The organism is Klebsiella sp. HC6 (genome assembly GCF_022605325.1).
In the GTDB taxonomy this organism is placed as follows: domain Bacteria; phylum Pseudomonadota; class Gammaproteobacteria; order Enterobacterales; family Enterobacteriaceae; genus Klebsiella; species Klebsiella terrigena.
Window position 1 is genome coordinate 3,008,641 of the sequence record NZ_CP093276.1, and the last position, 228,910, is coordinate 3,237,550.

Below are 228,910 nucleotides of genomic sequence, written 5' to 3' on the forward strand. Positions count from 1 at the left end.
TCCAGCGCCGCATCAATCGCCAGCCGTCCGACGCCGTCGAGGCCGAACATCTTCTCGGTGACAATTGCGCCGCCCATAATCGCCGCCAGCTCCAGCCCGGTGAGCATCAATACCGGGCTAAGCGCTGGCTTTAACGCGTGATCGAAGTATACCCGCCACTCGCGCACCCCTTTTGCCCGCGCGGTACGGATATAGTCCTTGTGCAGCACGTCGAGCATACTGCTGCGCAACACGCGTTGAAAAATAGCTGTTTCCGCCAGCGTCAGCGTCAGCCACGGCAGCGCCAGATGCCGCGCCCACTGCCACGGGTCATCGCGCAGGGCTACATAGCCGCCAGCAGGAAACCAGTTTATGCTGTGCAGCGACAGCTGATAAAACAGGAAGAAGATAATCAGCATCCCGCTCAGGAAGGTGGGTAGCGACAGCGCGACGTAGGCGAAGAACGCCAGCAGGCGGTCGACGAAGCGGTCGCGGTAGCGTGCCGCCAGCACGCCGGTGAGCAGCGACACCACCGTCCAGATAACCAGCGCCCCCAGAGCCAGCGACAGCGTAACCGGCACCTTCTCCAAAATCAGCTGGGTGACCGGCGTCTGGAAACGGAACGAGTAGCCCAGCGCTGGCGGCCAGTGCAGCATGCCCACCGGCGCGCCCTGGATCTCCGGGCCACGCAGCAGGAAATAGCGCAACTGCTGATACCAGGGATCGTTGAGGTGCAGCGCCCGGGCTATAGCCGCAACGGCCTCTGGCGTGGCGTTTCGCGGCGCCAGCATCACCGCCGGATCCTGATAGGCGATACGGGTGAGTGAAAAGGCGACGATCAGCACCAGCAGCAGCGTCAGGGCGCTACGCAGCAGCGTGTTAAACAGAGTAGAAAAAGTCATGACTATCGTCGCTCCAGATGAGGGTCCAGTACGTCGCGCAGGCCGCTACTGAGGCAGTTAAAACCGAGGACGATGAAAAACAGCGCCAGCGCGGGGGCAGCCAGAAACCACGGCTGTACCTGATACATCGCCGAACGCTGCACGTCGGCAATCATATTGCCAAGGCTTGCGGCGGGTGCGGGAATACCTACGCCAAGGAAGGAAAGGGTGGCTTCAGCGATGATGTTGGTAGGTAGCTGGATGGCCCAGTACACGCCCATCGTCGGCAACACGCCGGGAATAATATCGCGCCATAAAATGCGCCACTGGCTTTCACCCATCAGCACCGCGGCAGCCACGAACTCCTGCTGGCGCAGATCCAGCACCAGTCCTCGGCTCAGGCGCGCAAAGTAGCCCCAGGAGAAGAAGGTAATCACAAAGATCACGACCCACACAGGGTCGACGCGCGGACCGCTCTCGCCGCCTTGATTCAGCGCCAGCAGGCTGAGCGCCGTGACCACGAACGGAAACGAAAGTACCAGATTGATCAGCTGTTGACACAGCGCGTCAATGCGCCCGCCGCGATAGCCGCCAAACAGCCCGACGAACAGGCCAATCAGCATTGCCAGAGTGGTGGCGGGGACGGCGATCAGCAGCGAAATGCGGGTGCCGTACAGGGTGCGCACCAGCACGTCGCGACCGTTATCATCCGCGCCGAGCGGAAACGCTGCACTCGGCCCTACGGGAAGGCCCATATCCGACAGCGCGCTATCACGGAACTGCCCGGTTTCGCTATGGCCTAGCCATGCGGCGACCATTGGCGCAGCTAGCGCCGCAAGTACCATCAGCGCCACAATCACCAGTCCACGGCGGGCGCTCGGTTCCCGCCACAGCCTCTGCCAGAACGTCACAGGCGGGAGGGCGAACGGCTCAGAAAGCAGCGGCTGACTCATAGACTACCTCCTCGCTAAAACGATGGCCGGTGCCGGGAATGGCCGCAAGCAGCAGGCGCGTCCATGCGTGCTGGGGCCGCTGGAAGATCTGCTCGGTGCTGCCCTGTTCGATAATGTGCCCTGCCTGCAGTACCAATACGCGGTCGCACAGCGCCGCCACCGCATCGAGGTCGTGCGAAATAAACAGAAGTGACAGGCCATAGCGGCTACGCAGTCGGGTAAACAGCTGAATGATGCGGTGCTGGGTGGTGATATCCAGCGCCGACACCGCCTCGTCGGCGACGATAAGCTTCGGTTTCATCGCCAGCGCACGGGCAATAACCACCCGCTGGCGCTGGCCGCCGGACAGCTGCGACGGGTAGCGCGAGGCGGCTAAAGCGGGCAGCTCCACCTGCGCCAGCAGATCGTCGATAGCCGCCCTTAGCGCCAGCGGCGACAGCGGCTGGCCGCGTTCGCGCAGGGCGGTTAGCTGCAGCGGTTGCGCCAGCGTGTCGTCAACGCGCCGCCGTGGATTGAGGCTGCTGTAGGGATCCTGAAACACCATCTGCACCGCGTGGCGTTCCGGGTGATGGCTACCCGGCTCCCTCCACGGCTGGCCCGCCAGCGTCAGCGTGCCGCCGTCCGGGCGGTCCAGTCCGACGACGATGCGCCCCAGCGTACTCTTCCCGGAGCCGGACTCGCCGACCAGGCCGAGAATCTCCCCCTCATGCAGATTAAAACTGATGTCATTCAATATCGGCGCAGCCGCTTTTCCCGGCCAGAGCCGCGAGGGTCTCACAAAGCTGCGCGAAACCTGACTCACCTCCAGCAGCGGCGTCGCCTCGTCGTAACGGAAGGGCGACGGGGCGCGCGGATGCCAGCCCGCCTGCAGCAGCGAGCGGGTATAGTCATGCTGCGGCGCGTCGAAAAGGGTGCGTGCGGCCCCCTGTTCGACAACCTGACCGTGCTGCATTACCACGATCCTGTCGGCAATATCAGCCACCACCCGCAGGTTGTGGCTGATAAACACCAGCGCGCAGCCATGCTGGCGCTGGAGCCGCTTCAGCAGGCGCAGAATTGAGGCCTGGACGGTGGCGTCCAGCGCGGTAGTTGGCTCATCTGCGATAATCAGCGACGGATTCAACGCAATGGCGATGGCGATCATCACCCGCTGGCGCTGGCCGCCGGAGAACTTCGCCGGACGCTCGTGATAGCGGTGGGCGGCATCCGCGATGCCCACCTCCGCCAGCAGCGATAGCACCTGCGTGCGTAGAGCTTTACGCCCCACGCGCCGGTGAGCGAGGATCGCCTCCTCGATTTGCCGCCCGACGCTTTTCAGCGGGTGCAGATTGCTTAGAGGATCCTGCGACACGTAGCCTATCTGCGCGCCGCGCAGCTGGCGCTTTTGATTCGCCGTAAAGGCGTGCAGCGGCTGGTCGTTAAAGACAATCTCTCCCTGCACGCGCATCTGTGTCGGTAACAGGCCAAGCACCGCCAGCAGGCTCAGGCTTTTCCCGGACCCTGACTCGCCCACTACCGCCAGCGTTTCTCCCGGCTCGACGTGAAAACTGACGCCTTTGACCAGCGTACTACGCGGGTCAAGGCCAATTGTTAAGTCGCGTACATTGAGTAATGGCATGACGCCCCCTTAAGGCTTCAGCGCAATATTGGTGATATCGGCCTGGGTCGCCAGCGAAGACCACGTCCAGTTTGTGACGCGCTCAGACGTCACCGCAATGCGGCGTTTCTCAAACAGCGGGATCCACGGCAGGTCAGAGGAGACCAGGCGGTCAGCCTCCTGCCAGATAGGGCCTGGGTTGTCCGAGCTGTAGGCCTGCTTCGCTAACTGGTTCAGCTTGTCGTTGCTGTAGCAGATGGCGTAGACGTTGCCGCGCCCGCATGGCGAAGCATCTGAATTCAGCCAGCCTCCGAGCAGCATGCGCGTCGCCGGACCTTGCCAGTCAGGGGAGGTCTGGCCGAGTGCAAGATCCCAGCGGTTTTCCGGGCTTTGTAAATACGACATAAACTGCGGCGGCGGCACCGGGATCAGGTTCAGGCGAATCCCCGAGCGGGCCAGATCTTCTTTGAGGATCACCGCCAGGGTGCTGAACTGGTTATTGGCGCGATAGACCAGATCCAACGTCAGCCCATCCGCCAGTCCGGCCTCTTTCAGCAGCGCTTTGGCTTTTTCCGGGTCGCCTTTACTGTCCGTGGTGGCGTACGGATCGAACGGCTCATGGCCGAGCAGGGTGCTGGTGATAATCTGCCCCAGCGGCAGCGCGGCGATTTTCCCACCCTGCGCCTGCACCAGGTGCGACTTGTTCACCGCGTAGGCCAACGCCTGGCGCACGCGCAGGTCGCGCAGGGCTGTTGCGCCGGCTCTCTTCGCCTGCGGCTGAGCGTTAATGGCGATGAAGTTCGCCGCACCGCTGTTGGCGGCGTGCAGATACGGGCTCTTTTTCAGTAGATACTGACGAACCGCGGCCTGCGGCGGTACGTCAAGGTACAGCGACAGATCCGCATCGCCCGCCTGAATACGCTGCATCACGCTGTCTTCGTTGTTGCCGGTAAAACTCACCTCGATGGCGTCAACCCAGGCTTTACGCGCCGGGTCCTCCGCGTGGTTGTAGTCTTTCACTTTGCTTAATACCAGCTTCTGGCCGCTGGCGTAGCTGGCGACTTCATACGGCCCGCTGGACGGAAAGTTCTTGCGAAACTCCTGTGAGTCCGGGAAGTAGCGCGAAGCGACCTCTTCCGGCAGCGGGGTGACGAAGTTCATCGACAGAATGTTGAGGAAGTCGTAGTTTTTGCTGTCGGAGCGCAGTACCAGCGTTTTGTCGTCTGGCGCGCTGACGCCTGCAATCTCGTGGCCGTCAATGAACGCCTTGCTGGCGGCAAGATCGCCGGTAGCGACCTTACTGAACGCCTGGCAGTAATCGGCAAACCCGGAGAAAGCGAGGTTAAAGTAGTTCACCGCCGCCACCTGCTTGTTGGGATCGCAGAAACGCTTGATAGCGTAGACGAAGTCTTTTGCCACAATGGGCCGCGTCGTCGGCCCGGCGAAGCGAATACCGTCGCGCAGGTGGAAGGTGTAAGTTTTGCCATCGGCGCTGACGTCCCATGATTTTGCCAGATCGCCAACCAGCGTGGTGTCATCCTTCAGGCTGCTGGTCGAGCCGGGGTAGGTGACCAGCTGGCGGGTGACCGCCCGCAGGATCTCCCACGAGTCAACCGAGTAGCCGGTCAGCGGATCGAAGGCGTCAAGATCCGGCTGTAATGAGGCAATCTTCAGCGTGCCACCGGGCTGCGGCGCAGCCTCTTCGGCAAACGCCGGAACCATTGCGCTAGTAATGAAGGCAACAAAAAGGGCCTGGCCCATCAGGGGCCAACGAATGCTGTGCATCAAAAAATCTCCAGAAAAAGTTAGAAGAAAATTCCCGACCAGGGATGTTCATGACAGGCCAGCAAGCGCGTCAAACGCGCGGTGGACTGCGTGTGGTGAGGCTGAATACGGCGTGCGGCCACGAGCTGGTGAGCGGTGTATTCGCCGAGCAGCAGCATGGCAAGCGCATCGATACCCAGCGAGATATCCGCCTGGCCGGCGCTGCGCTGAATGCCGTTAGACGATAGCCGCCAGACGCCGCGGTTTGCCTCAATCAGAGGGTCATCAATCGCCAGCGTGAGCGCCTCGCCGTCGCCAAGGGCTCGGGCGTTAAACGTCCGCTCGACGTTGAGGATTCGCAGCCAGCTTTCGTCGACGCGCCTGACTTGCTGCACCGCGCGGGGATTTGCCAGCAGCAGCGGCAGGGCGTCATCCACCGGGCGGTGCGGCAGTTCGATATAGCGCGCGATATCAAGCTGCAGCAGATAGCCGAACAGCTGCGCGGCTATCTGCGGGTCAGCGGCGTGCAGATCGTCAACCACCAGCGTGCGCTCAGCGCTGTACAACCAGTTGTCGTCGGGCCTGGCGTGATAGCGCACAAAGCCCTGAGGCTCGCCATCCTTGAGCGCCAGCGCCACATAATGGTTCAGGCTGCTGTGCGCCAGACGATGCTGCTGGAGCGCCCACCACTGCGGCCAGCGGGTCAGCGTGCCGGCGTGGCGCTGCGGGTAGCGCGTCACGACGGTTTGTTGCGCCTCCCAGGCGTCGGCGTAAGGCAGCAGGCGAATATCACCTTCGGCGGCGGGCAGCGATGACAGCTCGCGTTTATCAACGCTAAGATCCTGAATAGCCGTGGCGATACCGTAGCCAAAGCGCCCGTAAATGGTGCCCTGCGAAGCGCGCAGCGTGGCGACGGCAACCCCCTGCTGGTAAAGATCGGCCAGCTGTTGGCTGAATAGCGCCCGCAGCACGCCGCGACGGCTGAAGTGGGGCAGGACGCCGACGTGGGTGACGGCGGCATGCGGCACGCGCTGGCCGCCCGGCAGAGTCAGTTCACCGGGGAAACTGTTGCTGGTGCCCGCTAATTGGCCGTCGAACGAAGCGGTATAAACGCGCCCCGGCACCACGTAGCGTTCGGCCCACGCCTCCACCGGCGTGACGCCCCCGGGGAGGCCGAACATCGCCTGGCGAAACAGCGTCGCGGCAGCGAGCAGCTCGGCGGGGTCATAGATAATCCGAATCTCCGGCATCGTCGCTTCCTTAGCGTTTCGGCGGCGAGTAGACGCGCGGCGTCGGCAGCTTGCCGCTCAGCACGTAGTCGCCCACTTCTCGCGTACGATAGGTCACCGGATCGTGCAGCGTGTGGGTACGCACGTTACGCCAGAAAACGTCCAGCCCGTACTGATTGCTGGTGGATCGCCCGCCGGTCAGCTCAAAGATCTCGTTGCTGATTTTTAGCGCCACGTTGTTGGCAATGACCTTGGCCTGGTCGGTTAGCAGCGCCAGTTCGCCCCATTGGGTTTCGGTGAGATCGTCGCCGGCATGGAAGGCATCCTGGAAGGCGTGCGCGGTTTTTTCCGCCAGCGCGATACCGGCGGCGAGATCGGAGGAGAGCTCGCCCGCTTTCAGCCGGTGATACGGGTCTTCCAGCGCACTCTCCACGCCGGACTCCGGCCACGGGCGTACGGTGTCACGGAAATAGGCGGCGGCCTGCTTCAGCGCGCCTTCGGCAATGTCGAGGTAGAAGTGGACAAAAATCAACTGGCTGAACTGGTTGCGCAGGGCGTTGCGCAGCAGCGCGCTCTCCGGCTTCTCCTCCAGCCCTGTGAGGCGATCTTTCTCCTGAAGACGCACGCGGTTGAACTCCAGCGTACCGCTGGCGGTCAGGCGCTGGCCGAGGTTGTCCCAGTCATCGTTAAAGACGATCCCCGGCCGATCGGCGGTAACCTGGTACTGCACCAGCCGATCCTCTATCCATACAGCGATGGTCATTACCTGCGAAACGGCAGCGCCAGTGGCAAAAGTGCGACGCCCGGTGACGTAGAGATCGCTACCGTCCCATTCCAGCTTCAGGCGCGGGTCACGCGGGTTGCTGATGCTCGACTGGAACCAGCCTTCGTTGGCGACGCCGCGGGCGATAAACTCCCACTGCTCGCGGTTGCCGAGAATGTAGCTCCAGACACCGTTGGAGTAGTGGTAGGCGATCAGCTGGCCGATCGAGCCGTCGGCAGCAGAGATAATGCGGCCAATCTCCAGCGCCTGCACCAGATTCGCCCCTCCACCGCCCAGCGACTTCGGCACCGCCAGCTTGAGCAGGCCGCTCTGACGCAGCCAGTCTATCTCTTCAAACGGATGTTTATTGGCGCGATCGCGCTCCAGCAAGGTGGCATAGAGACGGTCCGCGACTTCCTGAGCCACTACTTTCCAGTGGACGAATTCCTGGTGGTTAAGTCCTGCATAAATGTCCTGAGCATGGCTCATAGTTCCTCTCTTAGGGGCGATGTTTTTTTATGGTTGGAGTGGTGAGTGCAGCAGTCCGCTGCGGCGTAGCAGGGCACCTGCGCCCTCGGCAAACCAGTAAGCTTCTTCAAGATGCGGCTGACCGGATAAAATAAAGTGTTCAATGCCCAGCGCGTGGAAGGCCTGGATCTTCTCCGCGACCTGCTGGTGGCTGCCGACGATGGCGGTACCTACGCCGCCGCGCACCAGCGCGTAGCCGCTCCAGATGTTAGGGGCGATCTCCAGCAGACGGACGTTTTCCGGCGTTACCTTCTCGGCCTGAATATCGTCAAGCAGAGCACTCATGCGCTTTTGCCCGACGGATTCGGTGCGCCCCAAAAGCAGCTGGGCGCTTTGAATGCGCTCCGGGGTTATGCCGAGCAGCAGGCGGGCGGCCTCACGCCAGGCCTCTTCTTCGCTGTCGCGGCTGATGACGTGAAAGCGGATGCCGAAGCTCGGCGTACGCCCTTGGGCGGCGGCCAGCGCGCGCACCGTCGCCAGCTGCTGCGCGACCTGTTCAGGCGGTTCGCCCCAGCTAATCCAGGTGTCGGCCTGCGCGGCGGCAACCTGCTGGGCAGCCGGGCTGGAACCGCCGAAGAACACCGGCGGCACTGACCACGGCGAGGGTAGCAGGGTGGCCTGCTCAAGCTGATAGTGCTCGCCGTGAAAATCGAACGGCTGGCCGCTGCTCCTGGCGTGACTAACGCCTTTAAACGCGGCGATAAACTCGCCGCTGCGGGCGTAGCGCTGGTCGTGATCCAGCCGGTCGCCGTAGCGGCGCTGCTCAACCGGATCGCCGCCGGTGACGATATTGATCATCAACCGTCCCTCGGTCAGCCGCTGGAAGCTTGCCGCCTGATGAGCGGCCAGCGTTGGCGAAATAAAACCCGGACGGAAGGCAACGATAAACTTCAGCCGCTCGGTGTGTTGGCTAATAGCCATGGTGCTGAGCCATGCGTCTTCGCACCAGCTGCCGGTCGGTGTCAGTACGCCTTCAAAGCCCAGGCGCTCTGCGCTGCGGGCAATATCGATCAGATAATCGAGGGTGGCGGGGCGGAACTGGCCGCTGATGCCGCTGATGCCGCTGATGTGCTGAGAGTCATCGCCTGCGCCGACGATCCCCCGGCTGTCGCCATTGGTCGGCAGGTACCAGTGCAGATGGATACTCATTGCACCTCCTGAGGATAGCCGTCTGTTAGTTGACGAAAGCGGGTGCCGGGGTGATCGTCGCGCAGCCGCTGCTGCCCGCGACCCTGCAGGCGTTCGCGTAGGGTGAGCGACGTACCGTCCGCCTGACGCATGCGTCCCCGCGCCTGAAGTTCCGGCACCACCCAGCGGACAAAATCTTCGAAACTGCCGGGGCTGATGGCGTAGGCGAGGTTGAAGCCATCAACTCCGGAGGCGTCGGCAAAGGCTTCCAGCTGGTCGGCGACGCTCTGCGGGCTACCCACCAGCGTCGGGTGAATGCCGCCGATGCCGATGTAGTTACTGATATCGCCCACCGTCCACTGGCGCTCGGCGTCAATGCGCGTCAGCCCGGCCAGCGCCGAACGGCTGGCGTTGGTTTCGATATATTTGAGCGGCTCGTCCAGCGACCAGCCGGACCAGTCCACTCCCGTCCAGGCAGAGAACAGCGCCAGCGCCGCTTCCTGACTGGTGTAGTTGAGGTAGTCCTGGAATTTGGCGTGTGCCCTGGCATCGTCCTCATCGACCACCACGCTGATGGCGGTGATAAAGCGAATTGCCTCGGCGCCGCGCCCCTGTTCATGCGCCAGCGTGCGAATTTTGTCGATATTCTGCGCGATCGACTGCGGCGTGGTGCCGCCGAGGAACACGACTTCGGCATTCTGTGCGGCAAACAGACGACCCCGGTCAGAGGTGCCTGCCTGGAACAGCACCGGCGTTCGCTGGGGGCTGGGTTCAGAGAGGTGCGCGTCCGGCACGGTAAACCAGCGCCCCTGATGGCGGATCGGGTGGACTTTGGCGGGGTCGGTATAGACGCCCGCCTCGCGGTCACGGCGTACCGCATCGTCTTCCCACGAGCCTTCCCACAGCTTGTAGGTCACCTCAAGGAACTCCTGCGCACGCTCGTAGCGTTCGTCGTGGTCCATCTGTTTTTCCAGCCCGAGGTTACGCGCGGCGGACTCCAGCACCGACGTCACGATGTTCCACGCCACTCGCCCCTTGGTCAGGTGGTCGAGCGTGGTGAACTTGCGCGCCAGCAGATACGGATGCTCGTAGGTGGTTGAAACGGTGATGCCAAACCCCAACTGTCGGGTGGCGGCGGCCATCGCCGAGACCAGCAGCAGCGGATCGTTGACCGGCGACTGCGCGGCGGTACGCAGCGCGGCATCGGGTTTGCCCTGGTAGACGTCTATCTGCCCCAGCGCGTCGGCGATAAACATAGCGTCAAAACCGGCCTCATCGAGCAGGCGCGCAATGTGCAGCCAGTAGTCGAGAGTCGTGTATTCGCTGGCTCGGTCATCGGGGTGCCGCCACAGTCCGGCGGAGACATGGCCGACGACGTTCATCATAAAGCCGTTGAATAACAGCTGTTTTTTTGCGGTTGTCATGGTGCGTCCTTATAAAAATGGGTCAGGCAAAACGTTTTAACGCCGCGTCCGTCGCGCCCGTTGGCAGCAGGTAGCTGGCGGCCAGCAGCTGCCGGGTGATCGGATGACGATCCGCGGCGTACAGCGCGTGGCGCGGGAAGTCGTCCACGATCTGGCCGCGGGCCATCACCACAATGCGCTGGCAAAACTGCGCGACCAGGGCCAGGTTGTGACTGATAAACAGGCAGGTCAGGGCGTGCTGGCGATGCATACGAGTGAGCAGCGCCATTACCTGCGCCTGTACCGTGAGATCCAGCGCGGAGGTGGGTTCGTCGAGCAGCAGGAAGCGGGGATTCACCGCCAGGGCGCGGGCGATATTGGCGCGCTGGCGCTGACCGCCGGAGAGCTGGTGCGGATAGCGCTGCAGCAGAGCGACGTCCAGCCCAACTTCGCTAAACAGGGACCTGGCGCGCGCTACCGCCTGCGGGCGCTGTGCGACCGTGCCAAGACGGAACTGCGGGCGAACCAGCTGCTCTTCCAGCGTCAGACGCGGGTTGAATGAGGCCAGGCTGTCCTGAAAGACGCACTGAAGCTGACAACGCAGAGTAGTGATGCTGTCTTTATCCTTGTTGCTCACCAGCTCGCCGGCAAAGCGCATTTCGCCGCGATCGCCTGGGATCAGCTGCGCCAGCAGCCGCGCCAGGGTGGATTTTCCGGACCCGGACTTGCCGATAATGCCGACAATTTCGCCGCGCTGAACGGTCAGGCTGACGTCGTTAACCGCCGTAACGGCCACCTTTTTCGGCCACCAGCCCTGCGTCTCCCGGCGCCAGAAATCTTTTCCCAATCCGCGGGTTTGCAGCAGCGGCCCGTCTTCGTCGTGGTATTCGGCCACCGGCGTGGTGTTCGGCCACGGTACCGCCGCCAGCAGCGATTGGGTATACGGGTGCTGCGGCGCGGCGATAAGGTCAGCCGTTGACCCCTGCTCAACGATGCGCCCGTGCTGCATAACTGCGACGCGGTCGCTTAACGCGGCCACCACGCCGAAATCGTGAGTAATGATCAGCAGCGCCATCTGCTGCTGCTGGCACAGCTCTTTGAGCAACTGGAGCACCTCGCGCTGCACGGTGGCGTCCAGCGCGGTGGTGGGCTCATCGGCAATCAGCAGCCGCGGGCGGCACATGGCGGCGAGGGCAATCAGGATGCGCTGGCGCATACCGCCGGAAAGCTGGTGCGGATAGAGCGCCATGACCTGCTCCGGCTGACGGATTTTCATCCGGGTAAGCCACGTCAGCGCCTCATCACGCAGAGCGCGCCGCCCCAGCGCCGGATGCAGGCGGCGCAGATTGAGCTGCAGCTGCTTGCCCACTCGCCATGACGGGTCGAGCGTGGAAAGCGAGTTCTGAAACACCATCGCAATATCGTGTCCGCGCAGACGATTAAGCCGCGCGGTGGATTGGTGCAACAAGGGCTGGCCGTCAAAAGCGATGCTGCCGTTGACCGTCGCCTGGCCCGCAGGCAGCAGGCCGAGAATGGCGGCGGCGGTGACGCTTTTTCCGGAACCGGATTCGCCCGCAAGCGCCAGCACTTCTCCGGGAGCAACGGTCAGGGAGACATCGTCCACCGCCTGCACGTTCTGGCGGTGAAAAAGCACGTTAAGGTGGGCAATCTGCAGCAGGCTCATGGTTGCCGCTCCTTATTGGTAAGGGTCAAGGAGATCGCGCAAGCCGTCCCCCAGCCAGTTAAAAGCCAACGACAGCAGCACGATCGCCAGGGCTGGAGCGGTAGCGACGTGCGGCGCACCGAGGATCATCATCTGCGCGCCTTCGCCAACCATGCGTCCCCAGTCCGCCTGCGGTGGCTGTACGCCGAGGCCGAGGAAGCTGAGGCCGGCCAGAAATACCACCATGCCGCCGAGCAACGAGGTGGTGTAAACCAGCAGCGGCGTCGCCACGTTGGGCAGGATTTCACGGAACAGAATGTCGACGGTCGACGCCCCCTGGGCGCGTAGCGCCTCGACGTACTCTTTCGCCGCCTCGGCGCGAGTATCCCGATAGACCACGCGGGTGAGGTAGGGAATGACGCTGCAAATCAGGGTGATGATGAGCGTCGGATAGCCGCTGCCCAGCACCGCTGAGAGGCCGATGGCCAACAGCACCATCGGGAAGGCGAACAGCATGTCCATACTGCGCATAATCAGTTCGGAAAAGGCCGAGGCGCGAAAACCTGCCAGCATGCCGAGCGCGAGGCTAATCGGCGCGGCGAAGATAATCGGCAGCACCGAAGCCGTAAGCAGGCTACGCCCGCCCCAGATGATTCGGCTCAGTACGTCGCGCCCCTGATTATCCAGGCCGAGTAAATGACCCGGCGTTCCCGGCGGCGCCAGGCGCAGGCCGTCAAACGAAGCGAGCGGGTCGTATGGCGAAAGCCACGGAGCCAGCAGAGAGACCAGCAGCGCGGTGAGCAAAATAAACAGGCCGAACAGTGCCAGCCCGTGTCGGGAGAGCCGGCGCAGGAACAGGGTCGTGGTCATGATTAGCGGGCTCCCTGGTGGCGCGGGTCGAGCCAATCCTGCAGGATGTCGCTGAGCAGATTGACGGCGAGGAAGCAAGCGGCAATCAGCATCACCCCGGTCTGAATGGTGGGGTAGTCCTGGCCAGCCGCGGCGTTGTACAGCTGGGTGCCAATGCCGGGCCAGGCGAAAATTTTCTCGATAAAAATGACGCCGCTCAGCAGGTAGCCGATTTGCAGCCCGGTAATGCTGACAATTGGCGCCAGAAGATTGCGTCCGAGGTGCCGCCATAGCAGCAGCGCGGTGGGATAGCCTAGCGCACGGTAGGTGCGGATGTAGTCGGCATTCATAATGCCAATTACGCTGTTACGCACCTGACGAGCGAGGATCAGCATTGAGATCAGCGCCGTCGAAAGCGCCGGTAAAAACAGATGGTGCAGAAGATCGCCGAGTCCGCGATCGCCGCGCATGTCGTACATGCCGGAGACCGGAAACCAGCGCAGCTTGACGGCAAACAGCCAGATGAAAAACACCGCCAGCCAAAAGATGGGGACGTTGTGGCCGAGCTGCACCAACAGCATCACCAGACGGTCACGCCGGGTGTTCTGCCACAGGCCGCACGCCACGCCGACCGCCACGCCGGGGATCAGGCACATCAGCACCGCGGCGCCGGTAAGGATGGCGGTATTGGCGAAGGCGCTACTCAGTACCTCTACCACCGGCGCGCGCAGGGTCAGCGAAGTTCCCCAGTCACCGCTGAACAGATTTTTCAGCCACAGCAGGTACTGGACCGCCGCCGGTTTATCCAGCCCGTAGACGTGACGGATCTGCTCGATAGCTTCGGCGGAGAGCTGGCCGGCCAGCGCGTTGGCGATCGGGTCGCCGGGTACCAGCTTAGCAATCAGGAACACCAGCAGCGAGATCAGAAACAGCAGCGGGACGGCCTGCGCCAGCCGAAGCAGTACGATGCGTATCATGATTTCAGCCACACGCGGGTCAGGTCGTAGAAGTTCTGCGCCGGTACGTTAAAGCCCTGGACGGCAGGCGATGTGGTAAACACGCGGTTCAGCTCCAGCAGCGGGACGAACGCCGCCTGCTGCTGGAACTGCTGGTTGACCTGGTGCCACAGGGTCAACGCTTTCTGACGGTCGATGGTGACGCTGGCCTCGGCAATCAGCGGCGCGACGCCGGTAATCACCTTTTCGCCTTTGCCCCGCGAAACCACGTAGTTTTTCCACGCCACGTTCAGCCACTGCGGGCTAATCAGCCCCCACTCCATGGTGAACAGCCCGGTATCATCGGCGAGGTTGGCCAGATGCGAGCTGTAGGTGATCCACTCCTGCGACACGACCTTCACGGTAATGCCGACCTTGCTGAGATCGCGCTGGATCCACTCGATAACCGGCTGGTTCTGGTCGTAAGTGATGATGGTGAAGCTCACTTCGCCGGGCTGGTAGCCCGCATCGGCCAGCAGCTTTTTCGCCCCTTCCGGGTCGTAGGCATAGTCTTTCTGCTCGGCCAGAAAAGCTTCATTAGAACGGTTGAGTATGCTGTAGCTCGCCACCGCGTGGCCGTTGAGCAGCGATTTCACCAGCTCTTCGCGGTTGATGGCCTTAATCACCGCCTGACGGACCGCCAGCTGGCTGGTATATTTATTGGCAAAGTTCCAGCCGAGGAACAGCTGGTTGGCCTCTGTGCTGTCGTGCACCGTATAGCCGCTTTGTGAGAGCAGATCTACCGCGTCGGTCGGGGTACGTGACAGGATATCCACCTGGCCCGATTGCAGCGCGCTGACGCCAGTGCTGCCGTCGAGAATTGGACGGAAGATCAGCCTTTCCATATACGGCTTTTTGCCCCACCAGTCGTCGTTGCGAACCAGCTCGGTGCGGTCGTTGCGTACCCGCAGCACAAAGCGGTACGGGCCGGTGCCGGTAGGGTGCTCCGCCAGCCCGTCCTGACCCCATTTTTTCAGCGCCTCCGGGCTGAAAATACCGGAAACCCAGTTGCCCTGCGGCAAGAAACGCAGGAAATCAGGGAAAGGCTGGTTGAAGGTGTAGCGGACGGTAAGCGGATCAACGACCTCAATTGCTTTCAGATCGTGATAGACCTGAGCCATGGTGGCCTGTGAGCGGGCGTCATAGTATTCAAACTGTGGGTCGGTATAACGGCGCACGTTAAAACGCACCGCTTCGGCGTCAAACGACGTGCCGTCATGGAACTTGACCCCTTCGCGGAGATGGAAGGTAAAGACGGTTGCATCATCATTGATTTCCCAGCGGGTCGCCAGTCCGGGGACGATCGGCGGGGTGCCCTGCGCCGCGGGTACGGAGAGATCTTCTGCGACCAACGACTCATAAATATGTTTATCAACCCGGTAGGTTTCATAAGAATACTGTCGGTTAGGATCGTAAATCGTCGGTTCCAGAGCCTGACCAATAATTAATATTTTGCCATAACGAGATTTCTCAGCGCTATCCTCAGCAAAGGACAAACCGGGCAGCCCTAATCCCATTAATAATGTGGTGGATATAGCCGTAAGCTGTAATAGCTTACGACGAGATAATAATATCCCGGATGGAAAGTTATTGTTTTTCATGGCGATGTCCAATTTTTGAATGCAGGTCTTTGTAATATTTGCCTGAATTTTATGTCTTTCCATCAGGTCTGAAGGCGATGTTAGCACTGGAAAAAAAAGAGCATAAATGCGCATTTGTGATTTTATATTCTATTTTTTAATTTGCGGTTTTCGACTTTGGTTTGCCGGATTTAATAATTGTCGATAAGAATGGTTTTATTTATTGTCAGTTCTTTTTATTTCGGTAAATGACATGCGCAATAACATTATTCTCAGCGGGTTTACGATGGCGGCAGTTTCACACATTAACTACGGCATGTGGCGCGACCCGCAGGACCAAAGCCATCGTTATACCGATATTGAGTACTGGGTAGGTCTGGCGAAGCTGCTGGAAGAGAACGATTTTGACTGCCTGTTTATTGCCGATGCGCTGGGGCTGATTGACAGCTGGCAGGGCAGCCCTGCGGCCTCACTTAAGCAAGGCATCCAGTCTCCGCTTATCGATCCGCTGCTGCTGGTCTCCGCCATGGCGGCACAGACAAAGCGGCTGGGGTTCGGTATCACCGTCTCCACTACCTATGAGCAGCCTTACCTGCTGGCGCGAAAATTTACCACTCTCGATCACCTGACCAATGGGCGTATTGCCTGGAACGTCGTGACCTCACAGTTGGAGAGCGCGGCGCGCAATCTCGGACTGGAAAAGCAGATCGATCATGACGAACGCTACGAGCGTGCCGACGAGTTTCTGACAGTTAGCTACAAATTGTGGCAGCACTCCTGGGAGCGGGCGGCGCTGAAGCGTGATAAGACGGAGGGTCTTTATACCGACCCCGCCAAAGTCCACCCGATCCGCCATCAGGGGCGCTGGTTTACCGTACCGGACGCGCACCTCTCTGAACCCAGCCCGCAGCGGACGCCGGTCATTTTTCAGGCCGGGGGCTCGCCACGCGGCATTGATTTTGCTGCTCGTCATGCGGAGGTGGTGTTTGTCGCCGGGCTGGACGCCAGCGGCGTCCGTCGACAGGTCACGGCCATTAAGTCGCGGGCGGCGGAGTTTGGCCGCTCGCCGGGGGCAATTAAGTTTATCAGCGCGGTAACGGTCATTACCGCAGAGACCGAACGTGAAGCGCAGCAGCGCTATTCAGAACGACGCGCGCGCTATGATTTACAGGGCGCGTTGATCCATTATGGCGCCAGCACCGGCGTCGATCTTTCCGGCCATTCGCTGGATGCGCCGCTGGCATGGCAGCAGACCAACTCTAACCGCTCGCTGCTGAAAATGGTCGCCGGCGAGGATGGACAACCGAGCCGCACGCTGCGCGAAGTATTTCATCCTGAGCAGGGGCTAGGGCGGCAGAAGACCTTTGTCGGCAGCGGTGCCAGCGTTGCCGGGCAGTTGGCGCAGTGGCTGCAAGAGAGCGATACCGATGGCATTAATCTTGCACAGTGGCTTTCTCCAGGCTGTTTTGAGGATTTTGCCCGCTGGGTGATCCCGGAGCTGAAACAGCGCGGCCTGTTAGGGAACCCGACTGAGACACCGACGCTGCGTCAGCGGCTATTCCCCGAAGGCGGTGCCGAGCCTGCTGCCGATCATCCGTCGCAGCAAAATTAATACACGGAACGACTCGTTCTCCCAGGCAGTCGTAAGCGATAAAGGGCAGGGAAGTACCGTTGGCCCGGAGCTCGATAGTGCCATCGCGAGCCCGTCCATGAAGATTTTTAGTTTATTAAGATGTTTTCTGTACTGTGGGCTTTATGCTCATACCAGATGATGGTCGTATTTTCTAAACTGGTTATTCATGCCAAGCGGCCCAGAATAACGATAACGCTTAAGCAGACGGCTGCAATGGCGCGAGCATTTCAGCTGCCTGGCCAGGACGCAGGTTGCGATCGATTACATCCTGAAGAATTTTGAGGCGGTTGATTTCTTTCGCGGTGAACATCCCGGCGTCATGTATAGCCACAGAAAACTCCTCATCAGGAAAAGTGAGTTGTTGACCAGGCATACAGGTTCGCGGATGATGCGCAGCGCACGCTCAGCGAGACCAGGCATCAACTGTCGGTTACCAGGCTGACCACGTCGGCGGTTAACCAGCGATAGCGGTCCATGTTCGATAGCGCTCGAGTAGCCGGCGGCAGTGCCTGTCAGAGATCTCAAGTCGGGTTGCTGCAAGACGCGTGGTAAGACGCCGGTCGATAACGTCCTGCAGGATCCTGAGTCGGTTTACATCGTTCATCGAGAAAAACTCCGTTCCGTATGCCGCCATAAGTCTCATCCTTTGAAAGCAGCGATCGCGGTGGCGAGACTGTAGAGAGCGGATATTTGGTCAGAGGGGAGTGCGGACGAATTCCTGGACCTTCAGGGGTTAATTTATGCATTCATACGAGGACCGGATCCGGGCCGTCGAACTCTATTACCGGTACGGAAAGAAAGCCTCCGTTGTCGTCATGGAGCTGGGATATCCTTCCACAAAACAGCTGGGCCGTTGGGTTCGGATTTATGAAGAGAAGGGCGATTTACCCAGGGAATTAAAGCCAAGAGAACGCTATTCACGGACACAGAAAATTGCTGCTGTTGAGCATTATCTTACTCACGGTGGTTGCCTGTCGTACACTCGCCGAGCCATCGGCTACCCCAGTAACGAAATTCTAAAGCGCTGGATTGAAGAGTTTTACCCAAATGCGCGTCCCCTGGTCATTCGCTCAGGCACAAACAAATGCTTCAGCCCGGAAGAGAGGTCTCAGGCCGTCCGGGAGCTCTGTAACCGACGTGGAACCGCGCGTAAAGTTGCACAAAGCATAGGCGTCAGCGTCCCGGTCCTGTACAAATGGAAGAAAGACCTTATCAGTGACGAGGCTTATCAATCCATGCGCAAACGAAAGGCAGCCCCTCAAGATAAAAATCAGGATGCTTTACTCGGTGAAATCCAGCGACTCAGGCAGCAGGTTCATCAGCTGCAGCTCGAACGTGACATACTGACAAAGGCGAATGAACTGATAAAAAAAGATCTGGGCATCAGCTTTCTGACACTGAAAAACAGGGAGAAAACCCTGATAGTTGATGCCCTTAAGAAAAAGTACCCCGTTGCTGAGTTGCTAAGCGTTCTGCAACTTGCCCGCAGCTGTTATTTTTACCACAAAGCCAGCAAACGTCTGTGCGATAAGTATGCGGAAATACGCGTGATCATGGCCGATATCTTTGAGGAGAATTACCGCTGTTACGGCTACCGGCGCCTTCACGCGATGCTTCGCGGTAACAACAGGGTTATTTCTGAAAAGGTTGTCCGCAGACTGATGGCAGAAGAGCAGCTCGTTGTTAAGCGCACCAGGCGACGACGATACAACTCTTACTGTGGCGAAATCGGCCCGGCACCGGAAAATTTACTCGCCCGGGATTTTAGTTCCTGCAGGCCAAATGAGAAGTGGCTGACCGATATTACGGAGTTCCAGCTTCCGGCTGGAAAAGTCTATCTGTCGCCGGTTATCGACTGCTTTGATGGCCAGGTTGTAAGCTGGTCGATAGGAACACGCCCGGACGCGACGCTGGTGAATACGATGCTCGATGAAGCACTCGATACGCTCAACGAACATGATAAACCGGTAATACACAGCGATCGTGGTGGCCATTACCGGTGGCCGGGCTGGCTCGATCGTATCAACACATCCGGACTTATAAGGTCCATGTCGCGCAAAGGATGCTCGTCGGATAATGCTGCGTGTGAAGGCTTCTTCGGGCGTATCAAAAACGAAATGTTCTATGGCAGAAACTGGACTGGTATCACGCTGGAAAAATTTATCTGCTTCCTGGACAGGTACATACGCTGGTATAACGAGAAACGTATCAAGCTATCATTAGGTGCAATGAGTCCGGTGAAGTACCGGCAGCATCTTGGGATCACAACATAACAGTCCAGGAAAACATCCGCAGCCCCGAGACGGATATCTCAATTTAGCTGTCATACCTTTGGTACGCATAATGTATATTATGTTAAATACTATTCATGGGTCCATTACTTCATGGTTCGCTCATGCGGCCACAGAAATCAGCATGTTGTTAACTTTGAGATACTTCCCTTTTATTGCATTAGGTCTGTCGTACATTTACTTCATCTCATCAAGTAACGTTGACAGATGGCCCAGATAAACGTCATCGCCTCTGAACGATCCATTGTTTTTGGGGATTACCTCTCCCCCGGTACCACCAATTCCATGACGCGATGCGAGACCAGGCGATTCGAAGCTGTTTGCTCTAGCAGTGTTTAGTCTGTCGTTCATTTAGTTCATAACCGGCCGCAGATTACGATTAATCATACACTTACCCATCCCCCATCTTCCTCTTGCAGGACGTTATGGCAGACTTTTTTCATTATCTGGATCTACGTGGCTGGCTACCATTGAAAGTGGAGCTATATTTGAAACTAGATACGAAATGCTTTGCATACTGCTCCGCCATGACACACTGCTGCGCTCGTCTGAGAGGCAACCTCACGATATAACCGTTCCAGCGTCGATCCGTCGTTAGCGTGGAAAGCTTGTCCTGGAAGTCGTTGTAGAAGAGCGTAGCGCTGGCAGAAAGATCGTCCCGATTCGACCACATCGCGGAAAGCTCGTAATTAGTACTGGTTTCAGGCTTCAGATTGGGATTACCGAGCATGGCCCAGGTATTACGGCGCAGCACCGCGTAATCGTCAATCACCGCGCGAATTTCCGGGGCCTTAAAGCCTCGCGCGACGCCGCCTTTCAGAGTCCACTCATCGCTGACGTACCAAACGCCATATACGCGCGGGCTGTAGTGATTGCCGTACTGTTCGTGATTATCAAGGCGTAAACCACCGGTGAGTGAGAACGCCTCAGCGAGCCGCCATTCGTCCTCGATGAACAGCGCTCGTTGCACCACGCTATAGCGATGATCCTGGCGCGTACCATCTCCCTGGTTCCAGTCTTTTAGCTCGTTTTCCTGCCACTGGCCCCCCAGCGTGGCGGTATGGTACATGGTTGGCACGATCAGTTTTGCATCCAGTACGCTATTTTTGATGGTGGGTTTACGGCCGTAAACGTCACTTTGTGAAGGGCTGGCTAATCCTTCCCGACTGGTCTTTTCCTGAGCAAAAGAAACCGTCGATGTTCCCCAGTCCCAGCGGCCGTCGTAGCTGACAGACCAGTGATCGCGGTTATTTTTTTGTTCACGCGTCGCCCAGTTTGCGCTCTCACCGTCACCGTTTTTCAGGCGACTGACGCCGCCTTCAAGCTGCAGCTCCTGATTATCGGTAGGCGCGAATGACAGCCTCCCGGTTACGTCCCTATGGTCGGCTTTGCTAAAGCCGTTGGTGTTCTGCACATCATCATCGGCCTGACGATCCAGATAGCGCCCCCATAGCTGTAGGCCCAGCTTGTCATCAACCAGGGGACCTGCAAGGTAAAACTGCGTGTTCGCCGCATTACCCTGGTCGTCATGCTGACGAGCAGCATAGTCCCAGGAGAGCGACCCGCCCCACTGCTTACTGACCTTACGGGTAATGATATTGATAACTCCGCCAATCGCATCTGAGCCGTAAAGCGATGACATTGGCCCGCGGATCACTTCAATACGTTCAATGGCGGCAGCCGGCGGGATAAAACTCTGCTCATAACCGGCATTGCCGTTCACCCGGGAGTCGCGACCGCTCTGGCGCTTTCCGTCAACAAGGATGAGCGTGTAGTCTCCCGGCATGCCGCGAATGGAGATGTCATTTTCATTGGCGCCGCCGATGACGGCGACACCTTCAACATCGCGAACGGCATCCGCCAGGTTTTGGATAGAACGCTTGCGGAGGTCGTCGCCTGAAATCACGGTCACTGACGCAGGGGCATCTTCCAGCCGCTGTTCAAATCCGGATGCGGTGACCACCATCGTCTCCGTCTCTGCTGCGTTGGCCGCTGAGGTGAATAGCAGGATCAGACTGGCTAATTCAGTCCGTTTAAATTTAATGATTGAGTTGCACATGATTGATTAACGCCCTGGGTAGAAACGCTAATAGTAATCATCCGCATTTATTAAAATTGGACAAAGTAAGACAGATAAGTGACCCTTGGACCAAAGACGGCGCGCGCATGCCACGCATAGTCTGGATGTTCTTTTACAGACAGCTATGCGTTATGTTGATAAGTATTCGTGCATAAAATTGCTACATTACCAGGACCAATCTGGAGCGACATATATGTCTAACCCGAAGCTGTTTACACCGTTACGCATCCGTAATCTTGAGCTTGAAAACCGTATTGTCATCGCCCCCATGTGTCAGTATTCCGCAGAAGATGGCTGTATGACTGACTGGCATACGCTCCATCTGGGTCAACTGGCACAGTCAGGTGCCGGCTTGCTCACCATTGAAGCGGCAGCCGTCTCGCCTGAGGGGCGAATTACCTATGCTGATGTCGGGCTCTATGATGATAAAACTGAGCAAGCGATGGCTCAGGTGCTCACCGCTATTCGCAAATGGTCACCGATCCCCGTTGCTATTCAACTGGCGCATGCGGGCCGAAAAGCGTCAACTTACAAACCCTGGGATAAACACGGTCAAATACCGCCCGATCGGCAAGGCGGCTGGCAAACCTTAGCGCCCTCCGCAGTGCCTTATAGTGACGGCTATACGATCCCTACCGCCCTCGACAACAGCGGCCTGGCCGAAATTCGCCGCCAATTTGCTGAAGCCGCAAAACGTGCGGCAAGACTTAATATTGATCTTATTCAGATCCACGCTGCGCATGGCTACCTGCTGCATCAGTTTTTATCACCGCTGTCTAACCACCGAACGGATAATTACGGCGGCTCGCTGGAAAACAGAGCCAGGTTTCCGCTGGAAATAGTCGATGCGGTGCGCGAGGCATTCCCTGCAGATAAAGCAATCAGCGTGCGTATTTCCGCCACCGACTGGTTCGACGGCGGATTTAGCCTCGAGGAAGCCGTGGCGTTTTCTAAAATGCTGGAAGCACATGGCGTCGATGCCATACACGTCTCCAGCGGTGGTCTGCACCCCGCCCAGCAAATTGATGTTTATCCCGGTTATCAGGTTCCGCTGGCACGAGCGGTTAAAGCCGCAGTGGGTATCCCCGTTGTGGCGGTAGGGCTCATTACCGAACCGGAGCATGCGGAATCTATCGTCGCAAGCGGGGATGCCGATATCATCGCTATTGCCCGTGGCGCGCTCTATAATCCGAGATGGCCCTGGCATGCTGCGGCAGCGCTTGGTGCTCAGGTTCATGTGCCTAATCAATACCTTCGCTGTCAGCCCCATACGCTGAAGAACTTGTTCAAGTCCTGAATAGGTACGCCTTGCCGCCAGCACGGCGGCTTAGGATGCTCTGCTCGAGGTTCTGACCACCAGTTCCGGCCTCTGTCCGCAGCTGCCGCTCACGTGATGGCCAGCCAGCACTTCAAACAGCAGCGTGACGGCCTGACGAGCGACCTCGTCGAGGTGCATGTTCACCGCCGTCAGCGGCGGCTGGGATTCCCGGGCGCGAATACCGTCATAGCGGGTGGCTAAGCGCATCCGCTGCGGCATGGCGATCGACGCATCGTGAAAGGCGCGCACGGCGCCGCTGGCAAAGGTATCAACCACGACCAGGACGCCATTGACTTCGGGATGCTCCTGCAACATCTGACTCGCCGCCTGATAGCCAGCCGCTTCCCCTTCCTGCTCATCAAGGTAATAGATAACCGGCGCCTGCCGCCCTTCGCACCAGAGGCGATAGGCGGCCTCGGTTTCCAGTGCGGAAGTCCGCGGCGTATGCCCGACCAGGAGCGCGCAACAATCGGCGCCTTCTGCCTGCAGGTGGCTCAGCAGCAGTTTCGCCGTCGCCGCCGAATGCAGATCCACCCAGGGTACCGGCGTCGGCGTTCCCGGCGTTCGGCCGATGGTAATACAGGGGATCCCCGCCTGCTGCAGAGCCCGCAGCTGCGGATCGTTTTCGGCGGGTTCCAGCAAAATGGCGGCATCAAAGGTCACCATGTCCAGCGGGTTCTTCCCGGGCGGGACCAGGATCAGCGCATGCTGCTTCTCCAGCGCGATAATCGCCGCCGTAAGCGCGACCTCCATCATAAAACCCAGCTTTGAGGCTCCGGAAGCGATGGTCAGCGGCAAGGAAGAAAGAAGCGCAATGGTGTTGGTTTTCCCGGTACGCAGCTGGCGGGCGCGAATATTCGGCGTGTAGTTCAGCGCCTGAATCGCTTCCTCAATGCGCTGCCGGGTCTCAGGTTCGACAAAACGGGTGTGATGTAACGCATTAGACACGGTGCCGGGCGATACGCCGGCAAGGCGTGCAACGTCAATGAGCCTGGCGCGTTTTTTATCTTGAGCAGTCATCTGGCTGGCGGTTCCTCCCGAGATTTTACGCTCAGGGTAGCACATTTCCAGGGTATGAATTTCGGCACTATTACATAACAAAATCATATTAAAAAAGTGGCCGTTTACCGTAGCTCTCTGGCGAGCATTCCTATCTAATGTTGCTTCATTAAAACGTTTTAATGGCGTATTTCGCCAGGAAATCATCTCTTAAGGAGGCTACGTGGCGCACTTATCTCAGGATCCTACCTTCACCCTCGGGCGTCGTCCGGGCGGGCTGACCCTCGCCAACATGGAGAAAAGCTTCGGCGGCTATACGCTCTTTGCCCCACAAACCGCCGAAGGGCGGGTCTATCTGGTTGATGAGCGGGGAGAAGTCGCGCACCAGTGGCAGCTCCCGGTGCGAGCAGGACGCGATGCCGTGCTGCTGCCTAACGGAAACCTTGGTTATAACGGCAGCCACCGCACGTCGGCCAGCCTCTATCCGGCCTGGGATCTCTGGCACGGCGGCGATTTTTATGAAGTCACTCCGGATAACGAAGTGGTCTGGCATTATGAGGATATCTTCCATCACCACGACGCGCAGTGGCTGGCGAACGGAAACCTGCTGTATACCGCGGCGGCTCCGCTGCCGGCTGACATCGCCGCCCGCGTCACCGGCGGCGATCCGCGCCGCGATGCGCCGGACGGCATCATACAGAGCGATGTCGTCAAAGAGGTCAATCGCGACGGTGAAGTGGTATGGGAATGGCGCGCCTGGGAGCATCTGGCCCCGGAAGATTTTCCGCTTCATGAGATCTTCGACCGCCGCCACTGGCCGATGATCAACGGTCTGTCGGTCACCCGCGATGGCCTGGTGCTGATGAGCCTGCGCACCACTTCCGGAGTGATTGCCGTCAATAAAAAGACCGGCAGCGTGGTCTGGCACGCGGGTCCGAACGTTGTCGCCCAGCAGCACACCCCGATCGAGACGGATAGTGGGTCGATTCTGGTATTCGATAACGGCAACCTGCGCCCCGGCGTAACCTCTCCGCACTCCACGGTGCTGGAGTTCGACCCGCACACCCAGGCTATTCGCTGGCAATATCGCGATATTTTCCCGCCGGCCTTTTTCTCACCCTACATGGGAAGCGCCCAGCGCCTGGGCAACGGCAATACCTTTATCTGCGAGTCCGCCTTCGGCCGCCTGTTTGAAGTCACGCCGCAGGGAGAAACGGTGTGGGAATACATTATTCCTTACTTCAATGAGTACCCGGAGCATCTTAGCAAGGGGATTATTCCCGGTAAGCAAAACAGCGCCTTCCGCGCGCATCGCTACGCCGCCGATGCGCTACCGTGGCTGAAATAATCGCTCTTCGCCGGCGCGGTCGGCGGGGATTTCTCACGTCTTTGGGAGGCATTTATGCCCTATTCTGACTCCGTCGTGCCGGAAAACGAAGCCTTGCGCTGGCAAACTAAGCTGCTGCTGGCCCTGCAACACGTGCTGGTCGTGGCCGCAACGCCGATCGCCGCCGTTTTTCTCATTGCCCAGGCGCTTCACTTTAGCGATGGCGTTACCACATCGCTGCTGAGCGCCACCTTTCTGATGTGCGGGCTGGGGGCGATCCTGCAAAGTCTCGGTATCGGCAGCTTCGGCGCGCGTCTGCCGTTTATTATGGTCCCGGGCGGTGCGCCGATCGCCCTCTTCATCGCTATCGCTTTGCAGACCAATATCCAGACGGCAATTGGCGCGGTGATCTTAACATCGCTGTTTTATTTTATTGCCCTCCCCGTTTTTCGCCGCTTTCTGCACCATTTCCCGCCGTTTATCATCGGGATTATGCTGCTGCTGGTCTCCATCAACCTGATTCGCCTGTACGGCGGGCTCATTATCGGTCAGCCGGGGAGCAGCCACTTTGCTCAGCCAGCAAACATTATTCTGGCGCTGGTGACTATCCTGATTACGCTGATCTTCGCCCTGGCGTTCACCGGCATCCTGCGTCAGCTGTCGGTTATGTTCGGCCTGCTGGCAGGCACCCTGCTGGCAATCATGCTCGGCAGCGCCGATTTTAGCGGCGTCAGTCACGGGCCGCTGTTCAGTCTGCCGCAGCTGTTTCCGTTCGGCTGGCCAATCTTCAACCTCTCAGCGTCGCTGCCGCTGCTGATCTATGCGGTGATATCTATGGCTGAAGCGACCGGGCAAACGATTGCCACCGCGGAGATCGTCAAATCGACACAAAACGTCCATCAGGCCATTCCCCGCACCATCCGCGGCGATGCCGTTATCTCGCTGCTGGGCGGCGTTTTCGGTACCTCATTGATCATCACCTCCGGCGAGAATATCGGCGTGGTGCGGACCACTAACGTCAAATCACGCCACGTTACGGCGCTCGCCGGGCTGCTGTTAATCCTGATTGCGTTATTTTCGCCGCTGGTGCGCTTTGCCGCCTGCCTGCCCGGTCCGGTGGTCTGCGGGACGGCGGTGATTGTCTTCAGCATCATCGGGGTCATCGGCATCGATATGATTGCCCGCGAGCCGCTGCACAAGCCGGGTAAAACCTACGCCTTAGCCACCGGTTTAGCGATGGGAATGCTGCCGATTCTCGTGCCCGGCCTGTACCAGAATTTCCCCGCCGCAGTGCAGATGGTGCTGGGTAACGGCATGGCGGCCGGTACGCTCACTGCGATCGTCGTTAACTCGTTATTCCTGGTGAGCGAAAGGCGGGCCGCCGTGCGGCTAAAAGGCTGAACCGACACCCCGCTTTAGCCCGTTAACGATAGTGATGTTTGTTCAGACCAAACTTTTTCATCCGCAGATAGAGTTTTTTGCGCGGGATCTGCAGATATTCGGAGACATCGTTAATTCGGCCCTGGTGGATATTCAGGGCCTCGACAATAATCTGCCGCTCGTAATCTTCGACCCGCTGGTCGAGCTGAACGGGCTCAACGGAGTGCAGCATGGGGTTCGGGATGTCGGCCAGCGGCATCACCCCGACGGCAAACAGTTTGGCGGCATTGGCCAGCTCGCGGACGTTATTCGGCCAGGGACGCGCGATCAGTTTTTTAGCCAGCGCCGCTGGAAGTTCAGGTACAGGGTTATTCAGGCGCAAACAGGCGTGTTGCAGATAGTGCATGAATAGTGGCTCGATATCGTCAAGCCGCTGCGCCATCGGCGGGCAATACTGCTGGGTCATGGCGAAACAGTAGTAGAGATCGGGGATAATGCGGTTATTGCCGGCCATGGCAATCAGCGGCTGTAGCCCGATGCCGACCAGGCGAAATGGCAGCTCATCTTGTCCCTGCAGATGCGCCAGCATATGCTGCTGCGCCTGGGTCAGATACTCGATATTGCGCAGGACCAGCGTCCCGCCCTGCGCCTGCGCGATCCATTCATTGAGCGGCGTGTCCTGCTCTTCGAGGATATCGCCGAAGATAATCGGCTGCGAATGACGTGAGCTAAGGCGATGCATATAGCACGCTGCCAGCGTACGCCCGGTGCCCCGTTCACCATGGAAATAGACCGCGATATCGGTTTCTGCCAGTTGCTGGAGCGTATGCCGCATCTGAATGACCCATTCGCTACGGCCGATCAGGTTGTCTTCCAGCTGCTCCTTTTGCCATTGCCGACGCACGACCTGCGTCTGGCGCTGGGCCAGCGCTTTATCGACCAGGCCTAACAGCTGCTCCGGGTTAACCGGTTTTTGCAAAAAATCCCATGCCCCTTTTTTGACGGCATCGACGGCCATCGGGACGTCACCGTGGCCGGTAATCAGCATCACCGGCAGATGGGGGTCATGTTTCAGCAGGATCTTCAGCAAATCGATACCGGAACAATGCGGCATGCAGACATCGCTCAGCACGATCCCCCCCCACTCCTCGCTCACCAGATCCTGCGCCATCAGCGGATCGCGACAGGCATACACCCGGTGTCCGGCCTCCGTCAGCAGCTGAGTGTAGGCGTCCAGCACGTCGCTGTCGTCGTCAATCAGCAGAATATTATGTTGATGAGTGAGCATGGTTGACATCCGTTGGTAAAAATTGCAAAACAACGCAGGCATGATGGCTCAGCGTCGACGCCAGCCGTAAATGCCCGCCCATCTGTCGCATCAAGGATTCGCTGATTGACAAGCCGATCCCCAGCCCCAGCTGCTTGCTGGTGACAAACGGTTTCAGCAGTGAGTCGGCCAGCTCCAGCGGCCAGCCGCAGCCGTTATCCGTGATGGTTACCGTCCAGCCTTCGGCTGACTGCCCCCATGCAACTGTAATGCTGGGTGCACCCTGTGCCGCATCCAGCGCGTTTGTCAGCAGGTTGACCAGCACCTGCAGGATCCGCACCTCATCTCCCAGCACCTGCGCTGCGCCAGGGGGCAGGTGCAACGAGCCGCGCAGCGGCTTATGACGCAGGGACAACAGCTCCCAGGCGGCGATAAAAGCATGGCGCAGATCGACGGGGCTGGCGGGAGCATCAACCTCCGGCCGCCGCGTAAACTGCCGCAGATTGCGGATAATGGCGTCAATGCGGCCAATCAGTCCCTCGGCTTTGCTCAGCGTCTGACCGGCGTTATCCGCTTGTCCGTTTCTGATGGCGCTACGTGCGCTGTAGAGATACATCGACAGCGCGTTGAGCGGCTGGTTTATTTCGTGCGCCAGAGTGGTCATGGTCTGCCCAACCACCGCCAGCTTGGCGGTCTGAACCAGTTCATCCTGGGTGGTGCGCAGATGCGTTTCCACCCTTTTTCGCTCAGTAATTTCCCGCTCCAACAGCTGACGCTGCTGATTTAACTGGCCGAGGGTATGGCGCAGGAGTTTACCAATGCGCCCCAGTTCATCCTCGCCGTAAACCGGAATGTCGGCGTTAACGTCGCCTAACCCGATACGGACCACCGTCTGGTTAAGCTGGTTAAAGCGTTTAACCAGCCGCGAGCGGATAAAATAGTGGTTGAGCAAATAGGCAAGGATCAATGCCAGCAGCGTGGCAATCAGAATCAGGCTACCGCTGAACCACATGGTATGTTCGAGGCGCTGATTAAAGGCGCGCATTTTGCTGTGGCTGTCGCTGAGCTGGGACTCCAGCTGGGCTCGAAAGCGGGCCAGCGTCGTTTCTTTGTCTTGCGTCACCTGCGATAGCGAGTTCTGTGCCTGAATATATTCGCGGATCGCCGCCGGCATTTTATTTTCGGCAATACCGATATCGAGTAGCTCATCAATCGTCTGGCGCAGGGTTATCGTACTGGGATAGCTTTCCAGCAGATGCATATTGTCGCCAGCGGTTTTTTTCAGATAGGCCAGATAGCGAATATGCCCTTCAATATTGCCATTGCCCTCTGTGCTGGACTGCACCTCGATCAATCGGTCGCGCAGGTCGCTGATAATCTGATTTTCAATACGCGCCAGGGTATAGACCTGCTGCTGCTCCCCCTGCACCGCACGAAGATTGGCCTGTAGTCGGGGGATGGCATTCCCCGGTTTTGCCTCCATCTGATCGAGCAGCGCGCCCTGCTGCCAGCTGAAATCCTGCACCAAAGAGTTCATCTCGGTGGTGAAATCTTCATGCAGCCAGTTAATCCGCGCGGTGGTCTCATTGACCTTCTCACGGGCGATGAACATGTTGTACAGCGAACGGTCAAGCCTCGCGAGGAGCTGGCGGCTGTCCCGCAGCGTCAGTTCAATTTGCTGGCGCTCCGGCGCGTCGAGACGCTGGCTGAGCGCGGCAATTTGGTCGAGGTGCTGCAGGATCTGGTTGCGCAGCTGCAGCCGCGAGGTGGTATTGGCCGCCAGCAGAAATTCGTTAAGCTGATCGACGACGGTGTTCAGGTTGTTTTCAATCAGAAATGAGGTTTGGATCCGCGGGAAATAGTCATTCAGGGCATAGCGGATTTGCGAACTTTGCTCGTGCCAGGAGTAGAGGCTAACGCCGCTTACGATTAGCGTCAGCAGCGCCCCGGCGAGGAAGGCGCCGCGCAGGCTGGCGCTGATGGTCAGGCTTTTAATAAAATCGGGGAGCCTCATTTCAGATTCTCCAGCTGCTCAATCGCCTGCCGCTGCTGCTCCTGAAAAAAAAGCTGCCACTCCATCATCAGCTGCTCGGCCTGATCTTTATTATCCAGCTGCTCGAGGTAGCGCCGATCGCTGCTTTGCCGGGCGCTTACCGGCATGGCGGTCAGCAGGGCGCGGATCTCCGGCAGCGGTCGCTTAAGCCGGGCTTCGGCATTATGCAGCGCGCGCCAGGCATCTTTCAGCTGGGACAAGCGGAAGCTGATGGCGGTGTCGAACAGCGTTTGCACCAGGCTCTGGCGCTGCAGGATCAGCTGATAATTGAGGGAGGGCTCGCTCAGTAGCTGATGCTGCTGCCGCGCACGCGCGCCGTTGCCAGGGTCCGGGATAATAGAATACTTCCCGGTATTGGTATCCGACAGCGCCTGCTGCCCCTCCGGGCTCAGCAGAAACTGAATAAAGCGCCGGGCCTCCGCCGGGTATGGGTTATGGCGGATCAGCGCCACATAGGTTGGCGAGGCGGCCGAGTGGGGAAAGTAGCGAAACGTCAGGTTTGGGTCGTCAAGCAGCAGGTTCGCGTAGTTATCAATGACCGGACCGACCGAGCCCAAACCGCTTTTAATTTTATCCGCCACGCCAAAGCTGCGGCTGGAAATGGTTATCAGGTTCCCTGCCACGCTCAGTATGGTTTCCCATCCCCGCTGCCACCCCTCCTGCTGCAAAAGCGACTCTACCATCAGATGGTTGGTATCGGAACGGGAAGGACTGCTCATCAACAGGGTTCCCTGATAGCGCGCCTGCATCAGATCCTCCCAGCTGGCGGGCAGCGGCAGGTGGCGTTCGCTGAGGTTGCGCTGGTTAATTAACAGCCCAAAGCCGGAGATGGCCACCGCAACGGCGGTGCTGCGGATTGATTCCGGTACCAGCTGCTGGGACTGCGCCGGCGCATCCAGGTAGGCCGCCAGACGCTGATGTTCCTGCAGATGCTGCAGCAGCATCGGCGAAGAGGTCAGCACCAGATCGATATTCTCCCCTCCGGCGCTATCCAGCAGCTGTTCCAGGGAGGCGCTGGTACGGTTAAGGGTGCGAATAATCACCGACTGCGGCTGGGTTTGCCAGCGGCTGATGATATAGGCGGTGGCGTCGGGCGAAAAGGTTGTGGCAATCACCAGCTCACTCTTTTTGGCCTGTACGGGAAATACCGTCAGCAGGCTGAGAAATAAACCAACGACAACCATACCTCGCTGCTGTTTATTTGAACGGTTACCCATATTGCGTCCTTTTGGCTGCCATCGTTTTGTGATCATTTTCATAAAACGGGGAAAATAATAAATAAAACCGCGCGCCGGTTTGTGACAAAAAAGTTCATTTATAGATAGCGCCGCGATTAATCGCGGAGAAAAGCAATATTCTGTTTAATCTCCGAAAAGAGACGCTAGCCTACCACCCTCATTAAAATCATACTGTTAAGACGATCAAACTAACGAGCGCCCGGTTATTTCCCCGCAAGGATATGGCGGAGCGTCAAGCCCACAACAATTATCCCTGAATGATAAGGCGAAGGCAAAAATACATTTTGAGTCAAAAACCGCCATCCTGTTTTTGTATTTGAGTCAAATCTGACTCAAATAGGTCTGATTGTTTTGTTGATCTATTTTAACCACAATCCATTTCGCATTCCACACCACCAATTTTGATCGTCATGATTCATTACCGATAACCTAATATAGGTACTTAAACATGTTTTCATTATTAAAACAAAAGGTCGCCGCGGCGCCGGTTCCTGCGCAACAAATAAGGCCAACTTACCAACGCTATCGTATCCAGGCATTACTCAGCGTGTTTCTTGGCTACCTCGCCTACTACATTGTGCGCAACAACTTCACGCTGTCGACGCCGTACCTGAAAGAGCAGCTCGATCTCAGCGCCACCCAGATAGGGATGCTCAGCAGCTGTATGCTGATCGCCTACGGTATCAGTAAAGGCGTGATGAGCAGCCTGGCAGACAAGGCCAGCCCAAAGGTCTTTATGGCCTTTGGCCTTGTCATGTGCGCCATTGTTAACGTTGGTCTGGGTTTTAGCAGCGCGTTCTGGATTTTTGTCGTGCTGGTGGTGATCAACGGGCTGTTTCAGGGGATGGGCGTTGGGCCCTCGTTCATTACCATCGCCAACTGGTTCCCACGCCGCGAACGCGGCCGCGTCGGTGCGTTCTGGAATATCTCGCATAACGTCGGCGGCGGAATTGTCGCCCCTATCGTCGGCACCGCGTTTGCGCTGCTCGGTTCAGAGCACTGGCAAACCGCCAGCTATATCGTACCTGCGGCGGTGGCGGTACTGTTTGCGCTGGTGGTGCTGGTGCTCGGTAAAGGCTCGCCGCGCAGCGAAGGGTTGCCGGCGCTGGACGAAATGTTGCCAGAAGAGAAAGTGCTGCTGAATACCGGTAAGGTCGAAAAGGCACCGGAAAACATGAGCGCATGGCAGATTTTTTGTACCTACGTGCTGAAGAATAAAAACGCCTGGTACGTGTCGATGGTCGACGTCTTTGTCTATATGGTGCGCTTCGGCATGATCAGCTGGCTGCCCATCTACCTGCTGTCGGTGAAACACTTCACCAAACAGGAGATGAGCGTCGCATTTCTGTTTTTCGAATGGGCGGCGATTCCGTCCACCCTGCTCGCCGGCTGGCTATCTGATAAGGTATTTAAGGGCCGCCGAATGCCGCTGGCGATGATTTGCATGGCGCTTATCTTCTTCTGCCTGCTGGGTTACTGGAAAAGCGACTCGCTGTTTATGGTCACGGTGTTTGCCGCCATCGTCGGCTGCCTGATTTACGTGCCGCAATTTTTGGCCTCGGTACAGACCATGGAGATCGTTCCGAGCTTCGCGGTCGGCTCCGCCGTCGGCCTGCGCGGCTTTATGAGCTATATCTTCGGCGCCTCGCTGGGCACCAGCCTGTTCGGGGTCATGGTCGACAATCTGGGCTGGCACGGCGGCTTCTATCTGCTCATGGGCGGGGTTATTTGCTGCATCCTGTTCTGCTATCTGTCGCATCGCGGCGCGCTGGAGCTGGAGCGCAAGCGTCAGCAGGCGGCCGAAGAGCAGGAACTGGCGCTGGCATAAGCATTTAGCAAACATCCCCCGACGACGGCGATAGCGGGTCGTCGGGGGACGCGTTAGCGCATCGCGGAATTTGCGCCGTGCTGCCTGATAAACCGCGCTCGCCACGGTTTCAACAGGCCAATAGCCAGCGCGGCGGTGACAAAATCAAGCGCGATCGCACAGCTGAAGACCACGTGCCAGCCGTGAGTATGCTGGTACAGCAGCGCCGCCAGCGGGCCGCCGAATATCGATCCAATCCCCTGCGAGATATACAGCCAGCCATAGTTTGCGGCCGCATATTCGCTGCCGAAGGTGTCGGTCAGCGTCGAGGGGAAGAGCGAGAAAATTTCACCCCAGCCGAAGAACACCACCCCGGAGAGCAGTACAAACAGCAGCGGATCGTCGCGGCACGCCAGCCATAGCATCATCGCTACGCCTTCCAGAGCGAAGGCGATGAACATCGTCTGCTCCCGACCATAGCGATCGGAGATAAAACCGAACAGCGGCCGCGTCAGGCCGTTGGTGAAACGATCGATAGTCAGCGCCAGCGGTAACGCCGCCATCCCGAACACCACCGCTTTGCTGATGCCGAAATCTTCGGCAAAGACCGCCATCTGCGAGGTCACCATCAGCCCGGAGGTGGACATCATTGCCATCATCGCGAACATCAGCCAGAACAGCGGCTGGCGCAGCATTTCACGGGAGGTGAACTGTCGGGTGCTCTGCGCCACGCGCTGGCTAACCGGCAGCGCTCCCCGATCGGGTGGAAGCCTCAGCCCCTGGCTGGCCAGCAGACCAACGGCGGCAAAAATAATGCCGAAGATGGTCATGGTCTGTTCGAGCCCGTTGCTGACCAGCGAGAGAGAAATAGGAAAGGTGGTCATAATCGCTCCCATCCCATACCCCGCGGCGACGGCGCCGGCGGCAAAGCCTCGGTGCTGCGGAAACCACTTCACCATCAACCCGACCACGCCGATGTAGACGATCCCGGTACCGAGGCCTCCCAGACAGCCGTAGACCAGATACAGCGCTGCCAGGCCATTGACCTGAGCAGACAGCACCCAGCTGAGCCCCGCCATCAGCGTGCCGAGGGAGATCAGCATCCGCGGGCCGAATTTCTCAACCAGCCGTCCCTGGAACGGGGAAAAGAAAGTCTGCAGGATAATTAACAGCGAGAAAGTCACCTGTAATTCCGCTAATCCAACCCCCAGCTTCTCGGTCAACGGTCTGGTCAACAGCGTCCAGACATACTGCGGGCTGGAAATCGAGGCCATACAGATCAGGCCGAGCGTAAGCTGGGTCCATTTACCCCATTTTGCAACAACTAAAGGTTCTCTGAGAACGGTCATCGGCAGCTCCTGTGTTCCATTAATTGCACCTTGCGAAAAGTCTCCGCGCCCATGGCGCTCCCTGGTCTGCTCTCTGTTGGTACGATCTGCGCCACTGCATTTCTCCTCTCTGCGCTAATACTTACACTGCTAAGCATTAAGCATGCCAGGATTTATAGTTGTTATTTATCAGCAGGTTAAATAAGACTATAGCAAGAGGATAACGGGGCGCGGGCGTTCACTGCACCTCAGATGTGCGGGGCCATGTTTCAGGCATGTGCACAGAGAAAGCGGGATCCGATATACTGGCGAATCCGCAGACCCAGGGAGAGAGAGCATGATTATTGCCGTTCGTCAGGCCACCCGACAGGACTGGCCGGCTTTACAGCGCCTGTTTCTGGTATCGCGCTGTCGGACCTTCACCTGGCTCGACGTGAGCGATTTTCGCCTGAGCGATCTGGACAAGCAGACCGAGGGAGAAACCCTCTGGCTGGCGCAGGATGCCCAGGGCGAAGCGGCTGGTTTTATCTCGGTCTGGATGCCGGGGCATTTTATTCATCATTTACACGTCGCTTCGGCATATCAGGGATGCGGCGTCGGTAAAATGCTGCTACAGGCCTTGCCCGGGTGGGAGCAGCATGGCTATCAGCTGAAGTGCCTGACGCGCAATGCCCCCGCGCTGGCCTTCTATAAAGCCTGCGACTTTGTGATGGTTAGCGCAGGAACAAGCGACGAGGGAGAGTATCGCCTGCTGGAACGTAGGGCGGCCTGGTAGCCCTCGCGCAGTTTACTGTGCCGCTGCTCCTCGAGGCGGCTGGAACCCTGAACATGACCGCTGCCTGGCGGGACTAACACAATGCGTATGACTGAATTTGGTTTAGCCATAAGATTATTAGCCCGACGGCCAACCATAATGCAGTGCTAAATTTTAATTCCATCCGCCTGTTCAAGTCATTTAATCAGCCGCTGACGGGCCAACATGCTTTTTATGCGCAATTAATCCGTCTGAAATAAAACAGCAATGTTACTTAATAATAATCTCGCCTGCAGGCTGCTTTAAAAGCATATGTGGATGCGATTTTAAAAAGGTAACTTATGAGTGATAACAGCGCAGTTCAATCCAAAATGGATGCCGCCGGCGGCCTTCCTAAAATACACCAAAAGAACAGCAAGTTAGCTGTTCTTTTTTTTGTTTCATTGTTAGTTGCAGGCATAGCATTCGCCGGGGTGAATTTATTTAATGATGTCCATGATGCGGGCGCAGTATATACAAGCTATATTCCTTTCCTGCTGCTGGGATTAGCGCTTCTGATTGCCTTAGGCTTTGAATTTGTTAACGGTTTTCACGACACCGCTAACGCAGTGGCGACCGTCATCTATACCCACTCGCTGTCGCCCATGGTGGCTGTGGTCTGGTCCGGGTTCTTTAACTTTCTCGGCGTGCTGCTCTCCAGCGGCGTGGTGGCCTTCGGCATCATCTCGCTGCTGCCGGTTGAGCTGATCCTGCAGGCCGGTACCGGCAACGGCTTCGCGATGGTCTATGCCCTGCTGTTCTCCGCCATCATCTGGAACCTCGGCACCTGGTGGCTCGGGCTACCCGCCTCCTCATCGCACACGCTGATCGGCTCGATTATTGGCGTCGGCGTGGCGAATGCGCTGATCCACGGCCGTACCGGCACCAGCGGCGTTGACTGGGCGCAGGCCATAAAGGTGGGCTACGCGCTGTTGCTATCCCCCGTCATCGGCTTTGTGTTCGCCGCCCTGCTGCTGCTGGTGCTAAAAGCGTTCGTTAAGAACCGTCAGCTGTACACCGCCCCGAAGGGGAATATGCCGCCTCCCCTGTGGATCCGCGGCCTGCTGATCCTCACCTGCACCGGCGTTTCCTTCGCTCACGGGTCCAACGACGGGCAGAAAGGCATGGGGCTCATCATGCTGATCCTGGTAGGCACCATGCCGATTGCCTATGCTCTGAACCGCGCGATGCCTCCGGAGCAAATTCCGCGGGTGGCCGCGCTGGCAGAAGTCACCAAAAACGATCTGCTGCAGCAATTTCCGGCTGTCGGCCAGATACCTCCCCGCGAGGTGCTGACCGGTTACGTACGTACCAGAGAGCTCACCCCGGACGTCGTTCCGGCACTGGCTCAGCTGACCGGCGCTATCGGCGATCAGATTCGCCAGTACGGCTCGGTCGATAAAATCCCCGTGCAGTCGGTCTCCAACACCCGTAACGATATGTATCTGGCGTCGGAGACCATCAAACATCTTAAATCTGAAGAGCAGCTGCAGATTTCCACTAATTCGCAGCACAACCTCGACGCGCTTAAAAACGAGCTGGACAGCGCCACCCGCTTTATCCCGTTCTGGGTAAAAGTGGTGGTGGCCATTGCCCTTGGCCTCGGCACCATGGTGGGCTGGCGGCGGATCGTCGTGACCGTTGGGGAGAAGATCGGTAAATCCCACCTGACCTATGCCCAGGGCGCCAGCGCCGAGCTGGTCGCGATGACCACCATCGGCGCGGCGGACGCCTTTGGCCTGCCGGTGTCAACCACCCACGTGCTCTCCTCCGGCATCGCCGGCACCATGGCAGCCAACCGCTCCGGCCTGCAGATGTCCACGCTACGCAACCTGCTGATGGCCTGGGTGCTCACCTTACCTGTCTCAATACTGCTGTCGGCCACGCTTTACTGGGTCTTCACCCATTTCTAAAAAGACTAAGACGGGAAATGATTATGTCTATACATGAATTTGACCGCGACGAAACCTTCAACCAGCGCCTGCTGCAGGAGTTCTACGACAGCTATGATGAAGAGCTGGAGATGGAGCTGGACGATTTGCGTTTTAACGACGCCGAAGTGGACAGCGATCGGAAAAAGGCCTGGCGCAAGCAATACTTCCGCGAATTGCTGCGTCTGCAGGGCGAGCTGGTAAAACTGCAGGACTGGGTCATCCGTACCGGCCACCGGCTGGTGATTGTCTTCGAAGGGCGCGACGCCGCCGGCAAAGGCGGCGTGATCAAGCGGATAGCTCAGCGCCTCAACCCGCGCAACTGCCGGGTGGCGGCATTACCGGCACCGAACGATCGCGAACGCACGCAGTGGTATTTCCAGCGCTATATCGCCCATCTGCCGGCGGCCGGTGAGATGGTGCTGTTCGATCGCAGCTGGTACAACCGCGCCGGAGTGGAGCGGGTGATGGGCTTTTGCAGCGATGAAGAGTACGAAGAGTTCTTCCGTAGCGTACCGGAGTTCGAAAAAATGCTGACCCGCAGCGGCATTCAGATCGTCAAATATTGGTTTTCAATCACCGATGACGAACAGGAGCTGCGTTTCCTCAGCCGCATTCACGATCCGCTCAAGCAGTGGAAGCTTAGCCCTATGGATTTAGAGAGCCGCTGCCGCTGGGAGGACTATACCGAGGCGAAAGAGGTGATGTTAGAACGCACTAACATTCCAGAGGCGCCCTGGTGGGTGGTCCAGGGCGTTGACAAGAAAAAGGCGCGACTGAACTGCATCAGCCATCTTCTGCAGCAAATTCCTTACACGGAAGGCGATGGCAGCGTTATCACCCTGCCACAGCGTAAGCGCAACCCGGAATACCACCGTAACCCGGTTCCGGATAATATGATTGTTCCCGAGATATATTAAATAAACAGGGGCTTATGAAAAAATAAGCCCCTGCGTTTCCCTCCTGCGATCTCCGTCAGTCCCATCAATGTATTTCCCGTCGCGCCGGGCCCCGGCGCTTCCAGGATTGTGAATGCGGGCTTAGAGTTGGGTTTTGTCGATATACCAGATCTTTTGCGCGTACTCGCGCACGGTGCGATCCGAAGAGAAGTAGCCCATGTTGGTAATGTTGAGCATCGCTTTTGCGGTCCACTCTTCCGGGGTTCGGTAGAGCGCATCCACCTTGTCCTGACAGTCAATATAGCTGCGGTAATCGGCCAGAACCTGATAGTGGTCGCCAAAGTTAATCAGCGAATCCAGCAGACCACGATAGCGGCCCGGCTCCTGTGGGCTGAACGCCCCGGTCCCCATCTGGGTCAGCGCCTGGCGCAACTCTTCATCCTGCTCGTAGTAATCGCGCGGCTGATAGCCGTTGCTGCGCAGCGCCTCGACCTCTGCAGCGGTATTACCAAAGATAAAGATGTTCTCCTCGCCCACGTGCTCCAGCATCTCAACGTTGGCGCCGTCCAGGGTGCCAATAGTCAGCGCACCGTTCAGGGCGAATTTCATATTGCTGGTCCCGGAGGCTTCGGTCCCTGCCAGCGAAATCTGTTCAGAAAGGTCCGCGGCCGGAATGATCATCTGCGCCAGACTGACGCTGTAGTTGGGAATAAACACCACTTTTAGCCTGTCGCCAATCTGCGGATCGCCGTTGATGACTTTGGCCACGTCGTTAATCAGATGGATGATCTGTTTTGCCGTGTGGTAAGCGGACGCGGCTTTGCCGGCGAAAATCACCACTCGCGGCACCCATTCGGCCTGCGGGTCCGCCTTGATGCGGTTATAGCGGGTGATCACGTGCAGGACGTTCATCAGCTGGCGCTTGTATTCATGAATACGCTTAATTTGCACATCAAACAGCGCCTTCGGGTTGACCACCACGCCCAGCTGACGGGCGATATAATCGGCCAGCCGCTGCTTATTCGCCAGTTTGGCTTCGCTGACGGCCTGGTTAACCAGCGGATAATCCTGATACTCGCCCAGTTCGCTCAGCTGGCTTAAATCCGTACGCCAGGTCTGGCCGATATAGCGGTCCAGTACCCCGGAAAGCGCCGGATTGGCGGCGGCCAGCCAGCGGCGTGGGGTGACGCCGTTGGTCACGTTGGTGAAGCGGCGCGGAAAGATTCTGGCGAAATCGGCAAACAGCGACTCCACCATCAGCCGGGAGTGCAGTTCCGACACCCCGTTAACCTTGTGGCTGACCACCACCGCCAGCCAGGCCATCCGCACGCGGCGGCCGTTGGATTCATCGATAATCGAGGTCCGGCTCAGCAGGGCAATATCATCGGGATAGTGCTCCTGCATGGTTTTCAGAAAATAGTCATTAATCTCGAAGACGATCTGCAGATGGCGCGGCAGGATTTTCCCCAGCATATCGACCGGCCAGGTCTCCAGCGCTTCGCTCATCAGGGTATGGTTGGTGTAGGAGAAGACCTGGCAGGTCACCTCAAAGGCTTCATCCCAGCTGAAGCCATGTTCGTCAATCAGCAGGCGCATCAGCTCCGGGATCGACAGCACCGGATGGGTGTCGTTGAGGTGGATAGCGATTTTATCCGCCAGGTTGTCATAGGTTTGATACAGCTGGTAATGGCGGGCGAGGATGTCCTGCACCGTCGCCGAGACGAGGAAATACTCCTGCCGCAGGCGCAGCTCGCGCCCGGAATAGGTCGAGTCGTCCGGATAGAGCACGCGGGACACGTTCTCGGAGTGGTTTTTATCCTCCACGGCGGCGAAATAGTCACCCTGATTAAATTTACCGAGGTTTATTTCGCTGCTGGCCTGGGCGCTCCACAGCCGCAGGGTGTTGGTGGCATCGGTATCGAAGCCCGGGATAATCTGATCGTAGGCCACCGCGATGATCTCTTCGGTTTCCAGCCAGCGCGAGCTTTTGCCCTCATGCTGAATGCGTCCGCCAAAGCGGATGGTGTAGCGGGTTTTATGGCGCTCAAACTCCCACGGGTTACCGTACTCCAGCCAGTAGTCCGGCGATTCCATCTGCCGGCCGTCGATGATGTTTTGCTTAAACATGCCGTAGTCATAGCGGATGCCGTAGCCGCGTCCCGGCAACCCCAGCGTGGCGAGAGAGTCGAGAAAACAGGCCGCCAGACGACCGAGGCCGCCGTTGCCCAGCCCAGGATCGTTCTCCTCGTCAATCAGCTCTTCCAGATCCAGCCCCATGCCTGCCAGCGCCGTTTTCACATCCTCATAGATGCCCAGCGACAGTAAGGCGTTAGAGAGAGTACGGCCAATCAAAAACTCCATCGACAGATAGTAAACCTGCCGTGCCTGCTGCGAGATCCGCGCCCGGTGCGCCCGCAGCCAGCGCTCTACCAGCCGATCGCGCACGGCGAACAGCGTGGCGTTGAGCCATTCATGCTTGTTGGCAAGTGAAGGGTCTTTACCAAGAATAAACATGAGCTTATAAGCGATAGCATGCTGCAGCGCTTCTTCATTCAGCCTGGGTGAATTGTAACTTATGCGTGGTTCCATTTTTCTTATCCGTAATATTTAAATAATGCACTGTTCGAGCGAACAGTCGGCGACGGAATCGGCCTGGCCGCCCGTTTTTAACAGTGGGAACATCTCTGCTTCAACATGTAAAACTTGCATGTATGCTCCTTATTGTTCATCCACAGAGACGACCCGCGTGCCAGCCGCGTTTTTTCGCAAACGGGCTCATAGATCAAGTCTGTCCAGCATTTCCTTGGTGACCAGAACGATGCCTTCTTCCGAGCGATAAAAGCGCCGCGCGTCCTCAACGGCATTTTCGCCAATCACCATTCCCTCCGGGATCACGCATCCCCGGTCGATCACGCAGCGTCGTATCCGGCAAGAGCGGCCAATCCACACGCCCGGTAGCACAACCGACGAATCTATATTGCAGAACGAGTTAATCCGCACTTTGGAAAATAGAACCGACTGCACCACCACCGAGCCAGAAATAATACAGCCGCCGGAGACCAGGGAATTCATCGTCATGCCGTGGCTGCCTGTACGGTCCTGAACAAATTTGGCGCTGGGCAGCGACTCGACGTAAGTCCGGATCGGCCAGTTACGGTCATAAACATCCAGCTCAGGCACTACGGAGGCTAAATCCAGGTTGGCTTTCCAGTACGCCTCGAGGGTTCCGACATCCCGCCAGTAGGGTTCGGCATTATTATCGGACTGCACGCAGGAGCGCGGGAACGGATGCGCATAGGCTTCGCCTGCCGCCGTTATTCTGGGGATAATATCTTTGCCAAAATCATGGGTGGAGTGCTCATCCCGATCGTCTTCTGCCAGCAGCTGGTAGAGATATTCCGCGTCAAATACATAAATACCCATGCTGGCAAGCGAGCGGGTTTTATCCCCCGGCATGGTCGGCGGATGAGCCGGTTTTTCAACAAACTCAACGATCCTGTCATTCTCATCAACCGCCATGACGCCAAACGCCGTCGCCTCTTCTACCGGCACCGGCAGGCAGGCGACGGTGCAGCGCGCGCCTTTTTCAACGTGATCGAGCAGCATTCGCGAGTAATCCTGCTTATAGATATGGTCACCGGCCAGGATCACGACATATTCAGCGTCATAGCGGCGGATAATATCCAGGTTCTGCGTCACGGCATCCGCCGTACCGCGATACCAGTTCTCGCCATGCACCCGCTGCTGCGCCGGTAATAAATCCACGAACTCGTTCATTTCTTCATTAAAGAATGCCCAGCCGCGTTGAATATGCTGAACCAGGGAGTGCGACTGATATTGGGTAATGACGCCAATACGTCTTATGCCTGAGTTAATACAATTCGATAAGGCAAAATCAATAATTCTGAATTTACCGCCGAAATGCACCGCAGGCTTGGCGCGGATAGTGGTCAGGTCTTTTAAGCGGGTACCGCGTCCGCCGGCGAGGATCAGGGCCACGGATTTAAGCGGCAGCTGGCGCGACAGCATTAAGTTGTCAGTATATTCAATTTTACTCATAATTAAGTCCTGCTATTAAATAAAAGCCATCAAAGAAAATAATGAAGAAAAAGCATTCCTCTTCTGTAAATAAATGCAGAAGTGGTCTCCTCGGGTAATAACTGGATTGCGGTAAATCAGTGCTCTGTTTTATTCGCCGGCAGATTCCCGTACCAGCCAGACGGTTGCCAGCGGCGGCAGGGTAATCGACAGCGAGTGCTCGCGGCCGTGGCTGGCGATCGCCTCGCTTGCCACTACCCCGCCGTTGCCGGTATTGCTGCCGTGGTAGTGCATCGAGTCGGTATTCAGCTCCTCCCGCCAGCGCCCAGGCTGGTTAATCCCGAAGCGATAGCCGTGGCGCGGCACCGGCGTGAAGTTGCTGGCAACGATGATCTCATTCCCCGCCTTATCGCGACGGACGAAGACAAACACCGAGCGCTCGTGGTCGTCCACCACCAGCCATTCGAAGCCGTAGCGGTCAAAATCAAGCTCGTGCAGCGCCCTGTGACGACGATAGGTATGGTTCAGGTCGCGAACCAGACGCTGGACGCCGTGGTGCCAGTTATCGCCGCCTTCCAGCAGATGCCAGTCGAGGCTGGCGTCGTGGTTCCACTCCCGCCCCTGGGCAAACTCGTTGCCCATGAACAGCAGCTTTTTACCGGGGAAGGCAAACAGCCAGCCGTAGTAGGCGCGCAGGTTGGCAAACTTCTGCCACGCATCGCCGGGCATGCGGTCGAGGATCGACTTTTTGCCGTGGACCACTTCGTCGTGGGACAGCGGCAGAACGAAGTTCTCGGTGTAGTTGTAGAGCATGCCGAAGGTCATCTTGTCATGGTGATGACGGCGGTGAACCGGATCGAGCTTCATATAGTCGAGGGTGTCGTGCATCCAGCCGAGGTTCCATTTGAACCAGAAGCCGAGCCCGCCCGTCGAGGCGGGACGCGACACGCCGGCAAAGTCGGTGGACTCTTCCGCCATGGTGACCGCGCCGGGAGTCTGCTCGCCGAGCACGCGGTTGGTGTTACGCAGGAACTCAATCGCTTCCAGGTTTTCCCGCCCGCCGTACTCATTCGGCACCCACTCGCCCTCTTTACGGCTGTAGTCGCGGTAGATCATCGACGCCACCGCATCGACGCGCAGGGCGTCAATGCCGAAGCGCTCAATCCAGTACAGCGCGTTGCCCACGAGGAAGTTGCTGACCTCCCGGCGGCCGTAGTTGTAGATCAGGGTATTCCAGTCCTGGTGATAGCCTTCGCGCGGGTCGCTGTGTTCGTACAGCGAGGTCCCGTCAAACGCCGCGAGGGCAAAATCATCGGAGGGAAAATGCCCCGGCACCCAGTCGAGGATCACGTTGAGGCCCGCGGCGTGCGCGGCGTGAATGAAGTAGCGGAAGTCTTCGCGGGTGCCAAAGCGTCGGGTCGGCGCGTACAGCCCGGTGGGCTGGTAGCCCCAGCTGCCGTCAAACGGATGCTCGTTCACCGGCAGCAGCTCCAGATGGGTAAAGCCCATCCATTTGGCATAGGGCACCAGCTGGTCCGCCAGCTCGCGATAGCTCAGCCAGAAGTTGTTATCGGTGTGGCGACGCCAGGAGCCCAGGTGAACCTCATAAATCGAAATCGGCGCATCGAACTGGTTCGCCTGCTTGCGCGCCGGCGGCTGGTTAATTTTTTCCGGCAGGCCGCAGATCAGCGAGGCGGTGTCCGGGCGCATCTGCGCTTCAAAGGCGTAAGGGTCGGACTTCACCCGCAGGTGGCCGTGCGCGTCGATCATCTCAAACTTATACAGCTGGCCGTTCTGCGCGCCGGGGACAAACAGCTCCCAAATCCCCGACTCTTTGCGCAGGCGCATCGGGTGGCGGCGGCCGTCCCAGTAGTTGAACTGGCCGACCACGGAAACCCGGCGGGCGTTCGGCGCCCACACCGAGAAGCGCGTGCCGGTGATGCCGTCCATCGTATCGGCGTGGGCGCCGAGGGTTTCGTACGGCCGCAGGTGGGTACCTTCGGAGAGCAGCCAGACGTCCAGGTCCTGCAGCAGCGGGCCAAAGCGGTAAGGGTCATCAATCAGATTGAGCTGACCATGCCAGGTGACGGCCAGCTGATAGCGAAAAGCATTTTTTCGACGCGGCAGAACGCCGCTAAAGAAACCGCGCGAGTCGAGGCATTCGAGCCTGCCGACTTTGCGTCCGGTTTTCGGTTCAATGACCCACACGTCGGTGGCATCGGGTAACAACGCGCGTACTTCCAGCCCGGCATCGGTGGCGTGCATGCCGAGCACGGAGAATGGATCGGAACAATGGCCTGCGAGAAGTGCTGAAATCACACTTTTTTCATTATAATCAGACATGTCAGTCACCCTACTATCATCCCGCGGAAAGAAATAAACATCTCTTTCTGCTTTATTGACCCGGTAATATTCCGCTGCAACGTGCGCATTGAAATATCAACCCGTTATTCCAGAGCCTTAAGACATGTCGGTGGTCCACAAATATAGAGTAATTAACCTCCTGAGAAGCAATTAAATGTGCCGTACGTATTTTGTATTAGCTATCTTCAGAATAATTAATTCTGATTTCCTTTCTGTGAGTAAACACGCATTTCTATATTCGCAGGAAAGCAAGCAATGATATTATTATGCGCATCACATTAACGAACGGCGCTGCTCGCAAGGACAGGATACGTCTACGGTTGAGGGGGCAGCCGGCCCCGGCGGGTATCAGACCTTTCTCAGTCGGTTAAATTTTGAGCAAAACTCATCGTTGAGATCGCGGGCGGCATAAAATTCATGTGCTGCTTATCTTAGGCCCCGGCTTTCGCTGCAGCGCCTAATGCGCGGATATAGTCGTTTACCGGCACGGGTCGGGAAAAGTAGTACCCCTGAAATATCTCTATCCCCAGCGTCCGCAGAACCTGCAGCTGATTATTATCCTCGACTCCTTCCGCAATGATGCGGCAATTAAACCTCCGCGCCAGGCTCACCATGTTTTTAACCACCAGCGCCGAGGCCTCGTTCGTCCCGACGTTGGACGTGAAGACCTTGTCCACCTTAATGAACTCCGGCTGAAACTGCTGCAGGTAGCTGTAGTTCGCGTAGCCGGTACCAAAATCATCGAGGGAAAACTGCACCCCGAGCTGGCGGAGCTTGCCGGTCACCGCGTCGGTTTGCAGCGTGTTTTCAATCGATTCACGTTCTGTAATTTCGAGCACCACCCGCACGTCCGCGCCCTTGAGCTGCGACTGAAAGCGCGTACATAGCGCCACGATGTCATCATCCTGGAAGTTGACGGCGCAGGCGTTAAAGCAGATATACAGCCCTTCCGGCAGCAGCGCCTGATGTTCACGCAGCTGGCGGATCACCTCGTTGAAGCAGATGGCCGTCACGCCTTTAATCAGGCCGGTTTGCTCGGCCACCGAGATGAATTTGTCCGGGGGAATAAAGCCAAGCTTTGGGTGCTCCCAGCGCACAAGCACCTCCCCGCCGACAATCCGCCCCTGCTCCCCCGCCACAATCGGCTGGATGTAGGGCTTCAGCTGTTTATGCTGTATCGCCTTGCGGAGCATAAACTCTAGCGTGCCGCGGTAGCCCAGATAGCTTCTGAATAGCCAGGTCAGCAGCATCGATACCACGAGAATGGCAATAAACAGGTTCTGCTCATAGTGGATAAACGTGGAGAGACCGGCGAGGCCGCCGCGGTCGGCAATAACGCTGTAGCGGAACTGCCCGGAGTCGAGCGCCACCGGGATGGCAATGTGCGCCGCGCTGCTGACCTGGCCGTTGCGGTCCAGGTAGCGGTCCCCCACCTGCAAATACAGGTGCGAGTCGCCGTCCAGCACCCGCAGGACGTTATACAGATAGTAGCCGTCAATACCGATAAGCGCGCTATTGCCGCTTCGGTCCTGCAGGGTGTAGACAATCAGCGATTTGGCAGGCGTGATTTGATTGCCGCCCATCAGAATCAGCGAACCGTCCGGATAGGCGGCCTGATTGAGGCTAAATGTCTTACCGCCAAAAACGGAGGTGCAGTAGATTTCATCCCCTTTTGCCATGCTCACCGTTCTGACGTCCGGAATGGTGGCCACAATGGTGCGCAGGCCCGTCAGGACTTCCTCACCGCAGCTTTCGCCCAGATATCCTCTGGCGCGTTCGGCCGCCAGCTCGGCGTGACCGAGCGTGACGTCGAGGCTGCTGATGGCCTGCTTCAGGCGGGAATGAATATCCTTATCCAGGGAGTGTTGCATCTGCAGATAGCACAGCGCGGTGCCCAGACTCATAACCAGCAGGAAAAACGCCAGCAGCAGAGGGCGATGGTATGCCGGAGGTCTTTTCATTAAGAGATTCCAGTAAAGGGTCTGAGCGGAAAGTGATTTTTTAATACCGGTACGCCTGAGGTAATGATAATTCAACGCATGAAAAATGCCCGCCCCCGCGAGCAAACGGAGTCACAACCGCTGATAAATCGTACGTTTCAGCCGAAAGCCAAAAGCATCACAGGCCTGGGCCTGCCCGCCCCCCGGTCGCGTTGAGCAATCAAACCTCCTTCGCTGCCCGCATATCACGCCCCGGGGGCGTGCCAAACATACGGGCATATTCACGCGTGAACTGCGGAATGCTGGCGTAGCCAACCGCATACGCCGCCTGGGCGATGCCCGTGCCGTCGGCCAGCATCAGGCGACGGGCGTGAATCAGCCGCAGCTGCTTCTGAAACTGGAGAGGCGACGTCGTGGTGATCGCCCGAAAGTGCTGATGGAACGCGGAAACGCTCATGCCCGCGGCGTCGGCGAGCTCTTCAACGCTTATCTGGCGCATAAAATCTTTACGCAAAATCGCGACCGCGCGGCTAATTCGTCCGGAATAGCTATCCGCCGCGCCGAGGGCGCGAATGGCGGCTCCATGTACGCTGCGCAGCAGCCAGTAATGCAGTTCGCGTCGTAATCCTTCTCCCAGAACGCTCATCGCCTCCCGCTGTTCAAACAGCCTGACCAGCCGATAGGCGGCGTCCGTAACCTCGGCACCGATCGGCTCAATCCCGACGCGGGGCGTTTCCCCCTGCTCTGTCGGCGCAGCGTCCTGAAGCTCACGCAGGATCGCGGTGTCCAGTTCCAGCACCAGGGAATAGTAGGGATGGCGCAGGCTGGCCTGGGTAATCTGGCTGGTCGTCGGGACATCGGCGGCAATAACCATGGCCTCGCCCGGCCCATACTCAAAGCTCCTGCTGCCGTTGGTCACGCGTTTACGCCCCTGCAGCAGCATCGCAATCAGGGGCCGGTTAATGGCCGCCTGTAGTTCGGCGGGACGTAAGGCCCGGATAATCGTCAGCCCCGGAACCGGCGTAACGGCAAGCCCGCTACGGTCGGCATGAGCGTCGGCATAACGGCGGCAGAGATCGAACAGAGCGGTACGCATAACATCCTTTCAGGCAAGTTTTTAAACGCCATTATGCGGTAAATCGCAGTGGAGTGAACGCCAAAAAGAGAAATGAGCAAAAAATAGCAAGGATCGGGCAAGTTGCCCCGGCGGGCAGATTCTATTGTAGGGGCACCACCAAACAGAGAGGACATATCATGACTAAAATCGCACTCATCACCGGCGCCAACCGCGGACTTGGCCGCAACGTCGCGCTCGCCATTGCGCAACAGGGAGGTGACGTTATCGTCGCCTACAGAGGGAACGCGGAACAGGCCAACGCGGTTGTGGCGGAGATCCACGCTCTCGGCCGTAAGGCGGTCGCGCTTCGGCTGGATATGGCGCAGACGGCGAGCTTCCCGGCCTTTGCCGACGCGCTGCGCGCGCAGCTTGCGGAGGTCTGGGGACGCGACACCTTCGATCGCCTGATTAACAATGCCGGCCACGGAGAGTATGCCGCGGTGACCGATACCAGCGAAGCGCAGTTTGACGGGCTGTTCAACGTGCACGTCAAAGGCGTCTTTTTCCTGGTTCAGGCGCTTTTGCCGCTGCTGGCCGACGGCGGGCGGATCGTCAATTTTTCATCCGGGCTGACCCGGGTGTCATATCCAGGATTTTCCGCCTACGCCGCGGCAAAAGCGGCGGTGGAAATGCTGAGCGTGTACATGGCGCGCGAGCTGGGTGGGCGCGGGATTACCGTCAATACCGTCGCGCCTGGCGCCATTGAAACCGATTTCGGCGGCGGGCTGGTGCGCGACAACGACGAAGTCAACGCCCAATTTGCCGCGATGACCGCACTCGGACGGGTCGGCGTCCCCGACGATATCGGGCCGATGATCGCCAGCCTGCTGCGGGACGATAACCGCTGGGTGACCGCACAGCGTATCGAGGTGTCGGGCGGGCAGACCATCTAGTTCCTTATTTCTCTCACCAGGGTCTGGCCTCAGCGAGGCAGCAGCTGTTCCAGCGCCAGACCCGCCAGGCGTACGGTTTCCTCAAGCCGCTCCGGACTATCCCCCGCCCGCGCTTTTGCCGAAAGGCCGACCATCAGGGTACTGACAAAGTCGGTCAGCCGCACGGCGTCCTGCGGATAGCGCCGGGCGATATAGGCCCGAATATTATCCTCCGCGGCGGTATGCAGCTCGCTCGCGGCCTCGCGTGCAGGCCGGTCGTTACAGTGGATCCCCTCCAGCACCAGGCATCCGGCGGCCGTCGGGTCGGCAACGTAGCGCCTTGCCGCCTCGTGCAGCACGGCCATCAGACACTGCGCCACCGGACGGTCATCGCGCAGAAGCTCCGCAAAGGGAATCGCCCCGATGTGGCTATAGCGATCCAGCACGCGGTTATACAGCCCGAGCTTGCTGCCAAACGCGGCGTAGAAGCTGGGAGGATTGATGCCGAACGCCTTTGTCAGGTCGGCCACGCTGACCGCGTCGTAGCCCCGGGAGTGAAAAAGCCGTTGCGCGACCTCAACGGCCTGCAGCGGATCGAACTGGCGGGGGCGCCCCGGGGTGCGAACCTGTTTTGTAGCACTCACTATATTACTCCTTGACAGCGTGATTTGCCGAAGCATATTGTAATCCTCACTACAATATCATGAGGAACGAATTATGGCAGCATCACAGCAGAAATCGGTACTGGTTTTAGGCGGAAGCCGCGGCATCGGCGCGGCTATCGTGCGGCGCTTTGCCGCAGACGGCGCCTCGGTTGTCTTTAGCTACGCCGGATCGGCGGAGGCGGCGGCTACCCTGGCGGCAGAAACCGGCAGCATCGCGGTGCAGGCGGACAGCGCCGACCGCGAGGCGGTGATCAAGCTGGTGCGCGACAGCGGGCCGCTGGATCTGCTGGTCGTCAACGCGGGTATCGTCCTCTTCGGCGATGCGCTGGAGCAGGACAGCGATGCCGTCGATCGTCTGTTCCGCATCAACATTCACACCCCCTACCATGCGGCTGTTGAGGCGGCGCGTAAAATGCCGGATGGCGGACGCATTATTGTTATCGGCTCGGTGAATGGCGATCGCATGCCCATCGCAGGAATGGCATCCTATGCCGTCAGCAAATCGGCGCTGCAGGGGCTGGCGCGCGGCTTAGCGCGTGATTTTGGCCCGCGCGGGATTACGGTCAACGTCGTTCAGCCCGGCCCTATCGACACCGACGCTAACCCGGAGGATGGCCCGATGAAGGAGCTGATGCACAGCTTTATGGCCATTAAACGGCACGGCCGTCCTGAAGAAGTGGCGGGCATGGTTGCCTGGCTGGCAGGCCCCGAGGCGTCCTTCGTCACCGGCGCCATGCACACCATCGACGGCGCGTTTGGCGCATAGGCCGATAAAGGCCACCGCGGGTGGCCTGTTCCCCTTCCCTGAGCGTTGTTGACGATCCCGGGCGCGAAATGTTGGGCGTCACCGCTGGCCGAACGCATTCCATATGGTATAATTTTTGTACCAAATGGGAGGTTTGCCATGAAAGTCTATTCCCCGACCGAGAGCGCAGAAAAAAATCTCAGCCCCTGGCACGCCATCGGCCTCGACGCCGAGGACGGCATTGCGCTGATGGGTAAAATTAGCCACGGGCTGGAAGGTTCCGTCGCCCGGCAAATTTCCGCGTGGGCGGAGATCACCCCTGCCGAACTGCGCAAAATGTCAGGTATTGCGAATACCACCTTTAACCGCAGCATTAAATCGCGCTTTTCCGCCGACCAAAGCGAGCGCCTGGTGCGCATTCTTCGCGTTATCGAGCGGGCGGTGGAGCTGTTCGAAGGCGATAAAGAGGCGGCGCAGAAGTGGATGAATGAACCCAACCGCGCGCTCGGCTGGAAAACGCCGGCCGAGGTGGTCTCTTCTGAAACCGGCGCGCTGGAGGTGATGCGCCTGATCACGCGCGTGGAGCACGGGGTTTATTCGTGATCCTCTACCGCCTGACTAAAACCCGCTTTCTGACGACCGCCTGGTCTGGTTTTGGCGCGAAAGAGGCCGGCGGCCGCTGGAACAGCGTTGGCACGGCGATGGTCTATTTGTCGGAAGCCGCCTCTCTGACCATGCTGGAAACGCTGGTGCACATCAATGCTCCGCAGCTGCTGGATGATTTCACGCTGCTGAGCATTGACGTACCGGACGACCAGGTGCTGACCGTCGATCCGCACTCACTTCCCGCGGACTGGGCCCGCGAGGATGCGCCAGCCCGGCTGGCGCGCTACGGTGACGAGTGGGCCGCGAGCGCGGCATCAGCGGCATTACGCGTACCGAGCGCCCTGTCGCCGGTGGAGTATAACTATCTATTCAATCCTCAACACCCTGCCGTTTTCGATCTGCTGGCAAGCGTAAAAAGGATCCCCTTCCGCTTTGATACTCGTCTTAAGGCGTAATAAACCGCATCCCGCAGTCGCTCCCGCGCTAGACATTACAGACATCACAGAGAGCGGCTACTCGTTGCCCCATTGATTGAGAAATTCCGCAATATCATCGATCCGCGACTCCGCTACCCCGGCCTCGGCGGCCAGCTCTTTCTGCGCGTCTTCGCCGATCTCTTCGTTAGCCATCAGGCGAGTAATCAGCGCCTGGAAATAGGCGGCAAGCGAATCGCGTTCGGACTCGCTGACCGGTTTAGCTGATTCAGTCGCATACTCATCCACGATGTCATAAAACTTCAGCGGTATTTCATTGGTCATTACGTCTTTCCTCATGGGTTGATATTGATTGACTGAACGCCCGACGCGTAAGCCGGCCTCTTTTACCCGGCGCAGGCTTACGCCCCGTCGGACGATTCTACCCTATAATTTAACGGCGCACGCCCTTCTCTCTGCGCATCAGCCGCAATGTTAACCGCCGGGGGGCAATGGCGATTAAAGCGTAAGCATCATTTCATGCCACGCCATGCCGCCATGATCGGAGGCCGACGGCTTGATGTACTGAAAACCGAAGTGGGCGTAGAGATCGACGTGACGGTCCTTGCACATCAGATGAACGGTCTTCTTATTCATCGACCGCATCTGCGACAGAAATTCGCGCATCAGCAGAGACGAATAGCCCTTACCCTGGAAATCGGGGTGCACTACCACCGACATAATCACCACGTTGGGCGCCGCGGCATCGTGCCCGACCAGCTCCTTAAACTCCTCATCGGACATCACCACCTCCCAGGCACAGCCTGCGTTGATGAAGCCAACGATTTCACCCGCGATCTCCATGCACAGGAAGCCCTGCGGATATCGCGCGATGCGGGTCGTGATTTTTTCTAACGTCGCGGCTTCATCACCCTCATAAGAGGTGATTTCAATCGCGTAGCAGCGGCTGGCATCGGCGAGCGTCGCCTGGCGTAAAACGGGGGTAGTCATGACCTGAACCTCTTTATACTCATGTGGTTGCGAGCATAATACGCTGCAGGCGGCCGCTTTGCGCGGCATTCTCGATGTCGCAGAGTTATTCGGGCCTACTGTTCGGCCAGATGGCGGTCAATCATCCGCTGCGCCGAGCCGTCCTGCTGCCATTGCGTCAGCAGAGCGACCAGCCGTTGATAGGACCCGTCCCTGCTTCGAGGAACGCAAATCGCCTGGTTTATCTGAACGAAACTATCGGCCAGCACGCGAAAGCCTGGGTCCCCGGCGGCGGCGCGCTCGAGCGGCTGGCGGATGCCCGCGGCCATATCGCCTTCGCCGCTGATAAACGCATCGATGGCCGCCTGCGACGAGGCCAGACGGTTAAGCGTGGCGAAGCGCAGCTGCCGCGTCAGGTGCAGATCGTAAGCCGCGCCCTTGCCGACGTTAATCACCACGCCCTCCTTGTCCATTTCAGCAACGCTCTGCCACGGGCTCTGCGCCTTGACCAGCACGGTCCCCTGAATAGTGATATAGGGCTGGGTGAAGCGCAGCGTCTCTTCGCGCGCAGGATCGATCGCCAGAAAGGCAATATCCCAGATATCATTTTGCGCATCGTCCACCACCTTGCCCGCCGCCGGATAGGTAACAAACTGCGGCGTCGCGCCCAGCTCTGCCGCAATACGCCCGGCAATCTCCGGCGTAATCCCACCCGGCTGCCCGTCGGCAAGGTTTTTTGCCAGAACGGCGTTGCCGAGGTTAATCGCGAAACGTAGGGGTTTGGCGGCGCTCATGTCGTATCTCCCTGAAGCGATAATATTGAAGGGCTGAATTTCACCGGCTACCCGGCCTGAAGCGCGAAGTCCGGCCATCACGCAGCGGCAGCCGGCGAGGCTGAATACGCTTAGTGCCCCCAAAATATAGCGTTATTTGCGCTCGCCGTGCAGAGCCGCAGTCCGGCTATTTCGCCTAAAAAGCGCGGATCGGCGTGCTGGATCGCTTCCGATTCATCATCGCCGGTGATTGATTTCTCTTTGCGCCTCGGATAAGGTTTGCCGACAAGGTGATGGTGTTCCACCTTTCCCAACCGCCGGGGCTGTCGAACCGGATGATGACGCCTGATATACAATCATTTCTGTTCCCCACGGGACGTATGTCAGGAGCTGCTATGCACAATCAAACCGCTTTTTCCGTACCGCCTTCGATTATTCACGTCTTTGGTCATCGCAATCCCGATAGCGACACGATCTGCAGCGCGCTGGTTGTCGCCGACTGGCTCAACTATACCGCCAGGCCGGCGCGCCCTTTCCGCCTGGGAGAATTAACCCCGGAAACGCGCTATATCCTGCAGTCAGCGGGAGTCGCGCCGCCGGATTTACTCCACGACAATCTGACCGATAAAAAGGTGTGGCTGGTTGACTTCACCGACGTTGAGCAAGGTCCGCTAACGCTCCCCGACAGCGATGTGATCGGTATTATCGACCACCATCGCGTGGGAACCCTGGTGACCAAAAATCCGCCGGACGTTTGGATCCGCGCGGTAGGTTGCTGCGCGACGGTTATTCTCACCATCCTGACCACGGAGAGCCCGATGCCGCTCAGCGCGGCCCAGGCCACCCTGCTGCTGGGGGCCATACTCAGCGATACGGTTGCCCTCAGCGGCCCCACCACCACGGCGCGGGACCGCGAGGCGGCGGCGATTTTGCGCGACATTGCCGGCGTGGATTACGACGCCTTCGTCGCCGGGCTGCTGGCGGCGAAGACCTCTCTGGCGGGCCAGTCCGCCGCGCAGCTGCTTCATCGCGATGCAAAAAATTACCGGATCCACGGCGTCTCTCTGCTGCTCGCGCAGATTGAGGTGCGTGATATGGCGGATATCAGCCCGCATTTACCCGGGCTGAAGCAGGAGATGGAGCGCGCCAGGCTCGATCTGGGGCTGGAGATGGTTGTGCTGATGCTAACCGACATTACCCATCCCCACTCCGTCCTCTACTTCACGCCCAACAGCCTTATCCCCAGCCAGCAGGTGTCCCTCCCGGGCATGACCAGCAGAAAAAAGGAGATTCTGCCCTGGCTGACCGAGCGCCTGGCCGCAGCGGATGAGCGATCGTAATATTTAACGGACGCCGCCCCGCTCAGGAGGCGGCGTGGGATTATGCCTCGCGGCGGGAGACGTAATCTCGCGGGGCTTCGCCGGTGTAGATCTGCCGTGGGCGATAGATATTCAGCGGCGCTTCGTGCATCTCATTCCAGTGGGCCACCCAGCCCAGCGTGCGGCCAACGGCGGTCACCACCACAAACATTGATGAAGGTAGCTTCATCGCCTTCAGGATCACCGCCGTATAGAAGTCGACGCTGGGCGACAGGCCGTTTTCAACAAAATAGGGGTCGGTCAACGCCACCTCTTCAAGGGCCATCGCCACCTGCAGCAGCCGATCCGACATTCCCAGCTCGGCAAGCACCCGGTGACAGGTATCGCGCAGGATCGCGGCGCGCGGGTCCAGGTGACGGTAGCGCGAGTTACCGAAGCCGAGGCGACGGAAGGCCTGCGGGTCGCGCTTCGCCTTACTCAGGAACAGGGGCACCTGATCCACGGTTTCAATCTCTTCCAGCATCCGCATGCTGGCTTCGTTGGCCCCGCCGTGCATCGGCCCCCACAGGGAGGCCAGTCCCGCCGCCACGCAGGCAAAGAGGTTCGCCCCCGAGGAGCCGGCGGCCCGCACCGTGGTGGTGGAGGCGCACTGGCCGTGATCGGCATGCAGCACCAGAATCTGGTTCATCGCTTCCTCAATGACCGGATTGACCACGTATTTCTCCGCCGGCACCGCAAACAGCATATGCAGGAAGTTCCCCGCATAGGAGAGATCGTTGCGCGGATAGGGCGCGGGCTGCTCGATGGCGTACTTATAGCTCATGGCCGCCAGCGTCGGCATTTTTGACAGCAGTCGCGTGGCCGCCAGGGCGCGGTGTTCAGGGTTTTCTACGTCCAGCACGTCATGGTAGAACGCCGCCAGCGCCCCGACCATCGCGCACATCAGGGCCATCGGATGGGAGTCGCGACGAAAGCCGCTGCACATCCGCGACATCTGTTCATGCACCAGCGTGTGGCGGGTAATGGTATTGCGGAAAGCCTGATAGCTGGCTTCATCCGGCGCCTCGCCCCGCAGCATGATATACGCCACCTCGAGGAACTCGCACTCCCGCGCCAGCTGCTCTACCGGGTAGCCGCGGTGCAGCAGCGTGCTGTTGTCAGTATCAATATAGGAGATAGCCGACCGGCAGCCGGCGGTATTGGTAAAACCTGGGTCGAAGCTGCAGAGCTCCGACTGATTGAGCGCGCGGATATCAATCCCCACGCGGCCCAGCGTCCCGGAGACCGTCTCCAGGGGAATAGGCTGTTGCCCGGCGAAAGAAAGCGTTAGCGGTTGAGTGGCCATCCTGTAAAGTTCCCCCTGTACAACAAACGAGTCATAAGCCTGAACCGATTCTTCAGGCGCAATCTTCAACATAGCCGCAGCGCGGCCGCTATTCTTTGATTTGAATAGCTAAAAGGGGTAATTATTACCGCTATCAATCAATAGCCGCCGCGGATCCGTGACAGCGTCACCGGTCAAACCATCCCCAGATAGGCGTTCCTCACCTCCGGATTGTCGAGCAGCTCCCTCCCGGTTCCGCTAAGCCGGATCTGGCCGTTGACCATCACGTACGCCCGGTCAGAGAGCTTCAGCGCGTGGTGGGCGTTTTGCTCCACCAGAAAGAGCGTCATTCCCTGCGCCGTCAGCTCGCGCAGGATCTGAAAGATTTGCTTCACCACCAGCGGCGCCAGGCCGAGGCTCGGCTCGTCGAGCAGCAGCAGCTTCGGCCGGCTCATCAGCGCCCGGGCAATCGCCAGCATCTGCTGCTCGCCGCCGGAAAGCGTCATCGCCCGCTGCGTTCGCCGCTCTTCAAGGCGGGGAAACAGCTGATACATGCGGCGCTTATCCTCTTCCTGATAGCGGCTGCCAATCGGGATGGTCCCCATCAGCAGGTTCTCTTCGACCGTCATATCCGCAAAAATCCGCCGCCCCTCCGGCGCCTGCGCGATGCCGTTGCCGGCGATAAAATGGGTGGATTTGCGGCTGATATCCTCCCCGCGATAGAGGATCTGCCCTTCGGCGATGCGCGGCTGACCAAAAATGGACATCAGCAGCGTGGATTTACCGGCGCCGTTGGCGCCGATCAGCGCCACCGTCTCGCCCTCATTGACCGTCAGCGAGACCTGGTTCAGCGCCTGAATCTGACCGTAAAAGACGTCCACCTGGCGAAACTCAAGCATTGGCTGACTCATACCGCAATCTCCTCTTCATCCGCGCCCAGATAAGCGGCGATAACGCTGATATTCGACTGGATCTCCTGCGGGGCGCCGCGGGCGATCACGTCCCCGCGGTCGAGGACGATAATATGATCGGAGATCTCCATCACCATCCCCATATCATGCTCGATCAGCAACACGGTGATGCCGTGATGCTGGCGCAGGAAGCGGATAATACGGCTCAGGGCGTGCGTCTCCGCAGGGTTCAGCCCCGCGGCGGGCTCATCCAGGCAGATCATCTCCGGGCCGGTGCACATGGCGCGGGCAATCTCCAGCCGCCGCTGCTGGCCGTAGGAGAGCGTGCCGGCCAGCCGGTTGGCGCAGTCCACCAGGTCCACCACCTCCAGCCAGTAGAAGGCGCGGTCGAGGGCCTGATTTTCGGCCCGACGATAGCCGCGGGTGTTGAGGATGCCGGCCAGCAGATTACGGTTTACCTGCATATGCTGGGCCACCAGCAGATTTTCGATAACCGACATCTCGCGAAACAGGCGGATATTCTGGAAGGTCCGCGCCAGCCCGGCCCGGTTCACCAGATGCGTGCCGCCGAACATCTTGTAGTAGATCCTCGACCCCAGACGCGCCGGGTGCAGAAAATCATCGGGACGTATTTTTTGCCCGAGGACCTGAATCACGTCGGTCATCGCCGCGCGGGCGTTGAGCACAATCGCCCCGCCCGTGGCGCGATAAAACCCGGTCAGGCAGTTGAATACCGTAGTTTTCCCCGCGCCGTTCGGGCCGATCAGCGCGGTTATCGATCCCCTTTCCACGTCGAGATTGACGTCGTTAAGCGCCTTGATACCGCCAAAATGCATCATCAGATGCTCTACCCGCAGAATGCTGTCGCTCATGGTGCCACTCCCTTGCGCACGGTAACCCCCATGCGGCTGGTGCGCACCAGCCCGCGCGGCCGCCAGATCATCATCAGTACCATCAGCACGCCAAACAGCAGGACCCGATACTCATCGAAGCCGCGCAGCAGCTCGGGCGCAACGGTCAGCACAAAGGCCGCCAGCACCACCCCCAGCGTCGACCCCATGCCGCCCAGAACCACAATCGCCAGAATCAGCGCGGATTCAAAAAAGGTGAACGACGTCGGGTTAACAAACCCCTGGTAGGTGGCGAAAAAGACCCCGGCAATACCGGCGGTCGACGCGCCGAGCATAAAGGCCGAAAGCTTCACCAGCACGTGGTTGAGCCCCATCGCGCGGCAGGCAATTTCGTCCTCGCGCAGCGCTTCCCACGCGCGGCCGATAGGCATCCGCGTTAGGCGATGTTTGATAAACAGCACCAGCACCACCACCAGGCACAGCACGCCATAGATAAAGATAAACTTGAGGTTGGGGTTGTAGCTAAGGTGGAGAAACTCATGGATTGGCACCCCGCCGTCCTTCGCCCGGCGCCCGAACTCCAGCCCGAACAGCGTCGGCGCCGGCACGGAAATGCCGTTCGGCCCGCCGGTAAAGCTGACCCAGTTGTTCAGCACCAGGCGAATAATTTCGCCGAATCCGAGGGTGACGATCGCCAGATAGTCCCCGTGCATGCGCAGTACCGGAAAGCCGAGCAGCGCCCCCGCCAGCGCCGCCATGACCGCCCCCAGCGGCAGCATCGCCCAGAACCCGAGCCCCAGATACTGGTAGCCCAGCGCCAGGCCATAGGCGCCAATGGCATAGAACGCCACGTAGCCCAAATCAAGCAGCCCGGCGAGCCCCACCACGATATTCAGCCCGAGCCCGAGCAGCACGTAAATCAGCCCGAGAATGGCCACCGTCAGCAGATACTTAGTGGCGATAGCCGGAAAGATGAGCGCCGCCAGCAGCAGCAGCGGCACAACCCAGCGCAGCCGCGAGCGGTAGCCGACCGGACGAACGTACACGCCGTCATCGGCCCCTTCAAAACGGGCGATAAATTTGCGTCCGCTGCGGCTTTGCAGCAGCAGGCTCAGCAGCAGCCTCCCCGCCATCACCACCGCGACGATGACCGCCACCCGCCGGGTAGAGAGTTCAAAACTGTAGCCTTTCAGCACAATGCCGACGATCGGTCCAAACACTATCAGCGCACACAGCCCAGCCAGCACGCTATCAATCAGGCTTTTTTTAATATCCAGCCCTTGCCTGCGCGATACTTCACCCATGTTTTACCCCTTAAACCTTTGCGACCATCGGACGACCCAGCAGCCCCTGAGGGCGAAAAATCAAAATTGCCACCAGCAGAGCGAAGGAAAACACGTCTTTGTAATCAGAGTTCACCATCCCGGCAAACTGGGCCTCAGCCACCCCCAGCAGCAGGCCGCCGAGCATCGCGCCCGGCAGGGAGCCAATCCCGCCCAGCACCGCGGCGGTAAAGGCCTTAATGCCAATAATGAAGCCGATATAAAAATCGAAGGTGCCGTAATTCATCGTCACCAGCACCCCGGCCAGCCCGGCCATCGCGGCGCCGATCATAAAGACCAGCGAGATAACCCGGTCGGTATTAATGCCGAGGATCGCGGCCATGCGCCGATCCTGCTGCGTAGCGCGGCAGACGCGCCCCAGCCGGGTATGGTTAATGACCCACGAGAGGATCAGCATCCCCACCAGCGCGGCAACGAGAATAAATATTTTGGTCCACGTAATTTGCACCACGCCGTCGCCAACCTCGAAGCGCAGCACCCCCGTCAGCAGGGTCGGGATCCCCTGCTGGTTCGGCCCCTGGCTGATTTGCACATAGTTCTGCAGGATAAGCGACATGCCGATTGCCGAGATGAGCGGCGCCAGACGGGTTGAATTGCGCAGCGGCCGATAGGCGATACGCTCGATAGTCCAGCCGTAGACGCCGGTCACCACGATGGTGAACACCAGGGTGCCGAAGATCAGCAGCGGAAAGGAGTGAATGCCGAACCAGGAGAGCAGCGCCAGGCCGATGGCGCAAAGGTAGGCGGAAACCATATAGACTTCGCCGTGGGCGAAGTTAATCATCCCGATAATGCCGTAAACCATGGTGTAGCCGATGGCAATTAATCCGTAAACGGCTCCCAGCGTCAGCCCATTAATCAGTTGTTGCAGAAAAAACGCTTCCATAGAAACCATCCTGCCAGTAAGCAGGCAGCGACCGGCAGGCTCCCGCCGTGCGCTGCCTTCAGTAGTACGACGCCCTTTTTTATAGGGACAAAGAGTTCAGCAAACGGCTACAGCTGGTGATACTTGCCCTTATCATCCCAGGCGTAGACCACATAATCCGACACCTTCAGGTCGCCTTTACCGTCCCAGGCCTTTTTGCCCATCACCGTGTCAACGCTATGGCTTTTCAGCCACTCGCTGGCCTTGGTATTGTCGGCGCCCACCGCGTTATAGGCCGCGGCGATAGCCTGGATAGACGCGTAGGCGTACAGGGTATAGCCTTCCGGTTCGAAGCCGCTGGCGCGGAACTTCTCAATCACCGTTTTGCCCTCAGGAATGGTGCGCGGATCCTTACCAAACGTCATCAGCACGCCGTTGGTGAACTGCGGGCCGCCGGCGGTGGTTACCAGCTCTTCGGTCACGATGCAGTCGCCGGAGAAGAATTTCGCCTGCAGCCCCTGCTCCCGCATCTGCCGCACCAGCGGACCGGCCTCCGGATGACAGCCGCCGAAATAGACCACGTCAGGCTTCAGCGCGCCAATTTTGGTCACCAGGGCGTTGAAGTCCTTCTCACCGCGAGACAGCCCTTCGTACAGCACCTCTTTGGTGCCGCGTTTGGCCAGCGCCGCGCGGGTGGCGTCGGCGAGCCCCTGACCGTAGGTATCCTTATCGTGAATGACGGCAATTTTCTTCGCCTTCAGCACGTCCAGCATGTAGTCCGCGGCAATCGCCCCCTGCTGATCGTCGCGTCCGCACATGCGGAACATATCCTTCATTCCGCGCTCGGTGATCAGCGGATTAGTTGACCCCGGCGTAATCGTCAGGATCCCCGCCTCGTCGTACACTTCGGATGCCGGCATCGTCGATGATGAGCAGAAGTGTCCGACAACCGCGGAAACCCCCGACTCATCAACCAGGCGGTTGGCTACCGCTACCGCCTGCTTCGGTTCGCAGGCATCATCCCCCTGCACCAGCACAATTTTTTCACCCTTAATTCCTCCCGCCGCGTTAATGTCTGCTACCGCCTGCGACGCCCCTTTCCAGTACTGGGCGCCATAGGAGGCATTGGGTCCGGTGAACGGCCCGGCAACGCCAATCTTCACATCCGCCTGTGCGTAAAATGCCACGCTCATACAACCTGCAATCGCAAAATGAAGAGTCAACTTTTTAAGTTTCAGAGACATTCAGATATTCCTCAGCGATTTATAACCTGGCGCCATTAAATGACGCGGAAAATATCACTTACCGTTTTGTTTGCCGAAGGCCGTTAACCAGCCGCAGCGGCTAAAGGTGGAAGAAGCAAAAACCCCGCCAGGAAGAAATGACATGACAGATCGCTTACTAATAGATGAGAGCAACGCGTAACAGCCGCGGTCACCGCCACCGACCAACGTGCATTTCAGGACAAGTCAGGAGATAGGTTGCCATCACGTGGCGAATTGAGGACTGCGGCATCCGTTCCGACCCGCGAGCTAAACATAGTTGTTCTTTGCAGGCGTTGCGCACCGGGCTGGTGCAAAAGTGCGAAAACGATCATGGGCGTGAAAAATTTTGTTGCAATATTGTGAACAAGATAGCAAGAGCGATCGTTTCGCCCCGCGGTTTCACTACGTAATGCAAAAAATAGATTACGCGTGCCCAAACCGCAGCCAATTTAACGCCGACCCAAAAAGCGAAAGGCCGACGCTGGCCCGGATAATTCCCTCCATAAAGAATTGACTTAACAACGCATAATACGAAAATGCTTCTTTTACGCGACCAACAGAATAAGCCCACGTCTATGATTATCCGCTCCCGTCGCTTTTTTATCGCTACCCTGGCCGCATCCGCCGCGGCGGTGGCGACCGCCTTTATCCTCGCCAGCTGCAGCAGCCAGCCGCCCCGTTCGCTGGTGACGCCGCTGCCGCCGGCGGTTAAGCAGGCGGCGCTGCCGAAAACGCACGAGCCGGTACGCGGCGTCTGGCTGACGACGGTCTCGCGCCTCGACTGGCCGCCGGTGGGATCGATCATTGCCAGCAGCCCGGAGAGCCGGATTAGCCAGCAGAAGGTGGCGCTGATTGCCAAGCTCGATAATCTGCAGCGCCTCGGGATTAACACCGTGTTCTTTCAGGTCAAACCCGACGGCACCGCGCTGTGGCCGTCAAAGATTTTGCCCTGGTCAGATATGCTGACCGGCGCCATTGGCGAAGATCCGGGCTACGATCCGCTGCAGTTTATGCTCGATGAAGCGCATAAGCGCGGGATGCGGGTTCACGCCTGGTTTAACCCCTATCGCGTGTCGGTGAACACCCGGCCGAAAACCGTCGCCGAGCTCAACCGCACGCAGTCGCAAAGCCCGGCCAGCGTCTTTGTCCTGCACCGCGACTGGATCCGCACCGCCAGCGACCGCTTTGTTCTCGACCCGGGTATTCCGGAGGCCCGCGACTGGATAACCCGTATCGTCGCCGAAGTCGTCGAGCACTACCCGGTCGACGGGGTGCAGTTTGACGACTATTTCTATACCGAAACGGCGGGCTCGGCCCTTAACGATAGTCAAACCTTTCGGCAGTATGGTCAGGGGTTTGCCAGCAAGGCGGACTGGCGCCGGCACAATACCCAGCAGCTGATTGAGCAGGTGTCGCGCACCATCAAGCAGATTAACCCCAGCGTAGAGTTTGGCGTCAGCCCGGCCGGCGTGTGGCGCAATCTTTCCCACGATCCCGCCGGCTCAGACACCCGCGGCGCGGCGGCCTACGATGAGTCCTACGCCGATACCCGCCGCTGGGTACAGCAGGGGCTGCTCGACTATATCGCGCCTCAGCTCTACTGGCCGTTTGCGCGCGACGCCGCCCGCTACGACGTACTCGCGAAATGGTGGGCGGAGGTCGTCAAGCCAACCCATACCCGGCTCTATATCGGCGTGGCGCTCTACAAAGTCGGCGAACCGTCAAAAAATGAGCCCGACTGGATGGTTAACGGCGGCGTGCCGGAGCTGAAAAAGCAGCTCGACCTCAACGATGCGATCCCCGAAATTCAGGGCACCATTCTGTTCCGCGAAAACAATCTCAACCAGCCCCAGACCCGCCAGGCCGTCAACTATCTGCAGAGCCGCTGGGGAAATTAACCTCTGCCGCCTGCGGAACCCGTTTCGCAGGCGCTTTCTCTTCACCTCCTCGGCCCCGCGCATGCGCGATGAGCCGGGCGCACTTTTTTTTTCACCTGCGCGCAACTTTTCCCTCCGCTGCGGCGAATTGAATAGCTGAGATGAATGAGTTTGGCCAAACCGGCACTCCCCCAAATCGCAGGAGCAGATAATGACACGCATCAAAAACCTCATCCGTACCCTGACCGTAACCGCCGCCCTCGGCCTCTCCGCCACCGCGTTCAGCGCCAGCGCGGCGCTGCCCGTGGGCGCGAAAGCCCCGGATTTTAAGCTGCAGGGCGCGCTCGCCGGCAAGCCGATGACCTTCTCCCTGCAGCAGGCGCTGCAAAAAGGGCCGGTGGTGCTCTATTTCTTCCCGGCGGCCTTTAGCGCCGGCTGCACCATTGAAGCCCATGACTTTGCTGAAGCCACCGACAGCTTCACTAAAATGGGGGCCACCGTGGTTGGCGTAACCGCGGGTAATACCGACCAGGTCAGCGACTTCTCTAAGCTGGAGTGCCGGGATAAGTTCGCCGTCGCGGCGGACCCGGGCGCTAAGGTCGCCGCCCAGTACCAGACGCTGATGGAGATGAAAGGTAAAACGCTCTCCGATCGCACTTCGTACGTGATTGCGCCGGATGGCAACATCCTGCTGAGTTACACTGATAGAAACCCGGATGCACATATCGAGAAGACGCTCGCTGCCGTTAAGCAGTACGATGCCTCTCATCCGCAAACCCATTAAGTAAAGAGGCCAGCGATGTTAACCGCGATGCTGGCCGCCTTTATTGGCGGCATCATTCTCAACTTTATGCCCTGCGTTTTTCCGGTGATCTCCCTGAAGGCGCTGGGGCTGCTGCGTCACTCTGATAACGCCGCCAGCGCCCGCCGTGAAGGCCTGGCGTTTTTGCTCGGCGTCGTTATCACCATGATGGCGCTGGCGGGCATTCTGCTGGCGATTCGCGCCGGCGGCACCGCCGTCGGCTGGGGCTTCCAGCTGCAGTCGCCGCTGGTGATCGCGCTGCTCTCCCTGACGATCCTCGGCGCGGCGCTCAATCTGCTTGGCGTCTTTGAGGTCGGGCTGACGGCGCAGCGCGTCGGCGGGCTGGATATCGGCCGCGGCGCGTTTATTCGCTCGGCGCTCACCGGCGCGCTGGCGATCGTCGTCGCCACCCCCTGCGCCGCGCCCTTTATGGCCAGCGCGATTGGCTACGCGCTGGTTCAGCCGCCGGCGGTGTCGTTAACCATCTTCCTCGCGCTGGCGTTCGGCTTCGCCGCGCCCTTTACCCTGGTGTCGCTCTTTCCGGCGCTGGCCAAAATACTGCCGCGCCCCGGCCCGTGGATGGATATCCTGAAACGCGCGCTCGCCTTTCCGATGTTTGGCGCCTGGGCCTGGCTGGTGTGGGTTCTGGCGCAGCAGGCCGGTAGCGCGGCGCTGGCCGCCCTGCTTGCCGCCTCGGTGGTGCTCAGCTTCGCCGCCTGGCTGTACGGCATTGCGCAGCGTCGCGCCTTCCAGGGCAAGGGACACAAGGCCCTGTTTGCGGTTACCGCCGCGCTGATTGTGGCGGTCATTGCGCCGCTGCCGGGGCTGGTTAAACCCGCCGCCTCCTCGCCGGATGCCGGGCAAACGGCGGAGGTATCGTCCCAGCGCTGGACGCCGCAAACCGTCGCCGCCCAGCGCGGTCACGGTAAGGCTATCTTTGTGAACTTTACCGCCTCCTGGTGTATTACCTGCCAGGTGAATGAGAAAACGTCGCTCTCCACCCAGGCGGTGAAAGAGGCGCTGGTAAAAACCGATACCCTCTATATGGTGGCGGACTCGACGAAATTTAATCCGGACGTCGACGATGCGCTCAACCAGTTCGGCCAGGGCGGGCTGCCGCTGTACGTGGTTTATCCGGCCGACGGCGGGCCGCCGAAGGTCCTGCCTCAGGTGCTGACGCCGGGGATTGTGGTCAATGCCCTGACCCAGGCCGCCGGCAAAAAAGCGTAATAACAAGGCGGACTATGCAAACAAACGATAGCGCGCGCGAAAGCTGGCCCGCGCTAATGGAGCAGGCCCAGGCGGGCGACAGGCTCGCCTATACCCGCCTGCTTAAGGCGCTGGTGCCGACGATCCGTTCGCAGGTGCGTAAACGGATCGCCGACGAGGCGCTGGTGGAAGACGTTATCCAGGATGTGCTGCTCAGCGTGCATCGGGTGCGTCACACCTACGATCCGGCCTTTCCCTTTCTGCCCTGGCTGCTGGCGATTATCTCGGCCCGCACCGTGGACGCGCTGCGGCGACGCGGGCGCTATCAGCACTGGGAAATTTCTGACGAGGCGCTGCCCGAGGCGGCAGCCGCCGACACGCCGCGCCAGGAGAGCCGGGAGGAGCTGGCGGGCTACCTGCGTCAGCTTCCCCTGCGCCAGCGTGAAATTGTCGAGCACGTTCATCTGCGCGAAATGAGCCTGGCGGAAGCGGCCACCCATAACAATCTCAGCGTGGCGGCGGTGAAATCGCTGCTGCATCGGGCGCTGAAAAACCTGCGCCGATTTGGAGCCCACCATGACCGATCATAATCTGCTTATTGAAAAACTCGGCCGCGAAATGCGCCCGGTCAAACGTCCGTGGCCGACCGGCTGGCGCGTTGCCGGCTGGCTGGCGGTGGCCCTGCCGTGCGCCTGTGCCGCCAGCCTGCTGGTACCGCGCGGCCTCACCGACTGGTCGCAGCCCGGCGCGCGGCTGGCGGTGGTGCAGCTGGTGCTGGCGTTTCTGCTCGGAACGTTAACCATTCGCCGCGCCTTTACCATGAGCATTGCCGGGCGCCGGAGCATCAGCTGGAAGGCCCTGCTGCCCATCGGCCTGATGTGGCTCGGCCTGAGCATCAGCAGCATTCCCGGCGACGCGCCGCCGCTGCACGATGACGACAGCGTCAGCTGCTTTACCTTTCTGCTGGTCGTCAGTACGCCGATGATGGTGCTGACGATCGCCAGCCTGCGGCGCACGCGGGCGCTCTATCCGGCGCGCAGCCTGGCGATGGCCGGACTCGGCGTCGCCAGCCTGGCGGTGAGCCTGCTGGCGTTTTGCCATCCGGTGCATCTGCACCTGCTCGATTTTGCGCTGCACCTGGCGGCGATCGTCACCATCGTCGCGCTGACGGTGATGGTTGGCAGGCGTTGGGTTAGCCTGAGCTAACCCGCTAGCCCGCTCTGCAGGCGGGCATGGTTTCTGAGGGTATGCGAGATAATGGCCTGGTAAACCGTCGGGGAAAAATCCTCCGGCAGCGAGGCGCTGACCGCATCGACCGCCCGCGGCAGGTTATCGGCAAAATAGCGCAGGATCTCCAGCATCTGCTGCTGCGCAAATCCCACCTCTTTTGCCGTGGCGAGGAAATGGCGCGGATAGATGGTCTGAATCTCCGTTTTCCGCCCTTTCGACGCTTTCAGGCTCATCGACAGCTTAAGGTCGCTGATATGCAAACCCGCGCCCCCCAGCACAGGAAACGCCGAGATAATGTCGTAGAACGGCGTCAGACGGTAGCTGCCGCCGGGCTGCAGGAAAATGGAAAAATTCTTCGCATGACCGTCGGTGGCGCCGATCAGCCATTGAAAAACGATGAACTTCATAAAATCGGCGCGATCCCTCAGCGCCTCGCTGGAGCCGAGCAGAAACGCCATGATGCTGGCGATCCCCGGCCCGCCGTCCGACTCGTACTTCATTGAGGAAGGAATGCCGAACGCCTGGCATAGATCCTCCTGCGGCAGGCGCAGCAGCCGCGTGTTTTCCTGCGCCCAGCGGCGGTCAAAGCGCTCAACGGCCAGCGCCCGGATGCTGCGGGTGGTGATAATTTCCGCATCCGGCACGGCAAAGCCCAGCGCCCGCGCGAGGGCCAGACAGAGATATTCGTTATCGACGCTTTCGCTGAGATCCAGCACCGCGTCCGGCTGCCGTATCTCGCCGATCGGCAGCTTAATAATATGCGTCGTCGGCGTTGTTGCCGTCGGTATGCACCAGCGGTCGTCCATCTTCAGCAGCGCCGTTTTCTCCTGGGCACCGGCGACCGATATTCTGAACGCCTCCTGGCCGTTAATCATGCCCAGCGGAATATCCGCACGGTAGGCCGTCAGCAGCGCGTCAAGCCGGGCGTCGTCGAGCGCTTCCCAGGTCAGGGCACCGGTGGCCGGAGCGGCGCCCTCGGGCAGAAGAGTGACCGCCCCGACGCTGTCGCGCCCCACCTCGGCCAGCAGATCGAAGGGCTGCTTCGAGCGGGCCTGATAGCGCTTAACAATGCGGTCACGCACCAGCGGACTGTCGGGCAGCAGGTTGTCGAAGTAGTTAAACACCGCATCCGAAGTGATGTTGCCGAACTGCAGCGGCAGCGACAGGGAGAGCGGGCGGGCGCGCGGGTTTTGCAGCCAGCGCGGGTCGTAGCGGAACTGATGCGCGCCGTTGGCCAGCTTGACCAGCTCCCCGACGCGTTCATTGTTCATCCACGTCACGAGCGTCGCCATTACCACTCCAGATCCCGTTGGCTATCCTGTTGCTCAGGACCCGACGTCGCGCCCTTTTCGCACACCACCATCGTCATTTCAAGAGATTGTAAAATCTTGAACAGCGTGGTGAGGGTGGTTTTGTCCGGATGGTTTTCGAAGTTCGAGATCGTCGCCTGCTTAATACCTATCCGGCGGGCCAGATCGCTTTGCGTCCACTGGTTTTTTTGCCGCACCAGCTTGATATGGTTTGCCAGCTGGGCCGGGCTGTAGATCGTCGGGGGCGTTATCATGGTCTTATCTATCCTCTTGTGGGGATAAGACCCTATTTATACCCTGGTGAGGATAATGTCAACTTTTAGCCGGGATATCCCCGTAAGGGGATAAATGTGTCAATATCCTCTGGTGGGGATAAGGCGTCCAATATCCCCTGTTGCGGATAATGAGTGCGGCCCGATCGCCGCGCTCGGCGATCGGGCGAGGATCTACCCGCTCATCAGCTCATCATAGAGGACGCGCAGGCGCGTACGCAGGTAGAGCACGGCTTTATGCTTGCGCGATAGCAGGGCCTGCTCGCTGGCCCCGCACTCTGCGGCCAGCTCTTTGTAGCTGTAGCCCAGCAGCTCGGTCTTTTCGAAGACCTCCCGCTGGGCGGCGGGCAGTTCGGCTAGCGCCTGGTTCAGCTCCTCCCACAGCAGCTCCTTCAGGTACTCGTCCTCCGGCGTTTGCGGCACCCCGAACAGGGTCTCCGCCAGCTCATCTTCCGGGAACTCACCCTCCTCATCCCCGGTGAAGTAGTCCGCCAGCGGCAGCTCGCGCTTTTTGCGCGCCCGGTCGGTCATTTCGTTGCGCGCGGCGCGGAACAGCCAGGCAGCAACGTTCTCCACCGGCTGCTCGACCGTCATCAACTGCCAGGTCACTTCCTGCAGAATATCGTCAGCCTCGTCGCGTACCGAGGTGCGGCCGCGAATAAAGGCCTTCAGCCGGGATCGGCAGTCGTTGAGCGCCGAAACAAGCAGTGACTCCCCCGCCGCTGCGCCTTTCATTTCGCTCACTCGCTCGGCGTCGTTTTAGACGCATCGTCTGTCGGCTCTGCGGGTTCATTGCGGCGATCGCGCCAGCCGCAGTGCCTGCGATGGTCGCGGCGGTCACGGTGACCAAAGCGCTGCATAAACTCTTCGCGCTGCTCGGGATTCATCTGCATCCAGCGTTCATGCATGCGCCGACGCTCGCGTCCCATGCCGAACATTCCCGGGCGGAAGCCAAGGCCGCCGAAGAGGATCCGCGACAGCGCCAGCAGACCTAAGGCCTGCCAGAAGCCGATGCTTTTAACGCCAATAATCGCCGGCAGCAGCGCGTTCCACAGCGACATCACCACCAGCCCGAGTAGCGCGACGATCGCCACGCCAACGATCAGCGGTTTGCCCATCCGATGGTGGCCAAAGCCGTAGTGACGACGGTTTTCATGCATATCAAAATCTCTCATCCTGTTGCTACCTCATGATTGTCGTGAATAGGGACTGCTGATGAGGTAGACGAATGAGCCGGAGAAATATTGCTAACAATTTTAAAAAAGCGGCTAAATATATTCATGCGCTGAATTTTTGGCAGCGAAGTGGCGCGCGCTAAAAGCTCATCGCCAGGCCAACGCCGTAGCCCTGGGTATTCTCACCAAACATATAGCGCGCCACGAGGCGGGTGCGGCTGATAAAAAAGTCATATTTACTGCTATCCAGCTCCAGGCCGATCCCCAGCGAGCTGAGGCCGTTGAAGCCCAGCTGCCCGCGCTGATCGCCCAGGTACTCGGTATGGGCCCCTTCGAGGACGTAGCGCACCGGGCTTTTCAGCATCGTCCAGTCGGCGATCGGCGCCCGGCGGCGAACGTAGAGCCCGAGGTTTTCGGCGCTGGCCTGGCCGCTGACCGCCTCGGGCGTATTGCCGAAGGTCTGCAGGCTCATGGCCGAGTAGCGAAGTTCGATATCAATATCCTGGGCGGGAGAAAACAGCTCGTAGTCCAGCATCAGCGACCCGCCCAGGCCGTAGGCGTTGAGCCTGCCACCGTCGAGGAATTGAAAATCGGCGTCCCTGCGCCGCTCAATCGCCCAGCTGCCGATACGCACGTCGCTGGCCATCGTGCCGAGCATCACGTTAACGATGGGCCGCAGCACCAGGCTGCCGCCCCACCGGTCTTTATACAGCCAGAAATCCCAGCCGACGCCGCCGGTGGCGGTGAGGCTGTTCCAGCGGGTCGGTATTTTGCGGCTGTCGCTGCCGTCGCTGAGCACAAACTGCGGATCGTAGCGGCTGTAGCCCATCGTGCCCTCAAGGTAAATCGGGACGCTTTCGCTCATCGTCGCGCCGCCGCCGAACTGGGTAATCGACAGCTTGTTCTTCTCGTTGGTGCCGGAGCCGATATTGAGATCGCTGGCGGTAACGTCGGGGACGACGGTATAGCTCATCAGCATTAATACCGCGTTCGCCCGCTGCTTTAAATGGCCGCCGTCGACGGCGAAGGCCGGCAATGAAGCCAGTGCCAGAGCGGCAGCCAGCGTGGAGAAGGTGCGGAATAAGGAAACGCTCATAGCTTAGTGGTCACCTCGTCCGCCGATTAGCGATTAGCCTGACCCAACGGGCCCGTTTGCTATCCAGTATAGCGGCACTCCGGCGCCGCCGGGCGGCATTGCGCCACGCCTCAATATTTTTCAACCAGATACAGCCGCACCTGGTTTCGTCCCTCTTTCTTCGCCGCATACAGCGCCTTATCGACGCGATTGAACAGCTGGTCGATCTCTTCGTCATCCTGCCGGTCGGCGACGCCGATGCTGACGGTCACCGGGCCGGGGTGATCCGCCAGCTGATAGCCGCTAACCGCGAGGCGGATGCTCTCCGCCATCTGCAGCGCCATCTCAATGGACCGCTCCGGCAGAAAGAGCAGAAACTCCTCGCCGCCCCAGCGATATATTTTGTCCTGATGCGTCACCGTCGATTCAAGGATCCGCGAAATAGTCAGTAAAACCTCATCGCCTTTCTGATGACCGTAGCTATCGTTAATGGCCTTAAAGTTATCGACATCAACCAGCAGCAGGCAAAAGCCGGTGGGTTTAAACGAGGCCGAATCCACGATGCGATAAAATTCGCGCCGGTTAAGCAGGCCGGTGAGCGGGTCGTGCGAGGCGGAAAACTCGAGCTCTCTTCTTAAATGCACCTCTTCGGTCACGTCGTGCACGATACAGAGCATCAGGCGAATATTGTAGAGCACCACCGGACCGGCGTAGGTTTGAACGTGGCGAATGGAGCCGTCAGCAAGAATATGGGTGAAGTTGAGCGGCTTATGGCCGCCGGGCAGGCTTGCGACGTTGCGCATGATCGGCAGAACGTCCCGGCCGAGGGTATTAATCTGCCAGGTGTGCTTCGCCCGCATCTCATCCGCGGTGTAATTATAAAAGCGCAGCGCGGCAATATTCGCGTCAATAATTCTGCCGTCGCGGTGAGGATCGATTAATAGCATGGGCGCAGAGTTGGTCATAAAAAAGCGCGAGAAAAACCCGTTGCTGCGCCGCTGATAATGCCGGGAGGCGGTATTGACTGATTCATTTTGCTCAAGCAGCTTCACCGCCTCGAATAGAATCAGGGTGTCATACTCTTCTGATTTAATCAGCGTGGTTTTACAATAAATCGAGGTCTGGCCGTCGAGGGAGTTAATTGTCCAGACTTCAAAAACCTCGGCAATATTTTTGAAGTAATAGAGATAATTCTGCAGGCTGACTTCCGGGCAGGTGGAGAATGTCCCTTTGCGCATCTGGTCCAGCGACATATCGCCGCTGAGGGCTCTGGAGGCCGGATTGCCGTAAAGTATGCGCTCTTTAAAAGGATGAACCACCCAAATAGGGGTGGCTAACAGGTCGAAAATAATTAATTCTTTTAATAGCATGCCGCCCTCCACCTGCCATACATCGTCAATCTGAAATCCAGTCACATGAGCATTCATCGCCTGCCGGCGAAAATAAAGCAAATTAAGCAGAGAGTTCAAAGGGATGACGCAGAAGCGCCAATTATAGCCGCATTTTTAATAGCAAACGGTGTCTGAGCTGGCAAAAAACGCTATTCAGCGTGCCTGCGCGGCACAGGCAGCTATTATTCAATCCATTTCAAATGGATAGAATAAACTGGCAGAGTTGGTAGTTTCTTTTTCATCCGCGCTATGCCGGTCGCGGCCCTCTTCCCGCAGGGATTTTTTCTCGCCGGCGCCTATTTTTCTATGCGCTCAAGCTGGGTTTTATCCGCCCGCGCGGCGCTTTCCGCCAGCCCCTGAAACTGCTCCGGCGTATAGAAGCTCTGCGGAACCGGCAGCGACTGCATATCATGCCCGGGGTGGATCTGCAGCTGCCCGAGGTCGGCAAGCGCAAACCCGGCCACCTTCTCCGGCATCGTCAGCCGATAGGGCTCGGCGCGCTCGAAAGGTACCGGCGTGGGCAGGCGATTGGCGCGCAGATCGTAGTTACGTTTTAACACCAGAAACTTATCCGGCACCCGGCGATGGCTGTTCCACCAGTCGCCGTCAAGCTGGCGGAACATCTTCTCCGTTTCGCTCCTCGGCGCGACCATCAGCTTGACCAGCACCTTTTTCAGCGCGTCGGTCATCGCCCGGTTGTAGTCGTCAACCGACCCGGCGCGCCCCTGCAAAATGACGTCGATCGCCAACCGCGCCCCGAGCAGATTGGAGTAGAGATCTTCCGGCGAAAATGCGGAGATCTCCTCCGAAAAGCCGGGCACCGACTGGAAGCCGTACCACTGGGCGATCTCATGCCACTGGGCAATTTCATACGCCAGATGTCCCGCCAGCCAGGCGGCGATCGTCACCCGCGCGGAAACTGACGCCGGCGGCATAAACGCGTTGAGCTGCACGCGCCTGACGCCAAGCTCCTCGCTATAGAAAATGCGCCCGGACTGCCCGAGGTTAGGGTAGATCCGGCTGTAGAGATAGAAGGTGTAGTCGGCGGTATCACGAACGTGGGCGATATCAATAAAGCCGCCGCGGCGGGTATAGATCAGCCCGTTTTTTTCCTCACTCAGGCCCACCAGGTTTTTCACGGCACCCAGCGCGCTATCGTTGTAGTGATGCTCCCCGAGGGTATCGAGGGTCAGCACGTTGCCAATCTGATAAACCGGGATCGGTACGCCAATGGCCCTGACCTGCAGGTCGTAGCCAAACGCACAGCAGGGTCGCAGAGACTCCGGCGGCGCCAGCTGGCCCGCCACCGGCGTCACCAGAGGATGGGTGATGGTCGGCAGCAGAGGATCTTGCGCGCACACGGAGAACGCCGCCGCCAGCAAAAACAACCAGCCATTACGCATTAACATCGTCTCCAGAACATAAAGCACGCTCGCGGCAAGCGGCAGGTTGAGAGGCTAAAAACGGTACTCTCCGGCAATAAAGAAGCTATTGCGTTCGTTGAAACCAATCTCGGTTAACAGGTTAAAATTCTGCGTGATCTCATACTGGGCGCCTATCAGCATGTTCCACGGCGAAGAGAGCCGCTGCTTAACGTCGAACTTGCCCTGGTCATCTTTATTCACCGCGGCAATCAGCGGCTGCAGCTCGGGCGGCATATGCAGATCCGACAGGTTGCCCTTAAACTCCTGCTGCACGTCCTGATACATGCTGCCGACCCAGATGCTCAAATTCGAGGGTCCGGCGATCCCCTGCATGCTGAAGCGATAGCCCACCCGCGGCGATACGGTGATGGCCGAGATCTTGCCGTCAAGGATATCGAAATCGGTACGGGTATAGTTGGTGTCCACCAGGCCAAACCAGTTGCCGTATCCTCCGGCCAGCGTAAAGCCGGTGCCCCAGGTAGTGCCTTTAAAGTCGAGCGCAAAGTCGATGTTCTGCAGCTGGCCGCTGTCGTGCAGGCGGTGGACGGAGCCGGCAATGATTCGGTCGATACCGGTGTACTTTGACGGGTCGGCATCCACGGAGACGTTGGAAACCGACGAGCCGCGGGTGTGGCCGGCTATCCCGTAGATATTTAAAAATGGAAAGACCCACATATCGAGACGCAGATTCTCGGTCTTACTTTTCTGCCGCGTGTGGCCGGCATCAATGGCAAACATATCGCTCGGAATAAGGTGATTGCCGAGCTTGAGCCCGGAAAAGCTGATGCTGTCGACCAGGATATCCTGACGAATATTCATATAGCTCAGGTTGATCCCAAACGGCAGCGGGATCGCATACCCGCGCGCCCTTGCCTCATCGCCCCAGATCGGAAAGTAGCTGTCGCCGTCGCCGGAAGCCGCGTCACCGCCGCTGGCTCCCCAGACGCTGCCGGAGGTCAGCAGTAGCGTTATTATGGCTTTAGTCCATCTCATTTTTTTCATCTGACCTTAAAGTCCGGAACCCACATTAAAATAGACCGCCTGCTGGTGCTCGCTGAAGGCGACGTCAATGCCCGTATGTAAGCCGTACTGCCGCGCTATCAGGTAGCGAAACCCCGTCCCCCACGCGGTTTCCGTCTGTTCCCACAATCCGTGCGCTTCATCGGCGGCGCTGCCGATACCGACAAACCCCTGCAGGATCCAGCGCGGCCGAAACTCCCAGGCGAGCTGAGTTTGCGCCGTGCTGACATAGTCGCCCTGATAGCGATAGCTGGCGATCCCGCGTAGCGCAATATAGGGACGCGCCATCGGGGTGAGATGGCGGTCATGGTGCGTGAGGGACTGATAGTCCCCCGCAAAGGCCAGGGTTAGCGTCCGGCTCAGCGGCATAAAGTATTTACCGTTGAGTGAAAACTGGTTGTACTGATAGTCACCCCCGAGCATGGAACGGTAAAAACGATACTCGCCCTGCAGCGATAACCCCTTCTTAGGGTAGAAAAAGTTATTGGTGGTGTCATATTCCGCCACCACGCCCAGCGCCGACGAGGTGCTCTGCTGGCCCAGTACCCGCTGCCAGACCCGATTGACCAGCGGGCTGTCGGTGGAGATATCGGTTTTGGCGTAGACCTGCGAGGCGCCGACAAAAACCGGGGAGTCGCCGACGCGGAACAGCAGCTTTTGCAGGCCGCCGTAGCCTTTGGTCCGCGTACTGATGCTGCGGTTTTGGCTAAATCCCGCCACATCGCCGGAGTAAATATCGAGGTTGATATCGGCATAGCCGAGCATCACCAGGTAGCGAATACGATCGTGATTCCAGCTATGACGGTGGCCGCCGCCGACAAACCAGGTGCCGTTCTGCGTCCCGCCTCCGCCAAACGCCGTCATCGGCGGCGGAATGTAGTTCTCGCCTTCGCGGGTGCCTTTACCGTGCAAAAACAGGCCGAAGAGTCCCCCGCCAAAGCCCACGGCAGGTTCAGTAATCACCAGCGGTACCGGCAAAAATCCGTAGGGGTTGTCCTGCAGATACTGGCTCATATCCAGCATGCTATCTTCAGGATCGAAAAAGTCCCCCGCCGTGGCGGGCGCGGCAAGCGGCACGATCAGCGCCAGCAGCAGCTGGGGGGATAACGGCTTCATGCACTCTCCAGGCGATAAGGGGTTTTAATACCCAGGTCACTGAAGAATAATGGCTTTCAGCTTATGAAAATATATAGTACGCGCCGCGGAAGTACCAATTGCCGGCGGCCGATTTTTTCCTTAATTTTGGATAAAAAAGCGTGCTAAATCACACTAATTACCTATAAAAATTTTCCGGATCCTGCTCGCCGTTCGCTTTTCAGCCAGGCTCTTCGTGACACCGTCACTTAAACCGCGCCAGCGCCGCCGAAGCAATGAGCCGCGGCCGGGATTGTAATCAAAAAGTGAATGTCGTATAACATGGCCCTACCGAGGGGTGTCCCGTGAGGGCTGAGATGGCGTAAGCCGAACCCTTTGAACCTGATCTGGGTCATGCCAGCGAAGGGACGGGTCGGCAATTTTGCCAGTTTTCCGCCATTGCCTGTTCATACTTCTGCACGCCCGGATCTCCCCTTAATCAGGAGGTCCTGTGATTCTTCCCGCATTTACCCAAGGCATCTACGGTCGTCTGCGCCAGCAGGCGGGACGCGACTGGCAGCACTACGTCGCGCATCCCTTTTTACACCAGCTGGCTGACGCCACCCTGCCCGAACCCGCGTTCCGCCGCTATCTGACGCAGGACTATCTGTTTTTGATCCACTTTGCCCGCAGCTATGCCCTGCTGGTCAGCAAGCTGCGCACCCTGCCGGAGATGCGCGCCGCCGCGGCCTCGATGAACGCCATCCTCAGCGAACTGCCGCTGCACGTCGGCTACTGCGCCGGCTGGGGGCTGGATGAAGCGACTATGGCCGCCGAGCCGGAAGCGGCTGAGACGGTCAACTACACGCGCTACGTGCTGGATATCGGCCACTCCGGCGACGCCCTGGATCTGCTGGCCGCGCTGATGCCCTGCGTGGCCGGCTACGCGGAAATCGGGCTCGGGCTGCTGCACAATCCGCAGACCCGCCTGAACGATAACCCCTATGCCTCGTGGATCCGCAACTACGGCGACGAAGGCTATCTTAACGGCGTCAACGCGGCGATCGCCCTGCTGGAAACCCTCTGGCAGCAGCGCGGCGGCGAGTCGAGATTCGCTGAGCTCAGCGCCATCTTCACCACCGCCACGCGGCTGGAGGCCAACTTCTGGCAGATGGGGCTGAACGCGGTAACGGAGGCGTCGGCGTGACGCCCCCGGCCATCCACGTCCGGGAACTGGGTTTGCGCTTCGGCTCGCGGGTTGTTTTTGCGGATTTGTCGTTCGATATCCCCGGCGGTCAGTGGGTCTCACTGCTGGGAGCCAGCGGTGCCGGAAAGACCAGCCTGCTGCGCATCATCGCCGGCCTCGCGGCGCCGACGTCCGGCCAGGTGTACGCCAGCGACGGGCAGCCCGTCGCGAAACGGCTGGCGTGGATGGGCCAGAAGGACCTGCTCTATCCGTGGCTGAGCGTGCGCGATAACGTCGCCCTCGGCGCGCGCCTGCGCGGGGAGCGCGTCGACCGCGCGCGCGTGACAACCCTGTTGCGTCAGGTGGGGCTGGAGCAGTGCGCCGACGATCGCCCGGCGTCGCTCTCCGGCGGCATGCGTCAGCGCGCGGCGCTGGCCCGCACGCTGTATGAAGACCGCCCCGTAGTCTTAATGGATGAGCCCTTCTCCGCCCTCGACACCATCACCCGCACGCGTATTCAAACCCTGGCGGCTGAACTGCTGGCCGAGCGTACCGTGGTGCTAATTACCCACGATCCGATGGAAGCCTGCCGCCTGAGCCACCGCCTGCTGGTGCTTTCTCCGTCTGCGGGCGGGATCGACGATTCGCACCATCTGGCCGGCCTGCCGCCGCGCGCGGCGGACGATCCCGCGCTGCTTGCCAGCCAGGCGGAGCTGCTGCAGCAGCTAATGAGGGCCGACGGATGAGGGGCAAGCTCTTTCGCGGCGCGGTGGTATTTAGCGGCCTGCTGCTGGTCTGGTGGCTGGTGACCCGCAGCGGGATCCCCGCCTTCCTGCTGCCTTCTCCCTCGGCGGTCGCCGGCGCCCTGTGGCTCAACCGGGCGTATCTCGGTTGGCATACCCTGGTGACGCTGAGCGAAATTGTCAGCGGGCTGCTGCTCGGGGTCCTGCTCGGCGTGGTGCTGGCGCTGTGCATGATTATCTCGCCGCGGCTGCAGCGCTGGCTGATGCCGCTGGTGCTGACCAGCCAGGCCATCCCGGTGTTCGCCCTCGCCCCTCTGCTGGTGCTGTGGTTTGGCTTTGGGATGAGCGCCAAGGTGATGATGGCGGTGCTGGTGATCTTCTTCCCCGTCACCTCCGCGTTCTTTGACGGCCTGCGGCGGGTCAATCACGACTATCTCGATCTGGCCCGCACGATGGGCGCCTCCTTTGGCGCCCAGCTGCGCCACGTGCGGCTGATGGCCGCGCTGCCGGCGTTGGGATCCGGCCTGCGGATGGCCGCCGCCGTCGCGCCGATTGGCGCCATCATCGGCGAATGGGTGGGCTCAGCCGAAGGGCTCGGCTACGTCATGCTCAACGCCAACGCCCGGCTGCAGACCGACATCTGCTTTGCGGCCCTCTTTATTTTAGTGCTGCTGACCGTCCTGCTGTGGCTGGCGGTTGACGCTTTCTTGCACCGGCTGATCGACTGGACGCCGGAATAATGACCTGTACGGATAATAAGGAATACCATGAGTAAACGTATTTTTGCCGGGATGGCCCTTAGCGCGCTTATCAGCGGACACGCCGCGGCGAACGAGAAGCTAACCCTGGTGCTGGACTGGTACATCAACCCGGATCACGCGCCGATTATGGTGGCGGAACAGATTGGCGCCTTTAAGGAACAGGGCCTCGACGTCAAAATCATTCCGCCATCCGACCCGGCGCTGCCGCCGCGGCTGGTGGCCGCTCGCCAGGCCGACCTCGCCATCACCTATCAGCCGCAGGTGCATTTTTTCGCCGATGAGGGGCTGCCGCTGGTGCGCGTCGGGACGCTGATTAACTCGCCGCTCAACACCATTATTGCGCTGGACAAGGACATCAAAACCCCCGCCGACCTGAAGGGGAAAAAGGTGGGCTACTCGGTGAGCGGCATCGAGCAGGCGACGCTGGCAACCATGGCGCAGTCGGCGCATATCGACCCGCAAAGCATCAAGCTGATTAACGTTAACTTCCAGCTGACCAGCGCCCTGCTTGCCGGCCAGGTCGACGCGGTTATCGGCGGCTATCGCAATATTGAGGCGCTGGAGCTGAAGCTGCAGGGCAAAGATCCGCAGGTGATGAACGTCGAGGATTACGGCGTGCCGGCCTACGACGAGCTGGTGATTGTCGCCAACCGCGATGAAGCGCACGCGGAGAAGATCAAAAAATTCCTCGTTGCGCTGCAAAAAGGCGTGACCTGGCTGCGCGCTCACCCGCAGGAGACGTGGCAGGCCTTCGCCGCCGCTCACCCTGAGCTCAATACCGAGCTCAACAAGCAGGCGTGGCTCAAAACGATCCCGCTGTTCGCCACCGACCCCGCGCCGCTGGATAAGCCGCGCTACGAAGCCTACGAACAGTTTTTGTTTAACAACAAGTTGGTTAAAAAAATCACACCTTTATCGCAGTACGCTATCGAACTGCGTTGAGTAACCCTACCGCTGGCGGAACTATTTCCGCCAGCGGCGTCAGCGAAGCGGTAATAAAACAGGGTAAAATCCTACACTAATAATTACACTTTTTATGGTTTTATGAACGTTAAAATAATGGATAAAAATCAGTCATTTATCATTAAATTTAACAATGTAAAAATAGCGTAAAAATAGCGCAATAAATAAAACGTTGAATGCGGATTTAAAAAGCCATATATTGTGCGCGCTTTATGAATGGCGATTCATTTTCTTAAACCAATTATTCAACCAGAGTTCAACCGTAACCCTGGTTGTGGGAGTGATATGATGACGGATAAAGTCCGTATTGATACTTTAAGTGCAGATTTATTGGACGCAAACAACGAAACCTTTTTGGCCCGTCAGGCCGAATTCGAATCGAACGTCAGAAGTTACCCGCGCAAGCTGCCGCTCGCGATTACCAAAGCGGAAGGCGTATGGCTGACCGATGCGGATAACAAACAGTACCTGGACTGCCTTGCCGGTGCTGGAACCCTGGCTCTGGGTCATAACCATCCTGACGTGCTGCAGAGCATCCAAAGTGTCATTACCAGCGGCTTGCCGTTACATACCCTCGATCTGACAACTCCGTTAAAAGATCGCTTCTCTGAATACCTGCTCTCTTTATTACCGGGCGAAGGTAAAGAATACTGCCTGCAGTTCACCGGCCCGTCCGGCGCTGACGCCGTTGAAGCGGCGCTGAAGCTGGCGAAAAAATACACCGGCCGTTCTTCGGTGATCAGCTTCTCCGGCGGCTACCACGGGATGACCCACGGCGCGCTGTCGGTGACCGGTAACCTGTCGCCGAAAGAAGCGGTTAACGGCATGATGCCGGAAGTGCAGTTCATGCCGTACCCGCATCAGTACCGCTGCCCGCTGGGTATCGGTGGTGAAGCCGGCGTGAAGGCGCTGACCTACTACTTCGAAAACCTGATCAACGACGTTGAAAGCGGCGTGCGTAAGCCTGCGGCGGTGATCCTTGAAGCCGTTCAGGGCGAAGGCGGCGTGAACCCGGCGCCGATCGAGTGGCTGCAGCGCATTCGTAAAGTGACCCAGGAGCACGGCATTCTGCTGATTATCGATGAAGTCCAGGCCGGCTTCGCGCGTACCGGCAAACTGTTTGCCTTCGAGCACGCGGGCATTGAGCCGGACATCATCGTGATGTCCAAAGCCGTAGGCGGCGGTCTGCCGCTGGCCGTTCTCGGTATCAAGAAGCAGTTTGACGCCTGGGAACCAGGTCACCACACCGGCACCTTCCGCGGCAACCAGCTGGCAATGGCAACCGGCCTGACCACCCTGCGTCACCTGAAAGAGAACGACGTCGCCGGTAAAGTCGCGGCCCAGGGCGAGTGGCTGAAAGGCAAGCTGGCCGACATGCAGAAACGCTACCCGGTCATTGGCCACGTTCGCGGTCTCGGTCTGATGATCGGCATCGAAATCGTTAAGCCGAACGAAGCTCAGGATCATATGGGCTGCTACCCGGCAGACGGCGCGCTCTCTGCTCTGCTGCAGAAAAAATGCTTCGAAGCGGGCCTGATCCTTGAGCGCGGCGGCCGTAACGGCTGCGTCCTGCGCCTGCTGCCGTCGCTGCTGATCAGCAACGCTGAGCTGGAAATTTTCTTCGACAAATTTGAACAGGCCCTGCTGGCCGCCGGCGTAAAACCGGTCTGAGTGGAGTAAGTGACCGCCATGTCCCAATTGAATCCGATCCTTGCCGGTTCGCCGCAGAGCATTGAGGCGTATCAGCAGGTTATCGCTCAGACCAGCCAGGCCGTCGCGCAGTGGCTCAAGCAGCCTGAGATGTATCAAGGCAAAAGCGTCGCCGAGCTGCGCGAGCGCATTACCCTTGAGTTCACCGAACAGGGTCTGGGCAACCAGGCGGCGATTGAACGTGCGATCGAGTACTTCCTGAAAGACAGCCTGTCGGTGCATCACCCGCAGTGCGTGGCGCATCTCCACTGCCCAAGCCTGGTGGTAAGCCAGGCGGCGGAAGTGCTGATTAACGCCACCAACCAGAGCATGGACTCCTGGGACCAAAGCCCGTCCGCTACCATCATTGAGATGAAGCTGATCGAGTGGCTGCGCGCCCGGGTGGGCTACCGGGCAGGCGACGCCGGCGTATTTACCAGCGGCGGCACCCAGAGCAACCTGATGGGCCTGATGCTGGCGCGCGATGCATTCTTCGCCCGCCAGGGTCACTCAATTCAGCAGGATGGTCTGCCGGGCGATATTCGCAAGTACAAAGTGTTCTGTTCTGAAAACGCCCACTTCTCGGTGCAGAAGAACATGGCGCTGATGGGCCTCGGCTACCGTTCGGTCACGCTGGTCAAAACCGACCGCTTTGCCCGCATGGACGTCGAAGATCTGAAGGCGAAAATTGCCGAAGCGCAGGCCAATGGCGAGCAGATCATGGCGATCGTGGCGACCGCGGGCACCACCGACGCGGGGGCTATCGACCCGCTGCGCGTGATTGCCGGCATTGCGGCGGAGCATCAGATCTGGCTGCACGTGGATGCGGCCTGGGGCGGCGCGCTGCTGCTTTCCGAGCACTACCGCGATTATCTGGACGGCATTGAGTGCGTGGACTCCATCACCCTGGACTTCCACAAGCAGTTCTTCCAGACCATCAGCTGCGGCGCGTTCCTGCTCAAAGACGCGCGCCACTACGAGCTGATGCGCTATCAGGCGGCCTACCTGAACTCCGAGTTCGATGAAGAAAACGGCGTACCGAACCTGGTGTCCAAATCGCTGCAGACCACCCGCCGCTTCGACGCCTTGAAGCTGTGGATGGCGCTGGAAGCGCTGGGGCAGAAGCAGTACGCGGCAATTATCGATCACGGCGTGACGATGGCGAAAAACGTCGCTGAATACGTTGCCAGCCAGCCGACGCTGGAGCTGGTGATGGAGCCGCAGCTGGCAAGCGTGCTGTTCCGTTCTCGCCCGCAGCAGACCGCGGGCAGCGACGATGCCGCCATCGCCCTGCTCAACCAGCGCATCGGCGACGCGCTGCTGGACTCCGGTCGCGCCAACGTCGGCGTCACCGAGCACAACGGCGTCACCTGCCTGAAGCTGACGCTGCTGAACCCAATCGTCACCCTTGATGACGTGAAGGTGCTGCTGAACCTGGTTGAACGCACCGCCCAGGAAGTGCTGGCAAAGTAAGCTGAACGCCCGGATTACGGCGCCTGCGCCCGATCCGGGGTTACGCCCCTTGCCGCCCCGCCCGGGACGTTAGCCTCCCGAAAGCCGATAACTCACCTTATCGGCTTTTTTTACGCCTCTCCTCGCGCCACGTAGCCGATGCGATAGCTCTCTCCTGCCGCCGACGGCGCATCGCCAAAGCTCACCTCCATCAGCTGCCAGCGGCTCACGTCCCATGCGCAGAGCGGCCCCTGCAGCTCGAGGCTTGCCAGATCGCTAAACGGCGCAATGGCGCGTTTTTCAACGCTCAGCCAGGACTTATCCATCACCTCCGCGACCTCCGGTACCCGCAGCGCCAGCCAGCTTTCAATGCGCGGCCAGCCAAAGTTCTCGCACAGGCGGGCAAAACCGGGACTCTGCAGAAAGCGCGCCATCGCCCCGGCGTTTTGCCAGACGTACAGCGGCGCGTAGCGGTTCTCCGCCGCGGGCATCGCGCGGTCATCTCGGCGGGAATAAAGATAGGTTTTAAATACCAGGCCGGGAAAGCCGTCCAGCTTTGCGCCGCCGTCGGCAATGCGGCGCTCAATAATCGACATGTCGTAGTCGGCGGGCAGCGTAAAACGGTATTGCATAACGATCATGGTCACTCCGGAAGGTAATATTGACGTTGGGGCCAGTGTGGTGCCACAGTACCTTCCTGAAAATCGAATAATTCAGGAGTCATCGTCCTGAATAAGAGGATAATTATGGAAAAGCTCACGCCGGCGCTGGATCTCGATGCGCTACGTACCTTTGTGACCGGGATCGAATGCGGCAGCTTTGCCCAGGCGGCGGTGCGCCTGTCGCGATCCACCTCGGCGGTCAGCGCTCAGCTTAAGAAGCTGGAGATGCAGTGCGACGCCGGGCTGGTGGTGAAACAGGGTCGCCACCTGGCGCTCACCGCCGAGGGCGAAAAGCTGATGGGCTATGCCCGGCGCATGCTGGAGCTCAACGATGAGACCCTGCGCGCCCTCAAAGGCGAACGGCTTACCGGCGAAATCCGCATCGGGATGCAGGAGGATTTTGGCGAATCCCTGATGCCGGGGATCCTCGGCCAGTTTAAGCGCCACCACCCGCAGCTGCGGATCGTCGCCAGGGTGGACCGCAATCTGCCCCTGCGTCAGGCGCTGGCCGAACGCACGCTGGATATGGCGCTGCTGTGGCAAACCGACAACGCCGGGCACACCTTCGGCCAGTGCCCGCTGGAGTGGATTTATCATCCGGATCTCGACGTCGCCGCCCTGCTGGCCGCCGGCGAGCCGCTTCCGCTGGTGATGTTTGAAAGCCCGTGCCTGATGCGCTCAAGGGCCATCGCTGCGCTCGATGCGGCGGCCATTGCGTGGCAGGTGATGTTTGTAAGCCATAGCCTCAGCGGGGTCTGGGCGGCGGTGCAGGCCGGATTAGGGCTGACGGTGCGAACCAAAATCGGCATGCCGCAGAACCTGCGTGCCGCCGGCGGGCTGCTGCCATCGCCGGGAAGCCTGGCCATCGGCCTGGAAGAGAATCCGCTGCAGGCGCGCAACGCCCCCGCCTGCGCGATGCTCGGACAGCTGATGGCGGAGGCGCTGAGCGGGCTAACGTTCAGGTGACAACGTCACTAAAAGGCGTCAGGCGCGGTAGCGCGGTGCCGGTTCCGACTGCGCGAAGCCGGGCAGCATCGCCTGGCGCGCCGCATTCATGGCGCTCCACTGCGCTTCGTCGTGCAGCGGCGGAATAGTGACTAATTCGCGGCGATCGAAACCCGCCAGCGCCGCATCCACCAGTTTATCCACCTCCATCAGGCCGGGAATGGTATCAACGTCTTTGCCGCTGCGCTGCCAAATCTCGGTGCGGGTTGCCGCCGGCAGCACCGCCTGAACGTAGACTCCCCTGGCGGACAGCTCCACGTCGAGCGCCTGAGAGAGAAACAGCACAAAGGCTTTGGTTGCGCCATACACCGTCAGGCCCATTTCCGGAGCCAGTCCGACAACCGAGGCGATGTTGACGATCGCCCCTTCCCCCGCGGCCGCCAGCCGGGGAGCGATAGCGTGGGCCAGGCGGGTCACCGCCGTTACGTTGAGCGCAATCAGCCGGGAGATCTCTTCCCCGTTCTGGTTGATAAAATCGCCGGGAATGGCGGTGCCGGCATTGTTAATCAGAATGCCGATGCGCGTATCTTCCCGCAGACGCTGCTCGACGGCGGCAACGTCGTCATCGTTAGTCAGATCGGCGGTTAAAATGTCGACCTGCACCCCGGCCTCGCTGCGCAGACGCTGGGCCAGCGCGGTAAGGCGTTCGGTATTGCGCGCGACGAGAACCAGATCGTGGCCGCGTTGGGCAAAGCGTTCGGCGTAGACTGCGCCAATCCCGGTCGATGCGCCGGTTACCAGTACGGTTGATTTGCTGCTCATTCTGAACTCTCCTGAATTTATACATGATGGTCGTCATGAATAATGTCACAGGCTGGGTATGCTGTAAATAATGTTATATGATGGTCATCATAAATAATTTTCAGCGCGGGATAACGCCATGAGAGTGAGCAGAAAACAGGTCGAAGAGAATAAGCAGACAATCCTTGCCGCCGCCGGTCGTCTGTTTCGCGAGCGGGGTTTTGATGCGGTCACGGTCACCGATATCATGAAATCAGCGGGTCTTACCCACGGTGGATTTTACGGCTACTTCAAATCGAAGGATGAGCTGATCGCCCTGACCCTGGCGGAGCTGCAGACAGCGAGCGGCGCCGTTGAAAACGGCAGCGCGCCGCAAATCGAACGCTACCTCTCTCCCGAACACCGGGATAATTGTGCCGGCGGCTGCCCGCTGGCGGCGCTGGCGGCGGACACTATCCGCCAGTCGGAGCCGGCCCGGAGCGAAATGACCGCCGGGCTCAAGCAGCAGATAGCCAATCTGAGCAAGACGGTTAACGGGGAAGATGACGCGGCGAGGCGCCGCGCGGCCGTCGGCAGCTGGTCGGCGATGGTCGGGGCGGTGATTCTGGCGCGAATGACCAGCGATTCGGCACTCTCGGACGAAATTCTTCGCGAAACGGCGGCCTGGCTGCAGGAGAAAGCGCCGCAGGCTTAGGCCGTTCGGCGATCCGGGGTCAGATAGTGAGCGACAAAGCGGGTCAAAATCGCCGAGGCCACCGGGCTCTCCTCAACCGCACCGCTCAGCCTGTCCGGGTCAATCCCCTCACTGCGCAGCACCGCCTGGCGGTAGTAAATCAGCGAGCGGGCAATCTCCGGGGTGATTTCGGGGTGGAACTGGGTCGACAGCGCGTGGGCACCGTAGCGAACGATCTGATGCGGATCGTGCTCGGACGAGGCCAGTACCGTCGCCCCCTGCGGCAGTTTGATCACCGTTTGCAGATGCGTAAGGTGGGCGCTGAAGGGCTCGGGATGGTCGGCAATCAGGCTATCATCACGGCCAGCGGCCGAGAGCGAAATGGTTTTGCTGCCGGTTTCGCGCCCGGCCGGATGGTAATCCACCTCGCCGCCCAGCGCGTGGGCCATCAGCTGATGACCGTAGCAGACGCCAAACAGCGGCATCTCGATGGTCATCGCGGCGCGGATCCACTCCGCGGTCATCTCGCTCCACGCCAGGCGTTCCGTCACCATATCCCAGGAGCCGGTGATCACCGCCACCGTATCGTTATCCGGTGCCGGAAGCGGCTCGCCGGCAAATACGCGCACCGCGCTGATCTGCTCCCGCCACGGCGCCAGCAGGTCGGCGAACCATCGCGGCAGGTCGCCGTGATCGGCGACAATCTCCTGCGGCGGCGTGCCGGTCTGCACAATAAGCAGCTTGTTTCTCAATGCCATTACCTTTTTCCCTCAATGCTTACCCCGACGCTTCACTATGGAGAAAAGCGGCGGTTTCGGCAAATAACCAATATCTATGAGTCACGCCGTGCGGGAATAAAGGTGGCGGATGGCCTACCCCAACCGGAGCCGCACAAAACGGCAAAGCATCATTCTTGACCGTTCAGTCCGGAAAGAACTACAGTGGCGGCTATGGCGAGAAATAAAGCATTCGATGAACACGAGGTGCTGGAGCAGGCGATTAAGGTATTTGCCGATCGCGGATTCAGCGGAGCCTCTACAGATACCCTGCTCAAAGCGATGGGCATTAGCCGTCAGAGCCTCTATGACACCTTTGGCGACAAACGTCAGCTCTATCTGCGGGCGCTCTCACGCTATACCGACGATAGCGTGAGCGACATTATCCGCAGCATGGCGCAGGTGACGTCGGCAAAGGCGGCGTTGGCCCATGCGCTGGTGACGTTCGCCCGGCGTCCGGCTGAAGAGGGCTGCCTTGGCGTCAGCGCGATCTGCGAATTTGGCATCAGCGACCCGGACATCGTGGCCACGGGCGAGTTGGCCTCGCGCCGCTTGCTGGCTGCGCTGGAGGCGCGGATCCATCAGGGGCAACAAAGCGGTGAGATCGACGCTCATCTTGCGCCGGATGCTGCAGCCCGCTATCTGGGCACCCTGTTGAACGGTCTGAAGGTCAGCGCCCGCGCCGGCGCGCCTGCGGAAAGCCTGCGACAAATCATCGATATCGCCCTGCGGAATCTGTAACCGCTCCCCTGCGGGGAGCTTTTTTTGGCCCAATTCCGGACTAATCAATCCAGAAAGGAGTAAGTGATGAAAACAGCAGCACTCAGCGGCAAAACGGCGCTGGTCATTGGCGGTTCACGCGGTATTGGCGCCGCCATCGTAGAGAAGCTGGCTGCCGACGGCGCCGCGGTCGTCTTTACGTGGATTACCCCTTCCGCGCAGCTTGAGCAGCGGCTGGCGGATTTTCAGCGGGCGGGGAACAACGTGCAGGCTCTGCAGGCCGACAGCGCCGACCCGGCCGCGCTCGCCGAAGCCGTCAATCGCGCGGCGGCGATCCTCGGCGGGCTGGATATTCTGGTGTACAACGCCGGGATGTTGAAAACCGGCACCATTGACGACTTTTCGCTGAGCGATTTTGACCGCATGTATGCTGTCAACGTTCGTGGCCCGTTCGTGGCGGTGAAGGCCGCCCTTGCCCATCTGCGCCGCGGCGGGCGCATTATCACCACCGGCAGCATTGCCGGCGCAAAAGCCGGGGCGCCGGGCTCAACGGTCTACGGTTTGACCAAAGCGGCGGTGGCGCGCATGGTCAGGGGGCTGGCGTGGGATTTAGCCGAACGCGGCATTACGGTGAATGACGTCCAGCCAGGGCCGGTTATCAGCGATATGACGCCGGGTACCGGCGCTATCGGCCAGTGGCTGCGCGACGCGAACCCACAAAAACGGCTCGGCACCCCGGAGGAAGTGGCAAATCTGGTCAGCTGGCTTGCCGGCCCCGGGTCCTCCTACGTTAACGGCGCCGGACTCAAAGTTGACGGCGGCTTTACCGCCTGAAGTCGCGCCCGGCCGCAGCGGCGGCCGGGCCCTGTCCTACTGCGCGTCGGCGCTATCGACCTGAGGAACGTTAGCCTCTGCGCCGCCCTCTGCCGCCGCCGGCGCGTTAGCCGGGTCGAAGATATGGTCAAGAATGGCGCGTGCCGTAGGGCCTGCCACCACGCCGTCGCCGCCGCCGTTCTCAAGAATCAGCGCCATCGCCACCCGCGGATGCTGATACGGGGCAAACAGGGTATAGAAAATGTGGTCACGCAGCCTGACCGGGATCATTTTCGCGTTGTAGGTCTGGTTCTCTTTCAGGCTGAAGACCTGCGAGGTCCCGGACTTCGCGGCAATCTGATACGGCGCGGTGTGGAACAGCTTGTAGCCGGTGCCGTTTGGCAGGTTAGCCATGCCGTACATCCCGTTGCGCACAATCCCCCAGTACGGCGATTTCGGATCGCCCACCTGCGCCGTGTTTTGCGGCGGCTGATAGCGCTCAACCTTATTGCCGCGCTTCATGGAGTAGAGCAGATGCGGGTTCTTCACCTTGCCGTTGTTAATCAGCGTCGTCAGCGCTTTCACCATCTGAATCGGGGTGGCAATCCAGTAGCCCTGGCCGATGCCGACCGAGATAGTATCCCCTTGATACCACGGCTTCTTATGAACCCGCTGCTTCCATTCGCGGCTTGGCAGCACCCCGGAATACTCTTCGTTGAGGTCGATCCCCGTCGGCTGGCCGTAGCCAAACTTGCTCAGCCAGGTGTGAATCCGGTCGATCCCCATCTCAAAGGCCACCTGGTAGAAGAAGGTATCCGCCGACTCTTCAATGGCCTTGGTAACGTTGAGCATGCCGTGCCCGGTTTTCAGCCAGTCGCGGTAGCGGCGCTGGGTGCCCGGCAGCGTCCAGGTCGGCGCGCCGAAGAAGGTGGTGGTGGGCGTAATCACCCCGGCAGAGAGCGCCGAGAGCGCCATATAGGGTTTAACCGTCGAGGCCGGCGGGTAGAGGCCCTGGGTCACGCGGTTGATCAGCGGCCTGTCGGCGTTATCGAGCAGCGAACGGTAGGCCTGATAGCCAATGCCTTTCACAAAGGGATTGGGATCGTAGCTCGGGCTGGAAACCATCGCCAGCACCCCTCCGTCGCGCGGGTCGACCGCCACCACCGCCGCGCGCTGCCCCTTGAGCACCGATTCAATATACTGCTGCAGGTGCAGATCGAGCGTCAGGTAGATATTTTTACCGGCGACCGGCGGCACCTCTTTCAGCAGGCGCACCACCCGCCCGTGGTTATCCACCTCGACCTCCTGGTAGCCGGTGGTACCGTGCAGCTCCTGTTCGTAATAGCCTTCAATACCCTGTTTGCCGATATTATGGTCGGCGGCATAATTCTCGGCTTCGCCATTTTTTGCCAGCCGCTGCAGGTCGTTATCGTTAATTTTCGAGACGTAGCCGACAACGTGCGCCAGCTCGGCTCCGTAAGGGTAATCGCGCTGCTGGTAGTTCTCCACGGTTACGCCGGGGAAATGGAATTCGTTCACCGCAAAGCGCGCCACTTCGACGTCGCTGAGCGCGGATTTTAGCGTAACCTCTTTGTAGCGGCTGTTGTGCAGCATATCGTCGCGGAAGCCGGCGATATCATCGGGGGTTAAATCAACGATCGGCGTCAGCTGCTGCAGCAGCGCCTTCATGTCGGCGATTTTGCTGGGGATCACCTGCAGGCGATAGAGGGTGATGTTCTGGACCAGCGGAACGCCGTTGCGATCGAATATCAGCCCGCGGCTCGGCGCGATAGGCAGCATTTTAATATCGTTCTGGTTCGAGCGGGTCTGATAGAAATCGTGCTGTTTGACCTGGAGGCGATAGAGGTTGACGATCAGAATGCTAAAGCAGACCACCACCAGGATAAAAGCCACCACGGCCCGGCGAATAAACAGCATCTCTTCCGCTGAGTGATCGCGAATTTCATCTCTCAATAGAGTCATTGGCGGTAATTCACCTGAGTTTCAATAAGAAGCCAAAAAATTAAAAGCGGGGAAGGATAGCCTTATCGGCGCGGTAGCCCTACGGAAAGGTTGCTAATGAATTGGCAGAAATGTTTCAGCATGTGAGTAGCGCCGCCCCAGGGCGGGCCGACGCGATTTTTTTCGGGATAATGTGACACCGTCACCTAGCGCGCCAGCCAGGCCCGCCATCCGCCGTAGGCCGTAATATCGGTCGCCCCCTGCAGGCCGTACGCCTCGCAGATAAAGCCGCTGAGCCAGCGCCCGTCCGCCAGCTCCACTTTACCCAATCCCAGCGGCGCCGGAATCGCCGCCAGGAGCGATCCCAGCTCGGCGGAGGGCAGCTCCCACACCTCCACCGCAATGGCCGCCCCGCCGCTTTCGTCCCGCACCATCCCCGGACGCCTGCCGTCGGCCAGCGCGTAGAGGCGATAGCAGGCCGCGCTTTCCGTTGCCGCCAGCAGGCGTCCGCCCCGCTCCCGCAGCTGTCCGTTCAGCGCCAGCCCGTCGAGATGTGCGCCGCACACCACCAGCGCCTGGCGATCGTGGCTGGCTACGCTCGCCGGCGGCGCAGGCGCTATCTGCGCCCCGCCGGCCAGCGGCAGCGGCTGCGCCCGCTGGAAGGCATCGGCCAGCCCGAGGAGATACTGGTCGGTAAACGCCCGGCCAAAGAGCGTTACGCCGGAAGGCAGACCGTTCGCCAAAAAGCCCGTCGGTACGCTGACGGCCGCATAGTCCAGTAAATTCATAAAGTTGGTGTAATAGCCCAGATCGGCGTTGCGCTTCACCGGCTCCGCTTCCAGCTCCGCAAGGGTGACCGGACGCGGATAGGTCGGCGTCAGGACGCAATCCACGCCTTCGAGCAGCGCGTCGCCCTGCGCTTTATAGGCCTGCAGCTGATACATGGCCTTAAACGCGGCGACCGCATCGGCCTGCGGCGCCTTCGCCAGCACGTCGCGGATCACCGGCAGAACCGCCTCCGGCTGCCGTTCAATTAGCGGCCCCGCCACCGCGTAGCGCTCCGCCACCCAGGGCCCGTCGTACAGCAGGCTGGCGGCGGCGAGAAACGGCGCCATATCGATATTCACCGCCACGCCGCCGAGGGCCAGCAGCCGCGCTTTGGCCTGTAAAAACAGAGCTTCACTCTGCGCGCAGCCGAGGAAGTTGAGCGTCTGCGGAACGCCGAAGCGAAAGCCTGGCGCCGGCGCGCCGAAGGCCTGCGCTCCGTTCCACTGCGGATTGCGTCGGCTGTAGGCATCGCGCGGATCGACGGCGGCGGTCAGCGCCAGCAGCCGGCTGGACTCGGCGGCGGTGGCGGTAAAAAAGGTCGTGCAATCGAGCGTCCGGCAGGCAGGCACCACCCCGGCGGTAGAGATCAGCCCTTTGCTGGCCTTCAGCCCCACGAGGTTATTTAACGATGCCGGAACCCGCCCGCTGCCGGCGGTGTCCGTACCGAGCGCAAAGCTGGCGACGCCGAGCGCCACCGCCAGCGCCGAACCGGCGCTCGAGCCGCCCGACGGATACGCCGGGTGCACGGCGTTACGACAGCGTCCGTACGGCGATCGCGTGCCGTTGAGGCCGGTGGCAAACTGGTCGAGGTTGGTTTTACCGACCGGAACCGCGCCCAGCGCAATCAGCTGAGCCACAATCGTCGCGTCCCGCTCGGCGGTATAGGCGAACGCCGGACACCCGGCGGTGGTGACGATCCCGGCGAGATCGATATTATCCTTAATCGCAAACGGCACGCCGTACAGCGGCAGGGTCTCCGGCGCCACGCCGTCCAGCGCCGCCAGCCAGGGCTCCTGCTCCTCTGCCGTCAGAATATGAATAAACAGCTGATACTCTGGATTGAGCGCGCTGGCGCGCTGGCGCAGCTCCGCCATCAGCGCCCGGGGCGTCAGCCGACCGTCGCGATAGCCCGTCGCCAGGGTGCTCAGGCGTAAATCAAAACTGTGCTGATTCATACGTTTTCCTCCATTATTACCGCCACCCGCTGCCCGGCACGAACCGAGGCCCCCGGCTGAACGTTAACCTCGGCGATCACCCCGTCGCAGGGGGCCAGCAGCGGGATCTCCATTTTCATCGACTCCAGCACCAGCAGAACGTCCCCGGCGCGCACCCGGCTGCCCGGGGCGGTTTGCACCTGCCACAGGTTGCCGGAAACGGGGCTTTCTACCCCCTGCTGCCCGTGCTGCAGCGGCGCGTCCTCACCCTCTTCGATCGCCGCCTCCTGGCTCTCGAAATGCGCCTGGCCGCTGGCTATCCAGCGATCGCGCTCCTCATTAAACGCGCGCTGCTGGTGCTGGCGGAAAGCGTCAATGCTCGTGGCCTCGCGCGCAAGGAACTGCTGATACTCCGCCAGCCGCAGGGTGCTGTGCTCAATGCGCAGCAGATAGCGGCCGAGCGGAAAATCACGACGGATCTGCAGCAGCTCTTCGGCAGAGACCGGATAGAAGCGCAGCTGGTCGAAGAAGCGCAGCAGCCAAGGCTTGCCGGCAAAATCGGCCACCTCGTGATAGCGATTCCACATTTGCAGCGTGCGGCCGACAAACTGGTAGCCGCCGGGACCTTCCATGCCGTACACGCACAGGTAGGCGCCGCCAATCCCGACCGAGTTTTCCGCCGTCCAGGTGCGCGCCGGGTTGTATTTGGTGGTCACCAGCCGGTGGCGCGGGTCGAGAGGCGTAGCCACCGGCGCGCCGAGATAGACATCCCCCAGCCCCATCACCAGGTAGCTGGCGTCAAACACCGTATCCCATACCGCCCGTTCGTCGGGCAGATCGTTAATCCGCCGGATAAATTCAAGATTGCTGGGGCACCAAGGCGCGTCGCGGCGAACGGTGGTCATATATTTATCGATCGCCTTGCGGCAGGCCGGATCGTCCCACGACAGCGGCAGGTGCACCACCCGCGTGGGAACCTCAAGGTCATCGCTGACGCACACCGTCGCCCATTCCGCGCGCACCCATGCCAGCAGCGCCTCAAGGGTCAGGGTTTCCGGCTGGAAGTGAACCTGTAAAGAGCGGATCCCCGGCGTCAGGTCGATGACGCCCGCCCGGGCCTGGCCCTCCAGCGCCTGCATCAGCGCGTGGATGCGAAAGCGCAGCACCAGATCCAGCTCCGCCTCTCCGGCCTCCAGCAGCAGATGGGTATCGCCGGAGAGTCGCGCCACCAGACGCTTATTGGCTTCCCCGCAGGACATCACCACCGGCGACGCCAGCGGCGCAGGCTGCCAGGCGATAGCCGCGGACTCAAGGTTTGCCAGCTCCTCGCGGCGGCCCTGCGCCAGGCGACGGGCGGTGGCTAAATCGACCGCCACAAAGCGCACCTTATCCCCGGCTTTCAGCTGGCCGAGCTGCCACAGGTCGGCCTCAATCACCGTGACCGGGCAGACAAAGCCGCCGAGGCTCGGGCCGTCCGGGCCGAGGATCACCGGCATGTCGCCGGTAAAGTCGACCGCGCCGATAGCATAGGGATTATCGTGAATATTCGACGGATGCAGCCCCGCCTCACCGCCGCTGTCGCGGGCCCACAGCGGCTGCGGGCCAATCAGCCGGACGCCGGTACGACTGGAGTTGAAATGCACTTCCCAGTCGGTGGCAAAAAAGGTGGCGATATACTCTGCGGCAAAGAATTCCGGCGCGCCGTGGGGGCCATAGATGACCCGCAGCGTTCGCACCGCGTCCAGCGAGGTCTGCAGCGCGGCGGGCAGCGCTGCCCCGGCTTCTGCGCCGGGCGTCGGCGCGAGGTGCAGAACGTCTCCGCCGCGCAGCGCGCGTCCGGCGTGGCCGCCAAACTGTCCGAGGGTAAAGGTGCTTTTGCTGCCTAAATAGTCCGGCACCTGAATACCGCCGCGCAGGCAGAGATAGCTGCGCACGCCCGCGCCGGTCACCGGGCCTATTTTCAGCGTCGCGCCGGCGGGAATAGTGAAGACGCGGTTCATCGGCTGAGCCACGCCGTCGAGGGTCACCGCAGCCGCTGCGCCGCATATCGCGGCCTCGGCGAGACAGTTAAACTTCAGCGTTGGCCCGCTGAGGGTGATTTCCAGCGCCGCTTCGCCCTCCGGGTTCCCAAGCAGCCGGTTACCCAGGCGCAGCGCCCGGTCGTCCATCGGCCCCGAAGGCGGTACGCCCACCGCCCAGTATCCGAGGCGCCCCGGATAGTCCTGAACGCTGGTCTGGGTCCCGGCGCTCAGGACTTCGACGGTCGCCGCCTGATAATCCAGCTGCTCAAGGCAGCGGGTCCAGGGTTCGCCGTCGGCAAAGGGGGCGAAAGCCAGAATCTGCTGCAGATAGAGACGATTGGTTTCCACGCCGTACAGCCGGGTTGCCGCCAGGGCTTCGCCGAGGTGGGCAATGGCCCGATCGCGGTCAGGCTGCCAGGCGATGGTTTTTGCCAGCATCGGGTCGAAGAACGGCGGCACGTCACAGCCGGCCTCCACCCAGCGGTCAATCCGCAGGTTTACCCCATCCGCCGGCGGGAAGATCGCTTCGCTGAGCAGCCCCGGCGACGGCTGGAACTGACGGCCGGGATCTTCGGCGTAGATCCGCGCCTGAATCGCGTGGCCGCGCGGCTGCAGATCCGCCATCAGCCGGGACAGCGGCGGCAAATCCCCCGCCGCCAGGGAGACCATCCAGCGCACCAGATCGACGCCCCAGACCTGCTCGGTCACCCCGTGCTCAACCTGCAGGCGGGTATTAACCTCAAGAAAATAGAAGCGCTGCGCCAGGCTATCGTAAACAAATTCCACCGTCCCGGCGCTGCGGTAGCTGACCGCTTTGCCCAGGGCGATCGCCGCCTCGCACAGCGCCTGCGCCATCCCCGCAGGCAGGTTGGGGGCCGGCGTCTCTTCGATAACCTTCTGGTTACGTCGCTGAATCGAACAGTCGCGCACGCCGAGGGCGATAACCTCCCCCTGCCCGTCGCCAAAGATCTGCACTTCGAGGTGACGGGCGCGGGAAATATATTTTTCGACGAACACGCCGGCATCGCTAAAGTTGTTCTGCCCGAGGCGGCGAACGGTTTCAAAGGCCTCCGCCAGCTCGTCGGCATCGTGACACACCCGCATGCCGATCCCGCCGCCGCCGGCGGTGCTTTTCAGCATCACCGGATAGCCAATCTCCTGCGCGGCGCGGCACGCCTCGGCGCTATCGGCCAGCAGCCCGGTGCCTTCCAGCAGCGGCAGGCCCTGCGCTTTAGCCAGCGCCCTGGCGGTATGTTTAAGGCCAAAGGTCCGCAGCTGCTGTGGCGTCGGGCCGACGAATACCAGCCCGGCGGCTTCGCAGGCTTCGGCGAAGGCGGCGTTTTCCGACAGGAAGCCGTAGCCGGGGTGGATCGCCTCGGCGCCGCTTTGCCGCGCGGCGGCGATGATTTTCTCCACCACCAGATAGGTTTGCGCCGCCGGACCGTCGCCGAGGCTAAGCGCTTCATCGGCTTCGCGAATATGCAGGCTGCTGAGATCGGCATCGGAATAGACGGCGACGCCTTTAACCTGCATAGCGCGCAGCGTGCGCAGAATGCGGCAGGCGATAGCGCCGCGGTTGGCAATAAGTAGCGTGTTAAACATAAACGGGACTCACATCAGGGCGGGTCGTCCCGCAGCAAAATAGCGTTCTTCCCCGGGGTCGTCCCTGGGGAGCGCCGGCGTTACGATTTACGCGACGGCGTACTGTTCAGGCGATCGGCACGGACGGCAAACAGGCGATAGGCCATCAGCCGCCAGCGCTGCCAGCGGGTCAGTTCCATACCAGCACCTCCGCCGGGGTCGGATCCCAGCCGTTGCAGGGGTTATTGAGCTGCGGGCAGTTGGAAATCAGCACCATCGCGTTGCACTCCGCGCGCAGCTCGACGTATTTCCCGGCGGCAGAAATGCCGTCTTCAAAGGTCAGCCCGCCTTCTTCCGTCACCGGCACGTTCATAAAGAAGTTGATATTGGCGCCGATATCGCGCTTGTGCAGGCGGCCGTCGTGCAGGCAGGCGCAGAGGAAATTATCCCGGCAGCTGTGCATATAGCGCTTATCCGCGGCGTAGCGCACGGTATTGCTCTCCTGGGCGCAGGCGCCGCCGAGGGTATCGTGGCGGCCGCAGGTATCGGCAACGATGGTCAGCAGCGGCCGACCGAGATTGGAGAACAGCACGCTGCCGGTCGTCAGATAGGCATTCCCCTGGCGACGCAGCGTGCGCTGCGGATCGTAGCGTTCACGCGGGTTATCGGCGTTATAGAACAGGGTGTCGATAGCCTGGTTGCCCTCAAGATCGAGCAGCCGCAGGGTTTGCCCTTTCTTCACTTCGAACAGCCAGGGTTCGCCCGCCGGGATCACGTGACGATAAACGGCATCAGCCGGGTTGCGGGGACTGGTAACAAGGCTCATGATCGGCTCCTCAGAGGGCAAAAAGTTGGGTATTGGCAAACGCGCGCTGGTTTTCATCGCGGGTCAATAGCGAGGCGACCGCCGCCGCTTCATTATCGGCCTGGTACCAGCTCAGCTGGACCGGACGCGGCGCATACTCCGTGGCGGGGTCCTGCGGATGCGGCAGCGCGGTAAGAACGATCAGCACGTCCATCGGCGCAAACAGCTCGACGTAGCGCCCGGCGCTGGAGGGTGCGGCGCAGAAATGGAAGCTGCCGTCGGCGGCGACGGTGACCTTGCTGAAGAAGTTGACCACCATCAGCAGATCTTCCAGGCCCAGATCCCATTTGCCCATTTCAACCAGCAGGTTATCGACGCCGTTGCGGTAGTAGCCGTTACGCAGCTCCTGGTAGCGTCCCGCGCCGTACTTTTCTAAGGTCTCTTCGGCGTTGAGCACCCCGCCGAACGGATCGTGCCAGCCGCTGCTATCGGCGACGATCCCGGCCAGCACGCGGCCCATATCGGAGTAGAAACAGTGCCCGGCCGTCAGGCGCGCGGTATGCTGACCTTTCAGCGTATCCGGCAGGTTCAGGCGTTCGCTCTTTTCATGTGGATTGAGCATCATCATGCTGACGTTGGCATCGCCGTCGATATCGGTCAGGCGCAGAATTTGCCCGCGGCGCAGAATAAACGAGGTATGGCCGCCGCCCGGGACAAACTCTTCGCGCAGGCTCGGTAACGAATGAAAAAGTGGCTTCATCTGACTATCTCCTTAATGCATAAACGTTGTTATCGCTGCCGGTGCCGAGCATCTGCGACATGCGGGCTTCGTTAAGCGGTATGTCGTAGGTTATGCGCGCGCCCCAGGCGTTGGGCGCCTGAGGGTCGTGGCGCACCTTGTCGAAGACCAGCAGCCGGGTCCCGAGATTGAAGCCTTCGGCCAAATCGTGGGTGACCATAAAGACCGTCATCCGCGTTTCGCTCCACAGCTGCAAAAGCAGCCCGTGCATATCCTTGCGGATGCCCGGGTCGAGCGCGCCAAACGGCTCATCAAGCAGCAGGATGCGCGGCTGCATCACGAAGGCCTGGGCGATGGCCAGCCGCTGCTGCATCCCGCCGGAGAGCTGCGCCGGGTACTTATCGAGCGCGTGGGAGAGGCCGACTTTCTCCAGCATCTGCGCCGCCCGTTCGCGGGCGTTGCGCCTGCGGGCGCCAAAAAGACGGCCAAGCAGCGGCGAGGCCGGCAGCTCGAGGCCCACCGCAACGTTATCCAGCACGTTGAGATGCGGAAATACCGAATAGCGCTGGAACACCACGCCGCGACTGCGGTCCGGCTCGGCGGCCAGCGGCTGGCCGTCAAGGGTAATTGCGCCGCGGGTCGGTTTTTCCTGGCCCAGCAGCAGGCGCAAAAAGGTCGATTTTCCGCAGCCGGAGGCCCCGACCATTGAACAGAACTCCCCCTCTCTGACCTCGAGATTGATGCGCTCCAGCACCACGTGGTCGCCGTACTCCTGCCAGATATTTTTAATAGCAATAAAGCTCATGCCCGGCCTCCTTCCGCCCACGGGAAGCAGGCTTTGTGCAGCTGCCGCAGGGCCAGATCCATCAGCCAGGCCAGCAGGGTTATCCAGATGACGTAGGGGATGATGACGTCCATCGCCATATAGCGGCGGACAAGGAAAATGCGGTATCCAAGACCGGCGGTGGCGGAAATGGCCTCCGCCGATATCAGAAACAGCCACGCCGAACCCAGCAGCAGGCGCAGGGAGACGATCAGGCGCGACAGCAGCTGCGGCAGCACCACCCGCAGCACCAGCGTCCAGCTGTTGGCGCCGAGGGTCTGCGCTTTAATAAACAGCTCCGCCGGAATTTCCCGCGCCCGCTGTTCCAGATCGCGCGCCAGCATTGGCGTCACGCCGATCACAATCAGCATCACCTTGGAGAGCTCATCGAGACCAAAGACGATAAACAGCACCGGCAGGATCGCCAGCGGCGGGATCATCGAGATCACGGTCATCAGCGGCGACAGCGCGGCGCGGTAGAGCGGAAAAACGCCGGCGGCGATACCGATGCACAGGCCAATCAGCGAGGAGAGCGCCAGCCCGGTCAGCAGGCGCCCCAGGCTTATCAGGGTGTCGGCCCACAGCAGGTACTCGCCGCTGCGTTTGTCCGGCGTGAACGCCATTCGCTCGATGGCCGCAACCATTTGCGACAGTCCGGGCAGCAGCTTGTCCTGCGGATTGGCCTCCAGCCGCACCGCAGAGCCGATAACCCAGGCGGCGATCAGCAGCACGAAGGGCATCAGCATCAGCATCAGCCGCATGCCCTGCTGTGGATGGCGGTTAATTTGTCGCATGGCGTTGACTCCCGTCAGCAATCATTACAGCTGGCCCGCGGCGGCCATCTTCAGGTAGCTATCGTCGAAACGCAGCCTGACGTTTCCCGCGTCGCCGACGGCGACCTTGCCCGGGAAGCTCATGCCGATAAAGTCGGCGCTCTGGGCGCCCTCGCCCAGCAGCCCTTTATCGAAGGAGAATTGCGCCACGCGCTGCATGGTTTTTGCCAGATCGGGGCTGGAGATGAACCTCAGCGCGTCGGCAGCGGTCCAGAACAGATGGGTGGTTTTCAATTGCCCCTGATAGCCGGCGAGGTCGGTGCCGGAATCCGCCGCCATCGCGCTCAGCGCCGGCTTATCTCCGGCCTGCATTTTGCTCATCATTTCAAACCACGCGCCGGTCAGCGCCTTGCCGAGCGCCGGGTTGTCCTTGAGGGTTTGGCTGTTGACCACCATCATGTCGATGATCTCGCCAGGTACCTGGGATGAACTAAAAACTTCGCTGGTTTGTGGGGTCTTTTTGATAACCGACAGCTGCGGGTTCCACGCCACGGCGGCGCGCACGCTGCTGGTGCCGAAAGCGGAAACGATATCGGCGTCAGAGGTATTGACCACTTTGACGTCCCGCTCCTGCAGCCCGGCCTTTTCCAGTCCGCGAACCAGTAGATAGTGGGAAACCGACAGTTCCGGGAGGTAAACCTGCATCCCTTTCAGGTCGCTCAGCTTTTTGTCCGCGCCCTTCAGCACCACGCCATCGTTGCCGTCAGAGTAGCTGCCGGTAATCAACGCGGTGGTATCCACCCCGCCGGCGGCGGGAATGGTCAGAGCATCCATATTGGTCATGGTGCAGCCGTCGAACTGGCCGGCGGTATACTGATTAATCGATTCGATGTAGTCGTTGAGCTGCACGATATTGATCTTGATACCGTACTTACTGGCCCATTTATCGATGATTTTTTCGTTGCTGATGGCGCCCCAGGGCATCCAGCCGGCATAAATCGTCCAGCAGACGTTGAACTCTTTTTTCACCGCGGCAAAGGAAGGGAAACTGGCCAACAGCGCCAGTGACAGAACAAAAGAACGGAGTAGTGGCGATCGCTTCATGATGAACCTCTGGTTGGCACAAAAAACAGGAGCAGCGCGACACCTACTGGTGCTGCTGTCTCCCGGGCTTTTGTCCCGCCGTGTAACCTCGCAGAGGTCGCCAGCTCTCGGACCAGTCATTCACCTGGGTGAACCGGAACCCTAGCCAGCTATTTGATCGTCTAAATTGTATGGTGCGCTGCCTTCTGTTTTTATCTTGCAAAGCATATGCCAAAATAATAATTAGCATAAAATCAAAAGGATGGAATATTTACCGGCGCCAACACACCAGGATGGGGAGTCGTTTTGGGGCAACGCGTAGATTTGGTGCAGAAGAAGGCAGGCTCGCGCCTGCCCGGGCGCTATTTACGCGTCTCAAAGGCGATTTTAACCGCCATCCCTGCCAGCACCGTCGCCATCAGCCAGCGCTGAAAGCGCTGCCAGAGCGGACGAGCGGTAAGAAACAGCGAAACCTCACCGGCCATCACCACAATCAGCGCGTTGACCGCCACGCTGATCAATGCCTGGGTGAAGCCGAGCACCAAAGACTGGCTGAGAATGCTGCCGTGGCCGGGGGAGATAAACTGCGGTAAGAGCGACAGATACATAATGGCGATTTTAGGATTCGCCAGGTTGGTAATAAAGCCCATCAGAAAGAGCTTACGGCCGCTGTCTGCCGGCAGGTCGCGCACGGCAAAGAGCGAACGACCGCCCGGTTTTATCGCCTGCCAGGCCAGGTAGAGTAAATAGACGACCCCGCTAATGCGCAAAATATCGTAGGCATAGGGCACCGCAAAAATCAGCGCGGTAATCCCCAGGGCCGCGCACAGCATATAAAAGACAAACCCCAGCGCCACGCCGCCTAATGAGATCAGGCCGGCGCGTTTGCCCTGGCAGATCGAGCGCGAGGTCAGGTAGATCATATTCGGCCCAGGGGTCAGCACCAGCCCCAGGGCAACGAACGCGAATGTCACTAACGAGCTCAATTCAGGCATAGCTTATCTCCACCAGACAAAGTTATGCCCAGGCGCGCGGCGGTCGCGACCATGCTCCCCGACAGTATTCTGTCTCAAGGCGCCAGTTACATGGCCATGAATAGTAATAGCCTGTCGCTCACCGCTCAGCAACCCCTCAAATTTCGCCGCTGATGCCCGGCTTCGCGTCATGGGTAATGCCCATGTTGCCCGCCGCCGCTGATGCATAAGATTTTTCCTGGTGGACTGGCGCTTTTATCGCCAAACGTGCCGCGACGATTTCCTAAACTAATACGTTAATACTATGGTTAGTAAGTCGCTTTTACGTATTTTGCGCTTTAACCACAAATAACATATGGATTTCTTTATCACCCGCTGTTAAAAGGATATAACTATTAATTCCGTAGATTTATTCAAGTATCGCTTATTGGAAGCAGTGTATATCGTAATGGCATTCACAAAAGTAAACGGAGCCTGATATGAGCACGTCTAACGATTCATCTAACAACGCGTCCGCAGGGAAGTGTCCTTTTCATACCGCGACGCCCACGCAAAGCGCCGGCGGCGGCACAGCTAACCGAGACTGGTGGCCAAACCAGCTGCGTGTGGATCTGCTGAACCAGCACTCCAGCCGCTCGAATCCGCTGGGTGAAGAATTTAACTACCGGGAAGAGTTTAAAAAACTCGATTACTCCGCGCTAAAAGCCGACCTTCGGGCCCTGCTAACCGACTCCCAGGAGTGGTGGCCGGCAGACTGGGGCAGCTACATTGGGCTGTTTATTCGTATGGCCTGGCACGGTGCCGGTACCTACCGTACCGTTGACGGGCGCGGCGGCAGCGGCCGCGGTCAGCAGCGTTTCGCTCCGCTGAACTCCTGGCCGGACAACGTCAGCCTGGATAAGGCCCGCCGCCTGCTGTGGCCGGTCAAACAAAAATATGGCCAGAAAATCTCCTGGGCCGACCTCTATATGCTGGCGGGTAACGTGGCGTTGGAAAATGCCGGTTTCCGTACCTTTGGCTTCGGCGCCGGACGTGAAGACGTGTGGGAACCGGACCTCGACGTTGACTGGGGGAATGAAAAAGCCTGGCTTGAGCACCGTCATCCGGAAAGCCTGGCGCAGCAGCCGCTGGGCGCAACCGAAATGGGCCTGATTTACGTCAACCCGGAAGGCCCGAACGCCAGCGGCGAGCCGCTCTCCGCGGCGTCGGCGATTCGCGCCACCTTTGGCAACATGGGGATGGACGATGAAGAGATCGTGGCCCTGATTGCCGGCGGCCATACGCTGGGTAAAACCCACGGCGCGGCGGTCACCAGCCACGTGGGCGCCGAGCCGGAAGCGGCCGGCATCGAGGCTCAGGGTCTCGGCTGGTCCAGCACCTACGGCAGCGGCGCCGGGGCGGACGCGATCACCTCTGGCCTTGAGGTTGTCTGGACCCAGACGCCGACCCAGTGGAGCAACTACTTCTTCGAAAACCTCTACAAATATGAGTGGGTACAGACCCGCAGCCCGGCCGGCGCCATTCAGTTTGAAGCCACAGACGCGCCGGACCTGATCCCCGATCCGTTTGACCCGGAGAAAAAGCGTAAGCCAACGATGCTGGTTACCGACCTGACGCTGCGCTTCGACCCGGATTTCGATAAGATTTCCCGCCGCTTCCTCAACGATCCGCAGGCCTTTAATGAAGCCTTTGCCCGCGCCTGGTTCAAGCTGATTCACCGCGATATGGGGCCAAAATCCCGCTACCTCGGACCGGAAGTCCCGAAAGAAGATCTGATCTGGCAGGACCCGCTCCCGGCTGCTGTCCACAGCCCGAGCGAGGCGGATATCGCCACCCTGAAAATCGCCATTGCCGATGCGGGCCTGTCGGTGAGCGAACTGGTTTCCGTTGCCTGGGCTTCGGCTTCCACCTTCCGCGGCGGTGATAAGCGCGGCGGGGCCAACGGCGCGCGTCTGGCGCTGGCGCCGCAGAAAGACTGGCCGGTCAACGCCATCGCGGCGAAGGTTCTGCCTACCCTGCAGGCGATTCAAAAAGCCTCCGGGAAAGCATCGCTGGCCGATATTATCGTGCTGGCGGGCTCGGTCGGCGTTGAGCAGGCCGCCGCTGCCGCAGGCGTAGCGGTCACCGTACCGTTTGCGCCGGGCCGCGTGGACGCCCGTCAGGATCAGACCGATATCGAATCCGTCGGTTTGCTCGAGCCGCTGGCGGATGGTTTCCGCAACTATCGCCGTATTGAAGGGGGCGTGTCTACCGAGACGCTGCTGCTGGACAAAGCCCAGCAGCTGACGCTGACCGCGCCGGAGCTTACCGTGCTGGTCGGGGGGTTACGCGTGCTGGGGGCTAACTTTGACGGCAGCCAGCACGGCGTCTTCACCGACCGCCGGGGCGTTCTCAGCAACGACTTCTTCGTCAATCTCCTGAGCATGGCGACCGTCTGGAAAGCCACCGACGAACGGGGCGAACTGTTTGAAGGCCGCGATCGTAAGAGCGGCGAGAGCCGGTTCACCGCCACCCGCGCCGACCTGGTGTTTGGTTCTAACTCGGTGCTGCGCGCGCTGGCAGAAGTTTACGCCAGCCAGGATGCGCAGCAGAAGCTGGTCACCGACTTCGTGGCGGCCTGGACCAAAGTGATGAACCTCGACCGTTTCGATCTGTAATCACCCACCCCGGCAGGCTTCTCGCCCGCCGGGGCTTCTCTCTTCCCGCCCTATTCTTTCCGCAGCTGCTGCAGCCGACTGTAGGTTCGCTGAATATCTTCCCGCTCAACTCCCGCGACCAGCTCGGGTAATCCGCATTCGCTCACCAGCACCAGCCGACACTGCTTCTCATAGAGCACATCCACCAGGTTGATAAACCGCTGCTGCGCCGCCGGTCCCGCGTGACCCAGAGGCGGCACCGCGTCCAGCAGCCAGCATGAATGGCTCTCGCATAGCGTCAGGTAGTCCATCACCGACGTCGGGCCCTGACACAGCTGGCTAAAGGTAAAATGTAAGAAAGCCGCCGGCGCGGAGGCCACCTCAAGGGTGCGATACCCGACCGGCAGCGTCAGCGCCCTGGCGGCGGGCTCGGGTAAAGCATGCCGCCTGCGGGTGTGGTCCGACGGCTGGATCAGCAGCATCCCCTGGCAAAACGGGCTCTCCGCCGGCGCATGGCGCGCCCGGTAGTCCTCTTCGCCGTCGAGCGCGACCACCGTCATATGCTGTTTAATTAACGCAATCGAGGGCAAAAAGCGCGCATGGTATAGAGGATCTTCCAGCAGCCGTTCCGGGGGGTAGTTGGAGGTTACCATCAGGACGACGCCGCGCTGAAACAGCTGCGCCAGCAGCGGCTTAACCAGCATCGCATCCGCCGGATCGTGAAGATGGAACTCGTCAAAACAGATCAGCCGGCAGCCGTCGGTCATCTGCGCGATAGCCTCCGGCAGCGACGGCGAAGTGGGCGCGTTCAGGCGCTGATGCAGTTCGCGAAAAAAGGAGTGGAAGTGCACCCGGCGCCTGGCCGCCAGCGGCAGGCCGGCAAAGAAGCTATCGACGAGCAGGCTTTTGCCGCGCCCGGTGCGCCCCCAGACGTAAAGACCTTTGCCGGGAGCGGCGCTTTGCGCCAGCAGCCTCTGCCCCAGCGCATCAAGCTGCGCAACCAGCGCCTGCTGGTCGCTATCAAGGCTCAGAGCCAGCTCCCGGGCGCGCTGCGCCATCAGCGCGGCAAAACTAAAATCGCTCGTTCCTTGCGTCATTATTGTCTCTTCCCAGGGGCAGCGGCGGCGGTTCAACGACGGCAGTGTAGGCACAATTACCGCCGTTGACCACTCTGCGGTCTGCGAAAGCGCGTTAACCGCACCGGCGGCAAAAAACGGCGCCCGCTATGCCGGTTCGCCGCTGATTTCCGCCAGCAGCCAGCGCTCAAAATCCTCTAATGCGCTTTCGTTAATCCCCGTTTCAACCGGCTTGACCAGGCAGAAATTTTTGTTCAGCCGCGCGGAAACCGGCCAGGGGGCAACCAGCGCCCCGCTGCGGAGCTCGTTTTCGACGTACACCTGCGGCAGCAGCGCAACGCCAAGCCCGGCCTGCACGGCGGAGATGGCCATTTCATGCAGATCGTAGCGCACGCCCCGGGACGGATTGTCCAGCGCGATGCCGCTCTCCTCGGCGTAGCGCTGCCACGCATCCGGATTTTGCCGCCGGTGAATACGCGGCAGCGCGTTCAGCTGCTCGCCGCTGCCCCGCGCGGTCAGCAGCGAGGGATGGCACACCGGGACCAGCTTTTCCTGGAGCAGAAAGCGGATACGCATTCCGGTCCACGCCGGGTGCTCAAAATGAACCGCCGCGTCAAACCCGCTGCCGGTCAGGATAAAGGGGTCCGTGCGGACCGCAATATTCAGCGTGATGTCCGGGTGCCGGCGGTTAAAACCGCTGAGGCGCGGGATCAGCCAGCGGCTGGCGAAGGTCGGCAGCGCGGCGATCTCGAGGCTGCGGCTGCCGTCGGCCATTCCCGTTAAGTACTGGGTGTCCCGGTCGAGGCGCTCAAGCGTCTCGCGCACCCGGTGGGCATAGCGCGCGCCGTTAGGGTTCAGCCGCACGCGGGTTCCGGTGCGGTCGAACAATCGGCAGTTCAGCAGGGCCTCAAGTCGCCCAATCTGCCGGCTGACGGCGCCTTCGGTCAGGGAGAGCTCCTCCGCCGCGCGGGCAAAATTACCGTGCCTTGCCGCCGCGTCAAACGCCTGTAACGACGCGCTGCTGGGCAGTTTTCTTCGCATGATTGCGCCCCTGGATATGAGTACGTTCAGTGACGAAATGTCACTACACGATGAGATAATATCGATTCAGGCGGCTAAATACAGCCAGTAACATGATGAAATATCAGCAATGCGCTGTTCTCCTTCATGCAGAGGCCCGTTTATGCTTTATATCGTTGAATGTACCTATATCGACCCGACCAGCGAAGCCGAATGGAATGATTTTTACACCCGGGTGAAGCTCCCGGCGCTGCTGAGCGTTGACGGCTTCAGCACCTCCCAGCGCTTCAGGGCCCTCACGCCGGGCTGCCCGGTCTGGCTGGCCATTCACACCGTTCGCGACGCCGCGGTTCTCACCGGCGCGGAGTACCGCCTCAAGGGCGGCGGCAGCTTTGCGCAGTGGCAGGCCAGCATCGGCGACTGGCGACGCGGTCTTTATCAGTGCGCGGAGCCGGCTCCGGCGGTGTCCGCAGAGCAGATCCTGCTGCTCGCCGCGCGGCCCCTCGATGTTCTTGACCGCGAGCTGGGCTACCGGCCGTGGCGGCTGCGGGCCGCCGGCCTGGATAGCGCCCCTGAAGGCCGGCTGGCGTACGTCATTCCGCCAGACAAGGCCCGCCTGCTCGCCGCTACCGCCGACATCTGCCTGTACCAGCCGCTAACCGACCAGCTGTATCCCCTCCAGGGAGGCGTTCATGAGCATAATTAACGCCATCAGCCGTCGGGTTGGCGATTATCGGGTGACCGCGCTGAGCGACGGGAATATGTCCGTCAGCCTCGGTATCCTCTCCGGCATCGATCCGGCAGAAGCCGACGAAAGGCAGCGCGCGGCCGGAATAGCTGACCCGCAGGCGCTGCATATCAACGCCTATCTGATCCGCGGCCAGGGACGCACGATCCTCGTGGATGCCGGCACCGGCGGGCGGAATAACGCCGGAGGGGAGCTCCCCGCGCGCCTTCGTGAGCTGGGTATCGCTCCGGCCGACGTCGATACGATCCTGCTGACCCACGGCCACCCTGACCATATTGGCGGACTGCTCGATGCCGACGGCAAGGCCGTCTATAAAAACGCCCGGCTGCATCTGCACCCCCGCGAGGTCGCATACTGGCAGGATGACGCCCTGTTGATGCGGGCCAGCGAGCGGGTTCAGGGCAATTTCACGCTGTTTCGCCGCACCCTTGCGGCCTATGAGGAGCGGGTCAACCTGCTAACGGACGATGAGGTACTCCCCGGCATTCGCCCGGTCTGGCTGCCCGGGCACACGCCGGGTCACAGCGGGTTTCGTATCGCTGCCGGGGATGAGCCCCTGCTGATCTGGGGCGACATTGTGCATTTCCCGCATATTCAGTCGGCCCTGCCGGCCGTCGCAGTCGCCTTTGACGCCGACCCCGCCGAGGCGGCAGAGACCCGGAGACGTATTCTGGCGCAGGCGGCCAGCGATCAGTGGCTGATTGCCGGCATGCACCTCGCCAGCGCCGGCTTTGCGCGGCTTAAGGCCGTCGAAGGCGGTTACCGAATGGTCTATCAGCAGGCCTGAAAATCGGGCGACATTCTGCCCGGCCTCGTTTTTATTAAGTAAAGAAACCATTCGTTATATATTGACATACATAGCGAATGGCTCTATCTTTTTGTCATACAAATAAAACCCGTACCCTTCAGACAGAGGCGAGATTTTTCTCGCCTCATTCCGTTTTCATTCGTCTGAAATTAACTCAATGCGCTCATATAAACTCGTTCTATTAACCGGGATGATCCCCTGTTCCTCTCTGCTGATGACCCTGCCGCTTCAGGCCGCAGAAACCATGGTCGTCACCGCTGCTACACCGACCGAAACGCTGGATAGCGCCACGCCCGCCGCCGAACAGCAGGCGACGCTTGGCAGCCTCGGCAAACGCAGGCTGATTGACGTCCCGTGGTCGGTACAGACCCTGTCGGATTCGCTCACCCGCCAGGTGCAGGCCGGCAGCGTGAAGGACGTCTATCGCTACCTGCCCTCGGTTCAGGGCGACGGCGTTCGTCCGCAGACCCGCGGCATGCAGGGCAGCGTGGTGCAGAACAGCACCATCGACGGGCTGAACGTGGTCTCCACCACCGAGTACCCGGCCGAGCAGTTTCAGCGCGTTGAGGTCCTGAGCGGGATGGCCGGCGCGCTGTATGGCCCGGCAAACCCCGCGGGCATGTTTAACCTCGTCTCTAAGCGCGCCAGCGACGTGCCGCTGCGGCGGGTCACGGTGGGCGGCGGAACCGGCTCCGGCGCCAACGCCGCGCTGGATCTCAGCGGCCCGCTGGACGCCGGTGACCGGGTAAAATATCGCCTGAACCTGATGAGCCAGGACGGCAACGGCTATACCCACGGCAGCCGTCAACGCAACCAGTACGCGGGTCTGGCGCTCGATTTTCAGCTCACCGACCAGACGGTTCTGGAGAGCAATTTTAGCTACTATCACTTTTATCAAAAAGGGCTGCCCGGCTCCTTTGCTTTAGCCAAAGGCACCCGTTTCCCGTCGCCGCTTGATCCGACCAAAAACAAGTACGGCCAGTATTACGCCGGCAACGACGACGCCACGACCACCGGCAGCCTGCATATCAAACACGACTTTGACGGCAACTGGCTGCTGGACGTTGGCGTCCTGCGCCAGATTGCGGATCGCGAATCCACCACCGTCACCAACACCTTAACCGATAATAACGGCAGCTATACCACCACCACCTCAAACTCCGCCGCCAGCCGCTTTACCATCAATAGCTATCTCGCCAACCTGACCGGCAGCGTTGACACCGGCTGGCTGCAGCATGACCTGGCGATGGGGGTACGCGGCTTCGTGTGGAAGAACTACAACCCCCGCGATGGCGGGACGCAAAAGCTCGGCAGCTCGACCCTCGAAGACAGCCCTGACTACGAGCGCCCGGATTACCCGGACTTCACCGATCGCTATCATTCAGCGACCACCACCCAGCACGTCTTTCTGCTCAACGATACCCTGACCTTCAGCCCGCAGTGGAGCCTGCTGCTCTCCGGCAGCGAAAGCCTGTTTACCGTCGACAACTACGGCAAGAGCAGCCAGCGCAGCAGCAGCCACGATGACCGCGGTACCAGCGGATCCGCCAGCCTGATGTATAAGCCGGTCGATAATCTGACGCTCTATACCACCTGGGCCAACAGCATGCAGCAGGGCGACACCGCCCCGGCCGGCGCCAATAACGCCGGCGAGGTTCTCAATCCCTACCGCAGCCGCCAGCTTGAAGCCGGGGCCAAGTACGCGGTGCATAACGATCTGCTGCTCACCGCGGCGCTGTTCCAGGCCGAGCGCCCGTTTGCCTACACCAACGACAGCGGTGATTTCGCCGAAGACGGAACGCAGAAAAACCGCGGGCTGGAGCTGATGGCCGATGGCCGCATCACGCCCGCTCTGCGCGTGTTCGGCGGCGGCACCTGGCTCGACCCGCGTCTGCACAATACCGCCAGCGCCAGCGCTGACGGCAAACAGGTAGTCGGCCTGCCTCGCTTCACCGCCAATATGCTGGTGATTTACAGCATCGATGCGCTTCCGGGGCTGGACATGAACAGCAGCGTTCGCTACGTCGGCCGCCGGGCCACCGATAGCGCCAACGACGGCTGGGTCGGCAGCTATACCACCGTGGATGTCGGCAGCAACTATCGCACCCGGCTGTTCGGGACCGACACCACCTTCCGGTTAGCAGTCACTAACGTGACCAACCGCCGCTACTGGACCAATATCGTTCCGGGCGCCCTTACCGGCTACACCGGCGCCGGCTACGCCAGCGCGCAGCTCGGCGCACCGCGCGAAGCGACGGCCTCGGTACAGTTTGATTTCTAAGGATCATAATGAAAAAAATCGCTGCCGCCGTACTCTGCGCCTGGCTCGCGTTTCCGGCTCTCGCCAGCCGCCAGCTGACGGACGACGCCGGGCGTAGCGTCACGCTGCCGGATCGCGTTGATCGTATCGCCGAGGGGTGGTTTGCCCATCACTCGCTGCTGATGACCCTCGGCGCGGGCGATACCATCGTTGCGACGGTAAATCGACCGGACAGCCGCCCGTGGATGTTTCACCTCACTCCCCGCCTCAACCAGGCGCTTATCAGCCGCGGCCCGCACTTCACCAGCGAGGCGCTGCTGGCGCGCGGGGCCGAGGTGGTGTTTGTCGCCCGGGGCAACGGCGATGCCGAAGCGTACCGCCAGGCCGGTCTGCCGGTCATGGAGATGAGCTTTACCGATTACCCGTCGCTGGCGCGTTCCGTCACCACCACCGCCGAGGTGCTCGGGACGCCGCAGGCGCTGGCCAGAGCCCAGGCCTACAACCGCTATTTACAGCAGGCTATCGCGCGTATCGGCCAGCGCACCGCCGCGCTGACCGACGCCGAACGCCCGCGCGTGCTGCATATCCAGTCGCTGAAGCCGCTGAAGGTCGACGGCGGTCATACGCTGATCGACACCTGGATCCGCCTGGCCGGCGGGCAGAACGCGGCCGTCGGGATCGAAGGCAATATGCAGGAGATTTCGCCGGAAAAGGTGCTGGCCTGGCAGCCGGATGTGATTATCCTTGGCGCGGGATGCGGTGATTTAGCCCACTCCGCCTATCGTGACCTCTTCTCCACCCTGCGGGCGGTCAAAAATCACCGGGTGCTGCAAAACCCGGCGGGGGTTTTCCCCTGGGATCGCTACGGGAGCGAAAGCGCGCTGCAAATTCAGTGGGCGGCAAAGCAGCTCCAGCCTCAGCGCTTCGCCGAGATTGATATGCTCGCGGTCACCCGCGACTTTTATCAGCGCTTTTTTGACTATCCGCTGAGCGAAGCTGAGGCCAGCAGAATACTGCAGGCGCTCCCTCCGCAGCGAGAGGACGCAAAATAGGCCCCAGCGCCTGGGGAAAGAAAGGTACGGCATTGACAAATGCGTGACCTCAGCGTGCCCCCGGGCTCATTTTCAGCGCTACTATCCCCTTAACGAGCCGGGAACTTGTCTTAATGCGCATATACCGAACTTACGTGAGAGGGAATTCTTTATGAGCGTGCCGCAAACAAAATCTGAATTACTGAGCGCTATCGATAAAAACTTCGACAAATTAATCGGCTACCTGCATGCCATACCGGCAGAGCTTACCGCAGAGCGCGCAATGGATGGGCACGCCAAAGGCAGCCAGATGAGCATTCATGACCTCGTTTCGTACCTGCTGGGATGGAATGTGCTGGTCGTAAAATGGATCGTTTCTGATGCTAAAGGGCTGGCCGTCGATTTTCCGGAGACCGGCTATAAATGGAATCAGCTTGGCCTTCTGGCGCAAAAATTTTACTCAGACTACAGGGACTTAAGCTACGACTCGCTAATCGCTGAGCTGCAGAGGGTAAAAAATGAGATAGTCCAGCTGATTGACGAGCGCAGCGATGACATTTTGTACGCCAAACCCTGGTACACAAAATGGACGATGGGGCGAATGATCTCGTTTAACACGTCGTCACCTTATGCGAATGCCTGCGGACGCTTAAGAAAGTGGGCGAAAGAGAGTGATATCCGCTTAAAGTAAACGCCTGAGCGCAATGAGTGTGGATAAGTCATTCCCCGTCCGCCGCCGGTGGCGTTAACGCGGGGCGTCATCGATACGCTTCGCGACGCCGTTCCCCTATCCCGTCTTCTCCACCCGAACCCGATCCTGCGGCCCGCGTTAGTCATTTCATTCAAATCCAAGCCGCCCGATCGCGAAAAACCAGCGTATTCCACAGCCCATGAGGAAATTAACCAGATATCCATCTGAAGAATAGATATAGAGCGGGCGATTAAAAATTTAATACTATTAACAATCAATTAACATTAGCAGGCAAACATTTTATCTGAGGAAAATAATAATATGTCTACCACCCACGTTCTGGGGGATGCGCCCTTTGCCCCCGCAGGACAGCCCCACTCCAGCCTGACCAGCCGCATCGACGCCCTGCCTGCCTCCTTCGGCCTGTGGTCATTTATCACCCTGCTGGCGCTCGGTGGTTTCTTCGAGCTGTACGATCTTTTTCAGACCGGGTACATCAGTACCGGCCTGCTGGCGGAGAATATCTTTCACGTCGGCGAGCAGGGCATTTTCGGCATATCGGATCAGGCCGCCTTCGCCTCGGCGACCTTTTTCGGCCTGTTTATCGGCGCCAGCCTCCTCGCGCCGCTGGCGGATAAGCTCGGCCGCCGCCTGACCTTTATGTTTGCGCTCGCCTGGTACGGCGTATTCTCGCTGCTGATGGCCTTTCAGAGCAGCGCGGAGGGGGTTATTTTCTTTCGTTTCCTCGTCGGCATTGGCCTCGGGATTGAGCTGGTCACCATCGACACCTACTTAAGCGAATGGGTTCCGACCCATCTGCGCAACAAAGCCTTCGCCTTTGCCTTTTTCATTCAGTTTCTCTCGGTGCCCGCCGTAGCGCTGATGTCATGGATGCTGGTACCCATCACCCTGTTCGGCCTGAGCGGCTGGCGCTGGGTCATTATCTTCGGCGCGCTGTGCTCGCTGGTTATCTGGGTCATCCGCAAGAAGCTGCCGGAGTCGGCCCGCTGGCTGGAAGTCAAAGGCCGCAACGACGACGCCCATGCGGTGATGTGTGAGATGGAGCAGCGCTGCGGGATTGCCCCCTCGCCGCAGCACCGCACGGAGGCCGGGACCGCGAAAACGCAGACCGGCACCTTTAAGGAGATTTGGGCGCCGGAGTATCGCAAACGCACCATCATGCTGATGGTCATGAACTTCTTCCAGGCGATCGGCTTTTTTGGCTTCGGCAACTGGCTGCCGGCGCTGCTGTCAGGCCAGGGCGCGAGCATAACCCACAGCCTGCTGTACGCCTTTTTCATTACCCTCGCCTATCCGATTGGCTGCCTGTTCTGCACCCGCTTTGTTCATCGCTTCGAGAACAAATGGCAGATCGTGCTCTCCGCGCTAATGACGGTGGTGTTCGGCACCCTTTTCGCCCTGCAGAATAGTCCGGTGATGCTGGTTATCTGCGGCTTTATGATCACCTGGTCCAACGCCTGGCTGACCATCAGCTATCACGCCTATCAGGCCGAGGTGTTCCCGACCCACATTCGCGCCCGGGCGGTCGGCTTCTGCTACTCGTTCAGCCGCCTCTCGACGGCCATCACCAGCATTCTGATCGGCATCATTCTGCAGTACGCCGGTGCGCCGGGAGTGATTAGCTTTATCGTGGCCAGCATGCTGATGGTGATGCTCTCGGTCGGTATTTTTGGGCCGAAGACCCGCGGTATCAGCCTCGAAAAAATCTAGCCGCACGCCTTGCCGCCGGGACGCTTCCGGCGGCAACGGCAGAGCCCGCGTCTTGATTTATAAAACCCTCGTCACCAATATAATAAAAACAATCCATTCATGGACTTGATAAATATGAATGGCAAAGCGGATAATTAACGCTATTCATTGATCGCTATTTTTTCACGTGCTATAGATGTCCAATGAATTATTTATGGCTCAAGCCCGATGCTTAAAAAATCAAGACTCATTATACGATTACTTATTACGCTATTAATAGCTTGCTCGGCTGAGTCAGCCAGCGCGAAGATTGAATTACCTGATGCTGTAAAAACGATCGCCAGCACGCAGTATTTTTCCACCGGTTATAACGGCTTTATCGCACATAGAAGCTCCGGGGAGCAGGCGTTAAGAACGGTGGCCTCATCTCCGGACGCTACGGGAAAGCTGCTCGATATCGCCCGTTCCTCATCAACAACGCTGGCAGGCAGGCTGTATGCAGCCTGCGGTTTAAAGCAGCAAAAATATAACGACATGGATATCATCTTCACGCCGTTCTTTCACTTTACCGTTTCGGTGCTGCGGGGTGATGTACTGACGCAAGAGTCGTTCCAGGATCTTTATGGCAGAATAGCCGCCTACGGCTGTAATTAATTACGCAAAGGTTTTGCCATGATATGAATTAACGCCCCGGTTTCCCCGGAGCATTAATTAATACATTATATTCTGCTAAACAATTAGCCAAATATCGCCTGCGCGTCGGCGAAGCATTTTTCCGCCAGCGACGACACCGGCTCTTGATTGCGCATAATCAGCGCCAGCATCGAATCCACTGCCGTTTCGGCTATCGGGATAATCTCCAGGTTGTCGCTCAGGGCCTCCAGACCGTTGTTGAGCGGCATAATGGCGCAGCAGATGCCCGCCTGCACCGCCTGTATGATCTGGAACGTGGAGTCGCTTTCAAAGACGTATTTTGGCGACAGCCCTTTGCCCTTAAAGCTCATTTCGATCGATTCACGGTAGTACATCCCTTTGGTGAGAAAGCCGAGCGGCAATGCGGCCAGCGTATCCCAGTCGGGGATCCCCGCAGCGAACTGAAAGTGGCGCCTATCGTGCAGCAGCCCCATCCGGGTCGCCGGGAGCCACTGCACGTTGAAAAGCTGGCTATCGACGTGGTGCAGGTAGCAGATCCCGAGATCGAGCTGGTTACGGCTCACGCCGTCGATAATCTGCTCCGAGGTCAGCGACAGCAGGCTAAACTGCAGCTCGGGATACTTCTCCGTCAGGGGCTTAATCAGCTGCATCGGGTTGAGGCTGGCCAGCGGCACCATGCCGACCCGCAGCTGGCCAACCATCTGCCCGCGGCAAATGGCCGCCTCCGCTTCCAGCCCGTCGTGGGCGGCGAGCAGCGCCCGCGCCCATGCCAGAATGCGTTCCCCTTCGGGAGTAAAGCCCTCGAAGCGCTGCCCGCGCTGGATCAGCACGAGGTTTAGCTCCTCTTCCAGGCTGCGAATGCGCATCGAGAGCGTCGGCTGGGTGATATGACAGGCCGCCGCCGCCTGGCCAAAATGGCGGGTCCGATCGAGGGCGATCAGATACTTGAGTTGTTTTATATCCATGATTGATCCACTCTATTTGCGCCCGCGCACAAAGGTGCACCGGCGCGATACAGAGCGCTAGTGTAGCTCAAATATGTTAGCTAAATGTTATTTTAAGGCCGCAAAATGCCCGCCGCCGGCGCCGCCAAACGCGCCGCGCGCTTGATTTCGGGGATGACGCTGCCAGACTGGATACAGGGCTATCGGTAAACGGAGGAGCAAGGTGAAGCGCTATGTACATCAGGTTCAGCAGCACAAAGTTCCGATCGCTGGGCTCGAAGCGCTGTCGCTACTCACCGAGCACAGCTTCTCCCGCCACTCTCACGACCGGTTCGGCATCGGCGTTTTTACCCACGGCGCCCAGCGTTCGTGGAGCCATATCGGCAAAGTTGACGCCGCTGCCGGCAACGTCATTATGGTCAACCCCGGCGAAATTCACGACGGCGCGCCGCTGCACGGCCCTCGCGGCTGGCAGATGCTGTATATCGATCCCCTGCTGGTCGAGCAGGCGCTCCCCGTGGGCTCAAAGGCGGAGGATATCATCCTGCGCCCGGTCGTTGAGGATCCTCGGCTGAACGGGCTGATGGCGCGCATGTTCAGCGAAATCCGCGCCGCGTCCCCCGACGGCGGCGCCGTAGAGGAAGCCTTTCTTCTTTGCCTGATGCAGATCTCCCGCCGCCACCTGCTGGTGAAGCCGCCGGGAGAGCCCGGCTCGCCGGGCATCGCTCTGGCAAAAGAGTATCTCGACGATGCGCCGGAAAATAAGATAACCCTCGAGCATCTCGCCGCGCTTTGCGGTATCAGCCGTTTCCAGCTGATACGCGGCTTCGCCCGCGCAACCGGGATTACCCCGCACGCCTATCTGATCCAGTCCCGCGTGCGTCTGGCCCGCCGGCTGCTGGCGGAGGGGAACGGCCTGGCCGAAGCGGCGCTGATGGCGGGCTTCGCCGATCAGAGCCACTTCACCCGCGCCTTCCTGAAACAGTTCGGGATGACGCCGGGATACTACCTCTCCGCGATCGGCTAGCCTGCCTGCAATTTTGTTCAATACGCGCCGGCTTCGCTGCGAAATACTCAGGCTCTTTCTCCCTAAACGAAGAGCATGCTATGTCGCTTATCACCCCTGAATTTCTTATCACCTCCCTGATCGTTGTCGTCGCCCCCGGCCCCGGCGCGCTCTACACCATTGCTACCGGACTCTCCGCCGGCAGCAGAATGAGCTACGCCGCTGCGCTGGGCTGCACGCTGGGGATTATTCCTCATATGCTGGCGGCGGTAACCGGGCTGGCGGCCATTCTCCACGGCAGCCCGCTGGCGTTTGAGGGCGTGCGCTACCTCGGCGTCGCCTGGCTGCTGTATCTGGCATGGATAACCCTCAGGCAGCGCGGCTCGCTGCGCCTCGACGCGCCAGACACCGCGCGGAGCGCGGGTAAAATCATCGCTCACGCGATATTGATAAACCTGCTTAATCCCAAGCTTCCGCTCTTTTTTCTGGCGTTTTTACCGCAGTTTATGCACAGCGATTCCCCCTCGCCGACGGAAGATATGCTGCTGCTGAGCGCCATTTTTATGCTGATGACCCTGCTGGTGTTTATGCTCTATGGCGCCTTTTCCGCCGCCATGCGCCGCCACGTCCTCACCCGCCCGGCGATCCTTCGGGGTTTGAACCTGGCCTTTGCCGCGGGTTTTGTTGCGCTGGGCATCAGGCTTATTCTGACGCCGCGCTGATGCGGGGCCTCGCCGCCGGCGGCTGCCGACGACGAGGCGCAGGAGGCGTTAGCGTAGGCCCGCGACGGGCAGGATCTCTTTCGAGCGCAGGGTCAGGCGAATCGGTACCGATTTGTAGGACGGCGTCCCGCTCTCTTGATCAAGATAGTTGAGCGGAACCAGAACGTTAGCCTCCGGGTAATAGGCGCCCACGGTGCCCGGCGCGATGCTGTAGGCCACCACCGTAATGTCCTCAAGACGCTGGTGGCTGTCCGGCAGCGCGGTGCTGATATCCACCCGATCGCCGTGCTCCAGCCCCATATTTGCCATGTCCTGCTCGTTCATAAACAGCACGTCGCGGCGGCCAAAGACGCCGCGATAGCGGTCATCGAGGGCATAAATCGTGGTGTTGTACTGGTCGTGGCTGCGCAGCGTCACCAGGCGCATAACGTCCTCCCCGTCCACCTGCACGTTTTCATGAACGCCGTGGAAAACCGAGAACATCGCTTTGCCCGTTGGCGTCGGCCAGACTCGCTCGGTGGGCGGCAGCGGCATGCGGAAGCCGCCCGGATGACGAATGCGCTGGTTGTAGTTTTCAAAGCCGGGAACGGTGCGTTCAATCAGCTCGCGGATGCGATCGTAGTTTGCCACCAGCGCCAGCCAGTCAACTTTGGTGTTCGCCAGCGTCGCCATCGCCATCCCGGCCACAATGGCCGGCTCGGAGCGCAGCTGCGGCGAGGCCGGCTTCAGCTTACCCGACGAGGCGTGGACCATCGACATCGAATCCTCAACGGTAATCGACTGGCGGCCGCTTTCCTGGACGTCGAGCTCGGTTCGTCCCAGACAGGGCAGAATATAGGTCTCTTTAGCCACCAGCAGGTGCGAGCGGTTGAGCTTGGTGCCAACGTGTACGCTCAGCTCCAGCCCCTGCATCGCCGGGAAGGCCTGCTGACGATCGGGCATGGCGACGGCAAAGTTGCCGCCGAGGCACAGCAGCGCCTTCGATTTCCCCGCAATCATCGCCTCCAGCGCCTTCACCGCATCGTGGCCATGCGCCTGCGGCGGAACAAAGCCGAACTCACGCTGCAGGCTGGCGAGGAAGCTGGCGCTCGGCTTTTCGGTGATCCCAACGGTGCGGTTGCCCTGCACGTTGGAGTGCCCGCGCAGCGGACAGATCCCGGCGCCCGGTTTGCCAATATTGCCGCGCATCAGCAGCAGGTCGGCGATCAGGCGCACGTTTGAGGTGCCCTTGTTATGCTGGGTGATCCCCATGCCGTAGGTGACGATGGTGGCGTTGGATTTAGCATAGGCCGCGGCGACGCGCTGCAGGTCGTCGCGGGTCAGGCCCGATTCGCGCTCGATGTCGTGCCAGCTGGTCAGGCGCAGATCGTCAGCAAAAGCGGGAAAGTTCTGCGTATGTTCGGCAATAAAAGCGCTGTCGAGGACATTATCCAGATCGTCATCCATCTGCAGCAGCGCCTTGGCAATCCCCTTCAGCGCCGCGGCGTCGCCGCCGGCCTTGACCTGGAAATAGGTCGAGGCGATGTTGGTTGAGCTGTAGGTCGCCATTTCGATCACGTTCTGCGGGTCGGCAAAACGCTCCAGCGCCCGCTCTTTTAGCGGATTGAGGACAATTATCGGCACCCCGCGCCGCGACAGCTCGTGCAGGGTTCCCATCATCCGCGGGTGGTTGGTTCCCGGGTTATGGCCGATGGAAATAACCAGCTCGGTTTGCTCAAAATCATCCAGCGAAACCGTCCCTTTGCCAATGCCAATCGACTGCGGCAGCCCGACGCTGGTTGCCTCGTGGCACATATTGGAGCAGTCCGGGAAGTTGTTGGTGCCGAGCTCCCGGGCATATAGCTGGAACAGCCAGGCGGCTTCGTTGGAGGCGCGTCCGGAGGTGTAAAATTCAACCTCATCCGGCTGCATGCCGCTGACAATCTCGCCGATTCGCGCAAAGGCGCGCTCCCAGGAGACCGGACGCAGGGTGTCGCTGGCGCGATCGTAGACCAGCGGATCGGTTAAGCGACCATAGCCCTCGAGCTCAAAATCGCTTTTCGCCAGCAGGGAGCTGACCGTATTGGCCGCCAGAAATTCGGCGGTGACGCGCTTGCTGGTCGCTTCCCAGGTCACCGCCTTGGCGCCATTCTCGCAAAACTGGAAGGTCGATTTGTGTTCTTTATCCGGCCATGCGCAGCCCGGGCAGTCAAAACCGTCCGGCTGATTGGTGCGCAGCAGCGTCGCCGGGGCATCGAGGGCATCCATCTGGGTGCGAACGGCGATGGCGGTGGCTTTCAGCGCGCCCCAGCCGCCGGCCGGGCCGTCATAGGGATGAACCCCCGGCACTGCGCGTCTTTTCTTGTTCATGCTAGCTCCTGAATGCACCGTCGATAAGCAGGTAAATGCGTGCGTCAGACCGCCTTATCAGAGCGATCGGCACTGTTTTTGGCCGCTCGCCGGTGCGGGGCGAATATCCGCCGCCGGCGAGGGTTTTGTTAACGAAAGAATAACAATCGAGGCCGAAGCTGTATAATCAATGTTATCTATCACGCATTAGATTTAACTTATTTAACATTAGCAGCGCGGCGGGGATCAGGTCAGGTTGTAGTACCTGTCGGGCTGAATTTTTTCCGGCAGCGGATGCTGTCCGGTCATGTCCAGCAGATTGCGCTCGATGGTATTGCACATCGCGTTGAGCGGCAGATCGTTGGCGGCGACGCCGAACGGATCCTCCAGCTCTTCCGCCAGCGAATCCCATGACAAAAAGGTGTAGGAGATAAAGACCGAGACAAACGGCGTCATGTAGTGCAGATCGCCAACCAGCGCAAAAGGCAGCAGCGTGCAGAACAGGTAGACAGTACGTTGTAAAATCAGGGTGTAGGCAAAAGGCACCGGCGTGGTCGCTAAACGTTCGCAGCCGCCCAGCACGTGCGCCAGCTCATCGAGCTTATTGTCCATCAGGCCGTAGGTGATATCGCTGACCTTCCCCGCTTCGCGCAGCTGGCCTAGCTCATGCCCCACCAGCAGCAGGATCCGATTGGTCGGCATCGAGCTGGCGATAATTTCCGCCACCGCATCGCGCGGCAGCAGGCGGTAAAGATCGGCGCTGGGATCGGTTTTTCGCAGCTGGTGCTTCAGGCTCCAGCTAAAGGCAATCAGGTAGCTGGCTATTTTTTTATGCGTTTCTGCGGCGGCCGGCAGAATATTTTTTAGCTGCCGCATAAGCGTGCGCTCGGCAATTAATACCGTTCCCCACAGGTTGCGCGCCTCAACGAAGCGGTTATAGCTGGCGCTGTTGCGAAAGCCGAGAAAGATCGCGATAGCGATCCCCAGCAGGCTAAACGGCGCAACGGTTAAATGGATCCCCAGCTGCTCGTACCACTGGTAGCTAATAATCGCGATAATCGACATCAGCACGTTGAGCAGCAGGCGAAAGACGATTTTTGACAGCACCGAACCGTGCCAGTCAAACAGACGAAGAAACCAGTGTTGTTCTGGTCGGATAATCATTGTACTACTTCCTGATGAATGCCATTGCGCATGGCTTAATATTATCTATTACGCCACTGGCTTATTTTATTGAGCACTAACACGACAAGGCGTTAATTATCTACCACGCACCAGCGATGGATTAATGGCCGGCTGATTATGGTCTCTTTTTATTTACCCGGCAATATGCGGAACCGCGCTCCCCGCAGTAATAAAGCGGCAGCGCTAATTACCGCTCTATTAACAGGGTTAATTATCAGCACGCCGTGGAGCGGGCCGCCGGGTTACAAAACGCCGCCGTTCATCCGCCGCATCGCGCAGTGCCAGGCGCCGTTGCGCACCGAGGCGCGCAGCACGCGGGCAATGCCGTGCACCGCCAGCCGCGTGGATTGCCGCTGCAGGGGGTTCATCCTGAGGGAGAGCATCTCCTGCGCCCAGGGCGGCAGCAGATCGACCCCCGCGCGCATCATCAGCTGGCCCACGGGCTGGCTCAGCCGTCCGGGCAGGCGGGTAGCAAACAGCACCTGGGCAACCTCCTGCGTGCGTTCGTCGCAGCGCAGGCGCGGACGCATATCCTGCAAATACTCCGCCACCTGCCGCGGCGTGACGGGAATATCCCGCGCGCCGAGGCGGCGGGCAATCTCTCCGGCCTCGGCGAAATACTGCGCCTGGCGCGCTTCGCTCACCACCGTTCGCCGGTAGCGCAGATGCGAAGCCATAAAGCTGCTGCACTCGGCCACGTGCACCCAGGTTAATAGCGCCGGATCGCTGGCTGCGTAAGGCGTGCCGTCGCGGTCCTGCCCGCTCACCCGCAGATGGATAGCCTTTATCTTCGCGATCAGCCGCTCGGCGTCATCGGTGGTGCCAAAGGTGGTGGCAGAAATGAACTGGCTGGTGCGCCGCAGGCGGCCAAAGATGTCTTCGCGGAAGTTAGAGTGATCCCAGACGCCGGCCAGCGCCAGCGGGTGGAGCATCTGCAGAAGCAGCGCACTGATGCCGCCGCAGAGCATTGAGGTAAAGTCGCCGTGCACCGGCCAGATAGCCGAGCGTGGGCCAAACAGCCCGGGCTCGCCGAGCGGGCGTTCAAAATCAATCTCTTTTAGCGCCATGCCGGTTAAACCCAATACCTGCGCTTCAATCATACCGCGTATGCTGGTCATTACTGTGCCTGCTCCTTTTCGTCACAGGCAAAACATACCATTAATTGACGGCGGACTCATTTGCCGGCAGCGGCTTTTAGGCACAATGCGCGGTGCCCGCAGGCTGCGGGCACGCGGTGGCGTAAAGCCGGGAATAGCACAGGGATGGGCGTTTACGGATTGAGCTTATATTCCAGGCTCACTTCGGCATTGAGCACCTGCGAAACCGGGCAGCCCGCTTTCGCTTTGTGAATGATGCTTTCAAAAGCCGCATCGGCGATGCCCGGCAGCACGATCTGGCTCTGGAGCGCCACCTTAGTGATGGCGAAGCCGCTGGCGGATTTATCGAGGGTCACCACGGCGACCGTATCAATCGAGGTTGGCGTATACCCTTCTTCCCCCAGCATCAGCGAGAGCGCCATCGAGAAGCAGGCCGCATGGGCCGCGCCGATGAGCTCTTCCGGGTTGGTGCCCTTCACGCCTTCAAAGCGGGTGTTGAAGCCATAAGGTTGCTGGTTCAGCGCCCCGCTCTCCGTTGAGACGGTTCCTTTACCGCTTTTCAGATCCCCTTCCCAGTGCGCTTGACCTTTCTTATGAATTGCCATGGATTCGCTCCTTTTTTGACGTTAAAGGAGTAAGTATAGGAGCGGATAGCGGATTCGGCCTGCACCATTTACCCCGGGAGGTGATTTTGCCCCGCTACCCGGCGTCGATATTTTTACTCATATTGATACCGGTGACCCCAAAGCCGCTGGCCTCGTACAGGCGACGGGCGCGCGCGTTATCCCCGGCGACCCGCAGCTTTATCTGCGCAAAACCCTGCTGCCGGAGATCGTTTTCCAGCGCCGTCATCGCCCGTTTGCCCAGCCCCTTCCCCTGACTGTCGGGGTGAATATAGAAGTCGCAAATAAAGGCGGAGCGCATTTTGGCGTCCGGTTTGTACCACAGGTAGCCAACCTGCCGCTCCTCGTCGCCGACGCGTTCAATCAGGCAGAGCAAAACCTGACCCGGCGTGCCCGCGCCTTCAGGGAGGCTCTCGGCAATCTCCTGCTGCGCCTGGGCGCGGGCGGCCGGAGCGGAAAGGCCATAGTTATCCGCAATTTCAGCGGCGTAATCGGGGATAAAATAGGCGAGCCAGGCCGCATAGTCGGCCTCCTGCATCGGTCTGAATATCATCATCGTTCCATTCCTTGAGTGAAGTGTTTAACGGCTGCTAGCCGTTCGCAGGCTGCGCCAGCCGCTGCTGTATATCGTCGAGAAACAGCGGCAGCGCGCTGGGCTGGTAGTCGCGCGAGAGATAAAGACCGAAAACGCTCAGCGGCTTCGGCGTCCAGCCCGGCAGTATCTGCTGCAGCGCCCCGCCGCTCAGCGCGCGCTGCGCCTCAAGCTCGGGGAGCATCGCGATGCCGCAGCCGGCCACCGCGGCCTCCAGCAGCAGGGAGGAGATCCCGGCGCTTAAGTTTCCCGAAACCGCCACCGCCGCGCTCTCCCCTTCAGGCGAGATAAACTGCCAGGTCTGGGTGGCGAAGTGGCTGTAATGCAGGCAGTTGTGCTGGCTCAGGTCGTCAGGCGTCTGCGGCTGCCCGTTCAGCTGCAGCCAGCGCGGCGAGGCGCAGAGCACCGACCGGCAGACCCCCAGCCGGCGGGCGATGGCCCCCGACTCCGGGTTATCGGTAATGCGGATTGCCACGTCGATGCGTTCGCCGATCAGGCTGACCGGATGGTTGTTGATATCCAGCTCAAGCCGCAGCTGCGGATAGCGGGCGAGAAAATCCGGCAGCAGCGGCGAAATAAGCTGCATCGCCGTAAAATGGGCGCAGGCCACCCGCAGCGTACCGCTGGGCACCGCCCGCTCGGTCTGCCCGGCAATTTCGTCCGACAGCTGCGTCAGGCTGCGCGTTTTTTGCAGCACCTTCTCCCCGGCGGCGGTAAGCGTTAGCCGGCGCGTGGAGCGGTGGATCAGGCGGCTGCCGGCCCAGTGCTCCATCTGCTCAAGATAGCGGCTGACCATCGGCCGCGACATGCCCAGCGCCCGCGCGGCGGCGCTGAGGCTGCCCAGCTCGCAAATGCGGATATACACCCTGGCGGCGATAATTCTATCCATACGTCGTTTCCATCTGCACGTTTTATGAAACTCAGCATCTCTTTTTTCAGGAATTTTCGCAAATCAGGAAATACGTAAAATAGCGTTATTCACCCGACATTGAGAAAACAATCATGAAACTTTCGACCCTTGCCATCGCCACCGCCCTGTTCAGCAGCGCCGCCTTCGCCGCGCCGCTGCAGCTGCAAACCTACAACCCGCAGGATAAAGGGATTTTCGCCGTCAACTCAACGCTGGCCTCCGGCCCTCACGAAGCGGTGCTGTTTGACGCCCAGTTCAGCGTCAAGGACGGCGAGAAGCTGGTAGAGATGATCCGCAAAAACGGCAAGCCGCTGAGCCGGATTGTGATCACCTCCGGCGACCCGGATTTCTACTTCGGCCTTGAGCCGCTGGTTAAAGCCTTCCCGCAGGCGAAAATTGTCGCGACGCAGGAAGTGGTCAATCACATTAACGCCACCAAAGCCGCGAAGCTGGCCTACTGGGGACCGCAGATGAAAGACGGCGCCCCGCAGCAGGTCTATGCTCCGCAGGTGATTGAAGCCCACACCTTTACCATCGACGGCGAGAAGGTTGAAATCCGCGAGCCGGATAGCTACGCCGCCTTTGTGTGGATCCCGGGCAACAAGGCCATTCTCGGCGGTACCGGCGTCGCCTGGGACATGCACGTCTGGACCGCCGATACCCAGACCGCCGAGAGCCGACTCCAGTGGCGTAAAACCCTCGACGATATGGCCGCGCTGCATCCGCAGCAGGTGATTCCGGGACACTATCTCGGCACGCCGCCGGCGGGCGACCGGGCAATCGTCTTCACCCGCGACTACCTGCAGCAGTTTGAGCAGGCGCTGCAGAACCATAAGGATTCCGCCGGCGTGATCAAAGAGATGAAGCAGCGCTGGCCAAAGCTGGCGGAAGAGAGCTCGCTGGAGCTGAGCGCGAAGGTCAACACCGGCGAGATGAAGTGGTAGCCGCAGACTGTTCCTAATCCGCGAACGTGAGGTTGCCATTGGTGAAAATATAGACCACCATAGAGTGCGCGGTTCGGTTAACGGGCCGCCGTTAGGGTTATATTTCGTCCGGTTTCGCCGGGCTTGTCCTTGAAACAGAAGTGGATTAAGGAGTAAGAATGAAATCGAACCATCAGGCACGTCATCTTCTCGGTCTGAACTATAAGCTGTCCCAGCAGAAAAAAGTGGTGCTGGACGGCGATGTGGAAACCACCATCAACCACGCGCATGCCACCGGCCGCAAACGCCGCGCGGGCTAATTTTTCGACTGAGTGATGATAAAAACACCGTCCTTTTGCCAGGATGGTGTTTTTTTAACGCTATCCCCCCTCTTTAACAGCAACTGCTCTATACTCTGCCCGCAGCATTCCCTGCCAGCCCGCTCGTCTATCGCCGCGCCGGGCCTGAAGCGATTATCAAGGAGTTAGTGCGATGCAATTCACCCATAAAAAAAACCGTTCCCTGTATATCCCCTACGCAGGCCCCGTCCTGCTTGAGTTCCCGCTTCTCAATAAAGGTAGCGCCTTCAGTATCGAGGAGCGCAGCAGCTTCAACCTGCTGGGCCTGCTGCCGGAAGTGGTTGAAACTATCGAAGAGCAGGCAGAGCGCGCGTGGATCCAGTATCAGGGGTTCAAAACCGAGATCGACAAGCACATTTACCTGCGCAATATCCAGGACACCAACGAAACCCTGTTTTATCGCCTGATTGGCAACCATCTGGAAGAGATGATGCCGGTCATCTATACCCCGACGGTCGGCGCCGCCTGCGAACGCTTCTCCGAAATCTACCGCCGCGCCCGGGGCGTATTTATCTCCTATCAGAACCGACATAACCTCGACGATATCCTGCAAAACGTGCCTAATCACAACGTTAAGGTGATCGTGGTTACCGACGGCGAGCGTATCCTCGGCCTTGGCGATCAGGGCATCGGCGGAATGGGCATCCCTATCGGGAAGCTGTCGCTGTACACCACCTGCGGTGGGATCAGCCCGGCCTATACGCTGCCCGTGGTGCTGGACGTCGGAACCAACAACCAGCAGCTGCTCGACGATCCGCTGTATATGGGCTGGCGCCACCCGCGTATCACCGATGACGAGTACTATCAGTTCGTTGATGACGTTATCCAGGCCATTAAGCACCGCTGGCCGGACGTGCTGCTGCAGTTTGAAGACTTTGCGCAGAAGAACGCCATGCCGCTGCTTAACCGCTACCGGAATGAAATCTGCTCGTTCAACGATGATATCCAGGGCACCGCTTCGGTCACCGTGGGTACGCTGATCGCCGCCAGCCGCGGCGCCGGCAGCCAGCTGAGTGAACAGAAAATTGTCTTCCTCGGCGCCGGGTCCGCCGGCTGCGGTATCGCCGAGCAGATCGTCGCCCAGATCCAGCGTGAGGGCCTGAGCGAGGAAGCGGCGCGCCAGCGCGTCTTTATGGTCGATCGCTTCGGCCTACTCACCGACGCGATGCCGAACCTGCTGGCGTTCCAAAGCAAGCTGGTGCAGAAGCGGGACAACCTGCAGCAGTGGGATACCACCAGCGACGTCCTCTCTCTGCTGGACGTGGTGCGCAACGTCAAGCCCGATATTCTGATCGGCGTTTCCGGCCAGCCGGGACTGTTCACCGAAGAGATTATTCGCGAGATGCATAAGCACTGCCCGCGGCCGATCGTCATGCCGCTGTCGAACCCCACTTCTCGGGTGGAAGCGACGCCGCAGAACATTCTTAGCTGGACCGACGGCGAAGCGCTGGTTGCCACCGGCAGCCCGTTTGCGCCGGTGACGCTAAAAGGCAAGCAGTACGTGATTGCCCAGTGCAATAACTCCTACATCTTCCCGGGCATTGGTCTCGGGGTGATCGCCTCCGGCGCTTCGCGGGTCACCGAGGATATGCTGATGGCCGCCAGCGAAACGTTAGCGAAGCACTCGCCGCTGGTGAACAACGGCGAAGGTCCGGTGCTGCCGGAGCTGAAGGACATTCAGACCGTGTCGCGCGCCATCGCCTTTGCGGTGGGTAAAGTGGCTCAGGAACAGGGCGTGGCGGTGAAAACCTCCGCCGAGGCGCTGCTGCAGGCGATAAGCGATAACTTCTGGCAGCCGGAGTATCGTAACTACCGCCGGACGTCGATTTAATTGCTATGACCAACGGGCCTGAATCTCAGGCCCGGCTTAGTATCAGAGCAGCATATTATGCTATTCTGCTCGCATAAGGATAAGTTAGTATCTTTTACATTCATAAAAGCATGGTCATTTATTCATGTTACTGGTTATATTTTAGATTTATAAAAGAATAAATGATTTTATTTATCGGGATATTGCAAAAAATTAAATTTTTAATCTATTCTATCAGTGTCATCTTCGAAACGCTAGCAAGCACTGATCGGAGGAATAATGAATAAGTATCTTGAACTGATAGATAAACCTCAAGTTAATAGTGTGAATGTTGGTCTTAGTCCACCGAAATTGTCCACATTGAGAAGTCTTCTTGGAGAACCCAGAAATAATTACACAGGTGATTGTCAGCCTGTTATTGGCCCCTTTAAAAATAGAATCGTTACGCAGTCAGTAGGTCCATTTGAGTGTACGGGCATTGATGTGGCACTGAAGTCATTGATCGATATTTTAGCTTCTGTAAAAAATGAATTACCAGACCTTTACGCAATACTAGGTACGGCTGGAATGTTATGTGCCCGTAAAGTCAAAATTAAGCGGAAAGATGGCACTCTTCACCTTGGTGACAATCCTTCGAATCATTCCTGGGGTTTAGCAATAGATATCAAATTATCAGGTATACTTGATAAACAAAGTGATGATAAGTGTCTCCGTGGCCTTCTAATTCTCTCAAAATATTTTAATGCCGGAGGATGGTATTGGGGAGTAAGTTTTTCAAATGAAGATGCAATGCATTTTGAAGTGGCCGAGTCCACATTGATAAAATGGCGAAATGAAAATTTAATCTAGCTCTTACATAACAAATTGAGTTTTAAACATTAATTAAATATCAATCTGCATTTTAGTTTTTATTTATAATCGCAGCATTATAAACCCAATGAGTAAACCAGGTTGATGTCATCATGATAGCTTATTATTTCAATGCACTAAGAAATACCATGGCAAATATTTTACAACGCATATTTTCATTTAAGGAAATAAAAAAAGACGATCCTTTGTTTGATCTCCATTTTTCTATGAATTTTCTTTATCCGCTACTCATCAGTGGATTAACAGGTATAATTTTAATTTGCATTCCGCAACTGCATATAATGAACCTCGGTGTGTTGCTATTATGGAGTATGGCATGTATTTCACTTGGGACAGCTTTAGGTTTTTTATTTGGATTCCCGCGCTCTGGGAAATCCAAATCAGAAAATGACAAAGCTTCAGCAAATACTGGCAGAAACAGAGACCCTCAACCGAACACAAATCTTGAGGAAATATCAGACTGGTTAACAAAAATCATAGTTGGGTTATCACTTGTTAATGCAAAATCAATTGGTGAACTTATTATCAATATCAGTAATAGAATTGAATTATCACTCATTCCATATACAAACGATATCGCAAAAAACATAGGACTACCTTTGGTTCTGGGCTGTCTTATTATTGGTTTTTTCTATGGCTATTTTTATACTCGACTTTATTTGCAACAAGCTTTCAACACTTCAGATAAAAAATTAATCTCAGAATTTTTTAATAATGTAATTAGTGCTACGGCAAGCCAAACATCAAGTAGTAATGGTCCTTTGCTTCCATCAAAAGAAGAGAAAGAAAATGCTGAACGTATAGCAGGGTTTATTCCACCAGGAAAAGCAGAGTCAACAATCATGGATAAAATACACGATCTGGCCGCAGACTATGACAAAACTCGTTATGAGATGCCATCAAGTCCCCAGAGAACAAAACGCATGACAGAAATTGCAAGCAGCATGCGTCAATTAGGTCAAGCTGCTTTTTTTATGCTACCTAAACTTATAGCTAGCCATCTTGCTGGCGAGCGGCTTGCTGCGATATGCATATTACAGATGAGCTTCGATTCTAATTATATTGACTGGTTGGCAGAGCGAATAAATCTCGAAAAACCTTTTATAGCTTATCATGCAGCCAGTGCACTATATGGAAGAATGCTAAATACAGACATGACAGAACGGAAGCGCATACGTTCGGCTGTTCAGGATGCTAAGTCAAGATTAACTTACCCAGAACAAGGAAGAGATCATGTCATTGATAGAATACTTGAGCTTGAGTAAAGCACTCATAAAAATGAGCAAGGTAAAAATTAAGTTACTTATATTACCTGGCGCCATATAATAACCGCTCACCATTTTGAGCATCAGACCGATATGTCATATGCAATTAAATAGAACAATACGTTAAAGTTCATTTAACTAGCCAAAACGCTTTGCTTCATCTACACTGCCTGCACCCATCAACTAACTGAATAAAAAAGGAGGATCCCATGCCGTACTGTGAAATGTTTAATTTTTCACATACATTTGGCGATCGTACCCCCTCAAGCGTTATCGGTATCGTGCTGCGATAACTTTAGCTTGAGCGAAGAAACCAAACCTTAATCCCCTTCCCTCGGGCTTACCGGGTTATCGTCAGCGATGTTTGACGAGGCATTTTCATGCCTGTAACTCTTGAGTAAGTTCACAATGAGCACATTCTTAACCGCACAATCTCTGTACGTTGAAACGGCATTTGGCCCCTTATTCAACGATCTCTCCTTTACCCTCAAAAAAGGCGACCGCGTTGGCCTGATTGGCTATAACGGCTGCGGAAAAAGTACCTTGCTGCAGGTGCTCGACGGCACGCTTACGCCCAATTCCGGCCGCGTGGCGCTGGCTAACCACTGCCTGATGGCCCGCGTGGAGCAGCATCTGCCGCAGGCGGTATTAGCACAATCGCTGGTGCAGGCGGTGCTTGCTCGCCTCCCCGCCGCGGGTCGGGAAAACCATCGCTGGCAGGCGGAGCGCCTGCTGGCTGAAATGGGCTTTGACGACGGCAGCTTCGGGCAGCAGGCGGCCACACTCAGCGGCGGCCAGCATACCCGGCTGCTGCTGGCGCGAGCCCTGATTCAGCAGCCTGACCTGCTGCTGCTTGATGAACCCGGCAACCATCTCGATCTGCCTACCCTGCTGTGGCTGGAAAGCTTCCTGCAAACCTGGCAGGGGAGCTTCGTCGTGGTGTCGCACGATAACCTCCTATTGGATGCTGTAACTAATAGCAGTTGGATCCTGCGCGACAACAGCCTGCACGCCTTCTCTCTTCCCTGCAGCGCCGCTCGCCGGGCGCTGCAGGAGCAGGACGAAAGCGACGCCCTGCGCCATAGGGCCGAGCAAAAGGAGATCGACCGCGTCACCGCCAGCGCCAGGCGGTTAGCCACCTGGGGCCAGGTCTATGACAACGAAGATCTCTCGCGCAAAGCCAAACAGATGGAAAAACAGGTGCTGCGTCTGCAGGAGAACCAAACCAGCGTGACCGCCGGAACGCCGTGGCGGCTGGCGCTGCACGGCGACGCGGTGCAGGCCGACCGGCTGCTGGAGATGGAAGGACTGCCGGTCCCGCCGGCGCCGGGCCTGCCCGCCCTCTTTACCACCGGGCTGGCGCGGCTGAAAAGCGGGGATCGGGTCGCCATCATGGGCCGCAACGGCGGCGGAAAATCGTCGCTGCTGCGCCTGCTGTGGCGACAGCTGCAGCAGCCGACGCCGGACGCCGGGCTGCGCCTGCACCCCCGCCTTAGCCCGGGTTACTATGACCAGACGCTGCATCAGCTGGATGACAATCACGGCCTGCTGGAGGCGCTTGAGGCCTTCGCTCCGGCGCCGGAGGCGCGCAAGCGCGCGCTGATTTCCGCCGGCTTCGGCTGGGCTCGTCACGCGCAGAAAGTCAGCACCCTCAGCGGAGGCGAGCGCTCCCGGCTGCTGTTTGTCGGGCTGTCGCTGGCGCGCTATAGCCTGCTGCTGTTAGATGAGCCCACCAACCATCTTGATATGGAAGGCAAAGAGGCGCTGGCGGATACGCTGCGGGACTACCCCGGCGGCCTGCTGCTGGTCAGCCATGACCGCCAGCTGATCGCTCGCAGCTGCAACCGCTTCTGGCTTATCGACGACCAGGGCCTCAGCGAATGGCACGACGTTGACGAGGTCTATGCCCGGCTGGGCAATGCGACCGGTCGCGGCGAGCGGTCAGCGCAGGCGCCGGCAGCGGTAACGCGCGTAGAGGAGAGCGACGCGCTGCTGGAACGGTTGATTAGCCTGGAGCAGCGCCTGGCCGAGGATATGGCGCGCAAGCCTAAGCATCAGAAACCGCAGCAGCAGGCGCGGTGGCAAGAGGAGATCGCGGAAATCAATGCCAGACTGAGTTAACACCCAACCCGCCCGACCCACGGCGTCAAGCCTGGGCCGGGCGGCGTGTGGCAGATTACTGCGGCTGCTTCGCTTTCCAGGCATCCCATGCCTGTTTAATTTCCTGCTTCGCCGCCGCGGCGTCGTTAAAGCCGTTCAGCTCGACCTTTTTGCGGCCCTCCGGCAGCTGCTTATAGACCCGGAAGAAGGCCTGCAGACGCTCCTGCTCCATTTTCGGCAGATCGCTGATGTTCTTAATATCATCATAGGTCGGGTCAATTTTGCTGGCCGGCACGGCGATGATTTTATCGTCCTTCTCGCCGCCATCAATCATCTTCAGTACGCCAATCGCCCGCAGCTTAATCAAGGTGCCGGGCGCCATCGGCGCGCGGGTATAGAACACCACGTCAAGCGGATCGCCATCGCCGGCCAGCGACTGGGTCAGCGAGCCGTAGTTGGCCGGATAAGCCACCGGCATCGACTGGAAGCGATCGGCGATGATAAACCCGGTTTTGGCGTCAGTTTCATATTTGATAATACCGCCGGTCGGAATTTCAGTAACCGCATAAAACTCCTCCGGATTGTTTTCCGGCTGCGGGAAATCCAGCACGTTGTGGGCCTGAGCGGTGGCGGAGAGGAGCAGCGTTGCGGCGAGGATGCTTTTTACCAGATGCATTGGGTTATCACTCTGTTGTTATAAGAAATTGTCCGCTAACAGCCTGCCGGTCGGCCATGAAAGGAATATGACCAATTCATGACACAAATATTAATAGCCATAATATTGACTAAAAAACGAACCTTTTGCTATCCGTTCTGATTGATACCACATTTTTCACTATCAAACTTGCATTGCGCGGCATAAGAGTTAATCCTTAATGAGTATTATTCACAAAGAACGAGACGTAATTTGTCACTAATATCAAGGAGAAAACATGAAAGCTGCCGTTGTGACTCACGATCATCAGGTCAATGTAACGGAAAAAACGCTGCGTCCCCTGCAACATGGCGAAGCGCTGCTGAAAATGGACTGCTGTGGCGTCTGCCACACCGACCTGCACGTCAAAAACGGCGATTTTGGTGATAAGACCGGCGTCATCCTCGGACATGAGGGCGTCGGCGTGGTTCTGCAGGTCGGCCCCGGCGTCACTTCGCTGAAACCCGGCGATCGCGCCAGCGTGGCATGGTTCTTTGAAGGCTGCGGCCACTGTGACTACTGTAACAGCGGCAACGAAACGCTCTGCCGCTCGGTAAAAAACGCCGGCTATACCGTTGACGGCGGCATGGCGGAAGAGTGTATCGTCACCGCCAACTATGCGGTAAAAGTGCCGGATGGCCTCGACTCTGCGGCGGCCAGCAGCATCACCTGCGCCGGCGTCACAACCTACAAAGCGGTGAAGGTCTCCCACGTCAAGCCGGGCCAGTGGATCGCGATTTACGGCCTCGGCGGCCTGGGTAATCTGGCGCTGCAGTATGCGAAAAACGTCTTCAATGCCAAAGTTATCGCCATCGACGTCAACGACGAGCAGCTGAAGCTGGCCGCAGAGATGGGCGCCGACTTGACCATCAACTCCCGCAGTGAAGATGCGGCGAAGGTGATTCAGGAGAAGACCGGCGGCGCCCATGCCGCGGTGGTCACCGCCGTCGCGAAGGCCGCCTTCAACTCTGCCGTTGACGCAGTGCGCGCCGGCGGCCGCGTGGTGGCCGTTGGCCTGCCGCCGGAAGCCATGATCCTCGACATTCCGCGACTGGTGCTGGACGGCATCGAAGTGGTGGGTTCGCTGGTCGGTACCCGTCAGGACCTGATTGAGGCCTTCCAGTTTGCTGCCGAAGGGAAAGTCGTGCCGAAAGTGACGCTGCGCCCGCTGGGCGATATCAACGCCATCTTTAAAGAGATGGAACAGGGGCAGATCCGCGGCCGGATGGTTATCGACTTCCGCCGCTAGCCCCTGCGCCTCTCCCGAATCGGGGAGAGGCGTCTGCTCAGGCTATACGCACGGCCCGGTCGCGCAGCCGTACATCATGTACAGCGGGAACAGCGGCACCAGCGGGATCAGCGCGATGGTTCCGAGAGTAGAAAGGGTTTGCGTTCGATCGTTGATCGAGACTACCACCGGGCTGGAGAGTCGCCAGGACTCTTCCAGCTCGTTCGGATTCCCTGCCGTCCAGTAGCCGGAAGCTTTAAACAACACGCCGAGATGTTCACTATCCAGCGCCGTCGCTTTATATTCATGGGTTAATATCGCCTGCTGCGCCGCGTCCAGCTTACGCTTATCAAGCACCACCAGATATTCCGCCACCACCTCATGCTGCTCAACCGCAAAATTTACCCGCACGCCCGCGGCGACTTTATTAAAACGCTGGTAGAAGCTGCTGTAGCGCTGGTACTCCTGCGGAGCGCCGTCGCGATAAAAGCGATAGGTGTATTTATTGGACACCGCAATAATACCGGCCGAGATCGGCTTAACTTTCGTGATGGTATCGGTCGGCGGTAAATTCGGCGCCGCGGTACAGCCGGTCAATACCGCCACTGCCAGCGCCAGTAAATATTTCAGCATTACCCTTTTCCCGTTTAGCAACATTCACTTATCAGCCATTAATCTATCAACCTTAAGTATCATCTCAATCTTTTTATTAAATAATGGGATTAGTGCCAGCCGACAAAATAAAAAATCCTTAACGCATTCGCCCTTTAGTAAAGCGGCAAAAGAGGATCCCGCCAACGCCGGCGTCATTTGAATACTAAAGCGGATTAATGCTTTTTACGCACATGCTTAGCGCAATTCCTTCGTTCCTTTGTCAATAACCGCGCCGGATGATGACAACACAATAGATAACAAAGGAATTCACCATGCAAAGCCGTTTTCGCCTGCCCGCGCTGGCAGCACTCTTTTTATCAGGCGCCTTTTCCGCCTGGGCCGCCGATACGCCGGTTAAAGGCGGCACTCTGATCTATCTTGAGCAGCAGCCGCACACCAACCTTTATCCGCCCGCCGGCGGCTTCTACCCCAACGGCGGGATCCTCAACCAGATCACCGACAAGCTGACCTGGCAGAATCCCAAAACCTTAGCGGTCGAGCCGTGGATTGCCGAAAGCTGGACCACCAACGCCGACAAAACCGAATATACCTTCAGGCTGCGCCCCGGCGTCACCTTCTCCGACGGCACCCCGCTGGATGCCAACGCGGTCGCGAAAAACTTCGATACCTACGGCCTGGGGAATAAAGCCCACCGCCTGCCGGTCTCGGAGGTGATAAACAACTACGATCGCAGCGAGGTCATCGACCCGCTGACGGTAAAGTTCTATTTCAAAAAGCCGTCGCCGGGCTTCCTGCAGGGCACGGCGACCATCGGCTCGGGGCTGGTGTCGCTTAGCACGCTGCAGCGCAACTTCGAAGAGCTCGGCGACGCGCGCAATATTATCGGCTCCGGACCGTTCAGCGTTAAAGATGAAAAGCCGGGACGCGAGCTGACGCTGGTTGCCCGCAGGGATTATCAATGGGGGCCCAAAAATCTGCCGCAGCAGGGGCCGGCGAACCTCGACGGCATTACCTTTATCGTCACCCCGGAAGATAGCGTGCGCATCGGCGCCCTGCTGGCGGGCCAGGCCGACTTTATCCGCCAGGTGCAGGCCTACGATGAAAAGCAGACCACCGACCAGGGCTTTACCATCTACGCCGCGCCAACGCGCGGAGTGAACGACAGCCTGAGCTTCCGCCCGGACAACCCGCTGGTTTCCGACCTGCGCGTGCGCCAGGCGCTGCTGCATGCCACTAACGCAAAGCAGGTCGTCGATACCCTGTTTTCCGCCAACTACCCGCAGGCTACCTCGGCCATCGCCAGCTCGGCGGCGGGCTATGTCAACCTCAGCGACAGGCTAACCTTCGACCCGGCTAAGGCCAACGCTCTACTGGACGAAGCGGGCTGGAAGGCGGCCGCCGACGGCATCCGCGCTAAAGACGGTCAGCGGCTGGCGCTGACGGTCTACGAATCGCTGCCGCAGCCGCAAAATAAAGAGGTGCTGCAGCTGGTTGCTCAACAGTGGCGGCAGGTCGGCGTGGCGCTCAGCGTCAAGGCCGGCGACGCCGGCAGCCGCACCCTCGATAACCTCGATCCGCTGAAAACGCCGCTCACCGTGTCCGAAGTCGGCCGCGCCGACCCTGACGTAGTGAAAAGCATGTTCTTCCCGGGCAACCGCGATGCCCTGCTGCAAAAAGGCGGCTCCAGCGACAAGGTGCAGAGCTTCCGCGACGATAAGCTCAACGCCCTGCTCACCGCCATCTCCGCCGAGGTTGACGCGCAAAAGCGCCTGCAGCTGACCGGCGACGCCCAGCGCTATCTGCTGGATAACGCCTACGTGATCCCTATCTTTGAGGAGCCGCAGGTCTTTGCCGGAGCGAAATGGGTGAAAGGCGTCAGTTTTGAAGCGGTTGGCCGCCCGTCGTTCTACGGCGCGTGGCTCGACAAGCGCTAAGGAGCCGACGATGAGCCACTATCTTCTCAGCCGGCTGGGCCAGGGTGTCCTGGTGCTGTGGGCGGCGTTCACCCTCTCCTTCGTGCTGCTGCAGGTTCTGCCGGGAGATGCGGTGCTGATCAAGTTCCAGAATCCGGACCTTGGCCTCAGCCCGGCGCAAATTGCCGAAATGCGCCTCGCCTACGGCGCCGATAGCCCGCTGTGGCGGCAGTACCTGCACAGCCTGCTGGCGATGCTGCGCGGAGATTTTGGCTACTCGCTGCAGGCGGGGATCGCGGTCAACGCCCTGCTCGCCAGCAATCTTCCGCAAACTCTGAGCCTCGCGCTCCCGGCCTTTATCGCGGCGATCGCGCTGGCGTTTACCCTCGCCTTCGCCGCCCGGCTGCCGGGGCTACGCTGGCTGAGTAACGCCCTGCAATCGCTGCCGGTGCTGTTTATCTCCCTGCCCACCTTTTGGCTCGGCATCGCCCTGATTCAGCTGTTCTCCTTCCAGCTGCGCTGGATCCCGGTGATCAATCCCAGCCCGCTACAGGGGCTGATCCTGCCGATTATTGCCGTCGCGGTGCCGATCTCCGCGCCGCTGGCGCAAATACTGCTGCGCAGCATGGACCAGGTTGCCGCCCAGCCCTTCGTCGCCGTCGCCCGGGCCAAAGGAATGAGCGAAACCGGCGTGCTGTGGCGACACGTCATCGGCAACGCGCTGCTGCCGGTGCTGAACATCGCCGGCCTGCTGCTGGGCGAGCTGATCGCCGGGGCGCTGATTACCGAAACCGTATTTGGTCGCGGGGGCCTCGGGCAGCTCACCCAGCAGGCGGTGAATAATCAGGATATCGCCGTCCTGCAGGCGGTGGTGATGATCTCGGCCCTCGGCTTCGTGCTGATTAATCTGCTGGTCGATCTGCTGATGCCGCTGTTCGATCCTCGTCTGAAACCGCTTGCCGGAGGTGCCCTATGAGCCTGGTCGATTACGCTATCGCCGCCCGCCGCCGGACGTTTAGCCGGCGCAGCCTGCGCCTGCAGCCGGGGCTATGGCTGGCCTGGGCGGTCATCGTTACCGCCGTGCTGCTGGCCGTCGCGCCGCAGCTCTTTACTCCCTATAGCCCGCTGGAAGGGATACCCGGCGCCCAGCGCCTGGCGCCGCAGGCCGGACACTGGCTCGGCACCGACCAGCTGGGTCGCGACCTGTGGGCGCGGATTGTTTACGGCGCCGTGCACTCCCTCAGCGCGGCGCTGGCGGCGGTCGCCATCGGGCTGATCGTCGGCAGCGCGCTCGGCACCCTTGCCGGGGCCGCCGCCGGACGCGTGGAGTCGGTGGTGATGCGGCTGGTTGACGTCCTGCTGGCGATCCCTTCGCTGCTGCTGTCGCTCACGGTGATCATCATCCTCGGCTTCGGCACCGTTAACGCCGCCGTGGCCGTTGGCGTCGCCGCGATTGCCAGCTTTGCCCGCCTGGCGCGGGCGGAGGTGGTTCGCGTGCGCCATAGCGATTATGTCGAGGCGGCTTACGGCAGCGGCGGGACCTTCTTCGCCGTCTTCTGGCGGCATATTCTGCCGAACTCGCTGACCGCCGTGCTGGCCTTCGCCACCCTGCAGTTCGGTCAGGCGATCCTCGCGCTCTCGACCCTGAGCTTTCTCGGCTACGGCACCCCGCCGCCGGTCCCTGAATGGGGGCTGCTGATTGCCGAAGGGCGTAACTATCTTTCAACCGCCTGGTGGTTGACCACCTTCCCCGGCGTGACGGTGGTGGCGGTGGTGCTCGCCGCCAACCGCATCAGCCGCCAATTTAGCGGAGAACGTGCATGAACGTATTAAGCGTCGAAAACCTGCGCATCAGCTACCGCTCCCGGCAGCAGTGGCGCGAGGTGGTGCACGGCGTCAGCTTTAGCGTCAGGCGCGGCGAAATGCTGGCATTTGTCGGCGAGTCCGGCTCCGGCAAGACCACCACCGCCCAGGCGATTATCGGCCTGCTGGCGGATAACGCCCGCCGCGACGGCGGGAAGATCCTCATCAACGCCGAGGATATCAGCGGCTGGTCGGGTAAGCGGCTCGATAGCCTGCGCGGCGCGCGCATCAGCCTGGTGCCTCAGGACCCGGGCAACTCGCTGAACCCGGTGCAGACCATCGGCGCCCAGGTCGGGGAGATCCTCCGCCTGCATCAAAAGCACGGCGCCGCCGAGCGCAAGAGTCAGGTGCTGGCGCTGCTGGAAAAAGTCGGCCTGAGCCATCCCGAGCAGCGCTTTAACCAGTATCCGCACCAGCTCTCCGGCGGCATGAAGCAGCGGGTGTTGATCGCGATAGCCATCGCCCTGAAGCCGGATTTAATCATTGCCGACGAGCCCACCAGCGCCCTCGACGTCACGGTACAAAAGCGCATTCTCGACCTGCTCGATACCCTGCGCCGGGAATCCGGCACCGCGGTGCTGTTTGTCACCCACGATCTGGCGCTGGCGGCGCAGCGCGCCGACCGCCTGCTGGTGTTTCGCCACGGCGAGATTCAGGAGCAAGGCGCAACGGCAGAGGTGATCCGCACGCCGCAGCACGCCTACACCCGCCAGCTGCTCAGCGACCTGCGGGGGCAAAACCTCACCATCGCCCCGGCAGGCGGGCGCGGGATGGCGACGCCGGCTATTCGCCTGGAAGGCGTCAGCAAACGCTTCACGCTAGGCCATTCGCATCTGCAGGCGCTGGACAGCGTGAGCTTCGAGGTGCGGCGCGGCAGCACCCACGCGCTGGTCGGCGAATCCGGTTCAGGGAAAACCACCCTCGCGCGGATCCTGCTCGGCTTTGAGCGCGCCGATAGCGGCGAGATTGCCATTGACGGCATCAATGCCGGACATTTAAGCCGCGAAGCGCAGCGCCAGCTGCGGCGCAAAATTCAGTTCGTCTACCAAAACCCGTTCGCCTCCCTCGACCCGCGCCAGACGCTGCAGGAAATTATCGAGGAGCCGCTGAAAAACTTTGACCGGTTCAGCCCGGCCCAGCGGCGCGCCCGCGTCGAGGCGGTTGCCGCCAGGGTCGCCCTCGCCCCCGAGCTGCTGGGGCGAACCGCCCGCGAGCTCTCCGGCGGCCAGCGCCAGCGGGTGGCGATTGCCCGCGCGCTGGTGCTGGAGCCGACCATTCTGGTGCTGGATGAAGCCACCTCGGCGCTCGACGTCACGGTGCAGGCGCAAATTCTCGCCCTGCTGCAGCAGCTCCAGCAGCAGCTGGGGCTGACCTATCTGTTTATTACCCACGATCTGGCCACGGTGCGCCGCATCGCCCACAGCGTGACGGTGCTGCGCGCCGGCCAGGTTGTCGAGCACGGTGAGGTTGGCCGCCTGTTCGCCGCACCGCAGCATGATTACACCCGCGAGCTTATCGCCGCTATTCCTCACTTTTCCACCTCAAGCAAGGAGGTTGCATGACGCGTAAACGTCTGGGCTTTTTCACCCGTCTGCTGGACGACGCGGCGCCGAAGGAGCGCTATCGCCTGGCGACCGAGCAGATCCGCCACGCCGAACGACTCGGCTTCGATAGCGCGTGGATTGCGCAGCACCATTTTCATGAGCATGAGGGCGGCCTGCCGTCGCCGCTGGTGTTTCTCGCCCATGCCGCCGCGCATACCGAGCGTATTCGCCTTGGCACCGCCATCATAACCCTGCCGATGGAAAATCCGCTGCGCGTTGCCGAAGACGCGGCGGTGCTGGATCTGCTCGCGGACGGGCGGCTGGAAGTAGGCTTTGGTTCGGGCGGCACGCCGACCTCGTTTTTACCCTTTGGCCTCACCAGCGAACGGCGGGGAGAGGTCTTCGCCGAACACCTGCATCTGATTCAGAGCGCCTGGCGCGGCGATTCGCTGGCCCATCCGGATAACCATCTCTACCCGCCGGCGCCGCAGCTCGCCGAGCGCATATGGATTGCCACATTCTCCGCCGAAGGGGCTATCCGCGCGGGCCAGGCCGGGCACGGACTGATGCTCTCCCGCACCCAGCCGCGCCCCGTCGGTCAGCCGCAGCTGCCGCTGGACGCCATCCAGAATCCGATTATCGACGCCTACCTCAGCGCGCTCCCGGCGGGGATCGCACCGAGGATCCTCGCCTCACGAACCGCGTTTGTTGCCGACAGCCGGCAGTACGCCCTGCAGGTGGCGGAGCCGGGCCTGCGTCGTCAGGCAGCGGCGCACCGCGCTGCCGGACATCAGCTTGTTGGTGACACCGTCACAGATTATCTCTCCCAGCTAGATGCCCACGTCGGCGATGTCGAACAGGTGAAGGCTTCGCTGGCGCAGGATAGCGTGCTGGCGCGGGTAACCGATATTTCGTTCCAGGTCCACTCCGTTGAACCTTCGCATCGCGACACGCTGCGTTCCATTGAGCTGATCGCTCAGCATATTGCCCCGCAACTACAGTAAGGAGTCACCATGACACTGAGTCAGGATATTTTGGCTGAGCTGGCCGATATTGCCCCGAATTCCGCATTGGCCGAGGCCCGCGCGGTGCGCGAAGCGGCCACCCGCCATGCCCAGGGCAGCTATGAAACGCTGTTCGGTCAGGAGGAGGAGGATTTCCCGCTGAGCGAGCGCTTCGCGGTGGCCGCAAAGGTGGCCAAGCTGCACCAGGCCGACGCCCTCGCCGCCCACTACGCCGGATTCGGTCTTGCCGACCCGACCTCGCCGCGGCTGATCCCGGCGCTGGGATTTGCCCGCCTGCTGACCTTTACCCCGATCGAGGCCACGCCAGCGGCGCTGCAGACGTTAACCCAAGCCGGCTGGAGCCTGCGGGCGGTGGTCACCCTCGCCCAGCTGATCGCCTTTGTGAGCTTCCAGAGCCGGCTGATCGCCGGGCTGCGGCTGCTAAACGGTAAGCCGGTGGTCAGCGCGGAGACGCCGGTGGTTGCCGGCTTCTGGCATACCGCGCCGCAGACGGTCAGCGGTAAGCGTGCGCCGGTGCACTTCACCCGCGACGAGCTGAGCTGGGAACCGTGGATCGCCGCCAAACCGCTGGAGGAATTCAGCGAGGAGGAACGCAACATCCTGGCGAAATATGGCCACAGCGACTCGCCCTACTTTCGCCTGCTGGCCCGCAACCAGCCGCTGCTGGAGCAGCGCACGCTGACCGACAAGGGCATCTTCTACACGCCGGGCGGGCTGCCGCGCGCCGAAAGGGAGCTGGCGGCTACGGTGGCCAGCAAAATTAACGGCTGTATTTATTGCGCCTCGGTACACGCCCGCAAGGCGGCCCAGCTGGCAAAAGAGGAGACGGCGGTGGAAACCCTGCTGGCGGTGACGCCGGGAGATAACCTCGGCGACGGCCAGTCGGCGCGCTGGCAGGCGGAAATTGATTTTGCCGCGGCGATCTCTGTCACCCCGTCGGCGCTCGGCCCCGGTCATCTGGCCGCCGTTGAACGCCAGGGGCTCGATACCCTCGCCCAGCTCGACCTGCTGCAATCCGCGGCATTTTTCGCCTGGGCAAACCGCCTGATGTTGACCCTCGGCGAGCCGTTTACGGATTAAACCTTCGGCCTCGCGCGCCGCACCGGAAGCGGCGCGCGACGGCTAGCGAAGGCTGCGCTGATAGCGAGCGTAAATCAGCAGCGAGCTCATGGCGAGGAAGGAGAGCCAGGCGGCAGGCAGCACAACCGAGCTCCAGCCAAAGCCCCAGGTCAGCATCATTCCTCCGCACAGGGCGCCAATCGCGCTGCCGAGGTTAAAGGCAATCTGCCCCCCCGCCGCCCCCAGCATCTCCCCGCCGCGGGCGTTTTGCAGCAGCAGGATTTGCAGCGGCGCCGCCAGCGCAAACAGACCGGTACAGCAGATAAAGGCCAGCAGCAGCGCCGCCGGCTGACGATCGCCGAAGATAAACATCAGCAGCAGCACCACGGCAATCATGCCGTCGGTGGCGGCGGCAATGCGCAATGGGCTAAAGCGGGCGGAAATTTTGCCGCTGAGCACGTTGCCCAGCACCATTCCCAGACCCACCAGCATCATAATAAAGACGATCGCGCCTTCGGAAAAACCGGCAACGTTAATCATAAACGGCTTGATATAGCTGAACCACGCGAATACGCCGGCGTTACCAAACAGCGTCGCGGCAAATATCAGCCACGGTGCCGGTGATTTTAAAAAGTAAAACTGTTCGCGCAATCGCGTCGTGGCTTTATCAAACAGCGTCGGCACCCAGCGGATAATAGACAGGAAGACCGCGACGTTAAATAGGGAGAGGGCCATAAAGGTGTCGCGCCAGCTAAACTGGTGCCCGAGCCAGGTTCCGGCAGGCACGCCAATGAGATTCGCTACCGTCATCCCGCCTATCATCCCGGCGACCGCCGCGGTGACTTTTCCCGGCGGGGCTATTTTCGACAGGATAATCGCGCCAACGCCAAAAAAAGCGCCGTGGGGAAACCCGGAGACCAGCCGACCGACCGCCAGCATGGGATAGCTCGCAGAGAAGGCAAAAATGGCGTTACCGATAATGCTGAGCGCGGCGAGAAATAGCATCACCGATTTTAACGAAAAGCGGCTCGAAACCAGCGCCATCACCGGCGCGCCGATCACCACCCCGCAGGCGTACCAGGAGATCATATTGCCGGCGACGGGGATCGAGATCCCCACGTCGTGGGCCACTTCCGGCAGGACGCCCATGATGCCAAATTCCGCCATTCCCAGACCAAAGGTGCCAAGCGCTAACGAAAAAATAGTCTTTTTCATACTTCTGAACCTTAAATAACCCAGGCCTGCCCGGGCCGCAAACGGGCGCGACGGCAGGCCGGGCAACGTGGCAAACAGGTCAATCCCGGGCGGTATAACCCTTTGTTTTTACTTTCGGTCGGCATTATTGACCATTCGACGGCGGCAGGCCAGCCAAAAACGTAAAGTGACATTTTTATCCATATAACGGCGCGATCGCTGCATGAATATCGCCTCTGGCGCTTAATTAGCGGGCAGCGCGGCTGCGGTGAATGAATATTTTCCGTCGGCCGCTGGCGCCGTTATTACACTTCATAGTAGAGCGCTGACCCGGCGCTATACACGACGGAGAAGAGCCCATGGGAAACAAGAAAAAGAGCAAAGCCATCAATCGCGTCGGTAAAACCGAGCCGCTCGGCGAAAAAGAGTATCAAAAGGCGTTACGCAAGCTGCACGTTGAGCTGGTCAAGCTGCAGCTGTGGGTCGTCAGCCAGGGGCTGAAGGTCTGCATCGTGTTTGAGGGTCGCGACGGCGCGGGGAAAGGCGGCACCATCAAAGCCATCACCGAGCGGGTCAGCCCGCGCGTGTTTCGGGTTATCGCCCTCCCGGCCCCCACCGAGCGCGAGAAGAGCCAGCTCTACTATCAGCGCTATATTCCCTTTTTACCCGCCGCCGGAGAGATAGCGATCTTCGACCGCAGCTGGTACAACCGCGCCGGCGTCGAGCGGGTGATGGGCTTTTGTACCCCCGAGCAGACGGATAAATTCCTTGAAGGCGCGCCGATGGTCGAGCGGGCGATGGTCGAGTCCGGGATCATTTTGCTGAAATACTGGCTGGAGGTCACCCCGGAGGAGCAGGAGCGCCGCCTGCGCGACCGCATCAACGACGGGCGCAAGATCTGGAAGCTGTCGCCAATGGACATCAAATCGTTTAACCGCTGGGACGACTACACCGCCGCCAGGGACGCGATGTTTGCCGCCACCGATACCGCCTGGGCGCCGTGGTTTGTCGCCCGCTCGGAGGAGAAGAAGCGCGTTCGCCTGAACATCATTACCCACCTGCTGGCGCAGATCCCCTACAAGGATCCGCATATCGATCCGGTTAAATTGCCCAAGCGCAAAACGGGCAAGAGTAAGTCCAGCGAGTACCCCTTCCGTTTTATCAAGGAACATTTCTAGTCTCTCCCGCCGGCTCCCGCATCGGCGGGAGCCTCCTGGCCCTACCCCTTTTGGCGATCGCCAATGGCACAATTCGCGCTTTACCTCAGGTTAACCTGAAGTATTACCGTTGTCGGCAGAACAAAACGACCTTACAGGAGCAGCATGATGCAGGAAGTAGACAGCGGTTTTACCCACGTCGCCTTTATGGTGCGCGATCTGCAAAAAAGTATCGATTTTTATACCCGCTACACCGCAATGCAGGTGATCCACCGGCGCTCGCCCGATCTGCCCTCCGCGCGCCACGTGGCGTGGCTGAGTGACCGCACCCGCCCGTTTGCCCTGGTGCTGGTGCAGACGGATAGCCACACCGATACCCCGCTCGGGCCCTTCGGTCACCTCGGGGTAGCCTGCGCGACGCGCCAGGAGATCGATGAAAAAACCGCGATAGCGCGCCGCGAGGGGGTGCTGCGCAGCGAGCCTGAGCAGCTCGGCGAGCCGGTGGGCTACTACGTGTTCTTTGCCGACCCGGACGGCAATACCCTCGAGCTCTCTTACGGCCAGCGGGTGGGGCTGGAGGTCCTGCGCGGCGAAGGCTAAAAAAAATGGCGCGACATCGGTCGCGCCATGCAGAATTCCGCGGCAGGCCTATTTTATCCCCTGCGAACTCTCTTTCTTCGCCTCCAGGCGCTCGACGTCGCGGTACCAGCGCGGGTGGTGTTTTTTCGCCCAGCGGCGGCTCACCTTGCCTTCAACCATGCCCTTAATCGACCCCTTCACCCAGAACGCCATATACATATGGATCAGGATAGCGTGGATCAGCACAATCGCCGACGCCGCGTGGATCAGCAGGCCGTAGCGGATGACCTGAATCGGGAAATAGTGCGCAAACCAGGGCCGCCAGATAATCACCCCGCTCACCAGCAGCACAAAAATCATGCTCATGATGGTCCAGAACATCATCTTCTGCCCGGCGTTATATTTCCCGACGCGCGCCACCTTATGCTCGTTGCCTTTCAGCACCTCAACAATCCCCTTCAGCCACGGAATATCCTGCCTGTCGGGGATGTTGTGGTGCACAAAACGGACGAACATAAACATCAGGGTGATAAAAATCACCACCCCGAAGAAGGGATGCAGGATGCGCCCCATCTGCGGCGTACCGAAGGTTTCCGTCAGCCACTGCAGGGTCGGGAAGAAGAACGAGATCCCGGACAGTGACACCAGAAAGAAGCAGATAACCACCGTCCAGTGACAGGCGCGGTCGATAAACTTCGTGCGCACAATCATCTTCGATTTACTCATCATGTTCCTCCTCATCGTCATCCACTTCCTTGTTCGGTCCGATACCGATGTAGTGATAGATAAGCCCGGCAAAGGTGGCGACAAAGCCCAGCGCCGAGAGCGGCTTCAGCGCCCCTTTCCACAGATTGATGCTGGTATCAATTTTCGGCTCGTTCGGCAGCTTGTGGTACAGCTCCGGCCGGTCGGCGTGATGCAGGACGTACATCACGTGCGTGCCGCCGACGCCCGGCGGGTTGTACACCCCGGCATGCGGATAGCCGCGCGCCTTCAGCTTGTTGACCCGCTCCTGCGCCACCTCCAGCATCTCTTTCTTGCTGCCGAAATGAATCGCCCCGGTCGGACAGGTTTTCACGCACGCCGGCTCCTGACCGACGCTAACGCGATCCACGCAGAGCGTGCATTTATAGACCCGGTTATCCTCTTTATTGAGGCGCGGGACGTTAAACGGACACCCGGCGATGCAGTAGCCGCAGCCAATGCAGTTTTCCTGCTGGAAGTCGACGATGCCGTTCGCGTACTGAATAATCGCGCCGGCGGAGGGGCAGGCCTTCAGGCAGCCCGGATCTTCGCAGTGCATGCAGCCGTCTTTACGGATCAGCCACTCCAGCCTGCCGTTCTGTTCGGTTTCGCTAAAGCGCATCACCGTCCAGGATTTGGCGCTGAGATCCGCCGGGTTATCGTAAACCCCGACGCAGTGCCCCACCTCATCGCGGATATCGTTCCACTCGGAGCAGGCCACCTGGCAGGCCTTACAGCCCACGCAGGATGACACATCGATAAGCTTGGCGACTTCCGCCTTAAAGTCCCGCGCGCGGGGCGCGGGAGTGATAGGGTTAGTCGCGGAGCGTTTAATAATGTCCTGTGTTTCCATCGCCATTGAATCGCCCCTTACGCTTTCTCGATGTTGACCAGAAACGCCTTATACTCCGGCGTTTGCGAGTTGGAATCGCCGACGTTCGGCGTCAGGGTATTGGCGATGTAGCCTTTACGGGCCACCCCTTCAAAGCCCCAGTGCAGCGGAATTCCGACGGTTTCCACCTGCTGGCCGTTGACGTTGAGCGTCTGCAGGCGACGGGTCACTACCGCCACCGCGCGAATAAAGCCGCGCATGCTGCTGACCGTCACGCGATCGCCGTTGGCAATCCCCTTGGCTTTCGCCAGCCCCTCGCTGATTTCGACGAACTGCTCCGGCTGCGCGATGGCGTTAAGCAGCGCGTGCTTGGTCCAGGTGTGGAAGTGCTCGGTCAGGCGATAGGTGGTGCCGACGTACGGGAACCTGTCTTTCTTACCTAAGCGCACGGCATCCTCTTCGTACAGACGCACCACCGGACTGGAGATAACGTTCGGGTGCAGCGGGTTGGTTCCCAGCGGCGTCTCCATCGGCTCGTAGTGCTCAGGGAACGGACCTTCCGCCAGCTTATCAAGCGCAAACAGCCGGCCGAGGCCCTCCTGCTGCATGATAAACGGACCGGTTTTGCTCCCCGGCGGCGCGGTGTTGAAGTCCGGAATGTCGTTCCCGACCCACTTAGCGCCGTTCCACTGGATCAGCATCCGCTTCGCGTCCCACGGCCTGCCGTTGATATCCGCCGATGCGCGGTTATAGAGCACCCGGCGGTTTAGCGGCCACGCCCAGGCCCAGCCCAGGGTGTTGCCAAGGCCCGACGGATCGGCGTTGTCGCGGTTAGCCATCTGGTTGCCCTGCTCGGTCCAGCTACCGGTATAAATCCAGCACGAGGATGAGGTGGAGCCGTCGTCGCGCAGCAGCGCAAAGCTGTTCAGCAGCTGGCCTTTTTTCGCCAGCAGCGCGCCGCTGGCGTCGTAGAGATCCGCCAGCGCGTAGCCGTTGTTCTCTTTCGCCACCTCTTCCGATTCCGGACGATCCGGCTGCTTGTAGTCCCAGCCCATTTTCAGCAGCGGCTCGACGCCCTTGCCGCCCTCGGCGCGGTACATTTCGCGCAGACGATGGTAGATCCCGGCAAGGATTTCGCCGTCGTTGCGCGCTTCGCCCGGCGCATCCTGGCCCTTCCAGTGCCACTGCAGCCAGCGTCCGGAGTTGGCGATAGAGCCATCTTCTTCGGCAAAGCAGGTGGACGGCAGGCGGAAGACTTCCGTCTGGATCGCCGCCGGGTCAACGTCGTTGGACTCGCCGTGGTTTTGCCAGAAGACGGAGGTTTCGGTCACCAGCGGATCGATAACCACCATGTACTTCAGCTTGCTGAGGCTGCGCACCACCTTGTTTTTGTCCGGGAAGGACGCCACAGGGTTAAAGCCCTGGCAGATGTAGCCGTTGACTTTGCCGCCATCCATCATGTTGAAGTACTTGATAACGTCGTAGGCCTGATCCCATTTCGGTAACCAGCTAAAGCCCCAGTCGTTCTCTTTTTGCGCCGCGTCGCCGTAGAAGGATTTCATCAGGCTAACGAAGAACTTAGGATAGTTGCTCCAGTAGTTCACCTGCTCGTCCAGCGTCGCTTTTGGCGTGTTGGCCTGCAGATAGCTGCGCAGGTCCGTCTGTTTTTCCGACGGCAGCGTCAGATAGCCGGTCAGGCTGGTCGACAGCAGCCCGAGGTCGGTCAGCCCCTGGATATTGGAGTGGCCGCGCAGCGCGTTGACCCCGCCGCCCGCCATCCCCATATTGCCGAGCAGCAGCTGGATCATCGCCATGGTGCGGATGTTCTGCGCCCCGACGGTGTGCTGCGTCCAGCCCAGCGCATAGAGGAAGGTAGTGGTACGATCCGCCGCGCTGGTGGAGGCCAGCACTTCGCACACCTTGAGGAAGTCCGCTTTTGGCGTCCCGCAGATGTTCTCCACCACCTCCGGCGTATAGCGGGAGACGTGCTGTTTCAGCAGGTTCCAGACGCAGCGCGGGTGGGTCAGGGTTTCATCGCGTTTGGCAAAGCCGTTCTCATCAAACTGGTAGTTCCAGGAGGACTTATCGTACTGGCGTTTTTCAGCGTCGTAGCCGCTGAACAGGCCGTCATCGAAGGCAAAATCATCGCGCACCAGCAGGTTAGCGTTGGTGTAGTGCCTGACGTATTCGGCGTTAATTTTGTTATTTTCAATCAGGTACAGCAGTACCCCCGACAGGAAGGTAATGTCGGTGCCGGAGCGGATCGGCGCATAGATATCGGCCACCGATGCCGTACGCGTAAAGCGCGGATCGACGACGATAAGCGTCGCATCATTGTTGTTCTTCGCTTCTAACGCCCAGCGGAATCCCACCGGATGTGCTTCAGCGGCGTTGCCGCCCATCACCATCACCACGTTAGCGTTTTTGATATCAACCCAGTGGTTGGTCATCGCACCGCGACCAAATGTTGGAGCAAGACTTGCTACCGTTGGTCCGTGTCAGACGCGCGCCTGGTTGTCTACCGCCAGCATGCCGAGCGAGCGCACAAACTTCTGCGTCAGCATGCCGGTTTCATTACTCGCCGCGGATGCGCACAGCATCCCGGTGGAAAGCCAGCGGTTAACCGTTACACCCTGTTCGTTGTTCTCAATAAAGTTGGCGTCACGGTCGGCTTTCATTAGTTTGGCAATGCGATCGAAGGCCTCATCCCAGGAAATACGCTGCCACCTGTCGGAGCCCGGCGCGCGGTATTGCGGGTAGCGCAGGCGGTTTTCGCTGTGCACGTAGTCCAGCAGGCCTGCCCCTTTCGGGCACAGCGCGCCGCGGCTCACCGGGTGATCCGGGTCGCCTTCGATGTGATAAATTGCTTCTTTTGCGTTCTTCGCGCCGTCGCCGAGGCTATACATTAATAGCCCGCAGCCCACGGAGCAGTATGTGCAGGTGTTGCGGATCTCTTTGGCGCGCAATAGCTTGTAGTTACGCGCCTGAGCCAGCGCCATTTTGGGTGCAAAACCCAGGGCAGCAGCTGTTGTTCCGGCCATACCGCCTGCGCAGATTTTGAAAAACTTTCTGCGGCTGACGTCCATTGATTTTCTCCATGCAGGAATTTTGTTCATCGCGGGGAGGAAACTAACAGCAATGTCCCTGTTTTTATTGCGTCAAATCAATGTCGAAAACGCTCGCCCCCTTAATAGTCAGGCCTGGCGAATTTGATTACTCCCTTGGTATTAACAGCTGAAGAAAATATCGGTCCGGCGGAATAGAAAAGTGTTATAAATCGAAGCTGAATGTGGATTGGCATCAGGTTTAAAATGGAAAAGAAAAAGGCAACGTTAACCGGACTGGTGGCTATTGTGCTGTGGAGCACCATGGTCGGTTTGATTCGCGGGGTGAGCGAAGGGTTAGGTCCGGTAGGCGGCGCGGCAATGATCTACAGCCTCAGCGGTATATTGCTGGTGTTTACCGTTGGCTTCCCGCAGCTGCGGCAGATCCCGCGCCCCTATTTACTGGCCGGCAGCCTGCTGTTTGTCAGCTATGAAATCTGCCTCGCGCTCTCTCTGGGCTTTGCCGGCACCCGCCAGCAGGCGATCGAAGTGGGTATGGTCAACTATCTGTGGCCCAGCCTGACGATTTTATTCGCCATTCTCTTTAATCAGCAGAAAAGCACCTGGCTGGTTATTCCCGGCTTATTTATTGCTCTGTTTGGCGTCGTTTGGGTATTAGGCGGCGAGCATGGCCTGAATATTGATGAAATTATCAGCAACGTCGTTTCCAGCCCCCTGAGCTATATATTGGCATTTGTCGGCGCCTTTATCTGGGCGGCCTATTGCACGGTGACCGCCAAATATGCGAAAGGCAAAAACGGTATCACCCTGTTCGTATTATTAACGGCGCTGACCCTGTGGCTGAAATTTCTGTTCAGCGAGCAGCCGCCGATGATCTTTAGCTGGCCGGTGGTTATCAAGCTGGTGATGGTCGCGGTGGCCCTGGGGCTGGCCTACGCGGCGTGGAACGTAGGGATCCTTCACGGCAACGTCAGCCTGCTGGCGGCGGCATCATACTTTACGCCGGTGCTCTCATCGGCGCTGGCGGCGGTACTGCTGAGCGCGTCCCTGTCGTGGTCGTTCTGGCAGGGAGCCGGCATGGTGTGCGCCGGCTCCCTGCTCTGCTGGTACGCGACCCGACGCTAGCCGAGATCGCCCCCGGCCACCGGCAGCGTAACGCCGGTGATATAGCTTGCCTCATCGCTGGCGAGAAACAGGATCGCGTTTGCCTGTTCCGCCAGCGTCCCGTAGCGATGCATCAGGCTGCTCTGCACCGTTTGATCGACCACCTGCTGATACCATCCCTGCTCCTGCGCCGTCGGCGTCTCGCTATTGCGCGGCGTCAGGCGCGCCGGGGCCTCGGTGCCGCCGGGCGCCACCGCGTTGATGCGAATGCCGCTGTCGCTGTACTCCATGGCAATCGATCGGGTCAGCGCGTTGACCCCGCCCTTGGCCGCCGAATAGGGAACCCGGTTGACTCCCGCGGTCGCCACGGACGAGACGTTAACGATAGCGCCCTTGCCCTGGCGCAGCATCCACGGCAGCGCCGCCCGGCAGCCCCACAGCGTCGGAAACAGCGACCGGCGGATCTCCTGTTCAATCTGCTGCGGCTGATATTCGGCGAAGGGCCGCGCCCAGATGGTGCCGCCAATATTGTTGATCAGCACGTCGAGGCGGCCGAAATGGGCCACGCCTTCGGCAAAAACCTGCTCGCTGCTCGCCCACTGCTCAAGATCGGCCTCCAGCGCCAGCACGTCGCAGCCGGATTCCGCCAGCGCCGCCGCCAGCTCGTGTACGTAGCGGGAGCGGTCGATCAGCAGCAGCCGCGCGCCCTCGCGCGCCGCCTGCTCGGCCGTCTGCCGACCGATCCCCTGGGCCGCGCCGGTGATCGCCACTACCTTATCCTGAAATCTCATGCTCTCTCCTTATGCCGCCGCGCTCTGGCTGGCGATAAACTTTTCATACCAAAAACCGGCCGGCTCGACGCCGCGGTCGCGAAGCGCGGAGGAGACCGCGTTAACCATCGGCGGCGGACCGCAGAGGTAGATATCAACATCCCCGGCGTTAAGCATGGACTCATCGAGATGGTCAGTGACAAACCCACGCTGCGGACAGCCGCTTTGCGGGTCGGCCACCACCGGCAGCCAGCGGTAGCCGGAGAGCTGGCCGACGAAGGCGTCCAGCGCCTCGGTTTTGACCAGATCGCTATCGCGGGTGACGCCGTACACCAGGGTCACCGGGCGGGTGCTGCCCTGCTGCACGAGGGTGTGCAGCATCGACAGCAGCGGCGCCAGGCCGGTTCCGCCGGCGAGCATCAGCAGCGGACGCTCGCCGCCGCGCAGATAAAAGCTGCCCATCGGCCCGCTGAGGATCAGCCGCTCGCCGGGCCGCGCGCGCTGCGTCAGCCACTGGCTCATGATGCCGCCGGGCACGTTGCGGATCAGGAAACGGCCCTCGCGCGCCCCGGAAAGGGAGCTAAAGGAGTAGGCCCGCACGTGGGGGGTACCCGGCACCTGAATATTGATGTACTGCCCCGGCAGAAACGCCAGCGCTTCGTCAAGCGCAACCACCAGCTCAAGGGCGCTCTCCGACAGGGCGTTCACCGCCACCACCGCCGCGCCGACGCTGGCCAGCGCGGTTTTGCACTGCGCCGCCGCCACCGGCACGTCAATCACGCAGTCGCTGGTCGGGATCATCTGGCAGGTCAGCACCTGGCGCGCGGCGGCCTCCTCGTCGCTCAGCGCCTCTTCAAGATAGTCATCGCCCAGAGCGTAATCACCGCTGGCGCAGCGGCATTTGCAGGTACCGCAGACGCCGTCCGAGCAGTCCATCGGCAAATTCACCTTCTGCCGATAGGCGGCATCCAGCACCTTCTCCCCGGGGTTGCAGTGGATAAAGCGGGTGATACCGTCCTCAAAATTGAGCGCAATATTAAAGGTCATAAGCCCCTCTTAAATATGGTAAACGTCGATGACCTGACGGATGTAGTCGTTGTTCAGGCGCACGGTTTTTCGCACAATCTGCGGCCTGCCGTCTTCGACGGTGAGGGTGCAGCAGGTCGAGCCAAAATAGGCATCGGTCTGCTGGTAGCGATGGCTCCAGGTCACCCAGCTGTAGCGCACCTCCAGGCCCTGCTCGCCTTCGCCCATCAGCTCCACGTTGCTTATCATGTGCGTGGTCCGCGGCTCCGGGGTGCTGGCGCCGGAGCGTTCCGTTTTGATGCGGTACACCCGGTCCTCAAGCCCGTCGCGGTTGGGGTAGTAGATCAGCGAAATCTCGCGCTGCGGGTCGCGGGTGAGCCGGTCGTCATCGCCCCACGCCGGCATCCAGAACACCACCTTCGGGCTGTAGCACGTCAGCCATTCGTCCCACTGGCGGTCGTCAAGCAGGCGGGCTTCGTAGTAGAGAAACTGGCGAACCTGTTCAAGCGTCAACATTACGCCACCTCCACGCGCTGGGTAATCGACTGGTCGTAGCGCTGCTGCTCTTTATCAAGCGCCGCCAGCATCACGTTCTGCCAGTGGTGGTGATGGGCGATGTACAGGGCTTCATCCTCCGACTTGACTCCGCTCAGCAGCGGCGTAAATCCGGCGTGCCGGGCGTGCTCATCCGCGCCATCGACCCAGTGCAGCGCGCCGCGGCTGAGGTCGCTCCACGCCAGGCTCTCGCCGAGGTAGCCGCGCTGGCAGGCGCTGAACTCTTCGAGGTCATCCGGGGTGCCCATTCCGCTGACGTTAAAGAAATCCTCGTACTGGCGAATACGCAGGGCGCGGGCCTCGTCGGGCTCCCCTTTTGGCGCGAAGCACCAGATGGTCACTTCGGTTTTGTCGACGGCGATCGGGCGGATCACGCGGATCTGAGTGGAGAACTGATCCATTAAGTAGACGTTAGGATAGAGGCACAGGTTGCGGGTTTCGTTGACCATCTGGTCGGCGCGCAGCTCGCCAAACTCCGCCTGCAGGCGCGCCCGGTGCGCGTAAACCGGACGCACCTCCGGATTGAGCGCGCGGGTCCACAGCAGCATATGGCCGTTTTCAAAGCCGTAGCCGCCGCCGAGGCTTTTCGACCAGCCGTTGGCGTCCACCGAGTGCGTCCCTTCCGCTTCGTAGTTGCGCCGCGACATCGTTGAGGCGTAGTTCCAGTGCACCACGCTGACGTGGTAGCCGTCGGCGCCGTTTTCCGCCCCCAGCTTCCAGTTACCCTCATAAACGTAGCTCGAGGAGCCTTTGAGGACCTCCAGCCCTTCGGCCGCCTGATCGACCATCAGATCGATAATCTTCAGGGTCTCGCCGAGATACTGCTCCAGCGGCTGCACGTCGTCGCTGAGGCTGCCGAACAGAAAGCCGCGGTAGGACTGAAAGCGCGGGAGCTTTTTCAGGTCATGGGAGCCCTCGTGCTTAAACGTCTCCGGGTAGCCGCCGGTGCTCTCGTCTTTCGCTTTTAGCAGCTTGCCGCTATTGCCAAAGGTCCAGCCGTGGAACGGACAGGTGAAGGAGTTTTTATTCCCGGTTTTGCGCCGACACAGCATGGCGCCGCGGTGCGCACAGCTATTAATAAGCGCGTGGAGCTGGTTCTTTTTATCCCGGGTAATAATCACCGGCTGGCGTCCGAGGGTCAGGGTATAATAATCTCCGGCCTCGGCAATTTGACTTTCATGGGCGAGGAACGCCCAGTTGCCTTCGAATATATGCTTCATTTCAAAATCAAATAGCTGGCTGTCGGTAAATATTGAACGATGACAGCGATAAATATGCTTTTCACGGTCAACAATTAATGCGTTGCTAATTTTAGCTTTTAACGTTGCGTACGTTTTTTGCATGAGTCAGGTCCTCCTGCATGATTCAGGATTAAAAGGCGGTGGCGAGATAACGACGACGCGGTACGAATTAATTAAGGCGATGGTACCGGTAGCCCGGACAGGGCGCGACGCCGCAGTCCGGGTTAAAAGAGCGGCTTACTCCTGCGCGCGCAGGCGGGTGCCGCGCTGCTCTTCATCGGCGTTTAGCGCCGGGCAGAGGGTGAAATCAAAGCACACTTCGGTATGCGCGCCGTCGAGCTTACGCTGCTGGATAAGCTCGCGATCGGTGATTTTAACCGGGTCGGCGATCAGCCCGTCGCGGGTAGCAAATGCGAAGTCGTCCCACAGGTATTTATCGCCATTGAGGTTAATCTGACTGGTTAAATGCCTGTGGCCCGGAGCCGAAACGAAGAAGTGTATATGCGCCGGGCGATTGCCGTGGCGCCCCAGCTGGTCAAGCAGCTTCTGGGTCGGGCCATCCGGTGGGCAGCCGTAGCCGGAAGGCATGATGCTGCGCACGCTGTAGCGGCCGTCGGCGCCGGTACGAATGCGGCGGCGCAGGTTATACTCCCCCTGGCTCTGGTCGAAGAAGGAGTAATTCCCGAGGGTGTTGGCGTGCCAGATATCGACCACGGCGTTCGCTACCGGGCGCCCCTGGGTGTCGCAAACCTGGCCATGCAGCCACATGACCTCTCCCGCATCTTTGCCGTCATCCATCCGCGCGTAGCCGTCGCTCAGCGGCGCGTTGGCGACGTATAGCGGCCCCTCAATCGTGCGCGGGGTGCCGGTCTCCCGGTGCTGGGCGGCTTCAATAGCGTCCTGACGCAGATCGAGGAAGTGCTCGATTCCGAGGCCCGCCGCCAGCAGCGCCGCCTCCTGACGCCCGCCCAGCTCGTGGAGATAGTTCACCGCGTGCCAGAACTCTTCCTGGCTAATATTGTAATCATCGATCAGGGTGCACATATCTTCGAGGATGCGGTGGACGATGGCTTTAAAGCGCTCGTTGCCGCCGGGAACGTTCAGGCCGGCGCTTTCACGTAATAATTTCTGCACGGCTTCTTGTTGTACGAAAGAATTTTTCATAACGATTCTCACTTATTGCTTGCAGCTTATTTGTAGGGTTTACGCCGATATAAACCGGCGCGAGGTTAATTATTATTATTTATCGTCTTCACGAATCGATGATGGATGACGGCAGAGCGCCTCCACGCGTATTTCCATAAACGGGTACAGCGGCAGTCCCATTAATATCTGATGCAGCTCTTCGGCATCCCGCACGTCAAAAATACTGACGTTGGCATACAGCCCGGCGACGCGCCAAATATGCCGCCATTTACCTTCCCGCTGCAGCTGCTGCGAATAGGCCTTTTCGCGCTGCTTGATCTCCTCAATTTCGGCGCCGGGAAACCCCAGCGGAATATTGACGGTCATATCCACTTTGAACAGCATTTCTCTCTCCTGTGCGCGCTTACGCTTTACGGGTATAAAACTGCAGCTTATCTTCATCGAGCTCGACGCCGAGCCCCGGCGCCTGCGGCAGAACGACCTGCCCCTCGGCGAAGGTCAGCGGCACGCTGATGATGTCGTCCTTCAACAGCAGCGGGCCAAACATCTCGGTTCCCCACTGCAGCGGCAGCGTTGACCAGGCGTGCAGCGACGCCACCGTGCCGACGCTCCCTTCCAGCATGGTGCCGCCGTACAGGCCAATGCCCGCCGCCTGCGCCACCCGCGCGAGGGCCAACACGCTGGCCGGACCGCCGGCTTTAGCAATCTTCAGCGCGTAGGCGCCGCTGAATCCCTGCCGGGCCAGGCGGTAGCCGTCATAGTGGGTGGCGACGGCTTCATCCGCGAGGATCGCGGTCTCGACGCGGTGGCTAAGGCGCACCAGGGCAGCGTTATCCTGCGCGCTAACCGGCTGTTCGATAAGGTCGACCCCCATCGCCGCCAGCTCGCGGCAGCCCCTGGCCGCGGCGGTGGCGTCCCACGCCTGGTTGACGTCAACCCGGATGCTGGCCCGGTCGCCCAGCGCCTCGACGATCGCGCGGGTGTGCCTGAGGTCGGTAGCCAGATCCCGGGCGCCAATTTTAAGCTTGAACGCCTGATGGCGGCGTTCGCTCAGCAGCCGTTCGCCTTCGGCAATGTCCTTCGCGGTATCGCCGCTCGCCAGCGTCCACAGCACCGGCAGCGAGGTCTGCAGCGCCCCGCCCAGCAGCGCCGAAACCGGCAGCCCCAGCGCCTTGCCCTGGGCATCGAGCAGCGCGGTCTCAATCGCCGATTTGGCAAAGGTATTGCCTTTAACGGCGCCGTTCATGCGCTCGGTGAGCGCGTTGAGGTTATCCGCCGGCTGGCCCTTGAGCAGCGGCGTCAGATAGTGGGTAATGGCGGAGACGATGGCCTCCGGGCTTTCGACGCCATAGCTCAGGCCACCAATGGTGGTCGCCTCGCCGATCCCACAGATGCCGTCGGAGCGCGTGAGGCGAATAATCACCAGCGTCTGGCAGCCCATGGTGGCCATTGAGAGTTTGTGCGGGCGAATGGTCGGGACATCAACCAGCCAGCTTTCAATGCGTTCTACGGTCGCGGTCATCTTCTGTTCCCAATCGTGAAATAGCCTGACCCGGGCTCGTTCGCGCAGCGCCCGCTGCGGCCCCGGTAAGGTGGCCAGGCGCGGCGGCTGCATAAACGCTATCGGGTATAACTTTTTGTGCCCCCAACCATAACGGGAGGTGACGATGCCTTTGACAATAGGGGGCAGTCACCGGCACGGTCAACGGCGATAATCGAAATGTTGTGCGATTATCGACGCGCTTGTTAAATTGAGGTTAATAATGTGATCCGAGTGGGAAAACGCGCACATTCCGCCGCCCCCCGCTGTGCGCAGGGTATAGTGGTGCCCGCGAGCTTTGTCTTCGAATGGAGAGGAATTCAATGAGCGATAGATCCCCGACCACCCTCAGCGCCAGGCAGGCCGAACACGACCCAAACTTTATGCTGTCGCTGGCGCGCGGGCTGGAGGTGCTCAACGCCTTTACTCCCCAGCGCCAGCGGCTGACCATTTCTCAGCTCAGCCAGAAAACGCAAATTTCTCGCGCCGCCGTGCGCCGCTGCCTCTATACCCTGGCGGCGCTCGGGATGGTGCACAGCCCCGATGGCCGCGGCTACGAGCTGCTGCCGCGCGTGCTGGCGGTAGGCCACGCCTACCTTGCCGGCACTCCGCTGGCAAAAGTGGCGCAGACCGCGCTGGATACGCTGGGCAAAACGCTGGGCGAGTCCTGTTCAGCCGCCACCCTGGATGGGGATAACGTGCTCTATATCGCCAGAGCCGCAATCAACAACCTGCTCAGCGTCGACATCGGGCGCGGCAGCCGCCTGCCCGCCTGGGCCACCTCGATGGGCCGGGTGCTGCTCAGCGCGCTACCGGAAGAACAGCTGGAAGTGACATTGTCACGAGCCGTGCTAATGCGCTACACCCCGCATACGGTCTGCGATCTGCCGGGATTGCGCGAGGAGATTGCCAAAGTCCGCATGCAGGGATACGCGCTTGCGGACAGGCAGATTGAGGTTGGGCTGTGCTCGCTGGCGGTGCCGCTGCTGTCGCGCGGCGGCCAGGTGGTGGCGGCGCTCAACGTTGGCGTGCCTGCGGCCGCGATGAGCGCCGGGGAGCTAAAAGAGCTGGCCCTGGCGCCGCTGCGCCGGGCCGCCATGGAGCTCTCTCTCCAGCTATAGGATGTCACTCACCGGCGGCGCCTTCGCGAGGCTGCGCCAGATCCCCATTGCCAGCAGCAGCAGCAGGACGCCGGCGGTCGCCAGGACGATACTGTGGGCGCTGATAAACGCCGTTTTGGCCGCCTCAACCAGCGCATGGGCCGGAATAGCGGGCATCGACTGGGCCAGATTTATCGCCTCGCTGATCGAGGATGCGGCCTGCTCCGCCGCGCCGCCGTCAATACCGTTCGGTAATACAATCGACGCGCCGTAGCTGCGGGTCAGGATCAGGCCAAAGAGCGCTATGCCCAGCCCGGCGCCGAGCTCATAGGCCATCGTTTCAATCGCTCCCGCCGCGGCCGCCTTCTCTTTTGGCGCGGCGGCCATAATCGCCGAGCTGGAGGCCAGCAGCGCGCTGGCAACGCTGAAGCCCAGCATCGTCATCAGCCCCCACGCCAGCCACGGCTGGCTGCTAAAGTCGGTCATCGACAGCCCGAGGAAGCTGAACGCGCTGAGCAGCATCCCGCCGGTGGCCACCTGACGCAGGCCGAGGCGCGAGACCATCATCCCGGCAATCGGCCCGCTAAATCCGCTGGCCACCATCAGCGGCAGCATAAACAGCCCGGCCTCGAACGGCGTTTTACCGTGCACAAACTGTAGCTCCTGCGCCATCAGCAGTTCGAAACCCACCAGCGTAATCAGCGCCGTCATCGCCATCATCACGCCGCATAGAATAATGCGGTGCGTGAAGAGGCGCATATCCACCATCGGCCTCGCCGATGAGAGCTGCCGGCGCACGAAGGAGAACAGCATCCCCGCCCCCGCAAGGGCCACCAGCCCGGTGATCCACAGCTCAAGCTGCCCTTTCAGCGCCGTTTTGGCGCTAAAGACCAGCATCAGGATCGCCGCGATCAGCATCAGCGCCTGCAGCATATTCAACGGCTGCTCGCGTCGCGCGGGCTGGCGCGGCACCATTCGCGCGCTGAAGGCCATAACCACCAGCACGATGGGAACGTTGAGCAGGAAGACCGATCCCCAGTAGAAGTGCTCCAGCAGCATTCCGCCCACCAGCGGGCCGAAAGCCGCACCGCCGGAGCCAATCGCCGCCCACAGGCCCAGCGCCATGTTGCGGTGGCGGGCTTCGGCGAAGGTGTTACGAATGCCGGCCAGCGTCGCCGGGACGATCATCGCGGCGCCGATGGCCAGCAGCGCCCGGGAGGCAATCAGCGCCATCGCGCTGGGGGAAAAGGCCGCCGCCAGCGACGCGACGCCGAAAATCCCGCTGCCGAGCAGCAGCAGGCGCTTAAAGCCAATTTTGTCGCCCAGCGCGCCCATCGGCAGCACCATTCCGGCCATCACTAATGAATAGATATCAATGATCCACAGCAGCTCATTGCTGCTGGTTCCCAGCGATACGCTAAGCGTTGGCGCCGCCACGTGCAGCACCGTGGCATCGATCGCCACTGGAAGATAAACCAGCAAAATCGCTATAAGCGTTAACCATTGCCGAGACATACTACATTTCCTCAATTAACTAAATTGGACACGCGTCCAGGAATGCGATCCTGCCGGATTGTTGAACGACTGTCCAACTTTTTGTTACTATCGATGAAAACCACTCTGCGGCGGGAGCATATGAACTATTTAAGTCGGGAAGATCGGCGGGAAGTTATCCTGCAGGCGGCGATGCGCGTGGCCCTGCGCGGCGGCCTGGGCGCAATGACCGTTCGGCAGATAGCCGGCGAAGCCGGCGTCGCCACCGGGCAGCTGCACCACCACTTCACCTCCATCGGCGAGCTGAAGGCCCACGCCTTCGTCCAGCTGATTCGGGATATGCTGGCCATCCAGCTGGTTGACGATGCGGCGAGCTGGAACGAGCGCCTGTTTTCAATGCTCGGCAGCGAAGATGGCCGGCTGGAGCCCTACATTCGCCTGTGGCGCGAGGGGCAGCTGCTTTCCAGCAGCGACAGCGACATCAAAGCGGCCTACCTGCTCACCATGAGCCTGTGGCACGACGAGACGGTCAACATTATTCAGCGCGGAACCGCGGCCGGGGAGTTTCATCCCGGCGACAGCGCGGAGAATATTGCGTGGCGGCTCATCGCCCTCGTCTGCGGATTAGACGGTATTTACGCGCTGGGGATGAAGGAGATTGATGACGCCGCCTTTAGTCGATATATAAACTATTATATAACGATGGAACTTCTACGTTCGCCTGAAAAGCCCCAGACCTGACGCCCCGCCGCCGCCTGCGGGAGGCGGCGTAGACCTTTCACCCGACGAGGCTCTTCTGTGGAAGCGGCCGCAAGCCCCTTAACTTCACAACTATTTTACATTTTGTAACAAATAACAACCCTCTATTCACAGCGTGTTTTCTTCTGCCGCGCTTTTTTTATCTATTCTTTCAAACATTACAATAATTAAAACGACCAGCCTTCATAACAACCGCTGTTTTATTTTCTATTTTCCGCTTTTCCGATCTCTATTTTCTTTGGTTACGGTGCAATCGAGGGCAATATGTCAACTAAAAATGAGAAAGATAATCATTACCTTTTAAAAGACTGGCGACCCGAAAACCCGGCATTTTGGGAAAACAAAGGCAAAAAGATCGCGCGAAGAAATCTTTGTATTTCAGTTGCCTGCCTGCTACTCGCCTTCTGCGTCTGGATGTTATTTAGCGCAGTAGCAGTCAATCTTAATAAAGTCGGATTTAATTTCACTACCGACCAGCTGTTTTTATTAACCGCCCTACCTTCGCTTTCCGGGGCAATATTACGCGTGCCCTATTCGTTTATGGTGCCAATATTTGGCGGACGCTACTGGACGGTGATCAGTACCGTTATATTAGCGATCCCGTGCCTGTGGCTCGGTTTCGCGGTGCAGGACCCGGCGACGCCTTACTGGATATTTATCGCCATCGCCCTGCTGTGCGGTTTCGCCGGCGCCAACTTTGCCTCCAGCATGGGCAATATCAGCTTTTTCTACCCGAAGGCTAAGCAGGGCAGCGCGCTCGGCGTTAACGGCGGGCTGGGCAACCTCGGGGTCAGCGTGATGCAGCTGCTGTCGCCTATTTTCGTGTTCCTGCCGCTGTTTACCTTCCTCGGCGTACGCGGCACCGAACAGCCGGATGGTTCGATCCTCTGGCTCGGCAACTCGCCGCTGATCTGGGTTCCCCTGCTGCTGATTGCCACCGCCGCCGCCTGGTTCGGCATGAACGATATCGCCGGTTCCAAAACGTCAATTCGCGACCAGCTGCCGGTGCTAAAACGTCCGCATATGTGGCTGCTGAGCCTGCTGTACCTGGCGACCTTCGGCTCGTTTATCGGCTTCTCCGCCGGCTTTGCGATGCTGGCAAAAACGCAGTTCCCGGACGTCAATATCCTGCAGCTGGCCTTCTTCGGGCCGTTTATCGGCGCCCTGGCCCGTTCGTTTGGCGGCATTATCTCAGACCGCCTCGGCGGGGTTAACGTGACGCTTGCCAACTTTGTCCTGATGGCGCTGTTTACCGGCCTGCTGTTTCTCACCCTGCCGGGCTCCGGCTCCGGCAGCTTCCTCGCCTTTTACGTGGTGTTTATGGGGCTGTTCCTGACCGCCGGCCTCGGCAGCGGCTCCACCTTCCAGATGATCGCCGTGATCTTTCGCCAAATCACCGTCGATAGCGTCAAAAAACGCGGCGGGACCGACGAACAGGCCCAGCATGAGGCGGTGACCGATACCGCCGCCGCGCTCGGCTTTATCTCCGCCATTGGCGCGGTTGGGGGCTTCTTCATCCCCAAAGCCTTTGGCACCTCGCTGGCCATGACCGGCTCTCCGGTCGGCGCCATGAAGATCTTTTTTGTGTTTTACGTGGTTTGCGTGCTGGTGACCTGGCTGGTCTACGGGCGCCGCAGGCCGGCAACGAAATAAACAGAACAAGAAATACATGTTGAGCAGTGTAACCACGGGGGCGCAATCCCCCGTCAGGAGATAATGTCATGAGCAAACTACTGGATCGCTTTCGCTACTTTAAGCAAAAAGGCGAAAGCTTTGCCAACGGCCACGGCCAGGTGTACAACACCAACCGTGACTGGGAGGATAGCTACCGTCAGCGCTGGCAGTTCGATAAGATTGTCCGCTCCACGCACGGCGTAAACTGTACAGGCTCATGTAGCTGGAAGATCTACGTTAAAAACGGGCTCGTCACCTGGGAAACCCAGCAGACCGACTATCCCCGCACCCGCCCTGACCTGCCGAACCACGAACCGCGCGGCTGCCCGCGCGGCGCCAGCTACTCGTGGTACCTCTACAGCGCCAACCGCCTGAAGTACCCGCTGGCGCGCAAGCGGCTGATTGAGCTGTGGCGCGAAGCGCTAACGCAGCACCCGGACCCGGTGAACGCGTGGAACAGCATCATGCAGGACCGGCAAAAATGCCTGAGCTACAAGCAGGCCCGCGGCAAAGGCGGGTTTATTCGTTCGACCTGGAAAGAGCTCAACCAGCTGATCGCCGCCGCCAACGTCTGGACCATTAAAAACTACGGCCCGGACCGCGTGGCCGGCTTCTCGCCCATTCCGGCAATGTCGATGGTCTCCTACGCCGCCGGTACCCGCTATCTGTCGCTGATCGGCGGAACCTGCCTGAGCTTCTATGACTGGTACTGCGACCTGCCGCCCGCCTCGCCGATGACCTGGGGCGAGCAGACCGACGTGCCGGAATCCGCCGACTGGTACAACTCCAGCTACATTATCGCCTGGGGCTCTAACGTCCCGCAGACCCGTACGCCGGACGCCCACTTCTTCACCGAAGTGCGCTACAAAGGCACCAAAACCATCGCCATCACCCCGGACTATTCGGAAGTCGCCAAGCTCTGCGATCAGTGGCTGGCGCCGAAACAGGGTACCGACAGCGCGCTGGCGATGGCGATGGGTCACGTGATCCTCAAGCGCTTCCACCTCGATAGCCCCAGCGATTACTTCCTCAACTACTGTCGCCACTACACCGATATGCCGATGCTGGTGATGCTCGACAGGCGCGACGACGGCAGTTGGGTGCCCGGGCGCATGCTGCGCGCTTCGGACCTGCTGGACGGGCTGGGCGAAAGCAACAACCCGGAGTGGAAAACCGTCGCTTTCAACGCCGAAGGGGAGCTGGTGGCGCCCAACGGCTCGATCGGCTTTCGCTGGGGCGAAAAAGGCAAGTGGAACCTCGAGCAGCTGGCGGCCGGCAGGGAGACCGAGCTGCGGCTCTCCCTGCTGGATATCAAGGACTCCGTCGCCGCGGTGGGCTTCCCCTACTTTGGCGGTAACGAAAACCCGCACTTTCGCAGCGTGAAGCAGGAGCCGGTGCTCATCCATCAGCTGCCGGTGAAGCAGCTGGCGCTGGCAAACGGTGAAAGCGGCCTGGTGGCCAGCGTTTACGATCTGGTGCTCGCCAACTATGGCCTCGATCGCGGCCTCGATGACGCCAACGCGGCGCAGAATTTTGACGATCTTAAAGCCTACACCCCGGCCTGGGCCGAGCAGATCACCGGCGTGTCGCGCCGACACATCGAGCAGATCGCCTGGGAGTTCGCCGATACCGCGCATAAGACCCACGGGCGCTCGATGATTATCCTCGGCGCCGGCGTCAACCACTGGTATCACATGGATATGAACTACCGGGGGATGATCAACATGCTGGTGTTCTGCGGCTGCATCGGGCAGAGCGGCGGCGGCTGGTCGCACTACGTAGGTCAGGAGAAGCTGCGCCCGCAAACCGGCTGGCTGCCGCTGGCCTTCGCCACCGACTGGAACCGCCCGCCGCGCCAGATGAACAGCACCTCTTATTTCTACAACCACTCCAGCCAATGGCGCTACGAAAAGCTCACCGCCCAGGAGCTGCTGTCGCCGCTGGCCGACGCCAGCCGCTTTAGCGGCCACCTGATTGATTTCAACGTCCGCGCCGAGCGCATGGGCTGGCTGCCGTCGGCGCCGCAGCTGAGCGTCAACCCGCTGACCATTAAGCAGCAGGCCGATTCCGCCGGACTCTCTCCCGCCGACTTCACCGCCCGGGCGCTGAAATCCGGCGATATCCGCTTTGCCAGCGAGCAGCCGGATAACGGCAAAAACCATCCGCGAAACATGTTTATCTGGCGCTCCAACCTGCTGGGCTCGTCCGGGAAAGGCCACGAGTACATGCTCAAATATCTGCTGGGTACCGACAGCGGTATTCAGGGCGATGAGCTGGGGGCAACGGACGAGGTGAAGCCGGAAGAGGTGGAGTGGCAGACCGCCGCCATTGAGGGCAAGCTCGACCTGCTGGTGACCCTCGATTTTCGCATGTCGAGCACCTGTCTGTTCTCCGATATCGTCCTGCCGACCGCCACCTGGTATGAAAAAGACGATATGAATACCTCGGATATGCATCCGTTTATCCATCCGCTCTCCGCCGCCGTTGACCCGGCCTGGGATGCGAAAAGCGACTGGGAAATCTACAAAGATATCGCTAAGGCCTTCTCCGAGGTCTGCGTCGGCCATCTGGATAAAGAGACCGACGTGGTGCTGCTGCCGCTGCAGCACGACTCCCCGGGGGAGCTGTCGCAGCCTTTTGATGTCTTCGACTGGCACAAGGGCGAGTGCGATCTTATTCCCGGGAAAACCGCCCCAACCATCGCCGTGGTTGAGCGCGACTACCCGGCGACCTGGGAGCGCTTCACCTCCCTTGGCCCGCTGCTCGACAAGCTGGGCAACGGCAGCAAGGGGATTTCGTGGAACACCCAGGATGAGGTCGATTTCCTCGGCAAGCTGAACTACGTCAAGCTCGACGGCCCGGCCAAAGGTCGTCCGCGCATCGACAGCGCGATTGACGCCAGCGAGGTGATCCTCAGCCTGGCGCCGGAGACCAACGGCCAGGTGGCGGTGAAGGCCTGGCACTCCCTCGGCGAGTTTACCGGGCGCGATCACACCCACCTGGCGCTCAACAAAGAGGATGAGAAGATCCGCTTTCGCGATATCCAGGCCCAGCCGCGCAAAATCATCTCCAGCCCCACCTGGTCCGGCCTTGAGAGCGAGCACGTGTCGTACAACGCCGGCTATACCAACGTGCATGAGCTGATCCCGTGGCGCACGCTCTCCGGCCGCCAGCAGCTCTATCAGGATCACCCGTGGATGCGCGCCTTCGGCGAAAGTCTGGTGGTCTATCGACCGCCGATAGATACCCGCAGCGTCAGCCATATGAAGGAGATCCCGCCCAACGGCTTCCCGGAAAAAGCGCTCAACTTCCTGACGCCGCACCAGAAATGGGGCATCCACTCCACCTACAGCGAAAACCTGCTGATGCTGACCCTGTCGCGCGGCGGACCGATCGTCTGGCTCAGCGAAGCCGACGCTAAGGAGCTGGGGATTGAGGATAACGACTGGATTGAGGCGTTCAACGCCAACGGCGCCCTCACCGCCCGCGCGGTGGTCAGCCAGCGCGTGCCGCCCGGAATGACCATGATGTACCACGCCCAGGAGCGAATCATGAACATTCCGGGTTCTGAAGTCACCGGCAGGCGCGGCGGGATCCATAACTCCGTCACCCGTATCTGCCCGAAACCGACCCATATGATCGGCGGCTACGCGCAGCTGGCCTACGGCTTTAACTATTACGGCACCGTCGGCTCTAACCGCGACGAGTTCATCATGATTCGCAAAATGAAAAACATTAACTGGCTGGATGACGAAGGTCGCGATCAGGTACAGGAGGCGAAAAAATGAAAATACGCTCACAGGTCGGGATGGTGCTGAACCTCGACAAATGCATTGGCTGTCATACCTGTTCGGTCACCTGTAAGAACGTCTGGACCGGGCGCGAAGGCATGGAGTACGCCTGGTTTAACAACGTCGAAACCAAGCCCGGCATCGGCTATCCGAAAAACTGGGAAGACCAGGAGGAGTGGCAAGGCGGCTGGATCCGCGGGATCACCGGCAAGCTCACGCCGCGCCTCGGCAGCCGCGTCGGCGTGCTGTCTAAAATCTTCGCCAACCCGGTGCTGCCGGGGATCGACGACTATTACGAGCCCTTTACCTACGACTATCAGCATCTGCACACCGCCCCCGAAGGCCAGCACCTGCCCACCGCCCGCCCGCGCTCGCTGATCAGCGGCAAGCGGATGGATAAAATCACCTGGGGCCCCAACTGGGAGGAGCTGCTCGGCGGCGAGTTTGAAAAGCGCGCCCGCGATCGCAACTTCGAGGCGATGCAGAAAGAGATGTACGGCCAGTTTGAAAACACCTTCATGATGTATCTGCCGCGCCTGTGCGAGCACTGCCTCAACCCGAGCTGCGCCGCCACCTGCCCGAGCGGCGCCATCTACAAGCGTGAAGAAGACGGCATCGTGCTGATCGACCAGGACAAGTGCCGCGGCTGGCGCATGTGCATCAGCGGCTGCCCGTACAAAAAAATCTACTTCAACTGGAAAAGCGGCAAGTCGGAAAAATGCATCTTCTGCTATCCGCGCATCGAATCCGGCCAGCCGACGGTCTGTTCGGAGACCTGCGTCGGGCGTATCCGCTATCTCGGGGTGCTGCTGTATGACGCGGACCGCATCGAAGAAGCGGCCAGCACCGAGCATGAAACCGACCTCTACGAACGTCAGTGCGACGTATTTCTTGACCCGCACGATCCGGCGGTAATTGAGGAGGCCCTGAAGCAGGGGATCCCGCATAACGTCATCGACGCCGCGCAGAAATCACCGGTCTATAAGCTGGCGATGGACTGGAAGCTCGCGCTGCCGCTGCATCCGGAATACCGTACGCTGCCGATGGTCTGGTACGTGCCGCCGCTGTCGCCGATCCAGTCGGTTGCCGACGCCGGCGGCCTGCCGAACAACGGCAGCATTCTGCCGGCGGTCGAAAGCCTGCGGATTCCGGTGCAGTATCTGGCCAACCTGCTGAGCGCGGGCGACACCGGGCCGGTGCTGCGCGCCCTGAAGCGCATGATGGCGATGCGCCACTACAAACGCTCCCAAACCGTAGAAGGCGTCACCGATACCCGCGCCATCGAAGAGGTCGGCCTCAGCGTCGAGCAGGTAGAGGATATGTACCGCTACCTGGCGATCGCCAACTACGAAGACCGCTTCGTGATCCCCACCAGCCATCGCGAAATGGCGGAGGACGCCTTCCCGGAAAAAAACGGCTGCGGCTTCACCTTCGGCGACGGCTGTCACGGATCGGATACCAAATTCAACCTGTTTAACAGCCAGCGCATCGATGCGATCAATATCGGGGAGAGAGAGTAATGCGCATCCTCAAGGTAATCGGTCTGCTGCTGGAGTACCCGGACGCCGTGCTGTGGGACAACCGCGAGGAGGCGCTGGCGCTGGTCAGCGCCGATGCGCCGGCCCTGCTGGCGTTTGTTGAACCGCTGCTGGGTGCGCCGCTGCTCGACCGTCAGGCCGAGTGGTGCGAAGTCTTTGAACGCGGGCGCGCCACCTCGCTGCTGCTGTTTGAGCACGTGCACGCGGAGTCCCGCGATCGCGGCCAGGCGATGGTCGACCTGATGAATCAGTACGAGCAGGCCGGCCTGCAGATCGACTGCCGCGAGCTGCCGGACCATCTACCGCTGTATCTGGAGTATCTCAGCACCCTGCCGGCGGCGGGCAGCCGCGAAGGATTGCAGAACGTCGCGCCGATTCTGGCGCTGCTCGGCGGGCGGCTGAAGCAGCGCCAGTGCGAGTATTATCAGCTATTTGACGTGCTGCTGGCGCTGGCAGGCAGCAAACTCAACAGTGACAGTGTCACTAAGCAGGTGGCGGGTGAAAAGCGCGATGATACCCGCCAGGCGCTGGATGCGGTATGGGAAGAGGAGCAGGTGAAATTTATCGAAGATAAAGCCACCGCCTGCGACAGCTCCCCGCTGCAAAACTATCAACGACGCTTTAGCCAGGACGTCGCGCCGCAGTACGTCGACGTCCGTGCCGGAGGCCCGAAATGATACAGTACCTCAACGTCTTTTTTTACGATATCTACCCCTACCTCTGCGGCACGGTGTTTGTGCTCGGCAGCTGGCTGCGCTACGACTACGGCCAGTACACCTGGCGCGCCTCCTCGAGCCAGATGCTCGACAAGCGCGGTATGGTGCTGTGGTCAAACCTGTTCCACATCGGCATTCTCGGCATCTTCTTCGGCCACCTCTTCGGCATGCTGACGCCGCACTGGGTCTACTCGTGGTTCCTGCCGATGTCGCAAAAGCAGCTGATGGCGATGATCCTCGGCGGCGCCTGCGGCGTGCTGACGCTGATCGGCGCCGCGGGCCTGCTGGTCCGCCGCCTGACCAACCCGCGCATTCGCGCGACCTCGTCGACGGCGGATATTCTGATCCTCAGCATCCTGCTGATTCAGTGCATTCTTGGCCTGACGACGATCCCCTTCTCCGCCCGGCATCCGGACGGCAGCGAGATGCTCAAACTGGTGGACTGGGCGCAGGCGGTGGTGACCTTCCACGCCGGCGCTTCGGCGCATCTTGACGGCGTGGCGTTTATCTACCGCGTCCATCTGGTGCTGGGGATGACTATTTTCCTGATATTCCCATTCACCCGCCTGGTCCACGTCTGGAGCGCGCCGGTCGAGTACCTGACCCGCCGCTACCAGGTGGTGCGTTCAAGGCGCTGAGTCTCTCTCACGGGAGAGCAGCAGCGTTAAGCGCCGGCAGCGATGCCGGCGCTTAAATGGCGTCGCTATTTACCCGCATCCGGATGGGTGTCGAACGCCGCCATCACCGCCGCGAGTTCCGCCTCGCTAAAGCCGTGCTTCGCGTCGTTCACCCCGAGGCCAAATCGCGTTTGCAGCGTTTCATACAGCGCAGTGACGTCGGGCAGATCGACCTTCTCCACCACCCGGCTGTTATCCCAGTGGGTGAAGTGGAAGTTGGTTAAGGTCATCTTCCCGCCGTCAGTCAGGTGGCGGCACAGCAGCAGGTGGTGGCGGAAATGCGACTGCGGCCAGTGGGCCGACCAGAAATTACCCATCACGTAATCGGCGGCAAACTGACGGCCTAAATCGAAATGGTACATCGACTGCCAGTGCTCATGATGGCTGAACTGCAGCGTCCAACTCTCGCCTTCATGCAGCAGACGGTAGGTGCCGTGCGGAGTTTGCTGGGGAACGTCCGCCAGCAGCCTGATAGGCGCCGTCAGCGTTTGCCCACCGAAGCCGACGTCGGCAATCCAGCGCTCGCCCTCCACCTCAACCAGCAGCAGGCGGTGGGTGCGCGGCGGCATCTGCGGCGGATTCGCCAGCACCACGCGCCCCAGCAGGCTGCGTACCGAGAAGCCAATTTCACTCAACGCCCGCTCGAGCAGGCCGTTCTGCTCGAAGCAGTAGCCGCCGCGGCGGGCGTTAATCAGCTTCTCCTCCAGCGACCGATCGTCAAGATGGATCTCCCGCGGCAGCAGAACGTCGAGGTTCTCAAACGGGATCGCGCTGTTGTGGTGGATATGCAACGTCCGCAGGGTGTTAATCGAGGCATCAGGGGTTCCCGTCCAGCCCAGACGAGAAAAATAGGCGCGTAAAAATGGGCTCATCAATGTCTCCAGCATTCGGTGTGCGTCATTTATAGCGTATTTTTCCCGTCCCACCGGTATTTTTGTGCGATCCTGCGGCTCAGCGCGCGCTGCGCTGCATCAGCGCCAGGGCGCTCAGCATCAGCGTCAGACCGGTCAGCAGGGTCAGCGTCGCCATCGCCATGCCCTGTCCCGCCGAACCCTGCTCAAACTGACGCCAGATAAACACCGCCACGGTCTGGGTGCCCGCCGGAGCCAGCAGCAGGGAGGTCACCAGCTCCCGCGAGGCGACCGCAAACACCATCAGCATCGCCGCCAGCAGCGCCGGAAACACCAGCGGCAGGACGATCAGGCGCAGCGCCTGCAGCGGCGAAGCGCCGTGCACCCTGGCCGCCGGCTCCAGATTATTACCGAGCTGGCGCAGGGCGCTGCCCACGTAGCGCACCGGCCACGGCAGCAGCAGGCAGCAGTAGGAGAGCAGCAGCATAAACCAGGTGTTATACGGCGAAACCGGCCAGAACGGGCGGTTCCACAGCAGAATCAGCCCCACCCCGACCACCACGCCGGGCAGCGCCGCCGGCATCAGCGACAGCGCATCGACAATGGCGCTACCCCTTATTTTTCGGATCAGCACCAGCCACGCCGCCACCAGCCCCAGCAGGCCAACAATCAGCGCCGAAGCCAGCGCCAGCGAAAGGCTGGTCCCCAGCGCCGAAAGCGCGTCGCCCTGCTGGTTAAACAGCGCGATAAAGTGGTTAAAGGTAAAATTATCCGCGCTGATTCCGCCCGACAGCGTGCCCATCAGGCTGGTGACCACCGTCGACGCCACCGGCAGCACCACCGCCAGCCCGGCGACCGTCGCCATCAGCAGCAGCGCCGGGAGGGTAAACCAGCCCGCCGTCGCCCCGCTGTTCTCGCCCGGTTTGCCGGTCACGCTGGTCACTTCTTTATCCCCCACCAGCCGGCGCTGCAGCCACCAGGCCAGCAGCGCGACGACGATCAGCAGCAGCGAGAGCAGCGATGCGCCGTTGAGATCGATGGGCCAATCGGCAAGCTTCTTCTCAATCCCGACGGTCAGCATCACCACGCCCGCCCGGGAGCCCAGCGCGGCGGGAACGCCGTACTCCTCAATCGCCAGGGTAAACGCCAGCAGCATGCCCGCCGCCAGCGCCGGAGAGAGCATCGGCAAGGTGATATGCCAGAAGGCGCGCCAGGCGCTGGCGCCGTGCACGCGCGCCACGATAGCCAGCCGCTGCCCGCTCGCCAGCAGGCTGCGGGAGACGGCAAAATAGACCACCGGGAAAATATTCAGCGCCATCACCAGTACGATCCCGCTGCGGCTGAACAGCAGGTCGTTGAGATCCCAGCCGGTGAGCTGCTGCAGATAGCCGTTGCTTTGCAATACCAGCATCCACGACAGGGCGGCGATATAGGGCGGCGTGAGAAAAGGAATTAAGAACAGCAGGTCCCAAACGCGCGGCAGCGGCAGGTTGAACAGCCCGCGCAGCACGCCGAGCGGGAGCCCGATGGCGACGCTGACCAGCGCCACGCCGCAGGCAATCCACAGGGTGCCGCCGAGCATCGCCGGCAGCTGCGGGTCGGCAAACAGCGTCGCGACGCCGCTAAAGGCCCCGGCCAGCGAACCGGCGCTGAAGTGGGGAAATATCGCCTGTAAGACGATAAAAAACAGCGGCAGCGCCACCAGCACCAGCAGCGCCGCCAGCGTAGCGCCAGAAATAAGTTTTTGATTCACCGTATGTACCTGCAAGCGAGGGATTCCCCCCGCCGCGCTGGGGCCAACGTCAGGCCGGCACGGCAAGGGGAAAGGCAGATTACTGCGCGAAGAGCGTGTTGAAGCGGGCCAGCACCGCGCGGCGTTCGCTGCTGCCGTCGCCGCTGGTCGGCAGAACCTTCAGCTCGTTAAGCAGCGGGCGCTTCGCCGGGACGTCGGACCGCGCCGGCATCAGCCAGGCGTCCGCGACCATCGCCTGACCTTCCGGCGACAGCACGTAGTCGACAAAGGCTTTGGCATCATCAGCGTGCTGGGTCGTTTTCAGGATCATCATCGGGCGCGGCGCAATCACCGTTCCGCTGGCCGGGAAAATCACCTTCAGCGATTCGCCCTGGCTAATATTGCCGTAAGAGACGTAGTCCACCGCGCCGAATACCGCCGCTTTGGCGCCCTGCATCACCGGCGTCACCGCCTGCGCATTCGGCCCGCTGACCACCATCCCGTTCTTTTTCAGCGCATCGAACAGCGCCCAGGCCTTATCGCCCATCCCATTCTGCAGCCCGATCAGCAAATCCAGGGATGCGCCGGACAGCGCCGGGTCCGGGGTGGTCACCTTATCCTTAAACGCCGCTTCCGTCAGGTCGCGCCACTCCTTCGGCTCCGGCGTGCCGCTTTTGCTGTTCCAGACGATCCCCAGCGCCGAAATGCCCTGCGCCACGTAGTCAGCCGATTTCAGATTGGCCGGGACCTTATCGGCGTTGGCGCTTTGATAGGCCAGCAGCCAGCCGCGGGCATGGAGATCTTCCGCGGTGTCCCACGAGGCGGAGATCAGTACATCCGCCTGCGGGTTGGCCTGCTCGGCCTCAAGGCGCGCCATCACCTTGCCGGTGGTGGCCTGGAAGATATTGACCTTCACGCCGGTTTTCTTTTCGTAACCGCTGGCGAGACCTTTCGCCAACGTGCCGGGACCGGCGGTGTAAACGGTTAGCGCGTGGGCGCTGGAGATCATCGTGGCCGACAGCATCATCGCGAGCGCTGCTCCTTTCTTAAAGGTCATAACGGATTTCATGCGGGTTCCCCTGAGGATGAAGTAACAATGCGGACGGCAGCAACGCTGCCCGCCGATAAATGCACAATGCGGTCAGCCAGCAGCTCCGCTTCGCGGCGGTCGTGGGTGACGTAGACGGCGGTGATGCCAAGCTGGCGCAGCAGACGGCTCATCTCGATGCACAGCGACTCGCGCAGCTCGCTGTCAAGGTTAGAGAGGGGTTCATCAAACAGCAGCACGCGAGGTTCGGCGACAATGGCCCGCGCCAGGGCGACGCGCTGCTGCTGGCCGCCGGAGAGGCCGGAGGGTTTACGCTCGGCGAAGCCAGTCAGCCCGACCCGCGCCAGCGCGGCGCTGACCCGCTGCTGACGTTCGCCGCGAGGCACCCCGCGCATGCGCAGCGGAAAGGCGATGTTTTGCGCCACGGTCATGTGCGGCCACAGAGCGTAATCCTGGAAAACCATGCCGATATCGCGCTGCTCCGGGGCCATCCCCCAGCCGGCTTTCGCCACCAGGCGGTCGCCAAAGCGGATCTCGCCGCTGGCGGGAACAGTGAGCCCGGCCAGCAGACGCAGCAGCGTGCTTTTGCCGCAGCCGGATGGCCCCAGCAGCGCGACGATGCTGCCCGCTTCGATATGCAGATCGATATTAGTGAGAACGGTGTTGGCGCCGAAAGCGAATGAAACGCCGTCAAGCTTGATGCCGGTAAGCGCGCGCATTATCGCCCTCCCCGTTGGGAAAGCGATGCTCTACCGGCGGTTGAAACCCGCCGGGCGGCGCCCACCTGCGATAAATACAGGGGAGCTAACATGTTGTTATCCTCTTTGGGACTTAGTGCCGCCAACTATAGGGAGCCTGGATGACGTATTGATTACATTTTCATTGCGGCTTAACGTGTTGTCTGGCATCAGACCCATTTACCAAGGAACGCATATGAGCCGCTTTCGCCACGTCGAACTTCAGTACGCCAGTCGCCTGCTCAATCACGGCCCCACCATTCTGATAACCAGCTATGACGCGCAATCCGGGCGCCGCAACGTGATGGCCGCCGCGTGGTCGATGCCGGTGGAGTTCGCGCCGCCCCGCGTCGCCATCGTGGTCGATAAGAGCGCCTGGACGCGGGAGATAATTGAGCGCAACGGAACCTTCGGCATCGTGGTGCCGGGCGTGGCCGCCGCCAGCTGGACCTACGCGGTCGGCAGCATCAGCGGGCGCGATGAGGATAAGTTCAACGCCTACGGCATTCCGGTGGTGAACGGTCCGGAGCTAGGCCTGCCGCTGATTGAGGAGAAGTGCCTGGCGTGGATGGAGTGTCGGCTGCTGCCGCCCACCGCCGCTCAGGAGCAGTACGACACCCTGTTTGGCGAAGTGGTTTCCGCCGCCGCCGATGAGCGGGCTTTCGTCACCGGACGCTGGCAGTTCGACGATGATAAGCTCAATACGCTGCATCATCTCGGCACCGGCAACTTTGTCGCCAGCGGCCGGCACGTGCGGGCGAACACGCCGGAAGAGTAGCCATCATGCACGGCAGGAGCGAACGGCCCGCCGCCGGAGGTAGCGGGCGGGCTACGCCCGCTACGAGTACAGTTAATCTGCCGAAGGAATGAAAAAGAGTCCTTCGGTAGCCAATCGGGCGATTGGCCACAGGATGCTCGATACCCAGTAGATCCTGAACGCGGATATGGTGCTTTATCGTCAATACTGCAGCTCTAAATTTTACAATCTCCCCTTATCCATGAGCGCGTATTCATGCCGTAGTTCTATACTTATTTCAAGGCGTAGCAGTCAAGGACACGCCCCGCGAAATGAACCAGGCTCACTGCATAAAAAATATAACACACGATAAATATTGGCGATTTTTTAATGATCATTACCGGAGATGCCCTCTCTTTTTCAACGGACTGTAGTTCATAAAGCCTGGCCATCCGGGTATCACCGGAAAGAGATGCCTCAATTTTATTCTCGATATCTTTTTTTATTTGTCTAAATGTACGCTTATCACAAGCCTCATCGTTAATGAGAAAAACGAAAATAAGTAATAATGAAAGAGCGGCTATCATCTGAATCCAGGGAGCGTTAACCCCCCAACAGCCGAGCGTTGCGGTAAATAACCATATTCCCTGGATGTTTGACTGATACCTAAAGTTATTAATGTTTTTATTATAAAAAGCAATATCCATTACTACTCTTGCATTTTCAACCGACACGTTTACCACTCCTTTTATAAGATAAGAAACAACCTAAACAAACACCCAGAAAAATATAACTGCTATTGCTTTCTAAATCCATATTATTTTTTATTATTTATATTTAGAAAAACTTAATTTATTTTAAATGGAGTGAAGCAAGAGACGTCAGAAAGATAAACGGTAATACGGAGGCAGTGATGATATTTTAGCGCGCTCCGGAAGGCAGCCTTTACGATACCGCCTTCCGGGACAGGGTTTACGACATGCTGTAACCGGGCTTTTTAATCAGCTGCTCCATCTGCGGGGCGATTTCACTGTCCCACACCTGCTGCCAGTCGCTCGGGTCAACCTGCTTCAGGGCCACGCTCACCGAGCCGTCCTTACTGTTCAGGTGCTGCACCAGTACGGCGGCGATATCGGCGGCCAGCGCCGCTTTTTGCTCATCATTCAGCTCGCGAGGAAAACACTTAATATCAACATGCGGCATAGCGGACTCCTTATTGTCAGAACGATAAAACTACCACAGCCCGGGCGCGCCGGTTTTCATTTTGTGCTTTAAATCAGCTCGTTGCGCCGCAGCACCGCCTCCAGCTCGGCGCGTTGATATACCGCATCCGCGACGGCGAAGAATTTCGGCGTGTGCGCTTCAAACCACTCCCGCCCCGGCCCCCACGAGCACATGACCGCAATATAGCAGTCCAGCAGGCTTATCCGTTCGCCCAGCGCGTAGGGCCCGGCGACGAGCTGCGGCTCCAGCCACAGGTAGAGCGACCGGCGATAGTTCACGCAGTTTTCCCGCAGCTGCTGCGGGGCATCCGCCGTCCAGCGCTCGGGGTAATCCGCATAGGTGAAGGTGGGATAGACGTTGGCGACCAGCCAAATCAGCAGGTGCTGGAACCGATGGCGCTGCGGCGTCCCGGGCTCTGGCGCGAGATCCGGCCGCTGGTCGAGGATCGTTAAGGCCATCGCGGCGGATTCGCTCATCACGCTGCCGTCCGCCAGCTTAAAGGTGGGTACCTGACACAGCGGGTTTATCTGCATCAGGCTGTCACGCTGGGGTCCGGGTTTATCAAAACCCTCAACGTTAACAAAGTGGTACGGGATTTCGGCCAGCGTCAGCATCAGCTCGCTGATTGCCGACCCCCAGCCCGGTACGCCATAGACGGTGATCATGTTCGGCCTCCACGGTAAACGTCGGGTGTCGGGTGAAAGCCGGAAAAAATGTCCGTCGCGCGCTATTTAACGGCGTGCCTACGCCGACTCTCGCTCCAGCAAATGATAGCCCAGATCGATAATTGCTTCCCCTTCCCCCACGCCTTCAATGCGGTCGGCGAGGAGGGTTGCCGCACGTTCGCCAATCGCATGGCGATCGACGCTGACGGTGGTAATCGCCGGTCGGTTGCTGGCGGCAAAATCCAGATCGCCGAAACCCATCACCGCTAAATCCTTCGGCACGCGCAGGCCGCGGCTTTCGGCCTCCATTATCGCCCCCTGCGCCAGGGTATCGGAACTGCAGACGATAATATCGAACTCGCCGGCGTCAAGCAGCTGGGCCAGGCCGCTGCGCCCCAGCGCCAGCGAGGCCGGAAGCGGCACTTCCACCTGAGGCACATCGCTTGTACCGCCTTTGACCAGCCGGGCGTACAGCCCCTGCTTACGCAGCGCCGCTCGCGCGTCCCCTGCCCACAGCAGCCCCGGGCGCCGGTAGCCCTTGTGCAGCAAAAATTCGCCTATCGTCTCGCCAACTTTCTCATGCGAAAAGCCCACCAGCATATCCAGCGGCGTCGGGGTCAGATCCCAAATCTCCACCACCGGAATGGCGGCGTTGAGGATGGTTCTCTTTAACGCCGGGGCATGCTGAATGCCGGTCAGCACGACCCCGTCCGGGCGACGGGAGAGCAAGGTTGCCACCAGCTCCGCTTCGGTCTCCCGACTGTAGCCCGCGACGCACAGCAGCATATGGTAGCCGCGCGCCGCGAGGGTATCGCTCAGCGCCTGGATGGTGTCGACAAACATATTGTTGTTGATTTGCGGAACCACGACGGCAATCAGCCGGCTGCGGCGCGAAGCCAATCCGCCGGCCAGCGCATTGGGAATGTAGCCCGTGGCCTGCACCGCCTGCAGCACCTTTTCCACCGTTTTAGGCCGCACCAGCTGCGGCGTATTCAGCGCCCGACTGACCGTCATGGATGATAAACCCGCCGTGCGGGCAACATCATCCAGCGTCGGCACGCGCGTCGGTTTTCTGCTTTTCACGGCTAAGCCCCTGTGTTGAGTCGTTCCCAGCGGGCATTATTGATGATGCCCCAGCCAATTGCCAGCACCCGCCCGCGCATCCGCATGAGAATCAACAACCTGAGAGATAAAATGTTATCGCTATCATTAATATTTGTGCTATTTCACAGACTATTTTGGATCGTGATGTCACCTGCATAATTTTACCACTAATAACCTAAAGTTGTGATCGTTTGTACAAATTAAACGCACTCCTGTGGTCGAAACGCAAAAGCTGGATTAAAAATGTTAGCGCAAACATTTTATAAATCGTAAGGAACATGCCATGACCACCAGCGCCAATTCCAGCTCCGTGACCTACGCCAAAACCACCGGCGTCAAAACCGCCGCCGAAACCGGCGACCGCATTGCGCACGTTAAGCTCTCCCTGGCCTTTCTCCCCTTAGCCACGCCGGTCAGCGATGCCAAAGTTCTCACCGGGCGGCAAAAACCGCTCACCGAAGTCGCGATTATTATCGCCGAAATCCGCTCCCGCGACGGTTTCGAAGGGGTAGGCTTTAGCTATTCCAAGCGCGCGGGAGGCCAGGGAATTTACGCTCATGCCAAAGAGATTGCCGATAACCTGCTTGGCGAAGACCCCAACGATATCGACAAGATCTACACCAAACTGCTGTGGGCGGGCGCCTCCGTCGGGCGCAGCGGCATGGCGGTACAGGCCATCTCTCCGCTTGATATTGCCCTGTGGGATATGAAAGCCAAACGCGCCGGACTGCCGCTGGCGAAGCTGCTCGGCGCCCATCGTGATTCGGTACAGTGCTACAACACCTCCGGCGGCTTCCTGCATACGCCGCTGGATCAGGTGCTGAAGAACGTCGCTATCTCCCGGGAAAACGGCATCGGCGGGATCAAGCTGAAGGTGGGCCAGCCGAACACCGCCGAGGATATCCGTCGCCTGACGGCGGTGCGTGAAGCGCTGGGCCCGGATTTCCCGCTGATGGTTGACGCCAACCAGCAGTGGGACCGGGAAACCGCCATTCGCATGGGGCGCAAAATGGAGCAGTTTAACCTGATCTGGATTGAGGAGCCGCTCGACGCTTACGACATTGAAGGCCACGCGCAGCTGGCCGCCGCGCTGGACACGCCGATTGCGACCGGCGAGATGCTGACCAGCTTCCGCGAACACGAACAGCTTATCCTCGGCAACGCCTGCGACTTCGTGCAGCCGGACGCCCCGCGCGTCGGCGGTATCTCCCCCTTCCTCAAGATTATGGATCTGGCGGCGAAGCATGGCCGCAAGCTGGCCCCGCATTTTGCAATGGAAGTGCATCTGCACCTCGCCGCCGCCTACCCGCTCGAGCCCTGGCTGGAGCATTTCGAGTGGCTGAACCCGCTGTTTAACGAGCAGCTTGAGCTACGCGACGGGCGGATGTGGATTTCTGAACGCCACGGGCTGGGCTTCACCCTGAGTGAACAGGCGCGCCGCTGGACCCAGCACAGCTGCGAGTTTGGCAAACGCCCCTGATGCTTGTGCAGGCTATTTTTCCGGACCGGGAGCGAACGCGCCGGGTCCGGGCTGGGGGATAAGCGCATCCCCCACCCTTGCGTAGTCCGGTCAGCTTATGGCCGGGGATAGGTTCTTAACGACCGGCGGATATCACTTTATCACCCCTCCCGCCCCTGACTTGCTGTACCCACATCACCAACCCTGAAACGGAGTTGCAAAGTGAATACACAATTAAAACGCAGCAACGTGCGTTACGGTATTTTATTATTTCTTTTTTTGGCCACCGTATTTAATTATGCCGACCGCGCCACGCTGTCGGTCGTCGCACCGATTATGAGTAAAGAGCTCGGGTTCGATCCGGAGGCCATGGGTCTGGCTTTTTCCGTGTTCGGTATTTCTTACGTTATAATGCAGATTCCCGGCGGCTGGCTGCTGGATAAATACGGTTCGCGGCTGGTATATGGCTGCGCGCTGATCGGCTGGTCGGTAGTGACTATGTTCCAGGGGACGATCTTTCTGTTTGCCAGCCCGCTGGTGGTGCTGGTTATTCTGCGTCTGATGATGGGCGCGATAGAAGCCCCGGCCTTCCCCGCCAACAGCCGCCTCAGCGTGCAGTGGTTCCCGAATAAAGAGCGCGGGTTTGTCACCTCGGTATATCAGGCGGCGCAGTATATCTCCCTGGGTATTATCACGCCGCTAATGACGATCATCCTGCATAATTTAAGCTGGCATTATGTCTTCTATTATATTGGCGCCATCGGGGTGGTCCTGGGGATATTTTGGCTGGTTAAGGTCAAGGACCCTTTGCATCATCCAAAAATAAACCAGCAGGAGCTTGAATATATTCGCGAGGGCGGCGGCGAACCGGAATTAGGTAGCCAAAAAACGCAGCACAAGTTAACCCTCGCGCAGATCAAAAGCGTGTGCGTAAACCGCATGATGATCGGCGTCTATATCGGCCAGTTCTGCGTCACCTCGATTACCTGGTTCTTCCTGACATGGTTCCCGACCTACCTCTATCAGGCGAAGGGGATGTCGATACTGAAAGTCGGTTTTGTCGCCAGTATTCCGGCGATTGCCGGGTTTATCGGCGGCCTGCTCGGAGGGCTGTTTTCCGACTGGCTCCTTAAGCGCGGCTATAGTCTGACCACTGCCCGCAAGATACCGGTGATCTGCGGTATGCTGCTCTCCTGCGTCATCGTCGTCGCTAACTATACCGCTTCTGAGGTGGTGGTTATCGCCGCCATGAGCCTGGCCTTCTTTGCAAAAGGCTTTGGCAATCTCGGCTGGTGTATCCTCAGCGATACGTCGCCCAAGGAGATGCTGGGCATCGCCGGCGGGGTCTTCAATATGTGCGGTAACCTCGCGAGCATCATCACGCCGCTGGTCATTGGGATCATTATTGCCAATACCCACTCGTTTGATTACGCCATTCTGTACGTCGGCTCGATGGGCGTACTCGGTCTGCTCTCCTATCTGTTTATTGTCGGGCCGCTGGATCGCATCAACCTGACGCCGCGCGCGGCCTGATTACCTAACCTGGCGAGAGTTCGCCCCCGCTGTTTCGCAACACACTCCTGCGAAGCAGCGGCTTTTTAGTAGGTAATCCCCGGCGGATTGACCACCGACTGCGTTACCGCCTCCCCCTGTTCCCCCCAGCGCGCCAGCACCTGCTGGTACTCGCCGCGGGCTATCGCCCCGTCGAGCGCCGCCTGCAGCGCGTACACCAGGCCGCTGCCCTTTTTGGTGGTGGTGGCAACGTAAGCCTTTTTCGGCCCCAGGCCGACGACTTTGGTCGTGCCGGTCAGCGCCGCTTTGTAGGCCGCCACCGACTGCGGGCCAAAGAACACGTCGGCGCGTCCGGACTGGATATAGAGATTACCCGAGGCGTCGTCGGTGAGGTACACCGGCAGCGCCGGCTGGCGCCCCGCCGCTTCGTTCTCGGCGTTCCAGCCGAGCAGAATACGCTCCTGGTTGGTGCCGGAGCCGACAATCACCTTCCGCCCGGCAAGATCCGCCGCGCCGCTCACCCTGGCTATCGGGCTGGTGGATTTGACGGAAAAGGCCAGGGAATCGACGCGGTAGGTGGCGAAATCGAATTTCTGCTTGCGCTGCTCGGTCACCGCGATATTCACCAGCGCCACGTCATAGCGCCCGGAGGTGATGCCCAGCGGCCAGTCCTCCCACGCCGTCGGCACCAGCCGGAGCTTGAGCCCAAGGCTGCCGGCCAGCAGGCGGGCGATATCCGGATCGCTGCCGATGCGCGTGCGGTTATCGCTCGCCAGCAGCGCCAGCGGCGGTGAATTCAGCGCCGAGATAGCCACCGTCAGCGTCCCGGGCTCAACAAAGCGATAGTTCGCCGGGATCTGTGCAATCGCCTGCTTGTCCACCGTCACCGGCAGCGGCCGCTCGTTGGCCCGCAGGTCAATTTCCGCCTGCGCCCCCGCCGGGATAATGCCGATCATTAACGCCAGAAGTCCTTTTCTCATGCCGGAAGCACCTTCGATAAAAATTGCCGCGTACGCTGATGCTGCGGATGGTTAAGGACCTCATCGCTGCTGCCCTGTTCAATGATTTTGCCATCGACCATAAAGACTACCTGGTCTGCGACCTCGCGGGCAAAACCAATCTCATGCGTCACCACCACCAGCGTGGTGCCGGAACGCGCCAGCTTCTTGATAACGTCAAGCACTTCGCCCACCAGCTCCGGGTCCAGCGCCGAGGTCGGTTCGTCAAACAGAATCACCCGCGGCTTGAGGGCCAGCGCCCGCGCGATGGCAATGCGCTGCTGCTGACCGCCGGAAAGATGCCGCGACCAGGCGTCGGCTTTGTTGCGCAGCCCCACCACGTCGAGCAGATCGTAGGCCTGCTCGATAGCCTCCTTGCGGCTGGCCCGCCCGTGGGCAATCGGCGCCTCAATCAGGTTTTCCAGCACCGTCAGGTGCGGGAACAGGTTGAAGTTTTGAAAAACGTAGCCGACGTTCACGCGCTGGCGGAGGATCTCTTTTTCCTTCAGCTCGTACAGCCTGTCGCCCTGACGGCGATAGCCGATATAGTCGCCATCGATTTGGATAAAGCCCTCGTCAACGCGCTCGAGGTGGTTAATGGCCCGCAGCAGGGTGGATTTCCCCGAGCCGGAAGGCCCGAGGATCACCGTTACCGTGCCGGGCTCTATCTCCAGGGAGACATCGTCCAGCGCCTTATGGCGGCCAAAATATTTGCTGACGCCGGTGATCGAGATATGGCCGTTATGAGAGTTGGGCATGGACGGGCTCCTGCGGCTGCGGTGAACGAGAGGCTTCGGCAACGCGAGTGCGGCGCGGGCTGTTTACCGCCGAGCGGCGCTCGCTGCGCGCCAGCGCGCGTTCAACCAGATATTGGATCAGCGACAGTACGCTGGTGATCGCCAGGTACCACACCGCGCCGACCATCAGCAGGGGGATCACTTCCTGGGTGCGGTTGTAAATCATCTGGATGGTGTAAAACAGCTCCGGCATCGCCAGAACGTAGACCATCGCCGTCCCCTTGGCGAGACTGATAATTTCATTGAAGCCGGAGGGTAAAATGGTGCGCAGCGCCTGCGGCAGAATAATGCGCAGCGTACGCCGCCACGCCGGCAGGCCGAGCGCCGCCGCCGCTTCATACTGACCGTGATCGACGCCGAGGAAGCCGCCGCGAATAATTTCCGCGGTGTAGGCGCTCTGCACCAGCGTCAGCCCGACTACCGCGGTGGAGAACTGCCCCAGCACGTTGATGGTTTGATAGCTGCCCCAGCTGATGCTGGTAAAGGGAATACCGAGCGACAGCGTGTCGTACAGATAGGAGAAGTTGTAGAGAATAATCAGCACCACGATCAGCGGCAGCGAGCGGAACAGCCAGATATATCCCCAGGAAAGGCTGCTCAGCAGCCACGAGGAGGAGAGTCTGGCCAGCGCCAGCAGGCCGCCAAAGATCACGCTCAGCACGGTGCCAAGCAGGGTCAGCAGCAGCGTTTGCCCAAGCCCTTCGAGGATAACCGGGTCAAAGAACCAGCGCGCGAAGACCGCCCACTCCCAGCGGGGGTTAAAGGCCACCGACTGCACGACGACGGCCAGTACCAGCAGCGCCAGCACCGCGCCGACGGCGCGCAGCGGATAGCGCGCCGGGATAACTTTTATCGTTTCTGATGTTTTCATCGTTGCTCCTCAGGCGCTCTGGCCTAGCGCGCTAACCGCCAGCGCTTTGCTAAACCGCAGTCGTCCATCATAGGGCGGCTGGCTGTACTCTTCCGGGTTGCGTTCGAGGTCAAACTGCGGCTCATAGCCCTGGCTGAGATAGAGCTTCACCGCCTCCGGCTGGCGAAAGCCGGTGGTCAGGTAGATATGGCTGTAGCCCGCCAGCACCGCCCGACGCTCCAGCTCCTGCACCACCTTCGCCGCCAGCCCCTGCTGGCGCAGCGCGTGGTGGGTCCAGATGCGCTTAATTTCGGCGGTATTGGCGTCCTTCGGCTTGTAGGCACCTGTCGCGATAATCTCCCCCTCGCGCTCGAGTACGATAAACAGCCCCTGCGGCGCCAGATACCATTCGGTTAGCTCAACTTCGGCATCGCGGGAAAAATAGTCCCCGTAGCGCGAAGCGTACTCGGCAAACAGGCCATCAATGATCGGCTGCAGCTCAAGGGCTTCGGGTGAAACATCGCGGAATACGTCGCTCATACTGACTCCTGTTAATCGCCCAGTCCGGCCGGATTAATCTCTGACTGCGGGATGCTCTCGACGCCTTCCCCCCAGCGGTTAAGCACTTTGGCGTAGTCGCCGCTGTGGATGGCGCCGTTCAGCGCCGTCTGCACCGGGGTGACCAGGCCGCTGCCCTTTTTCACCGTCACGGCGATATGGGCCGCCTTCGGCCAGCCGCCGTCAACGCTGCCCACCAGCCTGGTTTTTCCGGTAAGCGCCGCTTTCCATGCGCCAATCACGTTGGGGCCAAAGAAGGCGTCGGCGCGGCCGGACTGGATCGCCAGAGTCTGAGCGGCGTCATCTTTGGTATAGACCGGGGTAAAAGGCTTCAGCCCCTTCTTGAGGTTTTCCGCGTTCCACGCCAGCAGAATGGCCTCCTGGTTGGTGCCGGAGCCGACGATAATGCGCAGGCCGGCAATATCCTCCGCCCGGTCAATTTTGTTCAGCGGGCTGCTGCTTTTGACGTAGAAGCCCAGCGAATCCTTGCGGTAGGTGGCGAAATCAAACTTCTCTTTGCGCTCTTTGGTCACCGTAATATTGCTGATCGCGGCATCATATTTGCCGGAGACCACGCCGAGGGGCCAGTCCTCCCACGAGGTCGGGACCACGTTCAGCTGCAGGCCGAGGCTATCGGCCACCAGGCGGGCGATATCCACCTCGCTGCCGAGCAGGGTTTTGTTATCGTCAGAGAAGACGGTGAGCGGCGGCGAGTTCAGCGCCGCCACCGCGACGGTGAATTTTCCCGGTACCGCGAGGCGCAGATCCTTCGGCAGTTGGGCAATCGCCTGCGGATTTTTTGCCGTATGCACCGGCGCCTTATTGGCTTCAAGACTGACCCCGGTGCCGTTGATATTGACGCTCTGCGCCCACGACGAAGCGCTTGCGGCCAGGGCGAGCGCGAGAATAAGTGACTTTTTCTGCATAGCGGGTGTTCTCTTATTATTGTTGTTGGAATTGATTGACCGGCTCGGCCAGCCCTAAGCTTGCGCGCAGGGTGGTGCCGGGATACGCCTCGCGGAACAGCCCCCGCTGCTGCAGAACCGGCACGACCTGGTCAACAAAGCGCGGGAAGGCGTCCGGCGTGCCGCCCTGGATAATAAAACCGTCGGCGGCGCGCTGTTCAAACCACTCCTGCAGACCGTCGGCGACCTGCTGCGGCGTTCCGGAAAAGCGCGGACGCGGGCTGGCGGCTTCCAGCGCCACCTGGCGCAGAGTCAGGCCGCGTTCGCGGGCGCTGCGCTTAATCTCATCCGTGGTGCTGCGGAAGCTGTTTTGCCCGAGATCGCCAATATCCGGGAACGGCGCATCAAGCGGATACTGCGCAAAGTCGTGATGCTCGAAATAGCGTCCGAGGTAGTTAAGGGCATCCTCAATCGATACCAGCGCGGCGGTGGTCTGATACTGCTGCTCCACGTCTTCGGCGCTGTCGCCCACGATGACGCTGACGCCCTGGAAAATATGCAATTCGTCTTCCTGACGACCGTACGCCGCGAGCTGGCCTTTAACATCGCGATAAAACGCCTGCGCCTCCTCAAGAGATTCCTGATGGGTAAAAATGGCGTCGGCATGGCTCGCCGCCAGCTTTTTACCATCATCAGAAGCGCCCGCCTGAAATATAATGGGGCGCCCCTGCGGCGTGCGGGCAATATTCAGCGGACCGGCAACCTTAAAAAAGTCGCCATGATGATCGAGGGCATGCAGCTTATTTTTATCAAAGAACTGGCCGCTGGCCTTATTACGCACGAAGGCGTCCTCTTCCCATGAATCCCACAGCCCTTTAACCACCTTTAGATATTCATCCGCGATGCGATAGCGCAGCGCATGGTCGGGGTGTTGAGCGCGGGAGAAGTTTTTTGCCGAGCCCTCCAGCGGCGAGGTGACAACGTTCCAGCCCGCCCGGCCCTGGCTGAGATGGTCGAGGCTGGCGAACTGGCGCGCGGTGGTAAAGGGCTCGCTGTAGGAGGTGGATAGCGTGCCCACCAGACCGAGGTTGCGGGTCACCGCCGCCAGCGTGGAGAGCACCGTCAGCGGCTCAAAGCGGTTTAAAAAGTGCGGGATGGATTTCTCATTTATATACAGGCCGTCGGCGACGAATATAAAGTCAAGCTTCCCCTCTTCCGCTTTTAACGCCGTTTGCTTAACAAACTCAAAATTAATGCTGGCATCCGCCTGCGCTAACGGGTGACGCCAGGCGGACATATTTCCCGAGGCGCCGTGTAATATGGTGCCAAGACGCAGCTGTCGTTTTTCAGACATAGTTCACCCTTCCCTTGCCGGTAATTAAAATTTAAATTTGCTGTAAAGCCCGTTCCGCCAGGGTCGCAAAATAGCGCGCCGCCGGGGCGATTAAATTCTCATCCGGATTAAATCCGGGATGGTGAAGACCGAATTCGCTGGCGCTGCCGATGCTGACAAAGGCGCCGGGGATATGCTGCAGGTAGACGGCAAAATCTTCCCCGCCCATATGCAGGTCCGCGTGATGGGTACGGTAGCCGACGTCGTCGGCAACCTCGCTGGCAAACGCCGCCCAGCGCTCATCGTTCACCAGCGCCGTCGGCCCGGAGTACCAAAAAACGTCGATCTGCGCGCCGAAGGCACTGGCAAAACCGGCGGCGATTTCGCTTACCCGCGCCTTCACCCGCTGCTGCACTTCGCTGCTGTGGGTGCGCAGCGTCCCTTCCAGCTCCACGCTCTCCGGCAGAACGTTCCAGGTGTTGCCGCCCTGGATCCGCGTCACGCTCAGCACCACCGAATCGAGGGTATTAACCTCCCGGCTGGCAACGCTCTGCAGCAGGGTGACCAGCTGGCTGGCAAGCAGGATGGCGTCTTTGCCTTCGTGGGGCCGCGCGGCGTGCGCGCCTTTGCCGGTGACCTTAAAGACGAAGCGATCGACGTTGGCATAAAAGGCGCCGCCGCGGGTGGCGAACTCTCCTACCGGCAGCCCCGGCTCGTTGTGCATCCCGAAAATGGCCGCCACCCCTTCCAGAGCGCCGGCGCGGATCAGCGTTTTGGCGCCGCCAAAGCTCTCTTCCGCCGGCTGGAACAGGATCCGCACCCGGCCCGGCAGCTGCGCTTCGCGCTCTTTGAGCAGCAGCGCGGCCCCCAGCATCACGCTGGTATGGATGTCGTGGCCGCAGGCGTGCATCACGCCTTCGTTTTGCGACCGATACGCGAGGCCGGTCGCTTCTTCGATCGGCAGCGCGTCAATATCCGCCCGCAGGGCTATGAGCTTTTCGCCGCTGCCTACCTCAACCACCAGGCCGGTTTTCAGCTCGTAGGGCAGCAGGCGCAGGCCGCCGCTTTGCAGCCAGTCGCGGATGCGCGCGGTGGTGGCCACCTCCTGCAGGGAGAGCTCAGGGTACTGGTGCAGCTCGCGCCGCCAGCGGATCAGCTGTTCAGCAAAGCTCATGGCAGCACCTCCGCACCCTGATGGGCCTGAGCCAGCAGGCGCAGCGAATTGAGCCGCGCCTCACCTTCGGTGACCGGCGTATCGATGATGAATTCGTCAATTCCCCACTCCGCGTGCAGCTCGTCCAGCTGCGCTTTGACCTCATCGGCGGTACCGGCCAGCAGCGACGATTCGCGGCGGGCGATGCGCGTCGGGGCGCTGCCCGCCTGGCGGGCAAAGGCGATGCCCTGGGCCTCGCTGCCGACGGTCACCCGCTGGCCGTTTTCCAGCTCGACGCCCCAGATCTCAACCTGTTTCGCCAGTTCGTTCGCCGCTGCGCTGTCCTCGGCGACGATCGCCTGCACGGCGATAATGGCATCCCGGCGGCTCAGCGTGCGCCAGCGGGTCAGCACCTCGCGAAGCAGCGCTTTATCGCCGTTAAGGTGGGCGGCAAAAACAAAGTTCCAGTCCAGCTGGGCGGCGAGCCGGGCGCTCTCAAGGCTGGCGCCGAGCAGGAAACCGTCCGCCCGCCGCGGCGGGATCGGCGTTGCCCGCACGCTCTCTTCTCCTTCAGCATCGGTAAGCGACAGCCAGTTATCAAGCTGGGCCAGCTGGTCGGCAAAGGTGCCTTTATCTTCCTGATTCAGCCCCTGCTGCAGCGCGCGGGTGGAGAGCGGCAGGCCACCGGGGGCTTTACCGACGCCAAGATCCACCCGGCCCGGCGCAATAGAGGCCAGCAGGTTGAAGTTTTCCGCGACTTTATAGGGACTGTAGTGCTGGAGCATCACCCCGCCTGACCCAACGCGAATCTGCCGGGTCTGGCCGAGGATCCAGGCGATCGCCAGCTCCGGCGACGGGCTGGCTAATTGATCGGTATTATGGTGTTCGGCTATCCAGAAGCGATGATATCCCCAGGCCTCCGCCTGTTGCGCAAGGGTTAAAGTTCGAGTCAGCGCCTGAGCGGCCGTTTCCCCAGCCGCAAGCGGACTTTTATCCAGAATACTGATTCGATAAGACATTTCGCAGACTCGCATTAACTAACGTGTCTGCATTATTAGAATCTGGGGAGGCGGCTGAGAAACAATTTATTTACATGTACTCTGCCGGAAAATAGATATACGAGCTTAATGCTGAGCAGGCTGCGCCGCCAGCTGGCGGAGAAAATCCTCCGTCTGGCGCCGGTTACGCAGGCGCACAAAGCGAATATGCTGCCAGGCCGGGTCGGCCATATCGGCAAGGTAGCGCTGGCGATTGGGACGCCAGGTTTTAATGGTCCACCAGATAATGGATTCGCGGCTAAAAAAGGAGCGACGGAAGCTTTCGCGGTTGCCGGTACCGGGCCACAGCTCCTGACGGCGGCTGGCGCGGGCGGCGGCGCGACACACCGCCTGGCGCAGCGTGCGGCAGAATCCATAGTCGAGCCAGACCACCAGATCGACCTCGCGCCATTTGATCTGACGGCTGCGGTTATAGTTGCCGTCCAGCACCCAGCCCGGCCCGGCGGTAGCGGAGGCTAATTTGGCGAAAAACGCTTCGTCCGGCGTGCCCTGCCACTGCGGTAACCAGTAGAGCCGATCCATTTCGATACAGGGAAGCGCCAGCTGCCGGGCAATCCGCCGGGCGAGGGTCGATTTGCCGACGCCGCTGGTCCCTACTACGTTGATTTTCATCGTCTACGCTCAGCCATGTCTTGTTGTGGGGCTGAGAATAATAGCCGACAAACGGCCGCGTCGGGGATGAAAATTGCGGCGCAGCGCCTGCGCTAACCGGCGGCAGTAGCGTTTAGCAGCCCTGGTACTGCTCGTCGCTGACGTGCTCCTGCCAGGTCACCGCGCTGCCGTTCTCCGCTTCGGCGATGGCAATATGCACCATCGCGGTCGCGCTGCTGGCGCCGTGCCAGTGCTTCACGCCCGGTGGGATCCACGCGATATCGCCCGGATTCAGCGCCTGCGGCTCTTTGCCCCACTCCTGCAGCCAGCCGCGTCCCTGGACCACAATCAGCGTCTGGCCCAGCGGATGCGTATGCCAGGCGGTGCGCGCGCCGGGTTCGAAGGTGACCGTCGCGCCGCCCACTTTCGCCGGCTCGGTGGCCTGAAAAGGCGCATCGATACGCACGTCGCCGGTAAACCAGTCTGCGGGACCTTTTCGTGATGGCTGTGAGCCGCTGTGGCTAATATTCATGATGCTCTCCTCTTATGTGTTGCACTAAAGATAGCGCAAGCGCGGGGCCGCGATTAGACTGCGAAATCAGAAAGGAACCATGAGCTAAATTCATTAATCCGGAAAAACGATGCTTAAAGACAATATTAACGACCTGCTGTCGTTTATGGTGGTGGCCCGCGAGCGCAGCTTTACCCGCGCTGCCGCCCAGCTTGGCGTTTCTCAGTCGGCGTTGAGCCACGCCATGCGTAATCTGGAGGCCCGGCTCGACGTGCGCCTGCTGACCCGCACCACCCGCAGCGTCGCGCCTACCGCGGCGGGAGAGAGGCTGCTTCAGCGCCTCGGCCCGCATCTGCAGGAAATTGAGCAGGAGCTCAGCGCGCTGCGCGACACCCGCGAGCATCCGGCCGGCAATATCCGCCTGACCGCCGGCGAGCACGCGGTCAGCGCCGTGCTCTGGCCGACGTTGAAACCCTTTATGCTGCAGTATCCCGACATTAATATCGAAATTACCGTTGATAACGGCCTGACCGATATCGTCGATGGACGCTTTGACGCCGGGATCCGCCTCGGCGAGCAGGTGGCGAAGGATATGATTGCGGTGCGGATCGCCCCCGATATGCGCATGGCCGTCGTCGGCTCTGCGGACTACCTCGCGCGCTTCGGCACGCCGCAAACCCCCTATGAGCTCGAACGGCACCGCTGCATTAATATGCGTTTACCGACCCTCGGCGGCATTTATGCCTGGGAGTTTGAGCAGGAGGGGCGCGAAGTGCGGGTACGCGTTGACGGACAAATCACGCTAAACAGCCTTCCTCAGCGTATAGATGCCGCCGAATCCGACCTCGGGCTGGCCTATGTCCCGGAGGATTCCGTCTCCGAGGCTCTCACCGACGGACGGCTGATAAGGCTTCTTGAGGCGTGGACCCCCTCCTTCACCGGCTACCATCTTTATTACCCCAGCCGCCGCCAGCACACCGCCGCCTTTTCTCTGCTCGTGGACGCGCTGCGGCGTTGAACCCATTGATATATAAGCAAGTGCGGTGCAAACATGTTTTACGTGCGTCACTATCACGTTGCGTGTAGGATGCTGCGCCATGCTCTGCTTATCTCCTACGTCAGAATGATGAGAAAGCCAGCATAACGTGCTGCCACTCGGCGGTGCGAGGAACCACTCATGGACATTGACAGGAAAATGGGTACATCAATGAATACAAAACACAACGCCGCGGCCGAGCATCAGGCCGCAAAACGTCACTGGCTCAACTCGCAGGAGTCGGGTTACCACAAGGCAATGGGCAACCGTCAGGTGCAGATGATCGCCATTGGCGGCGCAATCGGTACCGGTCTGTTCCTCGGCGCCGGCGCGCGCCTGCAGATGGCGGGGCCCGCGCTGGCCCTGGTGTATCTGGTCTGCGGCCTGTTCTCCTTCTTTATCCTCCGCGCGCTGGGCGAACTGGTGCTGCACCGGCCCTCCAGCGGCAGCTTCGTCTCCTACGCCCGCGAATTCCTCGGTGAAAAAGCGGCCTACGTTGCCGGCTGGATGTACTTTATCAACTGGGCGATGACCGGCATTGTCGACATCACCGCCGTAGCGCTGTATATGCACTACTGGGGCGCCTTCGGCGACGTTCCGCAGTGGGTGTTCGCCCTCGGCGCGCTGGCGATCGTCGGCACCATGAATATGATCGGCGTGAAGTGGTTTGCCGAAATGGAGTTCTGGTTTGCGCTGATCAAAGTGCTGGCGATTGTGGCATTCCTCGTGGTCGGCACCATTTTTCTCGGCAGCGGAAAACCGCTGGACGGCAACACCACCGGCTTCCACCTGATTACCGATAACGGCGGCCTGTTCCCGCACGGCCTGATGCCGGCGCTGGTGCTGGTGCAGGGGGTGGTGTTCGCCTTTGCCTCCATCGAACTGGTCGGCACCGCCGCCGGGGAGTGCAAAGAGCCGCAGACCATGGTGCCGCGCGCGATCAACAGCGTGATCTGGCGTATCGGCCTGTTCTACGTCGGCTCCGTGGTGCTGCTGGTGCTGCTGCTGCCGTGGAACGCCTATCAGGCGGGGCAAAGCCCGTTCGTCACCTTCTTCTCGAAGCTCGGCGTGCCGTACATTGGCAGCGTGATGAATATCGTGGTCTTAACCGCGGCGCTCTCCAGCCTCAACTCGGGCCTGTACTGCACCGGGCGCATTCTGCGTTCGATGTCGATGGGCGGTTCCGCACCGCAGTTTATGTCGAAGATGAGCCGCCATCAGGTGCCTTACGCCGGGATTCTGGCGACGCTGGCGGTCTACGTCATCGGCGTATTCCTCAACTATCTGGTGCCGTCGCAGGTCTTTGAGATCGTGCTCAACGTGGCTTCGCTGGGGATTATTGCGTCGTGGGGCTTTATCGTGGTTTGCCAGATGCGGCTGCGTAAAGCGATTAATGAAGGAAGAGCGGCGGAAGTAAGCTTCAAAATGCCGGGCGCGCCGTTTACCTCCTGGCTGACCCTGCTGTTCCTGCTCAGCGTGCTGGTGCTGATGGCCTTCGATTATCCGAACGGCACCTACACCATTGGTTCAATTCCGCTGATTGCGGTGCTGCTGGTCGCCGGCTGGTTTGGCGTTCGCCGTCGCGTTGAGGCGATTCATCGCACCGCGCCGGGTGCTCAGACGGCGCAAAAATAGCGCTACTGCGGTTTGGCCGAAGCCGGTCAAACCGCATTTTTCAACGACGATCCAGACTTAGTTATCTTTAACCAGCTGCGAAACGTCGCTGCTGTTAATTTGACGCTGGTTGCCCGATTCGTCGGTGTAGCTGGTCATGCCGGTATCTTTATCCAGCTGTGGCTTGCCGTGGGTCACGATGGTCTGCCCACTTTTCGTTGTCATCACATAGTTTGAAGTACAGCCCGCCAGTAAAGCCAGCATCGCGCCGGCGCACAGAACCATAAATGGCTTATTCATATCGTCTCCAGAATGATTACCCATCTCCCGCAGCAGGCGGGAAAGCGCTGATTGTAAAGCCATTAGGTTAATACGGCTAACAGGTGTTTGTAACAGAGGGTGATTCAGGCGAGCAGGAGGGGTCACCCCCTCCTGTAAATCTTTACAGCGCGATGCGGATAACATCATCCGGCTGAGTGGCTTCTTTCTGACGGGTTGATTCCTGCTTCACGCTGACGTACAGCGTTTTACCGTCGGCGGAGAGCGCGAGGCTGTTAGGATAGGTTGGCGTTTTAATGGTTTTGACGACCTTGTAGGTTTTACCGTCGATCACGCTGACTTCGCCGGCCTTACGGTGGGTCACGTAGGCTTCATTGCGGGTCGGGTTGAACAGCACTGCCAGCGATTCCGGGGCGGCGATTTTCTGCAGCACTTTGCCGTCGCGCAGATCGACCACCAGCACTTCCGGCTGTTTGCTGTCGGTGATGAAGGCGCGATGGCCTGCGGTATCGAGGCTCAGGTTCAGATAGAAGTGCTCCTTACCGTCATCCTGCAGCTTTTTACGGCTCAGAATTTTGTTGCTGTCGCTGTCGATAGTCAGCAGCTCACCGTCGGCGTTGGTGGTGTAAATGCGCTTCGCGTCAGCATCAACCGCCAGCCCGGTCGCCATCGCGCCGGTATTGGCAATGGTATCTTTCAGGGTCAGCTTGTCGCCATCAACCACCCAGATAACGCTCTCTTTACCCAGTCCGGTAATATAAACGGTGTTGGTCTTCTCATTCACCGCCAGCTCGCGCGGCGCCAGCGGACGCACGGTTTCGCTGCGCTTGCGGTCGTCAAGCACCAGACGGCCTTTTACCGCGCCGGTTTTGGCGTCAATCGCGGTGACGGTGCTGTCGGTGGTGTTGCCAAACCACAGCGTCTGGGTGGCGTTATTGATCGTCGCGCCGAACGGCTTCAGGTCGTTATGGATAACCTGAGTCACCTCCAGCGTCGTCGGGTCGAGGCGATAGACGATCCCGCCTTTATCCAGCGAACGACTTTGCGAAGTCGCGACCCATAGCGCATTTTCCTGCTGGCTATAAGCCATCTCGTATGCGCCCTTTCCAACCGCCTTGCGCAGCATTTCTTCTGCCGCGTGAGCGCTGAAGCTCCCCGCCAGCAGCAGTGAAGTTAACAACAGTGAACGGCGCAGACGCGGCGTGGACAGATGACGTAATGACATGACGACTCCCTTTGATAAAACAAATATGTGCCTGCTCGACAGTGCTTCCGTGGCGTAAAGTCATGGCTTTACGCTATTTTATAAATGCGAATAGTAATCATTATTTAACGCAAAGTGGAGCGTTAATTGCGCTCGCGGGCGAAAAAAATAGCCAATAGTTGCCATTATTTAACTAAACTTCCGTTAATAATTTTCAAAAAATTACAAAAGAGTTAACATATGGAGATATGTTCCGTTTGGTTCGTTTTGCGAGTGTTTCCATGAAAATCCTTTCCGTGCGCACGGTTGCGCTTCCCGCCCTCCTTTTGCCGCTGGTCGCTATGGCTCAGTCCAGCCCTGAAGGCGAGCAGACAATGGTCGTTACCGCTGCCCCAACGACGGTCTCCGAACTCGATACTCCCGCCGCCGTCAGCGTGGTCAACGGCGACGAAATGCGCCAGGCCGCGCCGCGGGTCAACCTTTCCGAGTCGCTGGGTGCGGTACCCGGCCTGCAGGTACAAAACCGACAGAACTACGCTCAGGACCTGCAGCTCTCGATTCGCGGCTTCGGCTCTCGCTCCACCTACGGCGTGCGCGGGCTGCGGATCTACGTTGACGGCATTCCGGCCACCATGCCCGACGGCCAGGGGCAAACCTCCAATATCGATATCGGCAGCGTAGAGTCGCTGGAGGTTCTGCGCGGGCCCTTCTCCGCGCTGTACGGCAACTCCTCCGGCGGGGTGATTAACGTCACCAGCCAGAGCGGCAGCCAGCCGCCGACCATCGAAGCCAGCAGCTATTACGGCAGCTTCGGTACCTGGCACTACGGCATGAAGGCCACTGGCGCCGTCGGCGACGGTACCCACGCCGGGGACGTCGATTACACCGTGTCGACCAACCGCTTCACCACTCACGGCTACCGCGATCACAGCGGGGCGCGGAAAAACCTCGCCAACGCGAAGCTTGGCGTGCGCATCAACGACGTCAGCAAGCTGACGCTGCTGTTCAACAGCGTGGATATCAAAGCCAACGATGCCGGCGGCCTGAGCTACGACGAGTGGCAGAATAACCCCCGCCAGTCGCCGCGCGGCGATCAGTACAACACCCGCAAATCGACCAAACAGACCCAGGCCGGTTTACGCTACGAGCGCCAGCTGAGCGAGCGCGACGACCTGAGCGTGATGATGTACGCCGGCGAGCGTGAAACCACGCAGTATCAGTCGATTCCGCGCGCGCCGCAGCTTAACCCGAGCCACGCGGGGGGCGTGATTGACCTCACCCGTCACTATCAGGGTATCGATACCCGCTGGACCCACCGCGGCGAGCTGCTGGTGCCGGTGACCTTCACCACCGGGCTTGATTACGAAACCATGAGCGAGCGCCGCAAAGGGTTTGAAAACTTCGTGATGGCCAACGGCGCGCCGCAGTACGGCGAAGAGGGCAACCTGCGCCGCAACGAACGCAACCTGATGTGGAATATCGACCCTTACCTGCAGACCCAGTGGCAGCTGACGGAGAAGCTCACCCTCGATGCCGGGGTGCGCTACAGCTCGGTGTGGTTCGATTCAAACGATTACTACATTACCCCGGGCAACGGGGACGATAGCGGCGACGCCAGCTACCACAAATGGCTGCCGGCGGGTTCACTGAAGTATGCGCTGACCGATGCGTGGAACGTCTACGCTTCCGCGGGCCGTGGTTTTGAAACGCCGACCATCAACGAGCTCTCCTACCGCTCCGGCAACCAGGGCGGCCTGAACTTTGGCCTGCAGCCCGCCACCAACGAGACGTTTGAAATCGGCAGCAAAACGCGGATCGGCAACGGCCTGTTCACCGCCGCCCTGTTCCAGACCAATACCGATAACGAGATTGTGGTTGACGCCAGCAGCGGCGGACGCACCAGCTATAAAAACGCCGGCAAAACCCGCCGTCAGGGGATGGAGCTGGGGCTGGATCAGCAGTTCGCTGAGAACTGGCGCCTGAAGGCCGCCTGGACCTGGCTGGACGCCACCTACCGGACCAACGTCTGCGATGACGCCAGCTGCAACGGCAACCGCATCCCGGGGATCGCCCGCAACATGGGCTACGCCTCGTTTGGCTATCAGCCGGATCGCGGCTGGTACGCGGGCAGCGATATTCGCTATATGAGCAATATCATGGCTAACGATGAGAACACCGCAAAGGCGCCGTCATGGACCGTCGTTGGGCTCACCAGCGGCTATAAGTGGAGCTACGGCAACATGGATATGGACGTTTTCGGCCGTATCGATAACCTGTTTGATCGCAGCTACGTCGGGTCGGTGATCGTTAACGAGTCCAACGGCCGCTACTACGAACCGGCGCCGGGACGTAACTACGGCGTTGGCCTCAACCTCGCCTGGCGATTTGAGTAACACGCCGCAGCCGCCGCCCGGGATAACGCCGGGCGGCGGCGTTAATGTCCCCATTACGGCCACGGCCTCATTGTCCTGCGTCGCCCCGGCAAGCGCGGAACGGGCGAGAAGCCAGCGCCCGCCAGCCCGCAGTCGGGAAAATATTCTTCCCTCCTGCCTTCATAATGCGGCGTTCATCACGCTTTGTTTTATCCTCTCTCGTCTGTTGTGCTCCCTGGCGTTACCCTTATCACAAATATCGCCCATAAAAAGGAGCCGCTATGGCACTGCCAATCATCCTTGATTGCGACCCGGGTCATGATGACGCCATCGCTATCGTTCTCGCCCTCGCCTCACCCGAACTGGACGTCAAAGCCATTACCTCCTCCGCCGGCAACCAGACGCCAGAGAAAACCCTGCGTAACGTGCTGCGCATGCTGACGCTGCTGCAACGCCAGGATATTCCGGTGGCCGGCGGCGCGCGTAAGCCGCTGATGCGGGAGCTGATCATCGCTGACAACGTTCACGGCGAAAGCGGGCTCGACGGCCCGGCGCTGCCGGAGCCTGATTTTGCCCCGCAGAACTGTACCGCCGTCGAGCTGATGGCGAAAACGCTGCGTGAAAGCCCGCAGCCGGTGACGATTGTCGCCACCGGCCCGCAAACCAACGTCGCCCTGCTGCTGAATAGCCACCCGGAACTGCACGACAAGATCGCGCGCATCGTGATGATGGGCGGCGCAATGGTGCTCGGCAACTGGCAGCCCGCCGCCGAGTTTAATATCTACGTCGACCCGGAAGCGGCGGAGATCGTCTTCCAGTCGGGTATTCCGGTGGTGATGGCCGGGCTGGACGTCACGCATCGGGCGCAGATTCATGATATGGATATCGAACGTTTCCGCCAGGTCGGCAACCCGGTGGCCACCATCGTTGCCGAGCTGCTCGACTTCTTTATGGAGTATCACAAGGATGCTAAATGGGGATTCACCGGCGCCCCGCTGCACGACCCCTGCACCATCGCCTGGCTGCTGAAGCCGGAGCTGTTCACCTGCGCTGAGCGCTGGGTAGGTGTGGAAACCCAGGGGAAATACACCCAGGGCATGACGGTGGTCGATTATTACTTCCTCACCGGCAAGCAGCCGAATACCACGGTGTTGCTGGATGTCGACCGGGAGGGTTTTGTCGACCTGCTAGCCGAGCGGCTGGCGTTTTATGGCTGAATTTAAAACTCGGAGGAATGGACTGACAATACAACTCGTAAGCGGCTGAAAATATTAAATTCAAGGTTAAGGCCGGTCTCTGGATTCCAAAACAACCTTTCCCCGCAGCAGACTGCGGGAAAAGGTTACACTGAGTAATCACCTCTTCCAGAAAGGAAGATCTTCATCCGTCAGCCGGTCAAATTCCTCAACGGGTCTCTTACTGTCTTCAATTGCATAGGGTATCTCAGCTCGCCCCAATAGCATGGGAACAAATTCGCCAAAATCATCATAAAGAAAAAGAGTCATTTCATAGGCAGTATTGAATCCTTTGAAAAACCCACCAAAAAAAGATGCCAAATCAGTAGATTGGGTTTCCCAGGCCGTTTTATCCTTATCAACGCCAAACATGGAATAAAACGCATTATCCATGGGAAGTCTGGAAAGTCTTGATTGTATCTCATCCATTTCTAGCTTTGCTGTTTTTATCTCATCAAAATTCAGAGCTTTTTTATATAGCTTTAACATAACCACAGGATAGTTAGCCCCCCAAAGCCCCTGCTCAAGACTTTCAGAGACTGTTGAAAAAAAAAGCTCAACATCATCTGGGGAACCCAGCCCATATATCGTTGCTGCACCTAAAAGACCAATTCTATTCATTTCTCTATAAACCTTATACTTGAGGCTTTAATTATTCCGTTTGATTTACTGTTGATGTCTTTGAGAATTTTACGTCGAATTTCATCTGTCAATATCTGCCCTCTGACATCTATAACAACCTCCTGCACCATTCCCAGGGGTAAGTGCACCTGGCGTGCGATAGCCTGTTCCGAGACTTTGTTAATCAACCCATTAAGATTCGTGGAGATATTATAATTTTTCACCTCTACTGAACTCAGTTCTCCGAGAACATAGTCAGGTCTGACACTACCAGATATCGCCCATAAAAGGAGCTACTATGGCACTGCCAATCATCCTTGATTGCGACCCGGGTCATGATGACGCCATCGCTATCGTTCTCGCCCTCGCCTCACCTGAACTTGACGTCAAAGCCATCGCCTCCTCCGCCGGCAACCAGACGCCGGAGAAAACCCTGCGTAACGTGCTGCGCATGCTGACGCTGCTGCAACGCCAGGATATTCCGGTGGCCGGCGGCGCGCGTAAGCCGCTGATGCGGGAGCTGATCATCGCTGACAACGTTCACGGCGAAAGCGGGCTCGACGGCCCGGCGCTGCCGGAGCCTGATTTTGCCCCGCAGAACTGTACCGCCGTCGAGCTGATGGCGAAAACGCTGCGCGAAAGCCCGCAGCCGGTGACGATTGTCGCCACCGGCCCGCAAACCAACGTCGCCCTGCTGCTGAACGGCCACCCGGAACTGCACAACAAGATCGCGCGCATCGTGATGATGGGCGGCGCGATGGTGCTCGGCAACTGGCAGCCCGCCGCCGAGTTTAATATCTACGTCGACCCGGAAGCGGCGGAGATCGTCTTCCAGTCGGGTATTCCGGTGGTGATGGCCGGGCTGGACGTCACCCATAAGGCGCAGATTCATGATATGGATATCGAACGTTTCCGCCAGGTCGGCAACCCGGTAGCCACCATCGTTGCCGAGCTGCTCGACTTCTTTATGGCGTATCACAAGGATGCTAAATGGGGATTCACCGGCGCCCCGCTGCACGATCCCTGCACCATCGCCTGGCTGCTGAAGCCGGAGCTGTTCACCTGCGCTGAGCGCTGGGTCGGCGTGGAAACCCAGGGGAAATACACCCAGGGCATGACGGTGGTCGATTATTACTTCCTCACCGGCAAGCAGCCGAATACCACGGTGTTGCTGGATGTCGACCGGGAGGGTTTTGTCGACCTGCTAGCCGAGCGGCTGGCGTTTTATGGCTGAATCAAGGTGCTGCAAGACGTTAAGAATTGCGATACTGCCTTCTGGATAAAGACGAGCCGACCGGAAGCGTCGGCAGTTTGCAGAGTATCAGGCGATGAGTTTGTCAGGCGCAGGTCCTGTCTGTCGTTCGTCAATGACCCTGACTTTGATACCTCTATCAGAGCGTTAATTTCAGTATCGTGACCTATAAACAGCGTTTATGCGGCCTATATTCAAGAATAACGGCTCCGAAGACCCGTTACGACTGACGGTATATCAGGTCCGGTCTTCATAGCCGTTCTCGTGCATCCAGACTATGCCACCAGGGCATTTTTAGGAAAAAATATACTCTGTGAGCACACTACCCCGTCGCATAACCACTCTGAGGTTGTTTTTTATACATATCGATATCAGTTATGTGTAATGACCGCTATTTTCCGGCCACTTGAGAAGTATCACCACACATTTATTTACACTAATGTCAACCCCCCCATGAAATGGGGGCGAAGAATTTACTCTACTTTATCACTGGCCCGAGCCATTCCAGCTTTTCCCTCATGCTTTCAGGAACTAAAGAGAATAAAGTTGAAATTCTCTTCAATTGATGCTCGTATAAGAAACTTTTCTTTTCACTACAGTCCTCATAGTACCAGCGAGCATTTTTATTTAAAAAACAAATATCCAAATCATTAAAATCATCATACTTCAACAGCAAATAAAATTCATGTATAAGCTGAGATTCATAATATACAGACCTATCCATTGCTTTAAAAAAAGCGCCATGAGTGGACACACTTCTTATTTGCAACAAACTCCCCTGAAGGATGCCTAAGTATATATCTTTTTTTCCCATAACATGATCCCTTGTGTAGTTTCCCTTGAGGGATACCTCAAGGGAATTGTTTATTTTATCATTGGACGTGATTCAGAAGCACCCACATAATTCGCATTATACGTCCACGTTCCATTTTTAATCAATTGTTTTATATACTCTGAATTACCGGTTTCATTATAGTATTCAACAGCAGCAACCATGCGATGATTTCCATCAGATACATAGTATACCTCTTTTTTATCTATATAGCCGCTATTACCCCCTTTTCTGGGACAAGTGGAAATGTATTATTTCGCATCTGATTCTTATAGACATCGACTTCTCTCGTTTTCCTAAACCAACTTGTGTACTTCTTATATACGCTGGAACACCTTTCTGTGAAAGGATACCGACTTCAGTAAGATATTTTCCAATAGCAGGGACAACATACTTAGCTGCCCCCATCCTGTGGCCCACATTGCGGCATCAGCCAGAGCCTCTTTTCCCCATAATTTTAATCCACAGCCTGTGCCAGCGGTCCATCCACAGGTATCAAATCTGTCAAATACATTTTCCCCCATCTGCCGTTACTGTCCGGTAATATCAAACCCAATCTGAATCCCCAGCTCTCTGTAGCCAGTAGCTCCAGATATTCAGGCCAGCATTTCATTAATACAGTCTCCGTTGTCGGTAACCCTGCAGCTTTCAAATTTTTGCTCATTTTGAGCAGACAACTGTGCCATTTATTTCACAACAGCTGCTTCTTTTACAGCCAGCCAGTTTTTTCTCCATTCTGTCGGGCTCATCATGCATCAGAAAATTATATCGCAGCACATTTTCTGCAGACGCTGCAACTGTCGCTCCTGCTCATTCAGTGGAGCATCGGAGTTTGTTGGCGATCCCTGTATCATCGCCTGGCTGCTGAAGCCGCAGCTGTTTACCAGCGTTCAGCTGTCAATATTTTTTTGAGAAAAGAGAATGGGTACAAGAAAATATTGAAATTATTCCAACACCTGGACATACAGACAGCAGTGTTTGTTTTTACGCCAAATCCCCGTCTGGAAAAAATCACCTTTTCACGGGCGATACCACCTATATGAAAAATGGGGTCTGGGAGTCACGTATAAACAGCTCAGATGGCGGTTCCCAGGCTGCACTGGTTAAGGGTCTGAAACGCCTTAAGGCGCTGGCTTCGGCCATGGTGATTTCAAGTGCGTCTGTGGGTTCGCAGGCGTTCAGAGAAATCACGGCTCAGGAATGGCGAACTGCCGTGGATGAACCCACCAGGCAATACCGATAAATTTCAATACAAACGATTAATTATGTCATTCTCGTGCGTTTTCGTTCCATTGCCCCTCAACCCCCTGTACCAGCGTACGGCCCACAGGATAATGTCACGCTGAAAATGCCAGCCTTTGAATGGGTTCATGTGCTGCTCCGTCAGCAAAAGGAGATGATAAGTTTATCACCTCCTTTTGCCACAGTGTCCCTAGTATTGCCTTTCTGTTAAATGATGCATTTTACCTATCCCCTCAGACATGTATCATTCTTTTTTAATACATCTTTCAACAGCGGATAAAGTTAATATTAGTTATTAAACAGATCATGCCAATTAGAACCTTTTCCGTTCCTCGGCTCATAATATTTATCTACATCAATTGATATCCATTGCCCGTTATCTTCCACACTCAACTCTTTTACAAGGATACTTACTTCACCTGTTAGATTATCTTTTTCTAATACACCTTTCAACTTTACATGATGAAATAATCGCGTCTTTCCCCCGCCATACAAGCTGACATTAGCTTCCAGATTATCAGACAGGTTTTTATTTTTAACAGCAATGGAAGGACTCGTAGTAGTATAATCATCACCATAATCCAATCCAATAATATAAAGGTCACCATCATCCAGATAAACAATGTAACCCTCAAATGTTATTTCTTGCTCATCAAGCGAAAAAAGAGTTAATTCATTTATATTTTTCATTTCAATGTCACCCCATTAAAATTCATCGCTTTTTCAAGAATATCTGCACGTATGCCAGTCGCACCATTAAAAGGATCTCTAATATCACCATTTTTATCAGGTGGAATGATGGTAAAAACCTCTGATTCTTCATGTATATATTCAGATATAGAATCAAGTATATGTTCGACGGAGTCTTGTTTTAAAAGAACAGAAGGTAGCTCCCCCCAACAATCATTAACAAAAACACCAACTCCCCCATTTTTGTCCATGCCAAACCATGTATATACAATACCAAAACCAGGTTTCCATCCTGTACTAGTCATTTTTTAACTCCATTGGGCCATACTGTTTCACATTTTTTGTAAGCACCAACAATGTACCCTGCTTTAAATCCCTTATTAGCATTATAATTGCAGCGACCATCGTTTATTAAACCTTCCATATACTGTGCACGCCCTGTCTCTTTAATTTGGTAACCGGTACTCCACTGCGCCACCTGATAAGCTTTTTCGTACGACACTTTTATCATTAAGTACATCTCTGATAAAGCCTTCTGCAGCAATAAAAATATCCATTAAAAATTCAATATTGCGCATTAGCGCTCATCTGAACAGACCAGCATCGCGCCACAAGATGCGTCGCTTAAGCTACGAATTCATGATTGGGGAAGAGTAGTAAAGCAGGGAGTTAACGAAGGGATGCGCCTTGCAGATCCTCGCCCCGGCGCTCGGCGGCGCCGGGGCATAAGCGTTACTCGTTCGGCGAAACCCGGACCACGACCTTACCGAAGTTCTCGCCCTTCAGCAGGCCGATCAGCGCACGCGGGGCGCTCTCCAGCCCGTCGATTTGCTGCTCGCGGTACTTAATTTTACCTTCCTGCACCCAGCGCCCCATCTCCTGCTGGAACTCGGCGATACGGTGGCCGTAATCCTGGCCGATAATAAAGCCCTGCATCCGAATCCGCTTTTTCAGCAGCGTGCCCATCAGCAGCGGCAGACGGTCCGGCCCGTCGGGCAGCGCGGTCGCGTTGTAGCCGCTGACCAGGCCGCACACCGGCACCCGCGCCGAGGTATTGAGCAGCGGCAGCACCGCATCGAACACCTTGCCGCCGACGTTTTCATAATAAACGTCAATGCCCTGCGGGCATGCCTGCGCCAGCTGTTCGGCAAAATCAGGTGCCCGATGGTCGAGACAGACGTCAAAGCCCAGCGTCTCAACAGCGTAGCGACACTTCTCGCTGCCGCCGGCAATCCCGACGGTGCGGCAGCCTTTAAGCTTAGCAATCTGCCCTACCGTTGCGCCCACCGGCCCGGTGGCGGCGGCGACCACCAGCGTCTCGCCGGCCTTCGGCTGTCCAATATCCAGCAGCCCCATATAGGCGGTAAAACCGGGCATGCCCAGCAGGCCGAGCGCCCAGGACGGATGCTCCGGCTGCGCGCCCAGCTTCACCAGCCCGCTGCCGTCGGACAGCTCATAATCCTGCCAACCGCCGTAGCCCAGCACCCACTCCCCGGGGGTAAAGTCAGCATGATTTGACGCGACAACCCGGCTCACCGTACCGCCCACCATCACCGCGCCGATGGCGACCGGCGGCGAGTAGGACGGCGCATCGCTCATGCGGCCGCGCATGTAGGGATCTAAAGAGAGAAACACGGTGCGAAGCAGCACCTGTCCCGGGCCCGGCGAGGGCACATCGCCCTCTTCCAGACGGAAATTTTCCCCGGTCGGCTCGCCGTGTGGACGAGAAGCCAGCACCCAGCGACGGTGACGTTGCGAATTAAAAGCCATAGCAAACTCCTCTTTTAAAGACCTGTACTGAGGCTAGCCGCAATTATCCCCGCCTGCATTGGCATTATGAGGCAGATTGATTCAGCCTCACGACCAGATAGATGCAGGAAGTGGCGGATTCATTGATAAAACGGCAGTCGTTCGGTGGCCCCAGCTCCAGGCAATCTCCCGCCTGCATTTCATGGCGCGTGGTGCCTTCGACAAACACCAGCTCGCCCTGCTGCAGCCAGATCAGCTGGCGCGCCAGGGCATAGGAGGCCGCGGGCATCGGGACATCGCTGCCGGCGGGAAGCTCCACCTGCACCAGATCGATAGGCAGATCGCTGCGCGGCGAGACGTGACGGCGCAGATAGTGGCTCTGCGGATCGCGCCACACCGGCTGGTTGGCAAAGCGCAGCAGCTTGCCTTCCTGCATCTCCGCCCGGGCGATCAGCGTCGACATGCTGATGCCAAAGGCGCCGGAGAGACGCCCGAGCATCGACGCCGTCGGGCTACTCTCACCGCGTTCGATTTTGTGGATCATCGCCCGCGACGCGCCGGCCCGTTCCGCCAGCTCGCTCAGGGACCAGCCTCGGGACTCCCGTTCGATGCGAATGCGGGCGCTAATGCGCTGATTAATGTTGTCTTCGATAGTATTCATAGCGTAGTACTATAGTGTATGAAATGCGGCGTAACAAGGTGGTGAAAGTGAAGCTGTTCTACGGTGCTGGCTCCCATAACTCCGCCTGACGCCGCACCGGCTGGCGTACCTTAGTAAAAAATTTTGCCTAAAACAGATGACAGCGTTGCGTACATTATTGTAATAATGTCGTACTACTATAGTGTACGAAACTTGAGGTTTGCTATGACCATCCGCTATGCCTGTAAAGAGGATTGTGCGGCGATTGCCGGGATCTACAACCATGCGGTGCTGCACACCGCCGCTATCTGGAATGATAAAACCGTCGACACCGATAACCGTATTGCCTGGTTTGAAGCCCGCCAGCTGGCCGGTTTCCCGGTGCTGGTAAGCGAAGAGGACGGCGTGGTGACTGGCTACGCATCGTTTGGCGACTGGCGCACCTTCGACGGCTTTCGCCATACCGTCGAGCATTCGGTCTACGTGCACCCCGATTACCAGGGAAAAGGGCTTGGCCGCACCCTGCTTGTGGCGCTGATTAATGAGGCCCGTCGCCTGAAGAAACACGTGATGGTCGCCGGCATTGAGGCGCAGAACCACGCGTCGCTGCATCTCCATGAAACCCTCGGTTTTGTGACCACCGGCCAGATGCCGCAGGTCGGCACCAAATTCGGCCGCTGGCTGGACCTGACCTTTATGCAGCTCCAGCTCGACGATCGCCGCGATCCGGATCCCGAGGCATGAATCAGTCGCTGACGCTGGCCTGCCTTATCGCCGCCGGGATCGGGCTGGTGGTACAGAATACGCTGATGGTGCGCATTACCCAGTCCGCTTCGACAATCCTGATTGCGATGCTGCTTAATTCGCTGGTCGGGATTGTTATTTTCGTCACCATTTTGCTCCTGCGTCACGGCGCGGCGGGCGTTCATGAGCTGGCGGTTAGCGTGAAGTGGTGGACGCTGATTCCGGGCCTGCTGGGGTCGTTTTTTGTCTTTGCCAGCATCAGCGGGTATCAGAACGTCGGCGCGGCGACCACCATTGCGGTGCTCATCGCCAGCCAGCTGGTCGGCGGCCTGATCATCGATTTAGTGCGCGCCCACGGCGTGCCGTTTCGCGCGCTGGTGGGGCCGTTTTGCGGAGCGGTCATGCTGGTGATAGGCGCCTGGCTGGTCGCCAGACGCCAGTTCTGACGCGGATATCAGAGGATCGAGCCACCTTTGGTCAACTGCTCACGCCGCCCTTCCTGCTCTTCCTGGTGCTGGCGTCCGTGATGCGCAATGGTGGTGCGTAGACGCTGCTGCTGGGTATAGCGATCGTCGCGATCGAGTTCAGCGTCATCGCTCAGTTCGATCAGCAGCTCATTCATATGGGTAATCACCCCTTCGGCAATCGCCGCGTCTACGCGGGCGATAACCTCATCCAGATGTGCCATCCTGCTCTCCTTGTGGCTTAATTCAGTTTTACCTTCGAAAAATCGCTGCCCATCAGGCTTACGCTATAGCCGCTGACGTTGCTGCGCGTGGCGTAGAAGGTTTTGCCGGTTGCCAGGGTGATCCACGGCGCCTGCTGATAAAAAATCTCCTGCGCCTGGCCGTACAGCTTGGCTCGCGCCTGCGGATCGCTGACCAGCAGCGCTTTCTTCACCAGCGCGTCGTAGGACTTGTCGCACCAGCGGGCGACGTTAGAGCCGGTTTTGATGTTATCGCAGCTCAAAAGCGTCCCGGCAAAGTTGTCCGGATCGCCGTTATCCGACATCCAGCCGAACAGGGCGCTGTCGTGTTCGCCTTTGCGCATCCCGGCGAGATATTCGCCCCACTCATAGCTGACGATTTTGGCCTTGACGCCAACTTTGCTCCAGTCGCTCTGAATCATCTCCGCGATGCGGCGGGAGTTCGGGTTATACGGCCGCTGAACCGGCATCGACCACAGGGTGACCTCTGCGCCATTTTCCAGCCCTGCCTGCTTGAGCAGCGCTTTAGCCTTCTGCGGATCGTAGTCGTAGTCCGGGAGATCTTTCTTATAGCCGAGCATATTGGCCGGCAGCGGCGATTTCGCCACGGTGCCGGAATCGAGGAACACCGCTTTAACGATCGCCTGCTTGTCCGTCGCGTAGTTCAGCGCCTGACGCACCAGCAGATTATCGAACGGTTTTTTCTCGGTGTTAAACGCCAGATAGCCAACGTTCAGCGCCTCAACCGAGTGCAGCGCCAGATCCTTATTGCCTTTGATCACCGGGAACTGTACCGGTGAAGGCGCCGGAATAATCTGGCACTCGTTGGTTTGCAGCTTCGCCAGCCGCGTCTCAACGTTTGGCGTGATCGAGAAGATCAGATGCTTTGTCGGCACCTCGCCTTCCCAATAGTGCGGGTTGGCAATATAGCGGATCTGGGAATCCACCTTATACTGCTGCAGCGCGTACGGGCCGGTACCGATAGGCCAGGTATCGACGTACTCCGGGGTGCCCTTTTTCAGCATCGCGTCGCCATACTCCGCGGAGAGAATGGAGGCGAAATCCATCCCCCAGTCGGCGAGGAACGCCGCATTCGGCTCCGCCAGTACGAACTGGACGTGATAATCGTCGAGCTTTTTAACCTCTTTGATCAGCTTATCCAGCCCGACGTCGTGGAAGTACTCGTAGCTGCCCTGGGAAACGTTATGGTACGGATGTTTTGCATCCTGCTGGCGCAGCACCGAGAAAAGCACGTCATCAGCGTTGAAATCGCGGGTTGGCTTAAAGTATTTGTTGCTGTTGAACTGCACGCCTTTACGCAGGGTAAAGGTCCAGGTTTTGCCATCCGGCGAGACGGTCCAGTCGGTAGCCAGCGAAGGAACCGGCGTGTTTTTCTGCGGGTCGAAGGTAATCAGGCGGTTGTAGAGCACCTGCGAGCTGGCCACAAACGAGGGGCCGGAGCTGGCAATCTGCGGGTTGAAGGATTCCGGCGAGGCTTCGGAGCAGTAGACCAGCGTATCGTTACCGGCCGCCGAGGCCGCAGCGGCCGGCAGCAGCAGCGCGCTCAGCGCCAGAGCAAGGCGTGTTTTCCCTGTAGACATGGTTATAAACCTTATTAATTTGTTATATGCCCTCTAATAACAGCACAGCAGGAATCAACCGGCAAATAATCAATTGGTATCAGGTTATGCTGAAAACGCCGTTTTCGCCGATTTATTCAACACCCGCCGCCTTTTTGCACCGTTTAATCGGCTGAAGTTGTGAACTGCCTAAAAAGCTTGAAAAATAGCGTGCGATAACCGCCCTCTCTGCCCCGCGAAATCTCCCCGCCCGGTACACTCGGAAAAACGCGAAAAGATGAGGTTTCCCGATGAGCTTAACCTGCAGCCTGTACACCAACGGCCGGTGGCACGACGCCGACGACGGCGCTACCTTTACCCGCAGCCATCCGCTGAGCGCAGAGGCGCCCTCCACCGCTGCCGCCGCAAGCCTCGCCGACGCCCGACGCAGCGTTGAGGCCGCGGCCGCGGCATTTCCACAGTGGCGCGATACCTCCCCAGGCGAACGCCGTCGCCTGCTGCTGAACGCCGCCGAACAGATGCTGCTGCGCGAAGCCCGGTTTATTGCCGCTATGGCGGCAGAAACCGGCGCAACGGCGCACTGGTCCGGCTTTAACGTCCATCTGGCCGCCGATATTCTGCGCGAAGCCGCCGCGCTCACGACCCAGATTGAGGGGCAGATAGTGCCGTCAAACGTGGCGGGGAATCTGGCGATGGCCGTGCGTCAGGGCGCCGGCGTCGTCCTCGGAATGGCGCCGTGGAACGCGCCGCTGATTCTGGCGACGCGGGCAATTGCCACTCCTCTGGCCTGTGGCAATACGGTGATCCTCAAGGGCGCCGAGCTGTCGCCCGCCTCTCAGGGATTAATTATTGAGGCCCTCGCCGCTGCCGGCTTCCCCGACGGCGTGATCAACTACCTGACCTGCGCGCCTGAGGATGCGCCGGCGTTGGTCGAGTCGCTGATCGCCCATCCCGCGGTGCGGCGGGTCAATTTTACCGGCTCCACGCCGGTAGGCAGGATCGTTGCCCGCACCTGCGGTCAGCATCTGAAGCCTGCGGTGCTCGAACTGGGCGGGAAAGCCCCGCTGCTGGTGCTCGATGACGCCGATCCTGAACAAGCGGCGGCGGGCGCCATATTTGGCGCTTTCGCCAACGCCGGGCAGATCTGTATGTCAACCGAACGCATTATCGTCGACCGGGCAATTGCCGATGAATTTGTCGCGCTTATCAGCCGCCGCGCAGCGAACCTGCCCGCCGGTTTGATCGGGCCGGTCGTCGATATGAAGACCGTGACGCGCTGCAATGCGCTGATTGACGATGCGCTGACAAAAGGCGCCAGGCTGCTGTGCGGCGGCAAAGCCACGTCGGTGCAGATGGATGCCACCCTGCTGGACGGCGTCACCCGCGACATGCGCATCTGGAGCGAGGAGTCGTTTGGGCCGGTGAAAGCGATTATCCGCGTCAGCGGTGAAGAGGAAGCCCTGGCCGTCGCAAATGAGAGCGAATACGGGCTTTCATCGGCGGTATACAGCCGGGACAGCGCCCGGGCATGGAACGTCGCGCAGCGCTTGCAAACGGGGATTTGCCACATTAATGGCCCCACCGTTCACGATGAGGCCCAGATGCCGTTCGGCGGCTGTAAATCCTCCGGCTACGGACGCTTCGGCGGGCGCGCGGGCGTTGCCGAATTTACCGAACTGCGCTGGATAACCCTGCAAATGCAGCCCCGCGAACTGCCGTTTTAACCCATTCCGCCGGCCGGGGTCGATCGCTTCAGCAGCGGCTGGCGATCGCGGCCGCCAGCGCGGCAGGATTTTCCCAGGCCATCGAGTGCCCGGCGTCGGGCACAACCCGCAGCGTAATCCCTTGCGCGACGGCGTCCTCGGCTTCCTGTGCCGGAAGCGACAGCTCGCCATAGATAAGCGTCTTCGGACAGGAGAGCTGGCAAAAAAGGGTAAACCATGATGGCGTTACGCCGCAGACCAGGCTGGTGGCCCCTCGCCAGACGGCCCAGGAGGCGCTGTTCTGCAGGCACCCGGCCCAGGGCGACGATTCCGCCGCCAGCATCTCGCCATAGCCGGCGGCGACAAACTCCGCTTCGCTCTGCGCGGCAATCGCCCGGCTGTATACCCCACCGCCGGCGTACAGATTGGGTTCGGCCACCAGTAGCGCAAGCAAGCGTTCACCCAGGCGTTCAGCCGCCTCGATGGCAATACTGCCGCCCATGCTATGGCCGTACAAATAGCAGCGCGACAGCTGCAGGTGGTCAAGGAGTTCGACCACTACCCGCGCCTGTTCCGTGGTGCTGTAACCAAACTCAGGGGGTTTATCGCTGTAGCCGTAGCCTGGGAGATCGATAAGCACGACCCGCCGCCCGCTCAGCGCGGGATCGGCAGCCACTCGAGGATAATCGTACGAGGAGGCGCACCCCAGACCGTGGATAAACACGATCGGGTCGCCACCGCCGGGCAGATCGAGCCAGCGCACGGTGGCGCCGGCCAGAGAGGAGAAGAAACCGTTCATCGATAAGCTTCCGTTAACTAAGACTGTATTTTTATACAGTTATTATTAACAAATGCCAACGCTTACTTCATCTCAGAATAGCGAAACGAGGAGTGCGGTCGGGAAGCTAAACGGCCAGGTGGCGCCGATCAGCAGCGCGGCCAGCAGGCGAATCAGACGGCTCTCTTTGGTTAAAAACCAGCTGATAACGGCGCAGATAAATCCCATCACCGCATAAAAAATCAGCATCTTTTGATATAGGGTCATTCTTAGTCCTTCCCTGAAAACGCCTTTACGACGCGCCTCTTTCAACAGCGGAAAGCGGATCAGAGATTAATGCATGACAAAGTAAAAATACTGCGGGTAGCCGACAGAAAACGTCCGATTCATCCTTGTCTGATAGCGCATCCTTTGACCTCGTACTATACCTGTAGAGGCTTACTCATAAAGGTGGCGTTATGGATGTTTCCAGCAAAACCGTAATTCTGATTAATGTCGGCGCAGCATTTGCGCTTATTAGCCTGTTATCCGTTCGTTTTGGTTGGTTTTACTGATTTTTCCTCAGCAAAGAAACCTAAAAAAGCAGCCTTAAAGGGCTGCTTTTTTACGATTTGATAGCGACCGTATGAGCGGCTTGCACCTGTGAGGTAGCCTGCAGCACGGCCATAGCCTTGAGGTTCTCAGGGTTATACACCGGCAGCGGATTGACCTTCTCGCTATCCCATTCAGCGGAGAGACAGACGGCTTCACTTGCCCCCTGCTTTTCACAACCTAAAACGCGCTGAGCGGGCAGGTTGCCATAGAGAATGGCGCTGGCGCAGGCCACCAGCAGAAAAAATGCTATGTTTTTCAAAACAAAATCAACTTCAAAGTAACAAATTATGACAAATTTTCGCATGGCCGCCCCGTCAAAGTCAAACGCCAAACGGCCGCAAACATTTAATAGATACAAAGTTGAACTAACCATTAACATTAATTAAACATTAACTTTAATTAATAAAGTCATTGCTAAGAAATAAATCTGAAATACATTTAGCCAATACTGCTGATACGCTTAAAAAAAGAGTCCGGAGCGGGGCATGGCCTGGCAAATAGCATTACAAAAAGAATGGATATAGAAAGTCAGGATGCCAGGAAAATAAATTAACCGTACTTTTTCAGAAAAACGATCCTCCGCAGCTACAGATCCGCCCTCTACCGTCAGGAAGTATCAGATTATGCTTAAAAAATCAGCATAAACTCACGTCTAAAGATAACTAACAATAATGTATGACGAAGCGTTCTATTAGCGGAAAATGCGATACTTCTTAAATCTCGTTTTGCTGGCGGAGCGGCGACTATGCCGACAACCTCAAGATTGGTGCGGCCTTAAGCCGATCCCTGGCGTCCTGATCCGCCGGCACTTCATTTGAAACAGAACAAATACCATTTGCGTTATCTCAAGGATGAATTTACATTCATAATCATTGGTTATGAATACTTTTCCAGTTGCTCATTTTAAATTTGAGGTGGTATATGTCCGGGATTGCCGTGCTTATTGTGGCGTTAATATTGCTGGTTATCGCAGTCTACAATCTTATTTCTTACGTGCGCGAACGCCGTCAGTCAAGCTTGCCGAGCAAGAAGAATAAACGCTAGGCAAATGGATTTACCTGTCTGAATAGTATCGGCAATAGCGAACACTTTATTTACCCTACCCATTTTGTGCGTATTAGCTCGCGCGCTTAGCTGCGTGAGAGCGTTACAGCGATGTAACCTCTGTCGAAATCGATGGTGTAGACCGCCCCCTTCCCTGCCCCTGCTGCCCGCTGCTGTTATTTCCGCGTTAACGCTGCCGTCTGCTGCATGCGCAAAAAAAAGCCCCTGCACTGTTAATGCAGGGGCGGGGGATATTTGCGAGCCCCATCCGGCGCTTATCTCCGGCACTCATCATGGCTTAGCTCTTGAAGGGGCATAAGAATATTCTCATATCAGCCGCCTTTTGTCTTAGCAATTCCTGCCATTGATGACTATTAGCAAGCTAACATGATTGCAGGGTGATTATCGCGCGCCAACGCCTGCAGTTTGCCGCCGCCGCGCCTGACACCAAAACCCGGCACAACCGCCCGGCGTTCCTGTTCACTTATCAGATCCTGTGCCATCATTCTAAGAGGCTAATAAATAAAGCGCCATTAACGACTTAAGCGCGACAGACAGCCGTTTCCCATCCGTTTGCGTACCACCACAAGGAGTCCTGCATGACGAATAGTCAATATCTCTATGAGCATGTTGCGCCGAATGATCCACGCCTGCTGCAGTTTGCAGAACAGCTCACCCCCTCCTCTCAGCCTATCCTGGTACCGGTGATAGACGCGCCGGGCCCGGCAGGAAATGCTTACTGGAACGTAGAGGCTGCGATAAAAAAAGTCGGCGGGAAGATGCGCCTCGGCTGGGATATTCATCTGTGGCGGGGATGTTTCATGGTCGCCACGCATCACGCGGTACTGCAGACTGCGGAAGGCGAGTTTTTCGATGTCACCCAAAGGCCGCCGGTTTCCGGCTCCCCCTCCCTGACCACCTTTATTCCCGATGATTCTGTCAGCATCAGCCTGGATAAATCCCCGGCGGTAGCGTCGCGGTTTCTGCTGCTGAACGAAAGCCCGGAAATCGCCGGCTATGTCCGCGCCTATGAGAATCTCAACCAGTTCGAAAAAAGAATGAGCGATGCGCTCTATGAATACGGCTATCGCTGCGAAACCAACCGAACGATGGCGACGGGCGTACCGGGCGCGAAAGCCAATCTCATCAACGTGGATGAAGCGAAAGTCAGCGAAATCAGGGATAAAATTGCCGAGCTGAGCTGGATAATGAAAGATAAGATCATCAAGCTAAAACGCTATTCTGATTCGATTAACGGCCTGACGCGCCACTGATTAGCCATACCGCCGCCGACGGGCCTGAACGGACCCCGTCGGCGGCGTGCTGCCATTAGTGCTTGATCATTACGTGGCGCACGACGGTGTAGTCCTCCAGGCCATACATCGACATATCCTTCCCGTAGCCCGACAGCTTTTGCCCGCCGTGCGGCATTTCGCTCACCAGCATAAAGTGGGTATTCACCCAGGTGCAGCCGTACTGCAGCCGCGCGCTGAGGCGATGCGCTCTGCCGACGTCCCGGGTCCACACCGACGAGGCCAGACCATACTGCGAATCGTTGGCCCAGGCCAGCGCCTGCTCCTCATCGCTGAAGGCGGTGACGCTGACCACCGGGCCAAACACCTCGCGCTGGACAATATCATCCTCCTGCTTCGCCCCGGCCAGCAGCGTCGGCTGGTAGTAGTAGCCTTTCCCCGGCGCCCTGCTGCCGCCGGTCACCACTTTGATATGCGCCAGCGCGCGCGCGGCGTCGACGGCGGCGCTCACCCGCTCGAGGTGCGCCTGCGAGCTGACCGGCCCCAGCTCCGTCGCGCCATCCTCCGGCGGGCCGATTTTCAGGCTGGCAACGGCGGCACCCAGTTTCTCCACCAGCTGGTCATAAATACCCTGCTGAGCGTAGATGCGGCAGGCGGCGGTACAGTCCTGGCCGGCGTTATAGAAACCGAAGGTCCGCACGCCCTCCACCACCGCGTCAATATCCGCGTCGTCAAAGACTATAACCGGCGCCTTGCCGCCCAGCTCCATATGCGTACGCTTAATCGAGGAAGCCGTATGGCCGATGATGTGCGCACCGGTGGCTATCGACCCGGTCAGCGAGACCATCCGCACCTTATGATGGCCGGTCAGCGGATCGCCCACGGTTTTGCCCCGGCCAAAAAGCACGTTGAGGACGCCGGCCGGGAAGATGTCTTTTGCCAGCTCGGCCAGCTTGAGCGCAGTTAGCGGCGTGATCTCTGAAGGTTTAATCACCACGCAGTTCCCCGCCGCCAGCGCCGGCGCCAGCTTCCAGGCCGCCATCATCAGCGGATAGTTCCACGGCGCGATGGAGGCCACCACCCCAACCGGATCCCGGCGGATCATCGAGGTATGCCCTTCAAGATACTCACCGGCGGCCATTCCGGGCAGGCAGCGCGCGGCGCCGGCGAAGAAGCGGAACACGTCCGCCACCGCCGGCAGCTCGTCGTTAATCACGCAGTGCAGCGGCTTGCCGCAGTTCAATGACTCCAGTTTGGCGAGGGTTTCCGCATGGGCGGTAATCACGTCCGCCAGCTTGAGCAGGCACTCCGCGCGGGTTTTCGGCGTGGTCTGGCTCCAGCCGACAAAGGCAAGATCCGCCGCCTCAACCGCCGCATCTACCTGGGCCGCCGTCGCCTCCGCAATCTCCAGCAGGACTTCGCCATTAGCAGGATTGAATACCGGCACCAGTTCGCCTTCACCCGCCACTAATTCGCCGTTGATCAAAAGGTTATGTTGCATAGTATGATCCTGTACACGTCAGTTATTTGCCGTTTTCAGCGCTTGTGTCGCCGTCACGGGTTAGCCACCAGGCTCCTAAAATCGGAATGGTCGTCACCAGCATCACCAGCAGCGCGACAACGTTGGTTATCGGCACATCGCGCGGGCGTCCCAGCTGATTCAGCAGCCATAGCGGGAGCGTCCGCTCGTGTCCGGCGGTAAAGGTGGTGACGATAATTTCATCAAACGACAGCGCAAACGCCAGCATTCCTCCGGCCAGCAGCGCCGACCCCAGATTGGGCAACACCACGTAGCGGAAGGTCTGCCAGCTCGTCGCGCCTAAATCCATCGACGCCTCCACCAGGCTCCAGGAGGTCCGGCGAAAGCGGGCGATCACGTTGTTAAAGACCACCACCACGCAGAAGGTGGCGTGCCCGACAACGATGGTAAACAGACCCGGTTCGAGGTTAACCGCCTTAAACGCCGTCAGCAGCGCCAGGCCGGTAATGATCCCCGGCAGCGCGATGGGCAACAGCAGCAGCAGCGACACCGCGTTCTTACCAAAAAAAGTGCTGCGCCACAGGGCTCCTGCAGCCAGCGTGCCAAGTACCAGCGCGATGGCGGTCGATAGCGCGGCAATTTTCAGTGACAACGTCACCGATTCGATAATATCTCCCCGCCCGGCCGCTTCGCTAAACCAGCGCAGCGTCAGGCCCTGCGGCGGAAAGCTGAAGGCGGCGTCTTCGGTGTTGAAGGCGTACAGGGCGATGATCAGCAGCGGGAAATGGAGGAAGATAACCCCGCCCCAGGTCGCGATTTTCAGGAACAGCGGCGCGCGTTCAGAGTGCATCAAACGCTCCCAGGCGTTTAACAAACGCCAGATAGAGGGCAATCAGCACAATCGGCACGAGGGTAAAGGCCGCCGCCATCGGCATATTGCCAATCGCCCCCTGCTGGGAATAGACCATATTGCCGATAAAAAAGCCCGGCGGCCCCACCAGCTGCGGCACGATAAAATCGCCCAGCGTCAGCGAGAAGGTGAAAATTGACCCGGCGGCGATACCGGGAATGGCCAGCGGCAGCACCACGTGGCGAAAAGTTTGCCGCGGCCGGGCGCCGAGGTCGGCCGACGCCTGCAGCAGCGACGCCGGTATGCGCTCCAGCGCCGCCTGTACCGGCAGGATCATAAACGGCAGCCAGATATAGACGAAGACCAGGAAGCGGCCCAGCCCCGAGGTCGACAGCGTATTGCCGCCCACCGCCGGGATCGTCAGCAGCAGATTCAGCGCGCCCTCCAGCCCAAGATGGCGCAGAAACCACTGCGCTACGCCATCTTTTGCCAGCAGCAGCGTCCAGGCGTAGGCCTTAACGATGTAGCTGGCCCACATCGGCAGCATCACCGCGATATAGAAAAATGCCTTCATCTTGCCGCTGGTATAGCGCGCCATATACCACGCCATCGGCAGCGCCAGAACCGCGCTGGCCAGCGTGACCGCCAGCGCCATCACCAGCGTACGGATAATAATGTCGTAGTTGGCCGGGTTAAATAGCGCCTTGAGATTAGCCAGCGTCAGGTCGGTAGTGACCGACATGGTGAAGTCGTCGAAGGTATAGAAGCTTTGCCACAGCAGCGTCAGGAGCGATCCCAGATAGACGATGCCAAACCACATCAGCGGCCCAAGCAGCAGTAAAAACAGCCCCAGCGAGGGCCGGCGCCAGAAAAGTCCTGACAGGCGGCCGGAAGGCGCGTTGGCGATAAGCGTTGCCATATCAGCCACCGTTATCCAGAGGGACCATCGCCGCCCGCGACCAGGAGGCCAGCACCCTTTGCCCCGCCTGCGGAGCGCTCAGCGCAGCAGCACCGTCGCTATTGGCCTGGCTCACCAGCAGCCTGCCGCCCTCCGCCAGCTTTAGCTCGATTCGCGTTGCCGCGCCCTGATACTGCACCGCCTGCACCACGCCCTCGACCTGAACCTCTCCGCCGCCGTTGAGCCGGATATGTTCCGGACGCAGCGACCAGCTGCCCGGCATGCCGCACAGCCGGGCCGAGAGCTCGGCGTCAAAGACGTTGGCCGTACCGACGAACCCGGCGACGAAGGCCGTTTTTGGCCGCAGGTAGAGATCGTGCGGCGCGTCGACCTGCTCGATGCGCCCGTGATTAAACACCGCCACCCGGTCGGACATCGACAGCGCTTCGCCCTGGTCGTGGGTGACAAAAATAAAGGTGATCCCCAGCGCCTGCTGCAGCTTTTTCAGCTCCAGCTGCATCTGCTCGCGCAGCTTTAAATCCAGCGCCCCCAGCGGCTCATCCAGCAGCAGCACCCGCGGCTCGTTAACCAGCGCACGGGCAATAGCCACCCGCTGGCGCTGGCCGCCGGAGAGCTGGGAGGGTTTGCGCGCGTGGACAAAGCCGAGGGCCACTTTTTCCAGCGCCTCCTGCGCCCGGCGGTGGCGCTCTTTTTTAGCGATCCCCTTCACCATCAGCCCGTAGGCGACGTTATCGAGGATCGACATATGGGGAAACAGCGCGTAGTCCTGGAAGACGGTATTGACATCGCGCTGCCACGGCGGCAGCTCGCTGGCCTGCTGGCCAAAAATGGAAATCTCCCCGCCGGAGAGCTGTTCAAAACCGGCAATCAGCCGCAGGCAGGTGGTTTTGCCGGAGCCGGACGGCCCCAGCATCGAGAAAAACTCACCGTCGCGGATGGCAATGCTTACGCCATCCACCGCGCGCACGTCGCCATACAGCCGCGAGACATTATGAAACTCTACCGCATACGTCATTTCATGCCTCCGGCCGGTCAACGGCCGCCCATAATCGCGATGTAGTCCTGGGTCCAGCGGCTGTAAGGGACGAACTTGCCGCCTTCCGCAATCGGGGTCTTCCAGAAGGCGATTTTGGCGAACTGATTATAGCCGTTGGTTTCGCAGCCTTTGTCTCCCAGCAGCGGGCTGGCTTTACAGCCCTGCGGCACCACCGGCAGCGAGCCGAACCACGCCGCCACGTCACCCTGAACCTTCGGCGTCAGCGACCAGTTCATCCATTTATAGGCGCACACCGGGTGCTTCGCGTCGCTGTGCAGCATGGTGGTATCCGCCCACCCGGTCACCCCCTCTTTCGGGAAGACGGTGGCGATAGGCTGGCCTTCAGCCTTGAGGCCGTTGGCCTGATACGGCCACGCGCTGGAGGCGACCACGCCTTCGTTTTTGAAGTCGCTCATCTGCACGGTGGTGTCGTGCCAGTAGCGGTGAATCAGCCCGCGCTGGTCGCGCAGCACCTTGAGCACCGCCTGATACTGCTCCTCAGTGAGCTGATAGGGGTCGGTAATACCGAGCTGCGGCTGGGTGGCCTTGACGAACAGCGCCGCGTCGGCGATATAGATCGGGCCGTCGTAGGCCTGCACCCGGCCCTGGTTGCTTTTACCGTCGCTAAGATTTTGTTTTACAAACACCACGTTCCAGCTGTCCGGCGGGGTCGGGAATACTTTGGTGTTGTACATCAGCAGGTTTGGTCCCCACTGGTAGGGCGTACCGTAGACTTTACCGCCCACGTTAAACCACGCGCCTTTCTCCACCCGCGGGTCGAGCGTCTTCCAGTTGGCGATCAGCGCCGGGTTAATCGGCTGCACGCGCTTGCCCATAATCAGGCGCAGCGACGCGTCGCCGGAGGCGGTCACCAGGTCATAGCCCCCTTTCGCCATCAGGCTGACCATCTCATCAGAGGTGGCGGCGGTTTTTACGTTGACCTGGCATCCGCTCTCTTTTTCAAACTGGGTCACCCAGTCGTAGTTTTTATCCGTCTGGCCGCGTTCGATATATCCCGGCCAGGCGATGATATCGAGCCGGCCTTCGCCTTTATCCAACGACGTCGGCGGCTCGGCGGCCTGGGCGGTCAGGAAGGCCATACCCAGCACACAGAGGCTGCCACGGGCAATTTTTTTGCTCATCGGGTGTTACTCCTGTCACAACAAAATTAGCGGCAGCCGTGCCGTAAAAATATCTCCCTTAATAACAGTAGACGGCGCGCTATGCCCCTCACGGGAAATTTATTCAGGTTGTGACAAGGGGCGCATTCCGTAAAAATCAGCAAAATCTGGACGACAATATGGATTATAGACAAGGAGTTAGGGACAGAGAATGGGTATGCGAATTTCCTATGATCGATACCGGTAAAATAATGACCGGTATCGTCTGATAATAATATTTAGTTATTTTCCGCCCGCCGTTGAACCATAGAAAAATAAGGCTAAGGCTCAGCCAGCAGCTCGCGAATAAGCTCGCCCAGGCGTTTAACCCCCTCCTCTTCTCTCTCCCCCCAGCCCCAGGCGGTATTGAAGCGGAAGAATGAGGTCCAGCTGGCGGTGGTGGAGAACATTTTTCCCGGCGCAATGCTGATGTTGTCGCGCAGGGCGCGCGCGCTCAGCTCCCCGGCATCGGCGCCCGCCGGCAGCTCAAGCCAGAGAAAGTAGCCGCTGTCGCTATGGTGGATTTTGACTTCGGCGGGCAGATGGCGCAGCAGCGCTTGCCAGGCCTGCTGCTTGCGCTCGGCCAGCTGGCGGCGCAGGCGCCGCAGATGGGCGTCGTAGCGCCGGGTCGAGAGATAGTCCACCAGCGCCATCTGCATCGGCGAGCTGGTCGACAGCGTGCTCATCAGCTGCAGCTGCTGGATGCGCCTGGCTTGCTTGCCGGCGGCCACCCAGCCGATACGAAAACCCGGCACCAGGCATTTGGAAAAGGAGCTGCAGTGGAGCGTCATATCCTGGCGGTCCCAGAATTTGGCGGGCAGCGGCTTCTCGCGGCCAAAATAGAGCTCGCTGTAGACGTCATCTTCGATCAGCACCACGCCGTAGCGCGTCAGCAGCTCGACCAGCCGCGCCTTTTTCTCCGCGCTGAGGGTAAAGCCGAGCGGGTTCTGGCCGTTGGTCATCAGCCAGCAGGCCTTCACCGGATAGCTCTGCAGCGCCTGCTCCAGCGCCGCCAGATCGATCCCCTCCTTAACGTCCGTCGCCACCGACAGCGCCTTCAGCCGCAGCCTTTCCAGCGCCTGCAGCGCGCCGTAGAAGCAGGGATTTTCCACCACCACCCAGTCGCCAGGCTCCGTGACCGCCTGCAGGCTAAGGTTGAGCGCCTCCAGCGCGCCGGCGGTGATCACTATCTCATCCGGCGAAATGTTCATTCCCTGCAGCGCGTAGCGGCGGGCAATCGCGTGGCGCAGCTCGTCGTTACCCGGCGGCAGGTTTTCAATCACGCTCATCGCCGTTGCGGTTTTGCTGACCTGCGCCAGGGAGCGGTTTAGCTGCTGGAGCGGAAACAGGCGCGGGTCGGGAAAAGCGGAGGCAAAAGGCAGCATCAAGGCCTGGCGGCTGGCCTGCAGCACCTCAAAAATGTAGGTATTAATGTCCACCGATTCATGGCGGGTCACCTGCGCCGGCGGCGCCGGCTGGCGCGACTTAACCGGCCTGGGCGCAACGTAGTAGCCCGACTGCGGGCGGGCGATAATTCGCCCCTGGCTCTCCAGCAGCTGATAGGCGTGGCTGACCGTCATGAAACTCATTCCGCTGCTGACCACCTGCTCACGCAGCGAGGGCAAGCGGTCGCCGGGCTGCCAGACGCCGAGCGCAATCTGTTCGGTCAGCTGCTGTGCCAGCTGTTGGTACTTTTTCATAGGTGAGTCCGCGGATGAACGTTGTGGCCCATAGTATAACAGCTGATAAAAAATGGCAGTTTATAAAAACTGTTATGCATGAAGTCATCGCGTTTTCACGTGGCCGCCTTAGATCTAAATATTAACAAATGAGTTACATGTCACAAAACGGGTCTAAAGCATCATCGCGGCTTTGACAGCCCCCTTTCTCCCTTCTAGAGTTCAGCCTACAGATTTTAGATTAGAGACTATCTGTCATTCATTAAGATGGTCTCTCATTGCCTTTTCTGTATGTAGCGGCCCTCTTACGAGTCATGTAAAGGAGACCGCTATGTCTGTCGATATACCCTCAGCTAAAAAGAATATCCGCGGCATTGACGATATTATTCAGTTTATTGATGCTCAGCCGCGCATTGCGGGAAAAGCCGGTGTTATCTGGTGGCTGGCCCTCGGTGGTTTATTTTTAGATGCTTTCTCCAATTCGGCCCTGAGCGCTGGATTAAACCCGATGACCCGCGATTTGCAGTTGAGCGCAACGGATATTGCGCTGCTGACCTCATTCTCATCGTGGGTGGCGATTATTTTTAATCCGGTCGGCGGCTGGATTGCCGACCGCTGGGGTCGGGTAACGCCGCTGATTGCGGCAAAAATATGCGCGGTCGCGGGTGCCCTCCTCGTCACTTTCTCTCCTGATTTCAGCACCATAATCACCGGAAGATTCTTCGTCGGCATTGCCTACGGCATGGACTTCGCGGTGGCAATGGCGATGCTGGCGGAGTTTACGCCCGCCCGTTTAAAAAGCCGCCTCAATACCTGGCAAGGGGTCTGGTACGTTGCCGTTTGTTTAAACCTGGGGCTGGCGCTGCTGTTTTATTCATGGAACGTCGGCGACACCATCTGGCGTTATTCCATTGCCGTCACGGCGATCTGCGGACTTATTATTCTGGTGCTGCAAGTGCGTTACCTGGTAGAAAGTCCGGTATGGTTAGCGCGCAGATCCCGGCTCAGCGATGCCGTCACGGCGATGAGGAAAATATATGGCGATCGCTTTATTCTGGCCCCCGCTGGCGAGCAGCAGGCGATTATCGGTCAGGCGCAGAAAGGCATTAAAAACGTTCTGCTTATTTTTCGCGGAGTTTATTTACCGCGCACGATACTGGCCTCTACGGTGCAAATCTGTCAGTCGATTCAATATTTCGGCGTGGGCTGGTACCTGCCGGTAATCAGCGCCAGTCTGTTCGGTAAAAACTTCGTTTACGCTACTCTTGGTTCACTATTTTTTAACATATTCGGTATTGTCGGCGGCTTCCTTTCGCCGCTTATTGGCCGCCGCATCGGGCTGCGTCGCTCTTCGGCGATAGGTTTTGCCATCGCCTTCCTGGTCCTGCTGACGCTCGGGATGTACAGCGACACGATGCCGCTGTGGGCCTCGCTGATGGTGCCGGCGCTGTTTATCTTATTTCACTCCGGCGGCCCCGGTGCCAACGGCAAAAGCCTCTCCTCCCTGTCGTTTCGCAGCGAACTACGCGCCGGCGCCAACGGCATCGTCGGCGCGCTCGGCGCGATTGGCGCCGCCCTCGGCCTGTTTATTTTCCCTATCTTCCGCGAGCAGTACGGCCTGCAGAGCACCTTTTTGATCATGTCAGCGGTACCGCTATTCGCCAGCATTGTCTGCTTTTGCATCTCCTGGGATCCCACGCGGAGCGCTATCCAGCCGGATAACGAGCCTGGCGCTCCACAGTTCGACCAGTCATCCAGCACGCGCTTGCCGCCGGTGGCGCAGGAAACCGGCAGAGGAACAAAATGAAATATTCGCAGAACGTTATTCTGTCCATTGACGAAGGAACCTCCGGCACCCGTGCCGCGGTCGTTTGTCAGGACGGCCAGGTGCACTGCCTGGAATATCACCCGCTGCGGGTGAGCAGCCCACGCCACGGCGTGGTGGAGCAGGATGCCGACGACATTCTGGCAACGACCCTGGCCGTCTGTCGCCAGACCATCGCCCAGGCCCGCAGCCTGAATATGCAGATTCAGGCCGTCGCCATCGCCACTCAGCGCTCAACCGCCGTGCTTTGGGATAGCGAAAGCGGCAAGGCGCTGGTGCCGGCAATGGTGTGGCAGGATTCACGCTACGCACAGCCGCTGGGGCAGATGGCCGGAGCCTGGGACCGTCAGCTCTTGCAGCACACCGGTCGTCCGGTAGGCATTCGCTCCCCCTATCTGTGGGCCGCGCGCCATCTGGCCGACTCGCCAACGGTCAGCGCGGCGCATAAAGCAGGACGCCTGATGTTCGGCACTATCGACAGCTGGCTGCTGTGGCATCTCACCGAAGAGCGCCGCTGCCTCTCCACGCCAACCAACGCCACCTCGGCCGGAGCCTATCGGATCCGCGAGCATCGCTATTACGCGCCGTGGCTGGAGGCGCTCGGCTTCCCGGAGCGGCTGCTGCCTGAGCTGGTCGACGATGCCGGCGCTCTCGGCACCACCCGCGAAGCGCTGCTCGGCATCGCCGTGCCGGTGCTCGCCTGCATGGGCGACCAGTTTGCCGGCGCCGCCGGGCTGGGCTGCATCACCCGCGGGCAATCGCTCTGTATGCACGGCACCGGCAGCTTTGTCGATCTGCTGGTGGGAGAGCAGGTGCCGACCCTGCATCACGCCGGCGACAGCACGCTGGTGATGACCGCCCGTCGCCAGCACGGCGTGTCGCACTACTCCGTCGAAACCTTCGTCCCGACCACCGGCTCCGCCCTCAACTGGCTATGCGAACAGCTCGGCTGGTTTGACAGCCCGCAGCAGATTAGCGCCCTCGCGGCGCAGGCCGACTGCTCCGGCGGCATCAGCTTTGTTCCGGCATTAACCGGGCTGAGAGTCCCCGACCTGCAGCCCGCGGCGCGCGCGTCGCTGAACGGCATCTCGATTTCCAGCACCCGGGCGCAGATTGCCAGAGCCATTCTTGAGGGCATCGCCCACTCGGTGGCCGCCTGTATGCGCGCCAACGAGCAGGCAACCGGGCTCAGCGTGAGCGAACTGGTGGTCGGCGGCGGGATGTCAAACAGCGACGAGCTGATGCAAATCCAGGCCGATCTCAGCGGCATCCCGGTTCTGCGAATGGCCGAAACCGCACGCGCCAGCCTTCGCGGCGCGGCGTTTCTCGCCGGATCCCAGGGGCTGCTCTGGGACTCCCTGGAAGCCGCCTGTCAAACCCTGCGCGTCGCCCGGCGCTTTACGCCCGCTATCGATGGCGAGCGCCGCCGGCAGCAACGCACCCTTTGGGACAGCCGTATTCAGCAAGAGCTGGCGACGGCCGCCCTCTCATCCCCTCACCAGGAGTAAAGGCGCCGATGAAGTTTTTTCCGTCTCGTAAAGCCAGTCAATCGCGCAGCGAAATGTTTGCCACCGCGCCGCTGCGCCTGCAGCGCGATGAACAGCTGGACGCGCTGGGCAGCGACGCGTTCGACATCCTGATCGTCGGCGGCGGCGTCACCGGTGCCTATACCGCGCTGGACGCCAGCCTGCGCGGCTATCGCGTGGCGCTGGTCGAAAAAAGCGATTTTGCCTCCGGCACCTCGTCGAAATCGTCAAAAATGGTTCACGGCGGGCTGCGCTACATTGAACAGGGCAATTTAGGGCTGGTGCGCCACTCCCTGCTCGAGCGCCAGCGGCTGCGGCGCAACGCGCGCCACCTGGTTCAGCGCCTGCCGTTTATGTTTCCGGTGCTGGATAAGAACGGCATTTTCGATAAGCGCATGGCCTCAGCCTTCGAAAGCCTGCTGTGGACCTACGATCTTGCCGGCGGCTGGCGGGAGGGCATCCTGCACCAAAAGCTCACCCCAGCGGAGGTCCTCTCCCACTGCCCGACGCTGAATGAAGAACAGCTGTCCGGCGGCTTCATGTATTTCGACGCCCGGGTCGATGACGCCAGATTAACCCTGGCGCTGATACGCACCGCCGCCTTTCACGGCGCGACGGTAGCCAACCATGCGCGGGTGGTCGCCACCACCCGCGACGGTCATGGCAAGGTGAACGGCGCCATCGTCCACGCCGGCGATCGTGAGATTCAGGTGCAAGCCCGGACGGTAATTATGGCGACCGGCGTATGGCTGCGCGACTGGGATGGCCAGAAAAAGGAGGCCCCGTCAGCGCTGCAAATTCGCCCGGCGAAAGGCGTTCATGTCGCTATTCCGTGGCTGAAAATCCGTAACGACTGCACGGTGACCATTCCCGTCGCCGGACGCAAGCGCCGCGCCACCATCACCCGCTGGGGCAACGTCTCCTATCTCGGCACCACCGATGAAGATTACGACGGCGACCTCGACGATGTCTGCTGCACCCGCCAGGAGCTGGATTTTCTCCTTGATGGTGCGAACTCGGCGCTAAAAACTCAGATCACGGCCCAGGACGTGGTGGGAAGCATCGCCGGCTGTCGCCCGCTGGTGGGCAGCCCGGGGGGCAAAACCGTCGAGATGAAGCGCAATCACCAGATCGACGTCGCGGCGGATGGCCTGATAACCATCGTCGGCGGCAAGCTCACCACCTCGCGTCATATGGCGGAACAGACCGTCGATGTTGCCGCCAGGCTACTTGGCCGCAGGCGGGCGTGCTCAACCAAAAGCGCCTTCCTGCTCGGCGCCGCTGGCTACGATCCGCAGGCGATCCTCGCCTCCGGCGGGCTCTCCGCCCATCTCGGGGAGCGCTACGGCGCCGAAGCGCATTTCGTCAGCGACATCATCCAGCGCGCGCCGGAGCTGCAAACGCCGCTGATTGCCGGTCTGCCCTATACCGAGGCCGAGGTGGTCTACGCCATCCGCCACGAGCTGGCCAGCAGCGTTGACGACATTCTGTCGCGTCGGCTGCGCGCGCGATTGATGGCGCGGGACGCCTCCGCCGACGCCGCCGGGCGGGTGGGCGAATTATTACAGCAGGAACTCAACATGGCTCCGCAGACGGTAGCGCAGCAAATTGCGCGCTATCGGGCGGCCGTTAAACACGAAAAATCCGTTCTTATGGGGACTTCAGAATGATCAGTAAAGAAGCGCTTAAACGTGGCTATAACCGTGGAAACTATCGGGTTGGGGTACACACCCCGCCGGGCTGGGCGGCGCAGCAGATGCCCGCAGGTTCGGGGCCGGGCATGCAACGTGACCCTGTCACGGTCAGTGAAGCGGTCGTCGACCAGCTGCGCGCCGTCGCGGATGAGGTGCTCACCGCCCGCCGCGACGTGGTGAACTGGACCCGGGACTGGTGGGCCGCCTCGATGATTGCGGAAACCGCAGGTTCTCCCGCCACGCCGGTTGCCACCATCGTGCGGGTCTCCAGCGTCGAGCAGATCCAGGCGGTAGCGCGGATTGCCAGCCACCAGCGAATCCCGCTGACCGTCTCCGCCGGACGCAGCAACGTCACCGGCGCGGCGCTGCCGGTGCGCGGCGGGATCGTGCTCGACGTCTGCGAGCTGAATCAGCTGGTCTCCTTTGACCCACAGAGCCAGATTGTGGAGGTCGAAGCCGGGATGTTTGGCGACGTCTTTGAGCAGACTATCCAGCAACAGTTCGGGATGACGATGGGGCACTGGCCCTCCTCTTTTGGTATCAGTACGGTTGGCGGCTGGGTCGCCTGCCGCGGCGCGGGCCAGCTTTCAACCCGCTACGGCAAAATTGAGGATATGGTTTACGGCATGGACGTGGTGCTGGCCGACGGGCGCTTAATCACCGTCGGCGGCGCGCCGCGCAGCGCCACCGGGGCAGATCTCCAGCAGCTGTTTGTCGGCTCAGAAGGGACCCTCGGCATCATCGTCCGCGTGCGCCTGAAGCTGCACCGTCTGCCGGAGTATGGCCGCGCCATAGCCTGGGGCTTCGCTACCTTTGCCGAGGGCCTCGAAGCCTGCCGGCAGATCCTGCAGCGCGGAGCAACCCCGGCGGCCCTGCGGCTGTACGATAATCTGGAAAGCGGCGTGCAGTTCTCGCTGGCACAAACCAACGTCCTGCTGATTGCAGATGAGGGCGAGAAGGAGCTGGTCGATGCGGTGATGGCCATCTCCGCGCGCGTCTGCCGGGCGCAAAACGGCCAGCAGCTGGAGAGCGACCCGATATTCGAACGCTGGCTGGATACCCGCTATCTGACCGGTAAAAGCGCCGAGGGCTTTAAGCGCAGCCCGGGGCTGGTCGCCGATACCCTCGAGATGATCGGCCGCTGGCGCGATCTGGCGGTGATTTACGACGAAGTGGTGGCGGCAATCGACGCCGTACCGGGAACGCTGGCCGGCTCCGCCCACCAGTCGCATGCTTACGTCGACGGCGCCTGTCTCTATTTTTCACTGCGCGGCGACGTTGATGTCAGCGAGCGCGCGGCGTGGTATCGCGCCGCATGGGATGCGGCAAACGCTGTGCTGATCCGCCACAACGCCTCTCTCAGCCATCATCATGGCGTGGGTTTATTACGTTCCCCTTATATGCAGGACTCGCTGGGCGAAGCGCTAACCGTTATGGCGGAGATCAAAGCGGCGCTCGATCCGCACAATATTCTCAACCCCGGTAAGCTGGGGCTGAGCGACGAGCTAACCCCGTCAGCGGCAGGTCAACCATGATCAAAAATCTCGGCACGCTTCTGGCGTGCCACCCGATTATTATGGCGATCTACGGCATCGATCGGCTGAAAACCGCCCTCACCAGCCGGGCGCAGGTGTGCATTATTGCCAATATCGACCTGATTAAGCTGCAGCCGGTGATCGCCCTGCTGGCCAAGGCGGATAAATACGTCATCGTCAATATCGACAGCTGCAGCGGGCTGTCACAGGACAAAGGCGGCATCGACTATATTGCGGAAACCGGCGCCATGGGGCTGCTCTCCACGCGGCTGCAAACCGTGCAGCGGGCGAAGAAAAGCGGGCTGGTCACGATGCAAAAAATCTTCGTCACCGACCGCTCCACCTGGCTTCGCAGCCTCAATGCGCTGGAGCAGAGCGAGCCGGACTACGTGCAGCTGATGCCCGCGCCGATGCTGCCGCTGATCCCCCAGGCCGACCGCCAGCGGCTGCCGCCGATCGTCGCCTCCGGCTTTGTCAGCCATGAAGGCGACATTCGCAGCGCGCTCGGCAACGGCGCGACGGCGGTTTCCAGCAGCGACAGCGCGCTGTGGAACCTCCCTCTTTCTCGTTAATCAACGGAGCTAAACATCATGGCAAAACAGCAGCTACAGGTCATCGCCCACTACGTTACCCGCCGGGATGAGGTGGAGAATGTCGCCGACGCGCTGCGGGCGCTGGCGCAGGCCTCCCGCCAGGAGGCGGACAACATCAGCTATGACTTTTTCCAGTCGCGCGAAAACAGCCAGCACTTTGTGATCCTCGAGCGCTACCGCAGCGAAAACGGGCTCGACGCGCACCGGGCGACGCCGCACTTTCAACATCTTGGCATCGAGGTCATCGCCCCGCTGCTCGAAAATAAGCAGGTTGAGAGTTTTTTAGTTCCGGTCGAAGACGACGGCAAATAGGGAGGCATCATGAGCACAACGGGCAACGCATTCTCCTTTTCCACCGTCGGAACCCTGCTCATCGAGTGGCAGGGCGCCGCGCGGCTGGACGAGATCGTCGCACGCCATTTTACGGCCCAACGCATACTGCTGGTCACCGATCCGGGCCTGGTGAGTTCGGGGGCGCTGGCGCCGGCGGAAGAGGCGCTGCGCCGCGGTGGCTACGCAGTTACGCGCTTTGACCGGGTTGTCGCCGATCCCCCGGCCGCGCTGGCCCTGCAGGCGGCGGAAGCGGCCCGGGAAGCGCGTTGCGATCTGGTCATCGGCTTCGGCGGCGGCTCCTCGCTGGACGTCGCCAAAATTGCCGCCGCCCTCGCGCCTTCTCAGCAGCCCCTCGACGCGATGTACGGTATCGATAAGGTGACGGGCTCGCGCCTGCCGCTGATGCAGATCCCGACCACCGCGGGCACGGGTTCCGAAGTGACCAATATCGCTATTCTGACTGCCGGGGAAAACAGCAAAATGGGCGTCGTCGCGCCGCAGCTTTTCTGCGACCTGGTGCTGCTTGACGCGCACCTGACGCTGGGCCTGCCGCCGATCCATACCGCTGCCGCGGCAATTGATGCCATGGTGCATGCCATCGAGGCCTACACCAGCGCGCATAAAAAGAACCCGATCTCTGACGCCCTCGCCCGTGAAGCGCTGCGCCTTATCAGCCGCCATCTGCTTCGCGCCTGCCATCACGGGGCCGATCGCGAGGCCAGGGAGGCGGTGCTGCTCGGGGCCATGCTGGCCGGACAGGCCTTTACCAACGCCCCGGTGGCGGCGGTCCACGCTCTGGCCTATCCGCTGGGTGGGCGTTATCACGTACCGCACGGGCTCTCCAATGCCCTGATGCTGATACCGGTTCTGCACTTCAACGCTCCCGCCGCCGCGCCGCTGTATGCCGAGCTTGCCGCCGCTATCGGCCTGCCGCTCAGCGGTGACGCGCAGCGGGATACGGCGCGATTTATTGCCGAGCTGACGCGTCTCATCGTCGCCAGCGGCGCGCCGCAGAGATTACGCGATGTCGGGGTTGAGGAGACGCAGCTGCCGCTGCTCGCTCGCGACGCGATGCAGCAAACCCGGCTGCTGATAAATAATCCGCTGCCGCTGAGCGAGTCCGACGCGCTCCGGCTTTATCAACAGGTCTTTTAACCCGCCTCCGCCCCGCTGCGTCGCACGGATACAGCGCCGCAGCGAGGCGGCGTTTACCCCAACGCCGGCTATTCCCGCAGACCATCCGGCAGCGGCGGCTGAGAAAAATCCATAACAGTCACCCGACTGTTATGGGAAAAAAGAGCCTTTCTGCCTCTGCAACCAAAGGCAGGCGACGCCTAAAATTGCGCTGAATCAATTTTGTTGCGGAGCACTGCATGTTTGGTCTTGATGCATTCCACCTGGCGCGAATTCAATTCGCCTTTACCGTGTCGTTTCACATTATCTTTCCCGCCATCACCATCGGGCTTGCCAGCTATCTGGCAGTGCTGGAAGGGCTGTGGTTAAAAACTAAAAATCCCGTCTGGCGATCGCTGTACCACTTCTGGTCGAAAATTTTCGCCGTCAACTTCGGCATGGGCGTCGTCTCAGGGCTGGTGATGGCCTATCAGTTCGGCACCAACTGGAGCGGATTTTCTGAGTTCGCCGGCAGCATTACCGGGCCGCTGCTGACCTATGAGGTGCTGACGGCCTTCTTCCTCGAAGCCGGGTTCCTCGGCGTGATGCTGTTCGGCTGGAACCGCGTCAGCCCCGGTATGCACTTCTTCGCCACCTGCATGGTGGCGACCGGGACCATCATTTCCACCTTCTGGATCCTCGCCTCCAACAGCTGGATGCAGACGCCGCAGGGCTTTGAGGTGGTCAACGGCCAGGTGGTGCCCGTGGACTGGTTTGCGGTGATCTTCAACCCCTCATTCCCCTACCGCCTGCTGCATATGTCGGTCGCGGCCTTCCTCAGCAGCGCGCTGTTCGTCGGCGCCTCGGCGGCATGGCATCTGCTGCGCGGGAATCAAACCCCGGCCATTCGCGCGATGTTTTCGATGGCCCTGTGGATGACGCTGATCGTCGCCCCCATCCAGGCAATGATTGGCGATATGCACGGCCTGAACACCCTCGAGCATCAGCCGGCAAAAATTGCCGCCATTGAGGGACACTGGGAAAACCGCCCGGGGGAACCGACGCCGCTGCTGCTGTTCGGCTGGCCGGATATGCAGCAGGAGCGTACCCGCTACGGACTCGAAATTCCGGCGCTCGGTAGCCTGATCCTCACCCACAGCCTCGATAAACAGGTTCCGGCGCTGAAGGAGTTTGCGCCAGAGGACCGCCCCAATTCGACCATTGTATTCTGGTCATTTCGCCTGATGGCCGGCCTCGGCATGCTGATGATCCTGCTCGGCGCGCTGGCGCTGTGGCTGCGCTACCGCCGGCGGCTCTACCACTCGAAGCCCTTCCTGCGCTTTGCGCTTTGGATGGGGCCATCGGGGCTGATCGCCATCCTCGCAGGCTGGGTGACCACCGAGGTAGGCCGCCAGCCGTGGGTTGTCTATGGCGTGCAGCGCACCGCCGACGCCGTTTCCGCCCACGGCGACCTGCATATGACCATCAGCCTGCTGACGTTTTTTGTGGTCTACAGCTCGGTCTTTGGCGTCGGCTATAGCTATATGCTGCGCCTGATCCGCAAAGGCCCGCAGGAGGTCAATCCGCCGGTAAGCGGCACCCCGGCGCGTCCGCTTTCCGCCGCCACCGGCCATATTGAGCATAAGGAGTCCCACTAATGGCTATCGACCTGTCGGTAATCTGGTTTGCCATCATCGTTTTCGCCACCCTGATGTATATCGTCATGGACGGCTTCGATTTAGGGATTGGCATTTTATTCTGCACCATCCGCGACCCCGAGGATCGCAACGTGATGGTGAACAGCGTGGCCCCGGTGTGGGACGGAAATGAGACCTGGCTGGTGCTCGGCGGCGCGGCGCTGTTCGGCGCCTTTCCGCTGGCCTACGCGGTCATTATCGACGCGCTGGCGATCCCGCTGACGCTGATGCTGGTTGGCCTGATCTTTCGCGGAGTGGCCTTCGAATTTCGCTTCCAGGCCACGCCGTCGCACCGGCCCTTCTGGGACCTCGCTTTTCTTGGCGGCTCCCTGCTGGCAACCTTTGCCCAGGGCGTAGTGGTCGGCGCGGTCATTAACGGCTTCCCGGTCAGCGGCCGCGCCTTTAGCGGCGGTATGATCGACTGGCTTACGCCGTTCACCCTGTTTTGCGGCCTGGGGCTGACCATCGCCTACGCGCTGCTGGGCGCCAGCTGGCTGGTGATGAAAAGCGAGGAGCCGCTGCAGGAAAAAATGCGCGGCGCGTCGCGGGCCCTGCTGCTGGCGCTGCTGGCGGTGATTGCCGCGATCAGCCTGTGGACCCCGCTGGCGCAGCCCGCTATCGCCGCGCGCTGGTTCAGCTTACCGAACCTCTTTTTCCTGCTGCCGGTTCCGCTACTGGTGCTGGCACTCAGCGTCTGGCTGTGGCGGGCGTTAGGCAGCCGCGACCATCACGCGTGGCCTTTCCTGCTGACGCTTGGGCTGGTGTTCCTCGGCTTTAGCGGGCTGGGGATCAGCATCTGGCCGCATATTATTCCGCCGTCCATCACTCTGTGGCAGGCCGCCGCGCCGCCGCAGAGCCAGGGATTTATGCTGGTAGGCGCAGCGCTGATTATTCCGGTGATCCTTGGCTATACCTTCTGGAGCTACTACGTATTCCGCGGCAAAGTTCAACACGGTGAGGGGTATCATTGATGAATCGATTATGGCTTAAGCAGATGGTCTGGATGGTTGCGCTGTGGGGCGGGAGCGTGCTGGCGCTGGCGGCAGTGAGTATGGGTTTTCGCCTGTTAATGACCGCAGCCGGGCTAAAAGTCTAGCGTTTTATCTTAACCGTCCATCAACCGGCAGCGCATCTGCCGGTTTTTTTATCTTCCGTCAGCCGGCGCTGACAGAGCCTTTTCCCTTCTTTGACTGGTGCAGAAAAAAGCTCAACAACCGGCAGGCATAGTGGCTGCACTCGCCCCCATACGGAACAGGATATGATCAGGAGATGCGTTTCGACCTTACTGCTGCTGTGCGCGCTCTTTTCCGGCCACCTGCTGGCCCGCCAGCAGGGACACGACGACTTCCCGCTCCCCAGCCTCGAACAGCGGCTGCTGCACGAGGCCGATTGCGACGAATTACGCAGCCAGTACGACGATGCGGCGTCGAACCTGCGCGAACAGCACCGCTGGCAGAACGCCCGCCGGGCTAAAATCTATTCCCGCAGCTAGTCCCGGCGTCGATCAGGCGCCTTTGCGTTTGGGCAAGGTTTTCAGCAGCTCGTCCGGGCTGACGGAGGCCACGATGCTTCCCGGAAGCGGCATTTTCAGAATATGGTTCTTCATTTTGCCCACCACGTGCATTTCGCAGGGACGGCAGTCAAACTTCAGCGTCAGCACCTCATCGCCGTGAATCAGCTGCATCGGCGTGGCTTTCCAGCTCTTAATCGAACCTTTAGCCTGTTTCGGGCACAGGTTAAAGGCAAAGCGCAGGCAGTGCTTGGTGATCATCACCGGCACGTCGCCTTTCTCTTCGTGCGCTTCATAGGCGGCATCAATCAGCTTCACGCCGTAGCGCTGATAAAACTCGCGCGCCTTGTGGTTATAGACGTTCGCCAGGAACGAGAGATGGGTTTCCGGATAGACCGGCGGCGGCACGGACACCGCCTTGCGCTGGCCGCGAGGCGCGGCGTCCAGGCGCGCCCGATCGAGAAGCTCTACCGTTTCGCGACGCAGCTGGTTGAGCAGGCCGTTAGGCACAAACAGCGCGCCGGGCAGCGCTATCTCAACGTTGCGGGGGAAATAGATGGTCTGGCCTAATTTCGCCACCCCGTCGCGCAGGTTGGCCAGCGCCTTATCGGCCTGGGTCGCTTCGGCAAACTCGCCGTCGAGGGTGTGGGTCACGCTGACGCCGTCCTCGCAGGTCATCGTCAGCACCAGCTGTTCCTGCCAGCCGCTGAGGGTGATATCTACCGCAATCCGCCGCTCGCTGGAGGTCTTTTGCAGCGCCTGCTGCCAGTTGTGGTCAAGATTGCGGTTCAGCGCCTGATGCGGGCGCGCCTTGTAGAGATCCGCCGGCATTTCGTTTGGCCATACGCGGTAGCGGTTTTCACCGGTTTTCTCTACCGTATTGGCGCGAAAACCGACGATTTCGCGCTTGATCATCACGTTCAGGCCGTCGCCGTTGGTCAGCGCTTCGCTCACCTCGACGTCAAGATGGTCTTTACCCACCTTCAGCACTTCGCCCACCGGCAGGCCGATAAACTTCGGCGAATCGAACGCGCCGATATCCCCTTTACGCGCGTTGACGAAATAGTCGGTGCTGCCGCGATGGAAGGTTTTATCCGTGGACGGCACGAAGAAGTGCTCGGTGCGTCCGGCAGAGGAGCGCGCGAGATCGCCCCGGTCTTCAATGATCGCGTCCAGCATCTGACGATAGTGGGCGGTAATGTTCTTCACGTAGCTCATGTCTTTGTAGCGGCCCTCAATCTTGAAGGAGCGCACGCCGGCGTCGATCAGCTGGGCCAGGTTGGCGGTCTGATCGTTGTCTTTCATCGACAGGAGGTGTTTCTCGTAGGCCACCACCCGACCCTGGTCATCTTTCAGGGTATACGGCAGGCGGCACGCCTGAGAGCAGTCGCCGCGGTTGGCGCTGCGCCCGGTCTGCGCGTGGGAGATATTGCACTGCCCGGAGTAGGCCACGCACAGCGCGCCGTGAATAAAGAACTCAATCGTCGCGTCGGTGTGTTCGTAGATGGCCTTGATCTGCTGCAGATTCAGCTCGCGCGCCAGCACTATCTGGCTGAAGCCGACGTCGGAAAGAAACTTCGCTTTTTCAACGCTACGGATATCGCACTGGGTGCTGGCATGCAGCTCAATCGGCGGGATATCCAGCTGCATCACCCCCATATCCTGCACGATCAGCGCATCAACGCCGGTTTCATACAGGTCGGTAATCAGGCGCTGCGCGGGCTCAAGCTCATCATCATGCAGGATGGTATTCAGCGTCACAAAAATCTTCGCGCCGTAGCGATGGGCGAAAGGCACCAGTTCGGCGATATCGCTGAGGCTGTTGCTGGCGTTGTGGCGCGCGCCAAAGCCCGGTCCGCCGATATAAACCGCGTCCGCGCCGTGTAAAATCGCTTCACGGGCGATCCCGGCATCGCGGGCGGGGCTAAGAAGTTCAAGATGATGGTTTTGCAGGCGCATACGATCGTCGTTATCCGTTATAGGGGGCGAAATGGCGGCTATTGTAGTCAGAAGTAGGCAGAGACCAAAACAATTTCCACCGTCGCCGCGGGGCGAATTTTCAGATTCTGGCAAAGCATTGAAGGAAAAGCTATTTCCCAGCGAAAACGGCGCAGGG

Annotated in this window: 201 protein-coding genes, 3 pseudogenes and 4 riboswitches (1 of these 208 cut by a window edge); of the genes and pseudogenes, 87 read left to right on the plus strand and 117 right to left on the minus strand. The window is 59.5% G+C overall.

All coding sequences use genetic code 11. The features are described 5' to 3' along the window. The 12 genes in view from MMW58_RS14710 to MMW58_RS14765 are tightly spaced (at most 27 nt apart) and all read right to left on the minus strand, a layout consistent with a single transcriptional unit that may run on beyond the window. Window positions 1–881 carry the 5' portion of an ABC transporter permease gene (locus MMW58_RS14710; protein WP_241721471.1) on the minus strand. Its footprint begins 109 nt before the window's first position, so 881 of the gene's 990 nt are visible here — the first part of the coding sequence; the start codon lies at window positions 879–881; the stop codon falls past the left edge of the window. 2 nt (window positions 882–883) lie between these two features. Beyond that, window positions 884–1,813, minus strand: a complete 930-nt coding sequence (locus tag MMW58_RS14715) for an ABC transporter permease (protein ID WP_095099089.1) — start codon at window positions 1,811–1,813, stop codon at window positions 884–886. After that, window positions 1,791–3,431, minus strand: a complete 1,641-nt coding sequence (locus MMW58_RS14720; protein ID WP_241721472.1) for a dipeptide ABC transporter ATP-binding protein — start codon at window positions 3,429–3,431, stop codon at window positions 1,791–1,793. The genes MMW58_RS14715 and MMW58_RS14720 overlap by 23 nt, the downstream gene beginning before the upstream one ends. Before the next feature lie 9 nt (window positions 3,432–3,440). Continuing rightward, the gene (locus tag MMW58_RS14725; RefSeq protein WP_241721473.1) at window positions 3,441–5,195 is read right to left on the minus strand and encodes an ABC transporter substrate-binding protein; all 1,755 of its coding nucleotides are present in this window, start codon (window positions 5,193–5,195) and stop codon (window positions 3,441–3,443) included. Window positions 5,196–5,215: 20 nt separating this feature from the next. After that, window positions 5,216–6,424: a GNAT family N-acetyltransferase gene (locus MMW58_RS14730; protein WP_241721474.1), complete on the minus strand. Its 1,209-nt coding sequence runs from the start codon at window positions 6,422–6,424 to the stop codon at window positions 5,216–5,218. A gap of 10 nt (window positions 6,425–6,434) precedes the next feature. Continuing rightward, a complete protein-coding gene (locus tag MMW58_RS14735) occupies window positions 6,435–7,655 on the minus strand; it encodes an acyl-CoA dehydrogenase family protein (protein ID WP_241721475.1) in 1,221 nt (406 codons plus the stop codon). Window positions 7,656–7,682: 27 nt separating this feature from the next. Then, on the minus strand, window positions 7,683–8,843 hold the full coding sequence (locus MMW58_RS14740) for an LLM class flavin-dependent oxidoreductase (RefSeq protein WP_241721476.1): 1,161 nt from the start codon (window positions 8,841–8,843) through the stop codon (window positions 7,683–7,685). Continuing rightward, complete coding sequence (locus tag MMW58_RS14745; protein ID WP_241721477.1) at window positions 8,840–10,246, minus strand: LLM class flavin-dependent oxidoreductase; 1,407 nt, start codon at window positions 10,244–10,246, stop codon at window positions 8,840–8,842. Before MMW58_RS14745 ends, MMW58_RS14740 begins: the two co-directional genes overlap by 4 nt. Before the next feature lie 22 nt (window positions 10,247–10,268). After that, window positions 10,269–11,909, minus strand: a complete 1,641-nt coding sequence (locus tag MMW58_RS14750; RefSeq protein WP_241721478.1) for a dipeptide ABC transporter ATP-binding protein — start codon at window positions 11,907–11,909, stop codon at window positions 10,269–10,271. A gap of 12 nt (window positions 11,910–11,921) precedes the next feature. Beyond that, window positions 11,922–12,758 (minus strand): ABC transporter permease, encoded by an 837-nt coding sequence (locus tag MMW58_RS14755; RefSeq protein WP_241721479.1) that lies wholly within the window; start codon window positions 12,756–12,758, stop codon window positions 11,922–11,924. Between the two features lie 2 nt (window positions 12,759–12,760). Further along, a complete protein-coding gene (locus MMW58_RS14760) occupies window positions 12,761–13,714 on the minus strand; it encodes an ABC transporter permease (protein WP_045858055.1) in 954 nt (317 codons plus the stop codon). Then, entirely contained in the window at window positions 13,711–15,228 is a 1,518-nt protein-coding gene (locus MMW58_RS14765; protein WP_241721480.1) for an ABC transporter substrate-binding protein, read from the minus strand. Before MMW58_RS14765 ends, MMW58_RS14760 begins: the two co-directional genes overlap by 4 nt. 337 nt (window positions 15,229–15,565) lie before the next feature. On the opposite strand from MMW58_RS14765, the gene MMW58_RS14770 reads away from it, so the two are divergent. Beyond that, complete coding sequence (locus MMW58_RS14770) at window positions 15,566–16,924, plus strand: LLM class flavin-dependent oxidoreductase (RefSeq protein WP_241721481.1); 1,359 nt, start codon at window positions 15,566–15,568, stop codon at window positions 16,922–16,924. A 217-nt stretch (window positions 16,925–17,141) separates the two neighbouring features. Here the strand turns inward: MMW58_RS14770 and MMW58_RS14775 are convergent, their stop codons facing one another. Next, complete coding sequence (locus MMW58_RS14775; protein ID WP_241723792.1) at window positions 17,142–17,318, minus strand: hypothetical protein; 177 nt, start codon at window positions 17,316–17,318, stop codon at window positions 17,142–17,144. 8 nt (window positions 17,319–17,326) lie between these two features. After that, a pseudogene (locus MMW58_RS14780) lies at window positions 17,327–17,579 on the minus strand (helix-turn-helix domain-containing protein); the annotation flags it as partial. 106 nt (window positions 17,580–17,685) lie between these two features. Between MMW58_RS14780 and MMW58_RS14785 the strand changes: the two are divergent. After that, on the plus strand, window positions 17,686–19,218 hold the full coding sequence (locus MMW58_RS14785) for an IS3 family transposase (protein WP_004118819.1): 1,533 nt from the start codon (window positions 17,686–17,688) through the stop codon (window positions 19,216–19,218). Window positions 19,219–19,678: 460 nt separating this feature from the next. Here the strand turns inward: MMW58_RS14785 and MMW58_RS14790 are convergent, their stop codons facing one another. After that, window positions 19,679–21,295: a TonB-dependent receptor domain-containing protein gene (locus tag MMW58_RS14790; RefSeq protein ID WP_241721482.1), complete on the minus strand. Its 1,617-nt coding sequence runs from the start codon at window positions 21,293–21,295 to the stop codon at window positions 19,679–19,681. A 214-nt stretch (window positions 21,296–21,509) separates the two neighbouring features. Here MMW58_RS14790 and MMW58_RS14795 point away from each other — a divergent pair, with 214 nt between their 5' ends. Further along, window positions 21,510–22,613, plus strand: a complete 1,104-nt coding sequence (locus MMW58_RS14795; RefSeq protein WP_241721483.1) for an NADH:flavin oxidoreductase/NADH oxidase — start codon at window positions 21,510–21,512, stop codon at window positions 22,611–22,613. A 30-nt stretch (window positions 22,614–22,643) separates the two neighbouring features. Here MMW58_RS14795 and MMW58_RS14800 read toward each other — a convergent pair whose 3' ends face one another. Beyond that, window positions 22,644–23,654 (minus strand): LacI family DNA-binding transcriptional regulator, encoded by a 1,011-nt coding sequence (locus MMW58_RS14800; RefSeq protein WP_241721484.1) that lies wholly within the window; start codon window positions 23,652–23,654, stop codon window positions 22,644–22,646. 202 nt (window positions 23,655–23,856) lie between these two features. Between MMW58_RS14800 and MMW58_RS14805 the strand changes: the two genes are divergently transcribed. Further along, the gene (locus MMW58_RS14805) at window positions 23,857–24,981 is read left to right on the plus strand and encodes an aryl-sulfate sulfotransferase (protein ID WP_241721485.1); all 1,125 of its coding nucleotides are present in this window, start codon (window positions 23,857–23,859) and stop codon (window positions 24,979–24,981) included. A gap of 54 nt (window positions 24,982–25,035) precedes the next feature. Continuing rightward, window positions 25,036–26,361, plus strand: coding sequence for a uracil-xanthine permease family protein (locus tag MMW58_RS14810; RefSeq protein WP_241721486.1), 1,326 nt, complete (start codon window positions 25,036–25,038; stop codon window positions 26,359–26,361). Window positions 26,362–26,383: 22 nt separating this feature from the next. Here the strand turns inward: MMW58_RS14810 and pgtA are convergent, their stop codons facing one another. From pgtA to MMW58_RS14825, 3 genes are read right to left on the minus strand one after another with little or no spacing between them, the layout of a single operon-like run. Further along, window positions 26,384–27,628 (minus strand): two-component system response regulator PgtA, encoded by a 1,245-nt coding sequence (gene pgtA, locus MMW58_RS14815; RefSeq protein WP_241721487.1) that lies wholly within the window; start codon window positions 27,626–27,628, stop codon window positions 26,384–26,386. Beyond that, entirely contained in the window at window positions 27,609–29,621 is a 2,013-nt protein-coding gene (gene pgtB, locus MMW58_RS14820; RefSeq protein ID WP_241721488.1) for a two-component system sensor histidine kinase PgtB, read from the minus strand. Before pgtB ends, pgtA begins: the two co-directional genes overlap by 20 nt. Continuing rightward, a complete protein-coding gene (locus tag MMW58_RS14825; protein ID WP_371822936.1) occupies window positions 29,618–30,877 on the minus strand; it encodes an ABC transporter substrate-binding protein in 1,260 nt (419 codons plus the stop codon). The genes pgtB and MMW58_RS14825 overlap by 4 nt, the downstream gene beginning before the upstream one ends. Before the next feature lie 469 nt (window positions 30,878–31,346). Between MMW58_RS14825 and pgtP the strand changes: the two genes are divergently transcribed. Next, window positions 31,347–32,726 carry a phosphoglycerate transporter PgtP gene (gene pgtP, locus MMW58_RS14830; protein WP_123707916.1) on the plus strand — a complete coding sequence of 460 codons (1,380 nt, stop codon included), beginning with the start codon at window positions 31,347–31,349 and terminating at the stop codon, window positions 32,724–32,726. A 53-nt stretch (window positions 32,727–32,779) separates the two neighbouring features. Here pgtP and oxlT read toward each other — a convergent pair whose 3' ends face one another. Then, window positions 32,780–34,054: an oxalate/formate MFS antiporter gene (gene oxlT / locus MMW58_RS14835; protein WP_241721489.1), complete on the minus strand. Its 1,275-nt coding sequence runs from the start codon at window positions 34,052–34,054 to the stop codon at window positions 32,780–32,782. A 316-nt stretch (window positions 34,055–34,370) separates the two neighbouring features. Here oxlT and MMW58_RS14840 point away from each other — a divergent pair, with 316 nt between their 5' ends. The 3 genes from MMW58_RS14840 to ppk2 (MMW58_RS14850) all read left to right on the plus strand — a co-directional run bounded on the left by MMW58_RS14840 (window position 34,371) and on the right by ppk2 (MMW58_RS14850) (window position 37,677). Then, complete coding sequence (locus MMW58_RS14840; RefSeq protein ID WP_241721490.1) at window positions 34,371–34,808, plus strand: GNAT family N-acetyltransferase; 438 nt, start codon at window positions 34,371–34,373, stop codon at window positions 34,806–34,808. 320 nt (window positions 34,809–35,128) lie between these two features. Further along, window positions 35,129–36,739, plus strand: a complete 1,611-nt coding sequence (locus MMW58_RS14845; protein WP_241721491.1) for an inorganic phosphate transporter — start codon at window positions 35,129–35,131, stop codon at window positions 36,737–36,739. A gap of 23 nt (window positions 36,740–36,762) precedes the next feature. Further along, a complete protein-coding gene (gene ppk2, locus MMW58_RS14850) occupies window positions 36,763–37,677 on the plus strand; it encodes a polyphosphate kinase 2 (protein WP_241721492.1) in 915 nt (304 codons plus the stop codon). A 120-nt stretch (window positions 37,678–37,797) separates the two neighbouring features. Here ppk2 (MMW58_RS14850) and glgP read toward each other — a convergent pair whose 3' ends face one another. The 5 genes from glgP to MMW58_RS14875 all read right to left on the minus strand — a co-directional run bounded on the left by glgP (window position 37,798) and on the right by MMW58_RS14875 (window position 47,094). After that, a complete protein-coding gene (gene glgP / locus MMW58_RS14855) occupies window positions 37,798–40,245 on the minus strand; it encodes a glycogen phosphorylase (RefSeq protein ID WP_241721493.1) in 2,448 nt (815 codons plus the stop codon). Between the two features lie 186 nt (window positions 40,246–40,431). Then, a complete protein-coding gene (gene glgC, locus MMW58_RS14860) occupies window positions 40,432–41,715 on the minus strand; it encodes a glucose-1-phosphate adenylyltransferase (RefSeq protein WP_133599783.1) in 1,284 nt (427 codons plus the stop codon). Between the two features lie 129 nt (window positions 41,716–41,844). Next, a complete protein-coding gene (gene glgB, locus MMW58_RS14865; protein WP_133599784.1) occupies window positions 41,845–44,037 on the minus strand; it encodes a 1,4-alpha-glucan branching enzyme in 2,193 nt (730 codons plus the stop codon). A gap of 452 nt (window positions 44,038–44,489) precedes the next feature. Further along, a complete protein-coding gene (locus MMW58_RS14870; protein ID WP_241721494.1) occupies window positions 44,490–46,019 on the minus strand; it encodes an EAL domain-containing protein in 1,530 nt (509 codons plus the stop codon). Window positions 46,020–46,218: 199 nt separating this feature from the next. Beyond that, window positions 46,219–47,094 (minus strand): AraC family transcriptional regulator, encoded by an 876-nt coding sequence (locus tag MMW58_RS14875; RefSeq protein ID WP_241721495.1) that lies wholly within the window; start codon window positions 47,092–47,094, stop codon window positions 46,219–46,221. Between the two features lie 158 nt (window positions 47,095–47,252). Between MMW58_RS14875 and MMW58_RS14880 the strand changes: the two genes are divergently transcribed. Then, window positions 47,253–48,008 carry an SDR family NAD(P)-dependent oxidoreductase gene (locus tag MMW58_RS14880; RefSeq protein ID WP_241721496.1) on the plus strand — a complete coding sequence of 252 codons (756 nt, stop codon included), beginning with the start codon at window positions 47,253–47,255 and terminating at the stop codon, window positions 48,006–48,008. A gap of 29 nt (window positions 48,009–48,037) precedes the next feature. On the opposite strand, the gene MMW58_RS14885 is transcribed toward MMW58_RS14880, so the two are convergent. Further along, window positions 48,038–48,631 (minus strand): TetR/AcrR family transcriptional regulator, encoded by a 594-nt coding sequence (locus MMW58_RS14885; RefSeq protein ID WP_241721497.1) that lies wholly within the window; start codon window positions 48,629–48,631, stop codon window positions 48,038–48,040. A 73-nt stretch (window positions 48,632–48,704) separates the two neighbouring features. Here MMW58_RS14885 and bdcA point away from each other — a divergent pair, with 73 nt between their 5' ends. From bdcA to MMW58_RS14900, 3 genes are all read left to right on the plus strand, one after another. Beyond that, entirely contained in the window at window positions 48,705–49,418 is a 714-nt protein-coding gene (bdcA, locus tag MMW58_RS14890) for an SDR family oxidoreductase (protein ID WP_133599789.1), read from the plus strand. A 138-nt stretch (window positions 49,419–49,556) separates the two neighbouring features. After that, window positions 49,557–50,000, plus strand: coding sequence for a type II RES/Xre toxin-antitoxin system antitoxin (gene parS / locus MMW58_RS14895; RefSeq protein WP_045855354.1), 444 nt, complete (start codon window positions 49,557–49,559; stop codon window positions 49,998–50,000). Beyond that, complete coding sequence (locus MMW58_RS14900; protein WP_133599790.1) at window positions 49,997–50,458, plus strand: RES family NAD+ phosphorylase; 462 nt, start codon at window positions 49,997–49,999, stop codon at window positions 50,456–50,458. The genes parS and MMW58_RS14900 overlap by 4 nt, the downstream gene beginning before the upstream one ends. Before the next feature lie 57 nt (window positions 50,459–50,515). Here the strand turns inward: MMW58_RS14900 and MMW58_RS14905 are convergent, their stop codons facing one another. The 3 genes from MMW58_RS14905 to MMW58_RS14915 form a co-directional block, all read right to left on the minus strand. Beyond that, window positions 50,516–50,761: a DUF2543 family protein gene (locus MMW58_RS14905; protein ID WP_133599791.1), complete on the minus strand. Its 246-nt coding sequence runs from the start codon at window positions 50,759–50,761 to the stop codon at window positions 50,516–50,518. Window positions 50,762–50,935: 174 nt separating this feature from the next. Then, window positions 50,936–51,427, minus strand: coding sequence for a GNAT family N-acetyltransferase (locus tag MMW58_RS14910; RefSeq protein ID WP_159237760.1), 492 nt, complete (start codon window positions 51,425–51,427; stop codon window positions 50,936–50,938). 95 nt (window positions 51,428–51,522) lie between these two features. Beyond that, window positions 51,523–52,200 (minus strand): transporter substrate-binding domain-containing protein, encoded by a 678-nt coding sequence (locus MMW58_RS14915; RefSeq protein WP_241721498.1) that lies wholly within the window; start codon window positions 52,198–52,200, stop codon window positions 51,523–51,525. A 259-nt stretch (window positions 52,201–52,459) separates the two neighbouring features. Continuing rightward, a riboswitch (Fluoride riboswitch) is annotated at window positions 52,460–52,534 on the plus strand. A 40-nt stretch (window positions 52,535–52,574) separates the two neighbouring features. Here MMW58_RS14915 and MMW58_RS14920 point away from each other — a divergent pair. Beyond that, window positions 52,575–53,519, plus strand: coding sequence for a DHHA2 domain-containing protein (locus tag MMW58_RS14920; RefSeq protein ID WP_241721499.1), 945 nt, complete (start codon window positions 52,575–52,577; stop codon window positions 53,517–53,519). Window positions 53,520–53,559: 40 nt separating this feature from the next. Here MMW58_RS14920 and MMW58_RS14925 read toward each other — a convergent pair whose 3' ends face one another. The 6 genes from MMW58_RS14925 to MMW58_RS14950 form a co-directional block, all read right to left on the minus strand. Then, entirely contained in the window at window positions 53,560–54,843 is a 1,284-nt protein-coding gene (locus tag MMW58_RS14925) for a citrate synthase (protein WP_133599795.1), read from the minus strand. Between the two features lie 173 nt (window positions 54,844–55,016). Then, entirely contained in the window at window positions 55,017–55,733 is a 717-nt protein-coding gene (locus MMW58_RS14930; protein ID WP_041145495.1) for an ABC transporter ATP-binding protein, read from the minus strand. Beyond that, complete coding sequence (locus MMW58_RS14935) at window positions 55,730–56,605, minus strand: ABC transporter ATP-binding protein (protein ID WP_133599796.1); 876 nt, start codon at window positions 56,603–56,605, stop codon at window positions 55,730–55,732. The genes MMW58_RS14930 and MMW58_RS14935 overlap by 4 nt, the downstream gene beginning before the upstream one ends. Then, window positions 56,602–57,888, minus strand: coding sequence for a high-affinity branched-chain amino acid ABC transporter permease LivM (livM, locus tag MMW58_RS14940; RefSeq protein ID WP_133599797.1), 1,287 nt, complete (start codon window positions 57,886–57,888; stop codon window positions 56,602–56,604). Before livM ends, MMW58_RS14935 begins: the two co-directional genes overlap by 4 nt. A 10-nt stretch (window positions 57,889–57,898) precedes the next feature. Then, on the minus strand, window positions 57,899–58,813 hold the full coding sequence (locus MMW58_RS14945; protein ID WP_241721500.1) for an ABC transporter permease subunit: 915 nt from the start codon (window positions 58,811–58,813) through the stop codon (window positions 57,899–57,901). A 107-nt stretch (window positions 58,814–58,920) separates the two neighbouring features. Further along, complete coding sequence (locus MMW58_RS14950) at window positions 58,921–59,979, minus strand: branched-chain amino acid ABC transporter substrate-binding protein (RefSeq protein WP_181955413.1); 1,059 nt, start codon at window positions 59,977–59,979, stop codon at window positions 58,921–58,923. Between the two features lie 653 nt (window positions 59,980–60,632). On the opposite strand from MMW58_RS14950, the gene MMW58_RS14955 reads away from it, so the two are divergent. The 5 genes from MMW58_RS14955 to MMW58_RS14975 all read left to right on the plus strand — a co-directional run bounded on the left by MMW58_RS14955 (window position 60,633) and on the right by MMW58_RS14975 (window position 65,151). Then, window positions 60,633–61,955, plus strand: a complete 1,323-nt coding sequence (locus tag MMW58_RS14955) for a glycoside hydrolase family 10-like protein (RefSeq protein WP_133599800.1) — start codon at window positions 60,633–60,635, stop codon at window positions 61,953–61,955. Between the two features lie 190 nt (window positions 61,956–62,145). Then, window positions 62,146–62,718 (plus strand): peroxiredoxin, encoded by a 573-nt coding sequence (locus MMW58_RS14960; protein ID WP_041145490.1) that lies wholly within the window; start codon window positions 62,146–62,148, stop codon window positions 62,716–62,718. A gap of 15 nt (window positions 62,719–62,733) precedes the next feature. Next, window positions 62,734–63,966 carry a protein-disulfide reductase DsbD family protein gene (locus MMW58_RS14965; RefSeq protein WP_241721501.1) on the plus strand — a complete coding sequence of 411 codons (1,233 nt, stop codon included), beginning with the start codon at window positions 62,734–62,736 and terminating at the stop codon, window positions 63,964–63,966. Between the two features lie 14 nt (window positions 63,967–63,980). Beyond that, the gene (locus tag MMW58_RS14970; protein WP_159237755.1) at window positions 63,981–64,535 is read left to right on the plus strand and encodes a sigma-70 family RNA polymerase sigma factor; all 555 of its coding nucleotides are present in this window, start codon (window positions 63,981–63,983) and stop codon (window positions 64,533–64,535) included. Next, window positions 64,522–65,151: an NrsF family protein gene (locus MMW58_RS14975; protein ID WP_159237754.1), complete on the plus strand. Its 630-nt coding sequence runs from the start codon at window positions 64,522–64,524 to the stop codon at window positions 65,149–65,151. The genes MMW58_RS14970 and MMW58_RS14975 overlap by 14 nt, the downstream gene beginning before the upstream one ends. Here MMW58_RS14975 and MMW58_RS14980 read toward each other — a convergent pair. From MMW58_RS14980 to MMW58_RS15020, 9 genes are all read right to left on the minus strand, one after another. After that, entirely contained in the window at window positions 65,148–66,467 is a 1,320-nt protein-coding gene (locus MMW58_RS14980; RefSeq protein WP_241721502.1) for a type II toxin-antitoxin system HipA family toxin, read from the minus strand. The two genes, MMW58_RS14975 and MMW58_RS14980, sit on opposite strands and share 4 nt — an antisense overlap. After that, on the minus strand, window positions 66,467–66,739 hold the full coding sequence (gene hipB, locus MMW58_RS14985) for a type II toxin-antitoxin system antitoxin HipB (RefSeq protein WP_045855339.1): 273 nt from the start codon (window positions 66,737–66,739) through the stop codon (window positions 66,467–66,469). Before hipB ends, MMW58_RS14980 begins: the two co-directional genes overlap by 1 nt. A 192-nt stretch (window positions 66,740–66,931) precedes the next feature. Further along, window positions 66,932–67,492, minus strand: a complete 561-nt coding sequence (locus tag MMW58_RS14990; protein WP_241721503.1) for an RNA polymerase sigma factor — start codon at window positions 67,490–67,492, stop codon at window positions 66,932–66,934. Between the two features lie 5 nt (window positions 67,493–67,497). Continuing rightward, window positions 67,498–67,932, minus strand: a complete 435-nt coding sequence (locus MMW58_RS14995; RefSeq protein ID WP_241721504.1) for a hypothetical protein — start codon at window positions 67,930–67,932, stop codon at window positions 67,498–67,500. A gap of 139 nt (window positions 67,933–68,071) precedes the next feature. Further along, window positions 68,072–69,028: a hypothetical protein gene (locus MMW58_RS15000; protein ID WP_241721505.1), complete on the minus strand. Its 957-nt coding sequence runs from the start codon at window positions 69,026–69,028 to the stop codon at window positions 68,072–68,074. A 110-nt stretch (window positions 69,029–69,138) separates the two neighbouring features. Then, window positions 69,139–70,377: a sensor domain-containing diguanylate cyclase gene (locus tag MMW58_RS15005; protein WP_241721506.1), complete on the minus strand. Its 1,239-nt coding sequence runs from the start codon at window positions 70,375–70,377 to the stop codon at window positions 69,139–69,141. 317 nt (window positions 70,378–70,694) lie between these two features. Beyond that, the gene (locus MMW58_RS15010) at window positions 70,695–71,801 is read right to left on the minus strand and encodes a DUF4056 domain-containing protein (RefSeq protein ID WP_133600002.1); all 1,107 of its coding nucleotides are present in this window, start codon (window positions 71,799–71,801) and stop codon (window positions 70,695–70,697) included. Window positions 71,802–71,855: 54 nt separating this feature from the next. After that, window positions 71,856–72,815, minus strand: coding sequence for a hypothetical protein (locus MMW58_RS15015; protein ID WP_241721507.1), 960 nt, complete (start codon window positions 72,813–72,815; stop codon window positions 71,856–71,858). A 15-nt stretch (window positions 72,816–72,830) separates the two neighbouring features. Further along, the gene (locus MMW58_RS15020; RefSeq protein ID WP_159237750.1) at window positions 72,831–73,958 is read right to left on the minus strand and encodes a BamA/TamA family outer membrane protein; all 1,128 of its coding nucleotides are present in this window, start codon (window positions 73,956–73,958) and stop codon (window positions 72,831–72,833) included. A gap of 302 nt (window positions 73,959–74,260) precedes the next feature. Next, a riboswitch (TPP riboswitch) is annotated at window positions 74,261–74,362 on the plus strand. Window positions 74,363–74,427: 65 nt separating this feature from the next. Here MMW58_RS15020 and MMW58_RS15025 point away from each other — a divergent pair. From MMW58_RS15025 to MMW58_RS15050, 6 genes are all read left to right on the plus strand, one after another. Then, window positions 74,428–75,123, plus strand: a complete 696-nt coding sequence (locus MMW58_RS15025) for a TenA family protein (RefSeq protein WP_159237749.1) — start codon at window positions 74,428–74,430, stop codon at window positions 75,121–75,123. Continuing rightward, window positions 75,120–75,848, plus strand: a complete 729-nt coding sequence (locus tag MMW58_RS15030) for an ABC transporter ATP-binding protein (protein ID WP_241721508.1) — start codon at window positions 75,120–75,122, stop codon at window positions 75,846–75,848. The genes MMW58_RS15025 and MMW58_RS15030 overlap by 4 nt, the downstream gene beginning before the upstream one ends. Next, the gene (locus MMW58_RS15035) at window positions 75,845–76,585 is read left to right on the plus strand and encodes an ABC transporter permease (protein ID WP_041145478.1); all 741 of its coding nucleotides are present in this window, start codon (window positions 75,845–75,847) and stop codon (window positions 76,583–76,585) included. The genes MMW58_RS15030 and MMW58_RS15035 overlap by 4 nt, the downstream gene beginning before the upstream one ends. A gap of 27 nt (window positions 76,586–76,612) precedes the next feature. After that, complete coding sequence (locus MMW58_RS15040; RefSeq protein WP_241721509.1) at window positions 76,613–77,548, plus strand: ABC transporter substrate-binding protein; 936 nt, start codon at window positions 76,613–76,615, stop codon at window positions 77,546–77,548. A gap of 306 nt (window positions 77,549–77,854) precedes the next feature. Next, on the plus strand, window positions 77,855–79,240 hold the full coding sequence (locus tag MMW58_RS15045) for a diaminobutyrate--2-oxoglutarate transaminase (protein WP_241721510.1): 1,386 nt from the start codon (window positions 77,855–77,857) through the stop codon (window positions 79,238–79,240). A gap of 9 nt (window positions 79,241–79,249) precedes the next feature. Then, complete coding sequence (locus MMW58_RS15050; RefSeq protein ID WP_175636977.1) at window positions 79,250–80,731, plus strand: pyridoxal phosphate-dependent decarboxylase family protein; 1,482 nt, start codon at window positions 79,250–79,252, stop codon at window positions 80,729–80,731. A 110-nt stretch (window positions 80,732–80,841) separates the two neighbouring features. On the opposite strand, the gene MMW58_RS15055 is transcribed toward MMW58_RS15050, so the two are convergent. After that, window positions 80,842–81,351: a DUF4865 family protein gene (locus tag MMW58_RS15055; protein WP_133599811.1), complete on the minus strand. Its 510-nt coding sequence runs from the start codon at window positions 81,349–81,351 to the stop codon at window positions 80,842–80,844. 105 nt (window positions 81,352–81,456) lie between these two features. Here MMW58_RS15055 and MMW58_RS15060 point away from each other — a divergent pair, with 105 nt between their 5' ends. Further along, window positions 81,457–82,338 (plus strand): LysR substrate-binding domain-containing protein, encoded by an 882-nt coding sequence (locus MMW58_RS15060; RefSeq protein ID WP_241721511.1) that lies wholly within the window; start codon window positions 81,457–81,459, stop codon window positions 82,336–82,338. Between the two features lie 18 nt (window positions 82,339–82,356). Here MMW58_RS15060 and MMW58_RS15065 read toward each other — a convergent pair whose 3' ends face one another. Continuing rightward, complete coding sequence (locus tag MMW58_RS15065) at window positions 82,357–83,139, minus strand: SDR family NAD(P)-dependent oxidoreductase (protein WP_241721512.1); 783 nt, start codon at window positions 83,137–83,139, stop codon at window positions 82,357–82,359. Between the two features lie 118 nt (window positions 83,140–83,257). Here MMW58_RS15065 and MMW58_RS15070 point away from each other — a divergent pair, with 118 nt between their 5' ends. Further along, the gene (locus MMW58_RS15070; RefSeq protein WP_133599814.1) at window positions 83,258–83,812 is read left to right on the plus strand and encodes a TetR/AcrR family transcriptional regulator; all 555 of its coding nucleotides are present in this window, start codon (window positions 83,258–83,260) and stop codon (window positions 83,810–83,812) included. On the opposite strand, the gene MMW58_RS15075 is transcribed toward MMW58_RS15070, so the two are convergent. Continuing rightward, window positions 83,809–84,549: a glutamine amidotransferase gene (locus MMW58_RS15075; RefSeq protein WP_133599815.1), complete on the minus strand. Its 741-nt coding sequence runs from the start codon at window positions 84,547–84,549 to the stop codon at window positions 83,809–83,811. The genes MMW58_RS15070 and MMW58_RS15075 overlap by 4 nt on opposite strands. A 192-nt stretch (window positions 84,550–84,741) precedes the next feature. Between MMW58_RS15075 and MMW58_RS15080 the strand changes: the two genes are divergently transcribed. Together MMW58_RS15080 and MMW58_RS15085 are read left to right on the plus strand one after the other, a co-directional pair. After that, window positions 84,742–85,308 (plus strand): TetR/AcrR family transcriptional regulator, encoded by a 567-nt coding sequence (locus tag MMW58_RS15080; RefSeq protein ID WP_159237741.1) that lies wholly within the window; start codon window positions 84,742–84,744, stop codon window positions 85,306–85,308. A 66-nt stretch (window positions 85,309–85,374) separates the two neighbouring features. Continuing rightward, a complete protein-coding gene (locus MMW58_RS15085; RefSeq protein ID WP_241721513.1) occupies window positions 85,375–86,121 on the plus strand; it encodes an SDR family NAD(P)-dependent oxidoreductase in 747 nt (248 codons plus the stop codon). Window positions 86,122–86,157: 36 nt separating this feature from the next. On the opposite strand, the gene mrdA is transcribed toward MMW58_RS15085, so the two are convergent. The 9 genes from mrdA to MMW58_RS15130 all read right to left on the minus strand — a co-directional run bounded on the left by mrdA (window position 86,158) and on the right by MMW58_RS15130 (window position 98,864). Further along, window positions 86,158–88,083, minus strand: coding sequence for a penicillin-binding protein 2 (gene mrdA / locus MMW58_RS15090; protein WP_181955411.1), 1,926 nt, complete (start codon window positions 88,081–88,083; stop codon window positions 86,158–86,160). 185 nt (window positions 88,084–88,268) lie between these two features. After that, on the minus strand, window positions 88,269–90,065 hold the full coding sequence (gene atzF, locus MMW58_RS15095) for an allophanate hydrolase (RefSeq protein WP_241721514.1): 1,797 nt from the start codon (window positions 90,063–90,065) through the stop codon (window positions 88,269–88,271). Further along, complete coding sequence (gene uca, locus MMW58_RS15100; RefSeq protein WP_241721515.1) at window positions 90,062–93,667, minus strand: urea carboxylase; 3,606 nt, start codon at window positions 93,665–93,667, stop codon at window positions 90,062–90,064. Before uca ends, atzF begins: the two co-directional genes overlap by 4 nt. A gap of 169 nt (window positions 93,668–93,836) precedes the next feature. Further along, window positions 93,837–94,472 carry an urea amidolyase associated protein UAAP2 gene (locus tag MMW58_RS15105; RefSeq protein ID WP_241721516.1) on the minus strand — a complete coding sequence of 212 codons (636 nt, stop codon included), beginning with the start codon at window positions 94,470–94,472 and terminating at the stop codon, window positions 93,837–93,839. A 10-nt stretch (window positions 94,473–94,482) separates the two neighbouring features. Beyond that, the gene (locus MMW58_RS15110) at window positions 94,483–95,211 is read right to left on the minus strand and encodes an urea amidolyase associated protein UAAP1 (RefSeq protein WP_241721517.1); all 729 of its coding nucleotides are present in this window, start codon (window positions 95,209–95,211) and stop codon (window positions 94,483–94,485) included. 4 nt (window positions 95,212–95,215) lie between these two features. After that, window positions 95,216–95,995: an ABC transporter ATP-binding protein gene (locus MMW58_RS15115; protein WP_241721518.1), complete on the minus strand. Its 780-nt coding sequence runs from the start codon at window positions 95,993–95,995 to the stop codon at window positions 95,216–95,218. Beyond that, the gene (locus MMW58_RS15120) at window positions 95,992–96,807 is read right to left on the minus strand and encodes an ABC transporter permease (protein ID WP_159237735.1); all 816 of its coding nucleotides are present in this window, start codon (window positions 96,805–96,807) and stop codon (window positions 95,992–95,994) included. Before MMW58_RS15120 ends, MMW58_RS15115 begins: the two co-directional genes overlap by 4 nt. A 24-nt stretch (window positions 96,808–96,831) precedes the next feature. After that, window positions 96,832–97,890 carry a putative urea ABC transporter substrate-binding protein gene (locus MMW58_RS15125; RefSeq protein WP_095097770.1) on the minus strand — a complete coding sequence of 353 codons (1,059 nt, stop codon included), beginning with the start codon at window positions 97,888–97,890 and terminating at the stop codon, window positions 96,832–96,834. A 57-nt stretch (window positions 97,891–97,947) separates the two neighbouring features. Continuing rightward, window positions 97,948–98,046, minus strand: a riboswitch (guanidine-I (ykkC/yxkD leader). A 185-nt stretch (window positions 98,047–98,231) separates the two neighbouring features. Next, window positions 98,232–98,864, minus strand: a complete 633-nt coding sequence (locus MMW58_RS15130) for a LysE family translocator (protein WP_241721519.1) — start codon at window positions 98,862–98,864, stop codon at window positions 98,232–98,234. A 19-nt stretch (window positions 98,865–98,883) separates the two neighbouring features. Then, window positions 98,884–98,964: riboswitch (ZMP/ZTP riboswitch) on the minus strand. Window positions 98,965–99,322: 358 nt separating this feature from the next. On the opposite strand from MMW58_RS15130, the gene katG reads away from it, so the two are divergent. Beyond that, entirely contained in the window at window positions 99,323–101,500 is a 2,178-nt protein-coding gene (gene katG, locus MMW58_RS15135; RefSeq protein WP_133599826.1) for a catalase/peroxidase HPI, read from the plus strand. A 50-nt stretch (window positions 101,501–101,550) separates the two neighbouring features. Here katG and zapE read toward each other — a convergent pair whose 3' ends face one another. Next, on the minus strand, window positions 101,551–102,576 hold the full coding sequence (gene zapE, locus MMW58_RS15140; protein ID WP_241721520.1) for a cell division protein ZapE: 1,026 nt from the start codon (window positions 102,574–102,576) through the stop codon (window positions 101,551–101,553). Window positions 102,577–102,702: 126 nt separating this feature from the next. Further along, entirely contained in the window at window positions 102,703–103,596 is an 894-nt protein-coding gene (locus MMW58_RS15145) for a LysR substrate-binding domain-containing protein (protein ID WP_241721521.1), read from the minus strand. Between the two features lie 142 nt (window positions 103,597–103,738). Here MMW58_RS15145 and MMW58_RS15150 point away from each other — a divergent pair, with 142 nt between their 5' ends. From MMW58_RS15150 to MMW58_RS15180, 7 genes are all read left to right on the plus strand, one after another. Then, window positions 103,739–104,281, plus strand: a complete 543-nt coding sequence (locus MMW58_RS15150; protein ID WP_241721522.1) for a sugar ABC transporter — start codon at window positions 103,739–103,741, stop codon at window positions 104,279–104,281. Further along, window positions 104,268–105,110: an MBL fold metallo-hydrolase gene (locus tag MMW58_RS15155; protein WP_241721523.1), complete on the plus strand. Its 843-nt coding sequence runs from the start codon at window positions 104,268–104,270 to the stop codon at window positions 105,108–105,110. Before MMW58_RS15150 ends, MMW58_RS15155 begins: the two co-directional genes overlap by 14 nt. A gap of 178 nt (window positions 105,111–105,288) precedes the next feature. After that, window positions 105,289–107,412: a TonB-dependent receptor gene (locus MMW58_RS15160; RefSeq protein ID WP_241721524.1), complete on the plus strand. Its 2,124-nt coding sequence runs from the start codon at window positions 105,289–105,291 to the stop codon at window positions 107,410–107,412. 8 nt (window positions 107,413–107,420) lie between these two features. Continuing rightward, window positions 107,421–108,443: an ABC transporter substrate-binding protein gene (locus tag MMW58_RS15165; RefSeq protein WP_241721525.1), complete on the plus strand. Its 1,023-nt coding sequence runs from the start codon at window positions 107,421–107,423 to the stop codon at window positions 108,441–108,443. Window positions 108,444–108,594: 151 nt separating this feature from the next. Next, window positions 108,595–109,113, plus strand: a complete 519-nt coding sequence (locus MMW58_RS15170; RefSeq protein ID WP_133599833.1) for a ClbS/DfsB family four-helix bundle protein — start codon at window positions 108,595–108,597, stop codon at window positions 109,111–109,113. 321 nt (window positions 109,114–109,434) lie between these two features. Next, on the plus strand, window positions 109,435–110,844 hold the full coding sequence (locus tag MMW58_RS15175; protein WP_133599834.1) for an MFS transporter: 1,410 nt from the start codon (window positions 109,435–109,437) through the stop codon (window positions 110,842–110,844). Between the two features lie 207 nt (window positions 110,845–111,051). Beyond that, on the plus strand, window positions 111,052–111,477 hold the full coding sequence (locus tag MMW58_RS15180) for a hypothetical protein (protein WP_241721526.1): 426 nt from the start codon (window positions 111,052–111,054) through the stop codon (window positions 111,475–111,477). Window positions 111,478–111,560: 83 nt separating this feature from the next. Here MMW58_RS15180 and MMW58_RS15185 read toward each other — a convergent pair whose 3' ends face one another. Then, a complete protein-coding gene (locus MMW58_RS15185) occupies window positions 111,561–112,442 on the minus strand; it encodes a LysR family transcriptional regulator (protein WP_159237728.1) in 882 nt (293 codons plus the stop codon). 202 nt (window positions 112,443–112,644) lie between these two features. On the opposite strand from MMW58_RS15185, the gene MMW58_RS15190 reads away from it, so the two are divergent. After that, window positions 112,645–113,448, plus strand: coding sequence for a helix-turn-helix transcriptional regulator (locus tag MMW58_RS15190; protein ID WP_133599837.1), 804 nt, complete (start codon window positions 112,645–112,647; stop codon window positions 113,446–113,448). A gap of 80 nt (window positions 113,449–113,528) precedes the next feature. After that, on the plus strand, window positions 113,529–114,149 hold the full coding sequence (locus MMW58_RS15195; RefSeq protein WP_241721527.1) for a LysE family translocator: 621 nt from the start codon (window positions 113,529–113,531) through the stop codon (window positions 114,147–114,149). Window positions 114,150–114,197: 48 nt separating this feature from the next. On the opposite strand, the gene MMW58_RS15200 is transcribed toward MMW58_RS15195, so the two are convergent. From MMW58_RS15200 to MMW58_RS15225, 6 genes are all read right to left on the minus strand, one after another. Beyond that, a complete protein-coding gene (locus MMW58_RS15200) occupies window positions 114,198–116,498 on the minus strand; it encodes an FdhF/YdeP family oxidoreductase (protein WP_159237725.1) in 2,301 nt (766 codons plus the stop codon). Window positions 116,499–116,723: 225 nt separating this feature from the next. Next, window positions 116,724–117,641, minus strand: coding sequence for a bestrophin family protein (locus MMW58_RS15205; RefSeq protein WP_045855308.1), 918 nt, complete (start codon window positions 117,639–117,641; stop codon window positions 116,724–116,726). Window positions 117,642–117,904: 263 nt separating this feature from the next. Continuing rightward, window positions 117,905–118,780 carry an oxygenase MpaB family protein gene (locus MMW58_RS15210; RefSeq protein ID WP_241721528.1) on the minus strand — a complete coding sequence of 292 codons (876 nt, stop codon included), beginning with the start codon at window positions 118,778–118,780 and terminating at the stop codon, window positions 117,905–117,907. A 152-nt stretch (window positions 118,781–118,932) separates the two neighbouring features. Next, a complete protein-coding gene (locus MMW58_RS15215) occupies window positions 118,933–119,364 on the minus strand; it encodes an OsmC family protein (RefSeq protein ID WP_041145444.1) in 432 nt (143 codons plus the stop codon). Window positions 119,365–119,458: 94 nt separating this feature from the next. Continuing rightward, window positions 119,459–119,938 carry a GNAT family N-acetyltransferase gene (locus tag MMW58_RS15220; RefSeq protein ID WP_159237723.1) on the minus strand — a complete coding sequence of 160 codons (480 nt, stop codon included), beginning with the start codon at window positions 119,936–119,938 and terminating at the stop codon, window positions 119,459–119,461. A 34-nt stretch (window positions 119,939–119,972) separates the two neighbouring features. Then, complete coding sequence (locus MMW58_RS15225) at window positions 119,973–120,863, minus strand: LysR family transcriptional regulator (RefSeq protein WP_241721529.1); 891 nt, start codon at window positions 120,861–120,863, stop codon at window positions 119,973–119,975. Between the two features lie 113 nt (window positions 120,864–120,976). Between MMW58_RS15225 and MMW58_RS15230 the strand changes: the two genes are divergently transcribed. The 6 genes from MMW58_RS15230 to MMW58_RS15255 all read left to right on the plus strand — a co-directional run bounded on the left by MMW58_RS15230 (window position 120,977) and on the right by MMW58_RS15255 (window position 128,232). Next, window positions 120,977–121,828, plus strand: a complete 852-nt coding sequence (locus tag MMW58_RS15230) for a Vmh family MBL fold metallo-hydrolase (protein WP_041145441.1) — start codon at window positions 120,977–120,979, stop codon at window positions 121,826–121,828. 158 nt (window positions 121,829–121,986) lie between these two features. After that, entirely contained in the window at window positions 121,987–122,127 is a 141-nt protein-coding gene (sra, locus tag MMW58_RS15235; protein ID WP_004861775.1) for a stationary-phase-induced ribosome-associated protein, read from the plus strand. A 172-nt stretch (window positions 122,128–122,299) separates the two neighbouring features. Next, window positions 122,300–123,997, plus strand: a complete 1,698-nt coding sequence (locus MMW58_RS15240) for an NAD-dependent malic enzyme (RefSeq protein ID WP_159237721.1) — start codon at window positions 122,300–122,302, stop codon at window positions 123,995–123,997. 258 nt (window positions 123,998–124,255) lie between these two features. Continuing rightward, window positions 124,256–124,825: a M15 family metallopeptidase gene (locus MMW58_RS15245; protein ID WP_133599845.1), complete on the plus strand. Its 570-nt coding sequence runs from the start codon at window positions 124,256–124,258 to the stop codon at window positions 124,823–124,825. Between the two features lie 149 nt (window positions 124,826–124,974). Further along, window positions 124,975–126,111, plus strand: a complete 1,137-nt coding sequence (locus tag MMW58_RS15250) for a hypothetical protein (RefSeq protein WP_241721530.1) — start codon at window positions 124,975–124,977, stop codon at window positions 126,109–126,111. Window positions 126,112–126,519: 408 nt separating this feature from the next. After that, a complete protein-coding gene (locus MMW58_RS15255) occupies window positions 126,520–128,232 on the plus strand; it encodes an ABC-F family ATP-binding cassette domain-containing protein (protein ID WP_241721531.1) in 1,713 nt (570 codons plus the stop codon). A gap of 55 nt (window positions 128,233–128,287) precedes the next feature. Here MMW58_RS15255 and MMW58_RS15260 read toward each other — a convergent pair whose 3' ends face one another. Further along, window positions 128,288–128,887, minus strand: coding sequence for an inorganic diphosphatase (locus tag MMW58_RS15260; protein WP_241721532.1), 600 nt, complete (start codon window positions 128,885–128,887; stop codon window positions 128,288–128,290). A gap of 256 nt (window positions 128,888–129,143) precedes the next feature. Between MMW58_RS15260 and adhP the strand changes: the two genes are divergently transcribed. Continuing rightward, window positions 129,144–130,154 (plus strand): alcohol dehydrogenase AdhP, encoded by a 1,011-nt coding sequence (gene adhP / locus MMW58_RS15265; RefSeq protein WP_241721533.1) that lies wholly within the window; start codon window positions 129,144–129,146, stop codon window positions 130,152–130,154. A 42-nt stretch (window positions 130,155–130,196) separates the two neighbouring features. On the opposite strand, the gene MMW58_RS15270 is transcribed toward adhP, so the two are convergent. Then, entirely contained in the window at window positions 130,197–130,766 is a 570-nt protein-coding gene (locus MMW58_RS15270) for a hypothetical protein (protein ID WP_133599850.1), read from the minus strand. A 293-nt stretch (window positions 130,767–131,059) separates the two neighbouring features. Between MMW58_RS15270 and MMW58_RS15275 the strand changes: the two genes are divergently transcribed. Genes MMW58_RS15275 through MMW58_RS15300 form a run of 6 tightly spaced genes read left to right on the plus strand, consistent with a single transcriptional unit; the run spans window position 131,060 to window position 138,173 of the window. Then, window positions 131,060–132,682, plus strand: coding sequence for a TIGR04028 family ABC transporter substrate-binding protein (locus tag MMW58_RS15275; RefSeq protein ID WP_241721534.1), 1,623 nt, complete (start codon window positions 131,060–131,062; stop codon window positions 132,680–132,682). Between the two features lie 10 nt (window positions 132,683–132,692). Next, window positions 132,693–133,637: an ABC transporter permease gene (locus MMW58_RS15280; RefSeq protein WP_133599851.1), complete on the plus strand. Its 945-nt coding sequence runs from the start codon at window positions 132,693–132,695 to the stop codon at window positions 133,635–133,637. Beyond that, window positions 133,634–134,485, plus strand: a complete 852-nt coding sequence (locus MMW58_RS15285) for an ABC transporter permease (RefSeq protein ID WP_133599852.1) — start codon at window positions 133,634–133,636, stop codon at window positions 134,483–134,485. Before MMW58_RS15280 ends, MMW58_RS15285 begins: the two co-directional genes overlap by 4 nt. Continuing rightward, window positions 134,482–136,086 (plus strand): dipeptide ABC transporter ATP-binding protein, encoded by a 1,605-nt coding sequence (locus tag MMW58_RS15290; RefSeq protein WP_241721535.1) that lies wholly within the window; start codon window positions 134,482–134,484, stop codon window positions 136,084–136,086. Before MMW58_RS15285 ends, MMW58_RS15290 begins: the two co-directional genes overlap by 4 nt. Continuing rightward, the gene (locus MMW58_RS15295) at window positions 136,083–137,072 is read left to right on the plus strand and encodes a putative FMN-dependent luciferase-like monooxygenase (RefSeq protein WP_241721536.1); all 990 of its coding nucleotides are present in this window, start codon (window positions 136,083–136,085) and stop codon (window positions 137,070–137,072) included. The genes MMW58_RS15290 and MMW58_RS15295 overlap by 4 nt, the downstream gene beginning before the upstream one ends. 9 nt (window positions 137,073–137,081) lie before the next feature. Next, window positions 137,082–138,173: an alkylhydroperoxidase domain protein gene (locus MMW58_RS15300; protein WP_241721537.1), complete on the plus strand. Its 1,092-nt coding sequence runs from the start codon at window positions 137,082–137,084 to the stop codon at window positions 138,171–138,173. A gap of 42 nt (window positions 138,174–138,215) precedes the next feature. Here the strand turns inward: MMW58_RS15300 and araJ are convergent, their stop codons facing one another. Next, window positions 138,216–139,367 (minus strand): MFS transporter AraJ, encoded by a 1,152-nt coding sequence (araJ, locus tag MMW58_RS15305; protein WP_241721538.1) that lies wholly within the window; start codon window positions 139,365–139,367, stop codon window positions 138,216–138,218. A gap of 338 nt (window positions 139,368–139,705) precedes the next feature. Between araJ and ppk2 (MMW58_RS15310) the strand changes: the two genes are divergently transcribed. Together ppk2 (MMW58_RS15310) and MMW58_RS15315 are read left to right on the plus strand one after the other, a co-directional pair. Next, window positions 139,706–140,524, plus strand: a complete 819-nt coding sequence (ppk2, locus tag MMW58_RS15310; protein ID WP_241721539.1) for a polyphosphate kinase 2 — start codon at window positions 139,706–139,708, stop codon at window positions 140,522–140,524. A gap of 147 nt (window positions 140,525–140,671) precedes the next feature. Then, complete coding sequence (locus tag MMW58_RS15315) at window positions 140,672–141,103, plus strand: VOC family protein (RefSeq protein WP_041145426.1); 432 nt, start codon at window positions 140,672–140,674, stop codon at window positions 141,101–141,103. A 48-nt stretch (window positions 141,104–141,151) separates the two neighbouring features. Here the strand turns inward: MMW58_RS15315 and fdnI are convergent, their stop codons facing one another. From fdnI to fdnG, 3 genes are read right to left on the minus strand one after another with little or no spacing between them, the layout of a single operon-like run. Then, entirely contained in the window at window positions 141,152–141,808 is a 657-nt protein-coding gene (fdnI, locus tag MMW58_RS15320; RefSeq protein WP_241723733.1) for a formate dehydrogenase-N subunit gamma, read from the minus strand. Further along, the gene (gene fdxH, locus MMW58_RS15325) at window positions 141,801–142,685 is read right to left on the minus strand and encodes a formate dehydrogenase subunit beta (protein ID WP_128878248.1); all 885 of its coding nucleotides are present in this window, start codon (window positions 142,683–142,685) and stop codon (window positions 141,801–141,803) included. The genes fdnI and fdxH overlap by 8 nt, the downstream gene beginning before the upstream one ends. An 11-nt stretch (window positions 142,686–142,696) precedes the next feature. Then, entirely contained in the window at window positions 142,697–145,744 is a 3,048-nt protein-coding gene (gene fdnG, locus MMW58_RS15330) for a formate dehydrogenase-N subunit alpha (protein ID WP_159237259.1), read from the minus strand. Between the two features lie 225 nt (window positions 145,745–145,969). Between fdnG and yddG the strand changes: the two genes are divergently transcribed. Continuing rightward, on the plus strand, window positions 145,970–146,848 hold the full coding sequence (yddG, locus tag MMW58_RS15335; protein WP_045855487.1) for an aromatic amino acid DMT transporter YddG: 879 nt from the start codon (window positions 145,970–145,972) through the stop codon (window positions 146,846–146,848). Here yddG and benD read toward each other — a convergent pair. From benD to MMW58_RS15370, 7 genes are all read right to left on the minus strand, one after another. Further along, window positions 146,845–147,618, minus strand: a complete 774-nt coding sequence (gene benD, locus MMW58_RS15340; RefSeq protein ID WP_133599860.1) for a benzoate diol dehydrogenase BenD — start codon at window positions 147,616–147,618, stop codon at window positions 146,845–146,847. The two genes, yddG and benD, sit on opposite strands and share 4 nt — an antisense overlap. 9 nt (window positions 147,619–147,627) lie before the next feature. Then, on the minus strand, window positions 147,628–148,644 hold the full coding sequence (gene benC, locus MMW58_RS15345) for a benzoate 1,2-dioxygenase electron transfer component BenC (protein ID WP_133599861.1): 1,017 nt from the start codon (window positions 148,642–148,644) through the stop codon (window positions 147,628–147,630). A 9-nt stretch (window positions 148,645–148,653) separates the two neighbouring features. Next, entirely contained in the window at window positions 148,654–149,139 is a 486-nt protein-coding gene (gene benB, locus MMW58_RS15350; RefSeq protein WP_133599862.1) for a benzoate 1,2-dioxygenase small subunit, read from the minus strand. Further along, the gene (locus tag MMW58_RS15355; protein WP_128878254.1) at window positions 149,139–150,521 is read right to left on the minus strand and encodes a Rieske 2Fe-2S domain-containing protein; all 1,383 of its coding nucleotides are present in this window, start codon (window positions 150,519–150,521) and stop codon (window positions 149,139–149,141) included. Before MMW58_RS15355 ends, benB begins: the two co-directional genes overlap by 1 nt. A gap of 135 nt (window positions 150,522–150,656) precedes the next feature. Continuing rightward, window positions 150,657–151,583: a catechol 1,2-dioxygenase gene (catA, locus tag MMW58_RS15360; protein WP_133599864.1), complete on the minus strand. Its 927-nt coding sequence runs from the start codon at window positions 151,581–151,583 to the stop codon at window positions 150,657–150,659. A gap of 75 nt (window positions 151,584–151,658) precedes the next feature. Next, complete coding sequence (gene catC, locus MMW58_RS15365) at window positions 151,659–151,949, minus strand: muconolactone Delta-isomerase (protein ID WP_041145415.1); 291 nt, start codon at window positions 151,947–151,949, stop codon at window positions 151,659–151,661. Window positions 151,950–151,968: 19 nt separating this feature from the next. Then, entirely contained in the window at window positions 151,969–153,087 is a 1,119-nt protein-coding gene (locus MMW58_RS15370) for a muconate cycloisomerase family protein (protein WP_133600005.1), read from the minus strand. A 252-nt stretch (window positions 153,088–153,339) separates the two neighbouring features. Between MMW58_RS15370 and MMW58_RS15375 the strand changes: the two are divergent. Then, window positions 153,340–154,226, plus strand: a pseudogene (locus tag MMW58_RS15375) (IclR family transcriptional regulator domain-containing protein). Here MMW58_RS15375 and MMW58_RS15380 read toward each other — a convergent pair. Further along, window positions 154,221–155,720 carry an MFS transporter gene (locus MMW58_RS15380; RefSeq protein ID WP_241721540.1) on the minus strand — a complete coding sequence of 500 codons (1,500 nt, stop codon included), beginning with the start codon at window positions 155,718–155,720 and terminating at the stop codon, window positions 154,221–154,223. The pseudogene MMW58_RS15375 and the gene MMW58_RS15380 sit on opposite strands and share 6 nt — an antisense overlap. A 120-nt stretch (window positions 155,721–155,840) precedes the next feature. Here MMW58_RS15380 and MMW58_RS15385 point away from each other — a divergent pair, with 120 nt between their 5' ends. From MMW58_RS15385 to narI, 6 genes are all read left to right on the plus strand, one after another. Further along, entirely contained in the window at window positions 155,841–156,440 is a 600-nt protein-coding gene (locus MMW58_RS15385) for a TetR family transcriptional regulator (protein WP_133599867.1), read from the plus strand. 282 nt (window positions 156,441–156,722) lie between these two features. Then, window positions 156,723–158,111 carry a NarK family nitrate/nitrite MFS transporter gene (locus tag MMW58_RS15390; RefSeq protein WP_159237266.1) on the plus strand — a complete coding sequence of 463 codons (1,389 nt, stop codon included), beginning with the start codon at window positions 156,723–156,725 and terminating at the stop codon, window positions 158,109–158,111. A gap of 68 nt (window positions 158,112–158,179) precedes the next feature. Beyond that, window positions 158,180–161,920, plus strand: coding sequence for a nitrate reductase subunit alpha (locus MMW58_RS15395; protein ID WP_241721541.1), 3,741 nt, complete (start codon window positions 158,180–158,182; stop codon window positions 161,918–161,920). Next, on the plus strand, window positions 161,917–163,443 hold the full coding sequence (gene narH, locus MMW58_RS15400) for a nitrate reductase subunit beta (protein ID WP_241721542.1): 1,527 nt from the start codon (window positions 161,917–161,919) through the stop codon (window positions 163,441–163,443). Before MMW58_RS15395 ends, narH begins: the two co-directional genes overlap by 4 nt. Next, entirely contained in the window at window positions 163,443–164,138 is a 696-nt protein-coding gene (gene narW, locus MMW58_RS15405; RefSeq protein ID WP_241721543.1) for a nitrate reductase molybdenum cofactor assembly chaperone, read from the plus strand. Before narH ends, narW begins: the two co-directional genes overlap by 1 nt. After that, the gene (gene narI, locus MMW58_RS15410; protein ID WP_241721544.1) at window positions 164,135–164,815 is read left to right on the plus strand and encodes a respiratory nitrate reductase subunit gamma; all 681 of its coding nucleotides are present in this window, start codon (window positions 164,135–164,137) and stop codon (window positions 164,813–164,815) included. Before narW ends, narI begins: the two co-directional genes overlap by 4 nt. Window positions 164,816–164,880: 65 nt before the next feature. Here narI and nhoA read toward each other — a convergent pair whose 3' ends face one another. The 4 genes from nhoA to MMW58_RS15430 all read right to left on the minus strand — a co-directional run bounded on the left by nhoA (window position 164,881) and on the right by MMW58_RS15430 (window position 169,207). After that, the gene (nhoA, locus tag MMW58_RS15415; protein ID WP_159237270.1) at window positions 164,881–165,726 is read right to left on the minus strand and encodes an N-hydroxyarylamine O-acetyltransferase; all 846 of its coding nucleotides are present in this window, start codon (window positions 165,724–165,726) and stop codon (window positions 164,881–164,883) included. A 79-nt stretch (window positions 165,727–165,805) separates the two neighbouring features. Then, window positions 165,806–167,458: an ABC transporter permease gene (locus tag MMW58_RS15420; RefSeq protein ID WP_241721545.1), complete on the minus strand. Its 1,653-nt coding sequence runs from the start codon at window positions 167,456–167,458 to the stop codon at window positions 165,806–165,808. A 79-nt stretch (window positions 167,459–167,537) separates the two neighbouring features. Continuing rightward, window positions 167,538–168,506, minus strand: coding sequence for an ABC transporter substrate-binding protein (locus tag MMW58_RS15425; RefSeq protein ID WP_159869946.1), 969 nt, complete (start codon window positions 168,504–168,506; stop codon window positions 167,538–167,540). Then, complete coding sequence (locus MMW58_RS15430) at window positions 168,503–169,207, minus strand: ABC transporter ATP-binding protein (RefSeq protein ID WP_241723734.1); 705 nt, start codon at window positions 169,205–169,207, stop codon at window positions 168,503–168,505. Before MMW58_RS15430 ends, MMW58_RS15425 begins: the two co-directional genes overlap by 4 nt. 211 nt (window positions 169,208–169,418) lie before the next feature. Between MMW58_RS15430 and MMW58_RS15435 the strand changes: the two genes are divergently transcribed. Continuing rightward, on the plus strand, window positions 169,419–170,000 hold the full coding sequence (locus MMW58_RS15435) for a flavin reductase family protein (RefSeq protein ID WP_045855270.1): 582 nt from the start codon (window positions 169,419–169,421) through the stop codon (window positions 169,998–170,000). A 251-nt stretch (window positions 170,001–170,251) separates the two neighbouring features. Here MMW58_RS15435 and MMW58_RS15440 read toward each other — a convergent pair whose 3' ends face one another. The 4 genes from MMW58_RS15440 to MMW58_RS15455 form a co-directional block, all read right to left on the minus strand. Further along, window positions 170,252–170,692, minus strand: coding sequence for a hypothetical protein (locus MMW58_RS15440; protein ID WP_241721546.1), 441 nt, complete (start codon window positions 170,690–170,692; stop codon window positions 170,252–170,254). Between the two features lie 238 nt (window positions 170,693–170,930). Beyond that, a complete protein-coding gene (gene pptA, locus MMW58_RS15445; protein WP_133599877.1) occupies window positions 170,931–171,161 on the minus strand; it encodes a tautomerase PptA in 231 nt (76 codons plus the stop codon). Between the two features lie 68 nt (window positions 171,162–171,229). Continuing rightward, the gene (locus MMW58_RS15450; protein WP_133599878.1) at window positions 171,230–171,847 is read right to left on the minus strand and encodes a glutathione S-transferase family protein; all 618 of its coding nucleotides are present in this window, start codon (window positions 171,845–171,847) and stop codon (window positions 171,230–171,232) included. Window positions 171,848–171,925: 78 nt separating this feature from the next. After that, window positions 171,926–172,930, minus strand: a complete 1,005-nt coding sequence (locus tag MMW58_RS15455; protein ID WP_241721547.1) for a LacI family DNA-binding transcriptional regulator — start codon at window positions 172,928–172,930, stop codon at window positions 171,926–171,928. 304 nt (window positions 172,931–173,234) lie between these two features. On the opposite strand from MMW58_RS15455, the gene MMW58_RS15460 reads away from it, so the two are divergent. Both MMW58_RS15460 and MMW58_RS15465 read left to right on the plus strand, forming a co-directional pair. Then, a complete protein-coding gene (locus MMW58_RS15460) occupies window positions 173,235–174,431 on the plus strand; it encodes an L-talarate/galactarate dehydratase (protein WP_241721548.1) in 1,197 nt (398 codons plus the stop codon). A 201-nt stretch (window positions 174,432–174,632) separates the two neighbouring features. Next, window positions 174,633–175,943: an MFS transporter gene (locus MMW58_RS15465; protein ID WP_241721549.1), complete on the plus strand. Its 1,311-nt coding sequence runs from the start codon at window positions 174,633–174,635 to the stop codon at window positions 175,941–175,943. A 65-nt stretch (window positions 175,944–176,008) separates the two neighbouring features. On the opposite strand, the gene MMW58_RS15470 is transcribed toward MMW58_RS15465, so the two are convergent. The 9 genes and pseudogenes from MMW58_RS15470 to MMW58_RS15510 form a co-directional block, all read right to left on the minus strand. After that, window positions 176,009–176,878, minus strand: coding sequence for a transporter substrate-binding domain-containing protein (locus tag MMW58_RS15470; RefSeq protein ID WP_159237383.1), 870 nt, complete (start codon window positions 176,876–176,878; stop codon window positions 176,009–176,011). 20 nt (window positions 176,879–176,898) lie between these two features. Beyond that, window positions 176,899–177,678, minus strand: coding sequence for an amino acid ABC transporter ATP-binding protein (locus MMW58_RS15475; RefSeq protein WP_041145377.1), 780 nt, complete (start codon window positions 177,676–177,678; stop codon window positions 176,899–176,901). Further along, a complete protein-coding gene (locus MMW58_RS15480; RefSeq protein ID WP_076947231.1) occupies window positions 177,662–178,588 on the minus strand; it encodes an amino acid ABC transporter permease in 927 nt (308 codons plus the stop codon). The genes MMW58_RS15475 and MMW58_RS15480 overlap by 17 nt, the downstream gene beginning before the upstream one ends. A gap of 9 nt (window positions 178,589–178,597) precedes the next feature. Beyond that, window positions 178,598–179,107, minus strand: coding sequence for a GNAT family N-acetyltransferase (locus tag MMW58_RS15485; protein WP_241721550.1), 510 nt, complete (start codon window positions 179,105–179,107; stop codon window positions 178,598–178,600). Window positions 179,108–179,118: 11 nt separating this feature from the next. After that, window positions 179,119–181,384 (minus strand): annotated as a pseudogene (locus tag MMW58_RS15490) (NtaA/DmoA family FMN-dependent monooxygenase). 31 nt (window positions 181,385–181,415) lie between these two features. Further along, window positions 181,416–182,537 (minus strand): M20 peptidase aminoacylase family protein, encoded by a 1,122-nt coding sequence (locus MMW58_RS15495; RefSeq protein WP_133599885.1) that lies wholly within the window; start codon window positions 182,535–182,537, stop codon window positions 181,416–181,418. Continuing rightward, window positions 182,534–183,535, minus strand: coding sequence for an LLM class flavin-dependent oxidoreductase (locus MMW58_RS15500; RefSeq protein WP_241721551.1), 1,002 nt, complete (start codon window positions 183,533–183,535; stop codon window positions 182,534–182,536). The genes MMW58_RS15495 and MMW58_RS15500 overlap by 4 nt, the downstream gene beginning before the upstream one ends. A 105-nt stretch (window positions 183,536–183,640) precedes the next feature. Beyond that, window positions 183,641–184,186, minus strand: a complete 546-nt coding sequence (locus MMW58_RS15505) for a P-loop NTPase family protein (RefSeq protein ID WP_241721552.1) — start codon at window positions 184,184–184,186, stop codon at window positions 183,641–183,643. A gap of 112 nt (window positions 184,187–184,298) precedes the next feature. Next, window positions 184,299–184,697 carry a (R)-mandelonitrile lyase gene (locus MMW58_RS15510; RefSeq protein ID WP_123707801.1) on the minus strand — a complete coding sequence of 133 codons (399 nt, stop codon included), beginning with the start codon at window positions 184,695–184,697 and terminating at the stop codon, window positions 184,299–184,301. 109 nt (window positions 184,698–184,806) lie between these two features. Between MMW58_RS15510 and MMW58_RS15515 the strand changes: the two genes are divergently transcribed. Together MMW58_RS15515 and ansP are read left to right on the plus strand one after the other, a co-directional pair. After that, window positions 184,807–185,694 (plus strand): LysR family transcriptional regulator, encoded by an 888-nt coding sequence (locus MMW58_RS15515; RefSeq protein WP_241721553.1) that lies wholly within the window; start codon window positions 184,807–184,809, stop codon window positions 185,692–185,694. 189 nt (window positions 185,695–185,883) lie between these two features. Continuing rightward, complete coding sequence (gene ansP / locus MMW58_RS15520) at window positions 185,884–187,347, plus strand: L-asparagine permease (protein ID WP_241721554.1); 1,464 nt, start codon at window positions 185,884–185,886, stop codon at window positions 187,345–187,347. 57 nt (window positions 187,348–187,404) lie between these two features. Here ansP and MMW58_RS15525 read toward each other — a convergent pair whose 3' ends face one another. Together MMW58_RS15525 and yncE are read right to left on the minus strand one after the other, a co-directional pair. Beyond that, complete coding sequence (locus MMW58_RS15525) at window positions 187,405–187,626, minus strand: YgdI/YgdR family lipoprotein (protein WP_041145366.1); 222 nt, start codon at window positions 187,624–187,626, stop codon at window positions 187,405–187,407. A gap of 142 nt (window positions 187,627–187,768) precedes the next feature. Beyond that, entirely contained in the window at window positions 187,769–188,830 is a 1,062-nt protein-coding gene (yncE, locus tag MMW58_RS15530; protein WP_095097576.1) for a 7-bladed beta-propeller protein YncE, read from the minus strand. 260 nt (window positions 188,831–189,090) lie between these two features. On the opposite strand from yncE, the gene pqqU reads away from it, so the two are divergent. Beyond that, the gene (pqqU, locus tag MMW58_RS15535) at window positions 189,091–191,202 is read left to right on the plus strand and encodes a TonB-dependent receptor PqqU (RefSeq protein ID WP_241721555.1); all 2,112 of its coding nucleotides are present in this window, start codon (window positions 189,091–189,093) and stop codon (window positions 191,200–191,202) included. Between the two features lie 260 nt (window positions 191,203–191,462). Further along, a complete protein-coding gene (gene rihA / locus MMW58_RS15540) occupies window positions 191,463–192,398 on the plus strand; it encodes a pyrimidine-specific ribonucleoside hydrolase RihA (protein WP_241721556.1) in 936 nt (311 codons plus the stop codon). A gap of 138 nt (window positions 192,399–192,536) precedes the next feature. Here rihA (MMW58_RS15540) and MMW58_RS15545 read toward each other — a convergent pair whose 3' ends face one another. After that, a complete protein-coding gene (locus MMW58_RS15545) occupies window positions 192,537–193,037 on the minus strand; it encodes an Imm70 family immunity protein (RefSeq protein WP_241721557.1) in 501 nt (166 codons plus the stop codon). Between the two features lie 298 nt (window positions 193,038–193,335). Here MMW58_RS15545 and rihA (MMW58_RS15550) point away from each other — a divergent pair, with 298 nt between their 5' ends. Continuing rightward, window positions 193,336–194,271, plus strand: coding sequence for a pyrimidine-specific ribonucleoside hydrolase RihA (gene rihA, locus MMW58_RS15550; protein WP_241721558.1), 936 nt, complete (start codon window positions 193,336–193,338; stop codon window positions 194,269–194,271). Between the two features lie 496 nt (window positions 194,272–194,767). Here rihA (MMW58_RS15550) and MMW58_RS15555 read toward each other — a convergent pair whose 3' ends face one another. From MMW58_RS15555 to MMW58_RS15580, 6 genes are all read right to left on the minus strand, one after another. Continuing rightward, window positions 194,768–195,103, minus strand: coding sequence for a hypothetical protein (locus tag MMW58_RS15555; RefSeq protein ID WP_133599894.1), 336 nt, complete (start codon window positions 195,101–195,103; stop codon window positions 194,768–194,770). A gap of 1,548 nt (window positions 195,104–196,651) precedes the next feature. Continuing rightward, window positions 196,652–197,053 carry a hypothetical protein gene (locus MMW58_RS15565; RefSeq protein ID WP_241721559.1) on the minus strand — a complete coding sequence of 134 codons (402 nt, stop codon included), beginning with the start codon at window positions 197,051–197,053 and terminating at the stop codon, window positions 196,652–196,654. Then, a complete protein-coding gene (locus MMW58_RS15570) occupies window positions 197,050–197,358 on the minus strand; it encodes a hypothetical protein (protein WP_241721560.1) in 309 nt (102 codons plus the stop codon). The genes MMW58_RS15565 and MMW58_RS15570 overlap by 4 nt, the downstream gene beginning before the upstream one ends. A 141-nt stretch (window positions 197,359–197,499) precedes the next feature. Continuing rightward, entirely contained in the window at window positions 197,500–197,631 is a 132-nt protein-coding gene (locus MMW58_RS30210; protein ID WP_256464558.1) for a hypothetical protein, read from the minus strand. Between the two features lie 154 nt (window positions 197,632–197,785). Next, complete coding sequence (locus tag MMW58_RS15575; protein WP_241721561.1) at window positions 197,786–198,823, minus strand: NADP-dependent oxidoreductase; 1,038 nt, start codon at window positions 198,821–198,823, stop codon at window positions 197,786–197,788. Between the two features lie 64 nt (window positions 198,824–198,887). Continuing rightward, entirely contained in the window at window positions 198,888–199,463 is a 576-nt protein-coding gene (locus tag MMW58_RS15580; protein ID WP_241721562.1) for a helix-turn-helix domain-containing protein, read from the minus strand. Between the two features lie 204 nt (window positions 199,464–199,667). Here MMW58_RS15580 and MMW58_RS15585 point away from each other — a divergent pair, with 204 nt between their 5' ends. Together MMW58_RS15585 and MMW58_RS15590 are read left to right on the plus strand one after the other, a co-directional pair. After that, window positions 199,668–200,186, plus strand: coding sequence for a GNAT family N-acetyltransferase (locus MMW58_RS15585; RefSeq protein ID WP_133599898.1), 519 nt, complete (start codon window positions 199,668–199,670; stop codon window positions 200,184–200,186). Beyond that, on the plus strand, window positions 200,183–200,632 hold the full coding sequence (locus tag MMW58_RS15590) for a DMT family transporter (protein ID WP_133599899.1): 450 nt from the start codon (window positions 200,183–200,185) through the stop codon (window positions 200,630–200,632). The genes MMW58_RS15585 and MMW58_RS15590 overlap by 4 nt, the downstream gene beginning before the upstream one ends. An 8-nt stretch (window positions 200,633–200,640) precedes the next feature. On the opposite strand, the gene MMW58_RS15595 is transcribed toward MMW58_RS15590, so the two are convergent. Together MMW58_RS15595 and MMW58_RS15600 are read right to left on the minus strand one after the other, a co-directional pair. Beyond that, complete coding sequence (locus tag MMW58_RS15595) at window positions 200,641–200,874, minus strand: YdcY family protein (RefSeq protein ID WP_133599900.1); 234 nt, start codon at window positions 200,872–200,874, stop codon at window positions 200,641–200,643. Between the two features lie 17 nt (window positions 200,875–200,891). Further along, a complete protein-coding gene (locus MMW58_RS15600) occupies window positions 200,892–202,493 on the minus strand; it encodes an ABC transporter substrate-binding protein (protein WP_133599901.1) in 1,602 nt (533 codons plus the stop codon). Window positions 202,494–202,762: 269 nt separating this feature from the next. On the opposite strand from MMW58_RS15600, the gene MMW58_RS15605 reads away from it, so the two are divergent. Beyond that, window positions 202,763–204,196, plus strand: coding sequence for an aldehyde dehydrogenase (locus tag MMW58_RS15605; protein ID WP_241721563.1), 1,434 nt, complete (start codon window positions 202,763–202,765; stop codon window positions 204,194–204,196). 28 nt (window positions 204,197–204,224) lie between these two features. Here MMW58_RS15605 and MMW58_RS15610 read toward each other — a convergent pair whose 3' ends face one another. Both MMW58_RS15610 and MMW58_RS15615 read right to left on the minus strand, forming a co-directional pair. Beyond that, window positions 204,225–204,974, minus strand: a complete 750-nt coding sequence (locus tag MMW58_RS15610) for an alpha/beta fold hydrolase (RefSeq protein ID WP_241721564.1) — start codon at window positions 204,972–204,974, stop codon at window positions 204,225–204,227. A gap of 72 nt (window positions 204,975–205,046) precedes the next feature. Beyond that, complete coding sequence (locus MMW58_RS15615) at window positions 205,047–205,220, minus strand: GhoT/OrtT family toxin (protein WP_071844920.1); 174 nt, start codon at window positions 205,218–205,220, stop codon at window positions 205,047–205,049. Between the two features lie 191 nt (window positions 205,221–205,411). On the opposite strand from MMW58_RS15615, the gene yncL reads away from it, so the two are divergent. Further along, window positions 205,412–205,507, plus strand: a complete 96-nt coding sequence (gene yncL / locus MMW58_RS15620; protein WP_071844919.1) for a stress response membrane protein YncL — start codon at window positions 205,412–205,414, stop codon at window positions 205,505–205,507. Between the two features lie 50 nt (window positions 205,508–205,557). On the opposite strand, the gene MMW58_RS15625 is transcribed toward yncL, so the two are convergent. Continuing rightward, complete coding sequence (locus tag MMW58_RS15625; protein WP_371822938.1) at window positions 205,558–205,926, minus strand: hypothetical protein; 369 nt, start codon at window positions 205,924–205,926, stop codon at window positions 205,558–205,560. Between the two features lie 542 nt (window positions 205,927–206,468). On the opposite strand from MMW58_RS15625, the gene MMW58_RS15630 reads away from it, so the two are divergent. Both MMW58_RS15630 and MMW58_RS15635 read left to right on the plus strand, forming a co-directional pair. Further along, on the plus strand, window positions 206,469–206,591 hold the full coding sequence (locus tag MMW58_RS15630) for a small membrane protein (RefSeq protein WP_095097533.1): 123 nt from the start codon (window positions 206,469–206,471) through the stop codon (window positions 206,589–206,591). A 599-nt stretch (window positions 206,592–207,190) separates the two neighbouring features. After that, complete coding sequence (locus MMW58_RS15635) at window positions 207,191–207,865, plus strand: hypothetical protein (protein WP_241721565.1); 675 nt, start codon at window positions 207,191–207,193, stop codon at window positions 207,863–207,865. A gap of 55 nt (window positions 207,866–207,920) precedes the next feature. On the opposite strand, the gene patD is transcribed toward MMW58_RS15635, so the two are convergent. The 6 genes from patD to MMW58_RS15665 form a co-directional block, all read right to left on the minus strand. Beyond that, window positions 207,921–209,345, minus strand: a complete 1,425-nt coding sequence (gene patD / locus MMW58_RS15640; protein ID WP_133599905.1) for an aminobutyraldehyde dehydrogenase — start codon at window positions 209,343–209,345, stop codon at window positions 207,921–207,923. 22 nt (window positions 209,346–209,367) lie between these two features. After that, window positions 209,368–210,174: an ABC transporter permease gene (locus MMW58_RS15645; protein WP_123707785.1), complete on the minus strand. Its 807-nt coding sequence runs from the start codon at window positions 210,172–210,174 to the stop codon at window positions 209,368–209,370. Next, on the minus strand, window positions 210,164–211,093 hold the full coding sequence (locus MMW58_RS15650; protein WP_041145352.1) for an ABC transporter permease: 930 nt from the start codon (window positions 211,091–211,093) through the stop codon (window positions 210,164–210,166). The genes MMW58_RS15645 and MMW58_RS15650 overlap by 11 nt, the downstream gene beginning before the upstream one ends. Before the next feature lies 1 nt (window position 211,094). After that, complete coding sequence (locus MMW58_RS15655; protein ID WP_159237296.1) at window positions 211,095–212,108, minus strand: ABC transporter ATP-binding protein; 1,014 nt, start codon at window positions 212,106–212,108, stop codon at window positions 211,095–211,097. Between the two features lie 17 nt (window positions 212,109–212,125). After that, window positions 212,126–213,271: a putative ABC transporter substrate-binding protein YdcS gene (ydcS, locus tag MMW58_RS15660; protein ID WP_133599908.1), complete on the minus strand. Its 1,146-nt coding sequence runs from the start codon at window positions 213,269–213,271 to the stop codon at window positions 212,126–212,128. Window positions 213,272–213,570: 299 nt separating this feature from the next. Then, window positions 213,571–214,989 carry an aminotransferase-like domain-containing protein gene (locus MMW58_RS15665; protein ID WP_241721566.1) on the minus strand — a complete coding sequence of 473 codons (1,419 nt, stop codon included), beginning with the start codon at window positions 214,987–214,989 and terminating at the stop codon, window positions 213,571–213,573. A gap of 310 nt (window positions 214,990–215,299) precedes the next feature. Between MMW58_RS15665 and MMW58_RS15670 the strand changes: the two genes are divergently transcribed. From MMW58_RS15670 to MMW58_RS15720, 11 genes are all read left to right on the plus strand, one after another. After that, a complete protein-coding gene (locus MMW58_RS15670) occupies window positions 215,300–216,775 on the plus strand; it encodes an MFS transporter (protein ID WP_133599909.1) in 1,476 nt (491 codons plus the stop codon). Next, a complete protein-coding gene (locus MMW58_RS15675; RefSeq protein WP_241721567.1) occupies window positions 216,772–218,301 on the plus strand; it encodes an FGGY family carbohydrate kinase in 1,530 nt (509 codons plus the stop codon). The genes MMW58_RS15670 and MMW58_RS15675 overlap by 4 nt, the downstream gene beginning before the upstream one ends. Before the next feature lie 8 nt (window positions 218,302–218,309). Beyond that, window positions 218,310–219,989, plus strand: a complete 1,680-nt coding sequence (locus MMW58_RS15680; protein WP_241721568.1) for a glycerol-3-phosphate dehydrogenase/oxidase — start codon at window positions 218,310–218,312, stop codon at window positions 219,987–219,989. After that, the gene (locus tag MMW58_RS15685) at window positions 219,986–221,548 is read left to right on the plus strand and encodes an FAD-binding oxidoreductase (RefSeq protein WP_241721569.1); all 1,563 of its coding nucleotides are present in this window, start codon (window positions 219,986–219,988) and stop codon (window positions 221,546–221,548) included. Before MMW58_RS15680 ends, MMW58_RS15685 begins: the two co-directional genes overlap by 4 nt. After that, a complete protein-coding gene (locus MMW58_RS15690) occupies window positions 221,545–222,120 on the plus strand; it encodes a glycerol-3-phosphate responsive antiterminator (protein WP_133599913.1) in 576 nt (191 codons plus the stop codon). The genes MMW58_RS15685 and MMW58_RS15690 overlap by 4 nt, the downstream gene beginning before the upstream one ends. Before the next feature lie 18 nt (window positions 222,121–222,138). Further along, complete coding sequence (locus tag MMW58_RS15695; protein ID WP_133599914.1) at window positions 222,139–222,453, plus strand: putative quinol monooxygenase; 315 nt, start codon at window positions 222,139–222,141, stop codon at window positions 222,451–222,453. 9 nt (window positions 222,454–222,462) lie between these two features. Beyond that, a complete protein-coding gene (locus MMW58_RS15700; RefSeq protein ID WP_241721570.1) occupies window positions 222,463–223,629 on the plus strand; it encodes an iron-containing alcohol dehydrogenase in 1,167 nt (388 codons plus the stop codon). Between the two features lie 218 nt (window positions 223,630–223,847). After that, the gene (locus MMW58_RS15705; protein WP_159237298.1) at window positions 223,848–225,245 is read left to right on the plus strand and encodes a cytochrome ubiquinol oxidase subunit I; all 1,398 of its coding nucleotides are present in this window, start codon (window positions 223,848–223,850) and stop codon (window positions 225,243–225,245) included. Beyond that, a complete protein-coding gene (gene cydB, locus MMW58_RS15710) occupies window positions 225,245–226,255 on the plus strand; it encodes a cytochrome d ubiquinol oxidase subunit II (protein ID WP_241721571.1) in 1,011 nt (336 codons plus the stop codon). The genes MMW58_RS15705 and cydB overlap by 1 nt, the downstream gene beginning before the upstream one ends. After that, window positions 226,255–226,380: a DUF2474 domain-containing protein gene (locus tag MMW58_RS15715; RefSeq protein ID WP_072051800.1), complete on the plus strand. Its 126-nt coding sequence runs from the start codon at window positions 226,255–226,257 to the stop codon at window positions 226,378–226,380. The genes cydB and MMW58_RS15715 overlap by 1 nt, the downstream gene beginning before the upstream one ends. 162 nt (window positions 226,381–226,542) lie before the next feature. Further along, on the plus strand, window positions 226,543–226,776 hold the full coding sequence (locus tag MMW58_RS15720; RefSeq protein WP_241721572.1) for a DUF2554 family protein: 234 nt from the start codon (window positions 226,543–226,545) through the stop codon (window positions 226,774–226,776). A gap of 12 nt (window positions 226,777–226,788) precedes the next feature. Here MMW58_RS15720 and MMW58_RS15725 read toward each other — a convergent pair whose 3' ends face one another. Then, a complete protein-coding gene (locus MMW58_RS15725; RefSeq protein WP_241721573.1) occupies window positions 226,789–228,753 on the minus strand; it encodes a peptidase U32 family protein in 1,965 nt (654 codons plus the stop codon). Window positions 228,754–228,910: the final 157 nt, after the last annotated feature.

Excerpts from the sequence above, each read along its gene's own strand:
- MMW58_RS14715 (WP_095099089.1), bottom strand. The coding sequence starts at position 1,813 with ATGAGTCAGCCGCTGCTTTCTGAGCCGTTCGCCCTCCCGCCTGTGACG.
- MMW58_RS14720 (WP_241721472.1), bottom strand. The coding sequence starts at position 3,431 with ATGCCATTACTCAATGTACGCGACTTAACAATTGGCCTTGACCCGCGT.
- MMW58_RS14725 (WP_241721473.1), bottom strand. The coding sequence starts at position 5,195 with ATGCACAGCATTCGTTGGCCCCTGATGGGCCAGGCCCTTTTTGTTGCC.
- MMW58_RS14730 (WP_241721474.1), bottom strand. The coding sequence starts at position 6,424 with ATGCCGGAGATTCGGATTATCTATGACCCCGCCGAGCTGCTCGCTGCC.
- MMW58_RS14735 (WP_241721475.1), bottom strand. The coding sequence starts at position 7,655 with ATGAGCCATGCTCAGGACATTTATGCAGGACTTAACCACCAGGAATTC.
- MMW58_RS14740 (WP_241721476.1), bottom strand. The coding sequence starts at position 8,843 with ATGAGTATCCATCTGCACTGGTACCTGCCGACCAATGGCGACAGCCGG.
- MMW58_RS14745 (WP_241721477.1), bottom strand. The coding sequence starts at position 10,246 with ATGACAACCGCAAAAAAACAGCTGTTATTCAACGGCTTTATGATGAAC.
- MMW58_RS14750 (WP_241721478.1), bottom strand. The coding sequence starts at position 11,909 with ATGAGCCTGCTGCAGATTGCCCACCTTAACGTGCTTTTTCACCGCCAG.
- MMW58_RS14755 (WP_241721479.1), bottom strand. The coding sequence starts at position 12,758 with ATGACCACGACCCTGTTCCTGCGCCGGCTCTCCCGACACGGGCTGGCA.
- MMW58_RS14760 (WP_045858055.1), bottom strand. The coding sequence starts at position 13,714 with ATGATACGCATCGTACTGCTTCGGCTGGCGCAGGCCGTCCCGCTGCTG.
- MMW58_RS14770 (WP_241721481.1), top strand. The coding sequence starts at position 15,566 with ATGCGCAATAACATTATTCTCAGCGGGTTTACGATGGCGGCAGTTTCA.
- MMW58_RS14775 (WP_241723792.1), bottom strand. The coding sequence starts at position 17,318 with ATGCCTGGTCAACAACTCACTTTTCCTGATGAGGAGTTTTCTGTGGCT.
- MMW58_RS14785 (WP_004118819.1), top strand. The coding sequence starts at position 17,686 with ATGCATTCATACGAGGACCGGATCCGGGCCGTCGAACTCTATTACCGG.
- MMW58_RS14790 (WP_241721482.1), bottom strand. The coding sequence starts at position 21,295 with ATGTGCAACTCAATCATTAAATTTAAACGGACTGAATTAGCCAGTCTG.
- MMW58_RS14795 (WP_241721483.1), top strand. The coding sequence starts at position 21,510 with ATGTCTAACCCGAAGCTGTTTACACCGTTACGCATCCGTAATCTTGAG.
- MMW58_RS14800 (WP_241721484.1), bottom strand. The coding sequence starts at position 23,654 with ATGACTGCTCAAGATAAAAAACGCGCCAGGCTCATTGACGTTGCACGC.
- MMW58_RS14810 (WP_241721486.1), top strand. The coding sequence starts at position 25,036 with ATGCCCTATTCTGACTCCGTCGTGCCGGAAAACGAAGCCTTGCGCTGG.
- pgtA (WP_241721487.1), bottom strand. The coding sequence starts at position 27,628 with ATGCTCACTCATCAACATAATATTCTGCTGATTGACGACGACAGCGAC.
- pgtB (WP_241721488.1), bottom strand. The coding sequence starts at position 29,621 with ATGAGGCTCCCCGATTTTATTAAAAGCCTGACCATCAGCGCCAGCCTG.
- MMW58_RS14825 (WP_371822936.1), bottom strand. The coding sequence starts at position 30,877 with ATGGGTAACCGTTCAAATAAACAGCAGCGAGGTATGGTTGTCGTTGGT.
- pgtP (WP_123707916.1), top strand. The coding sequence starts at position 31,347 with ATGTTTTCATTATTAAAACAAAAGGTCGCCGCGGCGCCGGTTCCTGCG.
- oxlT (WP_241721489.1), bottom strand. The coding sequence starts at position 34,054 with ATGACCGTTCTCAGAGAACCTTTAGTTGTTGCAAAATGGGGTAAATGG.
- MMW58_RS14840 (WP_241721490.1), top strand. The coding sequence starts at position 34,371 with ATGATTATTGCCGTTCGTCAGGCCACCCGACAGGACTGGCCGGCTTTA.
- MMW58_RS14845 (WP_241721491.1), top strand. The coding sequence starts at position 35,129 with ATGAGTGATAACAGCGCAGTTCAATCCAAAATGGATGCCGCCGGCGGC.
- ppk2 (WP_241721492.1), top strand. The coding sequence starts at position 36,763 with ATGTCTATACATGAATTTGACCGCGACGAAACCTTCAACCAGCGCCTG.
- glgP (WP_241721493.1), bottom strand. The coding sequence starts at position 40,245 with ATGGAACCACGCATAAGTTACAATTCACCCAGGCTGAATGAAGAAGCG.
- glgC (WP_133599783.1), bottom strand. The coding sequence starts at position 41,715 with ATGAGTAAAATTGAATATACTGACAACTTAATGCTGTCGCGCCAGCTG.
- glgB (WP_133599784.1), bottom strand. The coding sequence starts at position 44,037 with ATGTCTGATTATAATGAAAAAAGTGTGATTTCAGCACTTCTCGCAGGC.
- MMW58_RS14870 (WP_241721494.1), bottom strand. The coding sequence starts at position 46,019 with ATGAAAAGACCTCCGGCATACCATCGCCCTCTGCTGCTGGCGTTTTTC.
- MMW58_RS14875 (WP_241721495.1), bottom strand. The coding sequence starts at position 47,094 with ATGCGTACCGCTCTGTTCGATCTCTGCCGCCGTTATGCCGACGCTCAT.
- MMW58_RS14880 (WP_241721496.1), top strand. The coding sequence starts at position 47,253 with ATGACTAAAATCGCACTCATCACCGGCGCCAACCGCGGACTTGGCCGC.
- bdcA (WP_133599789.1), top strand. The coding sequence starts at position 48,705 with ATGGCAGCATCACAGCAGAAATCGGTACTGGTTTTAGGCGGAAGCCGC.
- parS (WP_045855354.1), top strand. The coding sequence starts at position 49,557 with ATGAAAGTCTATTCCCCGACCGAGAGCGCAGAAAAAAATCTCAGCCCC.
- MMW58_RS14905 (WP_133599791.1), bottom strand. The coding sequence starts at position 50,761 with ATGACCAATGAAATACCGCTGAAGTTTTATGACATCGTGGATGAGTAT.
- MMW58_RS14910 (WP_159237760.1), bottom strand. The coding sequence starts at position 51,427 with ATGACTACCCCCGTTTTACGCCAGGCGACGCTCGCCGATGCCAGCCGC.
- MMW58_RS14915 (WP_241721498.1), bottom strand. The coding sequence starts at position 52,200 with ATGAGCGCCGCCAAACCCCTACGTTTCGCGATTAACCTCGGCAACGCC.
- MMW58_RS14920 (WP_241721499.1), top strand. The coding sequence starts at position 52,575 with ATGCACAATCAAACCGCTTTTTCCGTACCGCCTTCGATTATTCACGTC.
- MMW58_RS14925 (WP_133599795.1), bottom strand. The coding sequence starts at position 54,843 with ATGGCCACTCAACCGCTAACGCTTTCTTTCGCCGGGCAACAGCCTATT.
- MMW58_RS14930 (WP_041145495.1), bottom strand. The coding sequence starts at position 55,733 with ATGAGTCAGCCAATGCTTGAGTTTCGCCAGGTGGACGTCTTTTACGGT.
- MMW58_RS14935 (WP_133599796.1), bottom strand. The coding sequence starts at position 56,605 with ATGAGCGACAGCATTCTGCGGGTAGAGCATCTGATGATGCATTTTGGC.
- livM (WP_133599797.1), bottom strand. The coding sequence starts at position 57,888 with ATGGGTGAAGTATCGCGCAGGCAAGGGCTGGATATTAAAAAAAGCCTG.
- MMW58_RS14945 (WP_241721500.1), bottom strand. The coding sequence starts at position 58,813 with ATGGAAGCGTTTTTTCTGCAACAACTGATTAATGGGCTGACGCTGGGA.
- MMW58_RS14955 (WP_133599800.1), top strand. The coding sequence starts at position 60,633 with ATGATTATCCGCTCCCGTCGCTTTTTTATCGCTACCCTGGCCGCATCC.
- MMW58_RS14960 (WP_041145490.1), top strand. The coding sequence starts at position 62,146 with ATGACACGCATCAAAAACCTCATCCGTACCCTGACCGTAACCGCCGCC.
- MMW58_RS14965 (WP_241721501.1), top strand. The coding sequence starts at position 62,734 with ATGTTAACCGCGATGCTGGCCGCCTTTATTGGCGGCATCATTCTCAAC.
- MMW58_RS14970 (WP_159237755.1), top strand. The coding sequence starts at position 63,981 with ATGCAAACAAACGATAGCGCGCGCGAAAGCTGGCCCGCGCTAATGGAG.
- MMW58_RS14975 (WP_159237754.1), top strand. The coding sequence starts at position 64,522 with ATGACCGATCATAATCTGCTTATTGAAAAACTCGGCCGCGAAATGCGC.
- MMW58_RS14980 (WP_241721502.1), bottom strand. The coding sequence starts at position 66,467 with ATGGCGACGCTCGTGACGTGGATGAACAATGAACGCGTCGGGGAGCTG.
- hipB (WP_045855339.1), bottom strand. The coding sequence starts at position 66,739 with ATGATAACGCCCCCGACGATCTACAGCCCGGCCCAGCTGGCAAACCAT.
- MMW58_RS14990 (WP_241721503.1), bottom strand. The coding sequence starts at position 67,492 with ATGAAAGGCGCAGCGGCGGGGGAGTCACTGCTTGTTTCGGCGCTCAAC.
- MMW58_RS14995 (WP_241721504.1), bottom strand. The coding sequence starts at position 67,932 with ATGAGAGATTTTGATATGCATGAAAACCGTCGTCACTACGGCTTTGGC.
- MMW58_RS15000 (WP_241721505.1), bottom strand. The coding sequence starts at position 69,028 with ATGAGCGTTTCCTTATTCCGCACCTTCTCCACGCTGGCTGCCGCTCTG.
- MMW58_RS15005 (WP_241721506.1), bottom strand. The coding sequence starts at position 70,377 with ATGCTATTAAAAGAATTAATTATTTTCGACCTGTTAGCCACCCCTATT.
- MMW58_RS15010 (WP_133600002.1), bottom strand. The coding sequence starts at position 71,801 with ATGCGTAATGGCTGGTTGTTTTTGCTGGCGGCGGCGTTCTCCGTGTGC.
- MMW58_RS15015 (WP_241721507.1), bottom strand. The coding sequence starts at position 72,815 with ATGAGATGGACTAAAGCCATAATAACGCTACTGCTGACCTCCGGCAGC.
- MMW58_RS15020 (WP_159237750.1), bottom strand. The coding sequence starts at position 73,958 with ATGAAGCCGTTATCCCCCCAGCTGCTGCTGGCGCTGATCGTGCCGCTT.
- MMW58_RS15035 (WP_041145478.1), top strand. The coding sequence starts at position 75,845 with ATGAGGGGCAAGCTCTTTCGCGGCGCGGTGGTATTTAGCGGCCTGCTG.
- MMW58_RS15040 (WP_241721509.1), top strand. The coding sequence starts at position 76,613 with ATGAGTAAACGTATTTTTGCCGGGATGGCCCTTAGCGCGCTTATCAGC.
- MMW58_RS15045 (WP_241721510.1), top strand. The coding sequence starts at position 77,855 with ATGATGACGGATAAAGTCCGTATTGATACTTTAAGTGCAGATTTATTG.
- MMW58_RS15055 (WP_133599811.1), bottom strand. The coding sequence starts at position 81,351 with ATGATCGTTATGCAATACCGTTTTACGCTGCCCGCCGACTACGACATG.
- MMW58_RS15060 (WP_241721511.1), top strand. The coding sequence starts at position 81,457 with ATGGAAAAGCTCACGCCGGCGCTGGATCTCGATGCGCTACGTACCTTT.
- MMW58_RS15065 (WP_241721512.1), bottom strand. The coding sequence starts at position 83,139 with ATGAGCAGCAAATCAACCGTACTGGTAACCGGCGCATCGACCGGGATT.
- MMW58_RS15070 (WP_133599814.1), top strand. The coding sequence starts at position 83,258 with ATGAGAGTGAGCAGAAAACAGGTCGAAGAGAATAAGCAGACAATCCTT.
- MMW58_RS15075 (WP_133599815.1), bottom strand. The coding sequence starts at position 84,549 with ATGGCATTGAGAAACAAGCTGCTTATTGTGCAGACCGGCACGCCGCCG.
- MMW58_RS15080 (WP_159237741.1), top strand. The coding sequence starts at position 84,742 with ATGGCGAGAAATAAAGCATTCGATGAACACGAGGTGCTGGAGCAGGCG.
- MMW58_RS15085 (WP_241721513.1), top strand. The coding sequence starts at position 85,375 with ATGAAAACAGCAGCACTCAGCGGCAAAACGGCGCTGGTCATTGGCGGT.
- mrdA (WP_181955411.1), bottom strand. The coding sequence starts at position 88,083 with ATGACTCTATTGAGAGATGAAATTCGCGATCACTCAGCGGAAGAGATG.
- atzF (WP_241721514.1), bottom strand. The coding sequence starts at position 90,065 with ATGAATCAGCACAGTTTTGATTTACGCCTGAGCACCCTGGCGACGGGC.
- uca (WP_241721515.1), bottom strand. The coding sequence starts at position 93,667 with ATGTTTAACACGCTACTTATTGCCAACCGCGGCGCTATCGCCTGCCGC.
- MMW58_RS15105 (WP_241721516.1), bottom strand. The coding sequence starts at position 94,472 with ATGAGCCTTGTTACCAGTCCCCGCAACCCGGCTGATGCCGTTTATCGT.
- MMW58_RS15110 (WP_241721517.1), bottom strand. The coding sequence starts at position 95,211 with ATGAAGCCACTTTTTCATTCGTTACCGAGCCTGCGCGAAGAGTTTGTC.
- MMW58_RS15115 (WP_241721518.1), bottom strand. The coding sequence starts at position 95,995 with ATGAGCTTTATTGCTATTAAAAATATCTGGCAGGAGTACGGCGACCAC.
- MMW58_RS15120 (WP_159237735.1), bottom strand. The coding sequence starts at position 96,807 with ATGCGACAAATTAACCGCCATCCACAGCAGGGCATGCGGCTGATGCTG.
- MMW58_RS15125 (WP_095097770.1), bottom strand. The coding sequence starts at position 97,890 with ATGAAGCGATCGCCACTACTCCGTTCTTTTGTTCTGTCACTGGCGCTG.
- MMW58_RS15130 (WP_241721519.1), bottom strand. The coding sequence starts at position 98,864 with ATGCCTGAATTGAGCTCGTTAGTGACATTCGCGTTCGTTGCCCTGGGG.
- katG (WP_133599826.1), top strand. The coding sequence starts at position 99,323 with ATGAGCACGTCTAACGATTCATCTAACAACGCGTCCGCAGGGAAGTGT.
- zapE (WP_241721520.1), bottom strand. The coding sequence starts at position 102,576 with ATGACGCAAGGAACGAGCGATTTTAGTTTTGCCGCGCTGATGGCGCAG.
- MMW58_RS15145 (WP_241721521.1), bottom strand. The coding sequence starts at position 103,596 with ATGCGAAGAAAACTGCCCAGCAGCGCGTCGTTACAGGCGTTTGACGCG.
- MMW58_RS15150 (WP_241721522.1), top strand. The coding sequence starts at position 103,739 with ATGCTTTATATCGTTGAATGTACCTATATCGACCCGACCAGCGAAGCC.
- MMW58_RS15155 (WP_241721523.1), top strand. The coding sequence starts at position 104,268 with ATGAGCATAATTAACGCCATCAGCCGTCGGGTTGGCGATTATCGGGTG.
- MMW58_RS15160 (WP_241721524.1), top strand. The coding sequence starts at position 105,289 with ATGCGCTCATATAAACTCGTTCTATTAACCGGGATGATCCCCTGTTCC.
- MMW58_RS15165 (WP_241721525.1), top strand. The coding sequence starts at position 107,421 with ATGAAAAAAATCGCTGCCGCCGTACTCTGCGCCTGGCTCGCGTTTCCG.
- MMW58_RS15170 (WP_133599833.1), top strand. The coding sequence starts at position 108,595 with ATGAGCGTGCCGCAAACAAAATCTGAATTACTGAGCGCTATCGATAAA.
- MMW58_RS15175 (WP_133599834.1), top strand. The coding sequence starts at position 109,435 with ATGTCTACCACCCACGTTCTGGGGGATGCGCCCTTTGCCCCCGCAGGA.
- MMW58_RS15180 (WP_241721526.1), top strand. The coding sequence starts at position 111,052 with ATGCTTAAAAAATCAAGACTCATTATACGATTACTTATTACGCTATTA.
- MMW58_RS15185 (WP_159237728.1), bottom strand. The coding sequence starts at position 112,442 with ATGGATATAAAACAACTCAAGTATCTGATCGCCCTCGATCGGACCCGC.
- MMW58_RS15195 (WP_241721527.1), top strand. The coding sequence starts at position 113,529 with ATGTCGCTTATCACCCCTGAATTTCTTATCACCTCCCTGATCGTTGTC.
- MMW58_RS15200 (WP_159237725.1), bottom strand. The coding sequence starts at position 116,498 with ATGAACAAGAAAAGACGCGCAGTGCCGGGGGTTCATCCCTATGACGGC.
- MMW58_RS15205 (WP_045855308.1), bottom strand. The coding sequence starts at position 117,641 with ATGATTATCCGACCAGAACAACACTGGTTTCTTCGTCTGTTTGACTGG.
- MMW58_RS15210 (WP_241721528.1), bottom strand. The coding sequence starts at position 118,780 with ATGACCAGCATACGCGGTATGATTGAAGCGCAGGTATTGGGTTTAACC.
- MMW58_RS15215 (WP_041145444.1), bottom strand. The coding sequence starts at position 119,364 with ATGGCAATTCATAAGAAAGGTCAAGCGCACTGGGAAGGGGATCTGAAA.
- MMW58_RS15220 (WP_159237723.1), bottom strand. The coding sequence starts at position 119,938 with ATGATGATATTCAGACCGATGCAGGAGGCCGACTATGCGGCCTGGCTC.
- MMW58_RS15225 (WP_241721529.1), bottom strand. The coding sequence starts at position 120,863 with ATGGATAGAATTATCGCCGCCAGGGTGTATATCCGCATTTGCGAGCTG.
- MMW58_RS15230 (WP_041145441.1), top strand. The coding sequence starts at position 120,977 with ATGAAACTTTCGACCCTTGCCATCGCCACCGCCCTGTTCAGCAGCGCC.
- sra (WP_004861775.1), top strand. The coding sequence starts at position 121,987 with ATGAAATCGAACCATCAGGCACGTCATCTTCTCGGTCTGAACTATAAG.
- MMW58_RS15240 (WP_159237721.1), top strand. The coding sequence starts at position 122,300 with ATGCAATTCACCCATAAAAAAAACCGTTCCCTGTATATCCCCTACGCA.
- MMW58_RS15245 (WP_133599845.1), top strand. The coding sequence starts at position 124,256 with ATGAATAAGTATCTTGAACTGATAGATAAACCTCAAGTTAATAGTGTG.
- MMW58_RS15250 (WP_241721530.1), top strand. The coding sequence starts at position 124,975 with ATGGCAAATATTTTACAACGCATATTTTCATTTAAGGAAATAAAAAAA.
- MMW58_RS15255 (WP_241721531.1), top strand. The coding sequence starts at position 126,520 with ATGAGCACATTCTTAACCGCACAATCTCTGTACGTTGAAACGGCATTT.
- MMW58_RS15260 (WP_241721532.1), bottom strand. The coding sequence starts at position 128,887 with ATGCATCTGGTAAAAAGCATCCTCGCCGCAACGCTGCTCCTCTCCGCC.
- adhP (WP_241721533.1), top strand. The coding sequence starts at position 129,144 with ATGAAAGCTGCCGTTGTGACTCACGATCATCAGGTCAATGTAACGGAA.
- MMW58_RS15270 (WP_133599850.1), bottom strand. The coding sequence starts at position 130,766 with ATGCTGAAATATTTACTGGCGCTGGCAGTGGCGGTATTGACCGGCTGT.
- MMW58_RS15275 (WP_241721534.1), top strand. The coding sequence starts at position 131,060 with ATGCAAAGCCGTTTTCGCCTGCCCGCGCTGGCAGCACTCTTTTTATCA.
- MMW58_RS15280 (WP_133599851.1), top strand. The coding sequence starts at position 132,693 with ATGAGCCACTATCTTCTCAGCCGGCTGGGCCAGGGTGTCCTGGTGCTG.
- MMW58_RS15285 (WP_133599852.1), top strand. The coding sequence starts at position 133,634 with ATGAGCCTGGTCGATTACGCTATCGCCGCCCGCCGCCGGACGTTTAGC.
- MMW58_RS15290 (WP_241721535.1), top strand. The coding sequence starts at position 134,482 with ATGAACGTATTAAGCGTCGAAAACCTGCGCATCAGCTACCGCTCCCGG.
- MMW58_RS15295 (WP_241721536.1), top strand. The coding sequence starts at position 136,083 with ATGACGCGTAAACGTCTGGGCTTTTTCACCCGTCTGCTGGACGACGCG.
- MMW58_RS15300 (WP_241721537.1), top strand. The coding sequence starts at position 137,082 with ATGACACTGAGTCAGGATATTTTGGCTGAGCTGGCCGATATTGCCCCG.
- araJ (WP_241721538.1), bottom strand. The coding sequence starts at position 139,367 with ATGAAAAAGACTATTTTTTCGTTAGCGCTTGGCACCTTTGGTCTGGGA.
- ppk2 (WP_241721539.1), top strand. The coding sequence starts at position 139,706 with ATGGGAAACAAGAAAAAGAGCAAAGCCATCAATCGCGTCGGTAAAACC.
- MMW58_RS15315 (WP_041145426.1), top strand. The coding sequence starts at position 140,672 with ATGCAGGAAGTAGACAGCGGTTTTACCCACGTCGCCTTTATGGTGCGC.
- fdnI (WP_241723733.1), bottom strand. The coding sequence starts at position 141,808 with ATGAGTAAATCGAAGATGATTGTGCGCACGAAGTTTATCGACCGCGCC.
- fdxH (WP_128878248.1), bottom strand. The coding sequence starts at position 142,685 with ATGGCGATGGAAACACAGGACATTATTAAACGCTCCGCGACTAACCCT.
- yddG (WP_045855487.1), top strand. The coding sequence starts at position 145,970 with ATGGAAAAGAAAAAGGCAACGTTAACCGGACTGGTGGCTATTGTGCTG.
- benD (WP_133599860.1), bottom strand. The coding sequence starts at position 147,618 with ATGAGATTTCAGGATAAGGTAGTGGCGATCACCGGCGCGGCCCAGGGG.
- benC (WP_133599861.1), bottom strand. The coding sequence starts at position 148,644 with ATGACCTTTAATATTGCGCTCAATTTTGAGGACGGTATCACCCGCTTT.
- benB (WP_133599862.1), bottom strand. The coding sequence starts at position 149,139 with ATGTTGACGCTTGAACAGGTTCGCCAGTTTCTCTACTACGAAGCCCGC.
- MMW58_RS15355 (WP_128878254.1), bottom strand. The coding sequence starts at position 150,521 with ATGCAAAAAACGTACGCAACGTTAAAAGCTAAAATTAGCAACGCATTA.
- catA (WP_133599864.1), bottom strand. The coding sequence starts at position 151,583 with ATGAAAAATTCTTTCGTACAACAAGAAGCCGTGCAGAAATTATTACGT.
- catC (WP_041145415.1), bottom strand. The coding sequence starts at position 151,949 with ATGCTGTTCAAAGTGGATATGACCGTCAATATTCCGCTGGGGTTTCCC.
- MMW58_RS15370 (WP_133600005.1), bottom strand. The coding sequence starts at position 153,087 with ATGACCGCGACCGTAGAACGCATTGAAAGCTGGCTGGTTGATGTCCCG.
- MMW58_RS15380 (WP_241721540.1), bottom strand. The coding sequence starts at position 155,720 with ATGTCTCGGCAATGGTTAACGCTTATAGCGATTTTGCTGGTTTATCTT.
- MMW58_RS15385 (WP_133599867.1), top strand. The coding sequence starts at position 155,841 with ATGAACTATTTAAGTCGGGAAGATCGGCGGGAAGTTATCCTGCAGGCG.
- MMW58_RS15390 (WP_159237266.1), top strand. The coding sequence starts at position 156,723 with ATGTCAACTAAAAATGAGAAAGATAATCATTACCTTTTAAAAGACTGG.
- MMW58_RS15395 (WP_241721541.1), top strand. The coding sequence starts at position 158,180 with ATGAGCAAACTACTGGATCGCTTTCGCTACTTTAAGCAAAAAGGCGAA.
- narH (WP_241721542.1), top strand. The coding sequence starts at position 161,917 with ATGAAAATACGCTCACAGGTCGGGATGGTGCTGAACCTCGACAAATGC.
- narW (WP_241721543.1), top strand. The coding sequence starts at position 163,443 with ATGCGCATCCTCAAGGTAATCGGTCTGCTGCTGGAGTACCCGGACGCC.
- narI (WP_241721544.1), top strand. The coding sequence starts at position 164,135 with ATGATACAGTACCTCAACGTCTTTTTTTACGATATCTACCCCTACCTC.
- nhoA (WP_159237270.1), bottom strand. The coding sequence starts at position 165,726 with ATGAGCCCATTTTTACGCGCCTATTTTTCTCGTCTGGGCTGGACGGGA.
- MMW58_RS15425 (WP_159869946.1), bottom strand. The coding sequence starts at position 168,506 with ATGAAATCCGTTATGACCTTTAAGAAAGGAGCAGCGCTCGCGATGATG.
- MMW58_RS15435 (WP_045855270.1), top strand. The coding sequence starts at position 169,419 with ATGAGCCGCTTTCGCCACGTCGAACTTCAGTACGCCAGTCGCCTGCTC.
- pptA (WP_133599877.1), bottom strand. The coding sequence starts at position 171,161 with ATGCCGCATGTTGATATTAAGTGTTTTCCTCGCGAGCTGAATGATGAG.
- MMW58_RS15450 (WP_133599878.1), bottom strand. The coding sequence starts at position 171,847 with ATGATCACCGTCTATGGCGTACCGGGCTGGGGGTCGGCAATCAGCGAG.
- MMW58_RS15460 (WP_241721548.1), top strand. The coding sequence starts at position 173,235 with ATGACCACCAGCGCCAATTCCAGCTCCGTGACCTACGCCAAAACCACC.
- MMW58_RS15470 (WP_159237383.1), bottom strand. The coding sequence starts at position 176,878 with ATGATCGGCATTATCCCGGCGGGGGCGCAGGCGGAAATTGACCTGCGG.
- MMW58_RS15475 (WP_041145377.1), bottom strand. The coding sequence starts at position 177,678 with ATGCCCAACTCTCATAACGGCCATATCTCGATCACCGGCGTCAGCAAA.
- MMW58_RS15480 (WP_076947231.1), bottom strand. The coding sequence starts at position 178,588 with ATGAAAACATCAGAAACGATAAAAGTTATCCCGGCGCGCTATCCGCTG.
- MMW58_RS15485 (WP_241721550.1), bottom strand. The coding sequence starts at position 179,107 with ATGAGCGACGTATTCCGCGATGTTTCACCCGAAGCCCTTGAGCTGCAG.
- MMW58_RS15495 (WP_133599885.1), bottom strand. The coding sequence starts at position 182,537 with ATGAGCTTTGCTGAACAGCTGATCCGCTGGCGGCGCGAGCTGCACCAG.
- MMW58_RS15500 (WP_241721551.1), bottom strand. The coding sequence starts at position 183,535 with ATGTCTTATCGAATCAGTATTCTGGATAAAAGTCCGCTTGCGGCTGGG.
- MMW58_RS15505 (WP_241721552.1), bottom strand. The coding sequence starts at position 184,186 with ATGAAAATCAACGTAGTAGGGACCAGCGGCGTCGGCAAATCGACCCTC.
- MMW58_RS15510 (WP_123707801.1), bottom strand. The coding sequence starts at position 184,697 with ATGAATATTAGCCACAGCGGCTCACAGCCATCACGAAAAGGTCCCGCA.
- MMW58_RS15515 (WP_241721553.1), top strand. The coding sequence starts at position 184,807 with ATGCTTAAAGACAATATTAACGACCTGCTGTCGTTTATGGTGGTGGCC.
- ansP (WP_241721554.1), top strand. The coding sequence starts at position 185,884 with ATGAATACAAAACACAACGCCGCGGCCGAGCATCAGGCCGCAAAACGT.
- MMW58_RS15525 (WP_041145366.1), bottom strand. The coding sequence starts at position 187,626 with ATGAATAAGCCATTTATGGTTCTGTGCGCCGGCGCGATGCTGGCTTTA.
- yncE (WP_095097576.1), bottom strand. The coding sequence starts at position 188,830 with ATGTCATTACGTCATCTGTCCACGCCGCGTCTGCGCCGTTCACTGTTG.
- pqqU (WP_241721555.1), top strand. The coding sequence starts at position 189,091 with ATGAAAATCCTTTCCGTGCGCACGGTTGCGCTTCCCGCCCTCCTTTTG.
- rihA (WP_241721556.1), top strand. The coding sequence starts at position 191,463 with ATGGCACTGCCAATCATCCTTGATTGCGACCCGGGTCATGATGACGCC.
- MMW58_RS15545 (WP_241721557.1), bottom strand. The coding sequence starts at position 193,037 with ATGAATAGAATTGGTCTTTTAGGTGCAGCAACGATATATGGGCTGGGT.
- rihA (WP_241721558.1), top strand. The coding sequence starts at position 193,336 with ATGGCACTGCCAATCATCCTTGATTGCGACCCGGGTCATGATGACGCC.
- MMW58_RS15555 (WP_133599894.1), bottom strand. The coding sequence starts at position 195,103 with ATGGGAAAAAAAGATATATACTTAGGCATCCTTCAGGGGAGTTTGTTG.
- MMW58_RS15565 (WP_241721559.1), bottom strand. The coding sequence starts at position 197,053 with ATGAAAAATATAAATGAATTAACTCTTTTTTCGCTTGATGAGCAAGAA.
- MMW58_RS15570 (WP_241721560.1), bottom strand. The coding sequence starts at position 197,358 with ATGACTAGTACAGGATGGAAACCTGGTTTTGGTATTGTATATACATGG.
- MMW58_RS30210 (WP_256464558.1), bottom strand. The coding sequence starts at position 197,631 with ATGCGCAATATTGAATTTTTAATGGATATTTTTATTGCTGCAGAAGGC.
- MMW58_RS15575 (WP_241721561.1), bottom strand. The coding sequence starts at position 198,823 with ATGGCTTTTAATTCGCAACGTCACCGTCGCTGGGTGCTGGCTTCTCGT.
- MMW58_RS15580 (WP_241721562.1), bottom strand. The coding sequence starts at position 199,463 with ATGAATACTATCGAAGACAACATTAATCAGCGCATTAGCGCCCGCATT.
- MMW58_RS15585 (WP_133599898.1), top strand. The coding sequence starts at position 199,668 with ATGACCATCCGCTATGCCTGTAAAGAGGATTGTGCGGCGATTGCCGGG.
- MMW58_RS15590 (WP_133599899.1), top strand. The coding sequence starts at position 200,183 with ATGAATCAGTCGCTGACGCTGGCCTGCCTTATCGCCGCCGGGATCGGG.
- MMW58_RS15595 (WP_133599900.1), bottom strand. The coding sequence starts at position 200,874 with ATGGCACATCTGGATGAGGTTATCGCCCGCGTAGACGCGGCGATTGCC.
- MMW58_RS15600 (WP_133599901.1), bottom strand. The coding sequence starts at position 202,493 with ATGTCTACAGGGAAAACACGCCTTGCTCTGGCGCTGAGCGCGCTGCTG.
- MMW58_RS15605 (WP_241721563.1), top strand. The coding sequence starts at position 202,763 with ATGAGCTTAACCTGCAGCCTGTACACCAACGGCCGGTGGCACGACGCC.
- MMW58_RS15610 (WP_241721564.1), bottom strand. The coding sequence starts at position 204,974 with ATGAACGGTTTCTTCTCCTCTCTGGCCGGCGCCACCGTGCGCTGGCTC.
- MMW58_RS15615 (WP_071844920.1), bottom strand. The coding sequence starts at position 205,220 with ATGACCCTATATCAAAAGATGCTGATTTTTTATGCGGTGATGGGATTT.
- yncL (WP_071844919.1), top strand. The coding sequence starts at position 205,412 with ATGGATGTTTCCAGCAAAACCGTAATTCTGATTAATGTCGGCGCAGCA.
- MMW58_RS15625 (WP_371822938.1), bottom strand. The coding sequence starts at position 205,926 with ATGTTAATGGTTAGTTCAACTTTGTATCTATTAAATGTTTGCGGCCGT.
- MMW58_RS15630 (WP_095097533.1), top strand. The coding sequence starts at position 206,469 with ATGTCCGGGATTGCCGTGCTTATTGTGGCGTTAATATTGCTGGTTATC.
- MMW58_RS15635 (WP_241721565.1), top strand. The coding sequence starts at position 207,191 with ATGACGAATAGTCAATATCTCTATGAGCATGTTGCGCCGAATGATCCA.
- patD (WP_133599905.1), bottom strand. The coding sequence starts at position 209,345 with ATGCAACATAACCTTTTGATCAACGGCGAATTAGTGGCGGGTGAAGGC.
- MMW58_RS15645 (WP_123707785.1), bottom strand. The coding sequence starts at position 210,174 with ATGCACTCTGAACGCGCGCCGCTGTTCCTGAAAATCGCGACCTGGGGC.
- MMW58_RS15650 (WP_041145352.1), bottom strand. The coding sequence starts at position 211,093 with ATGGCAACGCTTATCGCCAACGCGCCTTCCGGCCGCCTGTCAGGACTT.
- MMW58_RS15655 (WP_159237296.1), bottom strand. The coding sequence starts at position 212,108 with ATGACGTATGCGGTAGAGTTTCATAATGTCTCGCGGCTGTATGGCGAC.
- ydcS (WP_133599908.1), bottom strand. The coding sequence starts at position 213,271 with ATGAGCAAAAAAATTGCCCGTGGCAGCCTCTGTGTGCTGGGTATGGCC.
- MMW58_RS15665 (WP_241721566.1), bottom strand. The coding sequence starts at position 214,989 with ATGAAAAAGTACCAACAGCTGGCACAGCAGCTGACCGAACAGATTGCG.
- MMW58_RS15670 (WP_133599909.1), top strand. The coding sequence starts at position 215,300 with ATGTCTGTCGATATACCCTCAGCTAAAAAGAATATCCGCGGCATTGAC.
- MMW58_RS15675 (WP_241721567.1), top strand. The coding sequence starts at position 216,772 with ATGAAATATTCGCAGAACGTTATTCTGTCCATTGACGAAGGAACCTCC.
- MMW58_RS15680 (WP_241721568.1), top strand. The coding sequence starts at position 218,310 with ATGAAGTTTTTTCCGTCTCGTAAAGCCAGTCAATCGCGCAGCGAAATG.
- MMW58_RS15685 (WP_241721569.1), top strand. The coding sequence starts at position 219,986 with ATGATCAGTAAAGAAGCGCTTAAACGTGGCTATAACCGTGGAAACTAT.
- MMW58_RS15690 (WP_133599913.1), top strand. The coding sequence starts at position 221,545 with ATGATCAAAAATCTCGGCACGCTTCTGGCGTGCCACCCGATTATTATG.
- MMW58_RS15695 (WP_133599914.1), top strand. The coding sequence starts at position 222,139 with ATGGCAAAACAGCAGCTACAGGTCATCGCCCACTACGTTACCCGCCGG.
- MMW58_RS15700 (WP_241721570.1), top strand. The coding sequence starts at position 222,463 with ATGAGCACAACGGGCAACGCATTCTCCTTTTCCACCGTCGGAACCCTG.
- MMW58_RS15705 (WP_159237298.1), top strand. The coding sequence starts at position 223,848 with ATGTTTGGTCTTGATGCATTCCACCTGGCGCGAATTCAATTCGCCTTT.
- cydB (WP_241721571.1), top strand. The coding sequence starts at position 225,245 with ATGGCTATCGACCTGTCGGTAATCTGGTTTGCCATCATCGTTTTCGCC.
- MMW58_RS15715 (WP_072051800.1), top strand. The coding sequence starts at position 226,255 with ATGAATCGATTATGGCTTAAGCAGATGGTCTGGATGGTTGCGCTGTGG.
- MMW58_RS15720 (WP_241721572.1), top strand. The coding sequence starts at position 226,543 with ATGATCAGGAGATGCGTTTCGACCTTACTGCTGCTGTGCGCGCTCTTT.
- MMW58_RS15725 (WP_241721573.1), bottom strand. The coding sequence starts at position 228,753 with ATGCGCCTGCAAAACCATCATCTTGAACTTCTTAGCCCCGCCCGCGAT.